The organism is Bradyrhizobium iriomotense (assembly GCF_018129405.1).
GTDB classification, from domain to species: domain Bacteria; phylum Pseudomonadota; class Alphaproteobacteria; order Rhizobiales; family Xanthobacteraceae; genus Bradyrhizobium; species Bradyrhizobium iriomotense_B.
Genome location: NZ_JAFCLP010000002.1, coordinates 727,612 through 901,780, shown reverse-complemented (window position 1 = coordinate 901,780; position 174,169 = coordinate 727,612). Strand labels below are relative to the sequence as shown.

The following is a 174,169-nucleotide window of genomic DNA, read 5'->3' as shown; positions in this document are numbered from 1 at the left end:
GTAGAGGTGGTCGACACGCGCCGTGTTGAACGAGGACGAGCGCCGCTTGATGCCGTGCACGACATAGCCGAGCGACAGCAGATATTCGGCGAGATAGGCGCCGTCCTGGCCGGTCACACCGGTGATGAGAGCGATCCGCTCAGCCATATGTGCTACCCACTCCCAACAGCGCCCCGAAGGCCGCCGGATTCCCGTTCCGGCCGCCGCCCTTCTCTGACAGATCGGCCGCCGGGGTCAACCCAATATGGGAAAAGGGTTACCGGCTTCGTTGGTCAATTCCGGCACGCGGGGGGGCCCGCAGGCTCACCGCGCGCCGCGACAGCCGCCACATCGGACGAGATCGTCGCATTCGCTGATGTGGTGCTGATATTGGGAGATCGCGCGATTGGCCATCCGGATGCGATTGGTCTGTCCTTCCTCGACCATCGTGGCGAGGCGCTGCGCGAGAAAAACGCACGCCTCGAATTCATCCCGGATTGCCCCGGTGCGCGTGAGAAAGTCCCACGCGATGTCATAAGCTTGCTCGGCAGCCGCATTACGGTAGTCGCTGAAGATGATGTGCGTCATCAAATCACACTTTCATTTGACCGCCTTCATTGCCGCAACCGTAACCCGGCTCGATCGTTCCTAAGCAGCCCTCCTCCATTGTCCCGTCGCCGGCCCGTCCGGTTCCTCGACGCCTGACGGCCAGGAACGCGTCGCGGGTTGTCGGCGTTCAACTGGATGGCGCGATATTCGTTCAAGATCTCGGACGGCGGCGATTTCTCTGACAGCGAAGAGCTGCCGAACGATGAAGCTGCATGGCATCAGGCTCTCCGCACGGTGAGGGACATTGAATCGACACTCAGCTCCGATGGAGGCGATTGGTCCCTCGTCGTCCACCGGGAGGGTGATCCGCTCTACCGCATCGATGTGCGGGCCCAAAAGCTCAATTAACTGCTCGGACTGAGATGCAGGTAGGTCGGGTCGAAGCCTGCAAGTTCTTCCATCTCCCTGGGTTTGAGGATGTGAAACTCTGATCGACTCACCGCGACCAGCCCTTCCTTCCGGAGGTTTTGGAGAACCCGGTTGGTATGCACCACCGACAATCCGAGGCAGTCTCCGAGGTCGGCTTGAGTGATGGGCAAGCCGAACTCCCCACCTCGGGTATGCCCGATTGCCTTGAGCCTCCGATGCAATTCAATCAGGAGGTGGGCCATTCTGGGTGTCGCCTCCCTGCGTCCGACGTTGACGATCCATTCCCTGAAGATCGCTCCATCAATCAGCGTTTCGCGCCACAGGGCCGCTGCCAGGTTCGGGCGTTGCTGATTGATCGCTCTCAGATCGTCGTGCGAGATGAAGCCCAGGTTGCAGCGGGTGACGGCGATCAGGTCATGATCCATCACCTTGAGATGAAGGCTTTGAAGGTCAGGGATCTCACCCGGTATGTGGATGGAGAGAACCTGCCGTTCTCCATCCACCGTCGTCTTCGACCGGAACGCAAATCCATCCGCGATCAGGCAACAGTCAGTGGGCCGCGCTCCGTCAGCCACAATGATTTCGCCGGCGTCGAGACGCCGCTCGCGAATCCGCAAACCCTGAATGGCGCGGATGTCGTCAGCATCCATATTGTTGGACACAGTCAGCTTCGTGATCAGCGCGGAAGCGAGGTTTGCCGGCATCGGATGCTCCTATTTGGGACCCGAATGATGCAAACCACTCCGGCCTGTCAGGCGGGAGCGCTACACGCCCAGCACCGGCGCCCAAGACGATCTGCCGGTGATGCAAGACAACGCAGCGTTATAAGATCGTTCCAAAATGCCCCATCGAGCAAGTTTCGACGGAAAATAATAACTTTGACCCGCTTTTGGCTAGGCCCCAGCGAGCGTGTGCAGGACCGGCCGAAGGTCGGTGCTATCATCGAGATCGAGCGTCGCCAGCGTGATCGGCAGCTTGAAGCGTCTCGGTCCGGCGCTTCCGGGATTTAGATAAAGAACGCGATCGGCCGTCCTGATGCTCGCTTGATGCGAATGACCGTAAATCACGGCGTCGATGCCGTCGGGGGCAGGCTTGCTCTCGAGCTCGTTCAGATCGTGCAGGACATAGAAAATGTACCGGCCGAGGCGGACGGTTTCCGTATCGCGATAGTTCCGCGCCCAATCGCCGCTATCGACATTGCCGCGGATGGCCGTAACAGGCGCAATCCTTCGCAGCCCCTCGAGCACATGCTCGGCGCCGATATCGCCGGCATGAATGATGTGCGCGACCCCGGCAAAGCAATGCTCGACTTCCGGCCGCAGCAGCCCGTGCGTGTCCGAAATCACCCCGATTTTCGTCACAGCGCTCTCCCGACCTCCGCGCTTAGGAACCACGACTGCGCGCTCGCATTGCCCGCATATCTAACGGGAGCACACGGATGGGCAACAGCGGCGTTGGCATGTTTTTGGGAGACGTCTCGGCCACAGCGTTGTGGCTGTGGTTCATCGGCGCCTTCGTCCTTGGCGCTGCGATCTGGTACGGCGTCAGACGATCGGGACACTTACGCCGCAGCGAGCGGGCGCAACTCGACCGGAACACGGAAGCGGCGCAGCGTCGCGATGATCCCCAAAAGCCGATGGCAAGGTGATGGAGCCCCGAAGCCGGGGACGATCGATGCGCGAAGACTCGCGCGCGATCGCAACGAGCCGCAGCGCGGCTCGGCCAACAAATCATCGAGGCAGAATAAGTAATTGAAATCATTGGAGCGGGTGAAGGGAATCGAACCCTCGTATTCAGCTTGGAAGGCTGCTGCTCTACCATTGAGCTACACCCGCGTTGGCGATCCCCTAACACGGCCGGGCGGCGGTCTCAACTGCCTCTGGACGGTCTTTCCCGCATCAAGAACGCCCCCCGTTCCCGGCGTTTCGCCCCGCCCCTTAACGGCCGGGTGATCCCGCCCTATATTCAAATCTCCCGAAACCAACGAAAGGAGGTGATCCAGTGTCTTATCTCAAGCGCTGTCACCTCGCTGGGATCGCCCGCTAGGCTTTGAATAGGGCTTGGCATCGGGGCGTTCTCAGCCCTGGACCAGCGAGCAAGAAATCGGGCGCGACGGGGCCTCCCCGCCGCGCCTTTTTCGTCTGCGGACCCGCTCAGGCGGGAGACAAGCCAGCAAGGACCTCGCGAATCTTCTCCGACAGCTCCGACTTGCGGTATGGCTTCTGAAGCAGCGCCACGCCGGGATCGAGATGCCCTTCGTGGACGATGGTGTCGTCGGTATAGCCCGAAGTGTAGAGCACCCTCACCCCCGGCCGGCGAGCCCGGACGGCGTCGGCCAATTCCCGCCCGTTCATGCCGCCGGGCATGATGATGTCCGTGAACAGGAGATCGAATTTGGCGCCCTGGTCGACCAGCGCGAGCGCAGATGCGCCGTCGCCGGCAGCGAGCGTGCGGTAGCCGAGGCTGCCGAGCTGGGCGATGACATAGCCCTGCACCAGCGGATCGTCCTCGACCACGAGGATCGTCTCGTGCCCGCGCGCTGTGGCGGGCGCCTGAACCGATGCCGTCCTGGCCGGCGCCTCGCCCTCCGATTGCGGCAGGAATAAGCGCACCACCGTGCCGCGCCCCTCCGCGCTCTCGATCGTGACGGTGCCGCCGGTCTGGCGGGCGAAGCCGTAGACCATGCTGAGCCCGAGCCCGGTGCCGCGGCCGACGCCCTTGGTGGTGAAGAACGGCTCGAACACGCGCTCGCGGATGTCGGCCGGAATGCCGTGGCCGGTGTCGCCGACTGCGACCATCACGAAGGAGCCGCGCACGACATCGCCCTCGCCGGCACCTTCCGTGCCGTCGAGCTCCCGGTTCGCGGTCTCGAGCGTGAGCCTGCCCCCGCCGGGCATCGCATCACGCGCGTTGACGGCGAGATTGACGATCGCGGACGAAAGCTGCGACGGATCCGCCATCGCCGACCAGGCATCGTCCGCAAGCCGGGTCACGATCTCGACATGCTCGCCCAGGATCGGCTTCAGCAGCTTCGCGGTCTCCAGCACGAGGGCATTGACGTCGATTTCGCGCGGCTCCATCGGCTGGCGGCGCGCGAAGGTCAGGAGCTGCGAGGTGATCTCGGCGCCGCGCGCGGCGGCATCGTCGATGAGCTGCGCGATGGCGGCCAGCTGGGGCTTGTCCGCAAGCCCCTCCTGAATGATCTCGATCGTGCCGGTGATGACGGTGAGCACGTTGTTGAAGTCGTGCGCGACGCCGCCGGTGAGCTGGCCGATCGCATCCATCTTCTGGGATTGGCGCAGCCGCTCCTCGGTCTCGTGCTGCTCGGTGAGGTCGGTGGCGGAGCCGCGATAGCCCATGAAGCGTCCGTCCGACGCGAACACCGGCTGACCGTTGACGCTGAAATGATGCATGCGCCCGTTCGCATCACGACCGCGATACTCGAACTTCCGGAACGGCTCGTGACGGTCCAGCGTCGCCAGGTGCGCGCGCCATTTCTCCGGCTCAACGTCGTGGTCGAAAGCGGCATCGGTGCGGCGCTTGCCGATCAGCGCCTTGTGGTCCATGCCGAAGGCGCCGGCCCGATCCGATATGTAGGTGAACCGATGATCCGGTCCGGTTTCCCAGAACCAGTCGGACGCGGTCTCGGCATAGTCGCGGAAGCGCTGCTCGCTCGCGCGCGCGTCTTCCTCGGCGCTGCGGCGGATCTTCAGGTCACGCTCGAGATTGGCGTTGGCCTCGCGCAGCTCGTCATAAGCGCGCCCGAGATTGGCGCACATGGCGTTGAAGGCCACGATCACCTTGTCCAGCTCGTCGGGATCGGAGGGCGGCCGGCGCTCAAGCTGCAAAGGCGGCGGCGGCCGCGCCAGGCTGTATTTGCTGACGAAGTCGGCGATGGTGACCAGATGCCGCGTCACCAGCAGATGGAACATGTAGATGATGAACAGCGAGACGAGAAACGTCTTCGCCGCCTGGCTCGCCAGAATGATCAGAGCACGATTCATCAATTGCTGATAGACCTCGCTCAGCGTCGCCTCGACGTGAAGCACACCGATCGTGCGCACGGTCCCCTGCACGGTGGTGGTCAGCGGATAGTCGCGCGTCACGATCGAACGGGTGTTGGGCTCGCCGACCGCGACACGGATCGGATTGGGGCGATCGGCGATCTCGCGCACCTCGGCGGCGCGGATATCGGGCAGCCGCAGGATACCGTCGAGCTGGAGCTTGATCTGGTTCTGGTCGAGATTCCACAGGCTCTCGCCGAGGCTGCCGGTGGTGCTGCGGCCGATCTCGTCGAGCCGCGTCTCGATGACGCCGACCTCGCGCTCGTAGTCGAGATAGAGCTGAAGCGCGGTCAGCGTCAGCGTGACGATCGAGGAGAACAGCAGCACGGCGGCCAGCAGGCGCGGCCCGACGCCGCTGCGTAACCAGTTGAAGATCCGCGACAGCAACGCTCCGATCATCGGCGGCGCAAGTGCAGCGCCGATCCCGCTCAAATCCTGCTTCGCTGCCGCCGGGGCAACGGCGCGGCTGCGCTTGGAATCCTCATCGCCTGAGTTGCCCATGCACCATGTCCCGGAAATGGCGGCACTGCTCTGGCCGGCCAGTCGCGGCCATGAGCAATTCGACAGTTGAGATTCTCTTCACGCGAGGCGCGTGGTGATCCTGTCGGCCCATGGGCGGCTTGAGGTCGGCGGGGTCATATGTTGCGCCCAGCAGCAGGATTGCCGCGCAAGCTACCACCTCACGTGCTAGAATGACATCGGTGAAAGTCCGGAGCCGCCTCACGTCGCAGGCGAGCGTCGATCGTTGCGGCCGGCGCGCAGGCGCGACCCCCGGTAGATCGCGCGGGCCTCCGAATCCAGCGGTAGCAAGGTTCGACCAGGGAGAAGCGTGATGTGGCGGATTGCCCTCGCCTTGCTGGCTTTGCTCGCAGCCGCTCCATCGCAGGCGCAAGAGCTGATCCGGCTGGCGCGCATCGCCGACATCCCCGATCAATATGTCGGCGGCGAGATGCTGCGGGCTGTCTACGCCAAGCTGAACATCAAGCTCGAATTCGAGGACGTTCCCGGCAAGCGGGCGCTCGCACTGTCGAGCGCCGGCGAGGTGGACGGCGAGATCCAGCGGATCGGGACGCTATCCCGCGACTATCCGACGCTGGTCCAGGTCACGCCGGCGATCAACTACATCGAGCCCGCGGTGTTCACGACGAAGCTCCATTTCGAAGTCGCCGGTTGGGATTCAATTCGAGACTACAGCATCGGCATCGTCCGCGGCGTCGGCTCATCGGAGGCCGGTACGCGCGGCATGGCCCGCGTCACGGCGACGACCAGCCTGGAGAGCATGATCAAGATGCTCGACGCCGATCGTTTCGACGTGATGGTCACCGACCTCTTCAGCGGGCTCGTCGCAGTGAGGAAGCTCAACCTGCAAACCAGGATCTACCCGCTCTCGCCACCGCTCGAGCGCATCCACATCTATCACTATTTGCACGAACGCCATCGCGCTCTGGTGCCTGAGGTCGGCAAGGTGATCGCACAGATGGAGGCGAGCGGCGAACTGGCAGCGCTGCGTGCGGCGCTCGTCAAGCAGATCCTGAGCGCACCGTAAGCGGCGCCGGCTCAGGTCGCGCGAAGCCGTTCGCGAAAGGCGACGGCGGCAATCAGAACGCCGACGCACCACACCACGACCGCCCGGTGAGGCTCTTCGCCGAGCAGCACGGTGAATATGCTCGTGACCAGACATGGCGCGATCGCACTACCGTTCCGGCTTGCCAGCGAGAGCAGGAACGGCATCGCAGCGATCGATATTTGCAGGACGCTCATCCACGAAAACCGGTCTGGCCGTAGACTTCAGAAGCCGCAGACATTGAGCGCGCGCGGGCGCTTGCCGCGGCGGCTCTCGACAATGCGCTCGCCACCATTCTCGGCCGAGCTGCCGTAATAGCGGTGGTGACCGCTCTGGTCGTGCAGATCGGCCGGCTCCGACCGGCCCGCCCGCCGCGCGTCGCAGATGATCTTGATGGTCTGACTCGACATTGCCGCCTCCGAATTCCTCAGCCTTCTTGGTGGTCATCAGTCGCATCGGCTTCAGGCGGCGTTCATACCGACCGGTCGCAATCGAGTTTCAAGACGGTTTCGTCGCGCACGGGGCGACGCAATATTTTTTTGCCAGGGGATTGTCGGCGCGGGCCACAGTGATACGTCCTTCGGGCCTGTGCGCCAAAAATCAACGAGGTGACGATGCTCTACGCCATCCTGGCCTATCATGTGGAAGACGAAATCCTGTCCTGGACGCCGGAGCAAGACGCCGCGGTCGTGGCCAAAGTCATCGAGGTTCAGGCGCCCCTCCGCGCAAGCGGACATTTTGGGCCCGCGGCCCGTCTGGACGAGACCCGAAAGGCCCGCACCCTGCGGGGCCCCGGCGCTGGCATGGTGCTGGACGGCCCGTTTGCCGAGACCAAGGAGCAGCTTCTCGGCTTCCACCTCGTCGAATACGAAACCGAGGAGGAGGCGATCGCGGCGGCGCGGAAGCTGCGCGAGGTCAACCCGACTGCGGTCTACGAAATCCGCCCGGTCAAGCTTTACGTGCCGTCCGATGGGTTCGGCACGACACAAGGCTGAGGCACCAGCTTACGCGTCCGGCCCGCTTTGCGCGACATAGAAGCGCTGGATCAGGAGCCCGCCGAAGGCGATGAACCACACAAAGGGCGCGACATGCGGCGCGAACGCCGCCACGATCGTGCCCGGGATGAACACCAGGAGCGGAAACAGCGAGGCCATGATCTCCTGGCGCCAGCCGCCGAGAATGGTCCACCACAGCCAGGCATTGAGGCCGGCGATCGCGGTCAGATGCAGGCCGTAAAGCACGGCGACCGCGCTGCTCATGCCGTAATTGGTGTAGAGGCCGTTGGTCACCGGCAGCAGCACGATCGAGAGCAGAAAGAACAAATTGAGGATCACGCTGCCGCGGCTGCCGACCGGCTGGCGCGCCAGCCGGCGGTGATGGCTGATCCAGAACACGCCGGCGATGATGAAGCTGAGCGCAAAGCCGGCCAGCTTGCCGGAATAGACATGGGCCAGATCGCTCCAGCCGGGGGCGCTGGTGAACACCGCAGCCTTGGGCAGGTCGTAGGCCAGAAGCGTCATGGCGACGCCGAAAATGGTGTTGCTGAGCGATTCCAACCGCCGCATCTCGAACTGGTCGGGCTTGAGCTCGGTCATGCCGGGCGTGCTCTTCTCGGGCTGGAACCTTGGGCCGGCTTTCCCCTAAATGCTAAATCTGGTTCCGTCCAGCCGCATTGCGATTCGCGCCGGGATCGCCGAATCTCGGCCATTCACCGGGGCGATTCGTGGCAACATATCTGGACACGCTCAATGCGGAGCAGCGCCGCGCCGTCGAGCATGGCGTGGCCGATGGCGCGACCGTGGGAAGCCCCCTGCTCGTCATTGCCGGCGCCGGCTCCGGCAAGACCAACACGCTGGCCCACCGCGTCGCGCACCTGATCGTCGCAGGCGCAGACCCGCGCCGCATCCTGCTCATGACGTTTTCGCGCCGCGCCGCGGCCGAGATGGCCAGCCGGGTCGAGCGTATCGCCCGGAAGGTCTTAGGCGAGAACAACGCCGCGATCATGCGCGACGCGCTCACCTGGGCCGGCACCTTCCACGGCATCGGCGCGCGGCTCCTGCGCGAATATGCCGAGCGGATCGGCGTCGATCCCGCCTTCACCATCCACGATCGCGAGGATTCCGCCGACCTGATGAACCTGGTCCGGCATGAGCGCGGCCTGTCGAAGACCGAGAGCCGCTTTCCGGCCAAGGGCACCTGCCTGTCGATCTATTCGCGCTGCGTCAACGCCGAGATGGAGATCGAGAAGGTGCTGGGGGTGCACTATCCCTGGTGCGCGGGCTGGGCCGCCGAGCTGAAAGGCTTGTTCGCGGCATACGTCGAGGCCAAGCAGGCCCAGCACGTGCTCGATTACGACGATTTGCTGCTGTACTGGTCGCAGATGATGAGCGATGCACTGATCGCCGAGGAAATCGGCGGCCGCTTCGATCACGTGCTGGTCGACGAATATCAGGACACCAACCGCCTGCAATCCTCGATCCTGCTGGCGCTCAAGCCCGACGGCCGCGGCCTCACCGTGGTCGGCGACGACGCCCAGTCGATCTATTCGTTCCGTGCCGCCACCGTGCGCAACATCCTGGAGTTTCCGCAGAGCTTCTCGCCCCGCGCGGAAATGATCACGCTCGACCGCAATTACCGCTCGACGCAAGCCGTGCTGGCCGCCGCCAACGGCGTCATTGGCCTGGCACGTGAGCGCTTCACCAAAAACCTCTGGACCGACCGCACCTCCGGACAGAAGCCGCAGCTCGTCACGGTGCACGACGAGGCCGACCAGGCGCGCTACATCGTCGAAGCCGTGCTGGCCAACCGCGAGCAAGGCGCGCTGCTCAAGCACCAGGCGGTGCTGTTCCGGACGTCCTCGCATTCCGGCCCGCTCGAGATCGAGCTGACCCGCCGCAACATCCCGTTCGTGAAATTCGGCGGGCTGAAATTCCTCGATGCTGCGCATGTCAAGGACGTGCTCGCGCTGCTGCGCTTCGCTGAGAATCCGCGCGACCGCGTCGCCGGCTTCCGCATCCTGCATCTGTTGCCGGGCATCGGCCCCGCGACGGCGCAGCGCGTGCTCGACCAGATGGCGGAGAGCACCGATCCGCTGCACGCACTCGCCCAGCTCCCGGTGCCAGCACGCACCGGCGCGGACTGGACCGATTTCGTCCGCACGATCGAAAATCTGCGCTATTCGGAATGGCCTGTAGATCTCGAACGGGTGCGGCTCTGGTACGAGCCGCATCTCGACCGCATCCACGAGGATTCCGAGACGCGCCGCGCCGATCTGATGCAGCTCGAGCAGATCGCCAGCGGCTACTCTTCGCGCGAAAAGTTCCTGACCGAGCTCACGCTCGATCCGCCGGACGCGACCAGCGACAAATCCGGTCCACCGCTCCGCGACGAGGACTATCTGATCCTCTCGACCATCCACTCCGCCAAAGGCCAGGAGTGGAAATCGGTGTTCGTGCTCAACGTCGTCGATGGCTGCATGCCGTCCGATCTCGGCGCCGGCACCAGCGCCGAGATCGAGGAGGAGCGCCGCCTGCTCTATGTCGCGATGACGCGCGCCAAGGACGATCTGCACCTCGTCGTGCCGCAGCGCTTCTTCGTCCACGGCCAGGCCGCCAAGGGCGACCGCCACGTCTACGCCTCACGCACCCGCTTCATCCCGGAATCCCTGGTCTATCTGTTCGAGCGCGCCGCCTGGCCAAAGGCCGCAGCGGGTGCCGCGCGCACCGCAGCGCAGGGGCCGAAGATCGACATCGGAGCGAAGATGCGCGGGATGTGGCGGTAGTTACGCGTTCAGCCTGTCGAACTGGACCTTGCCGGCCTTCATCACCAGCGGGATGTGCTCGCCCTGGCCGAGCAGGCAGGCGACATCGCGCAGCGGATTGCCGTCGACCACCAAGAGGTCCGCGAGTGCCTCAGGCACGATGCGGCCGAGCTTGCCCTCCATGCCGAGCACCTCGGCGCCGATCAATGTGGCGCTGGCGATGACGGCGCGCGGGCCGAGGATCTCGGCGCGGATGCGGAACTCGTCGCTCTGCAGGCGCTGCGACGGGCCGAGCAGATCGCTGCCGAACCCCATCTTCACGCCGGCGTCGCGATAGATCGCGAGCGAGCGCAGGCCCGCGTCGCGGACATCGGCGATCTTGGCCACGCTCTCCGGCGGCAGGCCATATTGGGCGCCCTCGCTCGCCAGCGCCTCGTAAGTGACGAGCGTCGGCACCACATAGGCGCCCTTCTCGGCCATCAGCCGCGCGGTCGGCGCATCGACCAAATTGCCGTGCTCGATGGTGCGTACGCCGCAGCGGATCGCGCGCTCGATCGCCGCAGCCGTATAGGCATGAGCGAGCACATAGGTCTGCCGCCCGCGCGCCTCCTCGACGATGGCGCGGATCTCGTCCTCGGAGTAGCCGAAGGCGCCGACCGGATCGGTCGGCGACGCGACGCCGCCGGAGGCCATGATCTTGATCTGATCGGCGCCCATCTGGAGCTCTTCGCGCGCGGCCTTGCGGACGCCGTCGACGCCGTCGGCCACGCGCGCCAGCGCGCCGACCCGCACGCAGCACGGACATGGCGCATCGCTCGCGAGGTAATCGGAACGTGCCCGCATGTCGCCGTGCCCGCCGGTCTGGCTGAGCGCGCGGCCGGAGACGAACAGCCGTGGGCCGTCGGTGAGACCGGTCTCGATCGCCTGCTTCAGCGCGTGACCGGCGCCGCCGGCATCGCGCACGGTGGTAAAGCCACGCCGCAGCATGCCGCGCAAGAGCAGCGTCGAGCGCAGCGTCACCAGCACGTTCGGCATGTGCACCTGCTGCGCCAGGTTGAGCTCGACGGCGATGGCATGCACGTGCAGGTCGATCAGGCCGGGCATCAGCGTCTTGCCCTTGAGATCGATGGTGCGATCGGCGTTGGCCTGGATCGGACGGTCGGAGACCTCCTTGATCACGTTGTCCTCGACCAGCACGTGATGGTCCGCCAGCAAGTCCGACTGAAGCGGATCGAGCAGTGCGGCGTTCTTGAAGAGGATGCTTGGCATCGCGACAGTCCTGTCAGAGATCGGCCGGCGCGAGCAGCGCCGGCAAGGTGAGCTGGGCAAAGGGAAGGCACGCAGCGACGTCATCCTCGCCGTACCAGCCCGCCTCGTGAAGCAGATTCAGCGAGCCGAGGGTGCGCCCACGCCAGCGCACGGGCATGTTGAGCACGCTTTCGCAGCCGAGCGAAGCGATCAGCTCGTGGTCGGAGAAGACGGTGCGCAGATCGTCCCGCGTGTAGCCGATATAGGCCTCGCCGCGGTCCAGCACGGCCTCGGTCCACGGGCCCGGTGCGAGGCGCTTGCGTCCGCCCGTCGGGTATAGACCGGGCAGATTGGAGTAGAGGCGAGCCAGTTCGCTGGTCGCCTCGTCATAGGTGAGGACCGTGAACAGCTTGTGCCCGATCGCCGACTTCAAGCCTTGGTCGAGCGCAGCGAACAGCGCATCCGGCTGATCCACCCCGCCCTGCGCCGCCGCGACGGCGCAGAGCAGCGGATCGGCATGCAGCTTCGGCCGTGTCATGCCACCTCGCCCGCCGCAATCTCCTCCAGCGAGCGGCCGCGGGTCGGCACGCCCATCAGGACGACGGTGACCGCCCCGAGCACGAGCACGGTGGTGGTGATGCCGAACACGCCGGCAAAGCCGAAGTTCGGATAGAGATAGCCGACCAGGATCGGCGAGACGATCGCGCCGATGCGGCCGATCGCCGACGCAAGGCCTGCGCCCGTGGTTCTCACCGGCGTCGGGAACACTTCGGCGGTGTAGGCATAGACGCCTGCATAGGTGCCGTTCATGAAGAAGGACAGGAGAATTCCCGCCGCCATGATCTGCTGGTCGCTCTGCGCGAAGGCAAGCCCGAGCGCGCTGGCGCCGCCGAGCACCATGTAGGTCGCAATCGTCGCCTGCCGGCCGATGCGCTCGTTGAACCAGGCGGCGCTGAAATAGCCGGGAATCTGCGCGCAATAGATCGCGATGGAATAGGCAAAGCTCTTGGTGATGCTCATGCCGTTCTGGACCAGCAGGCCGGGGATCCAGACGAAGAAGGAATAGTAGCTGAAGGTGATCGCCAGCCACATGATCCAGGTCATGATGGTGATGCGCGCCTGCCGGCCCGCCAGAAGCGCCGCGAAATTGGCGAGCAGCGTTCCGCCCGCCCCCGTGGGCGCCGTGGCCTCGACGACCGGCTGCGGCAGGACATGGCCCTCGCGCGCAAAGCCCGCCTCGATCCTGTCGAGCAAGGCTTCGGCTTCCTTGCCCCTGCCGCGGCTTTCGAGCCAGCGCGGCGATTCCGGCAGCGCCCTGCGCCACCACAGCAGCATGACGACCGGCACTGCGGTGATCACCAGCACGATGCGCCAGCCGTTGTCGGAGGCGGGCACGATGAAGTAGCCGAGCAAGGCTGCAGCGACGAAGCCGAAGGAGAAGAAGCCGGCGAGCGCGCCGGTGAAGCTGCCGCGGTAACGCCGCGCAACGAATTCCGCGAGATAAGGCGCGATGATCGCACTCTCCGCGCCGGTGCCCATGCCGGCCACGACGCGCGCGGCGAAGAAGGACGGCCATGTGTCGACCGCCGCGCTCACGATGGATGCCGCGCAATAGAGCGCCAGCGCCGACATCATCACCGCGCGGCGGCCGATCAGGTCACCCAGCGTGCCCGCCAGCAACGCGCCGAACAGGAAGCCGATATAGGTGCTGCTGCCGAGCACGCCGATCTGCACGCTCGTCAGATTCCACGCCGTGCGGAGCACCGGCAGGATGAAGGCCAGCACCGCTGCGTCCATTGCGTCGAACATGTAGCCGAGCCCGCCCATCAGCAGCAGATGCGTGTGGAAACGTGCGAACGGAAGGCGCTCGATGCGCGCCGATATCATCGACATGAAAGTCCCCCTCTGATGTCACGGGCCCGGCGCGCCGCTCGGGAAGGAACCATAGACAAAGCGACATTATCGTCATAATTTATAATCATGATCTGATATATCACTATGGTGAATGTTCGTGTCGTTCCGCGCGCTCGACCTCAACCTCCTGAAAGTCTTCGAGGCGCTGATGACCGAGGGCAGCGTCACGCGCGCCGCGAATGCGCTGAGGATGACTCAGCCCGCGGTCAGCAACGCGCTCGCGCGGCTGCGCGACGCGCTCGGCGACCCCCTGTTCGTGCGCGCCGGCACCGGTATCCGCCCGACCCAGCGCGCCGTGGTGCTGTGGGAGCCGATCGGCGAGGCACTGGAAAGCGTCCGTGGTGCGCTCGACGAGCAGGTGTTCGATCCCGCGCGTGCACAGACCGAATTCAGCCTGTCGATGTCGGACTACGTCTCCTCGCTGGTGATGCCGAACCTGCTCGGCCATCTCGGCAAGGTTGCGCCGAAGTCGCGCGTCCACACCGTGCCCAATACCGTCGTCGAGATCGCCGACCAGCTCGAACACAACAGGGTGGACTGCGTGCTCAGCGTCTATGTCAACGAGGCGCAGCAACCGGCCGCCATTCGCTCGCGCTCGCTGTGGACGGTCGACTATGCCTGCTTCATGCGGCGCGGCCATCCGCTCGCCGCCCAGAAACGGCTGAGCACGCGGACCTTCCTCAACGCCGGCCACGTCGACGTGAGCCTCGCCGGCAAGACCATGCCATCCTACGACCTCTTCCTCGCCTCGCGCGGGCTGTCGCGCAACCTGGTCGCAACCGTCAATCATTACAGCGCCGCCTACGAGGTCGTCCGCCAGTCCGACCTGATCGCCGTGCTGCCGAGCGACCTGCGTTCGCAATCACGGCACGCGCCGCTCCTGCACGCGATGCCGCTTCCCCTGAAAGCGCCGCCCCGCATCGTCAGCCTGTTCTGGCACCAGCGCAACGACACCGTGCCGGGGCAGCGCTGGCTGCGCGAAACCCTGGTCGAGATGTTCGCCAGATCCGACTGAGCCCCCCGGTTCGATGCAGAACCGGAAACGATGCCTTTCCCGGATCAGCATTGTCGAAACGGTCTTCGCGCCCTAGCTGCACGGCAACTGTTTCCTTCCACATGACGGGCGCCGTTCGCGCGCCAAGAGACCTCATCGATGACCGCACCGCTCGAATTCGGACTGGACACCTTTGGCGACGTCACCAGGGGCGGCTCCGGCGCCATGCTTCCGCATGCGCAGGTGATCCGCAACGTCGTCGACGAAGCCGTGCTGGCCGACGAGCTCGGCCTCGACTTCATCGGCCTCGGCGAGCACCACCGCGCCGATTTCGCGATCTCCTCGCCCGAGACCGTGCTCGCGACGATCGCTGCGCGTACAAAGCACATCCATCTCGGCTCGGCCGTGACAGTGCTGAGCTCGGACGATCCGATCCGCGTGTTCCAGCGCTTTGCGACGCTGGATGCGCTTTCCAACGGGCGCGCCGAAGTGATCCTCGGCCGCGGCTCGTTCACCGAATCCTTTCCGCTGTTCGGCTTTGACCTGCGCAAATATGAAGAGCTGTTCGAGGAGAAGCTCGATCTGTTCGCCGCACTGCTGTCGCAGCAGCCGGTGACCTGGCAGGGCAAGCTGCGTCCGCCGCTGAGGGACCAGCTGGTCTATCCGCCGGTCGAGAACGGCCGGCTCAAGACCTGGATCGGCGTCGGCGGCAGCCCGCAATCGGTCGTGCGCGCCGCGCATTACGATCTGCCCTTGATGCTCGCAATCATCGGCGGCGATCCCGCGCGCTTTGCGCCCTACGTCGATCTCTATCACCGCGCCTTCAAGGAGTTCGGCCGCCCGGCACAACCGATCGGCGTGCACTCGCCCGGCTACGTCGCCGAGACGGATGCGCAGGCGCGCGAGGAGCTGTGGCCCGATTACAAGGCCATGCGCGACCGCATCGGCAAGGAGCGCGGCTGGCCGCCGATGGGCCGCGACGAGTTCGTCAACGAGGCCGAGCACGGCTCGCTCTATGTCGGCTCGCCGGAAACCGTGGCACGGAAGATCGCGACGACCGCGAAGGCGCTCGGCATTTCGCGGTTCCAGTTGAAATATTCGGCCGGACCGTTGCCGCACGAGAAGCTGATGAAGAGCATCGAGCTCTATGGGCGCAAGGTGGTGCCGCTGGTGCGGGAGATGATGGGGTAGCCCTCGAGGCTACTTCATCAGCCCGAGCCGGCTGGCGCCGACATAGAGCGAGAGCACGGCGGCGTTGGAGACGTTGAGGCTCTTGATCTCGCCGGGCATGTCGAGCCGCGCCACGACGCTGCAGGTCTCGCGGGTCAATTGCCGGAGGCCCTTGCCTTCGGCCCCCAACACCAGCGCCAGCGGCTCGCGCAACGCGACGTCCGAAAGGTTCTCGGTGCCCTCGCTGTCGAGGCCGACGGTCTGGAAGCCGCGCTCGTTGAGCGCGGTCAGCGCGCGTGCGAGGTTCTGCACGGTCACCATTGGCACCAGCTCAAGCGCACCCGAGGCGGCTTTCGCAAGTACGCCGGTGGCTTCCGGGCTGTGACGTGCGGTGGTGACGATCGCCTTCACCGCAAAGGCGGCGGCCGAGCGCAGAATGGCGCCCACATTGTGCGGATCGGTGATCTGGTCGAGCACCAGCACCATGCCTTCCTGCTTCAGGGTCTCGATGTCGGGCGAAGGCAGAGGATCGGCTTCCGCGAGCAGGCCCTGATGCACGGCATCGGGCGATAGCAGCCGATCGATCTCCTGGGGCCGCACGATCTCGGGCGCGACGCGGGTTTCGATGTTTTCCTCCGCGAGCCGCCTTGCGGCATTCTCGGTCAGCGTCAGCTTGCGGATCCGCCGCGCGGGATTGGCCAGCGCCATGGTGACGGTGTGCCAGCCATAGAGGATGACGGGCCCGTCGGATTGCGAATCGCGGTCGCGCCAGGCAGGACGGCCGGCCGATTTTCCGGGCCGGTTGAAGGGCTTAGCCCCGCCGCGGGAGCCCTTGGGGGCGAATTTTCGTTCCTTCATGGGCTCGCTTGTGTCACGGGCGCCGGAATATGGCAATTTGGGTGCCTTCAGGGGCGATTTTAGCTGTTCGCCTCGGTTGACTTTGCCCCACCGCTTCGCCCATAAACGCGCCCGGTCGCGCCCCGATCCGGGCTGTCGCGGCCTTCACGTTCCATGGCCGTCTTCGGTCCGCCGGTAAGGTCCGGCCCGATTGTGCTGCCGTCGAGCGGGGGAGTGTCCCGAGTGGCAAAGGGAGCTGACTGTAAATCAGCCGCCTCATGGCTTCGCAGGTTCGAGTCCTGCCTCCCCCACCAATATTTTCAATAGCTTAGGTGAAAAATCTGATGCCGCCCCGCGTGGCCGATTTTCAGGTAAGTCCTGAGCCCCACTCCAAGCCCCACTAGTCCCGCAGCTAGCTCAACCGACCAAGGGCGAATTGTCGTTGGCTCCGATTGCTACCTTGGCTGCTGCCTGAATAATTCAGCAGAATACGCTGATGAGGTCCGAATCGGGGGGCGAGCTAATGTTCAAGGGCGCATCGCGGCACATGCAGCGCATGGCGGCAAAGACCAACAAGAAAGCGGACCAGGCCCGAAAGCTCAGCAAGTTAGACCAGATAGCCAAAGGCAAGTCGTCAAAGGCTTTGCGTGGCAAGCTCAAGAACATCGAAGGACAGGCAGCGCGAAGGGCAAAGCGAAAGGTGGTGCGGGCCGAGAGGGAAGCGTTGGCGAGCGATCCGGTAGCAATTGAAGAGCGAGCGCGGAGAGTTGCGGCAAAGCTCGCACACCGCATGCGCAACGTTGTCGTCGAGGTAAAGAAGAAGTCGCGTTGAGGGGGTTGAAACGCCGCACGCCGCTTTACTACCAATAGCCTCGCTGTCGGGCTGGATTGCATCTAAGGTTGAATCCCTAAGCCCTTGATACAGAGCGCTTGGCGCTCGAAAATCCCAATTTGGTTGACTCGTCCCCGAGTCATATTGCTTTGAATGGTAGGAAGAGTGTCTAGGAATCAAGAACAAGCATGAACGCCGTCGAGATTGAGGAAGCCATATCGGCCCTTGCCGAGCAGCCATTCAACGGCGGTGAGTTTCCGTATCTGTTCCTACAAGCGTTCGGGAATAAGGAAACCACGATCAAGCGGCTGCGCGCGGGCGCGTCGAACAAGTCCGACCTGGGCGGGGTCCTGCAAACCAACAACATCCATATCGCCGCCGCTGCGCCCGACGCGGTCACGAAAACGCTGGCCGCGCTGAAAGCCAGTCCGGCCACCGCGAAGGCGAAGGCGCGGTTCATCCTCTCAACCGACGGTGCGGATTTCGAGGCGGAGGATTTGGACACAGGCGAAACGGTCGCCTGCGCCTATACCGATTTCCCCGATCACTTCGGTTTCTTCCTGCCGCTGGCCGGGATCACCACCGTCAAACAGGTACGCGAAAGCTCGTTCGACATCCGCGCCACCAGCCGCATGAACCGGCTTTATGTCGAGCTTCTGAAAGACAATCCCGATTGGGGTACCGCCGCCCGCCGCCACGACATGAACCATTTCATGGCGCGGCTGATCTTTTGCTTCTTCGCCGAAGATACCGACATTTTCAGCGGCAAAGACCTGTTCACCAATACAATTGCGCGAATGAGCGAGCGGGATTCGTCGAACACCAATGAGGTGATCGGCGAGTTGTTCCGCGCTATGAACACCAAGCGCGAGGATCGCGCGAGCGCCGGTATTCCAAGATGGGCCGACGCTTTCCCCTATGTGAACGGCGAGCTTTTCTCAGGCAGCGTGGCCGCGCCGCGTTTCAGCAAGATCGCCCGCTCGTATCTTCTGCATATCGGCAGTCTCGACTGGACGAAGATCAACCCTGACATCTTCGGTTCGATGATCCAGGCTGTCGCGGAGGACGAAGAGCGCGGTGCGCTCGGCATGCACTACACTTCCGTGCCGAATATTCTCAAAGTCCTCAATCCGCTGTTCCTCGATGATCTGCGCTCGCGGCTTGAGGAAGCGGATGACAATCCCCGCAAGCTGCTCAATCTGCGCAACCGCATGGCAAAGATCAGGGTGTTCGACCCCGCTTGCGGCTCTGGAAATTTTCTTGTCATCGCCTACAAGGAAATGCGCGCTATCGAGGCCGAGATCAACAAGCGGCGCGGTGAGGCCGACCTGCGCACGGAAATTCCGCTTACCAATTTCCGTGGCATCGAGTTGCGCGACTTCCCTGCTGAGGTCGCGCGCCTTGCGCTGATCATCGCCGAGTTTCAGTGCGACGTGCTGTATCGCGGCCAGAAGGAAGCCTTGCAGGACTTTCTGCCACTTGACTCACAGAACTGGATAACCTGTGGCAATGCGCTGCGACTGGATTGGCTGAGCATCTGCCCCCCGACCGGGACCGGGGTAAAACTGCTTGGCGACGACCTGTTTTCGACGCCGCTGGATCAGGCGCAGATCGACTTTGAGAACGAGGGTGGCGAAACGTATATATGCGGAAATCCACCATATCTTGGTTTTTCTTGGCAGAATGCTGAACAAAAGGCTGAAATTCGTGATCTTCTCAACGGACGAATTTCTTCCAGCGGTTTCCTGGACTATGTAGCCGGTTGGCTAGTTAAGGCTGCCGATTACGGTACGCATACAAATGCGGCAGCTGCCATCGTGGCTACAAATTCTATCTGCCAGGGCCAGCAAGTCTCTATCCTTTGGCCTCTAATCATCCAGACGGGGCATCAAATCGCCTTTGCACATACGTCATTCAAATGGGCGAATCTTGCAAGCAACAAGGCCGGTGTTACCGTCGTGATCGTTGGAATATCCAATCATCCTCCTCGAGTCAGGCGATTGTTTTCACTCGTCGACGATGGAAGCGTTCTTGTAAGGGAGGCAGGAAACATCAATCCCTACCTAGTCGATGGGCCGAATCTTTTTGTTGAGCCCTCTGACAATGTGCTCGGCGCAATGTCCAAAATGGACAATGGCAACAAAGCTGTCGATGGTGGACACCTTCTTTTGGAGCCCAATGAAGTCCTCGCCCTTTCTCTGACCGAAGAGCAACGCGCGAAGATCATAAGACGCTTTGTGGGTTCTCTTGAGGCGATCAACGGGAAAATTCGATATTGCATTTGGATACCGGACGATGCGCGCGAGTTTGCCTATTCCATTCCGGTCATACGATCGCGAATCGAACTTGTTCGGGAGGAGCGATTAGCAAGCTCTAAGAAATTGACTCGGGACTCCGCCGCGCGTCCCCACGCATTCCAACAAGTTCGGCAGCGCGGCAATGAAACCGTTATTGTTGTTCCCAGCGTAAGCTCGGAAAGTCGTGACTTTCTTCCGGTACTCCTCATGGAGCCCGGAACAATTATGTCTCATAAGTGCTTCGCGCTCTACGACGCTCCCCTCTGGAACATGGCGCTTATTGCGTCCCGACTCCATTGGATTTGGATAGGTGCTGTTTGCGTTCGTCTTGAAATGCGCTTCTCGTATTCTAACACCCTTGGCTGGAACACTTTTCCAGTCCCTACGCTCACAGAGAAGAATAAGGCAGACCTGACCCGGTGCGCAGAGGATATCCTGCTGGCGCGCGAGGCACATTTCCCGGCGACCATCGCCGACCTTTACGACCCGGAGCGCATGCCGGCTGATCTGCGTTCGGCGCATGAGCGAAACGACGAAGTGCTCGAACGCATCTACATAGGCCGCCGTTTTCGCAACGACACCGAGCGGCTGGAAAAGCTGTTCGATCTTTACACCAAGATGATTGCGTCGCCAGGGGCAGCGGCGAAGAAGAGAAAAACGGGGGCAAGCGCGTGACCGACGACAAAAAAGGCATCCCTTCCGTTTCCGTCTCATATGCCCGAAACGGTTCATCGACCAAGGCCAACGCGCTTGGCATGCGGCCGATGCAAGAGCGCGCTTATGAACGGCGCGGTGAGCAGTACCTTCTCATCAAGTCGCCCCCCGCCTCCGGCAAGAGCCGGGCGCTCATGTTCATTGCGCTCGACAAGCTCGCCAATCAGGGTCTCAAGCAGGCTATCATCGTCGTGCCGGAAAAATCCATCGGCGCGAGCTTCCATGACGAGCCGTTGACCAAATACGGCTTTTCGGCCGATTGGGTCGTTGCGCCCAAATGGAACCTCTGCGACGCGCCCGGCTCGGACAACGGCGGCAAAGTCAATTCCCTCGGTGTATTCCTCGACAGCGATGATAAGGTTCTGGTCTGCACCCACGCGACCTTCCGTTTCGCGGTGGATAAGTTCGGGGTCGAGAAGTTCGACAACCGGCTGATCGCGGTGGACGAGTTTCATCACGTTTCTGCCGATCCGGAGAGTAAGCTCGGCCAGCATCTCGGCGCGTTCATCGCACGCGATAAGGTGCATGTCGTCGCCATGACGGGCTCATACTTTCGGGGCGACGCGGTGCCAGTGCTGGCCCCGCAGGACGAGGCGAAGTTCGATCCCGTCACCTATACCTACTACGAACAGCTGAATGGCTACGAATATCTCAAGCAACTTGATATCGGCTATTTCTTCTATTCCGGTTCCTATGCCGACGACATACTGAGGGTCCTTGACCCGGACGAGAAAACCATCATCCACATCCCAAGCGTCAATTCGCGCGAAAGCACGAAGGATAAGATCAGGGAGGTGGAACACATCATCGAGGCGTTGGGCGAGTGGCAAGGCGTCGACCCCGCGACCGGCTTCCAGCTCGTCAGACGGTCGGACGGAAAGGTACTACGCATAGCGGATCTTGTGGATGACGACCCGGCCAAGCGGGACAAAGTGTCAGCCGCGCTGAAAGACGCCGCGCAGAAGAACAACCGTGATCATGTCGACATCATAATCGCCCTTGGTATGGCTAAGGAAGGCTTTGACTGGATTTGGTGCGAGCACGCGCTGACGGTCGGCTATCGGTCCAGCCTCACCGAGATCGTGCAGATCATCGGCCGCGCGACCCGTGACGCGCCGGGCAAGACCCGCGCCCGCTTCACTAATCTGATCGCCGAGCCGGACGCCTCCGAGGAGGCGGTCACCGAAGCGGTCAACGACACGCTGAAAGCTATCGCCGCGAGCCTGTTGATGGAACAGGTGCTCGCGCCGCGCTTCAACTTCACGCCGAAGAACACGCAGAGCGGCCCGGTTGCCGGCTTCGACTACGGCGAAGGTGGCTATGATCCGAGCAAGGGCAATGTCGGCTTTAATGAGCAAACCGGGCAGTTTCACATCGAGATCAAGGGTCTTGCCGAACCCAAGAGCAAGGAAGCCGCACGCATCTGCACCGAGGATCTGAATGAAGTCATCGCCGCTTTCGTTCAGGACAAGACCACCATCGAGCGCGGGCTGTTTGACGAGGAGCTGATCCCCGAGGAACTGACCCAGGTGCGGATGGGGAAGATCATCAAGGACAAGTATCCCGAGCTTGACGAGGAAGATCAGGAGGTCGTGCGTCAGCACGCTATCGCCGCTCTCAACATCACTCAGAAGGCCAAGCAGATTGCGGTTGGCGGCGACGGAGCTGGAGGCGATGATCAGCCGAGCGCCAACACTGCGCTGATCGACGGGGTGCGGAAATTCGCGATGGACGTGCGCGAACTGGATATCGACCTGATCGACCGGATCAATCCATTCGGCGAAGCCTATGCCATCCTTGCAAAGACCATGAGCGAGGACAGCCTGAAACAGGTCGCCGTGGCAATCGCCGCCAAGCGCACCAGCCTGACGCCGGAGGAAGCCAAGGGGCTTGCCGTCCGTGCGTCGCAGTTCAAGAAGGAGCGCGGCAGGTTACCCTCTATCGACGCCCAGGACCCTTGGGAGCGGCGCATGGCAGAGGGCGCCGTCGCGTTCATGCGCTTCAAGAAGGAGGGCCGCTATGACGGATGACCTCGATCTTGATGAACTGGCGGCAGACCTCGCCGACTTCGCCCCGCAGGACAAGAAAGGCGGCCGTAGCCCACGGGAGGAACGCATTATCGCGGGCTTCGAAGAAATCCAGCGCTTCGCCGAGGCCCACGGCCGCGCGCCAGCGCATGGCGAGAGCAACGACATATTCGAGCGGCTTTATGCCGTGCGCCTCGACCGGCTGCGCGGACTCGAAGAATGCCGTTCGCTTCTCGCACCGCTCGACAAGCAGGGCCTTTTGGCAGGCGTGGCGACGCCCGCCGCCGAACCTGCCGAATCGATAGATGACGATGAATTGCTTGCCGAGCTGGAAGGCATGGGCGCGCCCGACATTACCGAGCTTCGCCATGTCCGTACCGCCGCGGACAAGCGCGCGGCCGAGGAAATCGCCAACCGCACGCCATGCATGGACTTCGATAACTTCAAGCCGCTATTCATTCAGGTGAAGAAGGACCTCGACGCCGGCAGACGTCAGACACGGCGCTTCCAGACGATGGCCGAGATCAAACAGGGCGAGTTTTTCATCGTCGGCGGTCAAATCGCTTATGTCGCGGAAGCCGGCGACGAATTTGTGACCGAGTACGACCGTCGCGACAGTCGGTTGCGCGTGATCTACGACAACGGCACCGAGAGCGACGTCCTATTGCGCTCGTTGCAACGTGCCCTCCACCGCGATGAGGCGGGCCGGCGTATCACCGACCCCACGGCGGGGCCGCTGTTTTCCGGCGGGAGCGAAGACGGCGACTTGGCCAGCGGCACGATCTACGTGTTGCGTAGCAAATCCGACGATCCCAAGCTCGTCGCCAGCCGCGATGTTCTGCATAAGATCGGGGTGACAGGCGGCAATGTGGAAACGCGGATCGCCAATGCTCGGCTCGATCCGACCTTTTTAATGGCTGACGTGGAAATCGTCGCTACCTACAAGCTGTCCAATATCAACCGGACGAAGCTTGAGAACCTCATCCACCGCATCTTCGACTCGGCGCGGCTCGATATTGAGATCAAGGATCGCTTCGGGCATCCGATCGTCCCGCGCGAGTGGTTTCTCGTGCCCATTTTTGTGATTGACGAGGCCGTAGAGCGGATAAAGGACGGGACGATCACAGATTATCGGTACGACCCCAAGTCAGCTTCGCTTGTACGGTAAGAAAGATAGCCCGCAGCTCACATTTGACCGCCAGGCGCTGAATGGATGGGCAGCTAGAAGGGCCGTGGTGGGAATTGGTTTTCCGCACCACGGTTCGCGATCAGCCGGCTAGCTGAGTCGCTGGCAGTGCTCGCACTTCGGCCGTCCGCCAGTGCCTGACGCCAGATATTGCCGCTCAATATTGTTGCCTTCGGTGCACTTGTCGTTGTCGTGATAGACATTCCGTGCATTCGGCTTTCTCGAATGAAAGGGAGCAACCTTCGCCATAATGGATTCTCCTTCAAATGCGCCCGCCGATTCGACGCGCGTAGAAGTAGATTCCAAATTTATGCAACTTTGGGGAGTCCTATGTTGTGTAAGCAACTATGACGTTTAGTATAAAAATACCAGCGATGGTAGAATCAAAAACGCCGCCCGCTTAAAACCAGCGCAGGCGGCGGCCTTTCCAGCCCCGGGAGGGAGATAGTAAAATCCCGATCTTATGTGTCTGTGCGGGGCGCTGAAAGGTTCAACACGACACCCGCAGAGGGCAGATTAGGGCGCTATGGCTTTGGTTCGTCCGGCCCAAGAATGCGTTTACCAAGGACGGTTGCCAGCGAACTTGCCGCACCGCTAAAGACAAGCACCTGCACCTTTTCTAGCTCTGAGGCGGAAAGCCATCGCCATTTGTCTGGCGCGACTAGATGCCAAACCCAGATGCATAGGGTCGATCCAAACAGGACAGCGGCAAGAATAATCAGGACAGACACGCCATAGAAAAAGCAGTGGCGCAGAAATTCATCACGGCGAATCTTATTCGCTGCGGCCCAACTGGTCAGGGATTCGCCCTTACGGCTGAGGAAATCGGCTTCCTTGCGTGCAAAGGAATCATCCGCGCCGCCGTTCGCTGGTGGCGGCGGCGGCACATTTGGGGCGGCATCAGAGCCCGAGAGTTCCGACCGCAGCACTTCCACCAGCAATCACTCGCTTGTAATGGTCGCGGATCAACTCGCGCGGGATCACGGCATTCTGCCCAAACCTCTCCCACGTTATCGCCCAAGGCGTGCCGGGCCGATGTGTGAGGCTGGAAAGATACAGACCGCTCAATCCTGCATAGTTCTGGATAATCGCATCGACCAAGCCCTTGTCCCGAGGGCTAAGATTCGGCCGCTCAAAGGTGATCGGCTGGGTGACCTTGGAACTGCCGTAAGGGACCATTGAGTATACGGGGCGGACGACGGGGCCATACTTCCAAGCCTCAACATCGTCCTCGATCAAAGGATCGTCGTAGAAACCCAGATGGAAACCATGCGCAATATAAGTCAGCTTAATGGTTTGGAGGGGGTCCAGACCACCACGCGCACCGCATTGTTCCAACAAGTAGTTGGCAATGGAACGGGAGCTGTAGACTTGAGAAGTTGCACTCATGAGGTGCAATATAATTGATTCATCGTGATTTTTCAATAGTTTAGTTAAGTCTAACACAATCAAGGTGTTATCGCGCTATTTCTTGCCGCCCGTAATTACCCGGAAGTCGCCATCCCGGATCGGACCCTCAATCACTCAGAAGACCGCGCTGCTCGCTTTCAAGCTGGCGCATGAGCACGGCGAATCGGTTGTCGATCTGATTGGCCACGGCGCGAGGATCGTCGGCCCCGTTGATGGTCCAGTGGTTAGTAATCGCGATCGGCCCACCGGCGCGGCTACCGTGCTCGCCGGGGGCGGCAGCAACCGCCGCAGCTCCGTCCGAGGTCAAGCTGCGCAGCTTGTCATTCGACTCGATGCGGCCGGACATGCCGGGCACGAAAAGCTCGGGACCTTCCTCGCCGACAAGGTACGGCTTGCCGTAGCTGACCGGGCCGCCCAGGGCGCGAGCGCCAGCGATGGGCGCAGGGGCCGCGCCGCCTGCCGGGGCTCCCTTGCCGCCGCCGCTAAAGATGTTCTTGATCGCGCTGCCCAGCGACATCGCCTTGTCGATGGCGGCCCCGAAAAATCCAATGAGGCTTTGGATCGCGGAGATCACCGACCGCACGCCCGAGGCTGCAACGCCGCCAACCGTCTCGCCCCACTCGCGCCACTTCGTGTTGGTCGCGTCGAGCGGGCCGAGCAACTGCGTCATCCAGTTGTAGACAGAGCCCAGGCCATCGGCCATTGCCTTCACGGCCGGACCTGCCGGGCCGAGACCTTCCATGAAGCCCTTCCCGAATCCGGCGAAGAACTCCTTGATGCCCGACCAATTGTTGTAGACCCACACGCTCAGAGCCGTCAGCGCGACGACCAGCGCCGTGATGATCAGACCGACCGGGTTAGCGACCAGCGTCCACATGGCGACGCCGATGGCCCGCAGAGCCGTCAGCGGGAAGAGCAGAATCGAGCGCCCAAGGGCGAGCAGAGAGCCGCCAAGAGCGGACAGGGTCGCCCCTGCCCCGAGAGCCGTCAGCATGCGGAAGCCTACAGCCATGGCCGCGAGACGGCCTACGGCAGTCGCTCCGACGCCAGCGATCACCCCGGCGAGCAAGACGAGGCCACGTGCGACCAGACCGACAGGAGTGAGCAAGGCGGTTAGCGCGAACGCGCCGACGCGGCCAATCGCACCGAACGCGAATGCCAACGGACCGGCCGCTGCGGCAGCCGCCGCAAGACCGACGCCGAGCCGCAGAACTGCCGGGTTCGATTGTGCGAGAGACTTGAGCCCTTCGGACACGCTCTTGAATACGGTGGTGATCTCCGGCAGCACCGCCCGGACCAGAGTGCTGCTGAGCGATTGCCAGGATGCATCAAGCTCGCGGACCGCTTTTGACAAGCCTTGATTAGCGATGTCAAAGGTCTTCGCGCTATAACCCGGCGCGTTGGTATTGATGTCTTTGAGGATGCCTTCGAGGTCAGCCTTCAGAAGGGAGAGCATGCGAACCGACTGCCGCCCTTCGAAGATGCGGGCCAGGTCTCCTTGCGTCGCGCCTTTCTTTTTCAGGTCGATCAGGAGCTTCGTGAGGTCCACCTTGCTGCCGGCCATCGTGAATGCAGCATCCACCGCTTGCAACACGGACTCGCGGTCCTTCGCCGCTTCTGATCCGAACTTGGCAACGACCGCGTCATAGATTGCCTTGCGCTGCTTCTCGGTGTTGCCTTCGTTGTCGGCCAGCGCCGCGTCGATATCCCTCTCACTACCGGCCATGTCGAAGCCGTTGGCGCTCAGCCCGGCCGTGACACCGGCGCCGGTTCGCTTACCCCCAGATACATAGTCGCCGTAGTCGAGACCAAGGCGTCCCATCGCTGCCCGGCCTTCCTTCGTCGGCTTGAGCAGGCGCACATATGCCGAGCGAAGGGCAACGCCTGCCTCGGGGCCAAGCTGCCCGGCCTTGTTCAAGGCGATGATCAGCGCGTTGGTGGACTCAATCGACTCGCCTGCGGCCGATGCGGCGCTACCGACGAACTTATAAGCCTCCATCATATCTTTCATTGAAGCGCTGGTTGCGTTGGCGCCATAGGCCAGATTATCGGCGATGCGCCGGCTGCTAGCCGAAGCGTCTTCGACGGTCTTCATGCTCAGCCCGTATTGCGTCACGACCTTGCTCACAGCGCCGGCAACTTCGGCAGCCGGCATGTCGCCGACAATTGAGCCTTCAAGGATCGAAGCAATCGATCCTTTGGCGCCCGGCACTGAGAAACCGGCCTTCAGCATCTCATTGAAGGCCTTCAGGGTGTTCGTCGCGCTCCCGTACTTCGCGGCGATCGCGTCGGCAAACTTCTCAATTTCCAGACGTTCGGAATGCGAGACGCCGCCAAGAGCCTCGGTGAAGTTGCCAGCCCTGTCGCGCTCAAGGGCGCTGCGGATCATGCCGATGGCGGCGAAGCCCGTGGGCGCGGTGACACCCATGGCGAGGTTGCGGCCTTTGCTCTGGACCCGCTCCAACTTTTTCGCGGTCGCATCGATATGCTTTTGCGCGGCAATGAACGGCGCCGAGACGCTTTGCCCGATCTTCGCGACCGTCGCAGCCAAGCTGTTGACTTGCGCCTTCGTGGCATTAACGGCAGCGCCGAGGCTGGGATTGACCTTACCACCGATATTGACGAATACGGAAAATTCTTGGGCCACGTTGCTTACCTAAATGAGCGCGTAGTTTCGTAGAGCAGCGCAATGACCAAATCCCCAGCACGTTGCGCGTCGGCCGGTTCGAGGTGCCGAATGACTTTTCTCGGCACGTCGTACACCTTCGCCAAAGAGCGGATTACCTGCTCGGGCGAGTTGGTTTTGAAGCTCGCAATGGCGTCGAACGACGCTACCGCGAGCTTGTCGTGGCGCTCCCCGTCGATTTCGACGGGGACGGTCAGCGTGATCTCTGCGGGCACGGGCATGTGATTCACCCTCGCGGCCAAATGTGGTCCTCACCTGAGAACGCAGGAGGGAGCCGCACCGATGACAGCGGTGCTTCGCTCTGGCCGGGACGGAAGGACACTCGCTCGATAACAACCTCGCGGTCTTCGAGAGTGGGGATAATGGTGAGCACCCGACCATAGTAGTCGTGCTGGACTGCCGGCACCGGGATTGCTTCGCCGTCAGGTCCGATATCCGCCTGCCGAACTACTTCGTGCGGGGCTTCATACTGAAACTTGACCTTGTCCGTATCGCGAGGGGAACCGGGGTAACGATAGACCCAGCACTTCCGCACCGCGCGTCGCTCACCGGCCGCGCGGTCGGGACTCCTCCGATGGATTGCGTCGTATCCCGCGACGGCTTCGGCGACGGGATTGGATCGCAGCGTGGCGTTCACGGCAGTCGTTTCGATGTCGAGCGCTTCGAGCTTCGCGATCAGTTCCGCAACCCGAGCAGCGTGGACGGCGTAGTCCGCGAGCAGCTTGGCGGCTTCCTTGGTGTTCGCCTTCCGCGCGGCTTCGGCACGCTGGCGCAATGCGTCGTCGGCGGCGACCTTCGCGGCGGCTTCCTCAGCCGCGATCACGGTCGGAAGCTCGGCGGTCAGATGATTGGCGCGCGCTTCAAGTCGCATGATTGCACGCTTGATCGTCGCGGCGTCAGCCTCAGCTTGCGCGTGCTGGCTATCATTCATGACGGCAATGCCGGCAAGGACGCCCTCAAGTTGGGCGCGGTGTGCAGCGATTTCAGATTCCGCCCGTTCGATCTCGGCGCGGATCGTTGCGGAGGTGATAGCGGTCTTGGGGGCGAAGAGTTTGGAGATCATATTCATCGTTATCAGCCTCGATAATTCTGGAAGGCGTCGGTCGCCCGGAGCCATTCCGAGTAGGCTCGCGCCTCAAGATTGTAGGAGCCGAAGACATCGGCGCCCATGCCGAGCGCGGCCATCTTGCGCGCGCAAGCATGACGCTCTTTTGCGGCGGCGTAGGTCGCGGTCGCGTCTTGAACGGCGCGCATCAGTTGCTCGCGGCGGGTCATTTCGAGCCCCCGATCTTGTGCTGCGCAAGCCACGCGTCGAACGCCGTGACGCTATAGCGGCACACGCCCGAACCGACCTGGATGAACGCGGGACCGATTCCGCGACGCGCGTAATTCGCGAGCGTGTTCGCCGAGAAGCCGCCGCGTGCGGCGATCTGGCGACGAGAGAGGAAGACCTCGGACATTTTGGACCTCAAGAAAGCAGCGGCGAGCGGAAGAGAAAACTGGCTAAGAGAACGCTCGCCGCTCTTGTCGTTTCTGCTTTGTCAGAGCGGCGGTGACATGCGCACAATGCTCAACCCGCTCATTCCGCAACAGCCCATTACGGTATCCCTCAAGCGGCGGGCTCTTCGCGCCGGTTGTTGTCATTGGCGTGGCCCGCCATGCGCGCGTCGTGGTCGGCCAGAATGGCGGCCCGTTCGTCCGCCCGCATGCGGAGCAGTTTTTGCTCGACTCCGATATCGATCAGGGCGGCCCAGGTCTGCGGGATATTCATGCGCAGCTTGAGGGCGAGCGCGGTGAGTTCGCCTGCAAGTTCGGGGTTGGGTAGCGCTTCGAGCGCTGCGACGGGGACGAGGCCGAACCCAAGCGTTCCGAGCACCGCCTCCAAACTCTCAAGACCGGCCTTGTTCTTTTTTCTCCAGGCCTTCAACGTAGCATGTTGCACCCCACTACGTTCGGCCACGTCAAGGTAACGCAGTTTTTGCCGCGCCATCTCTGCGAAGACAAGCTTCACATGAGGGCCGACGCGGTCCGGCATTGTCACCGTGCGCGGGTTTCTACGGTGCTTTCGGGAAGGCGGCGGAATTAGCGCGGTGCGGAAATCTTGCGGATAAAGCGGGGGCTGCATTGGTGATCCTTGAGGGCGATTGAACAGGCCCCAAGATCAGGTGAAGGGCGATCCCGCTACAGCCCATTGCAGTCGCCCTTGCGCGCTGCCCCATGTCGCCGCCGCGCGCCTCCCCGAGAACAAAAACCTACTTTTGAAATTTTATATCTAGCAGGATCGGGCGGTCGCGCGTCACCCGCATGGGGGAGCGCCCCGGAAGGACCCGAAGTGGTTCACAAAAAGGCTAGCGATCTGCCGATGTCCGCTTGTCGCACAACAGCAGCGCAATGGTGGCAGTCGCTCGAAGTCGCAGATGGGCCAAGAGGCGACATCGCAGGCTCGGCTCGCTTCGTCCACACCTAGACATCTCTTCGGCGGCGCCAATGGCGATCCTCGCGTATGGCTTTGAACTCCGCACACTGCATCTGGCTTTCGAGAACGCTGAGGCGCAATTTGGCGCGTGCGTCGTCAAGCTGATCCCTCAGCGAGTTGCCCTCGCGCCGCAAGGTGCGATTTTCTAAGATGGCCAATTGGGCCCGTGCAAGCAAGGGATCGAGCATTCATCAATGATGAGCGGTCACAACTTGGTCCGCCACCACACACGTTAATCAGTCGGTTTTTTGCTGCCGATATATTGAAACCTTGTCGTCCGGGCCAAACCTTAGGGGCAGGCGTCGCCAACAATTCGCGCGACTTGGACACCGCACGTATGGAGCGCGCCAGCAACTCTTTGGTTGTCAAGTCGCCAGCCTCACGTCGGCGCATCATTGAGCGATATCGCACAAGCGCCGCGACGTAAGTTTCATCAGGGATGAACCTCATTTGCGCCTCATGGGCGGCCAGCGTGGAGCTGTCGCGCGTCGTGGGTGGTGCTACCCGGGCTGTTTCAAACCCGGCGATGTCAGCCACTCATTCATGTGAGACGCAGTTTCGGCGTGTCGGGCTTTGCGGATAAGTTCTTCGCGTAGAGCGCCGGGCGGAAGCAGCTTGGCTTTTTCGCGCAGGCGCTTCGCTTTTTCGGCAAGGCGGGTTTCAAGGGTAAGAGTTTGTTTGAAACGGCGACGCTGCATGACACAACCTCGTGCTTACGGGTCCTAATCCGTAGGGTTCAGCAGTTCCGATCCTAATATGCAGCCGGGTGGGCTTCAGTTCCCTACTCGGAACGAATTTTTACGCCATTACGTTCGTAGGTCCGTTCCGGGTCACGAGCGGCGGTCGAGGATCACGAGACACACGTCCGCTCTACCCCTGACAGTGGACCGGCGCGGCCTTACGCGAGCGGACCCGCGGACTCGGTTGATCGCATCACTTGGTGGCGCGTCATTTCGCGACGAGAGATTGGCGGCCCTAGCCTTTCCACCCCGCTTCCCTCGCTTTGCGAGCTGGTTGAGGTCGCGGGGGGCGTTTCGGGTGGCTAGTCATTGCAGGCTTTCCGTCTGGACGCTTGACCAGTTCGAACGTGGCAACGTGGGTGCTTTCCGCCCAAGACTCCAATGCAGCCCCGCAGACTTCACAGGATACGTGGCCGCTATGCGGCATTAAGCACGTCGGTTCGATGCGCTTATATTCAGCGCCGCACTCGCATCGGACAAGTGTTGTTTCCATTCTCGAAAACGCCCGAGGAAGAGGGCAAGGACCCGGCGGCGGTGGAGCTACCCCGCGGAGGGGGTTTGCCTCGCTCCTCCAACGCGCTTAGACCAGCAGCGTTCCTTTGTCAGGGATCTGCCCCCGGCCAACGGTCCACGTCGGTTTCGGGGTCACGAGCGTCACCCTCTGCGATAGACGGCGGCCTGTCGATTTCCGCTATGCCTCGTTAGCGAGACCGATCATCAGCTCAATTGGGCTGCAACCAAGCAAGCTACCGTGTGAGTTCCAGTTCCAGGACTTGCAGTCCCACGGGGGTAATCTCGTATCTGCCACCTCGGCGGACCAGCAACCCAGCTCTGACCATCTCATGCGCAGTCTGCTCGCTACAAACAGGGTGGCTGCCGCCGGGGTAGTAAAGCCTGCCAGTTCGGTTGATAAGGTGTCCGTATAACTGTGCGTGACGCAGCGCTCTGATTGTCTGCTTCTCCATCGCTCGCTCCCCCTTGGGGGCTCGAAAGCACAGCAGTCCCGCCCGGTCCCGGGACCACTGTGATGGCCATTATACGCCAGCCAATTCCGAAATGTTTACATGAAAACGCGCGGGCTAAGAGTTCTTGATTGGACGTTGAAGTTCTAGTGAGCCCAAACAATACTAGGTCGACCGGAATAATCCTCTTCAAGGAGCGTCCCGATGCCTGACGTAAGGGAAAAGCAACGCGAAGCCCGCCGGAAGATCATTCGCCAATGGGCGAAGCTTCCGAAGGATAAACGGCAGTCTATGGAGGGGATTTCTCAATTCGCCAGGACCGCCGCTCAGCAGAACGAGAACGCATTCGTCCGCAGTCGTCGCGATCCGTATCAGAAGATCATGGGATGGCTATTGCCGCGTGCTCATCTCTGAACGACTGAGTCCTCTGCACATCCTTCGAAGGCGACACCGGGTTCTTCAGCTTGACGCCGTGTGGCGAACGGCCCGCGAGATTTAGGGAGCAAGCCACGCACCTTGTCGCAAACCACATTGAGCGGGATTTTGGAAATCCGATCAGGCGACGCCCGATTTCCGTTTAGGGTCAAAATGCGAAGAGCTCGACTTGAGCAGATCCAGTCCGCTACGTCCCAATAAGCCGACATCGCAGGAACGAGCGCCAAGATCAGCAGGGGGCCAACAGGTGATGTTTCAAACGAAAGAGGCCGTCAACTGAGGCGGCCTAAATCGTCCCAGGTGAGATTGCCACATTCGCCGCATTTGAAAATGCGCACCGTCTTCCCCTTATGGATATCTAGTAATGTGGCGAGCCAAGGGGATGGAGCGTTGCAGCGAGGGCAGCGGCGGTCTTCATGATCCTGTTGAGGCGGCGACTTATCGCGACTCGAAGAGTCCATCATTCGCTCCACTGCGAGCGAAACCGTCCCCGGTGCTGTGAGGCAGCCTAGTGGCGTTGTTGTTCCTGTAGTTTGTGCTCTAGTAACTCAGCCATCTTGCGATATTCCTCGGCCATCTCCTCCAGCGCCCTGCGGGCTTCCTCCGTGCTCGTAACGACGGCCTGTCGTTCGCATATTAGCTGCAGGTGTCGATAATCCGGGACTGTTCGATAGTCTGGGGCCATTCGGCACATCCTGTCGTTCCATCAAACTCGGACACCAGCAGATTCCAACTTAGGACACTAAATACCGACAGTACCGAGAGTTCCATGGAACGAAAAAGAACGCTTCCGTTTGTTTCTCCGTAGCCAATGGGGCTGAGATCCCTCTGAAACAAGGAGTCATTCCATGACTTCTCGTGCCGCAGAGTTCGCGCGCGCTGCCGCTTGGAGCACGTATCTAATGGCCCACACAGGCGTGGAGGAAGACGACGATCGGCGTACCGCGCTTGATCGGTACATCATCAATCTTTGCGAGTCTGGCGAGCAAGACCCTATTGCTCTGCAGAAGGCCGGGCTGGCGTATCTGCACCGGCTAGACCAGTTAGGTGAGGAGCGCGAGGAGCGGCTCGCAAGATACCACACCTTGGACAGAGCGATAGAGAAACCGGGGAACGAAGGTCTCCGCCGCGACTTTAGAACGTGAGGCCGTCGCTCGCCGTCAACAGAGAACGGCGCATGTCGCGGATAGCCAAAGGTCCTCCGGACCCGCTGATCAAAACAGCGCTAGCGCAAGATAGCCAAAAGTGGCGGTCTCCAGTTCCATTGAATGGGGAGCCATGGTCGCTGGTGGGAAAGCCAGCGGGAAAGCTGCGCTTTCCCCTGTGCGGAAGGAGACTTCGCTATGCCCCGCCGCATCGACATAGACCACAAACACAGCCGAGCAATTATTAACGTGATTGGCAAGGAACTGCGCGCGTCGCTGAAGCCTGAGCCGGAACAACCAGAGAGTCTCAGAGCGCAACTCGAACGGCTTCGGGATTTGGAGTCACCATTAATCGTTCCCGCGGACGAGCATGGGGAAAAAGGGCGGGCATTGTCGTCTCATGCAGACTCCGAAAAATACCTGGAGCTAGCCGAGCACTACCGGAGCGCAAAACTCGATACCAAGGACCGGACTGCCCGCTACCTACTTGAGACGCTTGAACACAGCTATGGGGTGCTTGCGCAGAGCACAGTTGTGCTGCGCCGTTTGTTCCACAAGTAAGGCCGCCTCATTGGCGGCCTCTTTCATTTGAACACGTTCTCTTCTTCGTTCGGGTCCGCCAAGTGACGCTCATAAAGGCGACCGTCGCCTATGGGTCAAAAGTCGCCGGTTGGAAATTGGCCGGAGACTTCCGGTCTGTCCCGGTAAGCGGACGTCAGCGGGATCACCCCAGCGTGCCGTAACTTGCCTGCTGGGAGGTGTGTACGGTCGAGGTCAGGTCCCGAGCAGCTTCGCGCATGCCATGCCTGCGCCGAACAGCGCCGCGCCAGCGACCATCCCGCCGATGGGGAAGGGCCAAAGCGGCTGAGCATCCTTTGCGATCGGGGCGCGCTGCTCGGCCGCGAACTTCCGGGTCTCTTTCTGCGCGCGGTCGATGTGGGCAATTCGCTCTTGGAGGTTCATGATCGCAGAGCCTACGGGTTCTGTTGGAGTTCGTCAAAGAACGCTGCGATTGCTTCCAATGCGGGCGAAAATGCAGCTGCCGACTTCAAGCGATTTTCCGTCTCCCGACCGATCTTGGCGAAGGTGGCGCGCGACGGCATTCGCTCAACCTCGAGTCTGGCCAGCGGCCCCAGCCGGTCTTCCAGCCACACCCGGAGGGCGGGGACGCCGCCCGGCAGGAGGCCGGGAAGATACCAGCCGGTGTACCGTTTCTGGCCGGAACCGACCTTCTGGTAAGTGAACTTTCGGACGCGCGAGGAGTCGGTGGAATCTCTAATAAGAGACTCTATAGAGAAACCACCGACTCCTCGCGCACCCCAGTCCGTCGTACCGAACGCCAACCCGGCGTCGCGGCTGTTCGTCAGAACCACGCCTTCAGCCGCCATGTCGGCGGTCCCCCCCGGGGCCACCCCATCCCACCGCATCACTTCATGAACCGTGACCGGCAGCGGCACGTCGCACACAATGTCGAGCCAGCAAGGTTCCGAGCGCCGGTGGGGCCGCAATCGACCAACCGCCTGAAGTAGTTCGCCCGTGGTGATCCGCCAGCGCAGCGCCTCCGCAATCGGCTCGGGGTGGCGATCAATCGTAGTTGCGACAACGGAGCCATCAGCAAGCTGGATACCGCCCGGATGCTTATCGAAGAAATGACCTTCGTCACCGGATACCGGACGCCCAGCGAAGACCGATGCCAAGGCTTCAACGGCGGACCGCCTGGGGGCAGGACGCCCGATCACGATCAGCCCGGCAACGTCTTGCATATCGTTCATGCCAGCCAGCGCCCCAAAGTGCCGAGCGATTACGTTGGCCGGAAGCTGCCCGGCGACCTGGTCAAGCACGCCCTTGTAGGTGACGACCCCGATCTGGGAGGGCGCGGCCAAGGCAGCCCGGAGCCGAACGAACCGGACAACGTCCAGCACGTTACGCGGCTTCGGCGCCTCCCATAAGCCTAGCTTAGACATGCTGACGGGGGCGCCGATGATCTGCCGCACCCGAACGTGAGCCGGCCACTTGGCGGCAACAACCGGCTGTTCGGTCACCACCGGCGGAAGGCCGGGGGCTTGGATTTCACCAAGCGCAATTGCGATCAGCGAAGCCGGCGGCGCGGTGGCGTCGAGAACCAGCGTCGGCGCATCACGCCATGACGGATGCACCGTTCGCAGCGGCGTCACAGACACCTTGCCGCCCTCGACCGTAATGCGCCCCGATTGCGATCGGTCGCCAATGGTGGACTCGATCTTCCATTCCTCAAGAAAGATCGCGATCTCCCGCCAAAGCGTCCCGGCGTCCCGCGCAAGCTTGTTACGGGCAGCATGGCGATAGGCGGCGGTCCTGAGTTCGCTTTCCCGCATGTCGGGGCGCAAGATCGTGGAAGTGACGCGACGTTGCTCTAGCCAACCGACCGCGTTGGCGACTTCGGCGTCAATCCCGTGGTCGATTAGCGCGGCGCGGGCCAACGGGCCGTCGCCGTTCGCCTTGATCGCGGCGGCAAGGCGGTGGCGGAATCGCTCGACCGCGTCGTGGTCTTCGTCGCTACAGCCTTCGATCTTTGATCCGAGCAGCGCTGCTACATCGACCTTCACCGGATCGCCGATTGCGCCGTCAATGAACGATTCGTCGATCACGATCGCGTCGGGCGGGAAAATGAAGTCCGGTCGCTTCGTGTACAGCAACGCTGCCGGGGTGACCCATACGGACGGACGCGCCTCGCGCTGGCGTTCCATGCCGCACGCCTTCGCAAGCGGGCACCGGATAATCTCGTTATCGATCCGGCGCTCGCACACGGAATCCCGGATGCTGACGCCAAGGTCACGCGCGGCTTTATAGGCCGGGATGTTACGGCACATGAGATGCTCGGGCGCGAGCGGGTCGGGGCGTTCATAACCGCGATAGACTTCGGCCTTGACACCATCCGATGCGAAGTCCGCCGCGATCTGTTCCGCAAGGTCGTGGCGGGGCACGACATAGGCGATGCGGCGGCCGAGCCGAGCTTGCTTCGCGGCACCCTCCCGCGCGGCGTGGGTTTTACCGATACCGGCTTCCGACCGCACCGCCGTGACCGGATGCACCGGCAGGATCAGCGGCGGCTTGAGTGCCGCCTGATTCCGAACCGCGATGCCGTTCAAAATGGCGTTCGCAAGCTCGGGGCCGGTTAGCGTCTGAAGACGCGCGGTTGCCTCGTCAAGGGGGACACGCTGGTCTGGATAGCTCGGCACCACCGCCGATGCCGACGCGCCATTGCGCAGATGAATTAGCGGCGCGTCAGGGAGGCCGAGCTTGTCGCGGAGCCAGTCGCGCGCCTCGCCGTAACTGATCTCGCGCGCCTTGGCGACTACCCTGATCGGCGTGAAGGTCTCCATGGTGCCGAAGTCCTGAATGCCGATCGGATGAAACGACAGGTTCGGATTGCGCTTCGACATCTCGCGGCCCGAGCCGGACGCGCGCCATGGTGCGACCACCCGGTACGTCGGCCCGCGCCAGCGGCCCCCCGGCAAAAGCGCAGGAGCCCAGGCGGCCAAGTTCGAGAGCGCCACCGTATTCAGATCGTCATGCCACAGCATGTCGTCAGCCGTCGCGCCCTGCGCAGGCCGCTCTACAGCCTCGCCACGCGGCTGGCGATGGGCGGGTTCGTCCCACCCATGCGCACGGAGGATTGCCTCCATCGTGTCGAGATGGGCGCCAGTGAACGCCGGAAGCTCTTCTAGCTGGGTATCGAGCAGCGTCCGCTCAGTCGTCCATTCATACGGGCGGCCGGTGTCGGGATGAATCGTCGGCGGTAAAACCGTCTGTTTGCCGACGCTCAGAAAATCGAGCAGCCCCCGCTTATCGGCGGTGCGGTAGTTCTTAGACGGCAACGACTCGACGGCACGAAATAGCGCCGTCCGACCTTTCCGACCTCGCTTGGCCACCATGACCGGCGGCAGCACCGCGAGGATAGGATCAACCAAAGCGTCGTCGTCAATATCGACAGCGACCAAGCCATCAAAGCCACAAGCGAGGCCAATGCCCCCGCCGTAGCAGTCGGCCATCCTTCCCCAAGCAGCGGACTTGGCGGCGGATGCGCGCTCGGTACAGAAGCTCTGCCAGCCGGGCAAACCGAACCACGGCCCATCGCCTACATCGGTGACGAAGCCGCGATAGATGCCCGGAGATTTCGTGCCAGCGCCGATCGGCAACAGCGAGTAGCCGTTGCCGTGCATCGCGAGCGCGGCGGACTCGAACGAAGAAGAATCAGGCATGGCTTAGAGCCAGAGCGCCGCGATGTGCTGCCAAAGCGCGCGGTGCGGGTCCAACCAGAATACCTCACGCGCTGCCTTTTGGATTTCTGCGAGCGGGATAAGTCGCCTCAACATCGGCCGCTCGGTGTTGCGGAAGAACACGCTGCCGTCCTCAAACACGCGCATTTCGTAGTCGCGATGCGACTGGCGGCGCATGTGCTTGTCAAACTGGCGAGCAGCGGAGAGAACCGTGTCCGCGTTGATCGGCGTATACGCGGGAGACGCGACCCAGCGCTTAGATGCTTGCGCGCACGCCAAGTCGGGATTATAAAAATCGGGCTTCATCAGACTTTCCTTTTTGCATCACCCGCCGCCTGCCAGCGCGCGGGTTTTGCTTTTATGGGCTACGCGACAGCAACACGCCGCGCTTCCAGCCATAGGTCCACGTCCGACCGGCGGTAACGCACGGCACCGCCGGGAAGCCGGAACCAAGCCGGTCCGGTGCCTTCACGGCGATACCGCTGCAACGTCGGTCGCGACACGCCAAGTTCCGCCATGAGGTCATCTTGAGGCAGCAGCGCTGAGTTTGACATTTTTGGTCTCCAATCGTTCGTGAAAGCAAACGAACACGCCATCACATAGTTGAACAGGCCATTATGATCTCCCCTGCCGAAAATCCTCTTGCGCAAGGCAAAAAAACACCGACGCGAAGCTAGACGCCGCGTCGGTGGCAACGTTTCGTTGATACTTATTGCTGGGATGTATCAGGCAAGCCCGGCGTCGATCAGGTCGGCGCGGTCGAGAAGCGCCTGCTTGCACAAGGCCTGATCGGTCGGGCCAAGCGTGGTCTCTTCCTTGCTTCCGAGGCAGTCTGCGAGCAGGCGCAGGTATTCGGGCGAACCGATTTTGGGGTTGTTGTCGTCCATGGTCAGCCCTCCCTTACGCCGCGCATTCGTTGGAATTGGCAGCCGAACGCGTAGCGAGCCATGCCTCAATCTCCGCTGCATCGAAGAATCTAGACCGGCTGATGTAGATCGGCGCGGGGAAGCCGTGCGTTCGCAGCTTAACCAGCCGCTCGAAAGTTGACTGCGGCATGTCGAGCTTGCTGCGCACGGTTTCGGACTTAATCAGTTGCTTCACGTTGGTCCTCTTGGTGTTTGATGAGGTGCCAAGAGGTATCGCGAGAGCGAGGCTTCGTCGTCTCATTTAGCTAGCCCCACTTCGTTGGAAACCATCCGTCGCTCATCCGTCGCGATGATAGGGATGGCCGTCGAGTTCGGCTTGGCTCATGTACTGGATATCAGGGAACCGTTTTTGAGCGTTGTAGAGCGTCGTTTTGCTAACGCCGTGCCGTTTGGTGAGGACATCCGTCACGTGAGTGGCAGAGAATCCCGCGAGACGCAGCCGCGCGGCGTCAACTGCAATATCATAATCGCGGCGCGCCCGAAAAACGGCTGGCCCAGCGTCGCGATCTTTGAAGTTCTTCCAGACCAACCCGACCTCTTCGTTACTGATTGTCGCCTTATTGTCCCCCTGAAACGCAAGGTCCGCGACCGCCCCGACTGCCTCAGCAAACCTATCGATTTCTTTGTTGATTGAGTCCGGAATCTCGCAGCCGTACTTGCGACCGAGGGAAAAGGCGCGCCATGCGGCAGAGGCATCACCATCCCGTTCAAAAACTTCCACCATGACAGCGATCTCGCTGCGCACCATGTCCAGTACAGACGGAAGGCCTGCCATATCACGCCTCCGCCTTGAACGGCACGACGTTTGACTCTCGCACCGCCGTCAAGCTGGTGAGGAAGTCCGCCCATAAGTTAAGCGCGTGGCGCTTCTCCTGAGCGAACGAGTGTCGCTGATAAACAGCCATCACGCCGCGCATTTGATGGTTCAGCACCCGTTCAACAGTCACAACGTCTACCCCCAGCCTCGGCATGGTGGTGGCGGCCGTGCGCCGCAAATCGTGAAGTCGCCAGGGCTCGATTTTAACCTCCTCAGGATTGTCGCCGCCCGCCGCCGCGTCTTCCCGCGCGATCTCCAGCATCACTTCATCAATGCGCGTTTTCGCGTGGGCCGCAGAGAATGAGGCGAACACGCGGGGCGTGTCCTTGACCCTGTCCATGCTCGTCAGAATCTCAACGGTGATCGGGGCGAGCGGAACGGCATGGGCGCGGCCGTTCTTCGCGCGCGCACCGGGGAGGGTCCATGTCGGTGTGTCGCTGGTCAGGTCGAGTTCTGACCACTCCATGTCGCCGACTTCGTTCAACCGCTGCGCCGACAACAAGAGCAGATGGACGAATTGGCGCCGAGGCCATTCAAGGCGGTCGATTGCCCGCAGCAGGAGCCGCAATTCATCATCGGTTAGGACTCGATCCCGAGGGACCTCCTTCACGACGGCCGTTCCGTCAAAGGGGTTTTTTTCAACCAGTTCTTTGGTAATGCACCATTGAAAGAAGTGCCGCCCATACGCCCGGAGCCGTTTCGATTGGATCGGCGCGCGTACCTTAACCGTGTCGAGTACCCGGATTGCATCGCTCCGCCGGATGTCATCCACGCGCTTCTTGGCCCATCCTTTCAATTCCTTGTCGAGAACTCGCCGTACCTCCCGGCCGGACTTCAATCCATCGGCGTGGTCTGCGTAGTAGCGAGCTAGCACGTTTGCGACCGTATCTTCGCGGCGTCGGGCCTCCTGCTCCTCGGCCGCGATCCGTGCAGCTTCTGCCCGGCGACTGGCGCGCTTCTGGTCGGCGGGGTCCGCACCCATCGCGCGTTGCCGTCGTGCATCGCCGGCCGCATCACGAGCCTGCGCCAGCGTGAGCGCGCCGGGACCGCTGGCAGGGCCAAGCACTACAGTCACGTCTTGCTTGTCACCCCGTCTGAACCTGTAAACGAACGTTCGCACCCCGGACGGATACACCAATACGCGTAGGCCGGGATGCCCCACGTCCGGTAGGGCGTAGCGCTTCGCTCGCGGCTTTGCGTGTTCGATCGCCAACGCAGTCAGCGGTTTTTTCATCAGCGCCCCTTTCCAAGCCCCACTCCAAGCCCCAACAAATACCTAGCTGTAGCGGTATTTCCTGGGATGTCGTCAGCTACCAGTAGAGGGTGATACCATTGATTAAAATGAGATTTTTTGACGCATGTGGGGCTTGGCGGTAGTTGCCGAAACCACAAGATGCCTGACTGTAAATCAGCCGCCTCATGGCTTCGCAGGTTCGAGTCCTGCCTCCCCCACCAGCCTTCGCTCGCTTCGCGAGCTTCGGCTTGGCAGGCCAGTTCAGAACATCATGGCGCGAAGTTAGCGTAGCCGGCAGGCGTGGGCGGGCTGTCGATCAGCGATCGCCGATACAGAACAGTTCACACCAATCAAACAAAACGCCCGTCCGCATCACGCGAACGGGCGCTTCGCAAATCTCAACCGATCAGGGATCAGTAGTAGCGGCGCAGCACGCGATGACCGCCGTAATACGGCGCGTGACGGTGGGCGTAGCCATAGCGCGGGCCGTAGCCATAGTGCACGCGCGGCAGATAGCCGTAGCGCGGGCCGTAGCCGTAGCGATACGGACGGTAATACGGGCGGTGATAGGGAGCGGCGCGATAGCCATAGCCGTAGCCGTAATTGGCGGGAGCGACGACCGCATCCTCACGATAGGTCGGATACGGCGCGAAGGCGCCCGGGCCGGTGTAGGTCGGGCCCTGGTTGACGTAATAGTACTGCGTGGTCGGATCGGCGAGACGCTCATAGGCGCCATAGCCATAGCCGTATCCATAACCATAGCCGCCGCAGCCGGTGTTGCAGCCGGTATAGACCGGCGCAACGGGTGCGCACGTGGCGAAGCCGCAGGCCGCGGCAGGCGCAGCCCCGACAAACATCACGGCAGCCGCCGCGACCAGTCCCGAAATCATTTGACGCATTACTCTCTCCTGTTGATTTCCGTTTGTTGGAATTTGTCTTGGATTCTTAACGCTTCTTAACCCGGCGGCTTGCCGGGCATTTCGACATGCGGCCGTGGCCGGGGACGCCGCGGACGTTCGTTGATCTCCGGCGCGTAGATCACCGGCGGCGGGTCGACGGGCACGTCCATCTGCGCCGGCAGCGGCGCGGACGACGCGCCCCAGCTCTGGTGATAGCTCTCGGCGGGCTTGGGCAATTTGCGGTTCGCGGGCGGCTCGACCTCGAGCCGGCCGTAGCCGGGCCGCAAGCCGAGCGTCGGATAATAATGACCGACGTCGGAGGGCTGCCGCTCGGCGACATAGCGTCCGCCATAGATCGTCGGCTGCACCTGGACGTTCTTGCCCAGGCCCCAGACACCTTCGACGACGCTATAGGACGCATCGATACTGTTGATGATGATGGGCACGCCGGGACGGCCGGGCACGACGATGTCGAAGCCGCCGTCGGCCAACGCCGTCGCGGGCAGTCCGATCAGAATGGCAGCGAGCGCCACAGCGCGCATGAGAAGGCCCCGGTTATCCGGAACACAACCTATCCGATCGCGACAGGGAGAGGGTTAAGGCCTGCTCACCAAATTCCGGTAAGCCTAACGCGTAAGGATCGACAGCTGATCAAATGCCGAAAGGCGCGCTAGCAAAGCGTTAACGCGGCGCAAACGCGCGGCACGTGCCGGAGCGAGCAAGGTTGCGTGGCACAAATTTCACATCCTGGGCGGGCTCACGTCGATGTGACCCCGCAGGCGAGAATCCGCGGAACGACTGCCGGAGGTGGCATTTAGCACAGGTCTCAACAACATGGAGAAAATGCCATGACGAGCCCAAGGCTTCTTGGCTTGGCCGCGATCGTCGCGTCCACGCTGGCAACACCGGCCTTCGCGCAAGCCACGGTCGACAATTCGGGCCGCTGCACCGGGCTATTCCAGGATCCCAATTGCCAGAATCTCGGTCCCGGCAATTCCACCGCCGACCGCGCCTATCGCCGTCGCCACATGGCCCGCAACCAAGTGAATCCGAATGATCGAACGCAATCGGGCTTCTGGCCGCTCGATACGGCGGGCGCAGTGGCTGGCGCGGCCGTCGGAACCGCAGCAACGGTCGCCGCCGCGCCGTTCCAGGGCTGGGGCAATTCCTACGCGAGCTACGACCGCGGCGGCCCCGGCTGGAACGGCAACTGGGACGCCTATGCGGCCCGCAACGGCATCGTCTGCAGGCCCGGCACCTGGATCAAGGGCGAGGACGGCCGGCGACACCTCTGCCAGTAAGGCTTTCTTCCATCGGGTTGAACGGCTTCAGGCGGCCCAACAGGCCGCCTGTTTCATGCCGGCGAGACGCCGCCTTCGGGTTCTGGCACTTTCCAACCAAGTCTGGTATTGCGGCCCGCGGGCGGACAGCCCCGGCACATGCCGGGCTCGGCCCCGCTTTCCAGCGTCGCCGGCTTAGCTCAGCGGTAGAGCAGCGGTTTTGTAAACCGAAGGTCGGGGGTTCAATCCCCTCAGCCGGCACCATTGGTTTAGCCGACACCGCGCCGTGGCTTGACGTGCCGGCGACCACCGCAAGAACCAAATCATCGGTTCGGCGTTATCCTCGCACATAGAGCCGTCTCGCGGAGGTCTAGCGATGGACCCGAATGATCGAGCAGCCTTAGCCCTAGCCGCTGTCGCCTTGGCCATCGCCATTGTGGTTGCATCGACAGTCACGTTAGAGCGCGTCAATACCCGCACCGCCAGCAACGACGCACCTCCCGGAACGGTAGGACTCGCCAGGCCTCACCCGCCGCTGGACCGTGCTCCCGGTGAACCGATACAGACGACAGGAACGCCGTCCAACGCAAGGCAGCGTCCCTGACCGAACACCGGCCGCGCCGGCACCAGCGCGCGATGCCCGCGCCTCAACCTGAACTCTTCCGCGCGCTGCTCTGTTCGAAGTGCTCGACACCCGAGCCGGCGATCTCGACCCAGCCATGTTTCGATTGCTCGAACACCGATCTGACGGGCGCCGGAAAATCCGGGTCCGCGATGGCGCCGACGGCAACGCCGATCATCGCCGGCAGATTGTCGGCCTTCCAACAAACCGTCGAGCCGCAGTCGGAGCAAAAATAGAAGCGGACTTCGCCCCCGCTTGCGGCGGCGCGAACGTACTCCTTCGGCGCGCCGGAGATCGTGACGGCTTCGACCGGGTAGAACGCACCGACACCGAACGGCGCCCCGGTTCGCCGCTGGCAGTCGATGCAATGACAGGCCGCGACCAGCCTGGTCGGTCCCGGAAGCGAAAGTGAAACAGCGCCGCAACTGCATCTGGCATCGATCATCGGACATCCTCCAGCCGCCAAAGCCCAAGGCTCTTGTCGCGCCAGCCGCCGCCGCCGCCCTCCTCGCAACGCTCATTAACCAGCTCGTGCGGCGCGGCCCAGTTGAACGGCGCCTTCTCCATGTTCAGCGCGCGCCAGTCGCCATCCTCGCAATCGCGATTGTCGTCCCATTCGGGAAACGTCGTGAGAAGCAGGAAGCGCGCGCCGCTCGCACGAAAATTCCGCAACGCAAGCGAGATGTTGTCGAAACTCAAATGCACCAGGCAGTCGCGGCACAGGATCAGGTCGGCGGGCGGCAGCACATCGCGCGTGATATCCCGAACGTGGAAGCGACCGGATAGCTCACCGCGCGCCGCGCGCTCGCTATTGGCTGCGATCAGCGACGGCACGATGTCGATGCCGGTGTAGTCGAGATCGAGCTTCATGCGGCCGATCCAGCCCGCATCGCCGCAGGGCGCATCCAGCAGCGAGCGCACGCCGAGCCGTTGCAGCAGCGGAGGAAGCGCCCCCCGGATCGCGGCCGTGGCGACATCCCCCGAACCCAGACCGGAGACCGAGCTCGCCGCGCCCCAAAGGTTGGTCCGCTCGATCCGCTCGAACCTGGCGGCGAGATCGAGGCCCGCGAAATTATCGCGGTCGGCGACGAAGCGTTCGTGGGCCAGCACGGGAGGACGATTGGGGATCATCGGAGAATTCCAAATCCAGATTCCATCGCGAGCGCAGTCTAGACATGAAGCGTCGCCTCAGAAATCACCGGCCTCGCCACTCAAGCCGGCTTCTGCCACTCCATCATCTGAAAGTAGGGCACGCGGCGATGAAAGGCGTTTCTGCGGGGGTCGCCGCCCGCGGGCTCCGGCTCGACGAACAGGCGCAGTTGAAGCCCGTGTTCGAGCAGCAGCGTCATGTAAGTGCCGAGCGGACGATGCCAGTTCTGAATCCGGATGCCGCGCCAGCTCACCCAGATCGGGCGCTCGTCCATGTAGTGATCGATCGCGAAGCGCATCTCGCCCTCGCGGTCGCGTGTCCAGCCGTCCGGCTGGCCCGCCGTGTTGAAGCTGGTCAGGTTGGCGATGAGCAGCGTGCCGCCCGGCTGCAGCGCCGCCACCATTTTTGCGATCGCGGCACTGAGATGCGGCATGTCGATCAGGCTGAGATAGCTGACGACCAGGTCGAAGGGCGCATCGAAATCCATCGTCTCAGCGCGACCGAGCCGATAATCCCCGCCGGGGTCGAGCTCCCTGGCACGCACAAGCAGCGCCTCGGTCGGATCGATGCCGGTGGTACGGATGCCGGCGTGCTGCATGATGCGGCAGAAGCGTCCTTCCCCGCAGCCTACGTCGAGCGCATTCTGGAAACCGCGTCCTTCGATCCGCGCGCGCATCGGCGCATCCAGCACGAATCGGCGGCCGTAGTCGCCGTCTTCACCCTGCTCGATGATCCAGGCGGCCGCGGACGCGGTCCAGCCGTCGCCGACATCTTCGGTCATGGGCTGCTTTCGAAGGGGCGCGGGCGCGTAGCGCCGCGAGGACGGCTACTGACCACACATTGGGCCGAAGTTCAACATGAGGTAGCATGCAGCCCGCATGCGTCCCACCACCCCCCGAGAGAAAGCCAAGATCATCGCCGGCACCGTGACGGCCGCATCATGACGGCCGTCCTGCTGGTCATCGCGCTTGCATTTCTGCTAGCGCACTAGAAGTGCGCGGCGGGCAACAGCCGCCGCGCACACCGTACGCAGGAATCTTCCGACTTCGTCCTTCTGACGGCGCCCAGCCACCGGAACCAATCGTCCGCATCGATCGTTCTCGGCCCATGCGGATACGCGAAGAAAATCGAAACATGGTGCTGCTGGGAACCGTGACACTCTGCTGTGCCATTGTGGCCGGCACGCTTGCGCTGCTCGAGCCCGTCTTTGGGCGGGCGCCGCAGAGGCAGATCGCCGAGAGCAAACCTGTCGATGTCGTTGCGCCGGCGGCGGTCCGGGTGGTCGGCGCGCCCTTCGTGCCGAACGTCAAACCGCGCGAACGATAGCACTCATCTCGCCGGCGTGCCTTCGGCCTCCTCGGCCTGGGCATGAACACGGGCCAGCTCCTCGACGAATGCGATCACCTCCGCCCGCTTGTCCGGCGGCAGCGAGAGGAAGGCGCGCACAAGCCTCAGGCCCTCCACTTCGAGCGACTGTTCTTCTTTCCCGGCATCCATCTACCTACTGTCGGGCGACCGGGAAAAATATGCAATCCCTTTGCAGGATTACCTCCTTGATTAGCCCCTCCACCTTTGGTGGAATGGCCCCAGCAGGGGTCGCCCATGAAGTGGATCGCGGAGCGCGACGCACTGATCGCGCAGACACTGGCCTTCGTTCAATCGGTAACCGGCAAGAAGGATGAGCTCCATCCGCCGGAGCCCCCGCCTGCTGCATTCGCGGTCACCACGGAGATCGTGACTGTGCGGGCTGTTGCGGTCGAAACCGACCCGCCGCCGGCCGTATCTCCGCCCGCCCCCCAACCTCAGTCCCTGCAGATCCCGCCGCCGCCCCCCGGTGGCGATTTCCGTCGCGAGATGCAGGCCAGGATCGCGAATTTCCGCAAGCATCAGGAGCGGTTCGAGCGGGAGCGCGAGGAATATTGCGCGGCGACCCTGACCAAGCTTCGCGCCGCGCTCCGCGACGTCGGCCCTCCTCCACCGGCCGAAAAGTAGCGCAACGGCCGTCCGTCAAGGACTTACAGCCAGGACCACACCAGCCAGAGATTGGCCGCGCAGGCGCCGAACAACGCCAGCGTCAGCGGCAGGAGCATGTGCCCGCAGGAGGTTTTCAGGTCGCTCGTCATGGCCGAAACATCCGCTGATTCCGGCTGGAGAGTCCCAGGGATTCTTTTTTTGGGGATTCAGGACTCGTTTACGACTCACGGCCGTGGGTCCTGATCACGGTCCCGTGATCACCCAGCCGGCCGGAACCCCTCGCCCGGGAAGTCGTTAATGCGCTTTCCCGGAGCGGAAAGAATGCCCTACGCCCTGTTCTGCAACGACGCCCAAATCAGCAAGGCCTATCCTGATGAGTCCGACGTCTGGAAATTGGCGCAGCGGAGCGGCCTGGTCGTGGATGTCAGCACGGATGAAGAACGTGCCGGGCCGCGTCGGGTGCTCGACAACGACTACGAGATCAAGCCCTGCCGGGCAGCCCAGGGGGAGGACCCCGCCATGAACAAGGCCGAGGCCGAGCGCCAGTCCAGGATGGAGCTTGAGCTGAATTCTTAAGGCCCGGCCCGGAAGCCGGCTCAGGGCGTCGCAGTCGCGAGGGAAGCCTGCTCGCCAGCCAGGACCACGCAAGCCTTGCGGCGGTGCAGCCCGCGGATGGCACCGGTGACCTTAAGCACCTTGCCGGACGGACAGGAGGCGTCCTTGACGAAGGCCACCTCATAGGGTGCCAGCATCAGAGGCTCGGATTTGAGGATTGTTTGAGCAGAGCACGGCAGGGCGAGCGAGCACGAGAGCACCACTGCCGACACCAAGATACGCATGACCGTCGTCCCACCAGCCCGGGAAGTCCCATAATAACGCGTTCCGGAGCGCGAGTTCCGTAAGCGGCAAAAATTATTTTTGCTTTACGCCAGCCCCATGACACGCATGAGAAAGCGCGTGCCGGACTGTTTGCTTGCAAATGACGCGCCAGATGGTTCACGCAAGGCAAACGACACACCGACAAGCCGGAGCCGGCAAACGAAAGGCCGGCGGGGAGCCGGCCTTTGTCAGATCTTTGATCCCTCTGGATCGCTTTTGGCGGGGTCAGTAGCGCGAGCCTGCCGGACCGCCCCAGCCGAAGCGGTAGTTCACACCGACCTTGACGGTATGCTCGTCTTCCCGGCCGCGGACGCCGACGATGTCGGCCGGCCCGGACGTGAAGGTCGTGCTGCCAAAGTTGTAGTACTGGTACTCGGCCTTGGCCGACCAGCTCGGCGCGAACATGTATTCGAGGCCGGCGCCGACGGTGTAGCCGTCCTTGCTGTTGCCAGTGGTGGTGAAGGTCTGCGGCACTCCGGCGATGTTGACGCCAAGGCCGTTATTGCGCCAGGCGTAACCGCCCTTGGCATAGAGCAGCGTCGGCCCCCAGGTGTAGCCGATCCGGCCGGTCACCGACCCGAGCTGGTCGGTGTTGGACGTCACCTGCGTGCCCAGGGGGAACGTGACACCGTTGTTGTTGGTCGGCAGCCAGGAGTACTGGGCCTCGACACCCACGACCCAGTTGGGCGCGAACTGGTAGTCGAAGCCGCCCTGCACGCCGCCCAGGAAGCGGGCGTCGCTCGACTGGAAGCTGCTGTCGCCGGCAAACGCGCCGCCGACGTGGCCGCCAATGTAGAAACCGGTCCAGTTGTAGATCACCTGCGGCGGCGTGGGGGCCGGCGCTTTCGTGTAGGGGCGCGGCTGCATGTCGGCTGCTGCGGCCGGCGCGGCCAGCGCAAGCAAGGCGACTGCGCCCAGCAAAATCGTTTTCATATCCATCCCCGTTCTTTCAAATCGACCCTCAGCAAACAACGTGGCGTGAATTTGGTTGCTTCGCGGCGATGCCGGAACGTTGATCGCTCGCGACTGTGACGGGGTGGCAACATCGCGATTTTGTTCCGTCACGCCGCCTTGCACCGACCGATCTTGTCGTTTGCGCAAGGCTTGCCGTAACGATTAGTCGCAAGGCAAATCCACCCCGTTCAAAGCTCGCCGAAATGTGATCCAGCGGCTCCGGCCGCCCTCGTTCTAGCACCAGGCGATGAAGGCGGGCTTTGCGCTACCGCGTCATCTTTTCCAGTTCCGGAAAGGGTGCGTAAACCGCGCCGGCGCAGAGCTCGCTGGCTTTGTCGACGACGCGATCGGCCCGTCCGTTGACGAAAATCACGGCGCGCTCGCGCGCGCCCTTGTAGCTGCCGTCGGTCTCACGCGGGTTGAAGCGCAGACAGCTGACATAGAACTGCCGGCCACCGACCGGCCGTTGCACCGGCTCGGCCATGCTGGCCTCGCGCACGCCGACCGGATTGTTGAGATAGGTGCGCATCAGGGCCAGCGTGTCGCTGCGGAAATTGTCGGGAAAGGGCTGCGGTCCTCCGGCCTGGGTCCCGTCCATCAAGGAGGGACGGTCGCCGTCGCTGAAGAAACACGCCGCGAGCGCCAGCGGCAATGCCAGGACCAATGCCGCGCTCACCGCACGTTTCGCCAATCGCCCCACAGATCACGTTCTCCGCTCGCCCAGACTCGGAAAGACGTTCTAGCCCCAAGGCCGCGCGAAGGGAATTCGCTTGCGCAACGCACCGGCCCGCCGCCGGCATCTCGCACTTTCGCGCAAGGTGCCGAACGGCGGGGCGGGCCTGGATTCCGCACGCGGCAGCAGGGCAATGCCAGGGATGCCGCCGCGCGGGATCAGACTTAGCTGCGCTTCTCGGTCGTCACCGGCTTGGTGACGTCCGGCTGCGTCTTCAGCGACTTCTTCGACACCTGCTTGTGGTGATGGCGATGCTTCCGCACCGTCTTGTGCTCGTCGGGCGTGACCGCCGCGTTCGCGTTCATCGCCTTCGACTTGCCGTCGACCTTGGCGTCCGCCTTGACGTCGGCCTTCGCATCGGGAGCCTTGGCATCGGGAGCCTTCGCGTCAGAAGCCTTGGCACCCGAAGTCTTGACGTCCGACGTCTTGGCATCGGCCTTGACGCCGGCATCCGGCTTCGCGGCGGTGGTCGACGCCTTGGTCTGGCTCTGGTCCGCCTTGATCACCGGCGCGGTCGTGGTGGTCTTGCCGGCTTCTGCGGCGAAGGCCGGAGCTGCGATCACGGAGGCTGCAAGCAAGGCTGCGGAAATGGTCTTCAACATGGTGGTCTCCTCTTGGAAGGATCTTGAGGCGGCGCCCTCTCGCCGACCCTTCGATCGTAGGTGGGAGCCTAGGCGCCGTGCGCTGAACCCATTCTGAAGCCGATTGCAGGCTTCCGTTCATCTGGATGACAAGTTTGTCATCTGCGCCAGGGCGAATAGATCGTGCGAAGCGGGAATGTTTTCCCCTCCTGGGTGTTCCGGTCTTCGGGCAATCGTGTAGGATCGCCACGTTCCATACGGGAGAACTTAGATGCGAAAACTCTCAATGCTTCTGCTGCCGGGCCTCGTTTCCATGGCGCTCGCAGCCGGGCCGGTGCTGACCAGCGCCTACGCCGCAGGCAGCGACGAGCCTTCCTCGCCGCCGAAGTCGGACTCCTCGAGCAAGAAGGGCAAGAAGAAGAGCTCCTCCGTCAGCGATCCCAAATTCCTCGCGGCCTATCGCACCGCCTACACCGCGATCTACGACAATCACGACTACACGGGCGCGATCGACCAGCTGAAGTCGCTCAAGCGCGATGACGTTGCCGACGTCGCCAATTTGATCGGCTACTCCTATCGCAAGCTCGGCGACTACCAGTCGTCGAAGGTCTATTACGAGCTGGCGCTGAAGGACGATCCGAACCACGTCCGCACCTGGCAGTATTACGGCCTCTGGCAGCTCGAGCAGGGCAACCGCGAGCAGGCGCAGTATCACCTCAACAAGATCGCATCGCTCGCCGGCACCGAGAGCTCCGAATATCGCTCGCTTGCCGCAGCGCTGGACAAGCCGACCGGCGCGACGCTCGTCTACTGAAGACACCGCATCTTCGATTGATGCGAACGGGCACAACCCAGGGGTTGTGCCCGTTCCGCTTTCTCGGCTAGCCTTCGCGCACGAATCCTCCCCTTACAATTGGTGCGCAATGGATACGTGGCTGCGATCCGCGATCGACTACATCGGCTCCTGGATCGAATTCCAGCAGACGACAATCCAGCAGCCCGGCGTCATCGTCGCCTTCGCCCATCGCGGCGAAATCGTCGCCGAGCACGCATTCGGCCTCGCCAATCTCGACACCGGCGAGAAGCTCACCCCGCGCCACCGCTTCCGCATCGCCTCGCACTCCAAGAGCTTCACCTCCGCCGGCATCATGAAGCTGCGCGAGCAGCGCAAGATCCGGCTCGATGACACGGTCGGCCAATATGTCGGCGGCCTGCATCCGCGCGTCGCCGAGACGACCATTGCGCAGGTGCTCTCGCACAGCGCCGGGCTGACCCGCGACGGCGCCGATTCCGGCCAGTTCATCGACAGCCGCTCCTATCTCGACGCCAAAGAGCTGCTCGCGGAGCTGAAGCTGCCGACGGCGATCGAGCCCGGCACGCGCTTCAAGTATTCCAACCACGGTTTTGCCCTGATCGGTCTCGTCATCGAAGCGGTGACGAAGGAGCCCTACTCCGCCTGGATCAAGCGCGAGATCATCGAGCCCGCAGGGCTGCGCGAGACCGAGCCGAATGCGCCGCTGCCCAAGGGCGCGCTATTCGCGCGCGGCCATACGCGAAAACTGCCGTTCGGCGAGCGTTGCGTGATCCCCGGCGACAATCCCGCATACGCGATGGCCTCGGCCGCGGGCTTCGTCGCGACCGCCGCCGACACCGCCCGCTTCTTCGCGCAGCTTGCACCCAACGCGAAAAAGAGCGTGCTCTCGGTCGCAAGCCGCCGCGAAATGACGCGGCATCATTGGCGCATCCCGCAAAGCTTCGAGGCCTATTACGGTCTCGGCGTCAACGCCGGCAAGACCGACGGCTGGGACTGGTTCGGCCATAGCGGCGGTTTTCAGGGCTACATCTCGCGGACCTGCTCGATTCCGGCCTGCGAGCTCGCGATCAGCATCCTCAGCAACTCCCTCGACGGCGCCGCGCCGTTCTGGATGGACGGCGCGATGCAGATCCTGCGTGTCTTCAAGACCCGCGGCGCCCCCGACCGGCGCGTGCGCGATTGGACCGGCCGATGGTGGACGATGTGGGGCGCAACCGATCTGGTGCCGATGGGCAACCGCGTGCTGGTCGCCAACCCGCAATTCAACAATCCGTTCATGGATGCCGGCGAGATCGAGGTGACCGGCCGCGACAGCGGCAAGCTCGCCTGGGCCGCCGGCTATTCCAGCCACGGCGAGCCGGTACGCCGTGTCCGCGACAGGCGCGGAAGGATCAGCGATATCTGGATCGCCGGCGCGAATGTGAAGCCGGAAAAGGTCGTGGCACGCGAGATCGCGCGCCGCTATCCGCCGCGCAAGCGGCGGCCTATTCCCTGATCAGCGCCTCGACCTCGCCGCGAAGGGCCTGCCGTGAGCCGTCGCGCGAATAGAACATGTGACCGCCGGGATAGACGGCGAATTTCACGCGCCGGGTCGCGAATCCAGGCAATTGGTCGAGCACCCGCTTCGTTCCGAAATAGGGCGTGGCAAGATCGAACAGGCCGTGCGCGACCAGCACGTTCAGCTTCGCGTCGGTTGCGAGTATCTGACGCAGGTCCGACACCGATTGCGGCGGGTTGATGCCGCGGCCGAAATCCCAGTTGCCCTCGACGCTACCGTTCAGGACCTCGTACGAACCGTCCGGCCGCCAGTTGAGCTTGCGCGTGAGGACATCGACCGCGGCGCTCGTCAGCGGCGCCTGGAGCGCATCGCCGGAAGGATCGCCGAAACGCGAATTGCCCGAATCCGGATAGGGATCGAAGCCGCGCACCGAGGCATCATAGCGTCCCGTCACCTTGCCGTTCTTGCGGTCGAACTCGCGGCGGAATTCGCCGACGTCGAAGCGGCCCGAAAGCCTGCGGCTCACCGCCTGGTCGATGCCGGTGAGCTCGGCGACCTTGTCGGCGAGGCGCGTGGTAGCCTCCTTGTCGGCCTCGCCCTTGACGAGGTCAGCCAGGAATTCGCCGCGCGCGTAAGCCTCGACGTCGCCGAGATCGGCGCGCTTGACCGGGCCTTTGGCTTCGCGCGCGACCGCGACATAGCTCGGGAGCGTCGCGACATATTGCAGGAGGCTCGTGCCTGTGAACTCGCGGAAGTCGAGCAGCGGCGACACCAGGATCAATCCCCTGACGCCGACGCCGTGCTGGAGCTGCAACTGGCGCACCACCTTCGGCCCGCGAATGCCACCATAGCTTTCACCCGCGACGTATTTCGGCGAGATCAGCCGGTCGTGTTTCTCGAGCCAGCGGCGGATCACGAGCGCGATCGAATTGACGTCGCCGTCGACGGAGTAGAAGGATTTGCGCGCGTCCTCGCCGCTCGCCACGAAGCGGCTGTAGCCGGTGCTGACAGGGTCGATGAAGACGAGATCGGTGAAGTCGAGCCAGGTCTCCGCGTTCGGCTTCACCTCGGGCGAAGCCGACGGCGACAGCGCTTCGCCGTCGAGCGGCAGCCGCCACGGACCCGCAGCGCCGAACTGGAGCCAGGCCGAGGACGCGCCGGGTCCGCCGTTGAACAGGAAGGTCACCGGGCGCGTCGCGCGGTCGGCACCGTCGAGCTCGTAGGACGTGTAGGCGATGTCGGCCAGCGGCTCGCCCTTGCCGTCGAACACGCGGATCGAGCCCGCGGTCGCCGCGAAGTTGAGGGCACGGCCGGGCAGATCGAGCGTTTGCTTCGTGGTCGAATCCGGCGGGAGACGATGCGGCTCGGCGGACGGCGAATTCTGCGTCGCGCTTTGCGCGCCACCGCCCCGACCGCCCTTCTGTCCGGTGGGCGCCGTCGTCTCGGAGCGCGGCTGCGGCGGATCATCCGCGCGCGCAAATCCTGCGAGTGCGAAAACCGACACCGCCAGCACCAGGGCCGTGCAACGCAGCGCCGGCAAGCTCGTGACCATGACCGTTCTCCTGCCCGGCTGTGGGAGCCGGTGAGGCCGAAAGGCTAGCGCGGAATTGCGACGGTTTGGGGGATCACTGACGAGGCCCCCCTGAACAGGCCGATCGGGCTCGAAACGACCTAGTTTACCCCAAATCCGGCAGTAGGCCATTTGCCTTGTAGAGTGGTCATCCTCGACAATGGAGCCCGACCTCGTATAGACGAGCCCGGCGGAACTTATCTCCAGCCAGCGGGCCTGCCCGAAAAGCCATGACCAAGCCATCGCGATACGAACGGATCGCCTTCGTCGCCAGCCCGAGCAGCGAGGCGCAGACCGCGTTCGGCCAGCTCACCAGTGACTATGGCAATTGTGACCCGAAGGATGCCGACGTCGTGGTCGCGCTCGGCGGCGACGGGTTGATGCTCCAGACGCTGCACCAGAACATGCACACGGGAAAGCCGATCTACGGCATGCACCGCGGCACGGTCGGCTTCCTGATGAACGAGTACTCGACGCATGATCTGCGCCAACGGCTCGAGACGGCGCATGAATCCGAGATCAACCCACTCTTGATGCGCGCGACCGACGTCAACGACCGCGTCCACCTGCACCATGCCATCAACGAGGTCTACCTGTTCCGCCAGACCTCCCAGGCGGCGCGCTTGCGGATCCTGATCGACGAGCGCGAGCGCATGCCGGAGCTGATCGCCGACGGCATCATCGTGGCGACGCCGGCCGGCTCGACTGCCTACAACCTCTCCGCCCAGGGCCCGATCCTGCCGATCAACGCCGCCCTGCTGGCACTGACACCGATCAGCGCCTTCCGACCGCGGCGCTGGCGCGGCGCCCTGCTGCCCAACACCGCCTATGTCGTGATCGAGGTGCTGGAAGACGACAAGCGCCCCGTCGCGGCTGTCGCCGACCATGAGGAGGTACGGAGGGTCCGCCGCGTCGAGGTGCTGTCCGACAAATCCATCTCGATGCGCATGCTGTTCGACCCTGGCCACAGCCTGGAAGAGCGCATTTTGCGCGAGCAGTTCGGCTACTGAGCCCCTGCCTGCCACCCGCCGGGCGGCCAGCAGCAACCCTTCGTTAACCCCCGCCACGATATGGTTAACGAAGGTTGACCGCTTTGGCCCGGGCGTCATGTTCCGTATCGACTTCAACAAGCTGCGCTTCCTCGTCTGCGACGACAATCCGCATATGCGCCGCATCCTGCGGACGCTGCTGCATTCGTTCGGCGCGCGCGAGGTCTATGAAGCCGAAGACGGTGCCACCGCGCTGGAAATGTACAGCCATTACGTGCCCGACATCGTCATCACCGACTGGGCGATGCCGATCTTCGACGGGCTCGAGCTCGCGCAGATGATCCGGCAGCCGGAATCCAAGGGCAACCCTTACGCGCCGATCATCATGCTGACCGGGCATTCCGAGAAGCGCCGCGTCACGGTGGCGCGCGATGCCGGCGTCACCGAATTTTTGGCCAAGCCGATCTCGGCCAAGGGGCTCTACCAGCGCATCCTCAACGTCGTCGCCAATCCCCGGCCCTTCATCAAGACCAAGACCTATTTCGGTCCGGACCGGCGCCGCAACACCAACTCCGCCTATATGGGCCCCGAGCGCCGCGTCGGCGAAAAGCACGAGGTGCTGCAGCAGCCCTCGCTGCTCGACAAGGCCCGCTCCTCCATCTAGCGCAACGTCTTCAGACGAGGCAGGCATCATGGCGAAGAACAGCGCAAAGGACATCGAGGTCAAAGCCTTCGCCACGCATCAAATCATCACGCAGCCCAATCCGCTGCGCAAGGTTCTGCGCCGCGTCGAAGGAAAGGACCTGGACGATCCGATCGGCCGCGCCGAGCAGGCGCTCGCAGGTCTCTCCGGTGAGTTCAAGGACTGGATGGCAACCGAGGTCAACCGCCTGTCGGCCGCCTACGTCGCCATCCGCAATGACGGCTTCACCAAGGAGCGGCGCGACGAGCTGTTTCGCGCCGCGCACGACATCAAGGGCGATGCCGCGACGTTCGGCTTCCCGGCAGCGGCAGGAATCGCCGAGAGCCTGTGCCGCGTCATCGAGCACGCCCCCGATCTGGAGAAGGTGCCGGCCGAGCTGTTCACGCATCACATCAATGCCATCCTGGCCATCGTGCACGAGAACACGAGGCTCGACAGCATCAGCGTTTCCGCCGAGCTGAGCCGGCGCCTGCGCAAGGTCGCCGACGACTATCTCACCCAGGTCAACCGCGACCGCCCCGAGCATCTCGAGGCGATCCTCGCGCCCAGCATCGTGCCGGCGGAGTAAGCTGGCTGTCGTTCCGGCGAAGGCCGGAACCCATAACCACCAGCGGATATTATCGCGAAGTACGTCGACCACCTCGCTTCAATTGCGAGATCTCGCGGTATGGGCCCCGGCCTTCGCCGGGGCGACGCAAGATGGGATTCAGGCCGCGATCAGATCGTCGTAGACCGGATCGATCGCGTCATCCGCAACGATCTCGTCGCAGAACAGCCGCGCCTCTTCGCGCGCCGACTCCGTGGCGAAGCGGCGGAGCAGGACCATCAGCGGCTCGGTGGCGCCGCGGTCGGTCTCGCAATGGGTCAGCACGCGCTCGACCATGCGACGGCGCAGCCGCGCCGCGCCGTCGTCGCTGTCGACGAAGCCCTGCTCGTGGCAGGCGTCGAGCGCGACCTGGAACGCCGCAAAGGTCGCCTCGGGAAGGCCGGCGCGGCGCAGCAGTGCGTGCAGGCTGTTGCCGCCGCGATCGTGCAGCAGCGCGGTGACGCGCGCCAGCGGCACATCGGCGAGCTCGGCCAGGGCCGCGTCGAACAGGTCGAGATTGCTGGACAGTAGCGCGCGCAGAATGAGACCTGCGGTCAGCTGGCCGGTGACGCGGAGGTGATGCACCAGACCCTGCATATCCTCACCGCGCGAGCGCGCCGCGATGTTCATGGTGGAGCGATCGCGCGCCTCGACCGTCATGCGCTCGGCACGATCGGCGCTCAGCCAGTTCCGCGCCACGACGAACTGCGCCAGCGTCTCCGAGAGCTTTGCTACCAGCGCCGCGCGCGTTGCGGCCGGCAGATCGTCGAGCACCAGCATCGCTTCGCGGATCGCGGCAAGATGGCCGTGACGCTCGACGATGCGATTCCACGAGAACGGCGCGAGCTCGGCGTGCGGATTTTCGATCAGCTCCAGCGCTGCGGCCGCACAGCCGACCTCGGCAATGGCGGCGCAGACCGAGACCGGCAGCGCGATGCGGCGGGCGACCGCGCACTGCACCTCGTCATTGCCGGTCGCGACGATGTCGACGAGATCGGCATCGATCAGCAGCGGAGAATGTTCGAGCACGGGCAGCGCGACGGTCGGCTGGTCCGCCGACAGCGCCCGCACGATCGCCGCCGGGGCATCAAGGCTGCGCGCAAAGGCCTCGGCCATCGCCTGCCGCACCAGCGGCGAGGGATCGTCGAGCAGCATCAGAAGCGCGCCTTCGGCGGCGACGCGGTCGTCCGTGGAAAGGTCTGAGATCAGCCAGGCCCGGGCCAATGCCCGCGTTGCCTCGGCCCGCTCGCCGGCAGGCGCCGTTCTGATCCAATTGATAAACTGCCGAACAATCATGCTGCTTCCGGCTTACACAACAAACGAAAACGGTGACGGCTCGTCACCTGCAACACAAAATAAACCACGACGCTTAACAAAGCGTTCACCATAACTGGCTGGTTTTATTGACGTTTTGTTAAGGGAACCGAGACGCCCTAGCTGCGTGCCCCGGACGCAGCGCAGCGCCTCTTTGGCGATGCGCTGCTGAGCCGGGGCCCATAATTCAGAGAGCGGTGCTTGTTGCGTGGGTCCCGGCTCTGCGCTGCGGCGCGTCCGGGACACGCGAGCGAGGTTAGCTCGAGAACGTGCCGTTGCGATCGCTGAAGAGATCGAGCGGCTGCGGCGGCCGCACGTCCGGCGTTACTGAGGCGACCGAGGTGAGCGAGGCGTTGTTGCCCCACAATTTCTGCACCGTCGCCGAGACCGGCTGCGTGGCATCGCCGGGCTGATAGATCGAGCGAAACACCGGCGTCGACGGCGCATTGTCGGCGACCGTCGTTGACGAGGTCGCGCCGACAGGCGTCACCGCGCGTGTATTCGGGAAGGTCTGGAGATAGGCGGCGTTGTCGATGACGGGCACTGCGGGCTGCACGCCGTTGGCGCTGGCGACCTCAGTGGTCGAGGGCGTGCCGCCATACATCGCCATCGCGCTGCGCGTGACCTTCGAATTCGCCGCGCTGGCATAGCGGGAATCCAGCACGGAATAGACCTCGGAGACGCTGCGGGCGCGGCCGTCCCTGGCGTAGAAGATCGAGCGGTTGGCAGCGGCCGCGTTGGGGAACAGCCGCGCGCCGACGGCCTGCGGATTGTCCTCGGCATTGGCGATGAGTTTTGCTGCCCCGCCGACGCCCATGAAATGCGCCATATAGAGCTCGCTGTCGCTGGGCCTGCGGCCGAGCAGGCCAGTGAGCTTGAAGCTGTTCGACTGCGTCAGCGCCGCGGCCATGCTGGATGCGGCCTCCGGATCGTCGCGCAGCCTCATGATCGACCGCTTCATGACGGGGTCGTCAACGGCATAGGTGCCCGACGAGGTCCTGGTGATGGCGTCGGCATAGTTGCCGTAGCCGAGCTGGCTCCCCGCCTCTTTCACGGTGCCGAGCCAGGTCTGGTCGATGAACTGGTAGAGCCCGTGTGCGGACGACGTGGTGGCCCCTGCCGTCGGATCGAAATCCGATTCCATCTTGGCGGTGGTCAGCATGTACTGGAAGCTGACGCCGGAGATGTTCGAGGCCTGCTTGATCGCACCGGCGACGCGCGCCCGCGACGGATCGAGAACCGCCGTCTGTGAGGCACTGGAATTGTCGACCGACATGATGGAGTGCCCGCCCCGCGCGGCGTTGAGCGACGCCGGCAATTCGGCGCCCTGTCGTCTCACCGTGGGACAGGTATGGTTAATGCGGAGTTAATTCGGCTCTCTCCGCCGCCCCGAGTCATTCCGGGGCGCACCGCAGGAGCGAGCCCGGAATGACCGAGAGCTACTTCTTGTAGACCGTGCTCGGATCGAACAGCCGCTCGGCGTCGGTGAAGACCAGCTTCGCTCCCCCGCCCTCCGCTTCGACCTTGCGGTAGAAGCACGACCGGCGGCCGGTGTGGCAGGCCGCGCCGATCTGCTCGACACGGATCCAGACCGCGTCCTGGTCGCAATCGGTGCGCATCTCGACCACGCGCTGGGTCTGACCTGAGGTCTCACCTTTTCGCCACAAGGCATTGCGCGAGCGGCTGAAGTACCAGGCTTCGCCGGTCGCGATGGTCTTGCGCAGCGCCTCGTCGTTCATGTGCGCGACCATGAGCACGTCGCCGGTAGCGACGTCGGTGGCGACGACTGTCACGAGGCCGTTCGCGTCAAACTTGGGCAGGAAGACGAGGCCTTCCTCGATCTCATGGGAGTGAGCGGACACACGACCCTCGCGAGTTTATTTGCGAGGTCAGCGCTGCAGGCCTCGCACCAGGGACAGGAAACGGGCCTGTTCCGCCGGATTGTCACGGAACATGCCGGTGAAGCGGCTGGTGAAGGTGGAGGCGCCATGCTTGGCGACGCCGCGCACCGACATGCAGGTATGCTCGGCCTCGATCAACACGGCCACGCCGCGGGGTTTCAGGATCTCGTCGATGGCCGCTGCGATCTGCGCCGTCAGATGTTCCTGGGTCTGAAGCCTCCGGGCGAAGATGTCGGTCAGGCGGGCGAGCTTGGACAGGCCGACGACGCGTTCCACCGGGGTGTAGGCGATATGCGCCTTGCCGTAGAACGGCATCATGTGATGCTCGCACTGCGAGGTGAACTCGATGTCGCGCACCAGCACGAAGTCGTCATAGCCCGCGGTCTCGCCGAAGGTGCGGTCGAGCACCTCGGCCGGGCACTGGTGGTAGCCCTGATAGAGCTCGTCGAAGGCCTCGACCACACGGCGCGGCGTGTCGAGCAGGCCCTCGCGCTGGGGGTTCTCGCCGATATAGGCGAGCAGTGTCTTCACCGCCGCTTCCGCCTCGGCGCGCGCGGGGCGCGGCTGGTCGGCGCGGACGGCGACCGCGAGGAATTCGGCAGGGTCAAGCTCGGCCGGGCGGCTCTCAGGCTGCCGGTCGGAGGGCTTGTTGGGGCGGATGGATTTGATTGCAGCGTCCATATCGACTCCGTTCGACGGCCTTAACGGCCGGAGTGTCACCGGCAGACGGGGCGGACAAGCCGCCGGACGCCTGAACAGAATAGTTTCGGCGAAAAGGTCCCGAGGTCATAACGACGGCGGCGCAGATCTGGATCGCCGCCGCCGCACCGCTGGACTGTTTTTCCACCAGTTCCGCCCCTATATAGGACCGTGGACGGCGCCCGCCAAGGCCGATCCCCGCCCGGAAGTGCTGGACTCCATCACATGCTGAACGACATTTATAACAAGCGGATCATCGAGCTGGCCGGGAATATTCCGCGCCTCGGGCGTCTGTCGGACCCCGATGCCAGCGCGACCGCCCACTCCAAATTGTGCGGCTCGACCGTGAAGGTCGATCTGAAGATGAGCGGCGACACCGTCACCGACTTCGCCCATGACGTGAAGGCCTGCGCGCTTGGACAGGCCTCTTCATCCATCATGGCAAGTCACGTGGTCGGCTCGACTGCAAGCGAACTCCGTGAGTTACGCGAAACCGTTCGCAAGATGCTCAAGGAGAACGGCACGCCTCCTCAAGGCAAATGGGAAGAGATCAAGTTCCTCGAGCCGGTCCGTGACTACAAGGCGCGGCACGCCTCGACGCTGCTGACCTTCGATGCGGTGGTCGACGCGATCGGTCAGATCGAGGCCAAGGCCAAGCAGCCCGCCGCGGCGCAGGGCTGAGCCCTCCCCGTCCTTCCGGGGCGTCGCAAAGCGACGAGCCCGGAAGCCTGAGATTCTCAGGTGCGCAATTGCGCACCATAGTTCGCGCTGCGCGCGCCCCGGAATGACTGCCAGGATTTAAGAGCTTACTTCTGCGCCGCCGGAGCCGGCGCTGCCACGCTGCTCGTGGGCACCAGGGCTTCCGCCGTCTTGGTCGACTTGGCCGGCTGCTCAGGTTCCGCACCGAACCTTGCCTGCGTCTTCGGCGCGAGTTCCGCCATGGCCGGCGCCGTGACGTCCACATGCGGCAGCACGTCGGCGACGAGATCCGTCGTCACGAGATTGGTGAGCTTCAGCTCGCCTGCATCGAGCTCATGCAGATCTTCCCAGGGCGGCACGCTGAGCGCGAGCGACAGCAGGTCGCCGGCGCCGCCCATGTCGAAGGTGTATTTGGCGAGGCGGCCGATGTCGCGTTCCACGATCATCAGGTCCTGTGCGCTGTAGCTTGCCGCCTTGGCATCGTCGGCGCGGTCGCCCATCCAGATTTGGTGGACGCGGACATGGGCCGCTTCCGGCACGTAGCGCTTCTTGCCGGCCAGCAGCAGGAACACGCACATGGATTCGCAATAGGCCTCAGGCGCGACCGCCGGACGGGCCGATTGCCCGCCGCGGTTCTGAAGGCTGATGCCGACCGTCGTCAAAAGTCCGAGATTGCGGAAGCGCCGGCCGAGCGTGATCGCGTCGTTGACGGAACCACCGCTGGAATCGAGCACCACGGTGGCGCCGCCGAGCTGGCGTCCGCGAGAAAACTCTTCGAACTCCTTGGGCGTGTCGGCGGTGATGATGCCGACCGCGCTGACCCAGCCGCGGCAGTTCGGCTCGCAAGCGACCCAGCTGAACTTCATCGGCAGCTTGCGCTCTTCGAGAGCGCTACCCGCGCGGGCCGACGACCCGAATGTCGCGACGGCGCCGGCCAGCGCGACTCCACAGACGGCGGTTCCCACCAGCAACCAGCCGCGAAGATCAAGGGAGTTCAGAAGTTTCAATCTGGTTCCTTCCCCAAAGCCCCAAGGTCGCCAAACAATCCCCAGTGGCGCCCTCTGAGTCCATCATACAGGCGTATGTTTTCTACACACGGGCGTCATAAAAATGGTATCCGGGTGAATACAGTTCGTCCACAGATACTTGCTGCACTGCTCCCAGAAAGCAGGCAAAATATGGCGCGCAAACAACACCTTACAGTTCCCTGCGCCGGAACCGAGCAACACTTCGCCTAACGTCGCAGCAAAGCGCACATGAAGCATTCAGCCTGCGATCATTGTTCCACTCCCGTCGAGGGCGTCCTTCGCCTTCCGCGAAGATTTGGTCGTGCGCTGATCTGGCTCTATCGCCATACGCTCTCGCCGCTGGTCGGATACAATTGCCGGCACCTGCCGACCTGCTCCGTCTATGGCGATGAGGCGATCGAGCGCTTCGGGCTCTGGGCCGGCGGCTGGATGACCCTCGCGCGCCTGCTCCGCTGCAATCCCTTCGGCACGTCGGGCATCGACAATGTGCCGCTCGCCGCCCCCCCAAACGCGCGCTGGTATCTGCCCTGGCGGTATGCCCGCTGGCGCGGCGTCAACGCGTCCTGAAGCGCGATCATCGCACTTCAGGTTGTTGCAACGCATGATCTTTCCGGAAAACCGCTTCGCATTTTTCCTGATCATGCTTTGGACAATGCTGCCCTGAGCGGAACCGGAACTTTCGCTTCGCGTTGTTGTGATACTCCCGCGGGAGGAAACAACAATGCGCTGGAAAATCAGCCCTCATTTTCACTTCAGGTCTGGATCAAGCCTCGGTCCCAGGGCGCATCACGACCCCAGAACCCTCGACCTGCTCGCCATCATCGCACTGCTGGTGCTCGCGGCCGGCTCAGGCTGGTACCTAGCCACGAGCCTCGCCACGCCGCCGAGCACGACTGCGATCATCGTACCGAGCCAGAGCGTGCACTGGTAGCTCAGAGGTCCAGTACCAGCCGCTCCGCGTCCGATCCGGCGACGCAAACCATGAGATAGCGCTCCCGCTCATAGGGCGACAGGATGCGGTCGCGGTGGACCGGCCTGCCCTCGATCCATCCGACGTTGCAGGCCCCGCAGATGCCGCCGCAGCAGGAGGTCGCGATGTCGATGCCGCCCTCCTGCAACGCGGCCAGCATGGTCTGGCCGGCGCGCACCTGGATCTCGGTACCCGAGCGCGCCAGCGACAATGTGAATGGTTTGGCGTCGGGATCGATGATCGGTGGCGGCGCGACAAAGCGCTCGATGTGAACGTTGGCCGTTGGCCAGGCTGTGGTCAGGCGCTCGAAATCGTCGGTCATGCCTTCCGGCCCGCAGCAAGCCACCAGCGTCTCCGGACCGGGATCGCCGAGCAACACCGCGAGATCTGGACGTCCCTCTCGCGACGTCCGATGCACGACGACGGTCCCTGCCTCGATCAGTGAGCCGAGATGCGCGGCGAGCGGCACCTCCTCGCGCACGACCAGATGCAGCGTGAATTCGGCCTGCGCGGTGCGTTGGAGATGCCGCGCCACCGACAGGAACGGCGTCACGCCGATGCCGCCCGCCACCAACACGTAGCGCCCGATGCGCGCATCGGGCTCCAGCCCGCCGCGCGGCAATGAAACGCCGATGACATCGCCGACCCCGAGATCATCGTGAAGCGCGCGCGAACCACCGCGCCCGTCCGCCTCGCGCTTGACCGCGATGACATAGCGCGTGTTGTCCGCAGGCTCGTTGCACAGCGAGTAAGTGCGCACGAGCCCGTTCGGCAGATGCAGGTCGATATGCGCGCCGGGCTTGAACGGCGGCAATTCCCATCGGTCGGGATCGGCCAGCGTGAACAGTTTTACGCCTGTCCCCGCCTCCTCGATACCGGTGACGATCGTCTTGACCGTCGTGATCGGGCGCGCGCTCATGCGGCGTTCCGCACGGTGTCGCCGACCCTGACGATGCCGCTCTGCAGGATCCTGCAGTTGAGGCCGGAGCGATTGATCAGGGGATCGAAGATCGCCTTGCCGGTGATCTCCTCGATATGCCGGCACGGCACCGACAGCCGCGTCGCCTCCAGCAGCGTCTCGCCCAGCCAGAAGCGGCGGCCGACGAGATGGTTGAGCGGCACGCCTTCGACCGTGACATTGCGCCGATGCTCTTCGGGACCGAGCTCGATGCCGGCATCGCGTTTGAGCGCGACCAGCGTCTCGAGCTCGAACAGGGTGACCTGCCGGCCCTCTTCCGGCTTGTGCGAGTAAAAACCCTCCTCATTGCCGATCATGTAGCGATCGCCCTCGATCCCCTTGCCGGCGACGAGGGTGATCGTCTCGGCTGCGCGCATGGGCAGGAACGCACGCGGAGCAAGATGGAGGAAGCGCACCACGCCGGTCCAGCCCAGCTGTGCTGCCTTTTGCGCCGAGCCGGCGCCGACGGTATCGAGCATGACAGAATCCTTGTCAGAAGCGATGGCGCGCCGCAGGCAGCGGCGCGCCGCGAGATCAGGTCAGTTCCTTGTTTGCCATCTCCGGCGCGAACGTGGTCGCAGTCGCGGTGATGGCGGCGCAGGCGATCAGCAGCAGCGAGACCGGCCAGGTGGCGCCGCCGCTCCACGCCATCAGAGAGGCCGCGATCAGCGGCGTCAACCCGCCGCTCAGGGCCGCGCCGACCTGGAAGCCGAGCGAGGCGCCGCTATAGCGCAGCCGCGCGGAGAACAGTTCGGAATACCAGGGCGCGCCGATGCCGAACATCACCATCTGACCGAAGGTGATCGCGACCACGATGGTGCAGATGACGATGGTGGGATCGCGGGTGTCGAGCAGCCAGAACAGCGGGAAGGCAAACAGCGCCGAGAATACGCAGCTCGCGTAGAACATGGTCTTGCGGCCGACGAGATCGGACAGCCAGCCGAACAGCGGAATGGCAAGCAGCGCGACCAGCGACGCGGCGAAGGCGCCGTTCAGCACCACCGCCCGCGGCAGTCCCAGATTGGCGGTGGCGTAGGACATCACGAACACGCCGCCGATGCTGGCATAGGCGATCTCGGAAATCTTGAGACCGACCGCGGTGAAGAAGGGCCTGCGGTGATGCGTGAAGATCTCGACCAGCGGCAGCTTCGCAACGTCCTTCTTGGCCTGGACCTGACGGAAGGCCGCGGTCTCCTCCATGTTGAGGCGGATGTAGAGGCCGACGCCAGCCAGGAGGATCGAGATCAGGAAGGGAATGCGCCAGCCGTAAGCCATGAAGTCGCTCTCAGGCAGGCTCGCTACCAGCGCGAACATGCCGATCGCGGCGAGATTGCCGATGGGATTGCCGACCTGCACCATGCTGCCGAGCAGGCCGCGACGATGCGTCGGGCAGTTCTCGACCACCATCAGCACCGCCCCGCCCCATTCGCCGCCGAGGCCAATGCCTTGGAGGAAGCGCAGCCCGATCAGTAGCAGCGGCGCTGCGATGCCGATCTGCTGATAGGTCGGCAGCAGGCCGATCAGGAAGGTGCCGATGCCCATCACCATGATCGTGATCGCGAGCATCGCCTTGCGGCCGACCCGGTCGCCGTAATGGCCGAAGATCGCAGCGCCCAGCGGCCGCGCCAGGAAGCCGACCGCGTAGGTGCCGAAGGCGGCGATGGTGGCGAGCGTAGGATTGCCGGCGGCGAAGAACACCTTGTTGAACACCAGTGCGGTTGCCGTGCCGTAGATGAGGAAGTCGTACCATTCGACCGCGGTGCCGATCACGCTTGACCACACGATCCGTCGCAAGCTCGCCGCCTCGTCCGGCGCTACGTTCAGGGTTACGTCGTCTGCTACGGTCATCGATCTCTCCAAAAGGTACCGGCGCCAGGGAAAAGCAGTTGGTTCGGTGCGTGGAGCCCATCGGCAGCCACGACGGTAAAAATCGATCATGTTTACTGTTGGAAATCAACGCTGCGGAATGCGGCAAATGCCGACGATCGCGGCAAGGCTGACGATTTGCACTAAAAATCAGCTAATTTACAGGCTATCCCAGTTCACTTGCTCATAATATCCTCGGCCCTGCCCGAAATTTCTACTCATATGTTTTCCTTTGGAATACACCTGCATGGGACCGGCGCGGCCTGCGTGGCCCGCCGGGCTGGCAGTCGGGCGCCATCTGTTGCAAAACAGGCGCGAGCAGTTCGGGAGATTCTTGCGTGCTTGACGTCAGCAAGGCGACAGCGGTCGGGGCCAACATTCGCCAGGCGCGGGTTGCCAAGGGCCTGACGCTGGACCAGCTTGCGAGGCAGAGCGACCTCACGCGCGGTTACATTTCGCTGGTCGAGCGCAACCTGAAAATCCCCTCGCTCGCCGCCCTGCTTCGGATGGCCGCCGCCCTCGAGGTCAATGTCGCGAACTTCTTCGACCCGAACGCCGAGCCGGCGCCACGCTACACGCTGTTCCGCCGCGAAGGCGGCAACGTGCCGCTGTTCCAGGACACGTTTGGCGTGGTGCCACTGGCAACCGGCCGCACCCGCAAGATGATGGAACCGTTCCTGCTCAGTCCGCCGCACAAGGCGGCGACCCGCGCCTCGCATGCCGGCGAGGAGCTGCTGTTCGTCATCAACGGCAGGATCGCGATCAAGCTCGACGGCGAGGAGCTCGAGCTCGGCAAGGGCGACTGTCTGTATTTCTCAGGCGAGACGCCGCACGAGGTCAGGAGCCTTGGGCGGCAGAAGGCGGAGATTCTGGTGGTCGTCGCCCAGACTCCTTGACGCCGGGCCTCAGCGAATAGCCTAAAGCGCGATGCGATTTGGATGAATCGTCATCGCGCTTCAGGTTGTTGTTTACGCATGATCTTTCCGGAAAACCGCTTCGCACTTTTCCGGATCATGCTTTAGCGGAACCAGAAGAAACGCCCGGGCGGCGGCGGGATCGGCTCAGGCGGACGCGGCCGCTTCGGACGCGGCGGCCTGGGCGCCGGCTCGTCCGACGAGATCGTCTCCGCCGCCGGCGCGGTCTCGCTTCCCGGCACTTTCACCGACAACAGGAGATTGGATTCATGCATGCGCCAGCGATAACCGACGCCGAAGTCGATCGGTTGGGCGCGCGTGAACAGTTCGGCGTAGCGCTCCTGGTAGCGTCCGGGGAATTCGCTGATCGGCCCGAGGTAACGGCCGAACGGGAAGAAGCGCCATTGCCGTGCATTGTAGTTGGCAAGCGGAATGCCTGAATCGTCCTGGACGATGGTGGCGCTGTTGGCGAGCAGCCAGTCGCGGACGGCCGTGAAGTTGCCGGAGTGCAAGAGATAGGACGCGCTCTTGAGCAGACTGTTGCCGGGGCCCAGCGTCTCGCAGAACTTCAGGAAACCGGTCGCACGCGCACCGGAATTCGAAAGATCGGTCGAGAAATAATACAGCGTGCGCACCTCGCCGTCGCTGCCGGCGAACGTGATGCGGACACCGCGCGCCGCGTTCGGTCCCGGATTGTCGTTCCCCACATGCATCCCGCCCTTGTTGTCGAGCGCGACCATCTCGACGTTGCGAATGGTCTTGCCGGAGCGGGCGAGGAAGACATAGAGGATCGGCAAGGTGCCGTGGACCTGGTTGGTGTGCAGGTCGACCTTCATCTGCTTGGTGATGAAGAAGGAGAAGCTCAGGATCGAGCCGAGCGAGCGCTCGACATTGTAGAGCGCGGCGCCGACCGAACCGCGCGGCAGCCGCGTCAGGTCGGGCACGGCGCCAACCGGCTCCAGCGCGCCGAGCACGTAGGTGCTGGCCTTGGAATAGAAGGCATTGGCGTAGAGGAAGTCCGGGCCGCTGAACATGTAGAACATGGTCGGCCGGGGCGCTGCCAGATTGACGTCGGCCCAGGCACGGATCTTCGATATTTGCCGCTGCTCGAGCTGGGCGAAGGCGTTGTCGAAGAATTTTGCGTGATGCTGCCAGTTGGGGTCCCTGGTCAGCGGCACCAACGGCGAGTCCGCCGAAGGCTGCATGCCCGCGAGGAAGCGCGCGGTATCGTCAAAGGTGACGTCGGCGGCCCGCGCGGACGAGACGGCCGCAGCCAGGAGGGCAAGAGCGACGGCCGCAATTCTCATGGGTCGGAACATGTTTATTCGCGGTGTGATGAATTGCCAGCGGCAACCGGCCGCCCGCGGAAAATAGCATAGATCAGCAGGCCCGAGAGCATGACGAGCATCCCCGCGAGCGACTGCACCGGCCGCTCGGTCAGGAGGTAGTACATCATGAACGCGGTCACGAGCAGGAAAACGAGCGGCGTGAACGGGTATCCCCAGGCGCGATAGGGCCTTGGCAGATCGGGATCGGTGATGCGCAGCTTGATGACGCCGGCGACCGTGAAGAACGAGCAGAACAACAACGCGAACTGGATGAAGTCGAGCACGGCCTCGAAGCTGCGCGTGAACAGCAGCAGGGTCGCGACCGCAAGCTGGAACAGGATGGCATAGGCCGGCGCACCGCTGACCGATCGCTTCGAGAAGACGCGTAAGGCCGGAATGTCCTCCCCCATCGTCATCATCACGCGCGGGCCGATCCACATCATCGCGCTGATCGAGGAGATCAGGCCGACGCAGATCATGGCGCCAACGATCCGGCCGCCGAGGCTGCCGAAGATGGCGGTGCCGGCAACGCTGGCGACGTCGAGCTGGCCGGCGAGCGCGCCGACCGGCGTGGAATAGAGGAACACTGCGTTCAGCGCGACATACAGCACGAGCACGATCAGCGTGCCCGCGAGCAGCGCACGCGGCAGGCTTTGCTGCGGCGTATTCATCTCGCCGATGATATAGGTCGCGGCATTCCACCCGGAGAACGAATACATCACGAAGACGAGCCCGATCGCGAAGGGCGCGCTGACGATATGCGCGAGGTCGCCCGGCTGCGGCGTGAAGGCGATCGGCTGCGGCGCGCCGATGATGAATCCGGCGACCAGGAAGGCGACGATCAGCACGACCTTCAGGATGGTCGAGATCAGCTGGAAGGTCGAGGAGTGCCTGACGCCGGTCAGTTGCACGATCGAGACCAGCCACACCACGCCGATGGCAAGCGGGATCGGCGGCAGATCGGGAACGACCGACTTGGCATATTCGCCGAACGCCATCGCCGCGAGCGCCACGGGCGCTGCAAAGCCCACCGTCGCCGAGACCCAGCCGGCGAGGAAGCCGAAGGCTGGATGATAGGCACGGCCAAGGAAATTGTACTCGCCGCTCGAGCGCGGAAACATCGCGCCTAACTCGCTGTAGGCGAACACCCCGCACAGCGCGACGATGCCGCCAACGGTCCAGAGCAGGAGGATCGAGAAGCCGGACGGGATGTCCTTGACCTGGAAACCGAGGCTGGTGAAGACGCCGACCCCGATCATGTCGGCAACGACGATGGCGGTTGCGACCAGAACGGAGACCCCGGCTCCGCTCCCGGTCAGCCGGCCAGTCCAGGGCGCGGGTCCCGCATCTGATGCCGTCATTGGGGTCCTTAACCTCAGGCGTCACGCCTCGTGGGTAGCATCGTGCAGTTTGGTCCAGTCAATTCAAGCAGGGTTAACAAGGGCTAAATGAGGCAAAGGATATCGGTATTTCAGCACCGCTTATGCATGCTCCCGGGCAATAAAGCAGCGCGAGCACCGGAGTATCCCGCCTCCCCTCCCCACAATCACGACACGATTGCATGGTCCTTTTCAGCGTTCCGGATGTGGGGAAGTTTCTCCGGACAGTTAACGTCGCCTAAACGCCAGTCGGCTCAATTATCTTAAACGTTGCCCGCTGGATTGGGGTCATGGGTGGATGGTCGGGGCCGTTCCAAACACGAGAGCTGACATTCGTGCCGATCGGGCCTCGTCCGGTCGGCACGGTCGTGCGCTCCGGCTCGGGCTGATCCCAGTCTTGGTACCGCTGTCGCTCACGCTGGTTCAATGCGGCAAGGCGCCTGATCCGGCGGCGCTCGCGGCGCACTCGCAGGCCAATGTCCAGGTGGTCGCCAAGACCAATACCCAACAAGTTGCCAGCGGCGACACATTCGAGGACCGCTTCCCCGCACCGCAATTCAGGGAACGTTTCCCCTTGGCGAGCGAGAGTTTCCTGCAACGGCAGATGTCGGACTTCTCGCCCAAGCGTGCCGTGCAGCAGCAGCCGGAGCAGGCGCCCTACAAGGTCGCCTCGCTCGCGCCGCAAGTCCCCTACCAGCGGCCGCCGCGCGAAGACCTGACCACGCTCGTCAGCATGAAGTCGTCGGCCTTTCCCTATTTCGGCAACAACCCCGCATCCGACGCACCGTTCCTCAACATCTCCAAGGGTGACCGCCGCGGCCACCGCAGCTATTCCGGACGCGTCTACTGGCAGGACGAGACCTACAGCGACAGCCGCGTGCTGGTGCACGTGCCCGAGCATTTCGACGCGCGCAAGCCGGGCGTGATCGTGGTGTTCTTCCACGGCAATGGTGCGACGCTTGAGCGCGACGTGCGCAACCGGCAGCTGGTGCCGCAGCAGATCACGGATTCCGGCGCCAATGCCATCCTGCTTGCGCCGCAGATGGCGGTCGATGCCGCCGATTCCAGCGCCGGAAAATTCTGGCAGCCGGGCGGCTTCAAGCGCTTCATGGAGGAATCGGCGAGCCACCTCGCCCACCTCACTGGCGATCCCAACAGCGCGCGCGCCTTCGCCAACATGCCGATCGTCATCGTCGGCTATAGCGGCGGCTTCCTGCCGACGGCCTGGAGCTTAGAGGTCGGCGGCATCAGCGACCGCGTCCGCGGCGTCGTGCTGCTCGACGCCGTCTATGGCGAAATGGACAAGTTCGCCTCCTGGATCGAGAGCCACCGTTCCGGCTTCTTCGTCAGCTCCTACACCCGTTACACCGCACGGCGCGACCGCGAGCTGATGAGCATGCTCAGGCAGAAGGGCATCAGCGTCTCCGAGGACATGGACGGGCCGCTACGTCCCGGCAGCGTGGTGTTCGTGGAGACCGGCGACGGCATCACCCATCGCGACTACGTGACCCGCGCCTGGACGCGGGATCCGCTCAAGGACGTGCTGGTGAAGATGTCGGCGACGCCGGCGCTGGCGCTCACGCGCGTAGCAGCCACCGCTTCATCGCCCTCGAGCCGATAGTCCGCGACTGAACGCGAACGCTTAGCTCTTCGGCAGCTTCGGAATGCTCTCGGCAAAGCCGTTGAAGCAGGCCAGCCGCTCATCCTCCTCCTTGAAGAAGCGGCAATCGGCGTACCCCTTGGCCTTCGCCGGCTTCGGCTTCGGCGCCGGCGGGATCACCGCGTCGTAGCAGTTGAGACGGTCCTTGGTGCCGTCGTCGATCTCGAGACAGGCCTGGAGCCGCGCCGCGATCGATTGCGGCTTGCCCTTCGGCGCCGGCGCGGCAGTTGCGGCCGCCGCCTTGGTCCCTTTGGGCTTGACCTGCACCAGCGGCTTGTCCCCGACCATCGGTGGCTTGTCGGCTTGCGCGAACGCGGAGGCTGAATAGAGCACCGCAGCAACCGCCAGAATCATCCTCATCTCAGTCAACTCTCTTTGGTCCCCATGACCGGCGTTCTAGCGCTCTGACGCGCCGTTTGCCAAGCACCTTGCACGCACGAAAACGCGGGATTTCAAGCCGTCCCAGCAGCAACCGGCCGGGGCTGGGTCAGGATCACCAGGATCAGCGCCAGCACGACGAAGCCGACCGCCACGAAGCCGATCGTATGCAGGAGTTCGCGGGCGAACAGCAATCCGCCCGTGGCGGACCCGACGGCCTGGCCGATATAGAGGACCGAGGTGTTGAGCGCGACGGTCGCCGGCGCAAGCGGCGGCGCAGCCGCGACCAGCCGCACCTGCTGCATCGAATTGGTCGAGGCAAAGCCGAGGCCCCAGATCGCGACCGCGATCGCCATCAACGCGATGATGCCCGCGCTCAGCGCCCAGGTGGTGATGCCCGCAAGCACGAGGCAGGTGAACAGCAGCGAGGTCCGGTAAGGCCCCCAAGTGTCGACGATTCGTGTCGCGATGGCGACCCCGAGGAAGCCGCAGACGCCGTAGATCGCGAACACCATGCCGACCGCATCGGGGCTCGCTCCGGTCAGCTTCTTCAGCAGCGGGCCCATGAAAGTGAACACCACGAACTGCCCGGACATTTGCAGCATGGTGATCGCCAGCAGCAGCAAGATCGTCCTGCTACGGCCGACCGCGCTCCAGGTCTTCAGATCCACCGGCGTACCCTTCAAGCCCGCCGGCAGGCGCAACAGCAGCAACAGGAAGCTAATGAGGCCGAGCGCGCCGATCCCGCCATAGGCGGCGCGCCAGCCATAGCGGCTGGCGATGAAGGTGATCAGCGGCAGACCGACGGCGGCCGCCAGCGACCAGCCGAGGAAGATATAGGCGATCGTGCTGCCGCGCCGCTCCGCCGGCACGATCAGCGCCGCGGTGCCGGCCGCCTGCGGCGTGTAGAGCGCGCCGACCGCGAGCATCACCAGGCGGATGACGAGGAGGCTCGTGTAGTCGGGCGCAAACGCCGAGGCGAGATTGCCGAGCGCGAGCACTGCCAGCGTGGTGGTGAGCAGAGTCCGCCGCTCGATGCGGCTGGTCAGCCACGCCGTCAGCGGCGAGCCGATGCACAGCGTCACCGCACCGAAGGTGATCAGAAGCCCGGCCGCGTGGATGGTGATCCCAAGCCCCGCCGACAGCTCCGGCAGTATGCCCGCCGGCGCCAATACGGAGCAGCCGGTCACGAGGTTGCCAAGCATCAGGGCGGTTGGCGCGAAACGGCCGGCGGCAGGGGCATTTTCCATGCAAACGCATGTAGCGGCGGCTTGTGACGAGTTAAAGGGTACAACGTCAAATAGTTGAGGCTGCGCCGCGGGTTTTGCGCGCCACTTTCTTGGAAATGCCGGATTGCACAGGCCGAATCCCCTGATATATCGCTCGTTCCCGCTTACCTGCGCTCGTTCGCAGGAGTGAGCCTCAGGAGAAAGCAATGACCGACCAGCCCAAATCCGAGTCCGGCTTCCAGTACAGCCTCTCCAACCTGAAGCCCGTGACCCCCGCTCCCAAAGTCACCCTCACCTTCCCCGACGGCGCCCAGCGCCAGTTCGACAAGGGCATCACCGGCCTCGATATCGCCAAGGGCATCTCGCCGTCGCTGGCCAAGCGCACGGTTGCGATGGCGCTCGACGGCGCGCTCGCCGATCTCAACGATCCCATCGAGGCCGACGCCAGGATCGAGCTCGTCAATCGCGACGACCCGCGCGCACTCGAATTGATCCGCCACGACTGCGCGCATGTGCTGGCCGAAGCCGTGCAGACACTGTGGCCGGGCACCCAGGTCACCATCGGTCCGGTGATCGAGAACGGCTTCTATTACGACTTCTTCCGCAACGAGCCGTTCACGCCGGAAGACTTTGCCGCGATCGAGAAGAAGATGCGCGAGATCATCGCGCGTGACAAACCCTTCACCAAGGAAGTCTGGGATCGCGAGAAGACCAAGCAGGTATTCCGCGACAAGGGCGAGGCGTTCAAGGTCGAGCTGGTCGACGCCATTCCCGGCACCGAGCCGATCAAGATCTACTACCAGGGCGACTGGTTCGACCTGTGCCGCGGCCCGCACATGACCTCGACCGGCAAGGTCGGCAATGCCTTCAAGCTGATGAAGGTGGCCGGCGCCTATTGGCGCGGCGATTCCAACAACCCGATGCTGACCCGCATCTACGGCACCGCCTTCGCCAAGCAGGAGGACCTCGACGCTTATCTGAAGCAGATCGAGGAAGCCGAGAAGCGCGACCATCGCAAGCTCGGGCGCGAGCTCGACCTCTTCCACTTCCAGGAGGAAGGTCCGGGCGTCGTGTTCTGGCACCCGAAGGGCTGGACCATCTTCCAGCAGCTGATCGCCTATATGCGCCGCCGCCTGACCGGCGACTACAGCGAGGTCAACGCGCCGCAGATCCTCGACAAGGTGCTGTGGGAGACCTCGGGCCATTGGGGCTGGTACCGCGAGAACATGTTCGCGGCGCAGTCGGCCGGCGACGAGGCCGAGGACAAGCGTTGGTTCGCACTGAAGCCGATGAACTGCCCGGGCCATGTCCAGATCTTCAAGCACGGCCTGAAGAGCTACCGCGACCTGCCGCTGCGCCTCGCCGAGTTCGGCGTGGTGCATCGCTACGAGCCGTCCGGCGCCATGCATGGCCTGATGCGCGTGCGCGGCTTCACCCAGGATGACGCGCACATCTTCTGCACCGAGGACCAGCTCGCCGAAGAGTGCCTGAAGATCAACGATCTCATCCTGTCGACCTACGCGGATTTCGGCTTCACCGGCGACCTCACGGTGAAGCTGTCGACCCGCCCCGACAAGCGCGTCGGCACCGACGCGATGTGGGATCACGCCGAACGCGTGATGGCGACCGTGCTGCGCGAGATCCAGACGCAGAACAATCACATCAAGACCGAGATCAATCCAGGCGAAGGCGCGTTCTACGGGCCGAAGTTCGAATATGTGCTGCGCGACGCCATCGGCCGCGACTGGCAGTGCGGCACGACGCAGGTCGACTTCAACCTGCCGGAACGGTTCGGTGCGTTCTACATCGACCATGACGGCGGCAAGAAGCCGCCCGTCATGGTGCATCGCGCGATCTGCGGCTCGATGGAGCGCTACATCGGCATCCTGATCGAGCACTATGCCGGCAACTTCCCGCTCTGGCTCTCGCCGGTGCAGGCCGTGGTCACGACCATCACCTCGGAAGGCGACGAGTACGCCAAGCAGGTGCTGGAGCTGGCGCGGCGCGCAGGGCTTCGGGTCGAGATCGACCTGCGCAACGAGAAGATCAACTACAAGGTCCGCGAGCACTCTCTGGCCAAGATTCCGGCGCTGCTCGTGGTCGGCAAGAAGGAGGCCGAGACGCATTCGGTCTCGGTCCGACGGCTCGGCAGCGATGGGCAGAAGGTGATGACGACCGCCGAGGCGATCGCAGCGCTGGTCGACGAGGCGACGCCGCCGGACGTGAAGCGGATGCAGGCGACTGCGGCGGCCTAACCGGCCGTTGCCGTCTGCAACGACGGCTCGGCGCTTCCCGTGCAAGCGCCGAGCGCCTCGTCCGCGCATTGCGCGAGATAGAGAAACATGGTCGCGAGCATCTGCTCCAGAGCCTCGCGTCCGCGTGGTGACAGCGTGACCTCGTTGTTCGCAGCTCCGCTGCGCACGAGCAGGTTCCTGTCTTCGGCGTCCCGCAGCAACGACAGGACGTGCTTGCGCGACACAGAGAAAGTCTTCGCAAGCGCATTGATTGAGAGCTGCACCGGCGCTGCCGGCGGAAATGCATCTCTCTCGTTTCCCGACAGCGCGAGGCTGAACAGGATCACGACGCCGGCGTTGCGCTCCGCGAACGGCTCGAGGTCCGGCGCATTGTCGAGGACACGAAGACCCGCGACGAAACGCCGGCCGAGCGCTGTGGCGAAGGCCTCCGTGAACGCGTCGCTGCTCACGGCGGCAAGGTAGTCCGCAGCTTCCGGAAACAGGCATCGCATCGCCTCGAACTGCCGCGCCCAGCGAACCCGATGCAGGGCGAGCAGCTTCTCGGTCGGCGCAAGCAGACGCTTTCGGCGATCGGGACTGGGCGCAGCCATCAAGAGCCCGCCGGCGCGCATCAGGGCCAGCAAGGCCTCGCAGCGGCCGCGGCTGCAAAGGCCCAGCTCGACACAGAGATCCTTCATCGCACCGACGGTCAGGCCTGACTCCGCCCGCCCGAAATGCAGGTAGAGCGCGACGTGCGTGAACAGCGCCCGCGCGCGATCGCTCAGGAGCAGGTTGAGGAGCTTGTTGGTCCGGTAGATCGCGACCGCCCCCTCCGCCGACGACCGCATGGCCCGCGAAAAATCGGGATGGCGGCGCAGCGCGGCGACGGCATCCGGTGACGGGGTGAGCGGCGAGACGGACATTTCCAGGCGAACCGGACAGGTGTGCGTCTCTCCGTTGGCACGACCTGCGTGTTGCGCACAAGCCTCAGGTGGCGACCGATCATGCAATCCACCCAAAAAGTCGCAGTTCTCGGTGCGCCGCCGCATCGGTAGGTCTTGCGCAAATCGCGTCGGTTGAACCGGCGCGTCGCATGCGATTTCGCACGAAGGGGATGAGGTGCCGTTCGCTGTTAGGTCCGACCGCTGCGGACCTCTAAGACAACCGCAGGTGCGAGCCCGGCCGTTCTGGCTTGCGGCGGCGTTGTCGCTTGCTGCTGCGAGCCCGGCCTTCGCGCAGGCGACGCGTGGCGGCGACGGCGGCAGCGGCAGCGTCAGCTTCCCAAATGGCGGAACCAGCTCCGCGACAGGCGTCGGGGGCGCCGGGGGCGACGCGCCCTTGGCGACCCGTGGCGCCGGCGGCGGCGGCGCCGGGGTCACCGGCGGCAACGGTGGGACGGATTCCACAAGCACTATCGCCGGTGGCGCCGGTGGCGCTGCTGGAGGGGGACAGGGCCAAAACGGCAACAATGGCGACTCGAGCCACGGCGGCGGCGGTGGCGGCGGCGGCGGACACGGCGCCGTCGTGACCACGGATACCACCAATACCGCGACGATCACCGGCGGGACCGGCGGGCGCGGCGGCTCGACGACCGGCAACTACGCCGCTGGCGGCGGCGGCGCCGGTGGCTATGGCGTCGTCGTCAACGGCAGCGGTCTCGCCTATACCAACACCGGCACCGTCAACGGCGGCACCGGCGGCAATGGCGGCGCGGCCACGACGGGGAACGGCTTTGCCGGCGACGGCGGCGACGGAGGCTATGGCGTCTTCCTGACCGGCAGCGGCGTCCTCACCAATACCGGCACCATTGCCGGCGGCAAGGGCGGCAATGGCGGCAACGCGCCCGTCAGCAGCCAAACATCCGCGGCCGGCGATGGCGGCAACGGCGGTGCCGCCGTCTACCTCGCCGGCGGGGGCACGCTCATCAATTCGGGGAGCATCGTCGGCGGCGATGCGGGCAATGCGGGCGCGGCCTCGTCTTCAGCGACGCACGGAAGTGACGGCGTGGGCGGCGCCGGCGTGGTGGGCGCCGACCTCACCATCATCAACAGCGGCTCGATTTCCGGGGGACTGAATGACGGTTCGACCCGCGCCAACGCGATCACCTTCACTGGCGGCAGCAACGTCCTGGAGCTGTGGGCTGGCTCGGCCATCACGGGCAACGTCGTCGGCACCGGCACGGATACGTTCCGGCTCGGTGGATCGGCGAACAGCACGTTCGATGTCTCCAGTATCGGCACCACGGCGCAGTATCAGGGCTTTTCGACCTTCGTGAAGACCGGCACCGGCACCTGGACGCTGACCGGCACGACGACGGCGGCGACGCCCTGGAGCATCGACCAGGGCACGCTCGCCGTGACCTCCGACTCGAATCTGGGCGCAGCGTCGGGTGGACTGAGCTTTGGTGGCGGCACTTTGCAGGTCCTTGCCGACTTCGTCAGCAGCCGGTCCGTGACGCTCAACGCGGGCGGCGGCACCTTCGATAGCAACGGCTACAGCGTGACGCTGTCGGGAGCCGTTGGCGGCGCTGGAGGGCTGACCAAGATCGGCAGCGGAACGCTGGTGCTGACGGGAACCAGCTCCTACACCGGCGCGACGATCGTGAATGCCGGTGTGCTCGACGTCGAAGGCGCGATCACCGCCACTTCGGCGGTGACGGTGAACGCCGGCGCCACCCTCACCGGCAGCGGACTCGTCGATCCCCTGACGGTGACGATCAATGCCGGCGGCGTGCTGGCGCCGGGCAATGGCACGGCGGGATCGTCGATGACGATCGACGGCAATCTCGTGATGCAATCGGGTGCGATCTACCGGGTGCAGCTCGACCCATCGAGCGCGTCGTTCGCAACCGTCAACGGCACGGCGACACTCGGCGGCGCGACCGTGAATGCGGTGTTCGCCAATGGCAGCTATGTCAGCAAGACCTACACGATCCTCACCGCAAGCGGCGGCGTTTCCGCGACATTCGCCTCGCTCGTGAACACCAACCTGCCGTCGAATTTCCAGACGACCTTGAGCTACGGTGTCAACGACGCCTATCTCAACCTCGTCCTGAACTTTGCCATCCCCGGCGGATTGAACGGCAACCAGCAGGCCGTCGGCAATGCACTCACGGGCTTCTTCAATCGCACCGGCGGCATCCCCGCCGTCTACGGCGCGTTGACACCGGCGGGCCTGACCCAGGCATCCGGCGAGACCGGAGCGGGCGTCCAACAGACCACGTTCAACGCGATGGGCCGGTTCGTAGGCCTGCTCACCGATCCCACCACGCAGGGAGCGCCGGGCGCCGGCGCGGCGACCGGCTTTGCCGACGAGAATCGCGCCGCCAGGCGAACCGACGCCTTCGCGATGTTGGCAGATGGCCCGCCCCGCAATTTCGAGCAGCGCTGGAATGTGTGGGCGGCCGGCCTCGGCGGCTCTCAATCCACCTCCGGCAACGCAGCCGTCGGCTCCAACGACACAACGAGCCGGACTTACGCCACTGCTGTTGGTGCCGAGCACTGGTTGTCGCCGCGCACAATGGCCGGCTTTGCACTCGCTGGCGGCGGCACCAGCTTCGGTATCAATGGTCTCGGCTCCGGCCGCTCCGATCTGTTCCAGGCCGGCATTTACCTGCGCCATGCCGACGGCCCTGCCTTTATCACCGCTGCACTCGCCTATGGCTGGCAGGACATCACCACCGACCGCACCGTGACGATCTCCGGCGTCGATCGCCTGCGGGCGGCGTACAAGGCCAATTCGTGGGCGGGCCGCGTCGAAACCGGCTATCGGTTCGTCGCGCCTGCAAATGGCGGCATCGGCCTGACGCCCTATGCGGCCGTGCAAGCTGCCTTGTTCGATCAACCGGCCTATACCGAGCAAGTCGTCTCCGGCACCTCGGCCTTTGCACTGAGCTACGCCGGCAAGCGCGTCACCGACAGCCGCAGCGAGCTCGGCCTGCGCAGCGACAAGTCCTTCGCCATGCAGGACGGCATCCTCACCCTGCGCGGCCGCCTCGCCTGGGCCCATGATTTCAATCCCGACCGCACGGCGGCAGCGAGCTTTCTGGTGCTTCCGGACGCGAGTTTTGCGGTGAATGGCGCCGCGCGGGCGCGCGATTCCGCGCTCACCACGACATCGGTCGAGATGAAATGGGCGAGCGGCTGGTCAGCTGCCGCAACATTCGAGGGCGAGTTCTCGCCCCAGACGCGCGCCTATGCCGGCAAGGGCGCCGTGCGCTACGCCTGGTGAGATTCGTCCCGATCACAATCGGTCTAAACGCGGATGTATGGTCTCGTGGCAAAGGGCGTCGCATGCTAATGCGAGGCTCAAACCGAACCCATGAGAGAGCCTCCCGTGCCCGACGCCATCGAACTCCTGAAGACCCGCCGCTCGGTCAAGCCGCGCGAGATGACCGGACCCGGCCCGTCGGCGGCCGAGCTCGAGACGATCCTCACCATCGGCGCGCGCGTGCCTGATCACGGCAAGCTCACGCCCTGGCGTTTCATCATCTTCGAGGGCGACGCCCGCCAGCGCGCCGGCGAGGTGATCGCGAAGGTGTTTGCCCGCAAGAATCCCGGCGCGCCGGCCGCCGACGTCGAGACCGAGCGCAAGCGCCTCATGGACGCGCCGCTGGTGATCGGCATCGTCAGCTTCACCAAGCCGCATCCGAAGGTGCCGGCCTTCGAGCAGGAATTGTCGGCGGGCGCCAGCGCCATGAACATCGTCACCGCTGCGACCGCGCTCGGCTATGGCGCCTGCTGGCTGACCGGCTGGTTCGCGTTCGATCGCGACGTGCTTGACGGCCTCGGCCTCAAGCCGGACGAAAAGCTCGCCGGCTTTGTCCATATCGGCACGCCGACCAAGCCCAGCGAGGACCGTCCGCGCCCCGCTCTGTCCGATATCGTGACCAGGTTCTAAGCCCGGAAAGCTCGCGCCTCCGGAGCTGAAGTCTCACTTCGGCTCGAAGAACAATGATGCGAGCTGCTTCGTGAGTTCAGCCACACGCGCGTTGCCGAGACTTGCTCGAACGCACATAATTCGGCGTATGGTCGGCAACTCAGGGAGATAATAGTCCTTGGCGACGACCACCGTGCCGGGCACCTTGCTGGCCGGCACGGCGGTGAATCCCATACCGGCTTCCACCGCTCGCAGCTTGACCTCGAAATCGGGGCTGTTGAAGACGATCTTGTATGAAATCTCGTGACGTTCGAGCGTTCGCACCATCCAATCATCGCCAGGCCACGTCAGGATCGGAATGGGAGATCCCGGACTCACCACGAACTGCTTCGCCCTGACCCAGACGAGCGGCTCTTCAATTCCCGCCACGATCATTTGGCGTACATCGCCATCCATGCGCTGCTGATCAAACATGCAGGCAATGTCGAGATATCCCTCGATCAAGGCTTTAGCGAGATTGCCTGACTGATCGACCTGGACGAAAATGCGGAAAGACTGCCGGCAGATTGTTGCGCCTTGAAGAAATCGGTCGCGAAGAGCGAATTGAGCCCCAGCCTGACCGGCTGCGAACGATCGGTATTGCCGGACAGTCTCAGTAACTGGTCATTCGCCTCGATCATGCGCCTGGCTTGTTGCAGGGCAATCCTGCCGAGATCGCTGAGGGCCGTACCGGTTGAGGTCCGCTCAAACAACGGTCCGCCCACCAAATTCTGAAGCCTCTTCATCTGTGAACTGATCGCCGGCTGGCTCAGGCCCAACAGTTCACCGGCCTTCGACAGGCTCCCGGTCTCGGAGATCGCAATCGCGGTACGCACGATTTCCGTAGGAATATTTACGTACCCCTTGCGTTGATTCATTTAATTAATCTCCTTTAAAAATACTTAACCGCAGGTTGTCTCCGTTAGAATCACCCTACAACCCAGAAGTGTTGATCTAAAACAAGCTTTCTATAGCCCTATAAATTTTTTGAGGCCCAAAGGTCGCAATGGAACCCGCAAGTTTACGGAACGATCCATACAACAAGCTGTAACGAGCATGCCCGCATCCTCAGCCACAACAAAGGGTTGAGGTCCGACATGCTTCGATTCGTGCTCTGCCTGCGCGGCGCTTCCGCCGTCGAATTCGCGCTGATTACGCCGCTCTTTTTATTGATGCTGTTCGGAATCGTGATTTTCGGCGGCTATCTGACGATGGTTCACGGGGTCCAGCAGCTTGCCGCGGAAGCCGCCCGCTCCTCGGTTGCCGGCATCTCCGACGGCGAGCGCAACACGATCGCAACCGGCTACGTCTCCGCAAACGCCTCGACCTACCCGCTGCTGGATCCAGGCAAAATTGTCGTCAGCGCCGCTCCATCGAGCAACTCCGCGAACGTGTATGTGGTGACCGTGACATATGATGCGTCTGGCAGCATCGTCTTCGCGCTTCCGCTCGCACCGGCCCCCTCCTCCACGATCGTTCGCTCCGCCGCGATTCCCTACGGAGGGTTCTAAGATGAAATTGGCACAGCGCCCCGTGCGCCGGTTTGCCTCCGACGATCGTGGCAACGTTGCGATCATGGGAGCGGTCGTAATGACCATCGTCATCGGCTTCGCCGCGCTTGGCGTGGATCTCGGCGCGATCTTCGCCGACAGGCGCAAGGCCCAGAGCGCAACGGACCTTGCAGCAATCGTCGCTGCCGGCAATTTGAACAACGCGACCAATGCCGCCTCAGCGACTGTCGTGCGCAACAACTATCCGGCGAACGCGCTGGTCGGCGTCGAGCTTGGAAATTACACGGCCAACGCTGCCGTAGCGCCGGACAAGCGCTTCGTGACGCCGGCAACCGGAACGCCGACGGCCGCACGGGTCACCCTCGAAACGAAGACACCGCTCTATTTCGCCCATTACATCACCGGTTCGAGCCAATACACGATCAGGACGACGGCAACGGCATCGAGCACGGCCCTCGCTTCATTCGCGATCGGCTCACGTCTCCTCGCGGTAAACGGCGGGCTGATCAACGCCGTGCTTGGATCAATGCTGGGCACAAGCCTTTCACTTACGGCCATGGACTATCAGGCACTCGCGAACGCGCGCATCGACGCGCTCGATTTCCTCTCGGCCGTCGCCACGCGGGCCAATGTGACTGGCCCGACCTACGACAATGTCCTGACCAGCAACGTCAAGATGGCCGATCTCATTGCGGCAATGCTGACGACACAACAGAACGCCAATGGCAACAACGCGGCCACGATCACCTTGTCGAGCATCGCCCAAGCCATATCGGGACAGTCGGCCCGGATTGCTCCAGGGTCGATACTGGATCTTGGACCTTACGGCAGCCTCGCAATTGGCCAGAAGCCGAAGGTCGGAGTCAGCCTTTCGCTTTTGAGCTTGCTGGCCGGCACCGCCGCCGTTGCAAATGGAGATCATCAGATCGCAACGAGCGTGAATCTCAACCTGCCGGGGATCGCGCAGGTTTCCGTGGTCGCCACGGTCGGTGAACATCCCGTGGGCTCGGGCTGGTTCGCCGTCGGCGCGCAGGGCGCAAGCGTCCACACGGCTCAGACGCGCGTCCTGATCACGATCCAGCTCGCCGGCAGCGGCGGCGTTCCTTCCGTCAATCTGCCGATTTATGTCGAGGTCGCACCGGGTACAGCGACGCTGTCCGGCATCTCCTGCGGACGGCCGGATATCAGCAGTTCGACTGTTACGCTCGGCGTCACACCCGGCGTCGTCGACGCCTGGGTCGGCAACGTTTCGATGGCCGACATGAACAATTTCAGGACCAAGCCCAATCCTCCGCCCGCCACATTGGTCAACATATCCGGCGTAACCATCAACGGCCGCGCTCATGCTGAAATCAGCAATACCACGGCAAGGCAGGTCGACTTCAGCTACGCCGACATTCAGGCACAGACAATCAAGACGGTCACAACGACAAATTTCACCTCTTCGCTGATGTCGAGCCTGCTCAGGGACATGAGCTTGACAGTCACGACCGGTCCCCTCGCGCTGCCGCTGCCCGGCGCCGGCTCGACGGTCGCCAATATCCTCTCCGGCGCCACGGGCTCGATCGACCAGATACTCGCATCCACACTTGCCGCACTCGGCGTCGGAATCGGGCAAGCGGACGTATGGGTTTCCGGCGTGCGATGCGACGGGGCGGTGCTCGTCAATTAGTCCAGTTGGCGCAATCCACTCAGGGGATCGCGCGATCATTGTAGCAAGTTGCGTTTGAGTCATTCCGCGTTTCGGAAATGGGCCAGTCCTGGCCCGATGCCATCTTAACTTTAAACATTCTCAATTGGGGGTCTTAGCATGCTTTCCCGTTTCAAATCTGACAGTTCGTTTGGTCTGCTGGACCGGATGCCGATCAGCGTCATGATCTGCGAGATGACCGATTTCAAGATCGTTTATGTGAACGAATCGACCAGGAACAACCTCAAGAAAATCGAACACGTGCTGCCCGTCAAAGTCGACGCCCTGATCGGCCAATCGATCGACATCTTCCACAAGAACCCGCAGCACCAGCGCCGACTTCTGTCCGATCCGAAAAACCTCCCGCACCGCGCCCGCATCACGATCGGCGGCGAGACGCTCGATCTCACCGTGACCGCCATGATCGATGCGCGCGGCCGCTATACCGGCCCGATGCTGACCTGGGAGCTTGCGACCGAGAAGGCCAAGCTCGAAGCCGAGACCGAACGGCAATTGCAGATGCTCGACAACATGCCGCTCAATATCATGATGTGCGACACCGATTTCAATATCACCTACGTCAACAAGACCAGCGTCAAGACTCTCGCGCCTTTGAGGCACCTGCTTCCGGTCGCCCCGGACGAACTCGTCGGCAAGTCATTCGACATCTTCCACAAGAACCCACAACACCAGCGCCGTATCGTCGGCGACCCGACCCGTCTGCCCCACGCGGCCAAGATCAAGCTGGGACCGGAGACGCTCGACCTGCGCGTTTCGCCCCTGTTCGACAGGAAAGGCAGCTACACCGGAGCGATGCTCAACTGGTCGGTCGTCACGGCCAATGTGCGGCTTGCGGATGACTTTGAACGAGATGTGAAGAGCCTCGTGGGCACACTGGCCTCCGCCTCTTCCGAGATGCAGGCAACCGCGCAGTCGCTGTCCTCCACCGCCGAATTTGTCAGCCAGCGGTCCGCGGGGGCGGCATCGGCTTCCGAGCAGCTCAGCTCCTCCGTCAACGAGATCAGCAGGCAAGTCGCCGAGGCGAGCAAGGTCGCAAGGGCCGCGGTCGAGGAGGCCGAAAAGTCCGATCGACTGGTCTCCGGCCTCGTGACAATGGCCCAGAAGATCGGCGACGTGGTGGCGCTTATCAGCCAGATTGCCGGTCAGACCAACCTCCTCGCACTCAATGCGACGATCGAATCCGCCCGCGCTGGCGAGGCCGGCCGGGGTTTCGCCGTCGTCGCATCGGAGGTGAAGGCACTTGCTAGTCAGACCGCCAAGGCGACGGAGGACATCGGCGCCCAGATCAACGAGATGCAATCCGCGACGGGCAACACAGCCGGGGCGCTGAAGGCGATTTCCCAGACCATCAACCGGATCAGCGAGATCAGCACGGCAATCGCGAGTGCCGTGGAAGAGCAGGCCGCGGCCACCAAGGAGGTGACGACCAACATCAGCAGCACCAATCAGGCCGTCGGCGAAACCAGCGACGCAGCGGGGAATGTTCTGACCGCCTCCGGCAGCCTCGCCAGGAATGCATCCGAGCTGGAAATTCAGGTCGATAAATTCCTCGCGAGCGTTCGTGCCATGTAGGCGAAACCGCCCAATCGCGCCATACGGCCTCGAGCCGGACGAGAAGCGGCGCCTTATCGGGTACGCGGACGAAGCCCAGCGAGGACCGTCCGCGACCGTTCGTTTCGGAAATCGTGACGCGATTTTAATCGATGGCTTGTTGACGCCTTCGGCATCTTCCGGCTTTGATCCCGCCGAGGGAGGAAGCCCGGATGAAGCGTCGTGAATTTCTGGTCGGAGCCGCACTGCTCGCCGGCACGATGGCGCGAAGCCGCGCAGCGGACATCCCTGCCCCCTCGCCCGAGGGGCTCGAGCGCATCACCGCCTATTTCGACAACGAGGTGGGAAGCGGCCGGCTGCCGGGCGCCGTGATCCTGGTGCAGCAGCACGGCAAGCCGGTCTACCTCAAGACTTTCGGCGTGCGCGACACCAGGACCGGCCTCGCCATGACGACCGACACCATCTTCGCCATCCACTCGATGACCAAGCCGATCACGTGCCTCGGCGCGATGATGCTGATCGACGAGGGCAAGCTCGCGCTGACCGATCCCGCGTCGAAATACGTCCCGCTCTTTGCCGACACCAAGGTGGGCATCGAGATCACCAAGCCGGACGGCAAACTGGAGCTCGACCTCGTGCCGCCGGTCCGCCCCGTCAACATCGAGGATCTGCTGCGGCACACCTCGGGCATCAGCTACGATTATATCGGCGGCAAATGGGTCGAGCAGGCCTACAAGGCCGCCAATATTTTCGAGGGCCAGTTCAACAACAGGGAATTCGCCGATCGCATCGCAAAACTGCCGCTGGCGCGGCAGCCGGGAACGCTGTGGCGCTATGGCCATTCCACCGACGTGCTCAGCGCCGTCATCGAGATCATCTCGGGCCAGACGCTGTACGACTTCCTCAAGCAGCGCGTCCTCGATCCGCTCGGGATGAGCAGCACCAAATTCGCACTGGCGACCGAAGACGAGCTGGCGCGGATGGCGCGGCCGCTGCCGAGCGATTTCATCCTGCTTGCCGGCGAGCGCGACCGGCTCGATCATCCCGAATGGCAGTCCGGCGGCGGCGGCCTGCTCTCGACCATCACCGACTATCAGCGCTTCTCGCAGATGCTGCTCAACGGCGGCGAGTTCGAGGGCAAGCGCTATCTGAGCCCGGCCGCCTTCAAGGCGATGACGACCGATCACGTCGGGCCGGGCTCCGGTGTCGGACGCGACTATTTCTATTTTCCCGGCGACGGCTTCGGCTATGGCTATGGCCTTGCGGTGCGCACCGATCCCGGCAACGCAAAACCGCCGCCGCCGGGCTCGCTCGGCGAGTTGAAATGGGACAGCGGCAGCGGCACCTATTTCGGCGTCGATCCCAAGCTCGACATGGTCTACCTGATGATGCAGCAGACCCAGAACGAGCGCAGCCGCATCACGCCCGCGTTCAAGGCGCTGGTCTACGACTGCTTCCCCGAGGCGCTACGCCGCCCGTGAGGCGCGCTGGCCGAACTCGGCCAGCAATGTTGCGATCTCGGCGGCGGGCCGCGCCGCGCTGAACAGAAATCCCTGCACCTCGTTGCAGCCTTCGGCGCGCAGCCAGTCGAGCTGATCTTCGGTCTCGACGCCCTCCGCGGTCGTGGTGATGTTGAGGCTGCGGCCGAGCCCGGAGATCGCGCGCACGATCGCCCCGCAATCGGGCCGCTGCGCCAAATCCTTCACGAAGGAGCGGTCGATCTTGATCTTGTCGAACGGGAAGCTGCGGAGATAGCTGAGGCTGGAATAGCCGGTGCCGAAATCATCCATGGAGATGCTGACACCGAGCTCGCGCAGCTGATGCAAGGTCGCGAGATTGGCATCGGTCTCGGCCAGGAAGATCGACTCGGTGATCTCGAGCTCGAGCCGCTTCGGCGACAGGCCGGACTGCGCCAGGGCCGAGATCACCACCTGGACCAGGTTGCGGCTGCGGAATTGCGCCGGCGACAGGTTGACGGCGACCTTGACGTCGACAGGCCATTTCACCGCCTCGGCGCAGGCCTCGCGCAGCACCCATTCGCCGAGCTGCGTGATCAGGCCGATGTCTTCGGCGACCGGAATGAATTCGGCAGGCGAGATCATGCCCTTGTCGGGGTGACGCCAGCGCAACAGCGACTCGAAGCCGGAGATGCGGTCGGAGGCGATCGACACCAGCGGCTGATAGTGCAGCTCGAACTCGCCATTGGCGAACGCCCGGCGCAGATCGAGCTCCATGTCGCGACGCTTCTGCGCCTGCAGGTCCATCTCGCGCTCGAAGAAATGATGCACGCCGCCGCCGTCCGACTTCGCCCGGTACAGCGCCATATCGGCGTTGCGCATCAATTCTTCCGACGTCGTGCCGTCGCCGGGCGACAGCGCGATGCCGATGCTGGCGCCGATCACCATCTCCTGCCCGTCGATCTCATAGGGCGCCTTCAGCATGTCGATCAGCAGGCTCGCGCAGGCACTGGCCTCGTTCGGCGACACGTCCGCGGCCAGGATCACGGCGAACTCGTCGCCGCCGAGCCGGGCCGCGAGATTGGCGCCGCGAACCGCGGTGGTCAGGCGCTCCGCAACCTCCTTGAGCAGGCGATCGCCGGATGGATGCCCGAAGGAATCGTTGATGTTCTTGAACAGGTCGAGGTCGATATAGAGCACACCGACGCGCTTGCCGCCGGCCTGGTCCAGCGCCTGCTTCAACCGCTCCTGGAAATATTCGCGGTTCGGCAGGTCGGTGAGCCCGTCATGATGCGCCATGTGGGCGATGCGTGCCTCGGCCTTGCGCCGCTCGGTGATGTCTACCACGGCGACCAGATAGCCGTCGCGATCGTCGAAAGCGACGCGGCGGCCGAAGGTGAGCACCTCGATCTCACTGCCGTCGGCGCGCAGATGCCGCCAGTTGCGCGAGGAGTGATAGGTGTCGCCGACGCGTTCGAGCGCCTCGGCGTGACTGTCCCACTCGTCCTGCGGCCAGATCTCGTGCAGCTTCATGCGCAGGAATGTGGCGCGGCTGTAGCCGTAATGCTGGACTGCGGCGTCGTTGACGCTGAGAAACTCCTTGCTCTCGGCGTCGAACACCCACATCGGCATCGGGTTGTTGTCGAACAGCAGGCGGAACGAGGCATCGCGCCGCTTCAGGGCGGTGACGTCGGAGATCGTCAGCGAGACCACGTCGGCGAAGGCAGTGGCGCTGAGGCGGAGATGGCGGTCCTCGTGCTCGATCTCGAGCTGTTCGCCGCGGCCGCCGGAGACGGTCCTGAGCAGGAATTCCATGATATCGGGCGATGCCAGCAGCGTGCCGCCCTCGCCGATCCGGCGCCACAACAGGCTCGCGCCTGCGGCCTCCAGCAGGACGCCCGCGCTCTTGTTGTGGTGCACGATCTGGAATTCGAACGGCTTGCCTGAAGCATCGCGCAGCGTCACCAGCGAGATCACCGCATCGTCGGTCGCGGAGAAGATCGCGTCGAGCAGATTGTACTGCGCACCGCGCTCGTTGACATAGGCGCCGATCAGCGTGGCGCCCCAGCGCGAGGCGGTCGGCAGCGCCAGCACATCGTAGGTCCGGACCATGCCGTCGCGCACGCAATGCGCGCTCGCTTGGTGCGGCCGGCCGTTCGCCAGCGCGCTCGCCGCCGCTTCCGACAAAGCCGTGGCACAGTCGGGCGAGAGCTCGGCGACCGGAATGTCCCAGCGCTCCTCGCCGAGCCATTTCTGCACGTAACGGCCGCTGCGCGACAGTTCGAGCGCGCCGTCATTCTTCAAGAGCGCGATGTGGTCGGCGAGCCGTCCGAGGCTGCCGAGCATCACGTCCTCGTAGCGCGGCAGCCGCTCACCCGGCTTCAACGCGGCACGCCATTTGCGCTGAAGCACCGGGATGTCGTCGAACATTTCGGCGGCCGGTTTTCCCGGCATCTTCTTCGCGGCAGTCATCGTAGTCCCCAACGCACTATCCCGGCGCATCCAATGCAGATGCACTTAATGGCGTGTAAAAAGGGCGCAGATGCGGGTTCCATTCAGCGATTATGACAGTTTTAAGTCAGGTGTTGGTTAGTGCGCGTTAGAGACTATGACAGCTTTGCTTTATGCGCGGGCGATGACGGCGATGTCGCCGCACTCTCAATGTCGTCCTGACGAAAGCCAGGACCCATAGCCACCGAATTTTGTTTTGCGAACGCTGGAGGCCACATCGCGCGTCGGCAACGCTGACCGGGGTAATGGGTCCTGGCTTTCGCCAGGACGACGGTGGGGAGATATCTTGTTCACCTGCCCCAACGCCGTCATTGCGAGCGCAGCGAAGCAATCCAGAATGCCTCTGCGGAGACAGTCTGGATTGCTTCGTCGCAAGGGCTCCTCGCAATGACGGAGTGTGTGGCGACAGCGTCGCTTCTTCAATTCGCATCTTCATTGCAGACACACCTTCGCATCCTCGCGGCGCATTTCGCCCGAGCTTTGCTGCCGTCGTCTCACCCCCACATGAAAGAGGGCGCAGGGAAGGCCGGTAGCCGGCTGGCACCCGCGGTCCACTGTGCGAAGTTGCAGTCAGAAAATCTGCACAGCGGCATACAGGTGAAGCCAGGACATCCCGGCCTTCCCTGCGCAGTGGTTTTACGGCTTATGTCGTGATCTCCCCGGGGAGCGATGCACTATTGCCCCCGTCGCCTTCGGATGACTGATGCGCGGACCCGGTCGGGCCGCGACATCACCGCAAGACTTGACGCACAGACCCCGGGCGTCAGGACCACACGATTTTGCCGTACGCTGATGGCACCGGTCGTGTGCGCGACGACTTCGCTCACGGTCTCCCGCCCTGCAAACCCGTTCGCGCCAACGCCATCCGCGTCCACCGCCGCCCGGCCCGCGTTCGTGACGATCGCGATACGCCCCTCTTCCTTGGGCCGGAGTGAGAAATATCTAACAAAAAACCGAATTCGAATAAAGAGAATTATTTCGATGCTGCTGTCTTGACCGCGGACTTGGGTGTTTTGCCCGACGGGCTGCACAAGGGGTTGTGGTTATTCCGGCGCGGTCGGCAGCCGCGGAGTCTGCGCCAGCGCCTGTGCCGGCTTGACCGTTGGCGGACCTGCCCCGTTCCTGGTGAGATCGCGCCGCAGCGAAAGCGGGGCTGTCTTGAGCGCATAGATGATCGCGATCTGGGTCCGGTTCTGGAGGCGGTATTTGCGCATGATGTTGCCGATATGCGCCCGCACCGTGTTCTCCGAGATCTTGAGCTCGTAGGCGATGTTCTTGTTCTGCAGCCCCCGCGCGATCAGCATCATCAGCTCACGCTCGCGCGGTGTCGGCGTGATCGAATCCTTCGGATCCGGACTCATGACTGGCTCCTCCCTGGTCTTCTCGTGGATGTGGCCGCCCCCGGCATCGTCCTACTCCGTCTTGAGCGCCTCGATCGGGCTGAGCCTGGACGCCTTGTGGGCAGGATAAAACCCGAAGATGAGACCGGTCGCGATCGAGAAGGCGAGGGCAAGGCCGATCGCCTCGCCGTCGATCGAGGTGACCCATCCGGCCATGCGGGCGACCGTCATCGAGAGCGTGATGCCGCCGGCGACGCCGATGGCGCCGCCGAGCAGGCAGAGCACGAGGGCCTCGCAGAGAAACTGCAGACGGATGTCCCGCATCCGTCCGCCGAGCGCGCGGCGGATTCCGATCTCCCGCGTGCGCTCGGTGACGGACACGATCATCACGTTCATGATGCTGATGCCGCCGACGAGCAGCGAGACCGAGGCGATGGCGACGAGCAGGAGCGCCACGGTGCGGATCGCGCCCTGCTGCGCTTCCATCGCGGCGGCAGGATCCTGGACCTTGAAGTCGTCCTCCTGGCCGGCCGGGATGCGGTGCCGCTGCCGCAGCAGGCTTTCGATCTCCGCTCGCGCGCCCGCCATCTGACCGTCCGCGGCCACCTTGGCGATGATGTAGGCGACCGAATCCCGGTTGATGTTGCTCGCGCTGCCGAGGAAGCGCAGCTTGGCCGTGCTGAGCGGCACGAAGGCGACGTCGTCCTGCGCCGGGCCCTTGCGATCGAGCACGCCGACCACCTCGAGCGGCACCTTCATAATCCTGATCTGCGCGCCGATGGGGTCATCGCCCGGCGCGAACAGCTCGCGCGCGACCGTGCTGCCGAGGATCACGACCTTGCCGGCACCCGACTCTTCCGCGCCGGAAAAATAGCGCCCGGAGGCGAGTTGCCAGTCGCGCACCATGAAGTGACCGGTGGTGGTGCCATTGATGGTGGTGTTCCAGTTCTTGCCCTCGTGGATGACCTGCGCCGTCCCGGCAAGCGAGCCGGCGGCGGCCTGAATTTCCGGAATCTGCTCGAGGATGGCCTGAACGTCGCCCTCGGTCATCGTCAGCTTGCTGCCGTCCTTGAGGCGCACGCCGCCCTGGTAGACGGCGCCCGGGGTGATCATCAGCACATTGGCGCCGATCGAGCGGATCTGTTCCTGCAGGCGGAGCTGCGCGCCGGAGCCGATCGCGAACACGGTCACGATGGAGGCGACGCCGATCACGATGCCGAGCATGGTGAGGAAGCTGCGCAGCGGGTTGAGGCGCAGGGCGTGCAAGGCGATCTGAAACCCCTGGAGCATCGTCATGACGCCACACTCCGTCTCGGCAGCAGCTCCGCTACCGTCTCGTCGCTGACGAGCTCGCCGTCATGCAGGCGGATCGTGCGCCGGCACTGCGTCGCGATGCCGGGATCATGCGTGATCATCACGATGGTCTGGCCGGTCCGGTTGAGGGCTGCGAACAATGCCAGGATCTCGGCGCCGGTCCGGCTGTCGAGCGCGCCGGTCGGCTCGTCGGCGAGCACGATCAGCGGGGAGGCGATCAGCGCGCGTGCGATCGCGACGCGCTGCTGCTCGCCGCCGGAGAGCTGCCGCGGGAAGTGATGGGCCCGGTGCAGCATGCCGACGGCCTGAAGGCTCCGCTCGGCGCGGGCCAGACGTTCCGCGCGACTGACGCCGCAATAGACCAGCGGCAGCGCGACGTTCTCGATCGCATTGTGGCGCGCGAGCAGATTGTAGGACTGGAACACGAAGCCGATGCTGCGGGCGCGCAGCGACGAGCGGCGGTCTTCCGAGAGCTCGGCGACATTGGCGCCCTCCAGATGGACCGCGCCCTCGCTCGGCAGGTCGAGCAGCCCGATCATGTTCATCAGCGTCGACTTGCCCGAGCCCGACGGTCCCATCACGGCGACGATCTCGCCCTGCGCGATGTCGAAGCTGACGTTGCGTACCGCGGTCACTGCTATTCCGTCGGTGCGATAGGTCCTGGACACGGAGCGGAGGCTGATGAGGGGCAGGGCAGTCATGATCCGAACCTGATTCCGAGGAACTCCATGCCCGCCGGCCGGATCGCCTGGCCGACGGCGACCTGGCTGCCCTCGACGAGATCGCCGCTCTTGAGCGCGACCTGCTCGGTGCCGGCCGCGCCGACCGTCACCGCGATGCGCTGGAGTGCGCCGCTGGCGGTCCGCACCCACACGCCGCTATGCGCGCTGCCTGAGTCCGGCCGCGCGCCGGACGGCTGGAACCGGAGCGCCGCGAGCGGCACCTTCAGCACGTCGTCCTGCCGTTCGATCACGATCTTCACCAGCGCCGTCATGCCGGGCAGCAGCGCGCCGTCGAGATTGGAGGTCGACAGCACGACGGTGTAGGTGACGACGTGCTGCTGGGTCTGCGGCGCCTTGCGCACCTGCCGCACCACGGCCTCGAAGCGGCGGTCAGGGTAGGCATCGACCGTGAAATGGGCGCGTTGGCCGGGCGCGATGCGCCCGATATCGGCTTCATCGACCTGCGCATGAATCTCCATGTCTTCGAGGCGGTGGGCGACCACGAAGGTGGTGCGCGATTCCAGGCCGACCGCGAGCGTCTGGCCCTCGTTGACGAACCTGCCGACGACGACGCCGTCGATCGGCGAGCGGATCACGGTGCGATCGAGATCGGCCTGGGCCGCGGCGAGAACGGCCGCCTTCTCCGGTACCGCCATGCGGGCCTGTTGCAGCTCGGCTTCGATGCGGCGGACATCGGCCTGCGCGCCATCCACCGAGTAGGAATTGAGAGACATTAGGACCTCCGCCTCGCGCTCCTGGGCGAGACGTGCGGTGAACTCGGTCTGGGCGTCGTCGACCGTCGTCGTTGCGACCACGTTTTGCGACTGCAGCGCCAGCTTGCGCTGCAAGGTCTTCTGCGCCGAGGTCTTGACCGCCTGGGCGCTCTCGAGCTTGGCGGCGAGCACGTCGCGGCTGCCTTTGGCGTTTTGCAGATCGATCCTGGCGCGATCGAGCTTGGCGCGCGCGATGTCGACCAGGGAATTGGCGACCGCGAGCGAAGCCCTGGCTTCGTCGACCTTGGCCGCGAAGCTGCGCGGATCGATCAGCGCGAGCGGCTGGTCCCTGGCGACGGTGTCGTTGAAGTCGACATAGACGCGGGCGAGCTGCCCGGAAAGCTGGGAACCGACCTCGATCGTCTTGACCGGCTGCAGGGCACCGGTGACGGTGACGGTCTGCTCGATGCTGCCGCGCTGGATCGCGGCATAGCGGAACACGGGCGCATCCGACCCGAAGGTCGAGGGCTCGCGGACGCCGGGCACGAGCAGCCGCCTGGTCTGGTCATAGGCGCGAGCCGCCTTGTCTGCCGCGCTCCCGGCGGCGCCGGCGATGACGGCCGGCCCTGTGATGTAGATCGCAGTTAGGCTGCACGCAGTTCCGAGCAAGGCAATTGCTGGCACAAATCGCATATCCAAACTCGCCTGATTGAAATGACTTCGGGGAATCGGGAAAAAGTGGCAAGCTCGCTATGGTTGTAAATCATCTAAGGTAGTATCGAATGTCAGTATGTCGTCCTCGCCGGGGCGACGGTCGGGTGCGCAGCATCATCCAGAAGTAAAGTCCGCGGGGTGCGACGTTTCGTGATTTGCCGAAAATGCATACCCGTCGTATCGATACGATGCGCGCGGTATCGAACTCGATAAGCTGACTGAACGTCCCGTATGATCCGGCTGACGTTGCCGGTGGCTGGCGTTCAGCTCGGCACATGGGTAGCAATGCCATGACGCAGTTGGCGACGCTGCGGCCACGATACCGGATCGTCATATTCGCGATAACGCGCCTCGCAATGATGCCGCCTGTGGCGCGGCGAGATTCCCTGCAATCACGAAGCCCGATGTGTGAACGCCTTCACTCGCTTCCGGCGCGCATTGGCCCTAAGACGTCGAACCGGCGGACGGACGCCGATCGTTCGATTCCCGCGAATTCATCCAAGTACCTTGTTATCGCTTGCAGGAAGAATGGATGGCTCGTTGCCGCTCATCGAGCCCCAAGCCGGGGAGTTTGTTGGAATGAGTTCAGGTCAAGCCACAGTTTATGTCATTGATGACGAAGTTCAGATTCGAAATGCGATTGGAAGTCTCTGCGAGGAGACCGGTCACCAGGTGAAGTTGTTCGCGTCGACCAACGAGTTTCTCGCCGAGAGTCTTTCCGGCGGACCCTCGTGCCTCGTGCTCGACGTTCGCTTTCCCGGGACATCGCCGACCGGTCTCGAACTGCAGCGCCGGCTCGTCGAGACGGGCGTGTTGATTCCGATCGTCTTCATCAGCGGCTACTCGGACGTCCGTGTCTCGGTCGAGGCGATGAAACGCGGCGCGGTCGAGTTTCTGCCGAAGCCCTTTCGCGAGCAGGAGCTGCTCGACGCGATCAGGCACGGCATCGAGCGCGACCGCAGGCGGATGGAGCGCGAGGACGCCGTCCGCGACGCCCGGCAACGCGTCGAGACGCTGACGAGCCGCGAGCGCGAGATCATGATGCTGATGGCCGAGGGGCTCGTCGCCAAGCAGATCGCGGCAAGGCTTGGCGTGAGCGAGGTGACGGCGAAGGTCCATCGCGCCCGGATGATGCGAAAGCTCGAGCTGCGGTCGCCGGTCGAGGTGGTGCGGCTGATCGACAGCATGGGACGCGAAGCGGGGGCGCCGCGCGCCGGCGCGGGGTAGAAGCGCATCGTGCGGTTTGCGGGCGGATGCATCGCGCAACGTCTAGTCCGTACCGACTAGCATGAACTGCAGTCTGTCGCGCGGCACATGATCAGTTCAGAGTATTCCCACGATGTCAGTCGCATTCAGGACCGGCATCCGAACCCAGTCAAACAACTTGGCCCGAAAGGAATACTCCATGCGTAAATTGTTTTTTGCTTCCGTTGCCGTGCTCGCCCTGTCTTCCGCGGCGCAGGCCGCCAACACCTCGACCACGGTGCAGGTCGGCCTCGTGAACGGCTCGAGCGTTTCGCAGCAAGGTCTCACCAATGACACCTCGTCGACCAGCCAGCTTGGCCTCGTGAACAGTGCGACCACGATGCAGGGAACCAGCTCGGCCTCGCTCAACAACGCCAGCACGGTCAACCAGATCGGCGTGCAGAACACCGCGGCCACCGGCCAGGTCGCGTTCGGCAACAACGGCAGCTCGATCACCCAGAACTCGTTCGGGCCTCCCGCGCTCCAGAACAACGCCGCCGCCGTCGGCCAGTTCAGCCTGTTCGGCGTCAACGGCAGCACCGTCTCGCAGACGGCGCACTGACCCACGTACCGTTCGGCCGGGCGCACCCAGTTGCGGTGCGTCCGGGCCATTCTGGAGGAAATGACATGCGGATCACCTATCTCGTTGCGATGGTCGCGGCGCTCGGTGCGCTGACTGCCGTCGATGCAGAGGCCGGCAACTCGGCGAGCGTGCTGCAGTTCGGCACGACCAACAACTCCTTCATCTCGCAAAGCGGGTCCACCAGCAACAGCGCCACGACGCTGCAGTTCGGCGCGACCAATACGGCGACCCACTTGCAGACGGGCTCGCTCCTGACCGTCAACACCTCGGTGATCGGGCAGGGCGGCACCACCGCGACGGCGTCCAATATCGCGCTGGCCGGCCAGGTCGGCGGCTCCAATTCGAGCCTGATCGGCCAGATCGGCGCGAACAACACGGCCGGCGTCGGGCAGCTCGGAATCCTGAACGGTTCGACGATTCTTCAGCAGACCCCGTGAGCAATTCGGAAAGTGGTGAGGCACGTCATGACACATCCTTTGCGAAGCGCGGGCGCCGTGATGCTCGCTCTGTGCCTGGCCGGCGCCGGATCAGCCGGCGCCCAGACCGCCGACATCAAGACCATCGTGTCGGTCGGAGGACCGCCGGTGGTGCTGAACCAGAACAGTCAGCTCAACATGGCGGGCGTGTTCATGATCGGCGGCAGCACCAGCGCGACAGTGACCCAGAACGGCATCAACAATGCCACCGGCGTGCTGCAATTCGGCGGGACGAATTCGGCATCGGTCGGGCAGGCCGGGACGAACAATTTCGCCTTCGTCGGCCAGGCCGGTCAGTCGGCGACCAGTCTGGTGGTGCAGCTCGGCGCCATGAACACGGGCACGGTGATGCAGTTCAGCGCGGTCAACCATTCGACGGTCGTCCAGACCGGTCCGTAAATCGCGCGCGAACTCATCGGCGCCGGGTACAAACGGGGAAGCGCGATGCGGTGTGGCAGAGAGATCTTGAAACGGGTTCTGGCTGCGGCGGCGTTGCTGGCCACCCTCGGCGCGGCGACGCAGGCGCCGGCCGCATCCGTGCTGCGCAGCGTGACGGACCGGAACGTCAGGATCGACACGATCGTGCAATTCGGCAACGACCTTCAGCCGGTCACGATCGAGGAGAACAGCCAGATCAATATCGCCCGGGTGATCCAGTTCGGCGGGACGGGAACGGTGGATGCGACCATCATCCAGAACGGCACGCGCAACTATGCCAATGTGATCCAGGTGGGCGGCACCACCAACGTAGCGGTCGGCCAGTCCGGCCTCAGCAACATCGCCGACATCACCCAGATCGGCAATTCAACCAATGCGCTCCTGCTTCAGATCGGCGACATGAACACGGGAGCGGTGAGGCAGTTCGGACGTTTCAACTGGCTGGCGATCTTCCAGTTCGGTCGATGATGGAGGCGTGACATGAGATTGCTCTTACTGGCATCCGGAATAGGACTCATGAGCGTGATCGCAGCGGCGCCGGCCGGCGCTGCCGACGGTCACACCACGGTGGTGCAGGACGAGAACGGGACCTCGGTCATCACGCAAAGCGGCGATCCGGCGCAGGCCGAGGTCAGGATCGAGAAGGAGCCCGGGCGCACCACGGTCTACCGCCGCAGCGGCGGAAACACCGCCGTCGTGACCCAGGGCACCGGAAATACGCAGGACATGCTCGAGTGGCTGCGCAAGCAGCTGCAGGAGCATTGACACACAAAAGGCCCGCCGTCCTCGCAAGGACGACGGGCCTTGTTGCAGGTGAGGCTACCAGCGATAGTGGCCGGTCAGCGTGCCGTTGTTGTTGCCGTCAGGGCCGACGTCGCCTTGCGTCGAGCTCGGGGCCGGATGGTTGCTGCCGTTGAGCGGGCCATACGGCCCGGCGGCATCCGGGTAGTACGCGCGCGGTTGAACGGGTTGATAGGCGGGCGCAGTGCGGTCCCAGCCGGCCCGCGGCCCGTTCCAGTCGTAGCCCTGCGCCGATGCCGCGGCCGTGCCGGCCACGAGTGATGCCGTGATCAGGCAGAGGAGTTTTGACGTGTTCTGCATGAGATGCTCCTTGCTTTCTTGTCCGGGCCAACGACCGCGCCAAGGTGGCGTTCCGGACGTATCCGGCGGGAGCGATCAACTCCGATCAACTCGTTATGAATGGCATTTCGGGGAACGAAGCGATTGAAACCGCCGGCCAAACAGGGCGTCTTGCCGCACCCTGTTCCGCGTTAATCCCGTGTCTTAACCAATAATTAATAATACGTTTGCGGCAGGCCGACGGCCCGGCCTAGCGTGCAGCGGGGAGCTATCGCGAAGCCAAACGAGTTGGTGCGTATCATGATGTCCAGATCATCCCTTGCGGCGCTATTTGCCTCGCTCAGCGCAGCCGCGCTGCTCCTCAGCCCCAGCGACAGTTTTGCCAGGCCTGGCGGTGCCGGGCCGCACGGCATGGTCGGTGCTGCCGTGCCGCCGGCCGCTGCGCGTCCGCCGATCGCGCCAGGGGCGCGCTTCCACCGTCGCAACAATCCCTTCGTCTACTGGCCTGGCGGAGGCGGATTCTTCTACGACGGTGCGACGTACAGCCAGCCTTTCGTCGATCCCGCACAGCCGCCCTCGAACGACGTGCGCTACACCTACACCTATGACGTTCCCTGGGACTGGGCGCATCGCTTCCCGCCCAACGTGGTGCCGTCCGACCGGCCCTATGTGCCGAGCTGCCCGACCGAGCAGGTGACGGTGCCCGGCCGCGGCGGCGGCGAGCACACCGTCAACATCATGCGCTGCTACTGAGCTAGCCGAGTTCAAAGCTGGTCACGCCGAAGACGCGGTCGATCCGCAGCGGCGGGATCGGCCCCGTGTACATGCGCGCCGTCTCGAACACCGGCTTGAGGTCGAGTCCTTCCGCGAGCGCGAGCGCCTCGCCATTGACAGCGGGGACATCGAGGAAGATGTCGCCGCCGCCAGCGCTTGCCAGCAGCGCCTGCATGATCGTTTCCGCCGCCGCGCGATCGTCGGCGACGAGCGGGCCGATCTTGCAGCCGGTCCGGCACGGCCGGATCACGCCCCATGCGGCGAGCCTGCCGCCGCGCATCAGTGCGCGGCCGAGATGGCCTTGTGTGTTGATCCAGGCGCGCAGGAAGGCGCTGCGCGCGGCGGGAAAGACCGTGGCATCGTCCGCTTCCACAAGCGCAAGCGGGACTTTGTCGAGCGCGACAACACCGGCAGGCGCCGGTGGCGCGGCTATCGTGCCGCCATAGCGGATGTTGGCATAGGCAAGCTGGAAGCCGGACTTTTTGTAATTGTCCTGCTGTGCGACAACGCCATCGAGCCCGATCACGCGAGGGCGCGCATGCGCAATCGCCGCGTTCCAGATGCGCAGGCCGTGGCCTGCGCCGCGAAGGTCGGCGCGCACGATGTAGAAGCCGAGGAAGGCGAAGCGGTCATCATAATTGACGCAGGACACGGTCGCGACCGGCACGCCGTCGATCTCGCCGACGAAGAAGCCTTGCGCGTCGGGAACCGCGAAACAGGCGGCATCCGACAGGCCCGGATTCCAGCCTTCGGCCGCGGCCCAGTCGATGGCGAGGGAGATCTCCTCCGGGCGCAGGTTGCGGATCTGCAATTCGCTCATGACGGATGCCTTCGGGCGGTGGACCAGCCGACAGGTCTGGCGGTAGAAGGCCCCATGATAGGCCGGGCCTGCGGCTCGCCTCAACTCCATCGCAAGGATAACGGTCATGGCAGCAGAGAAGGTCGCACTCGTCACCGCCGGCGGCAGCGGCATGGGGGCAGGGGCTGCGCGGCGGCTGGCGGCGGACGGCTTCCGCGTCGCGATCCTGTCGTCCTCCGGCAAGGGCGAGGCGCTGGCGGCCGAGCTCGGCGGCCTCGGCGTCACCGGCTCCAACAAGTCGAACGACGACCTGAAGCGCCTCGTCGACGGCGCGCTGGCCAAATGGGGACGCATCGACGTGCTCGTCAACAGCGCGGGCCACGGGCCGCGCGCGCCGATCACGGAGATCACCGACGAGCAGTGGCACACCGGCCTCGACACCTATCTGCTCAACGTGATCCGTCCGACCCGGCTGGTGACGCCGGTGATGCAGGCGCAGAAGGCCGGCGCCATCGTCAACATCTCGACCGCCTGGGCGTTCGAGCCGAGCGCGATGTTCCCGACCTCCGCGGTGTTCCGCGCCGGCCTTGCCGCCTTCACAAAGATCTTCACCGACACCTATGCCGCCGATAATATCCGCATGAACAACGTGCTGCCGGGCTGGATCGACAGCCTGCCGCAGCAAGACGCGCGCCGCGACAGCGTACCGATGCAGCGCTACGGCAAGGTCGAGGAGATCGCCGCGACGATCTCGTTCCTGGCGTCCGACGGCGCGGCGTACATCACCGGCCAGAACATCCGTGTCGACGGCGGACTGACGCGCTCGGTCTGAGACCGCGCGTAGATTCGCCCGCGCTTTGTCGTGACGCGCCGCTGCTTTGCGGCGCGCGTCACCGCGAGCAGGGCGATGCGTGGCGCCTGGGTCACACTCGTCACGGGACTTGCGCGATAAGTCACTGATTACGTCACAGTCCCTACGAACTGCGCGACAGGCCGAGACGCGCGGGTGGTGCTCCGCCTATTCCCCTTCTGCGCCGGATGGCTCCCGCCTGCGCGCATCGAAAACGCGAGATCAATCGCGTGGGGGAATGGAGACTGGAATGAACAAGTTCTTGCTTGCGGTCGCTTCAATCGTGCTCGGCACCGCCTCCGTGCAGGCCGCCGACCTCGCGGCGCGTTACACCAAGGCGCCGGCGATGGCGCCGGGCTATGACTGGACCGGCTTCTATGTCGGCGCCAATGTCGGCGGGCAGTGGGGCAGCGCCGATCCGACCACCTCGACCGTCTGGACGCCGACCGGCTATTTCGCCACCAGCAGCGTCCCCGCCATCGCCGCAGTCGGTGCCCAGAGCCTCAACAGCTCGAGCGTCACCGGCGGCTTCACCGCGGGCTACAACTGGCAGGTCAACCACGCCGTGCTCGGCCTCGAAGGCGACATCAACTATTTCGGTTTCAAGGGCAGCGCGTCCGGTTCGGGACTCTATCCCTGCTGCGCGCCGACCGGCTTTACCGTGTCGTCGTCCGTCTCGGCCGACTGGCTCGCCACCATCCGCGGCCGCATCGGCTTCCTCGCCGCTCCGACCTGGCTGCTCTACGCCACGGGCGGTGCGGCCATCGCGGAGGTGAAGGGTAATTTCAACTTCACGGACACCTTCGCGGCCGCGACGGAATCTGCGGCGATCCGCGATACGCGCGTCGGCTGGACCGCGGGCGTCGGCACCGAATATGCGTTCGGTGGCGGCTGGTCGCTCAAGGCCGAATACCTCCACGTCGATCTCGGCCGCGCCAGCACGACCAGCACCAACCTTGCTGCCTTCGTGCCGGCCATCTCATTCCCGAGCAATGTCTACACCCACTCGGTGGACATCAAGTCGGACATCGTGCGCGTCGGCTTGAACTACAAGTTCGGTGGACCCGTCGTCGCCAGGTACTGAGCTTCATCCCGTTTTCGGATCAGGTGCGGAAAGCCCCGGCCACGCCGGGGCTTTCTGATTTTGAGGCTCAGCCGCCATGCGATGCGATCAGATGCGCGAGCGCGGGCAGGATCTTGTAGCGCGCGATCTCGTGCGGATATTCGCCGCGATTGGCGAGCAGCACGATGCCGATCCGCCGCGCCGGCACGAGGCCGAGATAGCCGGAGGCGTTGTTGAGGCCGCCCGGCTTGTCGATGACGGTCACGCCGGGCAGGCGCACCGTCTCCCAGGCCATACCCTGTCCGAACTTGTCGTCGACGCGAAAGGCCTCGCGCTGCGTCATCCGCAGCGCCTCGTGCAAATGCGGATCGACCGAGCGGCCGTCGAGGCAGGCCGCAACGAAGGTCGAAAGGTCCCGCGCAGACGAAAATATCTGGCCTGTACCGGGGAAACCGAAATAGCTCTGCTGGTTGCCGATCGGGCCGATCGCCATGCCCTGGTCCGAATAGCCCTGGACCACGCGCTGCATCCAGGCCGCGTCCATGACGGCGCGGTTGTCCTCGCCGCGCTCCGGCAGAGAGGTCGCGTTCATGCCGAGCGGTTTGAGGATGCGCTGCTCGAATAGCGTTGCGATCGGCGTCCGGTAGCAATTTTCGAGCACGAGCTGGAGCAGCACGTAGCCGGCATGGCTGTAGATGCGTTGCTTGCCCGGCTGCTCGCCAGCCTGCGGTTTCCACGCGTTGAGCATCTCGATGAATTGCGGGCGTGAAAACTGCACGTTCGGCCAGGGCGGATGGTCGGTCGGCAGCAGCAGCCCAGACGTGTGGGTGACAAGCTCGCCGACGGTGACGCGACGGATATAGTCTCCATCGAGCTCCGGAAGGTATCTTTGCAAGGGATCGTCGAGCCGCAGCTCGCCGCGAAGCGTCCCGAGCGCGACCAGCGTCGCCTCGAACGGCTTGCGCAGGGAGGCGAGATTGAACAGCGAGTCCGATGTCACCGGTCGTCGCGCGGCGTCGTCGGCAAAGCCATAGTTGAAGAACTCGACATGCCGGCCGGCGTAGAGCGCAGCGGCGAGTCCGCCCGGATGATCCGGCGTCGCGGTCGGCGCGATCTCGGCGGCGACGATGTCGCGCATCTGCGCGATCATGTCGGAATCCGCGGATGCGCGGCGCGAGCCAAGCGCGATCGCAAGAGGAATGAGCGCAGCCCGGGCGAGCGTTCGCCGGGTGATCGGGGATGACATGACAACAGGCGGCACGTGCTCGGATGATTGATGCTTGTGCGCCCCCGACGCTGTTTTAGCGGGGAGGGCGCAAGGTCCCAATTCACGATTGCGCGTTGTGGGTTCCGCGTGACGGGTCTCGGCTTCGTAGCCCGGATGGAGCGAAGTGTAATCCGGGACCGCATTTGCTTGGGGCGAAGAACCCCGGATTGCGCTGCGCTCCATCCGGGCTACGGCCCCCAATATAACTTATCCAAATGGCTAACAATTGTTGACGCCCGCCGCGCACGGGCATATAGTTAGCTTCATGGCTAACCAACAAACCCGACTCGATCAGATCTTCGCGGCCCTTGCCGATCCCACGCGGCGGGCGATCGTGATGCGGCTGTGCGCCGGTGAAGCCTCGGTCGGCGAACTCGCCGACCCCTTCGACATGGCGCTGCCGAGCTTCATGAAACACATTCATGTGCTGGAGACGAGCGGGTTGGTCCAGTCGGAGAAATCCGGCCGGGTGCGCACCTGCCGGCTCAGCCCGGATGCGCTTGTCGGCGCGGAAGACTGGTTCCAGCAGCAGCGCGCGATCTGGGAGGCGCGGCTCGACCGGTTCGAGGCCTATGTGATGAAGCTGAAGAAGGAGAGGGCGGCCGCCAAGCGGCCGTCGCGTACAACGAAGAAGAAAGGTGCCGAGTCATGACGAATTCTGCCAATTCCGCTTTGTCGCAATGGTCGCTCGACCGCGAGATCGTGATGTCGCGCGTGATCGACGCGCCGCGCGATCTGGTGTTCGAGGCATGGTCCGACCCGAAGCATCTGCCACAATGGTTCGGACCAAAAGGCTTCAAGATCGAGACCTTCGAGATCGACGTTCGCGTCGGCGGCGTCTGGCGCTTCAACATGATCGGTCCCGACGGCACGGTCTATCCGAACCGGATGCGCTTTCGCCGCATCGAGCGGCCGTCGCTGATGGAGATGGATCACGGCACCGACAAGGACGAGGATCCCGGCATGTTCCGCTTCACGGTCACCTTTGCCGAGCAGCGGAACGGCAAGACGGTGCTGATGATGCGGCAACTGGCCTCGAGCACCGAGCAGCGCGACGGCATGATCGGCTTCGGCGCGGTCGAATATGGCTACCAGACGCTGGACAAGCTCGCGGCGTATGTGGCGGCGATGAAGAAATAGAGTCGCGGCGTTGTCCGGGGGCCTCGAAGGGGCCTCCGGAACGAGCTCGGAAACGCGTTGGGAGAGCAGTCGCCTTCGCGAATATGACAGCGCGAAGGTCAATTATGACAGCGCCATAACGCAGATTTTTGTCGCGCCTTGCTACTGAATTATGACAGAATTGCTACCGCTAGATGTCACGTCGATTACAGCGGAGCGATTCATCATGTTGCAGTGGCAGGCGCGGTCAAATCCCCTCGCGTGGTGGTGGGGGTCGCTGACGCTTGTGAGCAGCGCCAACATTCTCGTCTGGTTCATGCTGTATCGCGAGTTCTACCCGACGGTTGCGGGCAGCATCAGTGGCGGCTCCGACATCGGACTGATGTTCCTGCTCTGCGCCGGCTATGTGTTCGGCTGCGCCTTCCGCTCCGTGTTGCCGCGCGCCGACGTGCAGCGCATCTGCCTGTTCGACACCTGGCTCTCCAGCGTCTTCGTCGGCCGTTCGGTCGCCACCGTGGCCGAGGTCTGCTTCGCCGCGCAATGGGCCATCATTCTGCATCAGCTTGGCAAGATGACGGGTGCCGAGACGGCGGTGAACATCGCGCTCGTGATCGTGCCGATCATCATCATCGCGGAGTGCTTCTCCTGGTACGCTGTGGTGACGACCAATTTCCTCTTCAACGCGATCGAGAACTCGCTGTGGGCGGTGACCTTCTTCCTCGCCGGCATCGCGTTGTGCCGCCTGATGCCGGAATTCCAGGGGCCGGTGCGTTGGGCCCTGATCGCCGGCATCGTCGGCATCGCCTGTTTCCTCGCCTTCCTCGTCACCGTCGACGTGCCGATGTATCTCAGCCGCTGGCGGGCAGGGCACGTCGAGGGCAACAAATTCCTCGGCTTGCTCGAGGGCTTGCATGACGTCTCGACGCGCTGGGTGGTGACCCACGACATCGCGCACTGGAAGGGCGAGCTGACCTGGATGTTTCTGTATTTCAGCGCCGCGGTGTGGTCGAGCCTCGCGCTCTGCGCGCTCTACGCGATGGAAGGCTATCTGACGCGCTATCTGGCCTGAGATTGATTCCTATTCTGACGCGTTTCCTTCACGCGACCCGGTATCCACTTCGCTTGAAAACGCTCTATTTGCCGACCAGGCTGCATTTGCTGCGGTCGAGCGGGCGGAAGGCCTGGTCGGGCGGGATCGTCGCGACCAGCTTGACGAAGTCCCACGGGCCCCTGGATTCCTCCGGCGTCTTGACCTGCACCAGATAGAGATCGTGCACCATGCGCTGGTCCTCGCGGATGCGGCCGTTGGTGGTATAGGCATCCGACACCGGTGTCGCCTTCATCTTGGCCATCACGACCGTGCTGTCGTCGGAGTCGGTGTCCTTCACCGCTTGCAGATAGTGACGGACGGCGGAATAGACGCCGGCCTGGATCTGCGAGGGCATCGCCTTGCGCCGCGCATAGAATGCATCCGAGAATTTTCGGGCAGCGGGCGAGACGTCCTCGAAGAACGAGGTGACGATGAGGTCGCCGCGCGTGGCTTTCAGCCCGACCGATTCGATGTCGACGTTCTGAAACGACATCGGCACGATCTTCATGCCCTGCGCGGCAAGGCCGAATTCCTCGGCCTGCTTGATCGCGGTGGCATTGTCGCCGGCGACGTTGATGGCCAGGATCTTGGCGCCCGACGACTGCGCCTGGAGCAGGAACGAGCTGTAATCGGGCGTGCCGAGCTGCGCCTTCACGCTGCCGGCAACCTTGCCGCCGAGCGCCGCGATGCGGTCGCGTGCGGTCGCTTCGATCGAGTGGCCGAAGGCATAGTCTCCGGTGATGAAGAACCATGGCTCCCTGCTGGTCTGCATGATGCCGGAGACGACCGCGGTCGCGGTGGAATAGGCGTCCTGGGTCCACTGCACGCTGGTCGGTGCACAGGCTTCGTCGGTGAGCTGGTTGGCGCCGGCGCCGGAGACGAGGAAGATTTTTCCGTTGCCGCGCACCAACTCCTGCACCGCGAGTGCCGCGCCGGAGCTGCCGCCGTCGGCGATTGCCTGGACGCCGTCGCTAAACCATTTGCGGGCGAGCGACGCCGCAAGGTCCGGCTTGTTCTGGTGATCGGCCTGCAAGATCTCGATCGGCTTGCCATTGATCTTGCCGCCGAACTCCTCCGCCGCCATTCGCGCCGCCTCGACCGAGCCCGGGCCCATCGCGGTCGCGAACACGCCGTTCATGTCGGTGAGCACGCCGATGCGGATGGCGTCGCCCTTGATCTCGGCGCGCGCGGCGGGGCCCGCGAGCGCCAGAGCGGTCAGCAGCATGGTTGATGTCGTGCGGAGAAGATTCATGGCGTTTCCTGATTTTATCGTTGATTGGTATGGGCGGTCAGGCCGGCTCGGCGACGACCTTGTTGCGCAAGATACCGATGCCGGAGATCTCGACCTCGACGGTGTCGCCCGGGCGCATCCACAGGGGCGGCGTGCGCTTGGCGCCGACGCCGCCGGGGGTGCCGGTGACGATGACGTCGCCGGGGACGAGCGGGCAGATCGTGGAGATATAGGCGATCAGTTCGGGGACGGCGGTGATCAGGAGATCGGTGGTGGTGTCCTGCACCACGGCGCCGTTGAGCCGCGTCTGCAAGGTGAGCTTCGACGGGTCCGGAATTTCGTCCGCCGTCACCAGCCACGGGCCGAAGCTGCCGCTCTCCGCAAAAGTCTTGCCGGAGAGGAACTGGCTGGTGTGGCGCTGCCAGTCGCGGATGCTGCCTTCATTGTAGCAGGAATATCCCGCGATGTGGTCGAGCGCACGGCTCGCGGGAATGTGCCGGCCGCCCTTGCCGATGACGAGCGCGAGCTCGCCTTCATAGTCGAAATCGTCGCTGACCTCAGGCTTCACGATCGGCTGGAGGTGGCCGACCTGGCTGCAGGGGAAGCGGACGAACAGCGCCGGCTTCTCGGTGACGGTGCGCCCGGTCTCGGCGACGTGATCACGGTAGTTGAGGCCGACGCAGATAATCTTGCCGGGATCGGGGATGACGGGCGCGAAGGCGATCTTGTCGAGCGGATGATCGGGCGCAGCGGATGCGACCAGCTGTGCCGCCTCGGCAAGGCGACCGGCTTCGAGCAGTTGCCGCAGCGTGGCGCAGGGCGCCATGCGCGTGCCGAGATCGACGACGCCATTGTCCTTGAGGGCCCCGAAGGAGGCGCGTCCGCCGGCGACGAATGAGAGCAGCTTCATGAGATGTCCTTGAAAGTGGGTTCGGTCAGGCCGCGGACGGCGCTTGGGCTGAAGGAATTTGGGTTGCAGGAATGACGGCGGCGATGAGCCGCTCGAGCTCGGACTCGTTGCGGGCGGTCCCGCGGATGTAACGGTCAGGACGAACCAGTGCAGCGATGATGCCGTGCTCGCGCAGCCAGTCTCCGACACCTTCGGCGTCGTCGCCTGCGAGGATCTCGATCCCGGCCTGCGACAGCGCGAGGCGCGACGGCAGTGCGGCCGCGGTCTCGACGAGCAGCACATGGTGATAGCCGGTCCGGTCGTCGCCGCGGTGTCCGTCACTCAGCATGAATTGCGGTGCGAGATGTCCGGCGAGCGGCAGGTCGCCGAATGCGAGTCCGGGGCCGAGCAGGGGCTTTTTGACCTCCAGCTTGACCGGCGCATTTTCGCGCGCCTGGCCGGCGGCAAGGCCGGCCTCGATCGCCTTGGTGTTGATGACACCACCGAGGCGAATGGCGAGCTCGATGAACTCGCGCACATGCGGCAGCCGTTCGCTCTGATAGGTGTCGAGGAGATCGGCGCTCGCGTCGCCGCGGATGACGCTGGCGAGCTTCCAGGCGAGGTTGGCAGCATCGCGAATGCCGGCGCACATGCCCTGGCCGAGGAAGGGCGGGGTCTGGTGCGCGCTGTCTCCGGCGAGCAAGAGCCGTCCGTTCCGCCATTGCTGCGCGATCGCTGAATGAAAGGTGTAGACCGCGGCCCGCTCGAGCTCGGCATCGTCGGGCGTGATCCAGCGCGACAGCAGCTCCCAGACCTTTGCCGGCTGCGCGACGTCCTGTGAATCTTCGTCCGGCAGGACCGTGATCTCCCAGCGTCGCCGCGTGCCGGTGCCACGGACATAAGTTGCCGGCCGCGCGGGATCGCAATGCTGGAGGCTGTAGTCGCCGAGATCGTCGCGGGCGCGCTTGAGCAGCGCGTCGATCACAAGCCAGCGCTCGTGGAAGCCGAGATCGTCCATCCCGGAGCCGATGAAGCGGCGAACGAGAGAACGGGCGCCGTCGCAGCCGATCACGTAGCAGGTGCGGACCTCGCTGAGCTTTCCGTTCGAAAGGTCCTCGTAGCGGACGCGCACGCCGTCTTCGTCCTGGTCGAGCGCGAACACGTCGCAGCGGCTGCGCAAGGTGACGAGCGGCCAGCGGGCGAGGCCGCCGATCAGCACGTCCTCCAGATCAGGCTGGTGGAAGCGGTAGCTGAGATGCCAGCCCATCGGCGTCAGCGTCTGCGGGCGCGACCAATCCAGCAACATCTTGCCGTTGGCGTCGAGGAAGAGCATGCCGGGGCTGAGGATGACATGCGGCAGGATCGCATCGGCAAGGCCAATGGTCTGGAACACGCGCATGCATTCGTCGTCGAAATGCACCGCGCGCGGCAGATGATAGGTCCGCGTCTCGCGCTCCAGCACCAGCGTCCGCACGCCGCAGAGGCCGAGCAGATTGGCGAGCGTCGCGCCGACCGGGCCGCGGCCGACGATGACAACATCAAACTCTTCGGGGGTGGATTTATCTTGCATGGGGCTATTTCTTCCCCAAGCCGCGCCGCAGCATCAACGCCGCCGCGCCAAGTGTCCGCCCAGCGGACGGACGCTAGACCTCGACCGGAATGGCCAGCGCCGTCTCCTGAAGCTGCGTCGCAAATTGCTTCACTGCCTCCTCGATCCCCAGCGCCGAGCGGATCCAGATGATGGAGATGCAGCCGAACACGGCGCCGCTCCGTACGATCGGGACCGCGATCGAGGCTGTCTTGGGATTGTACTCGCCCTCATTGCGGATCGCATAGCCGCGCGCTTGCGTCTCGGCGATCATGCGGCCGAGTCGGCCTTCGTCGAGGAAGGGGCGGTCGTCGGCCTCGTCGATCCGGCGGAGATGATTGACGATCAAATCGCGCTCGCGCGCTGGGCAGGCGGCGAGATAGGCGCGGCCCGCGGACGTCCGCAGCATCGGCAGGCGCTTGCCGATCATGCCGCGGTCGATCGAGAGCGGGCTGCGCGAATGCGTGGTTTCCTGCACCACCATCGCGGCGTTCTCGTAAGTCGAGAGATCGACCGGCCAGATCAGCGTCTTGCTGAGTTCGGCAAGATAAGGTGCGGCCGCCTGGCAGATCACGACGCCGGGGTCGTAGCCGTCGCCGAGGCTCAAAGCGAGCCGGGTTACGCGAAAACGATCGTCGCTGGCGCTGCGGGCGACATAGCCGAGCTCCTCCAGCGTCTCGAGCAGGCGGTAGACGGTGGGGCGGGGCAGGTCGAGCGCGCGGGCGACATCGCCGGCGCGAATGCCGCCGGAGCGGTTGACCTCCTGCAGCACATCCAGCCCGCGCTTGAAGGCGCGAACGCCCTCCGACTGCCGCGGCTGCCCGTTCCGCGTCCGCTCCTTGGACACTTCGTATTTCCTCCCTTGTGGCGCTCGGCTGCGCGATTATCGTCTTTGCGAACGCGAAGCGATTGCGGGATGTTACCGTAGGATCGTGCGCGGCCAGTATCAAGTTCGCCGCAATGCAGCGGGTGCGATGCCTTTGGGAGAACGTCGATGGAAATCACCGCGCTCGGCTATATCGGCATCAACTCGTCGCAGCTCGACCAATGGGGCCGGATGGCGACCGGGCTGCTCGGCATGCAACAGGTCGATCGAGGCGGCAAGATGCGCGCCTTCCGCATGGACGATCGCAAGCAGCGGCTGATCGTCGACGGCAGCAGCGATGCCGGGCTGGCCGTGATGGGCTGGGAGGTTCCGTCGACCGCTGAGCTGGATCAGTTGGCGCGCCGACTGGAGAGCCACGGCGTCAAGGTCACGCGCGGCTCGCGCGCGCTGGCCGATGAACGGCATGTGGCCGAGCTGATCACGTTCGCTGATCCCGCCGGCAACCGGCTGGAGGCTTTCTGCGAGCCGGAGCTTGCGAGCGAGCCGTTCAGGCCGGGTCGGCCGATTTCGGGTTTCCGCACCGGAGCGCTCGGCATGGGGCACGTCGTGCTCAACGTCGAGGACGTTGAGCCGCTGTTGCCGTTCTATCGGGACGTGCTCGGCTTCCACGTCTCGGACTTCGGACTCAAGCCTTACGGGCTCTATTTCTTCCACGTCAACGGCCGTCACCATTCCTTTGCGATGGTCGGCTCGGGACGCAGGGCGATGCATCATTTCATGGTCGAGCTCGGCAGCCTCGACGATGTCGGGCAGGGCTACGACCTCGCGCAGCTCGAAGATGGCCGCGTCGTCTATACGCTGGGGCGACACACCAACGACCACATGACCTCGTTCTACGTGAATACGCCGTCCGGATTCTTCATCGAATATGGCTGGGGCGGGCGCGTCATCGACCCCGAAACCTGGCAGCCGCACGAGACGTTCGACGGCCCGTCGCTCTGGGGTCACGAGCGGCTCAACATGCCGGAGGCGCAGCGCAAGCGCCTGCGCGACATGCGGATGGATGCTGCCGCGCGCGGCGTGCGCGTCGCCGATCCGCGCGTCCCGCCGTTGAACTGCGCGTGGTTGGACCAGGTCGTCGCGCGCGAATGATCGGTCGCTTCTCGGCGCAGGTCACGCCTCGCCGAGATCGACCTGCGTCAGCAGTCCCTGGCGCAGCGCCAGGCGGACCAGCTCGATGTCGGAGCCGACGCCGAGCTTGTCCTTGATCAGGGAATGCAGGTTCGCCACCGTCTTCGGGCTGACGTGGAGCGTCTCGGCGATCTCCTCCGTGGTCCTCTCGGCGAGCAGCAGCCGCAGCACCTCGAACTCGCGCGGCGTCAGCACGTCGGCTGCCGAGCTCTCGCCGGCGAGCCGGCTCAGCGCCAGCTCGTGGTCGATGTCGGGGCTGATGGCGATCCTGCCGGCGAGCACGTCCATCACGGCGCGCACCAAGGTCTCGGGCGGGCTGGTCTTGGTGACATAGCCCCTGGCGCCGGCGCGGATCGCCTGCACGGCGAAGCCGGCATTCTGGTGCATGGTGAAGATGAGGATCTTCGCGCCCTTGTCCCGTTGCCGGATGCGCCTCACGGCCTCGATGCCGCCGATACCCGGCATGCTCAGATCCATGATGACGAGATCCGGCGCCTCGGACTTGTACAGCCGGTAGGCCTCCGCGCCGTCGGACGCTTCTGCGACAACACGCAGGCCGGGCTGCTTCTCGAGCACCGAGCGATAGCCCTCGCGGACCACGGAATGGTCGTCGACCAGCAGGATGGTGGCATCGGCCGTGCTCATGCCGCGTGACCCAATAATTGCCGATCGACGGCTTCGAGCGGAATGACGACACGCAGCGCGGCGCCGCCGTTCGGTCCGGCCTCAAAACTCAGCCGGCCGCGCAAGGCCGCGACGCGCTCGCGCATGCCGAGCAGGCCCATGCCCGATTTCGCGGCGGGCTCGTTCGACCGTCCATCATCGTCGATCGCAAGCGCGATCTCGCCAGTGCGCATCGTCAATTCCAGGCTCACCCTGGTGGCGCCGGCATGCTTGGCGGCGTTGGTGAGCGCCTCCTGCACGATGCGGTAGAGGTGGGCGCTGACGGCGGCCGGCAAGGTCTCGAAGGCGCCGTCGAAACGGATCGAAAACCGCGTCTCGCCACGGCTGCGCCCGTTCCAGCCCGCGACGAGCCCTTCGAGGCTGGCGACGAGCCCGAGCTCCTCGACGTCGGGCGGCCGCAGCCGGAACAGCGCACCGCGCAAGGTCTCCATCATGCCGGTCGCGGTCCGCGAAATGCCGTCGCATTCGGACAGCAGGGACGGGCACTCCTGCGCGGCGGTCTGGCGGGCGGAGGAGGCGAGGGCCCGGATGGCGGCCAACGACTGGCCGAACTCGTCATGCAGCTCGCGGGCGAGATGGCGGCGCTCCTCGTCCTGGAGCGCGATCAGCCTCCGCGTCAGCTCGCTGCGCTCGGCAAGCGCATTGTCGAGGCTTTCGGCGAGATGATTGAAGACGTCGCGGATGGCGGATAGCTCGGCGAGGTCAAAGGGCGGCAGCCGCGTCGTGAGGTCGCCGGCGGCGATGCGTTCGAGACCGGTTCGGATCATGTGGGTGGGACGCAGCGCGCGCGCCAGTGCCGCGTACACGAGCACGCAGAGCAGCGGCAAGGCGATCGCAAGTGCGAGCATCAGCCGCCCGGCCTCGTGCCAGGCCTCCGCCGTCTGCACCGCCGGATCGACCGAGACCACGGTCTCGCCAAGCTTGGTGCCGCGCACGATCACGGGCCGCGCCGCCTCGCGGCCGGGGTCGAACAGGCTGCGATAGAAGGCTGCGAAGGCCTGCGGCGGCGGGCTCGCCGGGGCAGGCGCGCCGCTGCAGAAGCGCTGGAGCATGTCGCCGCCGGGGCCGCGGAATGCCAGGCACAGGCCGGGCGTCATCACATAGGCTGCGACGGGATCAAGATTTGGAAAGTCCGAGCGCGGGCCGGCCACCCACTGGATCTTGCCTTGTTGCAGCTCCAGTGACTTCGCCACGATGGCGGCAATGCTGTCGCTGCGCGCATGCGCCGCGCGGTCAGCCGTGACAAGGAAATAGGCGGAGATCGCGGCGAAGCAGGCGGCCGATATCGCGGCCACGCGCAACGTCAGACGGACCTTGAGATCGAACCTCGGGCGGTTCCACATCGGGGCACCTGATGCGAACGGGTTTGTCGCCCCGCATTAAACGGTAGAACGCAGGCGGCGGGAAGCGTTCCCGCCGTACCGCAGTGCAACGTCGTGAAATTTTCCCGGCGTTCGTCGGGACAGTCACAGCTGCGTGGTCTCAGGCTACCCGTCCAGATTTGCGGGGCCGTTCCATCCCACGAGGCGTTCATGCACCGCTCCCGGTTGATTCTCGCCGCTGTTCTCCTGTTCGTCCTCTCGCATGCGCCGGCCGGTGCCGAGGCCATCGGCGTTGCCATGGACGATTTCAGCTATACCGACACGTCGGCCGAGCCGGCCAACCAGACCGCAGCCCATGAGCGGCGGCTGTCGGCGTTCATGGCCGCGCTCAGGCGGGATGTCAGTGCGGACGGTCGCTACCGCCTCACGCCATCGGCCCAGGACGGCGCGGCGTTCAAGGTCATCGGCGGCATTCAGAAGACCAGCACGCTGGTGCAATGGGCCAAGGTCGCCGTGATCGACGTCGGCGCCAAAAAGCTCGTGATGGACAAGCTCTACACCTTCCGCGGCGACAACGATGAATCATGGGAGCGCGCCGAGATCTTTGTCTCCCGCGAGGTGATCGCCGCGCTCGCCACGCCCGCACCGGTCGCGCTGGCGGTGTTCGAGTTCGAGCTCGAGGACACGACTGCCGCATCAGTGGGCGCTTCGGCTACATCGGATGCGTCGTATCTGGCCGAAGTCACCGCCAGCGTGCGCGAGTTGCTCAGTCAATCCGGCCGCTACCGCATCGTCGATCTCGGCGGCGAGGCGGCGAAGGTGCACGCCTTGCGCGACTGTGGCGGCTGCGAGGCCGCGATCGCGCAAAAGTTAGGTGCGGACCAGTCGCTGATCGGCGTGGTGCGGCGGGTCAGCCGCACCGAATACACGCTCGGCTTCCAGGTCCGCGATGCCAGGACCGGTGCTGTGCTGGCGCACGGCGACAGCGGCCTGCGCATGGGCGCAGACTATTCGTGGAAACGGGGCGCCGTCCGGCTGGTCAGCGACCGGCTGATCGAGAGCCGGTAGCTTTATTGTTTGAGCATGATCTCCGCGCAAACGCGTTACGCGTTTGTCGCGAGGGAAAACCGCTGCACACTTTTCCGGATCATGCCCTAGAACGTCAGCTGCACCTTCATCGACTGCGAGCGGTCGCTGGCGAGCTCGAAGGCGGCGACCGCGTTCTCGAACGGCATGGTCGCCGTGATCAGCGGCTTGACGTCGATCAGGCCTTCGCCCATCAGCCGCACTGCGAGCTCGAACTCGGGATCGAAGCGGAAGGTGCCGCGGAGCTGCAATTCCTTCGCAACGATGGAATTGATCGGCAGCGTCATCTCGCCGCCGAGGCCGAGCTGCACCAGCGTCGCACCGGGCCTGAGCACGTCGAGCGCGGTGCGGAGCGCGGCCTGATTGCCGGAGGCCTCGAACAGCGTGTCGAACACGCCCTTGCCGGCGCGCCAGGGATCAAGCGCAGTGGCATTGGTCGCGACGTTGATGGCATGCGTGGCGCCGAGCTTTTTCGCGACCGCGAGCGGCGCGTCGGCCACATCCGTCACCACGATCTCGGCTGCGCCGCCGAAACGCGAAACCAGGATCATCAGCGCGCCGATCGGGCCGCAGCCGGTGATCAGCACGCGCTTGCCGAGCAGGGGACCGGCCTGCTTGCCGGCATGCAGGCACACCGCGAGCGGTTCGGCGACCGCGGCCTCGGCCAGCGAGAGCTTGTCGGCGATCGGCACGGCCTGTGTGGCATCGACCGTGATGAACTCGCGAAAGCCGCCCTGCACGTGGGGAAAGCGCATCGCGCTGCCGAGGAAGCGCATGTCGAGGCACTGGTTGCGCATGCCCTCCTGGCAATGCAGGCACGCCCCGCACGGCTTGCTCGGATTGACCGCAACGCGGGTGCCGGCCTTCACGCTGGTGACGCCGTCACCGACCGCGGCGACGACGCCGGCGATCTCATGGCCCAGCGCCATCGGCTGCTGGATGCGCACGACGCCGAAGCCGCCATGATGGTAGTAGTGCAGATCGGAGCCGCAGATGCCGCCATTGGCGATCTTGACGCGGACCTCGCCGGGGCCGGGGGCGGGGTCGGGGTAGCTGTCGATCCGAAGGTCCTTCGGGGCGTGAATGACGACGGCGCGCATGGCTTGCTCCTTCGTTGTCTTGGCGGTCACATCGCGGCGATCATGCCGCCATCGACATAGATGATCTGGCCGTTGACATAGGTGGAGGCATCGGAGGCGAGGAAGATCGCCGCGCCGACCAGCTCGTCCGGCTTGCCCCAGCGCTTGGAGGGGATGCGGCCCATCAGCCAATTGTTGAAATCGGTATTGTTGACCAGCGCCTCATTCATATCGGTCAGCATGTAGCCCGGGCCGATCGCATTGGCCTGGATGCCGTGCTGGGCCCATTCCACCGCCATCGAACGGGTCAGGTTCTTGATGCCGCCCTTGGCGGCGGTGTAGGGCGCGATGGTGGGGCGCGCCAGCTCGCTGCCGAGCGAGCCGATGTTGATGATCTTGCCGTGCTTGCGCGGGATCATGCGCTTGGCTGCCTCGCGGCCGATCACGAAGGCGCTGGTGAGGTTGGTCTCGATCACCTTGCGCCATTCGTCGGTGGTGAACTCGACCAGCGGCTTGCGGTGCTGGATGCCGGCATTGTTGACGACGATGTCGACAGCGAGGCCCTTCTTGTCGAAGTCATTGAACGCCGCGACGATCGCGGGCTCGTCGGTGACGTTGAAGGCGGCGCCTTCGGCCTGGTAGCCGGCGGCGCGAAACTCGGCGACGGCCTGCTCGACGCGCTTGGGATCGACGCCGTTGATGATGATCTTCGCGCCGGCCTTGGCCATGCCCTCGGCAATGGCGCGGCCGAGCCCGCGGGAGGAGCCGGTCACGAGCGCGGTGCGGCCGGAGAGATCGAAGAGGGAGGTGCTCATCTCAAAATTCCTCAGACGTTGGAGCGGCGCACGGTGAGATCGGTGCGCTCGAAGACAGCAGGCAGGAGGTCGACGCCAAGGCCGGGGCCTTCCATCGGGAAGACGTAGCCGTCCTTGATCACGGGCATCGTGGTGACGAGCTCATTGTACCAGCCCTTGTAGAAGGCGCGCACGGATTCCTGGATGAGCGTGTTGGGCTGGCTGAACGACATGTGGATGGCCGCGATGAAGCCGATCGGGCCAATGCAGTCATGAGGAGCAAAAGGCCGGTGATAGGTCTCGGCCATCGCGGCGATCTTGCGGCCCTCGGTGAGGCCACCGGTCCAGCACAGATCCGCCATCACGACATGCATCGCGTCGCGGTCGAGCATGTCCTTGTAGGGGAAGCGCGAGCCCAGCGTTTCGCTGGCGCAGACCCACACGTCGGTTGAGCGGGCATATTCGGCCAGTGCCTGCGGCGAGTTCATCCGGATCGGGTCTTCGTACCAGGTCGGCTTGTAGGGCTCGAGCGCGCGCGCGATCTGCTTTGCGGTCGGCAGGTTCCACAGCGAATGGAGCTCGACCATGATCTCCATCTTGTCGCCGACGGCTTTGCGGATCTTCTCGAACGGCTCGATTGCCTGCTTCATCTGCGCGGCGGTGATGTAGAGGCCCTTGTTCTCCTGCGCCGCCGGATCGAACGGCCAGATCTTCATCGCCGAGATACCGCTCTCGAGCAGGCTTTCGGCCAGCGCATCGGCGTGGTTCATGAAGCCGTCGAGGTCTTCGTAGGGGCCCTTGGAGGCGCCGAGATTCCAGTTCGCGACCGGGCTAATATTGGTCGAGCGGACATATTGCGTGCCGGCGCAGGTGTTGTAGATGCGCTGCTTGTCGCGGCAGAGGCCGCCGAGCATCTGGTGCACCGGCTGGCCGCAGACTTTCCCGAACAGGTCCCACAGCGCGATGTCGATCGCGGAGGCCGCGCGATATTCGACGCCGGTGGAGGACTGCGCCATCGGCAGGTTCAGCATGTCGCGATGGATCGCCTCGATGTGCAGCGGATTGCGGCCGAGCAGGCGGCCGGCAAAGGTGTCGTGGATCTGCGCCTCGACCGCGCCCGCGCCGTAGAAGGTCTCGCCGAGACCGATCAGACCAGTGTCGGTGTGGATGCGCACCCAGATGACGTTGGAAAATTCCTCGGTACGCAGTGTCTCGATCGACGTGATCTTCACGGCAACTATCCTCCCATCACGGACGCCTCGCGCCCGACGTCTCATTTTGCATTGCAACATGTTGCAGGTCGTGCGGACGTCTTACGCCTGCTTGTAATATATCACAACATGTTTTAAGGGTGCCACAAACAAGGCGCCACCCTGCAACGAGAGCGCGGGCTGACGGGAGAGGACGACATGGCACGGCGCAAGCGCGCGCTCGAGGTGGTGAGACACGACGACGGCGAGGGCAGGCCTTCCCGGCGCAACCGTCTCAACTTCTTCGAGCTGGCTTATCAGAGGATCGAGGAGCTGCTCGTTCATTGCGAGCTCAAGCCCGGACAATTCATGACGATGCTGGAATTGCAGCAGATCACCGGCTTCGGGCGCACACCGGTGCATCACGCCGTCAATCGTCTCTCGGCCGATACGCTCATCATCATCCGTCCGCGTCACGGCCTGCACATCGCGCCGATCGACCTCGCGCGCGAGCGCATGCTGCTTGGCCTGCGCCGCGACATGGAGCGTTTTGTCATTCGCCTCGCGGCGGATCGCGCCAGCCTTTCCCACCGCAATCAGGCGTTGCACATTGAGCGTTTGCTGCGCGAACGTCGCGCCACTTTGACACTCGACGAGTTCAACAGCCTCGACCGCCGCATCGACGCGCTGGTGCTGGAAGCCGCCGGCGAGCCGTTCCTGGTGCATACGCTGCGGCCGCTGCACACGCTGTATCGCCGCATCGGCTACATCCACCACCGCTTCATGCCGGGGCAGGCCGACCTGTCCGGCACGATCGATCATCATCTCGCCATTCTCAGTGCAGTCGCCAGCCGCCGCGTCGACGATGCCGTGAAGGCCAGCGATGCGCTGATCGACTACATGGGCGAGATGTTCACGGGCATGGAGGCGGGGATCGATCCGCGCCTGCTCGATTGCAGCATCGAGCCGCTGCTCGGCGCGTAGAGCATGATCCGGAAAAGTGTGCAGCGGTTTTCCGAAGAGATCATGCTCAAAACAATAAGCTAAAGCGCGATGACGATTCATCCTGATCTCATCGCGCTTTGAAGAGTTTTGAAGAGAGGACCAAACATGCAGACAATGGCCATGCCACAACCGACCGCGAGCGAGGCCGCGGTCCGCTACCTCATTACGAACTACAGTCCAAAGGGTAACAAGGTCGGCTGGCTGATGATGGCCTCGATCCTGGTGGAGGCCTGGGATCTCTACTCGATCGCCTTCGTGCTGATCTTCATCAAGGAGCAGTACAATCCCGATCCGTTGATGCTCGGCCTTGCCGCCGCGGGCACGCAGGGCGGCGCCCTGATCGGCGCGCTGCTGGGCGGCTGGCTGTCCGACAAGATCGGCCGCCGCGTGATGTTCCTGGTCACGATGGTGCTGTTCATCGTGCTGGCGCTGGCGCAGGCCTTCGTGCCCAGCGTCGGCTGGCTCGTCGTGATCCGCTTCCTGCTCGGTATCCCGCTCGGCTCGGACATCTCGACCGGCTACACCTACATCATGGAATCCATGGCCAAGGGTGAGCGCGAGGTCATGGGCAACCGCTGGCAGTTCATGTTCGCCGTCGGCGAGGTCCTGACCATCGGCGTCATCGTGATCTTCCTGTTGATCGACATGCAGCACGAGATGCTGTGGCGCGTGACGCTCGGTCTCGGCGCGGTGCCGGCGCTGATCATCCTTCTCATGCGCCACGACGTGCCGGAGACGGCGGTGTGGCTGGTGCAGAAGGGACGCTATCGCGAGGCCAAGCAGGTCGCGCGCGAGATGTTCAACGACAATCTCGACATGCTGCCGGACCATGACGTGGAAGTGCCGAAGGTCTCGACCCGCGCGTTCCTCGCCGATCTCAAGAAGGATCCGATCCGCTGGCGCGCCACCGTCTACGGCTGGATTGCCTGTTTCACCCAGGCGAGCGAGTTCTCGACCTTCGCGTTCTACCTACCGGTGCTGTTCGTGATGGTCGGCGTGTCGAGCGTGCTCGGCATCAATCTGGTGACGATGGCGCTGTTCTCCTTCGCCGCTCTGTCCGGGTGGGTCGGGCCGCTGCTGACGCCGAAGATCGGCCACCGCGGCATCGCGATCGCCGGCTTCTCGATCGTGCTGGCCTCGCTGCTGGTCGCCGCCTTCGCACTCTACACCGACAACAAGATGCTGCTGCCGTTCGCGGCCGCCGCCATGTTGTGGGGCCATTATTGGGACGCGTCGAACTGCATGACGATCCCGACCATGGTCGCCAGGCCCAAGTATCGCGGCACCGCCAGCGGCTTCGCCTACATGTTCGTGAAGCTGCCGTCGTTCCTCGCGATCTTCCTGTTCCCGACCGTGTTCGCTGCGATCGGGCAGGCGAATGCCACGCTGATGGTCGCGATCTTCCCGTTGATCGGATTGCTCGCCGCGACCTTCATCCTGCCGGAAGTCTACGGCTACGAGAACGACTGACGAATTGCCCGGTCGCGGCTTTAGGGCTGCGATCGGGCTTCTCTCGCTACGGGCTCAAGAAAATGGGATCGATCCCAACTCCGTGGCCGAGCAGGCCGATCGCCTGAAGCTGGGCGGTGTGGAAATCGATTTGTACGATGGCGAACAGGGTAAGCAGGGCCACAACGGAGTAGACGAGCAGGGGATGGGATGTCTCGGCCCGGCTCTCGTTCGGTGCAATGAGGCCCTGAATCGCGCGGCGCAGAGAGAAGCTCTGCGGCAGCGCCTTTGGTTGAATCTGCATGATGACCCTTCCTAGCCGCGGCATGTCTGAAGCACGCGACAAGTGAACTCTAGCTGCGGTCGCACCGCCGGCATTGATGCACCGCAAATGAACTGCAGTGAATTCGCGGCCGCTACCAGATCGCCGCCGCCAGCGCCGCGATCAGAGCGGGCGGCGTCACCAGCATACCGAGCTTGAGGAATGGCCAGGCGCTGACCTCGATCTTCTCCCGCCGGAGCGCGACCAGCCAGAGGATGGTGGCGAGCGATCCCGTCACGGACAGGTTCGGTCCGAGATCGACGCCGATCAGGATCGCGCTGACGACGGGCGCCGGCAGATGATCGCTGGCCGCAACCGAGCCGGCGACGAGGCCGACCGGGAGATTGTTGGCGATATTGTCGGCGACGGCAGTGGCGATGCCGACGCTCCAGGCGGCCTTCGTCACGGATTGTCCGACGGCCTCATGAAGCAGCGTGCTGAGCTGCCCGATCACGCCGGTCTTCACCAGCGCTTCCACCATCACGAAGAGGCCGCCGACCAGCGGCAGCACGCTCCACGACACGCCCCTGAGCACGGGCAGCGGCGACTGGCGGCTGAGCAGCAGCACGAGCGCGGATGTCACCACGCCGCAGATGAAGGTCGGCAGGCCCAGTTGCTTGTCCAGCGCAGAGGCCGTGACCAGCACCACGCCGATCGCGACGATGCCTGCGGCGGTGAGCTTGCCGCCGCGGCCGAGCTTTGGATGCGGCACGCTGCGGGCGATGGTCTCTTCCTTGAGCGCGCGGTGCTGGGTCAGGCGCAGCACGACATAGGTCAGCAGGATCGCGGCCGCCGAGGGCAGGGCGAACAGGCGCAACCATTCGGTCAAGTGCGGCATGCGCGCGCCGAACACGACGAGGTTGGCGGGATTGGAGATCGGCAGCACGAAGCTTGCAGCGTTGGCAATGAAGGCGCAGACGAAGAGATAAGGCAGCGGTTTTGCGCCGGCCGCGCGCGTCGCGGCATAGACGGCCGGCGTCAGCACGATCGCGGTGGCATCGTTCGAGAGCAGCACGGTGACCAGCGTGCCGACGAGATAGATCAGCAGGAACAGCCGTTGCGGCGAGCCGCCGGCATATTCGACCGCGAGCGCGGCGAGATAGTCGAACAGGCCCTCGAGCCGGGCCAGCTCGGCGATCAGCATCATGCCGATCAGGAAGAGATAGACGTCGAGGCCCTTCTCGATGCCGACAAGCGCGTCCTGCCACGGCAGGAAGCCAAGCAGCACCAGCGCAGCGGCGCCGATGACGGCCCAGATCGCCTCGGGCAGGCGAAACGGGCGGATGATGACGCCTGCGGTCGCAGCGACGATGATGCTCCAGGCCCAGATGGCGTCAGACGGCACGGTCAGTCCTCAATGTGGAACGGGTTCATTCGGCAGCGATATCCGATGTCGGCGGCGCTGTCTTCCCTTGCGGCCGCAAGGCGCCATGCCGCGTCTCGGGCAAGGCGAGGAGGCAGATAACGGCGCCGATCGCCGCGACCAGACCGAGCGTGATGAAGGCCGCACTGTAGCCCGCGCCGACCACGACGAAGCCGGCGAGCGCTGTCGACAGCGCAGCTCCGATGCCCTGAGCGGTGATGACCGCGCCCTGCGCGACGTTGAAGCGCCCGGTGTTGCGCATGAGGTCGGCGACGATGACGGGGAAGATCGCGCCGAAGATGCCTGCGCCGACGCCGTCGAGAAGCTGCACGCCGACCAGCCAGAATGGATTATCGGAGAGTGTGTAGAGCGCCCCCCGAACAGGCAGGATCAGGAGGGCCGCGAGGAAGAAGCGCTTGTGTCCCCACCGGTCGGCCCTCGCGCCGACCAGCATCGCGAACGGAACCATCACCAATTGCGCCGCGACGATGCAGGCCGACATCAGGCTGGTGCCCATGTTCTTGTCCTGGAGCGCGAGTTTTTGTCCGACCAGCGGCAGCATGGCCGCGTTGGAGAGGTGAAACAGCGCCGTGCAGATCGCGAAGACGAGCAGGGGGCGGCAGGTCAAGAGCACCGCGAGGCCTGAAGGTGTCTCCCGCTGGGCGTCGGTGTCGGAATCGTGCAGTCCGCGGGCAAGGTCGTGATCGATGGCGCGCTCAGGAATCGAAAGGATGCTTACGAGGCTTGCGATCGCCATAGCGCCAAGAAGATAGAACACGACGGTCGGTCCGAACCAATAGGCGGAGAGCCCTGCAAGCCCCGCCGCGATCGCGTTGCCGGCGTGATTGAACGTCTCGTTACGGCCAATCCGGCGGGTGAAGGCGGCGTGGCCGAAGATGCCGAGCGAGACGGCGGCGATCGCCGGCGGAAAGATCACGGCGGCGGCCTGTGCTATTCCTTGCGAGATCGCCACCGGCAGGAATTCCGGAAACAAGGGAAGCGACAGCGAGGCTGCTGTCACCATGATGGCGGCGACAACCATCACCAGCCGTTTCGCCCGCGTCGCATCGACGAGGGCCCCGGCCGGTGTCTGTGCCACGATGCCGGCGATCGTCGCGATCGACATCACGAGGCCAATGCGTGCCTCGTCCCAACGCTGCTCGGTAAGGAGATAGATGGCGAGATAGGGACCGAGCCCGTCGCGGACGTCGGCGAGGAAAAAATTGGCCGCATCCAGCGCGCGGCCGGCTCGCCTCGTCTGATCGGGGTCTCGGCTCGGCATCAGTGTCTCTGTCGAGGCGCAAGGTCGCACCGGCGGCAACCTTCGCGGCCTTCGCCTGGTTCCGCGCGTCGGCGGCGCGCTCCTCAAAACTTGATCGCCAAAAGCACCGCGCCGACGCCGATCATGGCGATGCCGAGCCAGCCCTGCGCCGTCGGCCGCTCGCCGAGAAAGACGAAGGCGAACAGCGCGACCAGGACGACGCTGAGCTTGTCGATCGGCGCGACCAGCGTTGCGGGGCCAAGCTTCAGCGCACGGAAATAGCAGAGCCATGAGGCGCCGGTCGCAAGTCCCGACAAAACCAGGAATAGCCAAGTTTTTGAGGAGACCGCCGAGGGTACGACGAATTGCCCGGTGAAGAACAGCAGCGCCGAGAAGGCGAGCAGCACCACGATGGTGCGGATGAAGGTGGCGAGATCCGGATTGATGTTCTCGACGCCGACCTTGGCGAAGATCGCGGTCAGCGCCGCAAAGCAGGCGGAGAGCAGCGCCCAGGTCTGCCAGGCGGAGAGGAGGGCGGGTTTCATGGGAGGAAATCCGATGCGTTGCCGTGCGGTCGTCGTTATGCGGATAAATGTAGCCTAATTTCCGATGTCGTCCCGGCGAAGGCCGGGGCCCATAACCACGAAAAGGTGTTTGGCGAAGACTGCCAATGACCATCTCGCGTCAAACTTCTTCCTGGGGGTATGGGTCCCGGCCTTCGCCGGGACGACGGTGTGGGCTTGTCCGGGACGACAGGGGTTTGCTTGGCTCACATTCACCGCGCCACCGACAGCTTCTCCGTGATCGCCTTGCGCAGGATGCGCGACAGCGATTCCACCGAATACGGCTTCTGGATCAGCTCGAAGCCGCGATGGGCGTTTTCGGCGAGCACGTTGCTGTAGCCGGAGGTGAGCACGACGGGCAGGCCCGGATAGCGCTCGCGGATGATTCCGGCGAGCTCGACGCCGTTCATGCCGGGCATGATCACGTCGGAGAAGACGAGGTCGACGGCGAATTCGTTCTCGCCGAGGATGGCGAGCGCCGCGTTGGCGTTGGCGACGCGGCGGACGACATAGCCGAGATCTTCCAGAAGCTCGGTCGAGAACTGGCCGACATCGTCATTGTCCTCGACCACCAGCACGCGGTAGCCGCGCCCGGTGGTCGCAGCCTCGCTGGTCAGCGCCGCCGCGTCCTTCTCGGTGGCGGGGCTTTGGGCCTGCGGCAGGTAGATGGTGAAGGTCGCGCCTTCGCCCTGCGTGCTCGTCACCGCGATGTCGCCCTCGGACTGCTTTGCGAAGCCGAACGCCTGGCTGAGGCCGAGGCCGGTGCCCTTGCCGACCTCCTTGGTGGTGAAGAACGGTTCGAAAATGGACTCGAGATGTTCCGGCGCGATGCCGCTGCCGGTATCCCTGACCGAGATCGCGACATAGTCGCCGCCGCGTGCCGACTGCGCGCGCAGGCTCGGAATCCCCCGGACCTTGCAGACCGCGATGGTGAGGCGGCCTTCGTCCTCCATGGCGTCGCGGGCGTTGATGGCGAGGTTGATCAGCGCGGTCTCGAACTGAGCGACGTCGGCGACGGTGAAGCAATCTGTGTCCTGAATCTCGACGCTGATCTCGATGCGGCCGCCGACCAGCGGCCGGACCAGTTGCGCCACGCCCTCGACCTGGCTGCCGACATTGAAGATCTGCGGCTTCAGCGGCTGCCGGCGCGCGAAGGCCAGGAGCTGGGCGGTCAGCTTCGAGGCGCGCTCGACGGTGTCGGAGATGGCGTCGACGTAGCGGCGGCGGCGCTCTTCCGGCAGCTCGCGACGGCGCAGGAAGTCGGTCGCCGAGCGGATGATGGTGAGGAGGTTGTTGAAGTCGTGCGCGACGCCGCCGGTGAGCTGGCCGATCGCTTCCATCTTCTGCGACTGCCGCAACGCCTCCTCGCCGAGGCGCCGCTCGGTGATGTCGACGGCCTCGGGCACCGCGCCGGTGATGTTGCCGTGGCGGTCGAGCACCGGGCGCATGCCGAATTCGAAATCGCGCTCGCCAATGGGCAGGCGCAGCCGCATCTCCAGCCGCACCGCTTCGCCCTTCAAGACGGTCCTGAAGGCGCCGCGCGCGACATCGCTCATGCCAGGGGTTCCCGTGAACCACGGCGTATCCCAGAGCGGCTTGCCGATGACATCCCGCGCCTCGGCGTTGATGCCGTCGAGTGCGGTCTTGTTGGCGTAGAGCAGTTCGCCCTCGAGGTTGACCAGTCCCTGATACTGGTTGCTGGTCTCCAGGATCGCGCGCAGCCGGGCCTCGTTGGATTCGAGTTCTGCGGTGCGCTCGGCGATGCGTTCCTCAAGCGTCTCGTTGAGCCGCCGGAGCTCGATCTCGGCCTGTTTGGCGACGGTGATGTCGTGGGCGACGCCGATGAAGCCGATATGCTTGCCGGTAGGGTCCCAGCGCGGCTGCGATTCCGAGCGCAGCCAGCGCCATTCGCCGCTGGCGTTCCTGTAGCGCGCTTCCAGCACGAAGGGCTTCAGCGAGGCTTCGCCTTGCACCGATTGCTGCAGCACATGCGGAAGGTCGTCCGGATGCAGCACCTTGCGCCAGTCGAAATCGATGGCCTGGTCGTAGGGCAGGCCGACGAAGTCGACATAGGCCTGGTTGGCGAAGGAGCGCTTGCGGTCGAGCTTGGTGACCCAGATCGGCACCGGCGCGCTGTCGGCGATCAGCCGGAAGCGCTCCTCGCTCTCGCGCAGCGTCTCGCGTGCGAGCATCTGGTCGGTGATGTCGATGTGGGCGCCGACGAGGCGGATGGCGCGGCCGTCCTTGCCACGCTCGAACTTGGCGACGACCCGGATCCAGCGGGTCTCGCCGTCGCTCGGACGGATGATGCGGTATTCGGCGGTGTAATCCTCGCTGGTCCCGGAAAGCGTCTCGAAGAAATGTTTCACCGTAGCGTCGCGGTCATCAGGATGGATACGGTTGACCCAGTCCTCATGCGACTCGTCGGCTGCCTCCGGCGGCAGGCCATGGATCATCAGATATTCCGGCGAGCGGCGGTTCTTTAAGCCGTCGCGGAAGTCGACCTCGAGGCCGCCGACCTTGCCGATGCGCTGGATGCGCGCGAGCTCGGCCTCGCGCTCCTGGAGCGCGCGATAGGCGTTGTCGCGCTCGCGCGCGACGTCTTCGAGGTGCTGGCGCAGCCTTTCGGCGGCGATGGTCTCGGGCAAAGGATCGTTCAAGGCGTCGGCCGTTGTCATGCGGGTGCGCACGTGCCGGACTGATATTCACACAGACGGAGCGCGATGGCCATCGCTTAGAGGAAATAGACTGTCTGGAGGGACCCGCGGCCAGCCAGAACGCGGGAAAATGCGGTCAACCAACGCCCGGTCTGGCATATTGTTCCTGATATTGGAACGATGCGGCTGCGGACGCGTCTTTGCGAGGCGCTACAACTCTCATTCATAAGACTCCCTTTTCGAAGAGGCTAAATCTTGAAGCTCTTTGTCTGCCAGTCCTGTGGCAACGTCCTCTATTTCGAGAACCGCGCCTGCGAACGTTGCGGTCACCGCGTCGCCTTCCTGCCGGAGAAGGAGACGATGTCGGCGCTCGAGCCCGACGGGGAGGCTCAAAGCGGGGCCTGGACGACGCTGGCCGACAAGGGCAGGGGACGCATGCTGTGCCGGAATGCCGAGTACGACGCCTGCAACTGGCTGACGGACACCGGCGATACCAACGGCTATTGCCGCGCCTGTCGCCACAACGGCATGGTGCCGGACCTGTCGGACCCCGCGCAGCTCGCCGGCTGGCGCGAGCTGGAGGTGGCAAAACACCGGCTGTTCTATTCCCTGATCCGCTGGAAGCTGCCGCTCCAGAACCGTCAGGACAATGCCGAGCACGGCCTGATCTTCAACTTCCTCGCCGACGATCCGAACAGCGGCACGAGGATCATGACCGGCCATGACAACGGCCTGATCACGATCGCGCTCACCGAGGCCGACGACATCGAGCGCGAGCGGCGCCGGCTGGAGATGGGCGAGCCTTACCGCACGCTGCTCGGGCATTTCCGCCACGAGGTCGGGCATTATTTCTGGGAAGTGTTGGTGCGCGCCGGCGGCAAGCTCGACGAATGCCGCGCGGTGTTCGGCGACGATACGGCCGATTACGGCCAGGCCCTGCAGCGCCATTATGCCGAAGGCGCCCCGGCTGACTGGCAGCAGAATTACGTCTCCGCCTATGCCACGACGCATCCCTGGGAAGACTTCGCCGAGACCTGGGCGCACTATCTCCACATCGTCGACACCCTGGAGATGGCCTCTGAGTTCGGCATGGAGGTGCGCCCCAAGGTTGATCGCGACGGGGAGTTGACGGCACGCATCCGCTTCAACCCCTACGAGGCAAGGGACGTCCAGGCGCTCATCGACGCATGGCTGCCCTTCACCTTCGCCATGAACAGCGTCAACCGGGCCATGGGAATGCGCGACCTCTATCCTTTCATCCTGTCGCCGGCGGTGGTCGGCAAACTGGGTTTCATTCACGGCTTGGTCCGGGACGTGGCCAAGGCGGGGAAGGCGTAGGCCGTCCCAAGGGCTCCTCGCGCCTGTTTCAATCTTGCGCTGGTACGCCAGAAGGCCCGGATTTAGACCGTTGCCTCCGGCCCATTTTGCTGTACCACGGGAGCCACACGGCCCGTCCCATAGGCCCCAACGGCCGGGGAAGGGTCCCGCCCAAGGTCGAGACTCAAGAAAAGCATGTTCAAACGCATTCTGATCGCCAATCGCGGCGAAATCGCCTGCCGGGTCATCAAGACTGCCCGCAAGATGGGAATTCAAACGGTTGCGGTCTACTCCGAGGCCGACCGCGATGCCCTCCATGTCGAGATGGCCGATGAGGCGGTGCTGATCGGCCCGCCGGCTGCGGCCGAGAGCTATCTGGTGATCGAGAAGATCGTCGAGGCCTGCCGCAAGACGGGTGCCGAGGCCGTGCATCCCGGCTACGGCTTCCTGTCCGAGCGCGAGGCGTTTCCGCGCGCGCTGGAGGCGGCCGGCCTCGTCTTCATCGGTCCCAACCCCGGCGCGATCGCCGCGATGGGTGACAAGATCGAATCCAAGAAGGCGGCCGCCAAAGCCAAGGTCTCGACCGTGCCCGGCTATCTCGGCGTCATCGAGGACGACAAGCACGCGGTCCGCATCGCCGACGAGATCGGCTACCCCGTGATGATCAAGGCCTCCGCCGGCGGGGGCGGCAAGGGCATGCGCATCGCGCATTCGAAGGCCGAGGTTGCCGAAGGCTTTAACCTCGCCAAGGCCGAGGCCAAGGCCTCGTTCGGCGACGACCGCGTCTTCGTCGAGAAGTTCATCGTCGATCCCCGCCACATCGAGATCCAGGTGCTGGGCGACAAGCACGGCAACGTAATCTATCTCGGCGAGCGCGAATGCTCGATCCAGCGCCGCAACCAGAAGGTCATCGAGGAGGCGCCGTCGCCGCTGCTCGATGAAGCCACCCGCCGCAAGATGGGCGAGCAGGCGGTCGCGCTCGCCAAGGCCGTGAACTACGATTCCGCCGGCACCGTCGAATTCGTCGCAGGCCAGGACAAGAGCTTCTACTTCCTCGAGATGAACACGCGTCTCCAGGTCGAGCATCCCGTCACCGAGCTCGTCACCGGCATTGACCTCGTCGAGCAGATGATCCGCGTGGCCGCCGGCGAGAAGCTCGCCATCGCGCAGAAGGACGTCACGCTCACCGGTTGGGCGGTGGAGTCGCGCCTCTATGCGGAAGATCCGTTCCGCAACTTCCTGCCCTCGATCGGGCGCCTCGTGAAGTATCGTCCGCCGGCGGAAGCCAGCAAGGACGGCATCACCGTGCGCAACGACACCGGCGTGCAGGAGGGCGGCGAGATCTCGATCCATTACGATCCGATGATTGCCAAGCTCGTCACCCACGCGCCGTCGCGTGCGGCCGCAATCGAAGCCCAGTCCACCGCGCTGGATTCGTTCTATGTCGACGGCATCAGGCACAACATCCCGTTCCTGTCGGCGCTGATGCATCATCCGCGCTGGCGCGAGGGCCGGCTTTCGACCGGCTTCATCGCCGAGGAATTTCCCAAGGGTTTTGCGGTGCGCGTGCCCGAAGGCGAGGTCGCCCGGCGGATCGCCGCCGTCGGCGCCGCCATCGATCACGTGCTCGGGGAGCGCAAGCGGCAGATCTCGGGCCAGATGGGCGGCCGTGTCGTGCAGCGCGAGCGCCGCCGCGCGGTCTGGCTCGACCGCCAGGAAATCCAGCTCGAGGTCGGACGCGAGGGTGAGGCGATCGCGATCCGCTTCATCGATGCCGAGGGCAAGGTTGGCAACGCCCATCTGCTGCAGTCACCGTGGAAGCCGGGCGATCCGGTCTGGCAGGGCACCATCGACGGTCATTTCGTCGCGGTGCAGGCGCGGCCGATTGCCAACGGCATCCGTCTTGCGCATCAGGGCGTCGAGGTGCCGGTCTATGTCTGGACCGAGACGGAAGCGACGTCCGCCCGGCTGATGCCGGTGACGGCGGCCTCCGACACCGGCAAGAAGCTGCTCTGTCCGATGCCGGGCCTCGTCGTCTCGATCGCGGTGAGCGAGGGGCAGGAGGTCAAGGCCGGCGAGACGCTCGCCGTGGTCGAAGCCATGAAGATGCAGAACGTCCTCCGCGCCGAGCAGGACGGCACCGTGAAGAAGATTCACGCCAGTGCCGGCGCGACGCTCGCGGTGGACGCGCTGATTTTGGAGTTTGCGTAAGACTGGTCTCGGCTATCGCCCCAATGTCGTCCTGGACAAGGGAGCGCCTGGCAACGCGCTGCGTTGTCCAGGAGCGAACGCCGATCCAGGACCCATTACCCCAGGGAGCAGTTGTTGACGGAGATCGTAGCCATCACCTTCTGCGACAATGTACAGTTGGGGTAATGGGTCCTGGCTTTCGCCAGGACGACGATAGAGTGTGTTCGCACCGACCGAGACAGTACCATGGCCTTTCGATCCCGCCGCGAGAAACTGCGCGCCATCCTGTCAGGCGCAACTTGCGTCCATCCCGGCTCGGTCTATGACGCGATCTCGATCCGGATCGCCGAGGATCTCGGCTTTCCCCTCGGCATGTTCGGTGGCTCGGTGGCTTCGCTCGCCGTGCTCGGCGACCCCGACATCACCCTGATCACGCTCACCGAGCTTTGCGAGCAGATGCAGCGGATGTCGCGAGCCTCGACACTGCCCGTGCTGGTCGATGCCGATCACGGCTACGGCAATGCGCTCAACGTGCGCCGCACGGTGCAGGAGCTGGAGACCGCTGGCGCTGCCGGCCTCACCATCGAGGACACATTGCTGCCGGCCGCCTTCGGTGAAGCAAAGACGCAGCTGATCTCGCTGGAGGAGGGTGTCGGCAAGATGAAAGCCGCGCTCAGCGGTCGCAGCGATCCGTCGCTGGTCATCATGGGCCGCACGGGTGCTGCCTCGATCACCTCGATCGAGGATGCGATCCGCCGTGCCAAGGCCTACGAGGCCACCGGCGTCGACGCGCTGTTCTTCACCGGCATCAAGTCGCGCGCCGAACTGGAAGCGGTCGCATCGGCGACGCGCCTGCCGATCGTGCTCGGCGGCGCGCCGGAGGAGCTGAACGCGCTCGACTATCTCGCCAGCCAGCGCGTGCGCATCGCGCTCCAGGGCCATGCGCCGATCGCGGCCGCGACACAGGCCGTCCACGAGACGCTGAAGGCGCTCCGCGAAGGTACCTCGCCGAAGGCGCTCAAGGGCCTGGCCTCCGGCGAGCTGACCAATCGGGTCATGCGGGAGGCCGAGACGAAGGCGCGCAGCGCCGATTTTCTCGGGCTGAAGACATGAGCCGGGCGATCCTCCAGGTCATGATCCGCGGCCGCGTCCAGGGCGTCGGCTATCGCGCCTGGGTCGAATACCAGGCCACCACAAGCGGCCTCGAGGGGTGGGTCCGCAACCGCCGCGACGGCAGCGTGGAAGCGCTGTTCGCGGGGGCGCCGAACCACGTCGCCGACATGGTCGCATTGTGCCGCCACGGCCCGCCGTCCTCACGCGTCGACAGCGTCACCAGCGAGACCGCAAGTGTGGATGAGCTGAATCTGCGCAGGGCAGGGGAAGCATTCTCGGTGTTGCCGACGGTGTAGGTCTGCTCCCTCGCCCCACACGCGGGGCGAGGCGAAGAGAAATTCACCTCGGCAGCTTGGCGATGGCTTCGCTGAGCTCGTGGATCTCATACGGCTTGCGGAGGATCGGGAAGTCGCCGCGCACGTCGGCGGCGACCTCACTGTAGCCGGTGGCGAGCAGGATCGGCAGGCCGGGGCGGATCTGACGCAGACGATGGGCGAGGGTGAGGCCGTCCATCTTGCCGGGCATCACGATGTCCGAGAATACGAAGTCGACGCCGTTGGTCTCGATCTCGCGCAAGGCCGCTTCGGCGTCGGCGACCCGGCGCACCTGGTAGCCGAGCTGCTCCAGAAGCCCGATGCTGACGAGCGCGACCTCGGGGTTGTCCTCGACGAGCAGCACCGTTCCGCTGCCGCGGAACGGCATCGCCTCCACGGTGTCCCGTGCCGTCGCATCCGTGCCGCGCGGCAGCAGGATGGTGAAATTCGTGCCCTTGCCGAGCTCGCTTGCGACCTTCACCGTGCCGCCGGCCTGATGGGCGAAGCCGTGCACCTGGGAGAGGCCGAGACCGGTGCCCTTGCCGATCGGCTTGGTGGTGAAGAACGGCTCGAAGATCTTGTCGACGACGTCGGCGGGAATGCCGAGCCCGGTGTCGGCGACATCGATTGCCACGAACTCGCCGGTGAGCGGGGTCTCGTCCAGCACCACGTTGCGGGCGCTGATCGTCACCGTGCCGCCGTCGGGCATTGCATCACGGGCGTTGATGACGAGATTGAGCAGCGCGGTCTCGAGCTCCGAGACGTCGGTCCTGACCGGCCAGACCTTGGGGGCGATGTCGAAGGTGAGGCGCACGGAGCTGCCGAGGCCGGCGTCGAGCACCGCGCGGATCGACGCGATGCGTTCGGCGAGATCGATCGCCTGCGGGTTGACGCTCTGTCGCCGCGCGAAAGTGAGGAGCTGGTTGGTCAGCGCGGCGCCGCGCCTGGTCGCCGTCTCGATCGCGGAGATCGCGCGCTGAAGCCTGGCCTCGTCGATGGACCCCTTCTTCAGGACATGGAGGCTGCCGCTGATGATCATCAGGAGGTTGTTGAAGTCATGGGCGACGCCGCCGGTGAGCTGGCCGAGCGCATCGAACTTCTGGGCTTCGGCGAGTTGCTTCTGCATCGCCTCGAGCTTGAGCTGGGCATTGCGGCGTTCGGTAATGTCGCGCGTGATCTTGGCGAAGCCAACCAGCGTGCCATCCTCGTAGATCGGATCGATCACCACGCTCGCCCAGAAGAACGTCCCGTCCTTGCGAACGCGCCAGCCTTCCTCTTCGTAGCGGCCCTTTTCTCGCGCGATGCCGAGCGCTCGCGCGGGTTTGCCGTTGGCGCGGTCGGTCTCGGTGTAGAAGCGGGAGAAATGCTGGCCGAGGATTTCCTCGGGCGAGTAGCCCTTGATGCGCTCGCCGCCGATGTTCCAGCTGGTGATGATGCCGTTGGGGTCGAGCATGTAGAGGGCGTAGTCAGCGACTCCTTCAACCAGCAGCCGGAAACTGCGCTCGCTTTCGAACAAGTCTCTCTGCTGACTGAACTTTTTCACCATGACCCCAGCCTCGACGGGAGCAAACGCTCAGGCGGGCCGTTTGGTTCCGGCGCTCTGGGGACTTTTTAGGCAAATGCCGCCGACGGTATGCATCAGGGACGCCGGACAGACGCCCTTGACACGCAGTCGCACTTGTCAGATATTTCTGTCATGACAGAAATAACCGGAAAGAAGAAACTCCCCGCCGCCGTCGAGCGCTTCATCCTGCATTGGGGCGACATGGGAGACGGGTGGGGCGTCAATCGCTCGGTCAGCCAGATCCACGGGCTGCTCTATCTGTCCGAGGCGCCGATGACGGCCGAGGACATCGCCGACACGCTCGGCATGGCGCGCTCCAACGTCTCCAATTCGCTCAAAGAGCTGCTCGCCTGGAACCTGATCCGGCGGGTGCCGATCCTGGGCGATCGTCGCGATCATTTCGAGGCCGAGACCGACATCTGGGAGGTCGCGGCCCGGATCGCGGCGCGGCGCAAGGAGCGGGAGTTCGATCCGGCAATCGCGGCGCTCAGGGCCTGCGTGTCCGATGCCGCCGAGGATCCGGCCATCAATCCGGTCGCCAGCAAGCGCCTGAAGGAGATGCTCGCCTTCACCGAGCTCGCCGACCACTGGTTCATGCAGATGCTGAAGGTGCCGCGGCCGCGGCTGGTCGCCCTGATGCGGCTTGGCGAGAAGATCGCCAACCTGCTGCCGCTGGGCAAGGTCAAATAGTCCTTGAGGAGGGTGCGATGACGTCGGCTCGATTACCAGGCTCCAACGCATCTCCCTCCGTTCACACCAAACTGCTCGACGATCGCCGCTTCCGTTCGCTGTTGCCGGACGAGGATTGGGGCCGCCTGCCGCTCGCGACCTGGCGGCGCTTCTCCAAACGCGTCGCCGACGGCGACAGCGTCGTCTACGTCGGCGTGGTCGACGAGGTCGCCTTAAGCGACATCGGCTGGTGGTTCGCGCAAGCCGCACGGCTGATCGGCGGGCCGCTGCCGACCGGACGCGACACCGGCGTGCCGATGATCGTGACGGTTACCGAGGACGGCGTGACCGGCGGCCAGACCTGGACGCGCATCTGCGCGCGCAAGCGCGGCTTTCCGCAGGTGATCCATTCCGCAAAACGCTTCGCGGGCCCGACCGGGCTCGAAGAATATGTCGGCTTCGGCGTGTCGATGGCGCTCCGCATCGCGGTCGAGGGACAGGCGCTGACCTTTCGCAGCGCCGGTTACGGCCTGCAACTCGGACGGCTCTGGATCCCGCTGCCGCATTGGCTCACGCCGGGCGACCTCACGGTGACGCACAGCGATCTCGGCGAGGGCGCCTTCCGTTTCACCCTCGATGTCACTCACCCGCGGTACGGCGCGCTGATCCACCAGTCCGCCTTGTTCAGGGAGGCCGTATCATGACGCCGCTATTGTGGACGCTCATTGCCATCCAGATCGTGATGGGCGTGTTCGACACCTTCTATCACCACGAATTCACCGAGCGGCTGGCCTGGCGTCCGTCGCAGCGTTTCGAGCTGAAGCTGCACGGCGTTCGCAACTTGCTCTATGCGCTGCTGTTCCTGCTGCTCGGCTGGTTCGAAGTCTACGGTGTTCTGGCGCTGCTGGTTGTCGCCGTCCTGGTCGCCGAGATCGTCATCACGCTGATGGATTTCGTCGAGGAGGATCTGAGCCGGAAGCTGCCGCCGAGCGAGCGGATCAATCACACGCTGCTCGCGATCAACTACGGTGCCATCCTGGTGCTGCTGGTGCCCGTGCTGATCGCCTGGGCGATGCAGCCCTTCGGCGTGACCGTCGTCCATCACGGCCTGCTCAGCATCGCCGCGACCGCATGTGCAGTCGGCGCGGCGCTCTGCGGGGTCAGGGATTTTGCGGCGATGCGCCGGCTCGGTCGCATGCGAAGCGTGCCGGCGGCTGGACTTGTCGAAAAGCTGCCCGGCCGCAAGACCGTGCTGATAACAGGCGCCACCGGCTTCATCGGCAGCCGGCTCGCGGCAAGCCTTGTCGGGGCTGGGCATCACGTCATCGCGCTGATCCGCAATCCCGCGAAGGCCGAGATGCTGCCACCGCCGGTGACGCTGATCACCAGCCTCGATCAACTCGCTGCGGACGCGCAGGTCGACGCCATCGTCAATCTCGCCGGCGAGCCGATCGGCAACGGCCTGTGGACCGAGGCGAAGCGCGCGAAGATCATCAGTTCGCGCATCGAGATGACCGGCGAGGTCGTCAAGCTGATCGCGCGGCTCGAGCGCAAGCCGGAGGTGCTTGTCAGCGGCTCCGCGATCGGCTGGTACGGGCTGTGGGCTGACCAGGTGCTGACGGAGTCAGCCAAGTCCCACGCCTGCTTCAGCCACGAGCTGTGCGCGGCCTGGGAGACAGCAGCGCGGCCGGCGGAGGATATCGGCGTGCGCGTGGTCTATTTGCGCATCGGCCTCGTGCTCGGCACCGAGGGCGGCTTCATCACGCGCATGTTGACGCCGTTCGAGTTCGGACTCGGCGGGCCGCTCGGCACCGGCCGGCAGTGGATGTCCTGGATCGAGCGCGACGATCTGATCCGGCTGATCGCCTATGTGATCGCAACGCCGGATCTTTCAGGCCCCGTCAACGCCACCGCGCCGATCCCCGTCACCAACGCAAAGTTCACCGAGGAACTCGGCCGCCGCCTGCACCGGCCCGCGGTGTTCCGCATTCCCGGCGGCCTGTTGCGCCGGATCGGCGGCGGCTTCGCCGACGAGCTCCTGCTCGGCGGCCAGCGCGTGCTGCCGAACAAGGCGCTGAGCCGCGGTTTTGTGTTTCGGCATGAGACGCTGCGCAGCGCGTTCGAGGCGATTTTGTGAGGCTTCAGGTGGCCGCCACGCTCCGGAACGTTGCCGCTACCGCACGCAGCGCCGCGAGCTTAGCGGGATCGCTGACTTTAGAGTGCAGCATCACCTTCGAGCTGCCGAGTTTCGGCAGCCTTTGCGCAGGACCGATATCGATCAGCCCGGGAGGCGCGATCCGGCGCGCCAGCGGCGCGATCGCAAGCCCGGCCAGCGCGGCAGCGACCACCGCCGTGACGCCGCCGCCGACGAAGCGTTCGCGCCAGGCGATGTCGGCCTTGTCGAGTGCGCGCACGGCGACGGCGCGCACCCCGCAGGGCGGGGCGAGTGTTGCGAGCGGCAGCGGCTCACCCTTCGGCAAGGTGAAGCGGCGTGATGCAAACCAGCCAAACTCGTCCTCGGCCAGCTTTTCGCCGCCGCGGCGGCTGCCTTCCTGGCGGACAATCACCGCATCGAGCTCACCCGCGTCATAGGCGTCCTGCATCTCGCGCGAGAAGCCGATGGTGACGGCGAGGGTGAGGTTTGACGACATCGCGTGCAGCCGTTCGAGCAGCGGCACCAGTTCGGGGCCCGCGGCATGATCTGAGATACCGAGCGAGAGCGACTGCGCGGCTGAAGCTTCGCCCGACAGCGCGCGATCATGCGCCTCCATCAGCGCGCGGGCGCGATCGAGGAAGGCCGCGCCGTCGGCGGTGAGCCGGACCGCGCGCGGCGAGCGCTCGACGAGGCGTTTTCCCAGCAATGTCTCCAGCCGCTGCAGCTTCAGGCTGACGGCCGCCTGCGTGGTGCCGAGTGCCTCGGCGGCCCGGGTAAAGCTCTGGAGGTCGGCGACCAGAAGGAAGGCCTGGACCGTGGCGATGTCGAGTGTGGCTGTCATTATAAACTGTTATCACTGATATCAGTATAGATAAGATACCAAAATGACGGCCGCAGGTCTAGCTTCTCACCAACGCCGCAGGAAACCCGCGGCAATTGAGGAGAACGACCATGCCCCTGATCACCGTGTCCTACAGCTCTTCCCGCCAGTCGCCCTCGCTGAAGGCCGACATCGCGAACGCCGTGTCCGAACTCACCGCCGAGATACTTCACAAGGACCCCAAGGTGACCGCGATCATCGTGAAACCGGTCGATGCCGGCGACTGGTTCGCCGGCGGCAAGTCGCTCGCCGAGCAGAAGCTCGCCAGCTACTGGATCGACATCCACGTCACCGAGGGCACCAACACCAAGGACGAGAAGGCAGCCTATCTCGCCGCCATGTTCAAGCGCATGGCCGGGATCCTGGGCCCGCTGCATCCCGAGACCTACCTCCATGTCGACGAGGTCAAGGGCGACGCCTACGGTTTTGGCGGCCTGACCCAGGAGCGGCGCTACATCGCCGGCAAGCTCGAGGTTGCGCTGAAGGCGGCGTGATGTCGGATGCCGCGGGTGAGCAATCTCACCCGCGGCTCGATCGTCAGCCCGCCGCCCGGAACTGAACTTCGGAATTGTTCATGAAGCACGTCTTGTCGAACAGCGTCAGGTCCAGCGGGTTCGGCAAGCGGACATCGCCGAGGTCGGGGCAGGGCTTGGCCGCGGGATCGTAGGATCGGTCGATCTGCGAGATGAAGACGACGATCAGGCCCTTGTCGCGCGCGAATGATTTCAGCGCGCGCACCTGAACGGTCAGATCAGGGTTTTCCCGCCTCTGGTCGAGCAGCTGCAGATAGTCGATCACGACAAATGTGCCGCGGGCAGAAGCGGCCATCTGCTTGACGACATAGTCGGCGCTGATCACGTCGGAGCAATCGACCTCGAACATGTCGGCGAATTGCGCCGGCTCCACGCCGATCGCACGCAGGCGATCCAGCACATCTCTCTGCGTATATTCGAGCGAGAAGAACGCGGCGCGATGGCCCGACTTCATGGCTTCGACGGCAAGTTCGAGGCTCATCAACGTCTTGCCCTGGCCGGGACGCGCCCCGACCAGCACCAGATCGCCCGGCCGGAATTGCGGGAACAGCCTGCCCGCCGGCGTCAGCGCGGCAGCTTTCGCCGCGAGCATGCTCCAGGCGGAAAACCCTTCCGTCGCAGCGACGCGGTCAAGCGCGTCGTGGAGCGGAATGCCGGCTTCGCGGGACAGGCGCTTCGCCTTGCGCTTCAGGTGGTAGATGGGCGCAGACAGTTTCATCGTGAAAACCTCCCATTGCGAGCATGGATCGCAACCCCTCCTTATGCCTGGCGCTCGAACAGTCGGCCGATGGTCAACTCGCCCGGCATGAGGTCTGCTTTCCCGGCGGAGGGGGGAGGCGTGGGCGGCACCGGAATAAAGCCTACCTGATTCCGTAGCCGCAGAGAACGCGAGCCGCGCGCGGCGAACAGGAAAGCGCCTAAAGCATGATCCGGAAAAGTGCGAAGCGGTTTTCCGGAAAGATCATGCGTCAACAACAACCTAAAGCGCGATGACGATTCATCCCAGTCTCATCGCGCTTTAGGCGGCCGCCTCCGGCAGCAGCGCGCGCGTCCGTCCGAACAATTCCTCGAATGCCTGGCGCAGCGCGATGTCGACGTCGGCCATGGTCACGAGCTGGCCGAGATCGACCAGCGAGGTGACGCCGTAGCGGGGATCGACGACGCCGCAGGGCACGATGCCGGTGAAATGCGACAGCTCCGGCTCGACATTGATGGCGATGCCGTGGAACGACACCCAGCGCTTCAGCCGGACGCCGATCGCGGCGATCTTGTCCTCGTGCTCGGGCCCTTTGTCGGGCCGCTTCACCCAGACGCCGACCCGGTCCTCGCGCCGCTCGCCGCGGACATTGAAGGCGGCGAGCGTGCGCAGGATCAACTCCTCGAGGCTCGCGACATAGGCCCGCACGTCCGGTCGGCGGCGCTTGAGGTCGAGCATCACATAGGCCACCCGCTGGCCGGGCCCGTGATAGGTGAGCTGCCCGCCGCGGTCGGTGGCAAAGGTCGGGAATCGGGCATCGAGCAGGTCTGATTCCTTGCCGGAGGTGCCGGAGGTGTAGAGCGGGGGGTGCTCGAGCAGCCAGACCAGCTCCGGCGCCTCGCCCGCAGCAATCGCCGCAACGCGCGCCTCCATGGCGGCCACCGCCTCCGGATAGGGCACCGGAGCATCCGAAATTCGCCATTCGACGGGCTCGCCGCCCGAGGCGGAAAACGACGTCAAATCGAGGTCTTGGCGGGAGTTTTGAGGCGAATTAACCATTGGCTAACCATAACGTGGTGATGATCAGGAGCAAATGCCAAGTCCTTTGGCCTAAGTCCCAAGTTGCGGCGGTCCTGACAGTGCCCACTCTCGATAAAGTCACCGTGGATCTCATGGTCGTCCTCGGGACGACCACGATGCCGATCCATCAAGTATTACGCCTTTCCCGCGGCGCCATCATCGAGCTGGACGCAACCGAGGCCGACGAGGTCAAGGTGTTGGCCAATAATCTGCCGGTCGCCTCCGGCGTGGTGCTCGTCGACCGCAACCGGATTGCGGTCGAGGTCAAGCAGATGCTGCCGCGCTCGCCGGGGACCCGGTAAGCCTGGGGCACGCGGTAGCCGCACGGAGGCCCACAAGGCCGATCTTCTGGGGAGGGCGGCGTTTTTCCTGCCAAGCTTGTGGAATTCAGGGCTTTTGGAGGCTTGTATCCCCCTGATGGATTTGTTAGATCGGCGCCGCTGATCCGGCCGGCCTCAAAACCTCAAGCCGGCATCCCTTAGCGCTCGTGGCGGAACTGGTAGACGCGCTGCCTTGAGGTGGCAGTGGGTAACACCGTGGGGGTTCGAGTCCCTCCGAGCGCACCATAAACCCACATTTCCAATTGAAATGATTAGGCTTTTTTCCGGGCGTTACCCGGGAAAGTTACCACTCTGTTCCGGCGCGGCGTTCGCGCGCCAAGCCATCGTCCAGTGACTGGCCCTGATCGAACGTGATGATCTTCTGCATCCCGCTGATCCCGAGCCTCTCTCGATTCGCCTGCGCGATGTAGTGCGCGGGCATTTTGGGGTCGGTCCAGCCGAACATGGCCATCATCTGGCTCTCGGTGCAGTCGGCGTAGGCGGCGACTTCAGCCCGGGCCTTTCGAACGCCATGGCAGCTTTTCTTCGGTTCGTTAACGCCCGCGAGGACCGCATATTTTTTGAACTTCGCCGCCCACGCCTTCTTGTTCATCGGCAGGACCCGCCCGCGGACGACCTTGCCGGTGAATACCTCAGCTCCGATGATATTCGCCGCGCGAGCCGCCCTCAGGCTCGCAGCGAACTCCGGATGGACAGGCACCGTGACGGTCGTATTGCCCTGACTTTTCTCGGTGGCAATCTGCACAGCCATCTTCCGCACGATCTGGCGCAGGTGGGGCGGCCCGAAACGGTGGGCATCTCCAAGCCGCAGAAACGTGTAGTGCAAGATGTCGAACATCAGCCGTGCTTCGGTACCCAACGGCCACTTCGCCCGGTAGCGGGCCATGTCGTCCTCGGTCCAGGGCACAAAACCGCCGGTCTCACGGCTCGCCTTTGCCTTGCCGGACTTTAGTCCGATCGTTGGATCGTCGTCTTCGTCGAGATGCCTCTCGTCGATCATCCAGCGGATCATCCCCCGAACCGCCGACAGCAAATTGCCCGCCTGCGATGGAGTACGCGCCTTCATCTCCGCTTTGATCACCTTGCGCGTCAGCACGGCAAACGGCTTCTCGCCATTCTGGGGCAGCAGTGACTCGATTAGTCCGGTGCGCTGGAGCCGGGTGGACTCCGCAAGAGCGGAAGACGCAAATTGCTTTCGCCGCGAAACGACGGTGACGGTTAAGCCTCTGGGAGGTGACTATCGGTTGCAATGAGGAGCTTCGCGGTTAGCGGTAGTTGATGTCCCAGGAACCCTTTCCTGGGCGCATCTGCAATGCGATTCTATCTCCTCGCAAGAGCGACACGTTAAGATTGTTCTCGCCTAAAGTATCTCGACCAGCGAATGGCCGTGCAGCTCGATGTTCAGTCCCTGCATGCCCAAATCGCTGATCTCGCCGCCCATCGCCTTCAGACTCTCCTCGCGGATCAGGGACATCAGCCCGCGGCGCAGCGCCAGAAACTCCGAGGACATCATCATCGATTGCTGCCGCGGCCGCTCCAGCGGGATCGGGATCTCGGCCTTGATCGAGCCCGGACGCGCCGTCATGCAGTAGACGCGGTCGGACAGGAAGATCGCCTCGTCGATGTCGTGGGTGACGAAGAGCACCGAGATCTTCAGCCGCTGCCACATGTTGGTGAGGATCTGCTGCATGATGACGCGCGTCTGTGCATCGAGCGCGCCGAACGGCTCGTCCAGCAGCAGCACCTTCGGTCCCGTCGCAAGCGCCCGGACGATGCCGACGCGCTGCTTCATGCCGCCGGAGAGTTTTTCCGGGTAGTGCTTCTCGAAGGCCTCGAGACCCGCGAGCCCCAGCAGCGTGCGCGCGGCACGCTCGCGCTGCGAGCGCGGCATGCCGCGCATCTTCAGGCCGAACTCGACGTTTTCCCGTACCGTCTTCCAGGGAAATAGCGAATATTGCTGGAACACCATCCCGCGTTCGGCGCTGGGGCCGTTCACGCGCTCGCCGTCGACGGTAACGACTCCGGTGGTGGGTTTAAGGAAGCCGGCGACCGCATTGAGCAGCGTCGACTTCCCGCAGCCGGAAGGGCCGACGATCGAGACGAACTCGCCGGGCTTCACATGGATCTGCGTGTCGGTGACGGCCTGAACCGGTCCCTCGATGGTCTCGTAGGCGAGGGAGAAGTTCCTGACCTCGATATGGCCCTTCGACGTGTTCGCAGGCATCTCGCTCATGTCGACCTCCACGGCATCACCAATTGCCCGGCGCCGCGGATCAACAGGCTCGATCCGAGGCCGAGCACGCCGATCGCGATCATGCCGAGCGCGATATCGGCATACTGGACCAGCGAATAGGCTTCCCAGGTGAAATATCCGATGCCGTACTGGCCTGAGATCATCTCGGCGGCGATCAGCGACACCCAGGCGACCCCCATGCCGACAGTGAGGCCGGTGAAGATGTGCGGCAGGGAGGCCGGGAAATACACTTCGCGGAAGATCGAGCGCTCGCGTGCGCCGAGACATTGCGCGGCGCGCACCAGCACGGGATCGACCAGCGACATGCCGTGCAGCGTGTTGACCAGGATCGGGAAGAACGAGCCGAGGAAGGTGATGAAGACGATGCTCTGCTCGTTGGTCGGCCACAGCATGATCGCCATCGGCACCCAGGCGATCGCCGGGATCGGCCGCAGCACTTCGGCCACGGGGAAGATGATCTCATGCACCAGCTTGAAGCGCCCCATGATCAGGCCGAGCGGCACCCCGATGATCGCGGCCAGCGAGAAGCCGATGAAGATGCGCCGGCAGCTCAAGAGGATATGCATCAGGAATTTGGGATCGTGCATCGCCTTTGTGAAGCTGGCATAGACCGCGAGCGGCGAGGGCACGTTGGTGAAGCGCACGAAGAACACGACGCGATAGGTCGTGAGCAGATGCCAGACCAGCAGGAACGCGAGCAGCGAAATGATGCCAATCGCGGTGGCGCGCAGACCCGCCCGATTGAGCCGATACCAGCGCAGCGCGAGGGTGCCGAAGGAGACGGGTGGCGCGGGCGGCGTAACGGCGGGCGCGGAGCCCGCCTCTGCAACGGCTGTCGCTGGCATGCTGTCCTCGGGATGTCTGGCGAGGGCGGGACTGCTCACGTCTTGCCTCCGCCGACGGCCGCTTTCACCGCGTCCTCGAAGCCGAGCACCTTGCCGCTGATCTTGGCCGCATAGGCTTCGGCGTCCTTCTTCAGCAGGAACGGTGCGACATCGCCATTGCCAACCGCGAAGAAGGCCTGGTCGGCGAACAGCTTGATGCCGCGCGTGGTGTCGAAGACATAGGCGACGTTGATCTTCTTGCCCTTGGACTTGAAGTCGGCATAGGCACCGAGAGTGCAGCTGGCGGACGAGAAGGGCATGATGCCGGCCTCATCGACCCAGACCTCGCCGGCCTTGCGCGGATCGGCGATCGGCTTCTTGCAGAAAGCGTCTTCGCCCGAGATTTCGTAGTTCTTGGTGCTCGCAAGCTGCGCGTCATAATCGAGCTTCATCTCGGCATACGCCTTGCGGATGTAGCTGTCATCGACCCATTTCTTCGGATCGAACTCCTTCATGCGGCCGAGATTCTGCAGCACCTTGACGTCGGTCGTTGCCGCATCGATCAGCGCCGGCTTGATCGTGGGATCGGTGGTCATGTTACCGCTGGGGCCGAGAAAGATGTAGACGACTTCCTTGCTGATACCGGTCCATTCCTGGATTTTTTCCGCGGCGAGCTTGGGATCGTTGCGCAGCCACTGGTTGGCGGCGATGACCGCCTTGAAGTAGGCGACGACGACCTCCGGATATTTCTCGGCGAAATCGGTGCGAACGACGATGCCATGGAAGGTCGGCAAGTTCGTCTCGACGCCGTCAAAGATCTTTCGCGCAAAGCCGCGGAACGGCAGCAGCTCGGCGAAGGGGACGAAGTCGGCGTGCGCGTCGATCTTCTTCTCCTGCAGATTGGTCGAACCGACCTCCGGGCTCTGGCTCACGAGCTGGAAGAAATCGGACGCATAGCCGCGATCCTGCATCGCCTTCAGCACCATGCCGTGCGCGGCGGAGCCGAAGGGGACGCTGACGAGCTTGCCCTTGAGATCGGCGAGGTCGTAGTAGGGCGAGTCCTTGTGGACGACGAGGCCGTTGCCCGAGCCGGAGAGACTGTAGGCGGCGACGCCGATCAGGCGGCTCTTGCTCTCCGGATTGCTCTCGAAGGTGAAGCCGTTCACGATCAGCGGATAGTCACCCATCATGCCGATCTGCAGCTTGTTCGCCATCATCGCGTTGGTGACGGGCGGACCGGAGGTGAAATTCTGCCACTCCAGCTCGAACTTGATGTTGGCGTACTTGCCGTCCTTCGGCAGATATTTCTCGAGGAGATGAAGCTGCCGGATGACGACGCCGGCGGTCACCGTGTTGGTTGTGGTGTCCTGCGTTCCGATGCCGAGCGTCACCGTTTCCGCCGAGGCAGGTTGCGCGATCAGGAGCGCCAACGACGTCACCGACATCGCGATCGAGGGCGTGGGAAGATGGCGGACCATTCTCATCCTCATTCTGTTGGATGTGCTGTGGTTGCCATGATTGGGTGAGGGCACCGGCAGGGCAAATCCGGAGTGGCCGCCGCAGTCGATTAGTTGCCGGGAAAAGCTGATTGCATACTCCTTGGGCAGTCCTGCACTATAAAGCCGCTTGCCTGTGCACCGACCATAGTCGCGGCCCCCCTTCAATCCGAGGCCTGGCCGCGCATCTCCTCCAGTACGTCGGTCCGGCACACCACGATCTGCGACCGCTTGGTCACGACGATTCCCTTCCCCTGCATCCGCTTCAGGCTGATCGTGACCCATTGCCTGGTAGCACCGACCATGTGGGCAATGTCGGCGTGGGTGAAGGCCGCGGCGATGACGGTGCCGTCGGCGTCCTCGACGCCGTAGAGCTCGACGAGATGCAGCAATAGATGCGCAAGGCGCTGCGTGATCGAGCGCGTTCCGAGCATCTGGGCCAGCGCCGAATAGCATTTGCCCTTAAAGGTGAGGCCTTCGATCAGACCGATCGCGAGGTTCGGGATCTCTGCGGCAAGGGACCGCAGCTCCTTTCCGGGCAGGTGCACGACGCTGCAATTGCTGGATGCGACGCCGGACCATTGGTGCACGGTACCTTCGAACACTTCTGGGCCGCCGACGAAATTGCCGACATGCCAGTAGGCAAGCGTGATCTCGCGCCCGAGCGGCGATGTGTAGAACACGCGGATACGGCCGCTCTCGATCAGCCAGATGCCGTCATGCTTGCCGCCCTGGCTGAATAATGTCTGGCCGCGGTTGAGCACCTTTCGCCGGCCCTGCTTCAGCACCAACTCCCGCTCGCGCGGCGAGAGCTTGTCCATCAACGGTGGTGGACCGCCGATCCATTGCTGGTTCTCGGTGAGCAGCAGCGAGGAGCTGCCCGCAGGCCGGACTGCCGGGGGAACAGCCCCGCGAACCGCATTGGCCGCCTGCAACATCACCTGCCTCCGGAACGTTCGAATCGTTCTAAAGCGGAGCAATGTCCGTGCCAGATGGGGGGCTCGCGGTTCGCTTACGGCACGGCCTCGCCATTTACTCCGCTGTCATCGCCCAGCTTGACCGGACGATCCAGGATTCCAGAGACAGCAATGGGTTACGGAAAGGCCGCGGCGTACTGGATGCCCCGGTCAAGCTGGGGCATGACATCGAATACTGGATCAGCGCCTCGCCAAACTAAGCAGATACGTCTTCGGGTAAATCCCCCTGTTGTGCCCGTCCGAAAACGCGATGTTCAGCCCGTAGCCGAGGTCGCCGATCTCGGTGATCGCAATTCCCGGAAATGCTTCCGGGAAGCGGCCGTCGAAACGGGCGCGGGTGCAGTGGGCGCATTTGCAGGAGAGGCGGAGTGTTTCGGCCGGCACGCTCAGCGCACCGTCCTGAGTGGTGCGGACGAGGAGCGAGGCGAGATCGGCGCTGGCTTCGTAGTCGGCGACGGTCGGTGCCACCAATGCGGTCATGGTCATGACGAACCTCCGACTTCTCTCTACGTCGGCGCGGGCGCGCGCGAATAGCAACTAATTGCCGACGCGGACGCGTGGCGATGACCTTCGCTGCCTTCTCTTCAGTCATCACCCGCAAAATGTGAAACTAATCGACCGGAAATTTCACTTCCGAATTGCCGGACTCTCCTCTCTCCGAAACCTTGGGCGTCATCGACAAGGGGAGATCATGAGCGCATTTCAGAAGGAAACGGTTTTGTCGGTTCGCCACTGGACCGACTCTCTGTTCAGCTTCACCGCGACGCGCGATCCCGGCTTCCGTTTTCAGAACGGCCAGTTCGCGATGATCGGGCTCGAGGTCGAGGGCAAGCCGTTGATGCGGGCCTACAGCATGGCCAGCGCCAATCACGAGGAGGCACTCGAGTTCTTCTCGATCAAGGTGCAGGACGGCCCGCTGACCTCGCGCCTCCAGAAGATCCGGGAAGGTGACATCATCCTGGTCGGCCGCAAGGCCACGGGCACGCTGATCACCGGCAACCTCATTCCGGGAAAACGCCTGCTGTTGCTCTCGACCGGCACGGGACTCGCACCCTTTGCGAGCCTGATCAAGGACCCCGACGTCTATGAGAATTACGAGACCATCGTGCTCGCCCATGGCTGCCGCCAGGTCTCGGAACTCGCCTATGGCGAACATGTCGTCGAAGGCCTGCGCAATCACGAGTTCTTCGGCCCCTTGATCCGCGACAAGCTCGTCTACTACCCGACCGTCACCCGCGAGCCGTTCCGCAACCGCGGCCGCATCACCGACCTGATCGCCTCCAACCAGCTGTTCGACGATATCGGGCAGGACGGCCTCGATATCGAGACCGACCGCATCATGCTCTGCGGCAGCCCGGCGATGTTAGAGGAACTGCACGCGATGTTCTCGTCGCGCGGCTTCATTGAGGGCAATCACAGCCAGCCCGGCCATTTCGTCATCGAGAAGGCCTTCGTCGAGCGCTGAGGCGCAAATCGCATCGCGGCGACAACTAATTGCTATCGCCGGGACGCCCTCTGAACAAATCTGATGCAAAGGCGCCGGGGATCGGCGAACCAGGAGCAAGTGATGGCACTAGATCAGATCGTCGACGGACTTTCGGAGGTTTCCTGCGATGTGCTGGTGATCGGCGGCGGCACGGCCGGCCCGATGGCGGCCCTGAAGGCGAAGCTGAAGAACCCGAAGGCCAATGTCGTCCTGCTCGAAAAGGCCAATGTCAAGCGCTCCGGCGCGATCTCGATGGGCATGGACGGGCTGAACAACGCCGTCATCCCCGGCTATGCGACGCCGGAGCAGTACACCAAGGAAATCACCATCGCCAATGACGGCATCGTCGACCAGAAGGCGGTCTATAAATACGCGCAGAACTGCTTTGAGATCATCGAGGAGCTCGACAGCTTCGGCATCCGCTTCCTGAAGAACGAGAACGGCGACTACGCGGTCAAGAAGGTGCACCACATTGGCACCTATGTGCTGCCGATGCCGAACGGCGAGACCGTGAAGAAGGCGCTCTATCGCCAGCTCCGCCGTGCCCGCATCCTGATCTCCAACCGCTACATGGCGACGCGTCTCCTGAAGTCGAGCGATGGCCGCATCGCCGGCGCGATTTCCGTCAACACCCGCACGGCCGAGATGCTGGTGATCAAGGCCAAGGCCGTGATCCTCTGCATGGGCGCCGCCGGCCGCCTTGGCCTGCCGACCTCCGGCTACATGTTCGGCACCTATGAGAACGCCGCCAATTCCGGCGACGGCTACGCCATGGCCTATCACGCCGGTGCCGCACTCGCGAACCTCGAATGCTTCCAGATCAACCCGCTGATCAAGGACTATAATGGCCCGGCCTGCGCCTATGTCGCAGGTCCCTTCGGCGCGTATACGGCGAACAACGAGGGTTCGCGCTTCATCGAATGCGACTACTGGTCCGGCCAGATGATGCTGGAGTTCTACAACGAGCTGCTGTCCGGCAAGGGGCCGGTGTTCCTCCAGCTCAAGCACCTGCACCCAGACACCATCTCCGAGATCGAGTCGACGCTGCACAAGGTGGAGCGTCCGACGCGCGGCCTGTTCCAGCAGGGGCGCGGCGTCGACTATCGCAGCGAGTCGATCGAGATGCACATCTCCGAGATCGGCTTCTGCTCCGGCCACAGCGCCTCTGGCGTCTTCGTGGACGACAATGCGCGCACCACCGTGCCGGGCCTCTACGCCGCCGGCGACATGGCAAGCGTGCCGCACAACTACATGCTCGGCGCCTTCACCAACGGCTCGGTCGCCGGCATTGACGCGATGGAGTTCGCCGACAGCCACGATTTTGCGGAATTCGATGCGGCCGACGTCGCCATCGAGCGCGAGCGCGTGATGGCGCCGACGAGGCGCGAGGACGGCATCCCGCCGAACCAGATCGAGTACAAGACCCGGCGCCTCGTCAACGACTATCTCCAGCCGCCGAAGGTCACCCGGAAATACGAGCTCGGCATGCGCCGCCTTGCCGAGGCGCGGGAGGACATGCAGGAGCGCATGATCGCGCGCAACGCGCACGAGCTGCTTCGCGCGCTCGAAGTGCAGTCGATCATGGACTGCGCCGACATGGCCGCGCACGCCTCGCTCTACCGCGAGGAGAGCCGCTGGGGCCTCTATCACTGGCGCACGGATTTTCCGGAGAAGGACAACGAGAACTGGTTTTGCCACACGCTGCTCAGCAAGCGTGAAGGCAAGATGACGAGCGAGAAGCGCGCGGTCGAACCTTACGTCGTGCCGATCGCGGACGACGAGAAGGACCTCTACGACAAGCAGCGCATCCGCGCCTCCGCCTGATCCGCCAGAACACAGCAACAGGAGACAGCAAATGCCTCTCGCGTCCTATCAGACATCGGTTCCGGTGGTCGTCGACGACGCCAAATGCATCGCCGACAAGGGGTGCACCGTCTGCGTCGACGTCTGCCCGCTCGACGTGCTCCGCATCAGCGACATGACGAACAAGGCCTACATGGCCTATGACGAGTGCTGGTACTGCATGCCCTGTGAGGCAGATTGCCCGACCGGCGCCGTCACTGTCAACATTCCCTATCTGTTGAGGTGATCATGTCGAGCCCGTTCGAGTCCTACGACGATCTCGAAGACGCCGACGAGCGGCTTCAGGCCGCCGATCCCGCCGAGCGCCGCGTCGCCATTATCGCGCTCGGCCATTCGGGGGATCCGGCCGCGGTCGGCCATCTCGCCAACATGGTCGCCGATCCCGATGCCGGCGTGCGCCAGCAGGTCGCGATGGCGCTCGGCGAGTTCGACGGGCCGGAGGCCGCGAGCGCGCTGGTCAAGCTGCTGGTCGACCCTGAAAGGATCGTGGCATCGGCGGCTGCCGACAGCATGGCCGAGTTCAAGGATCCGGCCTGCGCCGAAATCATCCTGCCGCTGGTCAAGCACGCCCACGCCTTCGTCCGCATGGGCGCACTGCGCGCGCTGAAGGAGCTGCGCTGCAAGGACACGCTGAAGCCGGCGCTGGAAGCGCTCCAGGATGCGGATGCCGCCGTGCGCGTGCAGGCGATCGGCGTGATCGGCTTCCTCAAGCTGGAGGAGTCCATCCCGGCGCTGACCGCGCTGATCAACGACCCTGATGCCCATGTGCGCCGCGCCGCAGTCAGCGCGCTGGCGTTCTCGCAGATGAAGCCGGCCGCCGAGTCGATCACGCGCGCGCTGAAGGACCCGGATTGGATGGTACGCGAGGTGGCGGCGGAGACGCTGGGCCTCAACGTCAACGGTTCTCTCGCCGCCGATCAACTCATTGCCTGCCTTGCCGACGCGTTCTGGCAGGTGCGGCTGAAGGCAATCCGCAGCCTCGGTAGGATGAAGATCGAGCGCGCGGTGCGCCCGATCGGCAACTGCATCAACCATGACCAGGCCAATTTGCGTAAGGAGGCGGCGGCCGCGCTCGGCGAGATCGCCGATCCCGAGGGCGAGGCCTACCTCGCCGTGGTCGCCGCCGATCCCGATCCCGACGTGCGCAAGAACGCGCGCTGGGCGCTCCAGCAGATCGCGGCGAAAAGGACGCGAGCCGGATCGTAGGTCAAGATCTGAGTTCGACAGTCCAGTCCGTGCGAAGAGCGAGATTCCAAGCTTCTCAACTATTCACGCACCGGGAGATCAGGAAACTCTCATCACGGCTTGTGTAAGCGTACCCTACACCGCGCACGTCGATGTGCCGCACGCAGAGCCCGCGGAATAGGAGTTAGACCTGACTGCCCCGAACGGCACTTGCGACCGGCGCGGCGACGATCCGTCGCCAGGCCGATGCGGCGAAGCGAGGGCCGCAAATGTCGGGATGCCTGGCGGCCAACGTCCGCGAAATTAATTGCTTCAGCATTACTGCGTCGCTCCCTAGGATCGGTCTGTGCTTGACCAAATTCCAGCGTCCGAACGAGCACGGTCAAGCGTGTGATCCCGGAAAGAGGCGACTACGATCATGAGCAATGCCATCACTGCCACCGGAGAGAAGCCGCTGACTCCGGCCATGCTGCGCGAGTTGTCGGTGCGGTCCGATTGGCAAGGTCTGGTCCGTGCGGCCAGCCACTACGGCGTCATCGTCGTTGTCGGCGCGCTGATCTGGCTGGTCTCGTCGCGATATGGAATCGTGTCGGCGTTGCCGCTGGTCGTCGTCCAAGGTTACTTTGTCGCGTTCCTGTTCATGGTGGTACACGAGACCGCCCACAAGACGGCGTTTCGCAGCCGCGCGCTTAATCTCGCCTTCGGTCATCTCTCCTCGTTCGCGGTCGGCTTGCCTTACGAATATTACTGCTTGTTCCACTGGGATCATCATCGCTATACGCAGGATCCAAAGAGGGATCCGGAACTGCTGTCGGTCCCGATCCCGACCTCGAACGCCCAACTGCTGATCGTCTACAGCGGCTTGCGGCAGGTTGCCTTCCGGGTGGGGCTGATGCTTCGCCATGCGTTGACTGGCAATGCCACGTCGCCCTGGATTCCGGAAAGCAAACGCCACATTGTCGTGATGGAAGCGCGCCTGCATCTGGCAGGCTGCGTCGCGCTGTTGCTGGCGTCGGTCGCGCTGCACACCATGATCTTGTTGTGGGTCTGGGTCGTCCCCGTGATCGTCGGTCAATTGTTTCTGCGTCCATATCTCCTTGCCGAACATACCGGTTGCGATCGCACGCGCAGCGCCTTCCAGAATACCCGCACCACCTATACCGCCATGTTCGTGCGCTGGTTTGCATGGAACATGCCCTATCATGTCGAACACCATGCCTATCCTTCGATTCCGTTCCATGCGCTGCCGAAACTGAACCGGATCGTCGCCGATCAGATCGTCTACCGGGGGCCGGGCTACATCGCGGTGACGCGGCAGACGTGGGCCTGGTTTCGCCGCGCGCGCAACGGCATCGAAAGCCCGATCGGTTCTGATTGAATCGGGATCGGGGCTTCGCGAAGCCAGCAGAGCGCCGATGCCGGAGGCTACGCTGCGCCCAAGGTGTGAGCAGCCTGATGACTTTATTGCCCAGTCACGGTCGGAAGCTGGTCTGCTTGCGCAAAAAATGGACAGCGTCGAGCCTTGTCGATTAATTGCTTCATGGTCTTCCATCTTCAGACGATCCTATCGTCAAGGTCGATCACTCCGGTCGCCGGCATCACAGGGGTTTGGCATGCGATCAACAACCGCTCTTCGCTCCGCCGTGTTCGCGCTCACTGCGTCCTTCCTGTTTGCGACGCCCGAGCGCGCGACAGCCGAAGAATTGCTGAAGGCGCGGCTCGCCCAGAATCTCGGGCCGATCTCGGGACTGGCGATCGTCGCCAATGCGAAGGGCATTTTCGCCAGGCAGGGGCTCGACATCTCGGTCTCCAATTTCACCAGCGGGAAGCAGTGCCTCGATACGGTGCTTGGGGGAGGAGCGGATATCGCGACAACCGCAGAGGCGCCGGTCACGGCGGCCGCGATGGCGCAACAGCCGATCGCCTTCGTGGCGGGGATGGAATATTCGGATCTCAAGACCATGACCGCGGCTTCTGCCGGGATCAAGACGAAGGCTGATCTGCGTGGGAAGCGAATTGCCTTTACGGCCGGAACCGGCAGCGAAGTTTACACCTCGGTTCTGTTGAAAGCGGCGGGCCTGACGTCGAAGGACGTGACGCTCGTCAACCTGCGACCTCAGGAGATGCTTCCCGCCATGGCGGCCGGCAGTATCGATGCGTTCGATACCTGGGAGCCGCACGTCGCGAATGCGAAGAAGGCTCTTGGCGAAGGCGCGATCCCGCTTGAGACCAAAGGTCTCTATTCGGAGACCTTCAATATTGTCGTGACCCAGTCCTACCTCGCGGCCAACCCCGCGATCGTCAGCAAGTTCCTGGCGTCCCTCGTCGAAGCCGAGGGCTGGCTCAAGGCGCATCCGGATGAAGCGATCGACGTCATCGCCGCAGCGACCGGGATGAAACGCGATGAATTGGCTGCGATCTGGCCGGACTATGTCTACCATGTGCGCCTCGACGATAGGATTCTCACGACTCTGAAAACCCATGCCGCCTGGCGGCTCGAGACCGGCAACCATCCCCCTGGCGCGAGCATGCCCGATTTCTCGAAAGTCCTGGTGACGGCGCCGCTGAAGGCGCTCGACCCGGCTCGCGTCACGCTGGAGGCGCGCCCGTGAGCGTCGGGAGACGCAACAGTGCGAGCGCGACCGCACGGCTGAGCGTACTGGTCGCCATCTTCTCCGTGCCTGCCTTCACAGGCGTGTGGGAACTGGTTGCGCGCTCCGGCATCGTGAACGCCGTGCTGTTTCCTCCGCCATCGACCGTCGCTGTCGCCGTTCTCGAATGGATCCGCAGCGGACAGTTTTTAGGCGACCTGGTGGCGAGCCTCTCGCGTGTGGCCGCGGGATTTGCGATCGGGGCTGCGGGCGGGATCGTGCTCGGCGTCCTGACTGGCCAGTTCCGGCTGGTGTCCAGCCTGCTTTCACCCTTGTTTCACATCCTTCGTCCAATTCCTCCCGTCGCCTTCGTGCCTATCGTCATCCTCTGGTTTGGCCTCTCGGAGACAGGCAAGCTCTTCCTGGTCGTTTGGGGCGTGTTCTTCACGGTATGGCTCGCGACCCACATCGGGGTGCAGAAAGTCGACCGCGGACTTATCCGTGCCGCCCAGATGCTAGGCACGCCGCAAACGCAGATGCTGTGGGAGATCGTCCTTCTTGGCGCGCTGCCCTACATCACAGTCGGTCTTCGGACCGCGGTGAGTATCTCTTTCTATACGCTGGTCGCCGCCGAGTTGGCGGGAGCGTTCGCCGGTATCGTCTATCGTATCGAAATTGCGCAACAGAACCTGCAAACGGGTCAGGTCATGGGCGGGTTAGCGGCTCTCGGACTGCTTTCCTTCGTCGCCGACCGTTCCTTCGCGATTCTTGCCGAACGTGCCGTGTGGTGGCGATGACCCCGAGCCTGCTTCGCCCAGACCAGCCACTCAGGCTCGTGGATACGTACTCGCCTTCCCCGGCGCGTCAGGCGATCATCCGGGTCGAGGATTTGAGCATCGTCTTCGATGCGCCGAGCGGACAGGTCATCGCGGTCGACCGCGTATCTCTGGCGGTGGCGCAGGGGGAATTCGTCTCGATCGTCGGTCCATCCGGTTGCGGCAAGTCCACGCTCCTGAATGCGATGGCCGGTCTCGAGCGGCCGTTCGAAGGCCAGGTGCGCATAGCCGGCGAAGCAATGCGCGCGCCACGGCCCGAGATCGGGATGGTCTTCCAGCAGCCACATCTGTTTCCGTGGAAATCGGTGCGCCGGAACATCGCGCACGGGCCGCGCGCCCTCGGCAAGCCGAAAGCGGAAGCGCTGCGGATTGCCGACGACCTCATCGAGATGATCGGACTGACCAAATTTGCGTCGGCATATCCGCACACGCTATCGGGAGGTATGCAGCAGCGGGTTGCGATTGCCCGTGCCCTCGCCAATCAGCCGCGCGTGCTGTTGATGGACGAGCCGTTCGGAGCGCTGGATGCGCAGACCCGGGCGGTCATGCAGGACAATCTGCTCGAGCTCCGCGAGCGGATCAACGCAACAATCGTCTTCGTCACACACGACATCGACGAAGCGATCCTTCTCTCTGACCGTGTGCTGATCATGAGCGCGGGACCAGGCCGCATCCTCAAGGATCTGCAGGTGAGCCTGCCGCGACCGCGCTCCAGCGCCATCGTTGCGGAGGCTGCCTATCTCGCCCTCAAGCGGGATTGCCTTGATCTGATCCGCTCGGAAGGCCGCCGGGCCTTCGAGCAAATGGAAATCAAGGCGTAGGCGCCTGACGACAGCTCTGGCATGGCTCTTGAATGGTTTTCCTTGCGGCGGCAAGGGAGCGAGCAGATGTCAGCGGCAAGTCTCAGGAATACGACCGGCATCATGCTGGCGGGATCGGATGCTCTGGTCGGGTCGCTGCCCAGTTTGTTGGATCCGCTGTGTGAGGCTGACCGGCGTCGTATCCTCGCCATCGGCCGCGAGGAGGTCCTGCAGGCAGGCAAGCATGTCTGGCGGCAGGGCGACCTGCAGAACGGCATTTATCTGATCGAAGAGGGGCGTATTCGCAGCTACTACGCGGCTCCTTCCGGACGTGAGGTGACGCTGGCGTACTGGTTCGCCGGCAATTTCGTCGGCGGCCCGGATCTGTTCGGTACTGGTGCCCACGTATGGTCTTCGGTTGCGGTGGAGCGGAGCCAGGTGACGTTTTTGCCCGGCCCAGCCCTGCGCGCGCTGGCGCTTCAATCCGCCAGTATCGCGGTCGCGCTGCTGGATGCACTCGCCTTCAAGGCACGGTGCTACTCGGCGATGGCGCAAATGCTGGGGACCCGTTCGGTGACCGAGCGGTTGCATCGTCTGTTGGTCTTTCTCTCGAAGATCTACGGCTCGCAGCAAGGCCGTGAGATCGTGATCGGGATCCCGTTCACGCATGGTGATCTCGCCAACCTGATCGGCTCAACCCGCCAATGGGTTACTGTGCAGCTTTCCCGCATGCAGGCAAGGGGCGTCATCCGTTATCACCGAGGCCTGATTGTGATCCTCAATCTGCGCGCTCTCGATCTCGAAGTCGTCTAGAGCATGATCCGGAAAAGTGTGAAGCGGTTTTCCGAAAAGATCATGCTCAAACAAAGACCTAAAGCGCGATGATGATTCATCCTAATCTCATTGCGCTTTAGGACGCGGCCTTCGGATATACTTTTAGATCGAACAGTGCAGCCTTCGCATCGGGCAGCCATCGCTCGGCAAGGTCGAGAAGAGCATGGTCACGCCACGCAGGCGCCAGCAAAGTGATGCCCATCGGCATGCCGTTGCCGAGCGTTGCGTTGGGAACTGCAACCGCGCACAAGTCCACGAGATTGGCAAAATAGGAGTAATAGCCGAGGCGACTGTTGAGCGTGACAGGATCTTTCATCATCTCCGAGATTGTGAAGGGGCGTGGCGCCGTAGGCACCACCAGGACATCGATCTCCTCGAAAAGCGATTGGATCTGGCGTCGCAGCTTCAAGAGTCGATGTTGCGCGGCGAACGCATCTATTGCGGAAAACCGGGCAGCTGCGCCCAGCACGTTGCGGATGACGTCAAGCAGGTCTCCATGATCGATGTCCAGAAACTTGCTGATCGCCGCATGACGTTCGGCAATCCAGGGCCCTGAAAAGAGCATTTCGCCGGCTTCGGCGAAAGGCGCAAAGTCAATTTGCCTGGCTTGGCCTCCCAGTCCCGAAAGCCTCGTGCAGGCCTGCCTGTAAAGGTCATTGCATTCCGGCATGCCGAATGAATTCAGATGACCGACAGAGACCTGGCCGAACCGGAATTTGCGAGGAGATGGGGAGGACGAGGCAATCCGTTGACGGCTATAAGGATCGCTGTCGTCGAATCCTTCGATCAACCCGAGCAGAATTCGACCCTCGGCAATGGAATTGCAGAAGATCGAGGGACAATCGAGCGTCGGACAGTTCGGCACAAGGCCCCGGGATGAGACGAGGCCGACGGTTGGCTTGATCCCAATGATCCCATTGAAGCCTGCGGGAATCCGGCCCGAGCCGCCGGTATCTGTGCCGAGAGCGAAGGCAACATGGCCGGATGCTACGGCAGCAGCCGAACCGGAACTCGAACCGCCGGAGATATACAGATCGTTGGCCGCGCTGGAACAGGCGCCATAGGGGGAGCGGGTGCCGGACAGTCCGGTTGCGAACTGATCCAGGTTGGTTTTGCCAAGACAGATCGCACCTGCCGCCGTTAATCTCTCGACGCATCTGGCCGATTGCGCAGCCACATATTCGAATGACGGACAGGCTGCAGTCGTTGGCATGTCCTCGACGTCAATATTGTCCTTGACGCCGAATGGCACGCCAAGGAGCGGCAGGACTTCACCTTCCTCCGCTCGCCGCACAAGGGCATCAGCCTCGGCCAGCGCTTCTTCCATGGGCCGCACATAGATCCAGCAGTTGCGGCGCCGGTCCCGTTCGATGCGCTCATAGGCGGTTGTGATGATGGAGGCTAACTCGGCAGGCGAACGTAGAGGTCGGCTCTGCGCGGATAAGATAGCTTGCGGCACGGAATAAACTCCTGAGGGCATGACCGCACAAATATGAAGCCGCTACCCAGCAGTGAAAGCAACTAAGCGCCTCTGCCGCACCGGCGGCACTCGAACCTGCGACCACACTGTTATGAGCGGCGGGATATCGATCAGATTCGTTGATTTTCCTGCGCTTTTCGTGGAATTCGACCATGTTCGTTTGCGCTTCACTTGCGCATTCGCCAACGCACCAATTGGGTCAGGTCCGAGGGCAGGGGAGATAGGTGCGTGCTGACGATCAGCACTAGTTGCTGGAAACATGAGGCGCCACCCTCTCATCCCGCTCCGTGCAGCCCGGCTGGTCGAACTTGCTGCACCCATTGCTTGAGTTCGATCGCGTCAGCTGCGCTTTGGCGAGGCCTTTTTCTGGAGCGAAACAGGCGTGGTCCGCGGCGATGGCAGACTTCGGCCGATGAGGAGACTGCTCACGCTCTTAATCACTCTGTTGAACGTTCAGTAAAACCATTTGCTAAACATGCTTGGCGGCGATGGCCAACTTCTGGCTTGCCGGTTATCCAGGCGGCGGATTGCTCCGCGGCGCCAAATCGGCAATCGAATCTTCCGAAAATTTCGGGCGTTTTTGCTGCGCTGCGAACATCCCGCTTGCGCGCGCGAACGTCGCAAGTCTTTTCGCCAGGCTAGCGACAAAACCGGCTTGACGGCTTCCAAAATTTAGTAATACGTTTATTGGCATAAAAAACTAAACACTACGCATCGAGCCGATGTGTGGGAGGAGCCCAAGCCCTTCCGGACCCGTTTCCGGAAATGGTCGGTCTCGTTCTCCACTCATCGCTCCTCAAACTCGGTTTCAGGATCTTGGCGTCGTTCCGGCAGGGCGCGCGCTGAGCGGGTTAGGTGCTTCAACGATAGAGAGGAAACGGACATGCGAAGATTGAAATGGCTACGCAGTACGGCGGCGTCCGCGGTCCTTGCGACCGTTGCGCTTGGTGGCCTCGGTGGCGGCGAAGCCGCAGCCCAAAGCAAACAGCTCACACTTTGCTGGGCGGCATGGGATCCGGCCAATGCGCTGGTCGAGCTCGGCAAGGACTTTACCAAGCAATCCGGCATCGAGATGAAATACGAGTTCGTCCCGTGGACGAGCTATGCCGATCGCTTCCTCAACGAGCTCAACTCCCACGGCAAGCTCTGCGACCTGATCATCGGCGATAGCCAGTGGATCGGCGGCGCCGCCGAGAACAAGTGGTACGTCAAGCTCAACGATTTCTTCGACAAGGAGAAGATATCGATGGACGACTTCGTCCCGGCGACGGTCGTCGGCTACTCGCAGTGGCCGAAGAACTCGCCGAACTACTGGGCGCTGCCGGCTATGGCCGATGCGGTAGGCTGGACCTATCGCAAGGATTGGTTCTCGCGGCCAGAGATTCAGTCTGCCTTCAAGGCAAAGTACGGCCGCGACCTGGCGCCGCCGAAAACCTATGATGAGTTGAAGCAGATTGCGGAGTTCTTCCAGGGCCGCGAGATCGACGGCAAGAAGGTCTATGGCGCCTATATCTTCACCGAGCGCGGCTCGGAAGGCATCACCATGGGCGTGACCAACGTGCTCTACAATTACGGCTTCAGCTACGACAATCCAAAGAAGCCGTATCAGATGCAGGGCGTCGTCAATTCACCCGAGGCGGCCAAAGGGCTCGAGTTCTACAAGGAGCTCTACAAGTGCTGCACGGCGCCGGGTATGACCAACGCCTACATGCAGGAGGGGCTCGATGCCTTCAAGTCCGGCCAGGTGGCGATGCAGATGAACTGGTTCGCCTTCTTCCCCGGCCTCTACAAGGATCCGAATGTCGGCGGCGACAAGATCGGCTTCTTTGTCAATCCGGCCGGCCCGAATGGACACTTCACCCAGCTCGGTGGACAGGGCATCTCGGTGGTGGCGACCTCCGACCGCAAGGACGACGCGCTCGCCTACATCAAATGGTTCGCGCAGCCCGCTGTGCAGCAGAAATGGTGGCAGCTCGGCGGCTACTCGGCCCTGAAGGCGGTGGTCGACGCGCCCGACTTCCCGAAGAGCGCGGCGTTCGCGCCGCAATTCCTGGAGTCGATGGGAATCGTGAAGGACTTCTGGGCCGAGCCCTCCTACGCGCAGCTGTTACTCGACATGCAGAAGCGGGTGCACGACTACGTCGTCGCCGACAAGGGCACTGCGCAGCAGGCGCTCGATCTCCTGGTCAAGGATTGGACCAAGGTCTTCAAGGAGCAGGGCAAGCAGGTCGCGTCGCAATAGAGCATGATCCGGAAAAGTGTGCAGCGGTTTTCCGAAAAGATCACGCTCAAACAATAAAGCTAAAGCGCGTCTATCGCGCTTTAGGCGCGGCACTCGCATCAACTGAACCGGTTTCCCCGGGGGGTGTATCCCGGGGAAACCGAACCAGCCGTCCGATGGACCAGATGACGACGATCCTTCAACCTGATGATGCTACGATTGCCGGCATGAGCGAGCCCGCCAAATCTCGCGACGCACGGCGCGTGCGCGGCCTGTCGGACCGCACCATTGCGTGGCTGTTCGTTGCGCCGACGATCGCGCTGTTGCTGGCGATCAACATCTTTCCGCTGGTGTGGATGATCCGGCTGTCCTTCACCAGCCTCAACCTCAGCATGTCCTATCTGCCGCTGCGGTTCGTCGGGCTCGACAATTTCACAGACATCCTCACCGACGAGGACGTCTGGTTCCGGCTTCAGACGACGGCGCAATTCGTGATCTGGTCGGTGGCACTACAGGTGGTCATCGGCTATGGCCTGGCGCTGTTGATCAACCGCCAGTTTCGCGGCCACAGTTTCTGGACCACCATCATCCTGCTGCCGATGATGCTGTCGCCGGCGGTGGTCGGCAATTTCTGGACGCTGCTGTTGCAGCCGCAGATCGGCCCGTTCAACTACCTGATCAGCCTGTTCACGGGTGTGCCGCCGAGCTCGTTCAGCATGACCGGGCAGGTCTCGCTCGCACCCTGGACCATCGTGCTCGTCGACACCTGGATGTGGGCGCCCTATGTCATGCTGATCTGCCTCGCCGGGCTTCGCTCCATTCCTGACTACATCTATGAGGCGGCCGAAGTTGATCGCGCCTCGCCCTGGCGGCAGTTCTGGTCGATCACGCTGCCGATGACGATGCCGTTCGTGATGCTCGCGGTGCTGTTTCGTGCGATCGAGAACTTCAAGATGTTCGACATGGTGAACCTCCTGACATCGGGAGGGCCGGGGTCGACTACCGAGCTCGTGTCGATCACGCTGAAGCGCGCGGCATTCGAGAAATGGCGCACCGGCTATTCTAGCGCGCTCGCCATCATCCTGTTCGTGACCGTGTTCGGTGCCGCCAACATCTACGTCAAAGCGCTCAACAAGGTGAAGCAACGATGACCGCTGTCCTCACCAAGTCTACCGCTCACTCTATCGTCGAAGCCTCTCCGCGCGCAAAGGCTGTGGCTGGCGGTCTCGTCATCCTGTATGCGGTGATCACGATCCTGCCGCTGCTCTGGATCGTCGCCACCGCCTTCAAGTCGCAGAGCGACGCCATCGCCTATCCGCCGAAGGTGATCTTTCAGCCGACCCTCGAAGGTTACGTGAACCTGTTTACCGTGCGTACCCGCCAGACTCCAGATTTCATCGCCAAGCTGCCGCCGCCGGAGACGTGGTACGACAAGCTCGTACGACAGCGGGACATGGTCATTGCCGGACCGTCGAAGGTCGTGCCGCGCTTCGTCAACTCGCTGATCATCGGGTTCGGCTCGACGTTCCTCGCCGTCTTCCTCGGCACGCTCGCGGCCTATGCGTTCTCGCGCTTCCGCATTCCCCTGGCTGACGACCTCCTGTTCTTCATCCTCTCGACGCGCATGATGCCGCCCGTTGCGGTGGCGATCCCGATCTATCTGATGTACCGGCAGCTCAACCTGACAGACACCAGGCTCGGAATGATCCTGCTCTACACCGCCGTGAACGTCTCGCTCGCGGTCTGGCTGCTCAAGGGGTTCATCGACGAGATCCCGCGCGAGTACGAGGAGGCCGCTCTCGTCGATGGCTACACGCGGCTTCAGGCCCTGCGCAAGGTGGTGCTGCCGCAGGCGGTCACAGGAATCGCGGCAACCGCAATCTTCTGCCTGATCTTCTCGTGGAACGAGTACGCCTTCGCGGTTCTCCTGACCAGCGGCGAGGCGCAGACCATGCCGCCCTTCATTCCCTTCATCATCGGCGAGGGCGGGCAGGATTGGCCGGCCGTGGCTGCCGCGACCACGCTGTTCGTCGTCCCGATCGTCCTCTTCACCGTGTTGCTACGCAAGCATCTGTTGCGCGGAATCACCTTCGGAGCTGTGCGCAAATGAGGAGCTCTGCGGCTGCCAAGAGCGGAATGTCTCGCTGGTTCCGTCGCGGGCCTTGGGAGGCTGGCGCGATGACCCTGATCGGAGGCGGCATCATCATGCTGGTGCAGCCGTGGTCGATCGATCTGTACAGCTATTCCTTCGTGACGGTCCTCGCCGGCACGGTCGGCTACGTCATCGTCAGCCATTTTCCGGAATAGGACGGCAGCCATGGCCCAAATCCGCGTCGAAAACCTGCGCAAGTCGTTCGATCAGTTCACTGCCGTTGAAGGCTCGAACTTCACCATCGACGACGGCACCTTCTTTGCGATGCTCGGACCCTCCGGCTGCGGCAAGACCACCACACTGCGCATGATTGCGGGCCTCGAGCTGCCGACCGAAGGCAAGATCCTGCTCGACGGCGAGGATGTGACCTTGCGCCGCGCCGCTGCCCGCGACATCGCCTTCGTCTTCCAGCTTTTCGCGCTCTATCCGCACATGAATGTCGCGGGGAATATCGGCTTTCCCCTGAAGTGCCAGGGCATGGGCCGGCGCGAGGTTCGCGAGCGGGTGCAGGAGACCGCGCGGCTGCTGCGGATCGAGCATCTCCTGTCGAGCAAGACGTCGAAACTCTCGGGCGGCGACCGGCAGCGGGTCGCGCTGGGCCGCGCCATGGTCAGGCGGCCGAAGGCCTTCCTGATGGACGAGCCGCTGGGCGCGCTCGACGCCGAGTTTCGGCATCTGATGTGCGGCGAGCTTCGGGATCTGCATGACCGCATCGGCGCGACCACCGTCTACGTGACGCATGACCAGCTCGAGGCGATGTCAATGGCGGATCAGATTGCCGTCATGAACAAGGGACGCGTCGAGCAGATCGGCTCGCCACAAGAGGTCTATGACCGGCCCGCCAGTATGTTCGTGGCCGATTTCATCGGCTCGCCGCCGATGAACTTCCTGCGGTTTGAAAGCGGCCTGCGGTCCGGCGATCGGGCTGTCGCCTTTCATAGCGTCAGCGTCGAAGTCCCGGAGATCCGCGAGGATCACACGAGCGCACCGCTGGCGCTCGGGATACGTCCTGAGCACATTCGCTTTGCCGACGCGGCACCTGTCCGCGGCGAGGTGTTCGGCGCCGAATATCTCGGCACCACGCAGATCGTCACCGTTGACACGGCGCATGGACGCGTCGCGGCGCGGCTGCCCTCCAGCGCGTCGGTGCGGATCGGCGAGACGGTAGGTCTTGAATTCCACTCCGAGAGACTCGCGCTGTTCGATGTCGGCAGCGGATTGGCTATTCGGACCGCCAATGAAGGGATCGCGCGCCGTGGCTGACGTCATCCTGCGCAACATCAGCAAGCGTTTCGGCGCGATCGAGGCAGTACGCGAGCTTTCGCTGGCGGTGAATGATGGAGAATTCCTGGTCCTGCTCGGGCCGAGCGGTGCCGGAAAAACCACGACGTTGCGGCTGATCACCGGGCTCGAGACCCCCGACGCCGGCTCGGTCATGATCGACGGCCGCGACGTGACGCACGATCCGCCAGGATCACGCGATATAGCCTTTGTGTTCCAGCAATATTCGCTGTATCCGCACCTCACGGTTTATGACAATCTGGCGTTTCCGTTGCGCTCCCCCGCGCGGCGCGTGCCGGAGCCAATTATCCGCAAGCGCGTCGAGCAGACGGCGGAGCTGCTGCATATCGCAAGCAAGCTGAACAACCGTGCAACCCGCCTGTCCGGCGGCGAAATGCAGCGGGTGGCCATCGGTCGCGCGCTGGTTCGCGATCCCTCGATCTATCTGATGGACGAGCCGCTGTCGTCGCTGGATGCGAAGCTCCGAGCGGAGCTTCGTCTCGAGCTCAAGCGGATCCAGCTCGAGCTTGGCGCGACCATCCTTTACGTGACTCACGATCAGGTGGAGGCCATGACCATGGCGTCCCGCATCGGGGTGATCAAGGATGGCCGGCTTCTTCAACTTGGCACGCCGCGGGAGATCTATGAAAGTCCCTCCAGCAGCTATGTCGCCTCGCGCCTCGGCACGCCCCAGATCAACTTCCTTCCGGCCCGTCTCCTGTCCGACGTACCGGTTCCGCCGGGAACGGAGACGGTCGGTATCCGAACCGAGCATCTGCAAATCGGTGCGCGCAATGGGGGACGGATGGTCGGCCGCGTGCATCGCGTCGAGCACCTCGGCGAGCAGAATCACGTTCACCTGGACTATAAGGGTGAGATGCTGGTGACGCTTGCGGATCCGCATCAGCCGCTGCATGCCGGCCAGGAGGTCGAACTGCACCTGGTGCATCCGCTTTGTTTCGATCGCGCGGGGCAACGCATCCCTGCGATGCTTCACTAGAGGATCAACGCGATGTCGCTTCAACCCGAGACCTTCAAGTCGCTGGTCAAGGTGGCCGCAGAGCAGGTCATCGCCAGTGCGCCGGAACTCACGACCCTGGATCAGGCGATCGGTGACGGCGACCATGGCACGAACATGAAACGCGGCTTTGAGGCCGTGCTCGGCAAGCTCGATGCCATCTCGGCGCAGCCGCTGGACGAGGCGCTGAAGATGATCGGCAAGACCCTGGTGATGACCGTCGGCGGCGCGTCCGGGCCGCTTTATGGCAGCTTCTTTCTCGCCGCGGGCGAAGCACTCTCGCACGACAAGCACCTGCCGGACGATCTCGCGGATGTCTTCGGTAGCGGCGTGAACGCGGTCAGCGCGCGCGGCCGCTCGCAGGCGGGCGAGAAGACGATGCTCGACGTGCTCGTTCCCGTCCTGGAGACGCTGAAGATGGCGGCCGGCCAGCCGGATCTGATCGCGCAGGTCCGCACCACCGCGGCCGCAGCGGTCGAGCGGACCGCGCCGATGCAGGCCACCAAGGGGCGGGCGTCGTTCCTCGGACCGCGCAGCGTCGGACATATCGATCCCGGCGCGCGTTCGAGCTGCGTACTCGTGCAGGCGGTGTGCGCGAGTCTGGAGGGACGGCAATGACCGACACCGTGGGTATCGTGATCGTCTCGCATTCGAAGGACATCGCCAAGGGCACCGCCGACATGGTGCGTCAGATGGTCGGCAGCGAGGTCAAGGTGGCCTTCTGCGGCGGCAATCCCGATGGCGGACTTGGCACCAGCGTTTCCCTGATCATCGACGCCATCAACGATGCCTGGTCCGCGAAGGGCGTCGCGATCCTCGTCGATCTTGGCGGTGCCGAGACCAACAGCGAGATGGCGGTCGAAATGCTGGAGCCTGCGCGGCGCGATCTCGTTGTCGTATGCAACGCGCCGATCGTGGAGGGTGCAGTGATGGCGGCGACCGAGGCGGCAGGCGGCAGCTCGCTGGCCCAGGTCAAGGCCGTGGCCGAGGAACTCTCTGCCGACTGACATGTCGGCGAAGCGATGATGGAAGATGAGCATGCTGGACAAAGCGGACGGACAGATTTTCACCGGCAATGTGCGGCTGGTGCACGCGGTGGGCATGCATGCGCGCCCGGCGGTCAAGCTGACCAAGCTTGCCAAGAAGTTCCAGGCGCAGATTTCCGTGCGGGTCGCAGGCGCGGCCGAGTGGATCAACGCCAAGAGCGTGGTCAAGATCATGGCGATGCGCGCGGCTCATGGCAGCACGATCGAGATCAGGGCGTCAGGCAGTGACGCAGAGGTCGCCGTCGCCGCGCTGGTCGATCTGATTGCAAGCGATTTTCCGGACGGGGCTTAGCAGTATGCAGGGTGGCGCGACAGGGCTGGCCTACCGCGGCAGGACCGCCTCGATCGGTTTTGCCCATGGTCCGTTCGTCCGGGTCGACGCTGATACGAACGGCGAGCGTGTCGCGGGCAACCTGGCCGAAGAAGCACTTGCCCTTCGTGCCGCGATCGACACGGCAAGCGGACAGATCGCGGATTTGGCCGGAATCGCCGGCGGCGAGGCGGCGCAAATTCTCGAATTCCAGGTCGCGCTGCTGGAGGACGAGGATTTCATCGAGGCTATTTTCACGTCGATCGGCGAAGGGGATGCGGCTGACGTGGCATGGCGTTCGGCGCTCGACACGCAGATCGCGGACTACAATTCGGCGGCGGACGAATATTTGAAGGCGCGTTCCTCGGACCTTGCGGACCTGCGCGACCGCGTGATCAACATTCTGCGGGGAGGCGAGGGCCACGCTCTGAAAATTCCGAGCGGCGCCGTCGTCTGCGCCGACGATCTGCCGCCGTCGCGGTTCCTGGAGATCGACTGGACCAGCGGTGGCGGTCTGGCGCTGTTGCGCGGCAGTCCCACGAGCCACGTCGCGATGCTGGCGCGTGCACGGGGCATCCCCATGGTCGTGCAACTCGGCGCAATTCCGGACATCGGAGCGACCGCGTTGCTTGACGGCGAAGGCGCCACGCTCGAGCTCGATCCCAGCGCCGAGCAGGTCCGCCTGTTCGAGAGCCGGCGTGAAAGCCATCGCAAGAGCAGGGCGTCCGCGCGCGCGATCCTGCGACGGCCCACCGCATCGTGGCGCGGCGAGCGGATCAAGCTCTTCATCAATATCCAAGGCGTCGACGATCTTGAGCACGCCGACGCGCAATATGCCGATGGCATCGGCCTCATGCGCACCGAGTTTCTGCTGACGGGCGGGGGCGGCCTGCCCGACGAGCAGACGCAGTTTCAGGCCTACGATGCGGTGTTGCGTTGGGCCGACCGGCGCCCGGTCACCATTCGCACGTTTGACGCGGGCGGCGACAAGCCGGTGCCGGGGTTCACGCTGGACGGCGAAGCCAATCCCTTCCTCGGGGTTCGGGGCTTGCGGCTTTGCCTGGCCCGGCCCGAGATCTTTGCCATTCAGCTCCGCGCGCTGGCCCGTGCCGCAGTGCGTGGAAACCTCAAGGTTATGTTTCCGATGGTCACATCGGCGGACGAGCTCGAGGCAGGGCGGAAGCTGTTCGCCGAAGTCGTGCGGAACTTGCAGGCGGACGGCATTGCCGCGATGCTTCCCGAGCTGGGAATCATGGTCGAAGTCCCGGCGGCGGCCCTGGCGATTGCGAGCTTCAAGTCCGCCTTCTTCTCGATCGGATCGAACGATCTCGCGCAGTATGTCCTTGCCTGCGATCGTTCCAATGGAGCGCTCGCCCCCTTGATGGACCCGCTGCATCCGGCCGTGCTCGAACTGATCGCAAGGACCGCCGCGCACGGGCGGCGCGCCGCGGTGAGCGTCAGCCTGTGCGGTGACATGGCGAGCGATCCGCGCTGTCTGCCAGCATTGCTGAACTGCGGCTTGCGCGAGCTCTCCGTGAATGCTTCGGCGCTCGCGCAGATCAAGCAGGCGATCGACCGGCTGAGCAGCGGAGGTAGCCTTGGCTGATACGGCAATCGATGAACCGGCGGAAGCCGGCGCCGTTGCGGTTTACAAGCGCATCTTCAAGGAAGTGCTGGAGAGCCGCCCGTCGGGCATGCGGCTGCGTCTGGCGCATGCCATGGGCAAGAATCGCAGCTTCGTGAGCCAGATCAGCAATCCCGCCTATCCGGTGCCGATCCCCGTGCAGCATCTCAACACGATTTTCGATGTCTGCCACTTCCCGCCGCAGGCCAAGGCCGCCTTTCTGCGTGCCTACGCCCGCGCGCATCCGCGCCGGATCGGCCGCCTGACCGAAGGCGCGCATGAGCGGACCCTGACGCTGCACTTGCCGGATCTCGGCAGTGCGAAACGGAACGCCGAACTCGATGCGCTGCTCCAGGAATTCGCGCGGCGCTTGATTGCTATCATGCGGGAAAAATAGGCCCGAGGCCAAAGCGAGGAAAGCGGGGAGGAGACAATGAAAAAATTCATCAATTCGGTCGACGGCATGCTCGCAGAAAGCCTCGACGGGCTTGCGGCCGCGCATGCCGATCTCGTTGCGCTTGGGCCGGAGCGGAAATTCGTGCGGCGCCGTGAGCTGAACCCGAAGAAGGTCGCACTCGTTTCGGGCGGCGGCAGCGGGCATGAGCCGCTGCATGCGGGCTTCGTCGGCTATGGCATGCTCGACGCCGCCTGTCCAGGACAGGTCTTCACGTCGCCGACGCCGGACCAGATCGTCGAGGCCGCCCAGGCGGTTGTCGGTGAAGCCGGCGTTCTGTTCATCGTGAAGAACTATGCAGGCGACCGCATGAATTTCGAGATGGCCGTCGAGATCGCCGAAGGTCGCACTGCCACCATCGTGACCGACGACGACGTCGCGGTCGAGAACTCGACCCACAGCATCGGGCGCCGCGGCGTGGCAGGCACATTGATCGTCGAGAAGATCGTCGGCGCGGCTGCCGAGAAGGGCGTCGATCTCAAAGGCTGCGTTGCGCTCGGCGAGCGCGTTAACGCGCGCACGCGTTCGATGGGCGTTGCGCTGACGAGCTGCACGGTGCCTGCCGCAGGCACGCCAACCTTTTCGCTCGGCGAGGACGAGATGGAGGTTGGTGTCGGCATTCACGGTGAACCCGGACGCCGCCGCGTCAAGCTGGAGCGGGCAGACGCGATCGCGGACGAGATGACGACGGCGATCGCGCAAGATCTCGACGCGCGCGACGGGGCCGAGGCCCTCCTGCTCGTCAACGGATTTGGCGGAACGCCAACGATCGAGCTCTATCTGATGTACAACGCGGCGCGCCGGATGCTCGAGAAGCGCGGCTTGCGCATCGCTCGTTCGCTGGTCGGCAGCTTCGTCACCTCGTTGGACATGGCCGGGTGCTCGCTCACCGTCAGCCTGCTGGATGCTGAGACGTCCGCGCTCTGGGACCATCCCGTGCGTACGGCGGCATTGAAATGGTAACCGCGGTTGTGAGCGGCAGGTGATCGCTTTCGCGCCGGCGAAGGATCAACTGGGCAAGTTTACCGCCGAAGTTGACAGTGCGCGATGTTTTCGCTGCATGTCGTCCGAATGCAGACTTGATAACCCGCTAGCGCTATTGGTGGGCCCGGCAGGGCTCGAACCTGCAACCAGATCATTATGAACGGCGGGACAAACGCCCGTCGTGTGCAGCCCATTTGAACCTTCGTCCAATGTGAACGGGCTGCTCACTCTTTGTTGATGTGTTGGACTATCACTGCGGCGGCCGGACTAAGCTCCCTCTAGTAGCAGCAATCTTGATCAGTCTTGTTTTCTTTGCCGGCTGCCGTGTTCAATCCGATTGCGCAGAAGTAAATTCTTGAGGATGATGCCGCGAACGAAGCAGCCAAGAGCTCGGCGCTTAGTGGTAAAGGCGCTTCGGATTCCGGCCACATGTGCAGAAGCGGCGGTCTTTTCCACTACGTCGAGACTCCGAACAGCTTGCGCACTGCCGGCAGCCACTCGCCGGTCATCGTGAACTCAAGCCCGAGCCGCGCTCCGCAGGCGATCGCCAACATCGTCACAGGGGCCGAGATCGCAAGTGTCGAGAACGCGCTCAGGCCCTGACCGATGGTGCATCCCATCGACATGATGCCGCCAACGCCCATCAACAGCGCCCCGGTCATGTGACGCTTCAATTCGCGGGCGTCGTCGCAGGCCTCCCAGCGGAAGCCGCGCGCGAGCATCGCCGCGGCAAACGAGCCTGCGACGACGCCGGCGACCGAGCCGATGCCAAAGTTCAGACGTGCGCCAGAGAAGGTCGCGACGTAGAGGATGATGTCGCCGAGCGGGGCCACGAAGGTGAGCGAGGAGACCCGCACGGGATCGAACTCGTCGTCCGCAAGCCACCCGGTCGCGAACCAGCCGAATGCGATCGCGGCGCCGACGGCGAGGCCGGAGGCCAGGAGCCGCGGCGAGCGGATCAGTCGGCCGTCCGCAAGTGCCCAGATGGCAAGGGCGGCGGCAATCGCTACGGTGAGGATCGCGCGCGCCGTGCTGCCTGCGCCGAGCAGCGAGGTCAGCGTCTGGTTGCTGCCCTCGGGAAGCCGCAGCGACAATGGTTCGATCAGGGCCACGCGCAACATGCCGGCAATGCCGCGCATGGTCGCGAGTGCCGACAGGCCGAGAACGAGAAAGACCACAATGGCGCGGAGATCACCGCCGCCGACGCGCACCAGCGTGCCGAAGCCGCAGGTGCCGACCAGCGCCATGCCGACGCCGAACATCAGCCCGCCGATGATCGCGCCGCCCAGGCCGATCGATGCCGTCAGATAAATCGACCGCGACAGATCGACGACGCCGAACTCGGCGAGCGCTTGCGTAGCCAGCAGCGCCACGGCCGCAGCCAGCGCGAAGGATTTCAGTCGGCGACAATCCGATCCGAAGAACGCGTCCTCGAGCATCGCGAGCGTGCAAAAGCGACCCGCGCGGCCGGCAACGCCGAGCACGGCGCCGCCGGCAAGTCCGCATGCAAACGCTATGGTCGATGGGCTCAGCATTCCTCCCGCATGATGTTCGTTCTGTCTCGCGGGCAGTCTGCGCCGGAGGAGTGCGAAAATCCAGCGCGGAAAATTACCGGCGGCGGCGCCGCACAGGCTCGCAGAACACGTCGTAGACGGCGGTGAGAATCTTGCGGACGTCCTCGTTGGCGAGACTGTAGTAGATCGCCTTACCGTCGCGGCGTGTGGTGACCAGCCGGTCGAGCCTGAGCCGCGCGAGTTGCTGGGAGACGGTCGACTGCCGTTCGCCGAGGAACTGCTCGAGCTCGGTTACGGATTTCTCGCCTTCGGCGAGGATGCACAGCAGGAGCAAGCGGGACTCGTGCGACAAGGCCTTCAGCATGTCGCTCGCCTCGCGCGCCTTCTCGATCATCTGCTCGAGCTCGGCCGATCCCTCGATCTCCTTCAGCTTTGGCAATGGCATCGTGTCAGATTCCTCAAAGACGTCTGTGATCACGACCCGCCGGGCGTCGATCCTGAACGGGTCAGGATCCGGTCCAGCAGGCCAAAGAAGAAGGCATCACCCGGATAGCCGCGGATGCGGCCGAGCTCCCGGCCCTCTTTTACCACGACGAAGGTCGGCGTGAAGGCGCCCGGATCGATTCCGGCGAGATCGGCGGGCAGGGGGCTCTTCAGGTCGACGCGGCGCAGCGGCGCGGCTTGGCCCTCCTCGGTCTTCGCGTAGATCGGCGCGATTTCGGCATTGAAGCGCGCACACCACACGCAGCCGGCCCGCTCGAACATGACGAGCTCGGCCGCGCGCGATCCGGTTGCGGACAGCGCGAGCGCGACGGCGAGCGATGCGATGATTCGGTTCATCCCGTGTAACGGACCTCTGGACTTCTTTGGCTCTTTATATCATTAAATTCGCATATGTGATAGGGATGAGGTGACATGGCCTTGGACGTCACGCTGGGTGCGGCCTTCATCGCGGGCCTGTTGTCGTTTCTGTCGCCCTGTATCCTGCCCCTGGTTCCGCCCTTCCTCTGCTACATGGCCGGAGTGTCGGTCACGGATCTGTCGGACGCTCGGCCCGATCTGCGGCCGCGTATCCTGGTCTCCGCCTTGGCCTTCGTGGCCGGCTTCTCCCTGGTCTTCGTCGCGCTCGGCTCGACCGCCTCGATCGCGGGGCGCTTCATCTCCGCGCATCTGTCGACGCTCGGCATGATCGCGGGCGGCCTGATCATCGTCATGGGCCTGCATTTTCTAGGGCTGCTCAGGATTCCGCTGTTCTATCGCAGCGCGGCCGTGCAGGTCGACAGCCGGCCGGCCGGGCTGGCGGGGGCCTTCGTCATGGGGCTGGCATTCGCGTTCGGCTGGACGCCCTGCGCAGGCCCCATTCTCGCCGCGGTCTTGCTAATGGCAGGCTCGGAGGACACCACGGGACGAGGGGCGCTGCTACTCCTCGCTTATTCGGTCGGGACCGGCATTCCGTTCCTGATTGCGGCCGCCTTCACCGGCAGGTTCATTGCCGCGCTTGGCCGTGCTCGTCGACATCTTGGCCTTGTCGAGAAGACGATGGGCGTCTTTCTGGTCGCGACTGGCCTGATGTTTTTGACCGGGTCGATGCCCACGGTTTCGGAATGGTTGCTGGAGCGATTCCCCGGGCTTACCAGCATCGGGTGATTCTTAACCGTAGCGGAAGTCGAGCAGCTGGGCGTAGGACTGCAGCTCGATCAGGTAACGATGCACGAGCGGCCCATCGCCGGCCATCGCTGCATGCGCAATCTCGCCGCTGCTCGCGATCGCGCCGTCAATGAGGCGGCGGAACTCGCTCCTCTCCGCCGTCTCGGGGCTTGCCCATTCGTTGCAGCGCTGCAGGCGATCGCGGAATGCGCTTGCCGCTGCAACCGTCTCCTCGGCGTTGGCTTGCGCGGGCTGCTCGCCGTATCGCGTGGCGGCCGCGCGCAGCTTTTCCAAGGCCGGCGCAATCTCGAAGACGCAGTCGCCGAGATCGTAGAGGCCCGCATGACGCCTCAGCTCATGAAAGGACTGGCGGAGCGCAAGCAGCTCGCGGGCCGCGGCGACATTCTCTCCGCTGTCCAGCGCGCGTGTCGCTGCTGCAAGCCGTTCGCGCCCCCGGTCGAGAAAATCCGACACCGCGGCCGGCGCGTAACCGGGCAGGGCACTTGACGCGTTTGGCGCGAGCTGTTTCCACGCGGCCACCGCCTCGTCAGTCTCCATCTGGGCCAGTGCGATGTTTCCGGTGCGCGCATAGCTCGCCGCCGTGCGCAGATTGGCCATGATGGGTCCCATCGCCGCTGCGAAATCAGCAGATTTGCCGGCCTCGGCGCCGAGAACGAGCGCGGTCGAAGCCAGCCATGCCAAAAGGGCGATGATGCAGCGCAAGACCGGAAATCCTTGTCACATTCGTGTATTTGAATATCATAATGAAAATGACCGATACGCAAGATCCTCCAAAGCACAAATCCCTGATGTCGCTTCGCGCGCCAACCCGGCGCGGCCTTCTCGCCTTGCTGTCGGGCGCAGTCCTTGCCGCGGGCCGCGGCACGGCGGGGGCCGAGCCGGCGCTCGGGGAGGACGGGCTCTATCATGAGCCGTGGTTTTTGCAGAGCTTCCTCGATCTGCGCGAGGATATCGACGGCGCTGCTGCTGGCGGCAAGCGCCTCGCCATCATGTGGGAGCTGCGCGGCTGTCCCTATTGCCGCGAGACGCATCTGGTGAACTTTGCCGATGCCGACATCACCAAATACATCCGCGACAATTTCGAGATCTTGCAGCTCAATCTGATCGGCTCCCGTAAGGTTACGGATGTCGATGGCCAGGAATTATCCGAGAAGGATCTCGCCCAGAAGTACGGGATCAGGTTCACCCCGACGTTTCAGTTCTTCCCGCCGACGTCGGCCGGTATCGAAGCAAAAGAGCCGATGGCGCGGGAGGTGGCGCGGGCGCCGGGCTATCTCAACCCGCCGCATTTCCTTTCGATGTTTCGTTTCGTGCGGGAGCGGGCCTATGAGCGCGGCTCGTTCCGGGATTTTCTGGTCGCAAACGGCTAGCTGACAGCGGTTGGCGAATTCCGCTTGACGCCGCCATATATATGAACATATCATAATAACTGAATTTGATGGATCGTGAGTCCATCGCAATCAAAGGCGGGGCGTCACCTCGCCAAAGGGTAGGGAACATGCGGCGCTCGCTTGCGGCTGCGTTTGCACTGTGTCTGTCGGTCGGAGGCGCTTACGCGCAGGAGCCGGTCAAGGAGCCGATCAAGCTCGATGTGATCAACGACTCGCTTCCGAAGTCGTTGACCGGCACGCCCGGCAATGCCGAGGCCGGCAAGAAGGTGTTTTTGACGCGCACGCTGGGCAACTGTCTGGCCTGCCATCAGATCACCAACCTGAAGTCCGAAGAGTTCCACGGCGAGTTCGGTCCGTCGCTCGACGGGGTGGCCGGCCGCTATACCGAGGCGCAACTGCGCCTCATCGTCGCCGACCCCAAGCGCATCTTCACCAACACGGTCATGCCGGCGTTCTTCAAGAACGATGGCTTGAGCCGGGTGCGCCCGGAATTCGTCGGCAAGTCGATTCTGACGGCCGCGCAGGTCGAGGACGTCATCGCTTTTCTCAAGACGCTGAACTGACGGCGAGGAGGATCAGGAATGAAAGCCATCAATCGACGGCAGGCTTTTGCGCTCGGGGGCGGCTTCGTCATGCTGACCCTGATGCCCATGGCGGCCGATGCCGAAGTGACGAACGACGCGGCGAAGTGGATCGAGAAGTTCACCGACGGCAAGACGCCTGCCAAGGGCAAGATCTCGCTAGATCTGCCGGAGATCGCGGAGAACGGCAACACCGTGCCGCTGTCGATCAACATCGAGAGCCCGATGACCGCGGAGTCCTACGTCAAGGACGTCATGATCATCGCGGACGGCAACCCGAACGCCGGCGTCGCGACGCTGTCCTTCACGCTGCTGTCGGGCAAAGCGGAAGCCTCGATCCGGATCCGGCTCGCGACCACGCAGAACGTGGTTGCGATCGCGAAGATGAGCGACGGTTCGCTGTTCATGGAGCAGAAGACCGTCAAGGTCACCATCGGCGGCTGCGGCGGCTAAGGGCTCAGGAGAGGAAAGATGGCAGACAAACCGCGCATCAAGCTTCCCAAGGAAGCGGCCAAGGGCGAGGTCATCCAGATCAAGACCCTGGTTTCGCATGTCATGGAATCGGGCCAGCGCAAGGACGCGCAGGGCAAGACCATTCCGCGCAAGATCATCAACAAGTTCGCCTGCGAGTTCAACGGCAAGCCGGTGTTCTCCTGCGCGCTGGAGCCCGCGATCTCGGCCAATCCCTACATCCAGTTCGACGCTAAGGTCGACGAGGCCGGAACGTTCAAATTCTCCTGGACGGACGACGACGGCAGCGTGATCACGGCCGAAGAGAAGATCGCGCTCAAGGCATGATGCGTATCGCGCATTGAGGAGGCTCGGATGGCGCCACGATATGTTGGGTTAGCCGCTGCGTTCGTGGCCGCCGCATCGGTTGCGACGGTCGCCTTCGCGCAGGACGCCGAGCGCAAGGGCATCGCGGCCCCGCCCGGCCACGTCTTCAAGACGATCATCTCCGGCTATGAATTCCGCAGCAAGGAGACGCGTGCGTTGCAGGACGACGATCTCGAAAATCCCGGCTTTCTGGCCGTGGAGCGAGCTGCGGATGTCTGGAAGAAAGTCGAGGGCGCCGCGGGCAAGTCCTGCATGAGCTGCCACGAGCAGGCCGAGACGAGCATGAAGGGCGTCGGCGCCGCCATGCCGAAATGGGACGACAAGCTGCAGAAGCCGGTCAATCTCGAGCAGCGCATCAACATCTGCCGCACCGAGCACATGAAGGCGGAGCCCTGGAAATTCAAATCCCAGGAACTGACCGACATGACCACGTTCGTGCGCTACCAATCGCACGGCATGAAGGTCGCAGTGAAGACCGACGGTCCGATGTCACCCTGGTTCGAGCGCGGCAAGCAGATCTACTACACGCGCTACGGCCAGCTCGATCTCGCCTGCGAGTCCTGCCACGAGCGCAACAATGGCAAGTTCATGCGTGCCGACTTCCTGAGCCAGGGTCAGACCAACGGCTTTCCGACCTATCGGCTGCGCGACCAGCGCCTGGTGCCGCTGCATGAGCGTTTCGAAGGTTGCATGTTCGACGTGCGCGCAGAGCCCTTCAAGCCTCTGTCGGATGAGTTCCTTGCGCTCGAGCTTTACGTCGCCTGGCGCGGCATCGGGCTGCCGGTCGAAACGCCGTCCGTGCGCAACTGAAACTATGAGCGTCTAGGAGCATTGCGCATGATCTCTCGCCGCGAGTTCATTCAGGTTGCTGCGGCAACGGCGGCACTCTCGACCGGTTTCGGCTCGGGCCTGACTCGGGCGGTCGCCCAGCAGCGCCTGACCCAGAAGGAATTGCTGGCCTTCGAGCCGCTCGGCAACGTCACGCTGGTGCATGTGACCGACATTCACGGTCAGCTCATGCCGCTCTATTTCCGCGAGCCTTCCACCAATCTCGGCGTGGGCGAGGCAAAGGGCCTCCCGCCGCACGTCACCGGCAAGGAATTCCTCGCGCGCTTCGGCATCGCGCCCGGCTCGTCGGCGGCCTACGCGCTGACCTCGGAGGATTTCGAGGCGCTGGCCAAGAGCTACGGCCGGATCGGCGGCCTCGACCGCGCTGCGACGGTGATCAAGGCCATTCGCGCCGAGCGCGGCGACAAGGTCGCGCTGCTCGACGGCGGCGACACCTGGCAGGGATCGTGGTCGTCGCTGAAGACGCGCGGCCAGGACATGATCGACTGCATGGCGCTGCTCAAACCGGACGCCATGACCGGGCATTGGGAATTCACCTACGGCACCGAGCGCGTCAAGCAGGCGATCGAAGGCCTCGGCTTCCCATTCCTCGGCCTCAACATCCGCGATACCGAATGGAACGAGGCGGCCTTCGACGCCTCGACCATGATCGAGCGCGGTGGCGTCAAGATTGCCGTGCTGGGCCAGGCCTTTCCGTATACGCCGGTCGCCAATCCGCGCTGGATGATTCCGAACTGGTCGTTCGGCGTGCGCGAGGAGGACGTGCAGGCGCAGGTCGACAAGGCGCGCAAGGGCGGCGCGCAGCTTGTCGTGCTGCTCTCGCACAACGGCTTTGACGTCGACCGCAAGCTTGCCAGCCGCGTCAAGGGCATCGACGTCATTCTGACCGGTCACACCCATGACGCGCTGCCTGAGGCGGTGAGGGTCGGCAAGACGCTGTTGATCGCTTCGGGTTCGTCCGGCAAGTTCGTGTCGCGGCTCGACCTCGACGTCCGCGACGGCGAGGTCAAGGCCTACCGTTACAAGCTCATTCCTCTGTTTTCCGACGTCATCGCGCCGGATGCCGAGATGGCCGCGAAGATCGCCGAGGTTCGCAAGCCCTTCGCGTCGGAGCTATCGAAGGTGCTCGGCAAGACCGACTCGCTGCTGTATCGGCGGGGCAACTTCAACGGCACCTTTGACGACCTGATCTGCCAGGCGCTGATGCAGGAGCGCGACGCGGAGATCGCGCTTTCGCCCGGCTTTCGCTGGGGCACCAGCGTGCTGCCGGGACAGGACATCACCTTCGAGGACGTCACCAACGCGACCGCGATCACCTATCCGGCGGTCTACCGCATGGGAATGACGGGCTCGCGCCTGAAGGAGATCATCGAGGACGTCGCCGACAATCTCTTCAATGTCGATCCCTATTATCAGCAGGGCGGCGACATGGTGCGGATCGGCGGGCTGTCCTACGCGATCGATATCGCGAAGCCGCAAGGCAGCCGCATCTCGGACATGCAACTGGTCAAGACCGGCGCGCCGATTGATCCCAACAGAGAGTATCAGGTCGCTGGCTGGGCCAGTGTCAACGAAGGAACCGAGGGGCTGCCGATCTGGGAGGTCGTCGCCAACTATTTGACCCGACAGAAGACGGTTCGCCTCGAACCGAACAGAGCTGTCAAAGTCACCGGAGCGTAAGAAGCGATGTCGAAGATGGACAGTCCCCGGCAATCCCGACGCAGTTTCCTGGCCGCTAGCGCCGGCGTTGCGGCATCGATACTCGCCAAGCCCACCTTTGCCGGCGGCGGCAATCCGGCCAACCAGCCGCCGAATGTGCCCGAATGGACCAAGGCGCTCGGCGAGGGCGTCGCCGTGCGCCCGTATGGCAAGCCGTCGAAGTTCGAGAAGGATGTCGTTCGGCGCGATGTCGAATGGCTGACCGCCTCGCGCGAATCGTCCGTGAGCTTCACGCCGCTGCATGAGCTCGAAGGCATCATCACGCCCAACGGCCTCTGCTTCGAGCGGCATCATGGCGGGATCGCCGAAATCGATCCGGCCGACCATCGTCTGATGATCCATGGTCTGGTGGAACGTCCGCTGATCCTCACGCTGGAAGAGCTGAAGCGCTATCCGCGCGTCAATCGCATCCACTTCATGGAATGCGCGGCGAATTCGGGCATGGAGTGGCGCGGCGCGCAGCTCAATGGCTGCCAGTTCACCCACGGCATGATCCACTGCGTGCAGTATACCGGCGTGTCGCTACGCACGCTGCTGGAGGAGGCCGGGGTCAAGACCAACGGCAAATGGCTGCTGATCGAGGGCGCCGATGCGGCTGCGATGGATCGCAGCCTGCCGATCGAGAAGGCGCTCGACGACTGCATCATCGCCTACAAGATGAACGGCGAGGCGCTCTACCCCGAGCAGGGCTATCCGATGCGGCTCGTGGTGCCAGGCTGGCAGGGCAATCTCTGGGTCAAGTGGCTGCGCCGCATCAAGGTCGGCGACCAGCCCTGGCACACACGCGAGGAGACGTCGAAATACACGGACCTGCTGCCGAACGGCAAGGCGCGTCGCTTTACCTGGTCGATGG

The 174,169-nt window shown here is 63.9% G+C and carries 182 protein-coding genes and 4 tRNA genes (1 of these 186 cut by a window edge); 93 read left to right on the top strand and 93 right to left on the bottom strand.

The window, feature by feature from the left end; translation table 11 throughout:
• Together JQ592_RS09145 and JQ592_RS09140 are read right to left on the bottom strand one after the other, a co-directional pair.
• On the bottom strand, positions 1-147 hold a 147-nt coding region (locus JQ592_RS09145; protein WP_211402556.1), incomplete at its 3' end, for a GDP-mannose 4,6-dehydratase.
• A gap of 156 nt (positions 148-303) precedes the next feature.
• Entirely contained in the window at positions 304-567 is a 264-nt protein-coding gene (locus tag JQ592_RS09140) for a hypothetical protein (protein WP_211402498.1), read from the bottom strand.
• Between the two features lie 138 nt (positions 568-705).
• Between JQ592_RS09140 and JQ592_RS09135 the strand changes: the two genes are divergently transcribed.
• On the top strand, positions 706-936 hold the full coding sequence (locus tag JQ592_RS09135) for a DUF6894 family protein (RefSeq protein ID WP_211402497.1): 231 nt from the start codon (positions 706-708) through the stop codon (positions 934-936).
• On the opposite strand, the gene JQ592_RS09130 is transcribed toward JQ592_RS09135, so the two are convergent.
• Together JQ592_RS09130 and JQ592_RS09125 are read right to left on the bottom strand one after the other, a co-directional pair.
• Positions 933-1,661, bottom strand: coding sequence for a Crp/Fnr family transcriptional regulator (locus JQ592_RS09130; protein WP_211402496.1), 729 nt, complete (start codon positions 1,659-1,661; stop codon positions 933-935). The two genes, JQ592_RS09135 and JQ592_RS09130, sit on opposite strands and share 4 nt — an antisense overlap.
• Positions 1,662-1,850: 189 nt before the next feature.
• The gene (locus JQ592_RS09125; RefSeq protein WP_211402555.1) at positions 1,851-2,318 is read right to left on the bottom strand and encodes a metallophosphoesterase family protein; all 468 of its coding nucleotides are present in this window, start codon (positions 2,316-2,318) and stop codon (positions 1,851-1,853) included.
• 77 nt (positions 2,319-2,395) lie between these two features.
• Here JQ592_RS09125 and JQ592_RS09120 point away from each other — a divergent pair, with 77 nt between their 5' ends.
• On the top strand, positions 2,396-2,605 hold the full coding sequence (locus tag JQ592_RS09120) for a hypothetical protein (RefSeq protein ID WP_211402495.1): 210 nt from the start codon (positions 2,396-2,398) through the stop codon (positions 2,603-2,605).
• Positions 2,606-2,718: 113 nt separating this feature from the next.
• Here JQ592_RS09120 and JQ592_RS09115 read toward each other — a convergent pair.
• Positions 2,719-2,792: transfer RNA gene (locus JQ592_RS09115), tRNA-Gly, on the bottom strand.
• Positions 2,793-3,110: 318 nt separating this feature from the next.
• Positions 3,111-5,522, bottom strand: a complete 2,412-nt coding sequence (locus JQ592_RS09110) for an ATP-binding protein (RefSeq protein ID WP_211402494.1) — start codon at positions 5,520-5,522, stop codon at positions 3,111-3,113.
• 331 nt (positions 5,523-5,853) lie between these two features.
• Between JQ592_RS09110 and JQ592_RS09105 the strand changes: the two genes are divergently transcribed.
• On the top strand, positions 5,854-6,567 hold the full coding sequence (locus JQ592_RS09105; RefSeq protein ID WP_211402493.1) for a substrate-binding periplasmic protein: 714 nt from the start codon (positions 5,854-5,856) through the stop codon (positions 6,565-6,567).
• An 11-nt stretch (positions 6,568-6,578) separates the two neighbouring features.
• Here JQ592_RS09105 and JQ592_RS09100 read toward each other — a convergent pair whose 3' ends face one another.
• On the bottom strand, positions 6,579-6,782 hold the full coding sequence (locus tag JQ592_RS09100) for a hypothetical protein (protein ID WP_211402492.1): 204 nt from the start codon (positions 6,780-6,782) through the stop codon (positions 6,579-6,581).
• 27 nt (positions 6,783-6,809) lie between these two features.
• Positions 6,810-6,995, bottom strand: a complete 186-nt coding sequence (locus JQ592_RS09095; protein WP_211402491.1) for a hypothetical protein — start codon at positions 6,993-6,995, stop codon at positions 6,810-6,812.
• Between the two features lie 204 nt (positions 6,996-7,199).
• Between JQ592_RS09095 and JQ592_RS09090 the strand changes: the two genes are divergently transcribed.
• The gene (locus tag JQ592_RS09090; RefSeq protein WP_211402490.1) at positions 7,200-7,580 is read left to right on the top strand and encodes a YciI family protein; all 381 of its coding nucleotides are present in this window, start codon (positions 7,200-7,202) and stop codon (positions 7,578-7,580) included.
• A 9-nt stretch (positions 7,581-7,589) separates the two neighbouring features.
• Here JQ592_RS09090 and JQ592_RS09085 read toward each other — a convergent pair whose 3' ends face one another.
• The gene (locus tag JQ592_RS09085) at positions 7,590-8,180 is read right to left on the bottom strand and encodes a TMEM175 family protein (protein WP_211402489.1); all 591 of its coding nucleotides are present in this window, start codon (positions 8,178-8,180) and stop codon (positions 7,590-7,592) included.
• A gap of 128 nt (positions 8,181-8,308) precedes the next feature.
• On the opposite strand from JQ592_RS09085, the gene JQ592_RS09080 reads away from it, so the two are divergent.
• Positions 8,309-10,366 carry an ATP-dependent helicase gene (locus tag JQ592_RS09080; protein WP_211402488.1) on the top strand — a complete coding sequence of 686 codons (2,058 nt, stop codon included), beginning with the start codon at positions 8,309-8,311 and terminating at the stop codon, positions 10,364-10,366.
• Here JQ592_RS09080 and JQ592_RS09075 read toward each other — a convergent pair whose 3' ends face one another.
• The 3 genes from JQ592_RS09075 to JQ592_RS09065 are packed head-to-tail and all read right to left on the bottom strand — an operon-like array spanning position 10,367 to position 13,486.
• Complete coding sequence (locus JQ592_RS09075; protein ID WP_211402487.1) at positions 10,367-11,614, bottom strand: metal-dependent hydrolase family protein; 1,248 nt, start codon at positions 11,612-11,614, stop codon at positions 10,367-10,369.
• A 13-nt stretch (positions 11,615-11,627) separates the two neighbouring features.
• On the bottom strand, positions 11,628-12,131 hold the full coding sequence (locus tag JQ592_RS09070; protein ID WP_211402486.1) for a GAF domain-containing protein: 504 nt from the start codon (positions 12,129-12,131) through the stop codon (positions 11,628-11,630).
• Positions 12,128-13,486, bottom strand: a complete 1,359-nt coding sequence (locus JQ592_RS09065) for an MFS transporter (protein WP_211402485.1) — start codon at positions 13,484-13,486, stop codon at positions 12,128-12,130. Before JQ592_RS09065 ends, JQ592_RS09070 begins: the two co-directional genes overlap by 4 nt.
• A 112-nt stretch (positions 13,487-13,598) precedes the next feature.
• On the opposite strand from JQ592_RS09065, the gene JQ592_RS09060 reads away from it, so the two are divergent.
• Positions 13,599-14,522, top strand: coding sequence for a LysR family transcriptional regulator (locus tag JQ592_RS09060; RefSeq protein ID WP_211402484.1), 924 nt, complete (start codon positions 13,599-13,601; stop codon positions 14,520-14,522).
• A 138-nt stretch (positions 14,523-14,660) separates the two neighbouring features.
• Positions 14,661-15,692 (top strand): LLM class flavin-dependent oxidoreductase, encoded by a 1,032-nt coding sequence (locus JQ592_RS09055; protein ID WP_211402483.1) that lies wholly within the window; start codon positions 14,661-14,663, stop codon positions 15,690-15,692.
• A gap of 9 nt (positions 15,693-15,701) precedes the next feature.
• Here JQ592_RS09055 and rlmB read toward each other — a convergent pair whose 3' ends face one another.
• Complete coding sequence (gene rlmB, locus JQ592_RS09050) at positions 15,702-16,529, bottom strand: 23S rRNA (guanosine(2251)-2'-O)-methyltransferase RlmB (protein WP_211402482.1); 828 nt, start codon at positions 16,527-16,529, stop codon at positions 15,702-15,704.
• A gap of 207 nt (positions 16,530-16,736) precedes the next feature.
• Here rlmB and JQ592_RS09045 point away from each other — a divergent pair.
• The 5 genes from JQ592_RS09045 (at position 16,737) to JQ592_RS09025 (ending at position 23,546) form a co-directional block, all read left to right on the top strand.
• A tRNA-Tyr gene (locus tag JQ592_RS09045) sits at positions 16,737-16,822 on the top strand.
• Between the two features lie 209 nt (positions 16,823-17,031).
• Positions 17,032-17,340 carry a hypothetical protein gene (locus JQ592_RS09040; protein ID WP_211402481.1) on the top strand — a complete coding sequence of 103 codons (309 nt, stop codon included), beginning with the start codon at positions 17,032-17,034 and terminating at the stop codon, positions 17,338-17,340.
• A gap of 188 nt (positions 17,341-17,528) precedes the next feature.
• The gene (locus tag JQ592_RS09035) at positions 17,529-20,312 is read left to right on the top strand and encodes a class I SAM-dependent DNA methyltransferase (protein ID WP_211402480.1); all 2,784 of its coding nucleotides are present in this window, start codon (positions 17,529-17,531) and stop codon (positions 20,310-20,312) included.
• A complete protein-coding gene (locus JQ592_RS09030) occupies positions 20,309-22,381 on the top strand; it encodes a DEAD/DEAH box helicase (RefSeq protein WP_211402479.1) in 2,073 nt (690 codons plus the stop codon). Before JQ592_RS09035 ends, JQ592_RS09030 begins: the two co-directional genes overlap by 4 nt.
• Positions 22,371-23,546 (top strand): GIY-YIG nuclease family protein, encoded by a 1,176-nt coding sequence (locus JQ592_RS09025; protein WP_211402478.1) that lies wholly within the window; start codon positions 22,371-22,373, stop codon positions 23,544-23,546. The genes JQ592_RS09030 and JQ592_RS09025 overlap by 11 nt, the downstream gene beginning before the upstream one ends.
• Before the next feature lie 542 nt (positions 23,547-24,088).
• On the opposite strand, the gene JQ592_RS09020 is transcribed toward JQ592_RS09025, so the two are convergent.
• The 8 genes from JQ592_RS09020 to JQ592_RS08985 all read right to left on the bottom strand — a co-directional run bounded on the left by JQ592_RS09020 (position 24,089) and on the right by JQ592_RS08985 (position 29,785).
• Positions 24,089-24,505 carry a hypothetical protein gene (locus JQ592_RS09020; RefSeq protein WP_211402477.1) on the bottom strand — a complete coding sequence of 139 codons (417 nt, stop codon included), beginning with the start codon at positions 24,503-24,505 and terminating at the stop codon, positions 24,089-24,091.
• Positions 24,465-25,010, bottom strand: coding sequence for a Panacea domain-containing protein (locus JQ592_RS09015; protein WP_349630456.1), 546 nt, complete (start codon positions 25,008-25,010; stop codon positions 24,465-24,467). The genes JQ592_RS09020 and JQ592_RS09015 overlap by 41 nt, the downstream gene beginning before the upstream one ends.
• A 70-nt stretch (positions 25,011-25,080) precedes the next feature.
• Positions 25,081-27,621, bottom strand: coding sequence for a phage tail tape measure protein (locus JQ592_RS09010; protein WP_349630454.1), 2,541 nt, complete (start codon positions 27,619-27,621; stop codon positions 25,081-25,083).
• Between the two features lie 5 nt (positions 27,622-27,626).
• Positions 27,627-27,881, bottom strand: coding sequence for a hypothetical protein (locus JQ592_RS09005; RefSeq protein WP_211402475.1), 255 nt, complete (start codon positions 27,879-27,881; stop codon positions 27,627-27,629).
• 5 nt (positions 27,882-27,886) lie between these two features.
• A complete protein-coding gene (locus tag JQ592_RS09000; protein WP_211402474.1) occupies positions 27,887-28,729 on the bottom strand; it encodes a hypothetical protein in 843 nt (280 codons plus the stop codon).
• A 5-nt stretch (positions 28,730-28,734) separates the two neighbouring features.
• Positions 28,735-28,935, bottom strand: a complete 201-nt coding sequence (locus JQ592_RS08995; RefSeq protein ID WP_211402473.1) for a hypothetical protein — start codon at positions 28,933-28,935, stop codon at positions 28,735-28,737.
• A complete protein-coding gene (locus tag JQ592_RS08990) occupies positions 28,932-29,120 on the bottom strand; it encodes a helix-turn-helix transcriptional regulator (RefSeq protein ID WP_211402472.1) in 189 nt (62 codons plus the stop codon). The genes JQ592_RS08995 and JQ592_RS08990 overlap by 4 nt, the downstream gene beginning before the upstream one ends.
• 149 nt (positions 29,121-29,269) lie before the next feature.
• Complete coding sequence (locus JQ592_RS08985; RefSeq protein WP_211402471.1) at positions 29,270-29,785, bottom strand: transposase; 516 nt, start codon at positions 29,783-29,785, stop codon at positions 29,270-29,272.
• 362 nt (positions 29,786-30,147) lie between these two features.
• Here JQ592_RS08985 and JQ592_RS08980 point away from each other — a divergent pair, with 362 nt between their 5' ends.
• A complete protein-coding gene (locus tag JQ592_RS08980) occupies positions 30,148-30,285 on the top strand; it encodes a hypothetical protein (RefSeq protein ID WP_211402470.1) in 138 nt (45 codons plus the stop codon).
• A 351-nt stretch (positions 30,286-30,636) separates the two neighbouring features.
• Here the strand turns inward: JQ592_RS08980 and JQ592_RS08975 are convergent, their stop codons facing one another.
• Positions 30,637-30,834 (bottom strand): hypothetical protein, encoded by a 198-nt coding sequence (locus JQ592_RS08975; protein WP_211402469.1) that lies wholly within the window; start codon positions 30,832-30,834, stop codon positions 30,637-30,639.
• A 1,208-nt stretch (positions 30,835-32,042) separates the two neighbouring features.
• Between JQ592_RS08975 and JQ592_RS08970 the strand changes: the two genes are divergently transcribed.
• The 3 genes from JQ592_RS08970 (at position 32,043) to JQ592_RS08960 (ending at position 33,979) form a co-directional block, all read left to right on the top strand.
• The gene (locus JQ592_RS08970; RefSeq protein WP_211402468.1) at positions 32,043-32,252 is read left to right on the top strand and encodes a hypothetical protein; all 210 of its coding nucleotides are present in this window, start codon (positions 32,043-32,045) and stop codon (positions 32,250-32,252) included.
• An 869-nt stretch (positions 32,253-33,121) separates the two neighbouring features.
• Positions 33,122-33,418, top strand: a complete 297-nt coding sequence (locus JQ592_RS08965; RefSeq protein ID WP_211402467.1) for a hypothetical protein — start codon at positions 33,122-33,124, stop codon at positions 33,416-33,418.
• A 198-nt stretch (positions 33,419-33,616) separates the two neighbouring features.
• On the top strand, positions 33,617-33,979 hold the full coding sequence (locus JQ592_RS08960) for a hypothetical protein (RefSeq protein WP_211402466.1): 363 nt from the start codon (positions 33,617-33,619) through the stop codon (positions 33,977-33,979).
• Between the two features lie 213 nt (positions 33,980-34,192).
• Here the strand turns inward: JQ592_RS08960 and JQ592_RS08955 are convergent, their stop codons facing one another.
• The 10 genes from JQ592_RS08955 to JQ592_RS08910 all read right to left on the bottom strand — a co-directional run bounded on the left by JQ592_RS08955 (position 34,193) and on the right by JQ592_RS08910 (position 42,095).
• Positions 34,193-34,381 (bottom strand): hypothetical protein, encoded by a 189-nt coding sequence (locus JQ592_RS08955; protein WP_211402465.1) that lies wholly within the window; start codon positions 34,379-34,381, stop codon positions 34,193-34,195.
• Between the two features lie 11 nt (positions 34,382-34,392).
• The gene (locus JQ592_RS08950) at positions 34,393-37,659 is read right to left on the bottom strand and encodes a bifunctional DNA primase/polymerase (RefSeq protein ID WP_211402464.1); all 3,267 of its coding nucleotides are present in this window, start codon (positions 37,657-37,659) and stop codon (positions 34,393-34,395) included.
• 3 nt (positions 37,660-37,662) lie between these two features.
• Entirely contained in the window at positions 37,663-37,983 is a 321-nt protein-coding gene (locus JQ592_RS08945; RefSeq protein WP_211402463.1) for a hypothetical protein, read from the bottom strand.
• A 59-nt stretch (positions 37,984-38,042) separates the two neighbouring features.
• Entirely contained in the window at positions 38,043-38,195 is a 153-nt protein-coding gene (locus JQ592_RS38830; protein WP_371260025.1) for a helix-turn-helix transcriptional regulator, read from the bottom strand.
• Positions 38,196-38,402: 207 nt separating this feature from the next.
• Entirely contained in the window at positions 38,403-38,564 is a 162-nt protein-coding gene (locus tag JQ592_RS08935; RefSeq protein WP_211402462.1) for a hypothetical protein, read from the bottom strand.
• A 13-nt stretch (positions 38,565-38,577) separates the two neighbouring features.
• Positions 38,578-38,778, bottom strand: coding sequence for a helix-turn-helix transcriptional regulator (locus tag JQ592_RS08930; protein WP_211402461.1), 201 nt, complete (start codon positions 38,776-38,778; stop codon positions 38,578-38,580).
• Between the two features lie 102 nt (positions 38,779-38,880).
• Complete coding sequence (locus JQ592_RS08925; protein WP_211402460.1) at positions 38,881-39,378, bottom strand: hypothetical protein; 498 nt, start codon at positions 39,376-39,378, stop codon at positions 38,881-38,883.
• Between the two features lies 1 nt (position 39,379).
• Positions 39,380-40,654, bottom strand: a complete 1,275-nt coding sequence (locus tag JQ592_RS08920) for a tyrosine-type recombinase/integrase (RefSeq protein ID WP_211402459.1) — start codon at positions 40,652-40,654, stop codon at positions 39,380-39,382.
• Positions 40,655-41,067: 413 nt separating this feature from the next.
• Entirely contained in the window at positions 41,068-41,553 is a 486-nt protein-coding gene (locus tag JQ592_RS08915) for a hypothetical protein (RefSeq protein WP_211402458.1), read from the bottom strand.
• A 56-nt stretch (positions 41,554-41,609) separates the two neighbouring features.
• Entirely contained in the window at positions 41,610-42,095 is a 486-nt protein-coding gene (locus tag JQ592_RS08910; protein ID WP_211402457.1) for a hypothetical protein, read from the bottom strand.
• 306 nt (positions 42,096-42,401) lie between these two features.
• Between JQ592_RS08910 and JQ592_RS08905 the strand changes: the two genes are divergently transcribed.
• Together JQ592_RS08905 and JQ592_RS08900 are read left to right on the top strand one after the other, a co-directional pair.
• Positions 42,402-42,854, top strand: a complete 453-nt coding sequence (locus JQ592_RS08905) for a hypothetical protein (protein WP_211402456.1) — start codon at positions 42,402-42,404, stop codon at positions 42,852-42,854.
• Between the two features lie 168 nt (positions 42,855-43,022).
• Positions 43,023-43,097: transfer RNA gene (locus JQ592_RS08900), tRNA-Thr, on the top strand.
• Positions 43,098-43,480: 383 nt separating this feature from the next.
• On the opposite strand, the gene JQ592_RS08895 is transcribed toward JQ592_RS08900, so the two are convergent.
• From JQ592_RS08895 to JQ592_RS08885, 3 genes are all read right to left on the bottom strand, one after another.
• Entirely contained in the window at positions 43,481-43,900 is a 420-nt protein-coding gene (locus tag JQ592_RS08895; protein ID WP_211402455.1) for a GFA family protein, read from the bottom strand.
• Positions 43,897-44,586 carry a class I SAM-dependent methyltransferase gene (locus tag JQ592_RS08890; RefSeq protein ID WP_211402454.1) on the bottom strand — a complete coding sequence of 230 codons (690 nt, stop codon included), beginning with the start codon at positions 44,584-44,586 and terminating at the stop codon, positions 43,897-43,899. The genes JQ592_RS08895 and JQ592_RS08890 overlap by 4 nt, the downstream gene beginning before the upstream one ends.
• A gap of 80 nt (positions 44,587-44,666) precedes the next feature.
• Positions 44,667-45,386 carry a class I SAM-dependent methyltransferase gene (locus tag JQ592_RS08885; protein ID WP_211402453.1) on the bottom strand — a complete coding sequence of 240 codons (720 nt, stop codon included), beginning with the start codon at positions 45,384-45,386 and terminating at the stop codon, positions 44,667-44,669.
• Positions 45,387-45,739: 353 nt separating this feature from the next.
• On the opposite strand from JQ592_RS08885, the gene JQ592_RS08880 reads away from it, so the two are divergent.
• The gene (locus JQ592_RS08880) at positions 45,740-45,931 is read left to right on the top strand and encodes a hypothetical protein (RefSeq protein ID WP_211402452.1); all 192 of its coding nucleotides are present in this window, start codon (positions 45,740-45,742) and stop codon (positions 45,929-45,931) included.
• 3 nt (positions 45,932-45,934) lie between these two features.
• Here JQ592_RS08880 and JQ592_RS08875 read toward each other — a convergent pair whose 3' ends face one another.
• A complete protein-coding gene (locus JQ592_RS08875) occupies positions 45,935-46,102 on the bottom strand; it encodes a hypothetical protein (protein WP_211402451.1) in 168 nt (55 codons plus the stop codon).
• A 105-nt stretch (positions 46,103-46,207) separates the two neighbouring features.
• On the opposite strand from JQ592_RS08875, the gene JQ592_RS08870 reads away from it, so the two are divergent.
• Positions 46,208-46,597, top strand: a complete 390-nt coding sequence (locus JQ592_RS08870; protein ID WP_211402450.1) for a hypothetical protein — start codon at positions 46,208-46,210, stop codon at positions 46,595-46,597.
• A 303-nt stretch (positions 46,598-46,900) separates the two neighbouring features.
• On the top strand, positions 46,901-47,155 hold the full coding sequence (locus JQ592_RS08865; RefSeq protein ID WP_211402449.1) for a hypothetical protein: 255 nt from the start codon (positions 46,901-46,903) through the stop codon (positions 47,153-47,155).
• Between the two features lie 20 nt (positions 47,156-47,175).
• On the opposite strand, the gene JQ592_RS38745 is transcribed toward JQ592_RS08865, so the two are convergent.
• From JQ592_RS38745 to JQ592_RS08845, 4 genes are all read right to left on the bottom strand, one after another.
• Positions 47,176-47,418: a DUF6719 family protein gene (locus tag JQ592_RS38745; RefSeq protein ID WP_211402448.1), complete on the bottom strand. Its 243-nt coding sequence runs from the start codon at positions 47,416-47,418 to the stop codon at positions 47,176-47,178.
• A 265-nt stretch (positions 47,419-47,683) separates the two neighbouring features.
• Positions 47,684-48,391, bottom strand: a complete 708-nt coding sequence (locus JQ592_RS08855) for an outer membrane protein (protein WP_211402447.1) — start codon at positions 48,389-48,391, stop codon at positions 47,684-47,686.
• Positions 48,392-48,677: 286 nt separating this feature from the next.
• Complete coding sequence (locus tag JQ592_RS08850) at positions 48,678-49,112, bottom strand: hypothetical protein (RefSeq protein WP_211402446.1); 435 nt, start codon at positions 49,110-49,112, stop codon at positions 48,678-48,680.
• Between the two features lie 197 nt (positions 49,113-49,309).
• Complete coding sequence (locus JQ592_RS08845; protein WP_211402445.1) at positions 49,310-49,747, bottom strand: His-rich protein BRANT; 438 nt, start codon at positions 49,745-49,747, stop codon at positions 49,310-49,312.
• A 250-nt stretch (positions 49,748-49,997) separates the two neighbouring features.
• Between JQ592_RS08845 and JQ592_RS08840 the strand changes: the two genes are divergently transcribed.
• Both JQ592_RS08840 and JQ592_RS08835 read left to right on the top strand, forming a co-directional pair.
• Entirely contained in the window at positions 49,998-50,540 is a 543-nt protein-coding gene (locus JQ592_RS08840) for a tetratricopeptide repeat protein (RefSeq protein ID WP_211402444.1), read from the top strand.
• A 109-nt stretch (positions 50,541-50,649) separates the two neighbouring features.
• Positions 50,650-52,035 carry a serine hydrolase domain-containing protein gene (locus JQ592_RS08835; RefSeq protein ID WP_211402443.1) on the top strand — a complete coding sequence of 462 codons (1,386 nt, stop codon included), beginning with the start codon at positions 50,650-50,652 and terminating at the stop codon, positions 52,033-52,035.
• Here JQ592_RS08835 and JQ592_RS08830 read toward each other — a convergent pair.
• Positions 52,025-53,590: a S10 family peptidase gene (locus JQ592_RS08830; RefSeq protein WP_211402442.1), complete on the bottom strand. Its 1,566-nt coding sequence runs from the start codon at positions 53,588-53,590 to the stop codon at positions 52,025-52,027. The two genes, JQ592_RS08835 and JQ592_RS08830, sit on opposite strands and share 11 nt — an antisense overlap.
• Positions 53,591-53,838: 248 nt before the next feature.
• Here JQ592_RS08830 and JQ592_RS08825 point away from each other — a divergent pair, with 248 nt between their 5' ends.
• The 3 genes from JQ592_RS08825 to JQ592_RS08815 all read left to right on the top strand — a co-directional run bounded on the left by JQ592_RS08825 (position 53,839) and on the right by JQ592_RS08815 (position 55,868).
• Positions 53,839-54,618 (top strand): NAD kinase, encoded by a 780-nt coding sequence (locus JQ592_RS08825; protein ID WP_211402441.1) that lies wholly within the window; start codon positions 53,839-53,841, stop codon positions 54,616-54,618.
• A 97-nt stretch (positions 54,619-54,715) separates the two neighbouring features.
• Complete coding sequence (locus JQ592_RS08820; RefSeq protein WP_008549760.1) at positions 54,716-55,261, top strand: response regulator; 546 nt, start codon at positions 54,716-54,718, stop codon at positions 55,259-55,261.
• 28 nt (positions 55,262-55,289) lie between these two features.
• Positions 55,290-55,868, top strand: coding sequence for an Hpt domain-containing protein (locus JQ592_RS08815; RefSeq protein ID WP_211402440.1), 579 nt, complete (start codon positions 55,290-55,292; stop codon positions 55,866-55,868).
• Between the two features lie 138 nt (positions 55,869-56,006).
• Here the strand turns inward: JQ592_RS08815 and JQ592_RS08810 are convergent, their stop codons facing one another.
• The 4 genes from JQ592_RS08810 to folE form a co-directional block, all read right to left on the bottom strand.
• Entirely contained in the window at positions 56,007-57,182 is a 1,176-nt protein-coding gene (locus JQ592_RS08810) for a DUF2336 domain-containing protein (protein ID WP_211402439.1), read from the bottom strand.
• Between the two features lie 274 nt (positions 57,183-57,456).
• A complete protein-coding gene (locus JQ592_RS08805; RefSeq protein WP_211402438.1) occupies positions 57,457-58,518 on the bottom strand; it encodes a lytic transglycosylase domain-containing protein in 1,062 nt (353 codons plus the stop codon).
• A gap of 121 nt (positions 58,519-58,639) precedes the next feature.
• Entirely contained in the window at positions 58,640-59,062 is a 423-nt protein-coding gene (gene hisI / locus JQ592_RS08800; protein WP_211402437.1) for a phosphoribosyl-AMP cyclohydrolase, read from the bottom strand.
• A gap of 27 nt (positions 59,063-59,089) precedes the next feature.
• Positions 59,090-59,782 (bottom strand): GTP cyclohydrolase I FolE, encoded by a 693-nt coding sequence (gene folE / locus JQ592_RS08795; protein ID WP_183240642.1) that lies wholly within the window; start codon positions 59,780-59,782, stop codon positions 59,090-59,092.
• A gap of 243 nt (positions 59,783-60,025) precedes the next feature.
• On the opposite strand from folE, the gene JQ592_RS08790 reads away from it, so the two are divergent.
• Positions 60,026-60,481, top strand: a complete 456-nt coding sequence (locus tag JQ592_RS08790; protein ID WP_211402436.1) for an iron-sulfur cluster assembly scaffold protein — start codon at positions 60,026-60,028, stop codon at positions 60,479-60,481.
• Between the two features lie 125 nt (positions 60,482-60,606).
• Here JQ592_RS08790 and JQ592_RS08785 read toward each other — a convergent pair whose 3' ends face one another.
• Entirely contained in the window at positions 60,607-61,506 is a 900-nt protein-coding gene (locus tag JQ592_RS08785) for a hypothetical protein (protein WP_211402435.1), read from the bottom strand.
• A gap of 249 nt (positions 61,507-61,755) precedes the next feature.
• Here JQ592_RS08785 and yidD point away from each other — a divergent pair, with 249 nt between their 5' ends.
• A complete protein-coding gene (gene yidD / locus JQ592_RS08780; RefSeq protein ID WP_211402434.1) occupies positions 61,756-62,094 on the top strand; it encodes a membrane protein insertion efficiency factor YidD in 339 nt (112 codons plus the stop codon).
• Between the two features lie 154 nt (positions 62,095-62,248).
• A complete protein-coding gene (locus JQ592_RS08775) occupies positions 62,249-62,458 on the top strand; it encodes a hypothetical protein (RefSeq protein ID WP_211402433.1) in 210 nt (69 codons plus the stop codon).
• 1 nt (position 62,459) lies between these two features.
• Here the strand turns inward: JQ592_RS08775 and JQ592_RS08770 are convergent, their stop codons facing one another.
• Genes JQ592_RS08770 through JQ592_RS08760 form a run of 3 tightly spaced genes read right to left on the bottom strand, consistent with a single transcriptional unit; the run spans position 62,460 to position 65,303 of the window.
• Positions 62,460-63,416: a PDR/VanB family oxidoreductase gene (locus tag JQ592_RS08770; protein ID WP_211402432.1), complete on the bottom strand. Its 957-nt coding sequence runs from the start codon at positions 63,414-63,416 to the stop codon at positions 62,460-62,462.
• Positions 63,413-63,934, bottom strand: coding sequence for an MOSC domain-containing protein (locus JQ592_RS08765; RefSeq protein WP_211402431.1), 522 nt, complete (start codon positions 63,932-63,934; stop codon positions 63,413-63,415). The genes JQ592_RS08770 and JQ592_RS08765 overlap by 4 nt, the downstream gene beginning before the upstream one ends.
• 55 nt (positions 63,935-63,989) lie before the next feature.
• Positions 63,990-65,303, bottom strand: a complete 1,314-nt coding sequence (locus JQ592_RS08760; RefSeq protein ID WP_211402430.1) for an MFS transporter — start codon at positions 65,301-65,303, stop codon at positions 63,990-63,992.
• 356 nt (positions 65,304-65,659) lie between these two features.
• On the opposite strand from JQ592_RS08760, the gene JQ592_RS08755 reads away from it, so the two are divergent.
• Positions 65,660-66,217: a helix-turn-helix domain-containing protein gene (locus JQ592_RS08755; protein ID WP_211402429.1), complete on the top strand. Its 558-nt coding sequence runs from the start codon at positions 65,660-65,662 to the stop codon at positions 66,215-66,217.
• Between the two features lie 122 nt (positions 66,218-66,339).
• Here the strand turns inward: JQ592_RS08755 and JQ592_RS08750 are convergent, their stop codons facing one another.
• Positions 66,340-67,542 (bottom strand): hypothetical protein, encoded by a 1,203-nt coding sequence (locus JQ592_RS08750; RefSeq protein WP_246820252.1) that lies wholly within the window; start codon positions 67,540-67,542, stop codon positions 66,340-66,342.
• Between the two features lie 14 nt (positions 67,543-67,556).
• On the bottom strand, positions 67,557-68,924 hold the full coding sequence (locus tag JQ592_RS08745) for an APC family permease (RefSeq protein ID WP_211402427.1): 1,368 nt from the start codon (positions 68,922-68,924) through the stop codon (positions 67,557-67,559).
• Positions 68,925-69,240: 316 nt separating this feature from the next.
• Here JQ592_RS08745 and JQ592_RS08740 point away from each other — a divergent pair, with 316 nt between their 5' ends.
• The gene (locus JQ592_RS08740; RefSeq protein ID WP_211402426.1) at positions 69,241-70,563 is read left to right on the top strand and encodes an alpha/beta hydrolase; all 1,323 of its coding nucleotides are present in this window, start codon (positions 69,241-69,243) and stop codon (positions 70,561-70,563) included.
• A gap of 21 nt (positions 70,564-70,584) precedes the next feature.
• Here JQ592_RS08740 and JQ592_RS08735 read toward each other — a convergent pair whose 3' ends face one another.
• On the bottom strand, positions 70,585-70,962 hold the full coding sequence (locus JQ592_RS08735) for a hypothetical protein (protein WP_183240621.1): 378 nt from the start codon (positions 70,960-70,962) through the stop codon (positions 70,585-70,587).
• Between the two features lie 92 nt (positions 70,963-71,054).
• Positions 71,055-72,230, bottom strand: coding sequence for an MFS transporter (locus JQ592_RS08730; protein WP_211402425.1), 1,176 nt, complete (start codon positions 72,228-72,230; stop codon positions 71,055-71,057).
• Between the two features lie 185 nt (positions 72,231-72,415).
• Here JQ592_RS08730 and thrS point away from each other — a divergent pair, with 185 nt between their 5' ends.
• Positions 72,416-74,464 carry a threonine--tRNA ligase gene (thrS, locus tag JQ592_RS08725; RefSeq protein WP_211402424.1) on the top strand — a complete coding sequence of 683 codons (2,049 nt, stop codon included), beginning with the start codon at positions 72,416-72,418 and terminating at the stop codon, positions 74,462-74,464.
• Here the strand turns inward: thrS and JQ592_RS08720 are convergent.
• Complete coding sequence (locus JQ592_RS08720; protein ID WP_211402423.1) at positions 74,461-75,366, bottom strand: hypothetical protein; 906 nt, start codon at positions 75,364-75,366, stop codon at positions 74,461-74,463. The genes thrS and JQ592_RS08720 overlap by 4 nt on opposite strands.
• A 247-nt stretch (positions 75,367-75,613) precedes the next feature.
• Here JQ592_RS08720 and JQ592_RS08715 point away from each other — a divergent pair, with 247 nt between their 5' ends.
• Together JQ592_RS08715 and JQ592_RS08710 are read left to right on the top strand one after the other, a co-directional pair.
• Positions 75,614-78,673, top strand: a complete 3,060-nt coding sequence (locus JQ592_RS08715) for an autotransporter outer membrane beta-barrel domain-containing protein (RefSeq protein ID WP_349630453.1) — start codon at positions 75,614-75,616, stop codon at positions 78,671-78,673.
• Positions 78,674-78,778: 105 nt separating this feature from the next.
• Positions 78,779-79,342 carry a nitroreductase family protein gene (locus tag JQ592_RS08710; protein WP_211402422.1) on the top strand — a complete coding sequence of 188 codons (564 nt, stop codon included), beginning with the start codon at positions 78,779-78,781 and terminating at the stop codon, positions 79,340-79,342.
• Positions 79,343-79,375: 33 nt separating this feature from the next.
• Here the strand turns inward: JQ592_RS08710 and JQ592_RS38225 are convergent, their stop codons facing one another.
• Positions 79,376-79,825: a hypothetical protein gene (locus JQ592_RS38225; RefSeq protein WP_246820248.1), complete on the bottom strand. Its 450-nt coding sequence runs from the start codon at positions 79,823-79,825 to the stop codon at positions 79,376-79,378.
• Positions 79,822-80,238 (bottom strand): LysR family transcriptional regulator, encoded by a 417-nt coding sequence (locus tag JQ592_RS38220; RefSeq protein ID WP_246820247.1) that lies wholly within the window; start codon positions 80,236-80,238, stop codon positions 79,822-79,824. Before JQ592_RS38220 ends, JQ592_RS38225 begins: the two co-directional genes overlap by 4 nt.
• Positions 80,239-80,457: 219 nt before the next feature.
• Here JQ592_RS38220 and JQ592_RS08700 point away from each other — a divergent pair, with 219 nt between their 5' ends.
• From JQ592_RS08700 to JQ592_RS08685, 4 genes are all read left to right on the top strand, one after another.
• Complete coding sequence (locus tag JQ592_RS08700; RefSeq protein WP_211402421.1) at positions 80,458-80,871, top strand: TadE/TadG family type IV pilus assembly protein; 414 nt, start codon at positions 80,458-80,460, stop codon at positions 80,869-80,871.
• Positions 80,774-82,543 carry a pilus assembly protein TadG-related protein gene (locus JQ592_RS08695; protein ID WP_349630452.1) on the top strand — a complete coding sequence of 590 codons (1,770 nt, stop codon included), beginning with the start codon at positions 80,774-80,776 and terminating at the stop codon, positions 82,541-82,543. Before JQ592_RS08700 ends, JQ592_RS08695 begins: the two co-directional genes overlap by 98 nt.
• Before the next feature lie 138 nt (positions 82,544-82,681).
• Entirely contained in the window at positions 82,682-84,154 is a 1,473-nt protein-coding gene (locus tag JQ592_RS08690) for a methyl-accepting chemotaxis protein (protein WP_211402420.1), read from the top strand.
• A 191-nt stretch (positions 84,155-84,345) separates the two neighbouring features.
• Positions 84,346-85,614: a serine hydrolase domain-containing protein gene (locus JQ592_RS08685; RefSeq protein WP_211402419.1), complete on the top strand. Its 1,269-nt coding sequence runs from the start codon at positions 84,346-84,348 to the stop codon at positions 85,612-85,614.
• Here JQ592_RS08685 and JQ592_RS08680 read toward each other — a convergent pair.
• The 5 genes from JQ592_RS08680 to JQ592_RS08660 all read right to left on the bottom strand — a co-directional run bounded on the left by JQ592_RS08680 (position 85,600) and on the right by JQ592_RS08660 (position 92,883).
• Positions 85,600-88,062: a putative bifunctional diguanylate cyclase/phosphodiesterase gene (locus JQ592_RS08680; protein ID WP_211402418.1), complete on the bottom strand. Its 2,463-nt coding sequence runs from the start codon at positions 88,060-88,062 to the stop codon at positions 85,600-85,602. The two genes, JQ592_RS08685 and JQ592_RS08680, sit on opposite strands and share 15 nt — an antisense overlap.
• Before the next feature lie 1,082 nt (positions 88,063-89,144).
• Entirely contained in the window at positions 89,145-89,462 is a 318-nt protein-coding gene (locus tag JQ592_RS08675; protein WP_211402417.1) for a response regulator transcription factor, read from the bottom strand.
• Between the two features lie 51 nt (positions 89,463-89,513).
• Complete coding sequence (locus JQ592_RS08670; RefSeq protein WP_183245108.1) at positions 89,514-90,737, bottom strand: ABC transporter permease; 1,224 nt, start codon at positions 90,735-90,737, stop codon at positions 89,514-89,516.
• Positions 90,734-91,456 (bottom strand): ABC transporter ATP-binding protein, encoded by a 723-nt coding sequence (locus JQ592_RS08665; RefSeq protein ID WP_211402416.1) that lies wholly within the window; start codon positions 91,454-91,456, stop codon positions 90,734-90,736. The genes JQ592_RS08670 and JQ592_RS08665 overlap by 4 nt, the downstream gene beginning before the upstream one ends.
• Positions 91,453-92,883, bottom strand: a complete 1,431-nt coding sequence (locus tag JQ592_RS08660; RefSeq protein ID WP_211402415.1) for an efflux RND transporter periplasmic adaptor subunit — start codon at positions 92,881-92,883, stop codon at positions 91,453-91,455. Before JQ592_RS08660 ends, JQ592_RS08665 begins: the two co-directional genes overlap by 4 nt.
• A gap of 600 nt (positions 92,884-93,483) precedes the next feature.
• Here JQ592_RS08660 and JQ592_RS08655 point away from each other — a divergent pair.
• From JQ592_RS08655 to JQ592_RS08630, 6 genes are all read left to right on the top strand, one after another.
• Positions 93,484-94,131, top strand: a complete 648-nt coding sequence (locus tag JQ592_RS08655; RefSeq protein WP_211402414.1) for a response regulator transcription factor — start codon at positions 93,484-93,486, stop codon at positions 94,129-94,131.
• A 178-nt stretch (positions 94,132-94,309) separates the two neighbouring features.
• Positions 94,310-94,711 (top strand): curlin subunit CsgB, encoded by a 402-nt coding sequence (locus JQ592_RS08650; RefSeq protein WP_211402413.1) that lies wholly within the window; start codon positions 94,310-94,312, stop codon positions 94,709-94,711.
• Positions 94,712-94,776: 65 nt separating this feature from the next.
• Complete coding sequence (locus JQ592_RS08645) at positions 94,777-95,169, top strand: curlin (RefSeq protein ID WP_211402412.1); 393 nt, start codon at positions 94,777-94,779, stop codon at positions 95,167-95,169.
• A gap of 27 nt (positions 95,170-95,196) precedes the next feature.
• Positions 95,197-95,607 (top strand): curlin, encoded by a 411-nt coding sequence (locus JQ592_RS08640; protein ID WP_211402411.1) that lies wholly within the window; start codon positions 95,197-95,199, stop codon positions 95,605-95,607.
• Positions 95,608-95,673: 66 nt separating this feature from the next.
• Positions 95,674-96,114: a curlin gene (locus JQ592_RS08635; protein WP_283816106.1), complete on the top strand. Its 441-nt coding sequence runs from the start codon at positions 95,674-95,676 to the stop codon at positions 96,112-96,114.
• A gap of 12 nt (positions 96,115-96,126) precedes the next feature.
• Positions 96,127-96,411, top strand: a complete 285-nt coding sequence (locus tag JQ592_RS08630; protein WP_211402409.1) for a hypothetical protein — start codon at positions 96,127-96,129, stop codon at positions 96,409-96,411.
• Positions 96,412-96,465: 54 nt separating this feature from the next.
• Here JQ592_RS08630 and JQ592_RS08625 read toward each other — a convergent pair whose 3' ends face one another.
• Complete coding sequence (locus JQ592_RS08625) at positions 96,466-96,747, bottom strand: hypothetical protein (protein WP_211402408.1); 282 nt, start codon at positions 96,745-96,747, stop codon at positions 96,466-96,468.
• 279 nt (positions 96,748-97,026) lie between these two features.
• Here JQ592_RS08625 and JQ592_RS08620 point away from each other — a divergent pair, with 279 nt between their 5' ends.
• Positions 97,027-97,479, top strand: coding sequence for a hypothetical protein (locus tag JQ592_RS08620; RefSeq protein WP_211402407.1), 453 nt, complete (start codon positions 97,027-97,029; stop codon positions 97,477-97,479).
• A 1-nt stretch (position 97,480) separates the two neighbouring features.
• Here JQ592_RS08620 and JQ592_RS08615 read toward each other — a convergent pair whose 3' ends face one another.
• Positions 97,481-98,320, bottom strand: a complete 840-nt coding sequence (locus tag JQ592_RS08615; RefSeq protein ID WP_211402406.1) for a GNAT family N-acetyltransferase — start codon at positions 98,318-98,320, stop codon at positions 97,481-97,483.
• Between the two features lie 106 nt (positions 98,321-98,426).
• On the opposite strand from JQ592_RS08615, the gene JQ592_RS08610 reads away from it, so the two are divergent.
• Together JQ592_RS08610 and JQ592_RS08605 are read left to right on the top strand one after the other, a co-directional pair.
• On the top strand, positions 98,427-99,131 hold the full coding sequence (locus JQ592_RS08610) for an SDR family oxidoreductase (protein ID WP_211402405.1): 705 nt from the start codon (positions 98,427-98,429) through the stop codon (positions 99,129-99,131).
• Between the two features lie 268 nt (positions 99,132-99,399).
• Positions 99,400-100,233, top strand: a complete 834-nt coding sequence (locus JQ592_RS08605) for an outer membrane protein (protein WP_211402404.1) — start codon at positions 99,400-99,402, stop codon at positions 100,231-100,233.
• 67 nt (positions 100,234-100,300) lie between these two features.
• Here the strand turns inward: JQ592_RS08605 and JQ592_RS08600 are convergent, their stop codons facing one another.
• Positions 100,301-101,362 (bottom strand): serine hydrolase, encoded by a 1,062-nt coding sequence (locus JQ592_RS08600; protein ID WP_211402403.1) that lies wholly within the window; start codon positions 101,360-101,362, stop codon positions 100,301-100,303.
• A gap of 382 nt (positions 101,363-101,744) precedes the next feature.
• Between JQ592_RS08600 and JQ592_RS08595 the strand changes: the two genes are divergently transcribed.
• From JQ592_RS08595 to JQ592_RS08585, 3 genes are all read left to right on the top strand, one after another.
• Positions 101,745-102,131, top strand: a complete 387-nt coding sequence (locus JQ592_RS08595) for an ArsR/SmtB family transcription factor (protein ID WP_211402551.1) — start codon at positions 101,745-101,747, stop codon at positions 102,129-102,131.
• Positions 102,128-102,619 carry an SRPBCC family protein gene (locus JQ592_RS08590; RefSeq protein WP_211402402.1) on the top strand — a complete coding sequence of 164 codons (492 nt, stop codon included), beginning with the start codon at positions 102,128-102,130 and terminating at the stop codon, positions 102,617-102,619. Before JQ592_RS08595 ends, JQ592_RS08590 begins: the two co-directional genes overlap by 4 nt.
• 205 nt (positions 102,620-102,824) lie before the next feature.
• Complete coding sequence (locus tag JQ592_RS08585; RefSeq protein ID WP_211402401.1) at positions 102,825-103,667, top strand: hypothetical protein; 843 nt, start codon at positions 102,825-102,827, stop codon at positions 103,665-103,667.
• A 64-nt stretch (positions 103,668-103,731) separates the two neighbouring features.
• On the opposite strand, the gene JQ592_RS08580 is transcribed toward JQ592_RS08585, so the two are convergent.
• From JQ592_RS08580 to JQ592_RS08565, 4 genes are all read right to left on the bottom strand, one after another.
• Positions 103,732-104,940: an ABC transporter substrate-binding protein gene (locus tag JQ592_RS08580; protein WP_211402400.1), complete on the bottom strand. Its 1,209-nt coding sequence runs from the start codon at positions 104,938-104,940 to the stop codon at positions 103,732-103,734.
• Between the two features lie 37 nt (positions 104,941-104,977).
• Entirely contained in the window at positions 104,978-105,829 is an 852-nt protein-coding gene (locus JQ592_RS08575) for a fumarylacetoacetate hydrolase family protein (RefSeq protein ID WP_211402399.1), read from the bottom strand.
• Between the two features lie 25 nt (positions 105,830-105,854).
• The gene (locus JQ592_RS08570; RefSeq protein WP_211402398.1) at positions 105,855-107,378 is read right to left on the bottom strand and encodes a bifunctional 3-(3-hydroxy-phenyl)propionate/3-hydroxycinnamic acid hydroxylase; all 1,524 of its coding nucleotides are present in this window, start codon (positions 107,376-107,378) and stop codon (positions 105,855-105,857) included.
• A gap of 73 nt (positions 107,379-107,451) precedes the next feature.
• The gene (locus JQ592_RS08565; RefSeq protein ID WP_211402397.1) at positions 107,452-108,243 is read right to left on the bottom strand and encodes a DNA-binding transcriptional regulator; all 792 of its coding nucleotides are present in this window, start codon (positions 108,241-108,243) and stop codon (positions 107,452-107,454) included.
• A gap of 147 nt (positions 108,244-108,390) precedes the next feature.
• Here JQ592_RS08565 and JQ592_RS08560 point away from each other — a divergent pair, with 147 nt between their 5' ends.
• The gene (locus JQ592_RS08560) at positions 108,391-109,374 is read left to right on the top strand and encodes a VOC family protein (RefSeq protein ID WP_211402396.1); all 984 of its coding nucleotides are present in this window, start codon (positions 108,391-108,393) and stop codon (positions 109,372-109,374) included.
• 21 nt (positions 109,375-109,395) lie between these two features.
• On the opposite strand, the gene JQ592_RS08555 is transcribed toward JQ592_RS08560, so the two are convergent.
• Positions 109,396-110,058: a response regulator gene (locus JQ592_RS08555; RefSeq protein ID WP_211402395.1), complete on the bottom strand. Its 663-nt coding sequence runs from the start codon at positions 110,056-110,058 to the stop codon at positions 109,396-109,398.
• The gene (locus JQ592_RS08550) at positions 110,055-111,440 is read right to left on the bottom strand and encodes a sensor histidine kinase (protein ID WP_211402394.1); all 1,386 of its coding nucleotides are present in this window, start codon (positions 111,438-111,440) and stop codon (positions 110,055-110,057) included. The genes JQ592_RS08555 and JQ592_RS08550 overlap by 4 nt, the downstream gene beginning before the upstream one ends.
• Before the next feature lie 189 nt (positions 111,441-111,629).
• Between JQ592_RS08550 and JQ592_RS08545 the strand changes: the two genes are divergently transcribed.
• Positions 111,630-112,487, top strand: a complete 858-nt coding sequence (locus JQ592_RS08545; RefSeq protein ID WP_211402393.1) for a DUF3280 domain-containing protein — start codon at positions 111,630-111,632, stop codon at positions 112,485-112,487.
• Positions 112,488-112,573: 86 nt separating this feature from the next.
• On the opposite strand, the gene JQ592_RS08540 is transcribed toward JQ592_RS08545, so the two are convergent.
• The 3 genes from JQ592_RS08540 to JQ592_RS08530 are packed head-to-tail and all read right to left on the bottom strand — an operon-like array spanning position 112,574 to position 115,610.
• Positions 112,574-113,605: an L-idonate 5-dehydrogenase gene (locus JQ592_RS08540; protein WP_211402392.1), complete on the bottom strand. Its 1,032-nt coding sequence runs from the start codon at positions 113,603-113,605 to the stop codon at positions 112,574-112,576.
• A gap of 26 nt (positions 113,606-113,631) precedes the next feature.
• Positions 113,632-114,399: an SDR family oxidoreductase gene (locus tag JQ592_RS08535; RefSeq protein ID WP_211402391.1), complete on the bottom strand. Its 768-nt coding sequence runs from the start codon at positions 114,397-114,399 to the stop codon at positions 113,632-113,634.
• Between the two features lie 11 nt (positions 114,400-114,410).
• Complete coding sequence (locus JQ592_RS08530) at positions 114,411-115,610, bottom strand: mandelate racemase/muconate lactonizing enzyme family protein (protein ID WP_211402390.1); 1,200 nt, start codon at positions 115,608-115,610, stop codon at positions 114,411-114,413.
• Between the two features lie 177 nt (positions 115,611-115,787).
• Here JQ592_RS08530 and JQ592_RS08525 point away from each other — a divergent pair, with 177 nt between their 5' ends.
• Both JQ592_RS08525 and JQ592_RS08520 read left to right on the top strand, forming a co-directional pair.
• Positions 115,788-116,552 (top strand): GntR family transcriptional regulator, encoded by a 765-nt coding sequence (locus tag JQ592_RS08525; protein ID WP_211402389.1) that lies wholly within the window; start codon positions 115,788-115,790, stop codon positions 116,550-116,552.
• Positions 116,553-116,678: 126 nt separating this feature from the next.
• Complete coding sequence (locus tag JQ592_RS08520) at positions 116,679-118,043, top strand: MFS transporter (RefSeq protein ID WP_211402388.1); 1,365 nt, start codon at positions 116,679-116,681, stop codon at positions 118,041-118,043.
• 46 nt (positions 118,044-118,089) lie between these two features.
• Here the strand turns inward: JQ592_RS08520 and JQ592_RS08515 are convergent, their stop codons facing one another.
• The 5 genes from JQ592_RS08515 to JQ592_RS08495 all read right to left on the bottom strand — a co-directional run bounded on the left by JQ592_RS08515 (position 118,090) and on the right by JQ592_RS08495 (position 124,221).
• A complete protein-coding gene (locus tag JQ592_RS08515) occupies positions 118,090-118,326 on the bottom strand; it encodes a hypothetical protein (RefSeq protein ID WP_211402387.1) in 237 nt (78 codons plus the stop codon).
• Between the two features lie 112 nt (positions 118,327-118,438).
• Positions 118,439-119,689, bottom strand: coding sequence for an arsenic transporter (locus tag JQ592_RS08510; protein WP_211402386.1), 1,251 nt, complete (start codon positions 119,687-119,689; stop codon positions 118,439-118,441).
• A gap of 25 nt (positions 119,690-119,714) precedes the next feature.
• Positions 119,715-120,989 carry an MFS transporter gene (locus JQ592_RS08505; RefSeq protein ID WP_211402385.1) on the bottom strand — a complete coding sequence of 425 codons (1,275 nt, stop codon included), beginning with the start codon at positions 120,987-120,989 and terminating at the stop codon, positions 119,715-119,717.
• Positions 120,990-121,072: 83 nt separating this feature from the next.
• Positions 121,073-121,513, bottom strand: coding sequence for an EamA family transporter (locus tag JQ592_RS08500; RefSeq protein ID WP_211402384.1), 441 nt, complete (start codon positions 121,511-121,513; stop codon positions 121,073-121,075).
• Between the two features lie 230 nt (positions 121,514-121,743).
• Positions 121,744-124,221: a PAS domain-containing hybrid sensor histidine kinase/response regulator gene (locus JQ592_RS08495; RefSeq protein ID WP_211402383.1), complete on the bottom strand. Its 2,478-nt coding sequence runs from the start codon at positions 124,219-124,221 to the stop codon at positions 121,744-121,746.
• 222 nt (positions 124,222-124,443) lie between these two features.
• Between JQ592_RS08495 and JQ592_RS08490 the strand changes: the two genes are divergently transcribed.
• The 4 genes from JQ592_RS08490 (at position 124,444) to JQ592_RS08475 (ending at position 129,104) form a co-directional block, all read left to right on the top strand.
• On the top strand, positions 124,444-125,526 hold the full coding sequence (locus JQ592_RS08490; RefSeq protein WP_211402382.1) for a zinc-binding metallopeptidase family protein: 1,083 nt from the start codon (positions 124,444-124,446) through the stop codon (positions 125,524-125,526).
• 174 nt (positions 125,527-125,700) lie between these two features.
• The gene (locus tag JQ592_RS08485) at positions 125,701-127,716 is read left to right on the top strand and encodes an acetyl-CoA carboxylase biotin carboxylase subunit (RefSeq protein ID WP_211402381.1); all 2,016 of its coding nucleotides are present in this window, start codon (positions 125,701-125,703) and stop codon (positions 127,714-127,716) included.
• 225 nt (positions 127,717-127,941) lie between these two features.
• Entirely contained in the window at positions 127,942-128,808 is an 867-nt protein-coding gene (locus JQ592_RS08480) for an isocitrate lyase/PEP mutase family protein (protein WP_211402380.1), read from the top strand.
• Positions 128,805-129,104, top strand: coding sequence for an acylphosphatase (locus JQ592_RS08475; RefSeq protein ID WP_211402379.1), 300 nt, complete (start codon positions 128,805-128,807; stop codon positions 129,102-129,104). The genes JQ592_RS08480 and JQ592_RS08475 overlap by 4 nt, the downstream gene beginning before the upstream one ends.
• A 43-nt stretch (positions 129,105-129,147) precedes the next feature.
• Here the strand turns inward: JQ592_RS08475 and JQ592_RS08470 are convergent, their stop codons facing one another.
• Entirely contained in the window at positions 129,148-130,668 is a 1,521-nt protein-coding gene (locus JQ592_RS08470; RefSeq protein WP_211402378.1) for a PAS domain-containing sensor histidine kinase, read from the bottom strand.
• A 150-nt stretch (positions 130,669-130,818) separates the two neighbouring features.
• Here JQ592_RS08470 and JQ592_RS08465 point away from each other — a divergent pair, with 150 nt between their 5' ends.
• Genes JQ592_RS08465 through JQ592_RS08455 form a run of 3 tightly spaced genes read left to right on the top strand, consistent with a single transcriptional unit; the run spans position 130,819 to position 133,492 of the window.
• Positions 130,819-131,376, top strand: a complete 558-nt coding sequence (locus JQ592_RS08465; protein WP_211402377.1) for a GbsR/MarR family transcriptional regulator — start codon at positions 130,819-130,821, stop codon at positions 131,374-131,376.
• Positions 131,377-131,393: 17 nt separating this feature from the next.
• Positions 131,394-132,059, top strand: coding sequence for a DUF4166 domain-containing protein (locus JQ592_RS08460; protein ID WP_211402376.1), 666 nt, complete (start codon positions 131,394-131,396; stop codon positions 132,057-132,059).
• The gene (locus JQ592_RS08455) at positions 132,056-133,492 is read left to right on the top strand and encodes a TIGR01777 family oxidoreductase (RefSeq protein ID WP_211402375.1); all 1,437 of its coding nucleotides are present in this window, start codon (positions 132,056-132,058) and stop codon (positions 133,490-133,492) included. The genes JQ592_RS08460 and JQ592_RS08455 overlap by 4 nt, the downstream gene beginning before the upstream one ends.
• Positions 133,493-133,496: 4 nt before the next feature.
• On the opposite strand, the gene JQ592_RS08450 is transcribed toward JQ592_RS08455, so the two are convergent.
• Positions 133,497-134,351: a LysR family transcriptional regulator gene (locus tag JQ592_RS08450; protein ID WP_211402374.1), complete on the bottom strand. Its 855-nt coding sequence runs from the start codon at positions 134,349-134,351 to the stop codon at positions 133,497-133,499.
• A 110-nt stretch (positions 134,352-134,461) separates the two neighbouring features.
• On the opposite strand from JQ592_RS08450, the gene JQ592_RS08445 reads away from it, so the two are divergent.
• Positions 134,462-134,884, top strand: a complete 423-nt coding sequence (locus tag JQ592_RS08445) for a tautomerase family protein (protein WP_211402373.1) — start codon at positions 134,462-134,464, stop codon at positions 134,882-134,884.
• Between the two features lie 43 nt (positions 134,885-134,927).
• On the opposite strand, the gene JQ592_RS08440 is transcribed toward JQ592_RS08445, so the two are convergent.
• Positions 134,928-135,641: a DNA helicase gene (locus JQ592_RS08440; protein ID WP_211402372.1), complete on the bottom strand. Its 714-nt coding sequence runs from the start codon at positions 135,639-135,641 to the stop codon at positions 134,928-134,930.
• Between the two features lie 300 nt (positions 135,642-135,941).
• Positions 135,942-136,679, bottom strand: a complete 738-nt coding sequence (lipB, locus tag JQ592_RS08435) for a lipoyl(octanoyl) transferase LipB (protein ID WP_211402371.1) — start codon at positions 136,677-136,679, stop codon at positions 135,942-135,944.
• Between the two features lie 80 nt (positions 136,680-136,759).
• On the opposite strand from lipB, the gene JQ592_RS08430 reads away from it, so the two are divergent.
• Both JQ592_RS08430 and JQ592_RS08425 read left to right on the top strand, forming a co-directional pair.
• Positions 136,760-137,002, top strand: coding sequence for a FliM/FliN family flagellar motor switch protein (locus tag JQ592_RS08430; RefSeq protein ID WP_018647371.1), 243 nt, complete (start codon positions 136,760-136,762; stop codon positions 137,000-137,002).
• 179 nt (positions 137,003-137,181) lie between these two features.
• Positions 137,182-137,266: transfer RNA gene (locus JQ592_RS08425), tRNA-Leu, on the top strand.
• Between the two features lie 58 nt (positions 137,267-137,324).
• On the opposite strand, the gene JQ592_RS08420 is transcribed toward JQ592_RS08425, so the two are convergent.
• The 6 genes from JQ592_RS08420 to JQ592_RS08395 all read right to left on the bottom strand — a co-directional run bounded on the left by JQ592_RS08420 (position 137,325) and on the right by JQ592_RS08395 (position 143,078).
• Complete coding sequence (locus tag JQ592_RS08420) at positions 137,325-138,137, bottom strand: tyrosine-type recombinase/integrase (protein WP_211402370.1); 813 nt, start codon at positions 138,135-138,137, stop codon at positions 137,325-137,327.
• A gap of 264 nt (positions 138,138-138,401) precedes the next feature.
• Complete coding sequence (locus JQ592_RS08415) at positions 138,402-139,274, bottom strand: ABC transporter ATP-binding protein (RefSeq protein ID WP_211402369.1); 873 nt, start codon at positions 139,272-139,274, stop codon at positions 138,402-138,404.
• Complete coding sequence (locus JQ592_RS08410) at positions 139,271-140,179, bottom strand: ABC transporter permease (RefSeq protein WP_433996406.1); 909 nt, start codon at positions 140,177-140,179, stop codon at positions 139,271-139,273. Before JQ592_RS08410 ends, JQ592_RS08415 begins: the two co-directional genes overlap by 4 nt.
• Positions 140,176-141,597 carry an ABC transporter substrate-binding protein gene (locus JQ592_RS08405; RefSeq protein WP_211402367.1) on the bottom strand — a complete coding sequence of 474 codons (1,422 nt, stop codon included), beginning with the start codon at positions 141,595-141,597 and terminating at the stop codon, positions 140,176-140,178. The genes JQ592_RS08410 and JQ592_RS08405 overlap by 4 nt, the downstream gene beginning before the upstream one ends.
• A gap of 182 nt (positions 141,598-141,779) precedes the next feature.
• Entirely contained in the window at positions 141,780-142,553 is a 774-nt protein-coding gene (locus JQ592_RS08400) for a Crp/Fnr family transcriptional regulator (protein WP_211402366.1), read from the bottom strand.
• Positions 142,554-142,772: 219 nt separating this feature from the next.
• The gene (locus JQ592_RS08395) at positions 142,773-143,078 is read right to left on the bottom strand and encodes a gamma-butyrobetaine hydroxylase-like domain-containing protein (RefSeq protein ID WP_211402365.1); all 306 of its coding nucleotides are present in this window, start codon (positions 143,076-143,078) and stop codon (positions 142,773-142,775) included.
• 205 nt (positions 143,079-143,283) lie between these two features.
• Here JQ592_RS08395 and JQ592_RS08390 point away from each other — a divergent pair, with 205 nt between their 5' ends.
• From JQ592_RS08390 to JQ592_RS08350, 9 genes are all read left to right on the top strand, one after another.
• Positions 143,284-144,057, top strand: a complete 774-nt coding sequence (locus JQ592_RS08390) for a ferredoxin--NADP reductase (protein ID WP_211402364.1) — start codon at positions 143,284-143,286, stop codon at positions 144,055-144,057.
• Between the two features lie 102 nt (positions 144,058-144,159).
• Positions 144,160-145,902, top strand: a complete 1,743-nt coding sequence (locus tag JQ592_RS08385) for a fumarate reductase/succinate dehydrogenase flavoprotein subunit (protein WP_211402363.1) — start codon at positions 144,160-144,162, stop codon at positions 145,900-145,902.
• A 31-nt stretch (positions 145,903-145,933) separates the two neighbouring features.
• The gene (locus JQ592_RS08380) at positions 145,934-146,167 is read left to right on the top strand and encodes a 4Fe-4S dicluster domain-containing protein (RefSeq protein WP_007593252.1); all 234 of its coding nucleotides are present in this window, start codon (positions 145,934-145,936) and stop codon (positions 146,165-146,167) included.
• A 2-nt stretch (positions 146,168-146,169) separates the two neighbouring features.
• Entirely contained in the window at positions 146,170-147,147 is a 978-nt protein-coding gene (locus JQ592_RS08375) for a HEAT repeat domain-containing protein (RefSeq protein WP_211402362.1), read from the top strand.
• A gap of 397 nt (positions 147,148-147,544) precedes the next feature.
• Positions 147,545-148,504, top strand: a complete 960-nt coding sequence (locus tag JQ592_RS08370) for a fatty acid desaturase (protein WP_211402361.1) — start codon at positions 147,545-147,547, stop codon at positions 148,502-148,504.
• Between the two features lie 37 nt (positions 148,505-148,541).
• Complete coding sequence (locus tag JQ592_RS08365; protein WP_246820240.1) at positions 148,542-149,738, top strand: ABC transporter substrate-binding protein; 1,197 nt, start codon at positions 148,542-148,544, stop codon at positions 149,736-149,738.
• The gene (locus tag JQ592_RS08360) at positions 149,735-150,514 is read left to right on the top strand and encodes an ABC transporter permease (protein ID WP_349630451.1); all 780 of its coding nucleotides are present in this window, start codon (positions 149,735-149,737) and stop codon (positions 150,512-150,514) included. The genes JQ592_RS08365 and JQ592_RS08360 overlap by 4 nt, the downstream gene beginning before the upstream one ends.
• A complete protein-coding gene (locus JQ592_RS08355) occupies positions 150,511-151,374 on the top strand; it encodes an ABC transporter ATP-binding protein (RefSeq protein ID WP_246820238.1) in 864 nt (287 codons plus the stop codon). The genes JQ592_RS08360 and JQ592_RS08355 overlap by 4 nt, the downstream gene beginning before the upstream one ends.
• Before the next feature lie 66 nt (positions 151,375-151,440).
• Positions 151,441-152,166, top strand: a complete 726-nt coding sequence (locus JQ592_RS08350; RefSeq protein ID WP_211402359.1) for a Crp/Fnr family transcriptional regulator — start codon at positions 151,441-151,443, stop codon at positions 152,164-152,166.
• Positions 152,167-152,263: 97 nt separating this feature from the next.
• Here JQ592_RS08350 and atzF read toward each other — a convergent pair whose 3' ends face one another.
• On the bottom strand, positions 152,264-153,646 hold the full coding sequence (gene atzF / locus JQ592_RS08345) for an allophanate hydrolase (protein ID WP_349630450.1): 1,383 nt from the start codon (positions 153,644-153,646) through the stop codon (positions 152,264-152,266).
• A 904-nt stretch (positions 153,647-154,550) separates the two neighbouring features.
• Here atzF and JQ592_RS08340 point away from each other — a divergent pair.
• The 12 genes from JQ592_RS08340 (at position 154,551) to dhaK (ending at position 164,736) form a co-directional block, all read left to right on the top strand.
• Positions 154,551-155,909, top strand: a complete 1,359-nt coding sequence (locus JQ592_RS08340) for an ABC transporter substrate-binding protein (RefSeq protein WP_211402358.1) — start codon at positions 154,551-154,553, stop codon at positions 155,907-155,909.
• Positions 155,910-156,115: 206 nt separating this feature from the next.
• The gene (locus JQ592_RS08335) at positions 156,116-157,039 is read left to right on the top strand and encodes a carbohydrate ABC transporter permease (protein ID WP_246820234.1); all 924 of its coding nucleotides are present in this window, start codon (positions 156,116-156,118) and stop codon (positions 157,037-157,039) included.
• A complete protein-coding gene (locus JQ592_RS08330) occupies positions 157,036-157,998 on the top strand; it encodes a carbohydrate ABC transporter permease (RefSeq protein WP_091883329.1) in 963 nt (320 codons plus the stop codon). The genes JQ592_RS08335 and JQ592_RS08330 overlap by 4 nt, the downstream gene beginning before the upstream one ends.
• 68 nt (positions 157,999-158,066) lie before the next feature.
• Positions 158,067-158,195, top strand: a complete 129-nt coding sequence (locus tag JQ592_RS38740; RefSeq protein ID WP_349630449.1) for a hypothetical protein — start codon at positions 158,067-158,069, stop codon at positions 158,193-158,195.
• A 10-nt stretch (positions 158,196-158,205) separates the two neighbouring features.
• A complete protein-coding gene (locus JQ592_RS08320; RefSeq protein ID WP_211402355.1) occupies positions 158,206-159,303 on the top strand; it encodes an ABC transporter ATP-binding protein in 1,098 nt (365 codons plus the stop codon).
• Positions 159,296-160,321 (top strand): ABC transporter ATP-binding protein, encoded by a 1,026-nt coding sequence (locus JQ592_RS08315; RefSeq protein ID WP_211402354.1) that lies wholly within the window; start codon positions 159,296-159,298, stop codon positions 160,319-160,321. The genes JQ592_RS08320 and JQ592_RS08315 overlap by 8 nt, the downstream gene beginning before the upstream one ends.
• A 12-nt stretch (positions 160,322-160,333) precedes the next feature.
• On the top strand, positions 160,334-160,957 hold the full coding sequence (dhaL, locus tag JQ592_RS08310) for a dihydroxyacetone kinase subunit DhaL (RefSeq protein WP_211402353.1): 624 nt from the start codon (positions 160,334-160,336) through the stop codon (positions 160,955-160,957).
• Positions 160,954-161,346 (top strand): dihydroxyacetone kinase phosphoryl donor subunit DhaM, encoded by a 393-nt coding sequence (gene dhaM / locus JQ592_RS08305; RefSeq protein WP_011086355.1) that lies wholly within the window; start codon positions 160,954-160,956, stop codon positions 161,344-161,346. Before dhaL ends, dhaM begins: the two co-directional genes overlap by 4 nt.
• 25 nt (positions 161,347-161,371) lie before the next feature.
• On the top strand, positions 161,372-161,677 hold the full coding sequence (locus JQ592_RS08300; protein WP_211402352.1) for an HPr family phosphocarrier protein: 306 nt from the start codon (positions 161,372-161,374) through the stop codon (positions 161,675-161,677).
• 4 nt (positions 161,678-161,681) lie between these two features.
• Positions 161,682-163,301, top strand: coding sequence for a phosphoenolpyruvate--protein phosphotransferase (ptsP, locus tag JQ592_RS08295; RefSeq protein WP_211402351.1), 1,620 nt, complete (start codon positions 161,682-161,684; stop codon positions 163,299-163,301).
• On the top strand, positions 163,294-163,716 hold the full coding sequence (locus tag JQ592_RS08290) for a hypothetical protein (protein ID WP_211402350.1): 423 nt from the start codon (positions 163,294-163,296) through the stop codon (positions 163,714-163,716). Before ptsP ends, JQ592_RS08290 begins: the two co-directional genes overlap by 8 nt.
• A gap of 36 nt (positions 163,717-163,752) precedes the next feature.
• Positions 163,753-164,736, top strand: a complete 984-nt coding sequence (gene dhaK, locus JQ592_RS08285) for a dihydroxyacetone kinase subunit DhaK (protein ID WP_211402349.1) — start codon at positions 163,753-163,755, stop codon at positions 164,734-164,736.
• A gap of 476 nt (positions 164,737-165,212) precedes the next feature.
• Here the strand turns inward: dhaK and JQ592_RS08280 are convergent, their stop codons facing one another.
• The 3 genes from JQ592_RS08280 to JQ592_RS08270 form a co-directional block, all read right to left on the bottom strand.
• Positions 165,213-166,292 carry a YeeE/YedE family protein gene (locus JQ592_RS08280; RefSeq protein ID WP_211402348.1) on the bottom strand — a complete coding sequence of 360 codons (1,080 nt, stop codon included), beginning with the start codon at positions 166,290-166,292 and terminating at the stop codon, positions 165,213-165,215.
• Positions 166,293-166,365: 73 nt separating this feature from the next.
• A complete protein-coding gene (locus JQ592_RS08275) occupies positions 166,366-166,716 on the bottom strand; it encodes an ArsR/SmtB family transcription factor (RefSeq protein WP_092183595.1) in 351 nt (116 codons plus the stop codon).
• Between the two features lie 29 nt (positions 166,717-166,745).
• Positions 166,746-167,111 carry a thioredoxin gene (locus tag JQ592_RS08270; RefSeq protein ID WP_211402347.1) on the bottom strand — a complete coding sequence of 122 codons (366 nt, stop codon included), beginning with the start codon at positions 167,109-167,111 and terminating at the stop codon, positions 166,746-166,748.
• 75 nt (positions 167,112-167,186) lie between these two features.
• Between JQ592_RS08270 and JQ592_RS08265 the strand changes: the two genes are divergently transcribed.
• Positions 167,187-167,918, top strand: a complete 732-nt coding sequence (locus JQ592_RS08265; protein ID WP_211402346.1) for a cytochrome c biogenesis CcdA family protein — start codon at positions 167,187-167,189, stop codon at positions 167,916-167,918.
• A gap of 3 nt (positions 167,919-167,921) precedes the next feature.
• Here JQ592_RS08265 and JQ592_RS08260 read toward each other — a convergent pair whose 3' ends face one another.
• Positions 167,922-168,641 carry a hypothetical protein gene (locus JQ592_RS08260; RefSeq protein ID WP_211402345.1) on the bottom strand — a complete coding sequence of 240 codons (720 nt, stop codon included), beginning with the start codon at positions 168,639-168,641 and terminating at the stop codon, positions 167,922-167,924.
• Positions 168,642-168,688: 47 nt separating this feature from the next.
• Here JQ592_RS08260 and JQ592_RS08255 point away from each other — a divergent pair, with 47 nt between their 5' ends.
• From JQ592_RS08255 to soxC, 7 genes are all read left to right on the top strand, one after another.
• The gene (locus tag JQ592_RS08255; protein WP_246820231.1) at positions 168,689-169,309 is read left to right on the top strand and encodes a SoxW family protein; all 621 of its coding nucleotides are present in this window, start codon (positions 168,689-168,691) and stop codon (positions 169,307-169,309) included.
• A 128-nt stretch (positions 169,310-169,437) separates the two neighbouring features.
• Positions 169,438-169,893: a sulfur oxidation c-type cytochrome SoxX gene (soxX, locus tag JQ592_RS08250; protein ID WP_211402343.1), complete on the top strand. Its 456-nt coding sequence runs from the start codon at positions 169,438-169,440 to the stop codon at positions 169,891-169,893.
• Positions 169,894-169,911: 18 nt separating this feature from the next.
• Positions 169,912-170,364, top strand: a complete 453-nt coding sequence (gene soxY / locus JQ592_RS08245; protein WP_211402342.1) for a thiosulfate oxidation carrier protein SoxY — start codon at positions 169,912-169,914, stop codon at positions 170,362-170,364.
• 18 nt (positions 170,365-170,382) lie between these two features.
• Positions 170,383-170,709, top strand: coding sequence for a thiosulfate oxidation carrier complex protein SoxZ (soxZ, locus tag JQ592_RS08240; RefSeq protein ID WP_211402341.1), 327 nt, complete (start codon positions 170,383-170,385; stop codon positions 170,707-170,709).
• Between the two features lie 27 nt (positions 170,710-170,736).
• On the top strand, positions 170,737-171,558 hold the full coding sequence (gene soxA, locus JQ592_RS08235; RefSeq protein ID WP_211402340.1) for a sulfur oxidation c-type cytochrome SoxA: 822 nt from the start codon (positions 170,737-170,739) through the stop codon (positions 171,556-171,558).
• 27 nt (positions 171,559-171,585) lie between these two features.
• Positions 171,586-173,277: a thiosulfohydrolase SoxB gene (gene soxB, locus JQ592_RS08230; protein ID WP_211402339.1), complete on the top strand. Its 1,692-nt coding sequence runs from the start codon at positions 171,586-171,588 to the stop codon at positions 173,275-173,277.
• A gap of 6 nt (positions 173,278-173,283) precedes the next feature.
• Positions 173,284-174,169 carry the 5' portion of a sulfite dehydrogenase gene (gene soxC / locus JQ592_RS08225; RefSeq protein WP_211402338.1) on the top strand. 386 nt of this gene lie beyond the right edge of the window, so the window shows 886 of its 1,272 coding nt (coding positions 1-886); the start codon lies at positions 173,284-173,286; the stop codon falls past the right edge of the window.

Coding starts and splice junctions, on each gene's coding strand:
- JQ592_RS09130 (WP_211402496.1), bottom strand. CDS start 1,661: ATGCCGGCAAACCTCGCTTCCGCGCTGATCACGAAGCTGACTGTGTCC.
- JQ592_RS08405 (WP_211402367.1), bottom strand. CDS start 141,597: ATGGTCCGCCATCTTCCCACGCCCTCGATCGCGATGTCGGTGACGTCG.
- JQ592_RS08300 (WP_211402352.1), top strand. CDS start 161,372: ATGAGCATGCTGGACAAAGCGGACGGACAGATTTTCACCGGCAATGTG.
- JQ592_RS08645 (WP_211402412.1), top strand. CDS start 94,777: ATGCGGATCACCTATCTCGTTGCGATGGTCGCGGCGCTCGGTGCGCTG.
- JQ592_RS08685 (WP_211402419.1), top strand. CDS start 84,346: ATGAAGCGTCGTGAATTTCTGGTCGGAGCCGCACTGCTCGCCGGCACG.
- JQ592_RS08375 (WP_211402362.1), top strand. CDS start 146,170: ATGTCGAGCCCGTTCGAGTCCTACGACGATCTCGAAGACGCCGACGAG.
- JQ592_RS08475 (WP_211402379.1), top strand. CDS start 128,805: ATGAGCCGGGCGATCCTCCAGGTCATGATCCGCGGCCGCGTCCAGGGC.
- JQ592_RS08350 (WP_211402359.1), top strand. CDS start 151,441: ATGTCAGCGGCAAGTCTCAGGAATACGACCGGCATCATGCTGGCGGGA.
- JQ592_RS08885 (WP_211402453.1), bottom strand. CDS start 45,386: ATGACCGAAGATGTCGGCGACGGCTGGACCGCGTCCGCGGCCGCCTGG.
- JQ592_RS09000 (WP_211402474.1), bottom strand. CDS start 28,729: ATGAATATGATCTCCAAACTCTTCGCCCCCAAGACCGCTATCACCTCC.
- JQ592_RS08950 (WP_211402464.1), bottom strand. CDS start 37,659: ATGCCTGATTCTTCTTCGTTCGAGTCCGCCGCGCTCGCGATGCACGGC.
- JQ592_RS08275 (WP_092183595.1), bottom strand. CDS start 166,716: ATGCCATTGCCAAAGCTGAAGGAGATCGAGGGATCGGCCGAGCTCGAG.
- JQ592_RS08470 (WP_211402378.1), bottom strand. CDS start 130,668: ATGGTGAAAAAGTTCAGTCAGCAGAGAGACTTGTTCGAAAGCGAGCGC.
- JQ592_RS08660 (WP_211402415.1), bottom strand. CDS start 92,883: ATGCGATTTGTGCCAGCAATTGCCTTGCTCGGAACTGCGTGCAGCCTA.
- JQ592_RS08955 (WP_211402465.1), bottom strand. CDS start 34,381: ATGAACCTCCAAGAGCGAATTGCCCACATCGACCGCGCGCAGAAAGAG.
- JQ592_RS08600 (WP_211402403.1), bottom strand. CDS start 101,362: ATGATCGCGCAGATGCGCGACATCGTCGCCGCCGAGATCGCGCCGACC.
- JQ592_RS08830 (WP_211402442.1), bottom strand. CDS start 53,590: ATGGTCACGAGCTTGCCGGCGCTGCGTTGCACGGCCCTGGTGCTGGCG.
- JQ592_RS08680 (WP_211402418.1), bottom strand. CDS start 88,062: ATGACTGCCGCGAAGAAGATGCCGGGAAAACCGGCCGCCGAAATGTTC.
- JQ592_RS08505 (WP_211402385.1), bottom strand. CDS start 120,989: ATGCCGAGCCGAGACCCCGATCAGACGAGGCGAGCCGGCCGCGCGCTG.
- JQ592_RS08460 (WP_211402376.1), top strand. CDS start 131,394: ATGACGTCGGCTCGATTACCAGGCTCCAACGCATCTCCCTCCGTTCAC.
- JQ592_RS08515 (WP_211402387.1), bottom strand. CDS start 118,326: ATGCAGATTCAACCAAAGGCGCTGCCGCAGAGCTTCTCTCTGCGCCGC.
- dhaL (WP_211402353.1), top strand. CDS start 160,334: ATGTCGCTTCAACCCGAGACCTTCAAGTCGCTGGTCAAGGTGGCCGCA.
- JQ592_RS08280 (WP_211402348.1), bottom strand. CDS start 166,292: ATGCTGAGCCCATCGACCATAGCGTTTGCATGCGGACTTGCCGGCGGC.
- JQ592_RS08865 (WP_211402449.1), top strand. CDS start 46,901: ATGCCCTACGCCCTGTTCTGCAACGACGCCCAAATCAGCAAGGCCTAT.
- JQ592_RS08735 (WP_183240621.1), bottom strand. CDS start 70,962: ATGAGGATGATTCTGGCGGTTGCTGCGGTGCTCTATTCAGCCTCCGCG.
- JQ592_RS08740 (WP_211402426.1), top strand. CDS start 69,241: ATGGTCGGGGCCGTTCCAAACACGAGAGCTGACATTCGTGCCGATCGG.
- soxA (WP_211402340.1), top strand. CDS start 170,737: ATGGCGCCACGATATGTTGGGTTAGCCGCTGCGTTCGTGGCCGCCGCA.
- JQ592_RS08590 (WP_211402402.1), top strand. CDS start 102,128: ATGACGAATTCTGCCAATTCCGCTTTGTCGCAATGGTCGCTCGACCGC.
- JQ592_RS08825 (WP_211402441.1), top strand. CDS start 53,839: ATGACCAAGCCATCGCGATACGAACGGATCGCCTTCGTCGCCAGCCCG.
- dhaM (WP_011086355.1), top strand. CDS start 160,954: ATGACCGACACCGTGGGTATCGTGATCGTCTCGCATTCGAAGGACATC.
- JQ592_RS09060 (WP_211402484.1), top strand. CDS start 13,599: ATGTTCGTGTCGTTCCGCGCGCTCGACCTCAACCTCCTGAAAGTCTTC.
- JQ592_RS08320 (WP_211402355.1), top strand. CDS start 158,206: ATGGCCCAAATCCGCGTCGAAAACCTGCGCAAGTCGTTCGATCAGTTC.
- JQ592_RS08820 (WP_008549760.1), top strand. CDS start 54,716: ATGTTCCGTATCGACTTCAACAAGCTGCGCTTCCTCGTCTGCGACGAC.
- JQ592_RS08580 (WP_211402400.1), bottom strand. CDS start 104,940: ATGAATCTTCTCCGCACGACATCAACCATGCTGCTGACCGCTCTGGCG.
- JQ592_RS08875 (WP_211402451.1), bottom strand. CDS start 46,102: ATGGATGCCGGGAAAGAAGAACAGTCGCTCGAAGTGGAGGGCCTGAGG.
- JQ592_RS08845 (WP_211402445.1), bottom strand. CDS start 49,747: ATGTTGAAGACCATTTCCGCAGCCTTGCTTGCAGCCTCCGTGATCGCA.
- JQ592_RS08655 (WP_211402414.1), top strand. CDS start 93,484: ATGAGTTCAGGTCAAGCCACAGTTTATGTCATTGATGACGAAGTTCAG.
- JQ592_RS08895 (WP_211402455.1), bottom strand. CDS start 43,900: ATGATCGATGCCAGATGCAGTTGCGGCGCTGTTTCACTTTCGCTTCCG.
- JQ592_RS09105 (WP_211402493.1), top strand. CDS start 5,854: ATGTGGCGGATTGCCCTCGCCTTGCTGGCTTTGCTCGCAGCCGCTCCA.
- JQ592_RS08810 (WP_211402439.1), bottom strand. CDS start 57,182: ATGATTGTTCGGCAGTTTATCAATTGGATCAGAACGGCGCCTGCCGGC.
- JQ592_RS08765 (WP_211402431.1), bottom strand. CDS start 63,934: ATGCTCGATACCGTCGGCGCCGGCTCGGCGCAAAAGGCAGCACAGCTG.
- JQ592_RS08730 (WP_211402425.1), bottom strand. CDS start 72,230: ATGGAAAATGCCCCTGCCGCCGGCCGTTTCGCGCCAACCGCCCTGATG.
- JQ592_RS08605 (WP_211402404.1), top strand. CDS start 99,400: ATGAACAAGTTCTTGCTTGCGGTCGCTTCAATCGTGCTCGGCACCGCC.
- JQ592_RS08835 (WP_211402443.1), top strand. CDS start 50,650: ATGGATACGTGGCTGCGATCCGCGATCGACTACATCGGCTCCTGGATC.
- JQ592_RS08700 (WP_211402421.1), top strand. CDS start 80,458: ATGCTTCGATTCGTGCTCTGCCTGCGCGGCGCTTCCGCCGTCGAATTC.
- JQ592_RS08675 (WP_211402417.1), bottom strand. CDS start 89,462: ATGAGTCCGGATCCGAAGGATTCGATCACGCCGACACCGCGCGAGCGT.
- JQ592_RS08960 (WP_211402466.1), top strand. CDS start 33,617: ATGCCCCGCCGCATCGACATAGACCACAAACACAGCCGAGCAATTATT.
- JQ592_RS08400 (WP_211402366.1), bottom strand. CDS start 142,553: ATGTTGCAGGCGGCCAATGCGGTTCGCGGGGCTGTTCCCCCGGCAGTC.
- JQ592_RS08520 (WP_211402388.1), top strand. CDS start 116,679: ATGCAGACAATGGCCATGCCACAACCGACCGCGAGCGAGGCCGCGGTC.
- soxZ (WP_211402341.1), top strand. CDS start 170,383: ATGGCAGACAAACCGCGCATCAAGCTTCCCAAGGAAGCGGCCAAGGGC.
- JQ592_RS08335 (WP_246820234.1), top strand. CDS start 156,116: ATGAGCGAGCCCGCCAAATCTCGCGACGCACGGCGCGTGCGCGGCCTG.
- thrS (WP_211402424.1), top strand. CDS start 72,416: ATGACCGACCAGCCCAAATCCGAGTCCGGCTTCCAGTACAGCCTCTCC.
- JQ592_RS08340 (WP_211402358.1), top strand. CDS start 154,551: ATGCGAAGATTGAAATGGCTACGCAGTACGGCGGCGTCCGCGGTCCTT.
- JQ592_RS09055 (WP_211402483.1), top strand. CDS start 14,661: ATGACCGCACCGCTCGAATTCGGACTGGACACCTTTGGCGACGTCACC.
- JQ592_RS08745 (WP_211402427.1), bottom strand. CDS start 68,924: ATGACGGCATCAGATGCGGGACCCGCGCCCTGGACTGGCCGGCTGACC.
- JQ592_RS08450 (WP_211402374.1), bottom strand. CDS start 134,351: ATGACAGCCACACTCGACATCGCCACGGTCCAGGCCTTCCTTCTGGTC.
- JQ592_RS08355 (WP_246820238.1), top strand. CDS start 150,511: ATGACCCCGAGCCTGCTTCGCCCAGACCAGCCACTCAGGCTCGTGGAT.
- JQ592_RS09035 (WP_211402480.1), top strand. CDS start 17,529: ATGAACGCCGTCGAGATTGAGGAAGCCATATCGGCCCTTGCCGAGCAG.
- JQ592_RS08620 (WP_211402407.1), top strand. CDS start 97,027: ATGATGTCCAGATCATCCCTTGCGGCGCTATTTGCCTCGCTCAGCGCA.
- JQ592_RS08500 (WP_211402384.1), bottom strand. CDS start 121,513: ATGAAACCCGCCCTCCTCTCCGCCTGGCAGACCTGGGCGCTGCTCTCC.
- JQ592_RS08775 (WP_211402433.1), top strand. CDS start 62,249: ATGCGCTGGAAAATCAGCCCTCATTTTCACTTCAGGTCTGGATCAAGC.
- JQ592_RS08585 (WP_211402401.1), top strand. CDS start 102,825: ATGTTGCAGTGGCAGGCGCGGTCAAATCCCCTCGCGTGGTGGTGGGGG.
- JQ592_RS38745 (WP_211402448.1), bottom strand. CDS start 47,418: ATGCGTATCTTGGTGTCGGCAGTGGTGCTCTCGTGCTCGCTCGCCCTG.
- JQ592_RS08720 (WP_211402423.1), bottom strand. CDS start 75,366: ATGTCCGTCTCGCCGCTCACCCCGTCACCGGATGCCGTCGCCGCGCTG.
- JQ592_RS08595 (WP_211402551.1), top strand. CDS start 101,745: ATGGCTAACCAACAAACCCGACTCGATCAGATCTTCGCGGCCCTTGCC.
- JQ592_RS08855 (WP_211402447.1), bottom strand. CDS start 48,391: ATGAAAACGATTTTGCTGGGCGCAGTCGCCTTGCTTGCGCTGGCCGCG.
- JQ592_RS08985 (WP_211402471.1), bottom strand. CDS start 29,785: ATGCAGCCCCCGCTTTATCCGCAAGATTTCCGCACCGCGCTAATTCCG.
- JQ592_RS08695 (WP_349630452.1), top strand. CDS start 80,774: ATGATGCGTCTGGCAGCATCGTCTTCGCGCTTCCGCTCGCACCGGCCC.
- JQ592_RS08625 (WP_211402408.1), bottom strand. CDS start 96,747: ATGCAGAACACGTCAAAACTCCTCTGCCTGATCACGGCATCACTCGTG.
- JQ592_RS09100 (WP_211402492.1), bottom strand. CDS start 6,782: ATGAGCGTCCTGCAAATATCGATCGCTGCGATGCCGTTCCTGCTCTCG.
- JQ592_RS08650 (WP_211402413.1), top strand. CDS start 94,310: ATGCGTAAATTGTTTTTTGCTTCCGTTGCCGTGCTCGCCCTGTCTTCC.
- JQ592_RS08760 (WP_211402430.1), bottom strand. CDS start 65,303: ATGACCGTAGCAGACGACGTAACCCTGAACGTAGCGCCGGACGAGGCG.
- JQ592_RS09120 (WP_211402495.1), top strand. CDS start 2,396: ATGGGCAACAGCGGCGTTGGCATGTTTTTGGGAGACGTCTCGGCCACA.
- JQ592_RS08395 (WP_211402365.1), bottom strand. CDS start 143,078: ATGACCATGACCGCATTGGTGGCACCGACCGTCGCCGACTACGAAGCC.
- JQ592_RS08445 (WP_211402373.1), top strand. CDS start 134,462: ATGCCCCTGATCACCGTGTCCTACAGCTCTTCCCGCCAGTCGCCCTCG.
- JQ592_RS08545 (WP_211402393.1), top strand. CDS start 111,630: ATGCACCGCTCCCGGTTGATTCTCGCCGCTGTTCTCCTGTTCGTCCTC.
- JQ592_RS08535 (WP_211402391.1), bottom strand. CDS start 114,399: ATGAGCACCTCCCTCTTCGATCTCTCCGGCCGCACCGCGCTCGTGACC.
- yidD (WP_211402434.1), top strand. CDS start 61,756: ATGAAGCATTCAGCCTGCGATCATTGTTCCACTCCCGTCGAGGGCGTC.
- JQ592_RS38830 (WP_371260025.1), bottom strand. CDS start 38,195: ATGGCGGAACTTGGCGTGTCGCGACCGACGTTGCAGCGGTATCGCCGT.
- JQ592_RS08540 (WP_211402392.1), bottom strand. CDS start 113,605: ATGCGCGCCGTCGTCATTCACGCCCCGAAGGACCTTCGGATCGACAGC.
- JQ592_RS08935 (WP_211402462.1), bottom strand. CDS start 38,564: ATGGACGACAACAACCCCAAAATCGGTTCGCCCGAATACCTGCGCCTG.
- JQ592_RS08255 (WP_246820231.1), top strand. CDS start 168,689: ATGACCGATACGCAAGATCCTCCAAAGCACAAATCCCTGATGTCGCTT.
- JQ592_RS38740 (WP_349630449.1), top strand. CDS start 158,067: ATGACCCTGATCGGAGGCGGCATCATCATGCTGGTGCAGCCGTGGTCG.
- JQ592_RS08640 (WP_211402411.1), top strand. CDS start 95,197: ATGACACATCCTTTGCGAAGCGCGGGCGCCGTGATGCTCGCTCTGTGC.
- rlmB (WP_211402482.1), bottom strand. CDS start 16,529: ATGAAGGAACGAAAATTCGCCCCCAAGGGCTCCCGCGGCGGGGCTAAG.
- JQ592_RS09025 (WP_211402478.1), top strand. CDS start 22,371: ATGACGGATGACCTCGATCTTGATGAACTGGCGGCAGACCTCGCCGAC.
- JQ592_RS09090 (WP_211402490.1), top strand. CDS start 7,200: ATGCTCTACGCCATCCTGGCCTATCATGTGGAAGACGAAATCCTGTCC.
- folE (WP_183240642.1), bottom strand. CDS start 59,782: ATGGACGCTGCAATCAAATCCATCCGCCCCAACAAGCCCTCCGACCGG.
- JQ592_RS08525 (WP_211402389.1), top strand. CDS start 115,788: ATGGCACGGCGCAAGCGCGCGCTCGAGGTGGTGAGACACGACGACGGC.
- JQ592_RS08480 (WP_211402380.1), top strand. CDS start 127,942: ATGGCCTTTCGATCCCGCCGCGAGAAACTGCGCGCCATCCTGTCAGGC.
- JQ592_RS08945 (WP_211402463.1), bottom strand. CDS start 37,983: ATGAAGCCCGATTTTTATAATCCCGACTTGGCGTGCGCGCAAGCATCT.
- JQ592_RS08990 (WP_211402472.1), bottom strand. CDS start 29,120: ATGTCCGAGGTCTTCCTCTCTCGTCGCCAGATCGCCGCACGCGGCGGC.
- JQ592_RS08330 (WP_091883329.1), top strand. CDS start 157,036: ATGACCGCTGTCCTCACCAAGTCTACCGCTCACTCTATCGTCGAAGCC.
- JQ592_RS08570 (WP_211402398.1), bottom strand. CDS start 107,378: ATGCAAGATAAATCCACCCCCGAAGAGTTTGATGTTGTCATCGTCGGC.
- JQ592_RS08630 (WP_211402409.1), top strand. CDS start 96,127: ATGAGATTGCTCTTACTGGCATCCGGAATAGGACTCATGAGCGTGATC.
- JQ592_RS09110 (WP_211402494.1), bottom strand. CDS start 5,522: ATGGGCAACTCAGGCGATGAGGATTCCAAGCGCAGCCGCGCCGTTGCC.
- JQ592_RS08415 (WP_211402369.1), bottom strand. CDS start 139,274: ATGAGCGAGATGCCTGCGAACACGTCGAAGGGCCATATCGAGGTCAGG.
- soxY (WP_211402342.1), top strand. CDS start 169,912: ATGAAAGCCATCAATCGACGGCAGGCTTTTGCGCTCGGGGGCGGCTTC.
- JQ592_RS08550 (WP_211402394.1), bottom strand. CDS start 111,440: ATGTGGAACCGCCCGAGGTTCGATCTCAAGGTCCGTCTGACGTTGCGC.
- JQ592_RS38220 (WP_246820247.1), bottom strand. CDS start 80,238: ATGAATCAACGCAAGGGGTACGTAAATATTCCTACGGAAATCGTGCGT.
- JQ592_RS08880 (WP_211402452.1), top strand. CDS start 45,740: ATGGTGCTGCTGGGAACCGTGACACTCTGCTGTGCCATTGTGGCCGGC.
- JQ592_RS09040 (WP_211402481.1), top strand. CDS start 17,032: ATGTTCAAGGGCGCATCGCGGCACATGCAGCGCATGGCGGCAAAGACC.
- JQ592_RS08610 (WP_211402405.1), top strand. CDS start 98,427: ATGGCAGCAGAGAAGGTCGCACTCGTCACCGCCGGCGGCAGCGGCATG.
- JQ592_RS08790 (WP_211402436.1), top strand. CDS start 60,026: ATGCTGAACGACATTTATAACAAGCGGATCATCGAGCTGGCCGGGAAT.
- soxB (WP_211402339.1), top strand. CDS start 171,586: ATGATCTCTCGCCGCGAGTTCATTCAGGTTGCTGCGGCAACGGCGGCA.
- lipB (WP_211402371.1), bottom strand. CDS start 136,679: ATGGTTAATTCGCCTCAAAACTCCCGCCAAGACCTCGATTTGACGTCG.
- JQ592_RS08615 (WP_211402406.1), bottom strand. CDS start 98,320: ATGAGCGAATTGCAGATCCGCAACCTGCGCCCGGAGGAGATCTCCCTC.
- JQ592_RS08270 (WP_211402347.1), bottom strand. CDS start 167,111: ATGAACCGAATCATCGCATCGCTCGCCGTCGCGCTCGCGCTGTCCGCA.
- JQ592_RS09075 (WP_211402487.1), bottom strand. CDS start 11,614: ATGCCAAGCATCCTCTTCAAGAACGCCGCACTGCTCGATCCGCTTCAG.
- JQ592_RS08690 (WP_211402420.1), top strand. CDS start 82,682: ATGCTTTCCCGTTTCAAATCTGACAGTTCGTTTGGTCTGCTGGACCGG.
- JQ592_RS08465 (WP_211402377.1), top strand. CDS start 130,819: ATGACAGAAATAACCGGAAAGAAGAAACTCCCCGCCGCCGTCGAGCGC.
- JQ592_RS08265 (WP_211402346.1), top strand. CDS start 167,187: ATGGCCTTGGACGTCACGCTGGGTGCGGCCTTCATCGCGGGCCTGTTG.
- JQ592_RS08995 (WP_211402473.1), bottom strand. CDS start 28,935: ATGACCCGCCGCGAGCAACTGATGCGCGCCGTTCAAGACGCGACCGCG.
- JQ592_RS09095 (WP_211402491.1), bottom strand. CDS start 6,995: ATGTCGAGTCAGACCATCAAGATCATCTGCGACGCGCGGCGGGCGGGC.
- JQ592_RS08380 (WP_007593252.1), top strand. CDS start 145,934: ATGCCTCTCGCGTCCTATCAGACATCGGTTCCGGTGGTCGTCGACGAC.
- JQ592_RS09005 (WP_211402475.1), bottom strand. CDS start 27,881: ATGCCCGTGCCCGCAGAGATCACGCTGACCGTCCCCGTCGAAATCGAC.
- JQ592_RS08575 (WP_211402399.1), bottom strand. CDS start 105,829: ATGAAGCTGCTCTCATTCGTCGCCGGCGGACGCGCCTCCTTCGGGGCC.
- JQ592_RS08920 (WP_211402459.1), bottom strand. CDS start 40,654: ATGAAAAAACCGCTGACTGCGTTGGCGATCGAACACGCAAAGCCGCGA.
- JQ592_RS08665 (WP_211402416.1), bottom strand. CDS start 91,456: ATGACTGCCCTGCCCCTCATCAGCCTCCGCTCCGTGTCCAGGACCTAT.
- JQ592_RS09085 (WP_211402489.1), bottom strand. CDS start 8,180: ATGACCGAGCTCAAGCCCGACCAGTTCGAGATGCGGCGGTTGGAATCG.
- soxX (WP_211402343.1), top strand. CDS start 169,438: ATGCGGCGCTCGCTTGCGGCTGCGTTTGCACTGTGTCTGTCGGTCGGA.
- JQ592_RS08870 (WP_211402450.1), top strand. CDS start 46,208: ATGAAGTGGATCGCGGAGCGCGACGCACTGATCGCGCAGACACTGGCC.
- JQ592_RS08365 (WP_246820240.1), top strand. CDS start 148,542: ATGCCGGAGGCTACGCTGCGCCCAAGGTGTGAGCAGCCTGATGACTTT.
- JQ592_RS08975 (WP_211402469.1), bottom strand. CDS start 30,834: ATGCAGCGTCGCCGTTTCAAACAAACTCTTACCCTTGAAACCCGCCTT.
- JQ592_RS08915 (WP_211402458.1), bottom strand. CDS start 41,553: ATGCGTCAAATGATTTCGGGACTGGTCGCGGCGGCTGCCGTGATGTTT.
- JQ592_RS09140 (WP_211402498.1), bottom strand. CDS start 567: ATGACGCACATCATCTTCAGCGACTACCGTAATGCGGCTGCCGAGCAA.
- JQ592_RS08840 (WP_211402444.1), top strand. CDS start 49,998: ATGCGAAAACTCTCAATGCTTCTGCTGCCGGGCCTCGTTTCCATGGCG.
- ptsP (WP_211402351.1), top strand. CDS start 161,682: ATGCAGGGTGGCGCGACAGGGCTGGCCTACCGCGGCAGGACCGCCTCG.
- JQ592_RS08560 (WP_211402396.1), top strand. CDS start 108,391: ATGGAAATCACCGCGCTCGGCTATATCGGCATCAACTCGTCGCAGCTC.
- JQ592_RS08555 (WP_211402395.1), bottom strand. CDS start 110,058: ATGAGCACGGCCGATGCCACCATCCTGCTGGTCGACGACCATTCCGTG.
- JQ592_RS08455 (WP_211402375.1), top strand. CDS start 132,056: ATGACGCCGCTATTGTGGACGCTCATTGCCATCCAGATCGTGATGGGC.
- JQ592_RS08965 (WP_211402467.1), top strand. CDS start 33,122: ATGACTTCTCGTGCCGCAGAGTTCGCGCGCGCTGCCGCTTGGAGCACG.
- dhaK (WP_211402349.1), top strand. CDS start 163,753: ATGAAAAAATTCATCAATTCGGTCGACGGCATGCTCGCAGAAAGCCTC.
- JQ592_RS08440 (WP_211402372.1), bottom strand. CDS start 135,641: ATGAAACTGTCTGCGCCCATCTACCACCTGAAGCGCAAGGCGAAGCGC.
- JQ592_RS08910 (WP_211402457.1), bottom strand. CDS start 42,095: ATGCGCGCTGTGGCGCTCGCTGCCATTCTGATCGGACTGCCCGCGACG.
- JQ592_RS09065 (WP_211402485.1), bottom strand. CDS start 13,486: ATGTCGATGATATCGGCGCGCATCGAGCGCCTTCCGTTCGCACGTTTC.
- JQ592_RS09070 (WP_211402486.1), bottom strand. CDS start 12,131: ATGACACGGCCGAAGCTGCATGCCGATCCGCTGCTCTGCGCCGTCGCG.
- JQ592_RS08770 (WP_211402432.1), bottom strand. CDS start 63,416: ATGAGCGCGCGCCCGATCACGACGGTCAAGACGATCGTCACCGGTATC.
- JQ592_RS08925 (WP_211402460.1), bottom strand. CDS start 39,378: ATGGCAGGCCTTCCGTCTGTACTGGACATGGTGCGCAGCGAGATCGCT.
- JQ592_RS08670 (WP_183245108.1), bottom strand. CDS start 90,737: ATGACGATGCTCCAGGGGTTTCAGATCGCCTTGCACGCCCTGCGCCTC.
- JQ592_RS08970 (WP_211402468.1), top strand. CDS start 32,043: ATGCCTGACGTAAGGGAAAAGCAACGCGAAGCCCGCCGGAAGATCATT.
- JQ592_RS08390 (WP_211402364.1), top strand. CDS start 143,284: ATGAGCGCATTTCAGAAGGAAACGGTTTTGTCGGTTCGCCACTGGACC.
- JQ592_RS08370 (WP_211402361.1), top strand. CDS start 147,545: ATGAGCAATGCCATCACTGCCACCGGAGAGAAGCCGCTGACTCCGGCC.
- JQ592_RS08385 (WP_211402363.1), top strand. CDS start 144,160: ATGGCACTAGATCAGATCGTCGACGGACTTTCGGAGGTTTCCTGCGAT.
- JQ592_RS08815 (WP_211402440.1), top strand. CDS start 55,290: ATGGCGAAGAACAGCGCAAAGGACATCGAGGTCAAAGCCTTCGCCACG.
- JQ592_RS08485 (WP_211402381.1), top strand. CDS start 125,701: ATGTTCAAACGCATTCTGATCGCCAATCGCGGCGAAATCGCCTGCCGG.
- JQ592_RS08980 (WP_211402470.1), top strand. CDS start 30,148: ATGGCGATCCTCGCGTATGGCTTTGAACTCCGCACACTGCATCTGGCT.
- JQ592_RS08750 (WP_246820252.1), bottom strand. CDS start 67,542: ATGAGAATTGCGGCCGTCGCTCTTGCCCTCCTGGCTGCGGCCGTCTCG.
- JQ592_RS08890 (WP_211402454.1), bottom strand. CDS start 44,586: ATGATCCCCAATCGTCCTCCCGTGCTGGCCCACGAACGCTTCGTCGCC.
- JQ592_RS08905 (WP_211402456.1), top strand. CDS start 42,402: ATGACGAGCCCAAGGCTTCTTGGCTTGGCCGCGATCGTCGCGTCCACG.